At 63.7% G+C, this 223,176-nt stretch carries 214 protein-coding genes, 3 tRNA genes, 1 other RNA gene, 3 pseudogenes and 1 riboswitch (2 of these 222 running past the window's edge); of the genes and pseudogenes, 98 read left to right on the forward strand and 123 right to left on the reverse strand.

Going from position 1 to position 223,176, the window contains the following annotated elements; all coding sequences use genetic code 11:
- The 5 genes from U9970_RS11740 to U9970_RS11760 all read right to left on the reverse strand — a co-directional run.
- On the reverse strand, window positions 1–184 hold the beginning of the coding sequence (locus U9970_RS11740) for a tRNA nucleotidyltransferase/poly(A) polymerase family protein (protein ID WP_322764337.1). 1,034 nt of this gene lie to the left of the window's left edge; only the first 184 of its 1,218 coding nucleotides appear in the window; the start codon lies at window positions 182–184; the stop codon falls past the left edge of the window.
- Window positions 185–2,581, reverse strand: a complete 2,397-nt coding sequence (locus U9970_RS11745; protein ID WP_322764338.1) for a UvrD-helicase domain-containing protein — start codon at window positions 2,579–2,581, stop codon at window positions 185–187.
- Between the two features lie 10 nt (window positions 2,582–2,591).
- Window positions 2,592–3,641 (reverse strand): glycosyltransferase, encoded by a 1,050-nt coding sequence (locus U9970_RS11750; protein ID WP_322764339.1) that lies wholly within the window; start codon window positions 3,639–3,641, stop codon window positions 2,592–2,594.
- A gap of 33 nt (window positions 3,642–3,674) precedes the next feature.
- The gene (locus U9970_RS11755; RefSeq protein WP_322764340.1) at window positions 3,675–4,388 is read right to left on the reverse strand and encodes a biliverdin-producing heme oxygenase; all 714 of its coding nucleotides are present in this window, start codon (window positions 4,386–4,388) and stop codon (window positions 3,675–3,677) included.
- A gap of 77 nt (window positions 4,389–4,465) precedes the next feature.
- On the reverse strand, window positions 4,466–4,924 hold the full coding sequence (locus U9970_RS11760) for a hypothetical protein (RefSeq protein ID WP_254932123.1): 459 nt from the start codon (window positions 4,922–4,924) through the stop codon (window positions 4,466–4,468).
- A gap of 83 nt (window positions 4,925–5,007) precedes the next feature.
- Between U9970_RS11760 and U9970_RS11765 the strand changes: the two genes are divergently transcribed.
- The 3 genes from U9970_RS11765 to U9970_RS11775 all read left to right on the forward strand — a co-directional run bounded on the left by U9970_RS11765 (window position 5,008) and on the right by U9970_RS11775 (window position 10,890).
- Window positions 5,008–6,465, forward strand: a complete 1,458-nt coding sequence (locus U9970_RS11765) for an NADP-dependent isocitrate dehydrogenase (protein WP_322764341.1) — start codon at window positions 5,008–5,010, stop codon at window positions 6,463–6,465.
- Window positions 6,466–6,621: 156 nt separating this feature from the next.
- Window positions 6,622–9,804: a glycosyltransferase gene (locus U9970_RS11770; RefSeq protein ID WP_322764342.1), complete on the forward strand. Its 3,183-nt coding sequence runs from the start codon at window positions 6,622–6,624 to the stop codon at window positions 9,802–9,804.
- A 354-nt stretch (window positions 9,805–10,158) separates the two neighbouring features.
- The gene (locus U9970_RS11775; protein ID WP_322764343.1) at window positions 10,159–10,890 is read left to right on the forward strand and encodes a sulfotransferase family 2 domain-containing protein; all 732 of its coding nucleotides are present in this window, start codon (window positions 10,159–10,161) and stop codon (window positions 10,888–10,890) included.
- 47 nt (window positions 10,891–10,937) lie between these two features.
- Here U9970_RS11775 and U9970_RS11780 read toward each other — a convergent pair whose 3' ends face one another.
- Entirely contained in the window at window positions 10,938–11,954 is a 1,017-nt protein-coding gene (locus tag U9970_RS11780) for a class I SAM-dependent methyltransferase (RefSeq protein WP_322764344.1), read from the reverse strand.
- Between the two features lie 292 nt (window positions 11,955–12,246).
- Between U9970_RS11780 and U9970_RS14295 the strand changes: the two are divergent.
- The 3 genes and pseudogenes from U9970_RS14295 to U9970_RS11790 all read left to right on the forward strand — a co-directional run.
- A pseudogene (locus U9970_RS14295) lies at window positions 12,247–12,411 on the forward strand (transposase); the annotation flags it as partial.
- A gap of 286 nt (window positions 12,412–12,697) precedes the next feature.
- Window positions 12,698–12,952, forward strand: a complete 255-nt coding sequence (locus U9970_RS11785; RefSeq protein ID WP_322764345.1) for a DDE-type integrase/transposase/recombinase — start codon at window positions 12,698–12,700, stop codon at window positions 12,950–12,952.
- A 24-nt stretch (window positions 12,953–12,976) separates the two neighbouring features.
- Window positions 12,977–13,534, forward strand: coding sequence for an integrase core domain-containing protein (locus tag U9970_RS11790; RefSeq protein ID WP_322764346.1), 558 nt, complete (start codon window positions 12,977–12,979; stop codon window positions 13,532–13,534).
- A gap of 472 nt (window positions 13,535–14,006) precedes the next feature.
- On the opposite strand, the gene U9970_RS11795 is transcribed toward U9970_RS11790, so the two are convergent.
- Window positions 14,007–14,537, reverse strand: coding sequence for a hypothetical protein (locus tag U9970_RS11795; protein WP_322764347.1), 531 nt, complete (start codon window positions 14,535–14,537; stop codon window positions 14,007–14,009).
- Between the two features lie 74 nt (window positions 14,538–14,611).
- Entirely contained in the window at window positions 14,612–15,250 is a 639-nt protein-coding gene (locus tag U9970_RS11800) for a sulfotransferase (RefSeq protein WP_322764348.1), read from the reverse strand.
- Window positions 15,251–15,886: 636 nt separating this feature from the next.
- Between U9970_RS11800 and U9970_RS11805 the strand changes: the two genes are divergently transcribed.
- The 3 genes from U9970_RS11805 to U9970_RS11815 all read left to right on the forward strand — a co-directional run bounded on the left by U9970_RS11805 (window position 15,887) and on the right by U9970_RS11815 (window position 19,721).
- Window positions 15,887–16,993, forward strand: coding sequence for a DegT/DnrJ/EryC1/StrS family aminotransferase (locus U9970_RS11805; RefSeq protein ID WP_322764349.1), 1,107 nt, complete (start codon window positions 15,887–15,889; stop codon window positions 16,991–16,993).
- A 913-nt stretch (window positions 16,994–17,906) separates the two neighbouring features.
- A complete protein-coding gene (locus U9970_RS11810) occupies window positions 17,907–18,506 on the forward strand; it encodes an acyltransferase (protein ID WP_322764350.1) in 600 nt (199 codons plus the stop codon).
- Between the two features lie 315 nt (window positions 18,507–18,821).
- Window positions 18,822–19,721 (forward strand): glycosyltransferase family 2 protein, encoded by a 900-nt coding sequence (locus tag U9970_RS11815; RefSeq protein ID WP_322764351.1) that lies wholly within the window; start codon window positions 18,822–18,824, stop codon window positions 19,719–19,721.
- 211 nt (window positions 19,722–19,932) lie between these two features.
- Here U9970_RS11815 and U9970_RS14300 read toward each other — a convergent pair whose 3' ends face one another.
- Window positions 19,933–20,097 carry a helicase-related protein gene (locus tag U9970_RS14300; RefSeq protein ID WP_407653042.1) on the reverse strand — a complete coding sequence of 55 codons (165 nt, stop codon included), beginning with the start codon at window positions 20,095–20,097 and terminating at the stop codon, window positions 19,933–19,935.
- 88 nt (window positions 20,098–20,185) lie between these two features.
- Window positions 20,186–20,959, reverse strand: coding sequence for a hypothetical protein (locus U9970_RS11825; protein WP_322764353.1), 774 nt, complete (start codon window positions 20,957–20,959; stop codon window positions 20,186–20,188).
- A 318-nt stretch (window positions 20,960–21,277) separates the two neighbouring features.
- On the opposite strand from U9970_RS11825, the gene U9970_RS11830 reads away from it, so the two are divergent.
- The 4 genes from U9970_RS11830 to U9970_RS11845 are packed head-to-tail and all read left to right on the forward strand — an operon-like array spanning window position 21,278 to window position 23,671.
- Window positions 21,278–21,739: a DUF2887 domain-containing protein gene (locus U9970_RS11830; protein WP_322764354.1), complete on the forward strand. Its 462-nt coding sequence runs from the start codon at window positions 21,278–21,280 to the stop codon at window positions 21,737–21,739.
- Window positions 21,740–21,774: 35 nt separating this feature from the next.
- Window positions 21,775–21,969 (forward strand): type II toxin-antitoxin system VapB family antitoxin, encoded by a 195-nt coding sequence (locus U9970_RS11835; protein ID WP_322764355.1) that lies wholly within the window; start codon window positions 21,775–21,777, stop codon window positions 21,967–21,969.
- Window positions 21,966–22,337, forward strand: a complete 372-nt coding sequence (locus U9970_RS11840; protein WP_322764356.1) for a type II toxin-antitoxin system VapC family toxin — start codon at window positions 21,966–21,968, stop codon at window positions 22,335–22,337. The genes U9970_RS11835 and U9970_RS11840 overlap by 4 nt, the downstream gene beginning before the upstream one ends.
- Window positions 22,334–23,671 carry a (Fe-S)-binding protein gene (locus U9970_RS11845; RefSeq protein ID WP_322764357.1) on the forward strand — a complete coding sequence of 446 codons (1,338 nt, stop codon included), beginning with the start codon at window positions 22,334–22,336 and terminating at the stop codon, window positions 23,669–23,671. The genes U9970_RS11840 and U9970_RS11845 overlap by 4 nt, the downstream gene beginning before the upstream one ends.
- 93 nt (window positions 23,672–23,764) lie before the next feature.
- Here the strand turns inward: U9970_RS11845 and U9970_RS11850 are convergent, their stop codons facing one another.
- A complete protein-coding gene (locus tag U9970_RS11850) occupies window positions 23,765–25,102 on the reverse strand; it encodes a four-carbon acid sugar kinase family protein (RefSeq protein ID WP_322764358.1) in 1,338 nt (445 codons plus the stop codon).
- Between the two features lie 17 nt (window positions 25,103–25,119).
- On the opposite strand from U9970_RS11850, the gene U9970_RS11855 reads away from it, so the two are divergent.
- Window positions 25,120–26,310 (forward strand): FAD-binding oxidoreductase, encoded by a 1,191-nt coding sequence (locus U9970_RS11855; protein ID WP_322764359.1) that lies wholly within the window; start codon window positions 25,120–25,122, stop codon window positions 26,308–26,310.
- Here the strand turns inward: U9970_RS11855 and U9970_RS11860 are convergent.
- On the reverse strand, window positions 26,222–27,172 hold the full coding sequence (locus U9970_RS11860) for an alpha/beta fold hydrolase (protein WP_322764360.1): 951 nt from the start codon (window positions 27,170–27,172) through the stop codon (window positions 26,222–26,224). The genes U9970_RS11855 and U9970_RS11860 overlap by 89 nt on opposite strands.
- A gap of 57 nt (window positions 27,173–27,229) precedes the next feature.
- Between U9970_RS11860 and U9970_RS11865 the strand changes: the two genes are divergently transcribed.
- On the forward strand, window positions 27,230–27,544 hold the full coding sequence (locus tag U9970_RS11865; RefSeq protein ID WP_322764361.1) for a hypothetical protein: 315 nt from the start codon (window positions 27,230–27,232) through the stop codon (window positions 27,542–27,544).
- Here U9970_RS11865 and U9970_RS11870 read toward each other — a convergent pair.
- Both U9970_RS11870 and U9970_RS11875 read right to left on the reverse strand, forming a co-directional pair.
- Entirely contained in the window at window positions 27,504–28,037 is a 534-nt protein-coding gene (locus U9970_RS11870; protein ID WP_322764362.1) for a methyltransferase family protein, read from the reverse strand. The two genes, U9970_RS11865 and U9970_RS11870, sit on opposite strands and share 41 nt — an antisense overlap.
- Complete coding sequence (locus tag U9970_RS11875) at window positions 28,018–29,373, reverse strand: cation:proton antiporter (protein WP_322764363.1); 1,356 nt, start codon at window positions 29,371–29,373, stop codon at window positions 28,018–28,020. Before U9970_RS11875 ends, U9970_RS11870 begins: the two co-directional genes overlap by 20 nt.
- 131 nt (window positions 29,374–29,504) lie before the next feature.
- Here U9970_RS11875 and U9970_RS11880 point away from each other — a divergent pair.
- Together U9970_RS11880 and U9970_RS11885 are read left to right on the forward strand one after the other, a co-directional pair.
- Window positions 29,505–31,900, forward strand: a pseudogene (locus U9970_RS11880) (phosphoketolase family protein).
- Window positions 31,897–34,419, forward strand: coding sequence for a glycogen/starch/alpha-glucan phosphorylase (locus tag U9970_RS11885; RefSeq protein WP_322764364.1), 2,523 nt, complete (start codon window positions 31,897–31,899; stop codon window positions 34,417–34,419). Before U9970_RS11880 ends, U9970_RS11885 begins: the two are co-directional and overlap by 4 nt.
- A gap of 13 nt (window positions 34,420–34,432) precedes the next feature.
- Here U9970_RS11885 and U9970_RS11890 read toward each other — a convergent pair whose 3' ends face one another.
- The 3 genes from U9970_RS11890 to U9970_RS11900 form a co-directional block, all read right to left on the reverse strand.
- Entirely contained in the window at window positions 34,433–34,912 is a 480-nt protein-coding gene (locus tag U9970_RS11890) for a hypothetical protein (protein WP_322764365.1), read from the reverse strand.
- Between the two features lie 36 nt (window positions 34,913–34,948).
- Window positions 34,949–35,221 carry a hypothetical protein gene (locus U9970_RS11895; protein ID WP_106632938.1) on the reverse strand — a complete coding sequence of 91 codons (273 nt, stop codon included), beginning with the start codon at window positions 35,219–35,221 and terminating at the stop codon, window positions 34,949–34,951.
- Window positions 35,222–35,324: 103 nt separating this feature from the next.
- A tRNA-Arg gene (locus tag U9970_RS11900) sits at window positions 35,325–35,398 on the reverse strand.
- Window positions 35,399–35,419: 21 nt separating this feature from the next.
- Between U9970_RS11900 and rnpB the strand changes: the two genes are divergently transcribed.
- Window positions 35,420–35,828, forward strand: an RNA gene (gene rnpB, locus U9970_RS11905) — RNase P RNA component class A.
- A gap of 18 nt (window positions 35,829–35,846) precedes the next feature.
- On the forward strand, window positions 35,847–36,566 hold the full coding sequence (locus U9970_RS11910; protein ID WP_322764366.1) for a ribonuclease III family protein: 720 nt from the start codon (window positions 35,847–35,849) through the stop codon (window positions 36,564–36,566).
- On the opposite strand, the gene U9970_RS11915 is transcribed toward U9970_RS11910, so the two are convergent.
- A complete protein-coding gene (locus U9970_RS11915; protein WP_106632954.1) occupies window positions 36,544–36,723 on the reverse strand; it encodes an NAD(P)H dehydrogenase subunit NdhS in 180 nt (59 codons plus the stop codon). The two genes, U9970_RS11910 and U9970_RS11915, sit on opposite strands and share 23 nt — an antisense overlap.
- Before the next feature lie 52 nt (window positions 36,724–36,775).
- Here U9970_RS11915 and rimM point away from each other — a divergent pair, with 52 nt between their 5' ends.
- Both rimM and U9970_RS11925 read left to right on the forward strand, forming a co-directional pair.
- A complete protein-coding gene (rimM, locus tag U9970_RS11920) occupies window positions 36,776–37,348 on the forward strand; it encodes a ribosome maturation factor RimM (protein WP_322764367.1) in 573 nt (190 codons plus the stop codon).
- Window positions 37,349–37,420: 72 nt separating this feature from the next.
- Window positions 37,421–38,917, forward strand: coding sequence for a mannose-1-phosphate guanylyltransferase/mannose-6-phosphate isomerase (locus tag U9970_RS11925; protein ID WP_322764368.1), 1,497 nt, complete (start codon window positions 37,421–37,423; stop codon window positions 38,915–38,917).
- Here the strand turns inward: U9970_RS11925 and glmS are convergent.
- Window positions 38,904–40,823 (reverse strand): glutamine--fructose-6-phosphate transaminase (isomerizing), encoded by a 1,920-nt coding sequence (gene glmS / locus U9970_RS11930; RefSeq protein WP_322764369.1) that lies wholly within the window; start codon window positions 40,821–40,823, stop codon window positions 38,904–38,906. The genes U9970_RS11925 and glmS overlap by 14 nt on opposite strands.
- Window positions 40,824–40,905: 82 nt before the next feature.
- Window positions 40,906–41,151, reverse strand: a complete 246-nt coding sequence (gene psaC / locus U9970_RS11935) for a photosystem I iron-sulfur center protein PsaC (RefSeq protein ID WP_006042515.1) — start codon at window positions 41,149–41,151, stop codon at window positions 40,906–40,908.
- A gap of 151 nt (window positions 41,152–41,302) precedes the next feature.
- Between psaC and acpP the strand changes: the two genes are divergently transcribed.
- Genes acpP through tkt form a run of 3 tightly spaced genes read left to right on the forward strand, consistent with a single transcriptional unit; the run spans window position 41,303 to window position 44,842 of the window.
- Entirely contained in the window at window positions 41,303–41,545 is a 243-nt protein-coding gene (acpP, locus tag U9970_RS11940; protein ID WP_106632933.1) for an acyl carrier protein, read from the forward strand.
- Between the two features lie 8 nt (window positions 41,546–41,553).
- Window positions 41,554–42,801: a beta-ketoacyl-ACP synthase II gene (gene fabF, locus U9970_RS11945; RefSeq protein WP_322764370.1), complete on the forward strand. Its 1,248-nt coding sequence runs from the start codon at window positions 41,554–41,556 to the stop codon at window positions 42,799–42,801.
- Between the two features lie 34 nt (window positions 42,802–42,835).
- Window positions 42,836–44,842: a transketolase gene (gene tkt, locus U9970_RS11950; protein WP_322764371.1), complete on the forward strand. Its 2,007-nt coding sequence runs from the start codon at window positions 42,836–42,838 to the stop codon at window positions 44,840–44,842.
- 100 nt (window positions 44,843–44,942) lie between these two features.
- Here the strand turns inward: tkt and katG are convergent, their stop codons facing one another.
- The 7 genes from katG to ruvB form a co-directional block, all read right to left on the reverse strand.
- Window positions 44,943–47,138, reverse strand: a complete 2,196-nt coding sequence (katG, locus tag U9970_RS11955; RefSeq protein WP_322764372.1) for a catalase/peroxidase HPI — start codon at window positions 47,136–47,138, stop codon at window positions 44,943–44,945.
- Window positions 47,139–47,236: 98 nt separating this feature from the next.
- Complete coding sequence (thiC, locus tag U9970_RS11960) at window positions 47,237–48,619, reverse strand: phosphomethylpyrimidine synthase ThiC (RefSeq protein ID WP_322764373.1); 1,383 nt, start codon at window positions 48,617–48,619, stop codon at window positions 47,237–47,239.
- A 42-nt stretch (window positions 48,620–48,661) separates the two neighbouring features.
- Window positions 48,662–48,779: riboswitch (TPP riboswitch) on the reverse strand.
- A gap of 5 nt (window positions 48,780–48,784) precedes the next feature.
- On the reverse strand, window positions 48,785–49,375 hold the full coding sequence (locus U9970_RS11965) for a HEAT repeat domain-containing protein (RefSeq protein ID WP_322764374.1): 591 nt from the start codon (window positions 49,373–49,375) through the stop codon (window positions 48,785–48,787).
- Entirely contained in the window at window positions 49,372–49,590 is a 219-nt protein-coding gene (locus U9970_RS11970; RefSeq protein WP_322764375.1) for a DUF3188 domain-containing protein, read from the reverse strand. The genes U9970_RS11965 and U9970_RS11970 overlap by 4 nt, the downstream gene beginning before the upstream one ends.
- Window positions 49,587–50,819, reverse strand: a complete 1,233-nt coding sequence (locus tag U9970_RS11975; RefSeq protein ID WP_322764376.1) for an amidohydrolase — start codon at window positions 50,817–50,819, stop codon at window positions 49,587–49,589. Before U9970_RS11975 ends, U9970_RS11970 begins: the two co-directional genes overlap by 4 nt.
- Window positions 50,820–50,833: 14 nt before the next feature.
- A complete protein-coding gene (locus U9970_RS11980) occupies window positions 50,834–51,601 on the reverse strand; it encodes a tetratricopeptide repeat protein (RefSeq protein WP_322766128.1) in 768 nt (255 codons plus the stop codon).
- Between the two features lie 5 nt (window positions 51,602–51,606).
- Window positions 51,607–52,689, reverse strand: a complete 1,083-nt coding sequence (gene ruvB / locus U9970_RS11985) for a Holliday junction branch migration DNA helicase RuvB (protein ID WP_322764377.1) — start codon at window positions 52,687–52,689, stop codon at window positions 51,607–51,609.
- Window positions 52,690–52,751: 62 nt separating this feature from the next.
- On the opposite strand from ruvB, the gene smpB reads away from it, so the two are divergent.
- Window positions 52,752–53,249, forward strand: coding sequence for an SsrA-binding protein SmpB (smpB, locus tag U9970_RS11990; RefSeq protein WP_322764378.1), 498 nt, complete (start codon window positions 52,752–52,754; stop codon window positions 53,247–53,249).
- Between the two features lie 25 nt (window positions 53,250–53,274).
- On the opposite strand, the gene U9970_RS11995 is transcribed toward smpB, so the two are convergent.
- Window positions 53,275–55,248, reverse strand: coding sequence for a serine/threonine protein kinase (locus U9970_RS11995; RefSeq protein WP_322764379.1), 1,974 nt, complete (start codon window positions 55,246–55,248; stop codon window positions 53,275–53,277).
- Window positions 55,248–56,249: a cysteine synthase A gene (locus tag U9970_RS12000; RefSeq protein WP_322764380.1), complete on the reverse strand. Its 1,002-nt coding sequence runs from the start codon at window positions 56,247–56,249 to the stop codon at window positions 55,248–55,250. The genes U9970_RS11995 and U9970_RS12000 overlap by 1 nt, the downstream gene beginning before the upstream one ends.
- Window positions 56,250–56,330: 81 nt before the next feature.
- Here U9970_RS12000 and egtB point away from each other — a divergent pair, with 81 nt between their 5' ends.
- From egtB to U9970_RS12020, 4 genes are read left to right on the forward strand one after another with little or no spacing between them, the layout of a single operon-like run.
- Window positions 56,331–57,482 (forward strand): ergothioneine biosynthesis protein EgtB, encoded by a 1,152-nt coding sequence (egtB, locus tag U9970_RS12005; RefSeq protein WP_322764381.1) that lies wholly within the window; start codon window positions 56,331–56,333, stop codon window positions 57,480–57,482.
- A 1-nt stretch (window position 57,483) separates the two neighbouring features.
- Window positions 57,484–58,437, forward strand: a complete 954-nt coding sequence (gene egtD / locus U9970_RS12010) for an L-histidine N(alpha)-methyltransferase (RefSeq protein ID WP_322764382.1) — start codon at window positions 57,484–57,486, stop codon at window positions 58,435–58,437.
- A 17-nt stretch (window positions 58,438–58,454) separates the two neighbouring features.
- On the forward strand, window positions 58,455–58,691 hold the full coding sequence (locus tag U9970_RS12015) for a hercynine metabolism small protein (protein ID WP_322764383.1): 237 nt from the start codon (window positions 58,455–58,457) through the stop codon (window positions 58,689–58,691).
- A complete protein-coding gene (locus U9970_RS12020; protein WP_322764384.1) occupies window positions 58,688–59,152 on the forward strand; it encodes a hercynine metabolism protein in 465 nt (154 codons plus the stop codon). Before U9970_RS12015 ends, U9970_RS12020 begins: the two co-directional genes overlap by 4 nt.
- A gap of 162 nt (window positions 59,153–59,314) precedes the next feature.
- Here the strand turns inward: U9970_RS12020 and U9970_RS12025 are convergent, their stop codons facing one another.
- The 7 genes from U9970_RS12025 to U9970_RS12055 all read right to left on the reverse strand — a co-directional run bounded on the left by U9970_RS12025 (window position 59,315) and on the right by U9970_RS12055 (window position 65,668).
- The gene (locus U9970_RS12025; RefSeq protein WP_190388593.1) at window positions 59,315–59,578 is read right to left on the reverse strand and encodes a hypothetical protein; all 264 of its coding nucleotides are present in this window, start codon (window positions 59,576–59,578) and stop codon (window positions 59,315–59,317) included.
- A 43-nt stretch (window positions 59,579–59,621) separates the two neighbouring features.
- A complete protein-coding gene (lysS, locus tag U9970_RS12030; protein WP_322764385.1) occupies window positions 59,622–61,130 on the reverse strand; it encodes a lysine--tRNA ligase in 1,509 nt (502 codons plus the stop codon).
- Window positions 61,131–61,169: 39 nt separating this feature from the next.
- On the reverse strand, window positions 61,170–61,898 hold the full coding sequence (rpaB, locus tag U9970_RS12035) for a response regulator transcription factor RpaB (RefSeq protein ID WP_255022695.1): 729 nt from the start codon (window positions 61,896–61,898) through the stop codon (window positions 61,170–61,172).
- Window positions 61,899–62,033: 135 nt separating this feature from the next.
- A complete protein-coding gene (locus tag U9970_RS12040) occupies window positions 62,034–63,371 on the reverse strand; it encodes an extracellular solute-binding protein (RefSeq protein WP_322764386.1) in 1,338 nt (445 codons plus the stop codon).
- 4 nt (window positions 63,372–63,375) lie between these two features.
- The gene (locus U9970_RS12045; protein WP_322764387.1) at window positions 63,376–63,879 is read right to left on the reverse strand and encodes a rod shape-determining protein MreD; all 504 of its coding nucleotides are present in this window, start codon (window positions 63,877–63,879) and stop codon (window positions 63,376–63,378) included.
- A complete protein-coding gene (mreC, locus tag U9970_RS12050; RefSeq protein ID WP_322764388.1) occupies window positions 63,876–64,616 on the reverse strand; it encodes a rod shape-determining protein MreC in 741 nt (246 codons plus the stop codon). The genes U9970_RS12045 and mreC overlap by 4 nt, the downstream gene beginning before the upstream one ends.
- Before the next feature lie 5 nt (window positions 64,617–64,621).
- A complete protein-coding gene (locus tag U9970_RS12055; RefSeq protein WP_254998448.1) occupies window positions 64,622–65,668 on the reverse strand; it encodes a rod shape-determining protein in 1,047 nt (348 codons plus the stop codon).
- A gap of 129 nt (window positions 65,669–65,797) precedes the next feature.
- Between U9970_RS12055 and U9970_RS12060 the strand changes: the two genes are divergently transcribed.
- Entirely contained in the window at window positions 65,798–66,199 is a 402-nt protein-coding gene (locus tag U9970_RS12060) for a single-stranded DNA-binding protein (RefSeq protein ID WP_322764389.1), read from the forward strand.
- A 28-nt stretch (window positions 66,200–66,227) separates the two neighbouring features.
- Here U9970_RS12060 and U9970_RS12065 read toward each other — a convergent pair whose 3' ends face one another.
- Together U9970_RS12065 and ahcY are read right to left on the reverse strand one after the other, a co-directional pair.
- Complete coding sequence (locus tag U9970_RS12065) at window positions 66,228–66,887, reverse strand: DedA family protein (RefSeq protein ID WP_322764390.1); 660 nt, start codon at window positions 66,885–66,887, stop codon at window positions 66,228–66,230.
- A 10-nt stretch (window positions 66,888–66,897) separates the two neighbouring features.
- A complete protein-coding gene (ahcY, locus tag U9970_RS12070) occupies window positions 66,898–68,337 on the reverse strand; it encodes an adenosylhomocysteinase (RefSeq protein ID WP_322764391.1) in 1,440 nt (479 codons plus the stop codon).
- Window positions 68,338–68,488: 151 nt separating this feature from the next.
- On the opposite strand from ahcY, the gene tsaE reads away from it, so the two are divergent.
- Window positions 68,489–68,926 (forward strand): tRNA (adenosine(37)-N6)-threonylcarbamoyltransferase complex ATPase subunit type 1 TsaE, encoded by a 438-nt coding sequence (gene tsaE, locus U9970_RS12075; protein WP_322764392.1) that lies wholly within the window; start codon window positions 68,489–68,491, stop codon window positions 68,924–68,926.
- Window positions 68,927–68,976: 50 nt separating this feature from the next.
- Here tsaE and mutT read toward each other — a convergent pair.
- A pseudogene (gene mutT / locus U9970_RS12080) lies at window positions 68,977–69,417 on the reverse strand (8-oxo-dGTP diphosphatase MutT); the annotation flags it as partial.
- Between the two features lie 80 nt (window positions 69,418–69,497).
- Here mutT and U9970_RS12085 point away from each other — a divergent pair.
- Window positions 69,498–71,150 carry a dihydroxyacetone kinase family protein gene (locus U9970_RS12085; protein WP_322764393.1) on the forward strand — a complete coding sequence of 551 codons (1,653 nt, stop codon included), beginning with the start codon at window positions 69,498–69,500 and terminating at the stop codon, window positions 71,148–71,150.
- On the opposite strand, the gene U9970_RS12090 is transcribed toward U9970_RS12085, so the two are convergent.
- Together U9970_RS12090 and mgtE are read right to left on the reverse strand one after the other, a co-directional pair.
- On the reverse strand, window positions 71,135–72,103 hold the full coding sequence (locus U9970_RS12090; RefSeq protein ID WP_322766129.1) for an RpoD/SigA family RNA polymerase sigma factor: 969 nt from the start codon (window positions 72,101–72,103) through the stop codon (window positions 71,135–71,137). The two genes, U9970_RS12085 and U9970_RS12090, sit on opposite strands and share 16 nt — an antisense overlap.
- A gap of 142 nt (window positions 72,104–72,245) precedes the next feature.
- On the reverse strand, window positions 72,246–73,628 hold the full coding sequence (mgtE, locus tag U9970_RS12095) for a magnesium transporter (RefSeq protein WP_322764394.1): 1,383 nt from the start codon (window positions 73,626–73,628) through the stop codon (window positions 72,246–72,248).
- A gap of 87 nt (window positions 73,629–73,715) precedes the next feature.
- Here mgtE and U9970_RS12100 point away from each other — a divergent pair, with 87 nt between their 5' ends.
- On the forward strand, window positions 73,716–74,186 hold the full coding sequence (locus tag U9970_RS12100) for a glutathione peroxidase (RefSeq protein ID WP_322764395.1): 471 nt from the start codon (window positions 73,716–73,718) through the stop codon (window positions 74,184–74,186).
- 9 nt (window positions 74,187–74,195) lie between these two features.
- Here the strand turns inward: U9970_RS12100 and U9970_RS12105 are convergent, their stop codons facing one another.
- Both U9970_RS12105 and gyrB read right to left on the reverse strand, forming a co-directional pair.
- Window positions 74,196–74,501 carry an SH3 domain-containing protein gene (locus U9970_RS12105; protein WP_322764396.1) on the reverse strand — a complete coding sequence of 102 codons (306 nt, stop codon included), beginning with the start codon at window positions 74,499–74,501 and terminating at the stop codon, window positions 74,196–74,198.
- Window positions 74,502–74,518: 17 nt separating this feature from the next.
- Window positions 74,519–76,489 carry a DNA topoisomerase (ATP-hydrolyzing) subunit B gene (gene gyrB / locus U9970_RS12110; RefSeq protein ID WP_322764397.1) on the reverse strand — a complete coding sequence of 657 codons (1,971 nt, stop codon included), beginning with the start codon at window positions 76,487–76,489 and terminating at the stop codon, window positions 74,519–74,521.
- Window positions 76,490–76,629: 140 nt separating this feature from the next.
- Between gyrB and miaA the strand changes: the two genes are divergently transcribed.
- The 3 genes from miaA (at window position 76,630) to U9970_RS12125 (ending at window position 79,371) form a co-directional block, all read left to right on the forward strand.
- A complete protein-coding gene (miaA, locus tag U9970_RS12115) occupies window positions 76,630–77,550 on the forward strand; it encodes a tRNA (adenosine(37)-N6)-dimethylallyltransferase MiaA (RefSeq protein ID WP_322764398.1) in 921 nt (306 codons plus the stop codon).
- Between the two features lie 35 nt (window positions 77,551–77,585).
- On the forward strand, window positions 77,586–78,185 hold the full coding sequence (gene infC, locus U9970_RS12120) for a translation initiation factor IF-3 (protein ID WP_322764399.1): 600 nt from the start codon (window positions 77,586–77,588) through the stop codon (window positions 78,183–78,185).
- Between the two features lie 196 nt (window positions 78,186–78,381).
- Complete coding sequence (locus tag U9970_RS12125) at window positions 78,382–79,371, forward strand: GntR family transcriptional regulator (protein ID WP_322764400.1); 990 nt, start codon at window positions 78,382–78,384, stop codon at window positions 79,369–79,371.
- Window positions 79,372–79,392: 21 nt separating this feature from the next.
- Here the strand turns inward: U9970_RS12125 and U9970_RS12130 are convergent.
- Window positions 79,393–79,464 (reverse strand) — tRNA-Gly (locus U9970_RS12130).
- A gap of 69 nt (window positions 79,465–79,533) precedes the next feature.
- On the opposite strand from U9970_RS12130, the gene cysE reads away from it, so the two are divergent.
- Window positions 79,534–80,292: a serine O-acetyltransferase gene (cysE, locus tag U9970_RS12135; protein WP_322764401.1), complete on the forward strand. Its 759-nt coding sequence runs from the start codon at window positions 79,534–79,536 to the stop codon at window positions 80,290–80,292.
- 9 nt (window positions 80,293–80,301) lie between these two features.
- On the opposite strand, the gene U9970_RS12140 is transcribed toward cysE, so the two are convergent.
- The 8 genes from U9970_RS12140 to rfbA all read right to left on the reverse strand — a co-directional run bounded on the left by U9970_RS12140 (window position 80,302) and on the right by rfbA (window position 87,591).
- Entirely contained in the window at window positions 80,302–80,625 is a 324-nt protein-coding gene (locus tag U9970_RS12140) for a type II toxin-antitoxin system VapC family toxin (protein WP_322764402.1), read from the reverse strand.
- Between the two features lie 78 nt (window positions 80,626–80,703).
- Entirely contained in the window at window positions 80,704–81,027 is a 324-nt protein-coding gene (locus U9970_RS12145; protein WP_322764403.1) for a type II toxin-antitoxin system VapB family antitoxin, read from the reverse strand.
- Between the two features lie 45 nt (window positions 81,028–81,072).
- Window positions 81,073–81,225 (reverse strand): hypothetical protein, encoded by a 153-nt coding sequence (locus U9970_RS12150; protein ID WP_322764404.1) that lies wholly within the window; start codon window positions 81,223–81,225, stop codon window positions 81,073–81,075.
- 52 nt (window positions 81,226–81,277) lie between these two features.
- Window positions 81,278–84,064: a preprotein translocase subunit SecA gene (secA, locus tag U9970_RS12155; RefSeq protein WP_322764405.1), complete on the reverse strand. Its 2,787-nt coding sequence runs from the start codon at window positions 84,062–84,064 to the stop codon at window positions 81,278–81,280.
- Window positions 84,065–84,133: 69 nt separating this feature from the next.
- Window positions 84,134–85,237, reverse strand: a complete 1,104-nt coding sequence (gene rfbB / locus U9970_RS12160; protein ID WP_322764406.1) for a dTDP-glucose 4,6-dehydratase — start codon at window positions 85,235–85,237, stop codon at window positions 84,134–84,136.
- A complete protein-coding gene (rfbD, locus tag U9970_RS12165) occupies window positions 85,234–86,139 on the reverse strand; it encodes a dTDP-4-dehydrorhamnose reductase (RefSeq protein ID WP_322764407.1) in 906 nt (301 codons plus the stop codon). The genes rfbB and rfbD overlap by 4 nt, the downstream gene beginning before the upstream one ends.
- Window positions 86,136–86,717, reverse strand: a complete 582-nt coding sequence (rfbC, locus tag U9970_RS12170) for a dTDP-4-dehydrorhamnose 3,5-epimerase (protein WP_322764408.1) — start codon at window positions 86,715–86,717, stop codon at window positions 86,136–86,138. Before rfbC ends, rfbD begins: the two co-directional genes overlap by 4 nt.
- A complete protein-coding gene (gene rfbA / locus U9970_RS12175; protein WP_322764409.1) occupies window positions 86,707–87,591 on the reverse strand; it encodes a glucose-1-phosphate thymidylyltransferase RfbA in 885 nt (294 codons plus the stop codon). The genes rfbC and rfbA overlap by 11 nt, the downstream gene beginning before the upstream one ends.
- Before the next feature lie 29 nt (window positions 87,592–87,620).
- Between rfbA and U9970_RS12180 the strand changes: the two genes are divergently transcribed.
- The gene (locus U9970_RS12180) at window positions 87,621–88,106 is read left to right on the forward strand and encodes a GNAT family N-acetyltransferase (protein ID WP_322764410.1); all 486 of its coding nucleotides are present in this window, start codon (window positions 87,621–87,623) and stop codon (window positions 88,104–88,106) included.
- Between the two features lie 60 nt (window positions 88,107–88,166).
- On the opposite strand, the gene ribH is transcribed toward U9970_RS12180, so the two are convergent.
- Entirely contained in the window at window positions 88,167–88,646 is a 480-nt protein-coding gene (gene ribH / locus U9970_RS12185) for a 6,7-dimethyl-8-ribityllumazine synthase (protein WP_322764411.1), read from the reverse strand.
- A gap of 3 nt (window positions 88,647–88,649) precedes the next feature.
- Window positions 88,650–88,838, reverse strand: coding sequence for a photosystem II reaction center protein PsbZ (gene psbZ, locus U9970_RS12190; RefSeq protein WP_106632462.1), 189 nt, complete (start codon window positions 88,836–88,838; stop codon window positions 88,650–88,652).
- 143 nt (window positions 88,839–88,981) lie between these two features.
- Here psbZ and U9970_RS12195 point away from each other — a divergent pair, with 143 nt between their 5' ends.
- The 3 genes from U9970_RS12195 to mutS all read left to right on the forward strand — a co-directional run bounded on the left by U9970_RS12195 (window position 88,982) and on the right by mutS (window position 92,325).
- Window positions 88,982–89,197 (forward strand): AbrB/MazE/SpoVT family DNA-binding domain-containing protein, encoded by a 216-nt coding sequence (locus U9970_RS12195; protein WP_322764412.1) that lies wholly within the window; start codon window positions 88,982–88,984, stop codon window positions 89,195–89,197.
- Window positions 89,190–89,579 carry a type II toxin-antitoxin system VapC family toxin gene (locus U9970_RS12200; protein WP_322764413.1) on the forward strand — a complete coding sequence of 130 codons (390 nt, stop codon included), beginning with the start codon at window positions 89,190–89,192 and terminating at the stop codon, window positions 89,577–89,579. The genes U9970_RS12195 and U9970_RS12200 overlap by 8 nt, the downstream gene beginning before the upstream one ends.
- Before the next feature lie 67 nt (window positions 89,580–89,646).
- A complete protein-coding gene (mutS, locus tag U9970_RS12205; protein WP_322764414.1) occupies window positions 89,647–92,325 on the forward strand; it encodes a DNA mismatch repair protein MutS in 2,679 nt (892 codons plus the stop codon).
- Here mutS and U9970_RS12210 read toward each other — a convergent pair.
- On the reverse strand, window positions 92,289–92,978 hold the full coding sequence (locus tag U9970_RS12210) for a precorrin-8X methylmutase (protein ID WP_322764415.1): 690 nt from the start codon (window positions 92,976–92,978) through the stop codon (window positions 92,289–92,291). The two genes, mutS and U9970_RS12210, sit on opposite strands and share 37 nt — an antisense overlap.
- 121 nt (window positions 92,979–93,099) lie before the next feature.
- Between U9970_RS12210 and U9970_RS12215 the strand changes: the two genes are divergently transcribed.
- From U9970_RS12215 to U9970_RS12225, 3 genes are read left to right on the forward strand one after another with little or no spacing between them, the layout of a single operon-like run.
- Entirely contained in the window at window positions 93,100–93,843 is a 744-nt protein-coding gene (locus U9970_RS12215; RefSeq protein WP_322764416.1) for a hypothetical protein, read from the forward strand.
- A gap of 9 nt (window positions 93,844–93,852) precedes the next feature.
- Window positions 93,853–94,824, forward strand: a complete 972-nt coding sequence (gene holA, locus U9970_RS12220; protein WP_322764417.1) for a DNA polymerase III subunit delta — start codon at window positions 93,853–93,855, stop codon at window positions 94,822–94,824.
- Between the two features lie 57 nt (window positions 94,825–94,881).
- Window positions 94,882–96,717, forward strand: a complete 1,836-nt coding sequence (locus U9970_RS12225; RefSeq protein ID WP_322764418.1) for an aspartate kinase — start codon at window positions 94,882–94,884, stop codon at window positions 96,715–96,717.
- Here U9970_RS12225 and uvrB read toward each other — a convergent pair.
- Genes uvrB through U9970_RS12240 form a run of 3 tightly spaced genes read right to left on the reverse strand, consistent with a single transcriptional unit; the run spans window position 96,714 to window position 99,957 of the window.
- On the reverse strand, window positions 96,714–98,720 hold the full coding sequence (uvrB, locus tag U9970_RS12230; RefSeq protein WP_322764419.1) for an excinuclease ABC subunit UvrB: 2,007 nt from the start codon (window positions 98,718–98,720) through the stop codon (window positions 96,714–96,716). The genes U9970_RS12225 and uvrB overlap by 4 nt on opposite strands.
- Before the next feature lie 16 nt (window positions 98,721–98,736).
- A complete protein-coding gene (locus tag U9970_RS12235) occupies window positions 98,737–99,153 on the reverse strand; it encodes a phage holin family protein (RefSeq protein ID WP_322764420.1) in 417 nt (138 codons plus the stop codon).
- A gap of 18 nt (window positions 99,154–99,171) precedes the next feature.
- The gene (locus tag U9970_RS12240) at window positions 99,172–99,957 is read right to left on the reverse strand and encodes a DUF561 domain-containing protein (protein ID WP_322764421.1); all 786 of its coding nucleotides are present in this window, start codon (window positions 99,955–99,957) and stop codon (window positions 99,172–99,174) included.
- A gap of 25 nt (window positions 99,958–99,982) precedes the next feature.
- On the opposite strand from U9970_RS12240, the gene tilS reads away from it, so the two are divergent.
- Both tilS and U9970_RS12250 read left to right on the forward strand, forming a co-directional pair.
- Window positions 99,983–101,038 carry a tRNA lysidine(34) synthetase TilS gene (gene tilS / locus U9970_RS12245; protein WP_322764422.1) on the forward strand — a complete coding sequence of 352 codons (1,056 nt, stop codon included), beginning with the start codon at window positions 99,983–99,985 and terminating at the stop codon, window positions 101,036–101,038.
- Window positions 101,035–101,724, forward strand: a complete 690-nt coding sequence (locus tag U9970_RS12250; protein WP_322764423.1) for a hypothetical protein — start codon at window positions 101,035–101,037, stop codon at window positions 101,722–101,724. Before tilS ends, U9970_RS12250 begins: the two co-directional genes overlap by 4 nt.
- A 17-nt stretch (window positions 101,725–101,741) precedes the next feature.
- On the opposite strand, the gene U9970_RS12255 is transcribed toward U9970_RS12250, so the two are convergent.
- Genes U9970_RS12255 through U9970_RS12265 form a run of 3 tightly spaced genes read right to left on the reverse strand, consistent with a single transcriptional unit; the run spans window position 101,742 to window position 105,852 of the window.
- Window positions 101,742–103,796, reverse strand: a complete 2,055-nt coding sequence (locus U9970_RS12255) for a ribonuclease J (protein ID WP_322764424.1) — start codon at window positions 103,794–103,796, stop codon at window positions 101,742–101,744.
- A 59-nt stretch (window positions 103,797–103,855) separates the two neighbouring features.
- Entirely contained in the window at window positions 103,856–104,710 is an 855-nt protein-coding gene (gene dapA / locus U9970_RS12260; protein ID WP_322766130.1) for a 4-hydroxy-tetrahydrodipicolinate synthase, read from the reverse strand.
- A gap of 47 nt (window positions 104,711–104,757) precedes the next feature.
- A complete protein-coding gene (locus U9970_RS12265) occupies window positions 104,758–105,852 on the reverse strand; it encodes an aspartate-semialdehyde dehydrogenase (protein WP_322764425.1) in 1,095 nt (364 codons plus the stop codon).
- Between the two features lie 213 nt (window positions 105,853–106,065).
- Here U9970_RS12265 and tig point away from each other — a divergent pair, with 213 nt between their 5' ends.
- From tig to U9970_RS12290, 5 genes are all read left to right on the forward strand, one after another.
- On the forward strand, window positions 106,066–107,490 hold the full coding sequence (gene tig, locus U9970_RS12270) for a trigger factor (protein WP_322764426.1): 1,425 nt from the start codon (window positions 106,066–106,068) through the stop codon (window positions 107,488–107,490).
- 46 nt (window positions 107,491–107,536) lie between these two features.
- Window positions 107,537–108,196 carry an ATP-dependent Clp endopeptidase proteolytic subunit ClpP gene (gene clpP, locus U9970_RS12275; protein WP_106632476.1) on the forward strand — a complete coding sequence of 220 codons (660 nt, stop codon included), beginning with the start codon at window positions 107,537–107,539 and terminating at the stop codon, window positions 108,194–108,196.
- 78 nt (window positions 108,197–108,274) lie between these two features.
- Window positions 108,275–109,654 carry an ATP-dependent protease ATP-binding subunit ClpX gene (gene clpX / locus U9970_RS12280; RefSeq protein ID WP_322764427.1) on the forward strand — a complete coding sequence of 460 codons (1,380 nt, stop codon included), beginning with the start codon at window positions 108,275–108,277 and terminating at the stop codon, window positions 109,652–109,654.
- A 14-nt stretch (window positions 109,655–109,668) separates the two neighbouring features.
- A complete protein-coding gene (locus U9970_RS12285) occupies window positions 109,669–110,280 on the forward strand; it encodes a lecithin retinol acyltransferase family protein (RefSeq protein WP_322764428.1) in 612 nt (203 codons plus the stop codon).
- Window positions 110,281–110,297: 17 nt separating this feature from the next.
- On the forward strand, window positions 110,298–112,067 hold the full coding sequence (locus U9970_RS12290) for a DNA polymerase III subunit gamma/tau (RefSeq protein WP_322764429.1): 1,770 nt from the start codon (window positions 110,298–110,300) through the stop codon (window positions 112,065–112,067).
- A 49-nt stretch (window positions 112,068–112,116) separates the two neighbouring features.
- Here the strand turns inward: U9970_RS12290 and U9970_RS12295 are convergent, their stop codons facing one another.
- Both U9970_RS12295 and U9970_RS12300 read right to left on the reverse strand, forming a co-directional pair.
- Window positions 112,117–113,469 carry a glycosyltransferase gene (locus U9970_RS12295; protein WP_322764430.1) on the reverse strand — a complete coding sequence of 451 codons (1,353 nt, stop codon included), beginning with the start codon at window positions 113,467–113,469 and terminating at the stop codon, window positions 112,117–112,119.
- A gap of 24 nt (window positions 113,470–113,493) precedes the next feature.
- A complete protein-coding gene (locus tag U9970_RS12300; protein ID WP_322764431.1) occupies window positions 113,494–114,951 on the reverse strand; it encodes a SpoIID/LytB domain-containing protein in 1,458 nt (485 codons plus the stop codon).
- Window positions 114,952–115,172: 221 nt separating this feature from the next.
- On the opposite strand from U9970_RS12300, the gene rpmI reads away from it, so the two are divergent.
- The 3 genes from rpmI (at window position 115,173) to U9970_RS12315 (ending at window position 116,326) form a co-directional block, all read left to right on the forward strand.
- Window positions 115,173–115,370: a 50S ribosomal protein L35 gene (gene rpmI, locus U9970_RS12305; protein ID WP_254960546.1), complete on the forward strand. Its 198-nt coding sequence runs from the start codon at window positions 115,173–115,175 to the stop codon at window positions 115,368–115,370.
- Window positions 115,371–115,416: 46 nt separating this feature from the next.
- Entirely contained in the window at window positions 115,417–115,764 is a 348-nt protein-coding gene (gene rplT, locus U9970_RS12310) for a 50S ribosomal protein L20 (RefSeq protein WP_254960547.1), read from the forward strand.
- 217 nt (window positions 115,765–115,981) lie between these two features.
- Entirely contained in the window at window positions 115,982–116,326 is a 345-nt protein-coding gene (locus U9970_RS12315; RefSeq protein ID WP_322764432.1) for a tetratricopeptide repeat protein, read from the forward strand.
- Window positions 116,327–116,345: 19 nt separating this feature from the next.
- Here U9970_RS12315 and U9970_RS12320 read toward each other — a convergent pair whose 3' ends face one another.
- Window positions 116,346–116,954 (reverse strand): hypothetical protein, encoded by a 609-nt coding sequence (locus tag U9970_RS12320; RefSeq protein WP_322764433.1) that lies wholly within the window; start codon window positions 116,952–116,954, stop codon window positions 116,346–116,348.
- A 142-nt stretch (window positions 116,955–117,096) separates the two neighbouring features.
- Between U9970_RS12320 and U9970_RS12325 the strand changes: the two genes are divergently transcribed.
- From U9970_RS12325 to U9970_RS12335, 3 genes are all read left to right on the forward strand, one after another.
- The gene (locus tag U9970_RS12325; RefSeq protein WP_322766131.1) at window positions 117,097–117,843 is read left to right on the forward strand and encodes a thiazole synthase; all 747 of its coding nucleotides are present in this window, start codon (window positions 117,097–117,099) and stop codon (window positions 117,841–117,843) included.
- An 81-nt stretch (window positions 117,844–117,924) separates the two neighbouring features.
- On the forward strand, window positions 117,925–119,118 hold the full coding sequence (locus U9970_RS12330) for an NAD-dependent epimerase/dehydratase family protein (RefSeq protein ID WP_254935280.1): 1,194 nt from the start codon (window positions 117,925–117,927) through the stop codon (window positions 119,116–119,118).
- Between the two features lie 17 nt (window positions 119,119–119,135).
- Complete coding sequence (locus tag U9970_RS12335) at window positions 119,136–120,272, forward strand: glycosyltransferase family 4 protein (protein ID WP_322764434.1); 1,137 nt, start codon at window positions 119,136–119,138, stop codon at window positions 120,270–120,272.
- Window position 120,273: 1 nt separating this feature from the next.
- On the opposite strand, the gene mrdA is transcribed toward U9970_RS12335, so the two are convergent.
- Genes mrdA through cbiD form a run of 5 tightly spaced genes read right to left on the reverse strand, consistent with a single transcriptional unit; the run spans window position 120,274 to window position 125,936 of the window.
- On the reverse strand, window positions 120,274–122,031 hold the full coding sequence (gene mrdA, locus U9970_RS12340) for a penicillin-binding protein 2 (protein WP_322764435.1): 1,758 nt from the start codon (window positions 122,029–122,031) through the stop codon (window positions 120,274–120,276).
- A 2-nt stretch (window positions 122,032–122,033) separates the two neighbouring features.
- Window positions 122,034–122,396, reverse strand: a complete 363-nt coding sequence (locus U9970_RS12345) for a hypothetical protein (RefSeq protein WP_322764436.1) — start codon at window positions 122,394–122,396, stop codon at window positions 122,034–122,036.
- Between the two features lie 52 nt (window positions 122,397–122,448).
- Window positions 122,449–123,078 (reverse strand): hypothetical protein, encoded by a 630-nt coding sequence (locus U9970_RS12350; RefSeq protein ID WP_322764437.1) that lies wholly within the window; start codon window positions 123,076–123,078, stop codon window positions 122,449–122,451.
- A 46-nt stretch (window positions 123,079–123,124) separates the two neighbouring features.
- Entirely contained in the window at window positions 123,125–124,744 is a 1,620-nt protein-coding gene (gene guaA, locus U9970_RS12355) for a glutamine-hydrolyzing GMP synthase (RefSeq protein ID WP_255022602.1), read from the reverse strand.
- 34 nt (window positions 124,745–124,778) lie between these two features.
- Window positions 124,779–125,936: a cobalt-precorrin-5B (C(1))-methyltransferase CbiD gene (gene cbiD / locus U9970_RS12360; protein WP_322766132.1), complete on the reverse strand. Its 1,158-nt coding sequence runs from the start codon at window positions 125,934–125,936 to the stop codon at window positions 124,779–124,781.
- Between the two features lie 90 nt (window positions 125,937–126,026).
- On the opposite strand from cbiD, the gene U9970_RS12365 reads away from it, so the two are divergent.
- Together U9970_RS12365 and U9970_RS12370 are read left to right on the forward strand one after the other, a co-directional pair.
- Entirely contained in the window at window positions 126,027–127,181 is a 1,155-nt protein-coding gene (locus U9970_RS12365) for a pyridoxal-phosphate-dependent aminotransferase family protein (RefSeq protein ID WP_322766133.1), read from the forward strand.
- Between the two features lie 70 nt (window positions 127,182–127,251).
- A tRNA-Gly gene (locus U9970_RS12370) sits at window positions 127,252–127,323 on the forward strand.
- 471 nt (window positions 127,324–127,794) lie between these two features.
- Here U9970_RS12370 and U9970_RS12375 read toward each other — a convergent pair.
- Together U9970_RS12375 and U9970_RS12380 are read right to left on the reverse strand one after the other, a co-directional pair.
- Complete coding sequence (locus U9970_RS12375) at window positions 127,795–128,052, reverse strand: hypothetical protein (RefSeq protein ID WP_322764438.1); 258 nt, start codon at window positions 128,050–128,052, stop codon at window positions 127,795–127,797.
- A 44-nt stretch (window positions 128,053–128,096) separates the two neighbouring features.
- Window positions 128,097–128,393: a hypothetical protein gene (locus tag U9970_RS12380; protein ID WP_407653043.1), complete on the reverse strand. Its 297-nt coding sequence runs from the start codon at window positions 128,391–128,393 to the stop codon at window positions 128,097–128,099.
- A gap of 123 nt (window positions 128,394–128,516) precedes the next feature.
- On the opposite strand from U9970_RS12380, the gene U9970_RS12385 reads away from it, so the two are divergent.
- Both U9970_RS12385 and U9970_RS12390 read left to right on the forward strand, forming a co-directional pair.
- Window positions 128,517–128,942, forward strand: a complete 426-nt coding sequence (locus U9970_RS12385; protein ID WP_322764439.1) for a DUF6554 family protein — start codon at window positions 128,517–128,519, stop codon at window positions 128,940–128,942.
- Window positions 128,943–128,988: 46 nt separating this feature from the next.
- On the forward strand, window positions 128,989–129,369 hold the full coding sequence (locus U9970_RS12390; protein ID WP_322764440.1) for a hypothetical protein: 381 nt from the start codon (window positions 128,989–128,991) through the stop codon (window positions 129,367–129,369).
- Between the two features lie 6 nt (window positions 129,370–129,375).
- On the opposite strand, the gene U9970_RS12395 is transcribed toward U9970_RS12390, so the two are convergent.
- A complete protein-coding gene (locus U9970_RS12395) occupies window positions 129,376–130,965 on the reverse strand; it encodes a DEAD/DEAH box helicase (protein WP_322766135.1) in 1,590 nt (529 codons plus the stop codon).
- A 74-nt stretch (window positions 130,966–131,039) separates the two neighbouring features.
- Here U9970_RS12395 and U9970_RS12400 point away from each other — a divergent pair, with 74 nt between their 5' ends.
- The gene (locus U9970_RS12400; protein WP_322764441.1) at window positions 131,040–131,462 is read left to right on the forward strand and encodes an HNH endonuclease; all 423 of its coding nucleotides are present in this window, start codon (window positions 131,040–131,042) and stop codon (window positions 131,460–131,462) included.
- Here the strand turns inward: U9970_RS12400 and U9970_RS12405 are convergent.
- The gene (locus tag U9970_RS12405) at window positions 131,408–131,695 is read right to left on the reverse strand and encodes a hypothetical protein (RefSeq protein ID WP_322764442.1); all 288 of its coding nucleotides are present in this window, start codon (window positions 131,693–131,695) and stop codon (window positions 131,408–131,410) included. The two genes, U9970_RS12400 and U9970_RS12405, sit on opposite strands and share 55 nt — an antisense overlap.
- 33 nt (window positions 131,696–131,728) lie before the next feature.
- Here U9970_RS12405 and U9970_RS12410 point away from each other — a divergent pair, with 33 nt between their 5' ends.
- Together U9970_RS12410 and pdxA are read left to right on the forward strand one after the other, a co-directional pair.
- Entirely contained in the window at window positions 131,729–132,655 is a 927-nt protein-coding gene (locus U9970_RS12410) for an SDR family oxidoreductase (protein WP_322764443.1), read from the forward strand.
- 108 nt (window positions 132,656–132,763) lie between these two features.
- Window positions 132,764–133,789 carry a 4-hydroxythreonine-4-phosphate dehydrogenase PdxA gene (gene pdxA / locus U9970_RS12415; protein ID WP_322764444.1) on the forward strand — a complete coding sequence of 342 codons (1,026 nt, stop codon included), beginning with the start codon at window positions 132,764–132,766 and terminating at the stop codon, window positions 133,787–133,789.
- An 18-nt stretch (window positions 133,790–133,807) separates the two neighbouring features.
- Here the strand turns inward: pdxA and accB are convergent, their stop codons facing one another.
- Window positions 133,808–134,287: an acetyl-CoA carboxylase biotin carboxyl carrier protein gene (gene accB, locus U9970_RS12420; protein WP_322764445.1), complete on the reverse strand. Its 480-nt coding sequence runs from the start codon at window positions 134,285–134,287 to the stop codon at window positions 133,808–133,810.
- A 5-nt stretch (window positions 134,288–134,292) separates the two neighbouring features.
- Window positions 134,293–134,853, reverse strand: coding sequence for an elongation factor P (efp, locus tag U9970_RS12425; protein ID WP_106632504.1), 561 nt, complete (start codon window positions 134,851–134,853; stop codon window positions 134,293–134,295).
- 114 nt (window positions 134,854–134,967) lie between these two features.
- Here efp and U9970_RS12430 point away from each other — a divergent pair, with 114 nt between their 5' ends.
- A complete protein-coding gene (locus tag U9970_RS12430; RefSeq protein ID WP_407653044.1) occupies window positions 134,968–136,071 on the forward strand; it encodes a peptidylprolyl isomerase in 1,104 nt (367 codons plus the stop codon).
- A gap of 66 nt (window positions 136,072–136,137) precedes the next feature.
- On the opposite strand, the gene gap is transcribed toward U9970_RS12430, so the two are convergent.
- Window positions 136,138–137,160, reverse strand: a complete 1,023-nt coding sequence (gene gap / locus U9970_RS12435; protein ID WP_322764446.1) for a type I glyceraldehyde-3-phosphate dehydrogenase — start codon at window positions 137,158–137,160, stop codon at window positions 136,138–136,140.
- Between the two features lie 191 nt (window positions 137,161–137,351).
- Here gap and murC point away from each other — a divergent pair, with 191 nt between their 5' ends.
- From murC to U9970_RS12450, 3 genes are read left to right on the forward strand one after another with little or no spacing between them, the layout of a single operon-like run.
- Window positions 137,352–138,812 (forward strand): UDP-N-acetylmuramate--L-alanine ligase, encoded by a 1,461-nt coding sequence (murC, locus tag U9970_RS12440; RefSeq protein WP_322766137.1) that lies wholly within the window; start codon window positions 137,352–137,354, stop codon window positions 138,810–138,812.
- A 5-nt stretch (window positions 138,813–138,817) separates the two neighbouring features.
- On the forward strand, window positions 138,818–139,729 hold the full coding sequence (gene murB / locus U9970_RS12445; protein WP_322764447.1) for a UDP-N-acetylmuramate dehydrogenase: 912 nt from the start codon (window positions 138,818–138,820) through the stop codon (window positions 139,727–139,729).
- A 35-nt stretch (window positions 139,730–139,764) separates the two neighbouring features.
- Window positions 139,765–140,106, forward strand: a complete 342-nt coding sequence (locus tag U9970_RS12450; protein ID WP_254960571.1) for a YbaB/EbfC family nucleoid-associated protein — start codon at window positions 139,765–139,767, stop codon at window positions 140,104–140,106.
- Here the strand turns inward: U9970_RS12450 and rsgA are convergent.
- From rsgA to grpE, 4 genes are read right to left on the reverse strand one after another with little or no spacing between them, the layout of a single operon-like run.
- Window positions 140,081–141,178, reverse strand: a complete 1,098-nt coding sequence (rsgA, locus tag U9970_RS12455; protein ID WP_322764448.1) for a ribosome small subunit-dependent GTPase A — start codon at window positions 141,176–141,178, stop codon at window positions 140,081–140,083. The genes U9970_RS12450 and rsgA overlap by 26 nt on opposite strands.
- Window positions 141,168–141,428 carry a sulfurtransferase TusA family protein gene (locus tag U9970_RS12460; RefSeq protein ID WP_322764449.1) on the reverse strand — a complete coding sequence of 87 codons (261 nt, stop codon included), beginning with the start codon at window positions 141,426–141,428 and terminating at the stop codon, window positions 141,168–141,170. The genes rsgA and U9970_RS12460 overlap by 11 nt, the downstream gene beginning before the upstream one ends.
- Window positions 141,425–142,540, reverse strand: a complete 1,116-nt coding sequence (gene dnaJ / locus U9970_RS12465) for a molecular chaperone DnaJ (protein WP_322764450.1) — start codon at window positions 142,538–142,540, stop codon at window positions 141,425–141,427. The genes U9970_RS12460 and dnaJ overlap by 4 nt, the downstream gene beginning before the upstream one ends.
- The gene (gene grpE, locus U9970_RS12470) at window positions 142,540–143,214 is read right to left on the reverse strand and encodes a nucleotide exchange factor GrpE (protein WP_322764451.1); all 675 of its coding nucleotides are present in this window, start codon (window positions 143,212–143,214) and stop codon (window positions 142,540–142,542) included. Before grpE ends, dnaJ begins: the two co-directional genes overlap by 1 nt.
- Window positions 143,215–143,302: 88 nt before the next feature.
- On the opposite strand from grpE, the gene U9970_RS12475 reads away from it, so the two are divergent.
- Genes U9970_RS12475 through U9970_RS12485 form a run of 3 tightly spaced genes read left to right on the forward strand, consistent with a single transcriptional unit; the run spans window position 143,303 to window position 147,503 of the window.
- On the forward strand, window positions 143,303–145,132 hold the full coding sequence (locus tag U9970_RS12475; RefSeq protein ID WP_322764452.1) for a GspE/PulE family protein: 1,830 nt from the start codon (window positions 143,303–143,305) through the stop codon (window positions 145,130–145,132).
- Between the two features lie 7 nt (window positions 145,133–145,139).
- Window positions 145,140–146,219: a type IV pilus twitching motility protein PilT gene (locus U9970_RS12480; RefSeq protein WP_254941691.1), complete on the forward strand. Its 1,080-nt coding sequence runs from the start codon at window positions 145,140–145,142 to the stop codon at window positions 146,217–146,219.
- 24 nt (window positions 146,220–146,243) lie between these two features.
- Window positions 146,244–147,503 carry a type II secretion system F family protein gene (locus U9970_RS12485; RefSeq protein ID WP_254941692.1) on the forward strand — a complete coding sequence of 420 codons (1,260 nt, stop codon included), beginning with the start codon at window positions 146,244–146,246 and terminating at the stop codon, window positions 147,501–147,503.
- Here the strand turns inward: U9970_RS12485 and U9970_RS12490 are convergent.
- Window positions 147,491–148,759 carry a BaiN/RdsA family NAD(P)/FAD-dependent oxidoreductase gene (locus U9970_RS12490; protein WP_322764453.1) on the reverse strand — a complete coding sequence of 423 codons (1,269 nt, stop codon included), beginning with the start codon at window positions 148,757–148,759 and terminating at the stop codon, window positions 147,491–147,493. The genes U9970_RS12485 and U9970_RS12490 overlap by 13 nt on opposite strands.
- On the opposite strand from U9970_RS12490, the gene dusA reads away from it, so the two are divergent.
- Entirely contained in the window at window positions 148,745–149,791 is a 1,047-nt protein-coding gene (dusA, locus tag U9970_RS12495; RefSeq protein ID WP_322764454.1) for a tRNA dihydrouridine(20/20a) synthase DusA, read from the forward strand. The two genes, U9970_RS12490 and dusA, sit on opposite strands and share 15 nt — an antisense overlap.
- On the opposite strand, the gene U9970_RS12500 is transcribed toward dusA, so the two are convergent.
- From U9970_RS12500 to U9970_RS12530, 7 genes are all read right to left on the reverse strand, one after another.
- The gene (locus U9970_RS12500; RefSeq protein ID WP_322764455.1) at window positions 149,788–150,366 is read right to left on the reverse strand and encodes an RNA recognition motif domain-containing protein; all 579 of its coding nucleotides are present in this window, start codon (window positions 150,364–150,366) and stop codon (window positions 149,788–149,790) included. The two genes, dusA and U9970_RS12500, sit on opposite strands and share 4 nt — an antisense overlap.
- A gap of 90 nt (window positions 150,367–150,456) precedes the next feature.
- Window positions 150,457–151,851 (reverse strand): argininosuccinate lyase, encoded by a 1,395-nt coding sequence (gene argH / locus U9970_RS12505; protein ID WP_322764456.1) that lies wholly within the window; start codon window positions 151,849–151,851, stop codon window positions 150,457–150,459.
- Between the two features lie 32 nt (window positions 151,852–151,883).
- Window positions 151,884–153,275: a PP2C family protein-serine/threonine phosphatase gene (locus U9970_RS12510; protein WP_322764457.1), complete on the reverse strand. Its 1,392-nt coding sequence runs from the start codon at window positions 153,273–153,275 to the stop codon at window positions 151,884–151,886.
- An 84-nt stretch (window positions 153,276–153,359) separates the two neighbouring features.
- Window positions 153,360–154,841, reverse strand: a complete 1,482-nt coding sequence (gene ftsY / locus U9970_RS12515; RefSeq protein ID WP_322764458.1) for a signal recognition particle-docking protein FtsY — start codon at window positions 154,839–154,841, stop codon at window positions 153,360–153,362.
- A gap of 7 nt (window positions 154,842–154,848) precedes the next feature.
- A complete protein-coding gene (gene nusB, locus U9970_RS12520) occupies window positions 154,849–155,487 on the reverse strand; it encodes a transcription antitermination factor NusB (protein ID WP_322764459.1) in 639 nt (212 codons plus the stop codon).
- Window positions 155,488–155,502: 15 nt separating this feature from the next.
- A complete protein-coding gene (locus U9970_RS12525; protein WP_106632521.1) occupies window positions 155,503–156,228 on the reverse strand; it encodes a DUF502 domain-containing protein in 726 nt (241 codons plus the stop codon).
- Window positions 156,229–156,284: 56 nt separating this feature from the next.
- Window positions 156,285–156,935: an HpsJ family protein gene (locus U9970_RS12530; protein ID WP_106632522.1), complete on the reverse strand. Its 651-nt coding sequence runs from the start codon at window positions 156,933–156,935 to the stop codon at window positions 156,285–156,287.
- 47 nt (window positions 156,936–156,982) lie between these two features.
- Here U9970_RS12530 and queG point away from each other — a divergent pair, with 47 nt between their 5' ends.
- From queG to U9970_RS12545, 3 genes are all read left to right on the forward strand, one after another.
- Window positions 156,983–157,930 carry a tRNA epoxyqueuosine(34) reductase QueG gene (gene queG, locus U9970_RS12535; protein WP_322764460.1) on the forward strand — a complete coding sequence of 316 codons (948 nt, stop codon included), beginning with the start codon at window positions 156,983–156,985 and terminating at the stop codon, window positions 157,928–157,930.
- 24 nt (window positions 157,931–157,954) lie between these two features.
- On the forward strand, window positions 157,955–158,863 hold the full coding sequence (locus U9970_RS12540; RefSeq protein WP_322764461.1) for a tetratricopeptide repeat protein: 909 nt from the start codon (window positions 157,955–157,957) through the stop codon (window positions 158,861–158,863).
- A 65-nt stretch (window positions 158,864–158,928) separates the two neighbouring features.
- Window positions 158,929–161,457 carry a DNA gyrase/topoisomerase IV subunit A gene (locus tag U9970_RS12545; protein WP_322764462.1) on the forward strand — a complete coding sequence of 843 codons (2,529 nt, stop codon included), beginning with the start codon at window positions 158,929–158,931 and terminating at the stop codon, window positions 161,455–161,457.
- A gap of 23 nt (window positions 161,458–161,480) precedes the next feature.
- Here the strand turns inward: U9970_RS12545 and purF are convergent, their stop codons facing one another.
- The 7 genes from purF to U9970_RS12580 form a co-directional block, all read right to left on the reverse strand.
- On the reverse strand, window positions 161,481–162,941 hold the full coding sequence (purF, locus tag U9970_RS12550) for an amidophosphoribosyltransferase (RefSeq protein WP_322764463.1): 1,461 nt from the start codon (window positions 162,939–162,941) through the stop codon (window positions 161,481–161,483).
- Between the two features lie 36 nt (window positions 162,942–162,977).
- Window positions 162,978–165,332 carry a phosphoribosylformylglycinamidine synthase subunit PurL gene (purL, locus tag U9970_RS12555; RefSeq protein ID WP_322764464.1) on the reverse strand — a complete coding sequence of 785 codons (2,355 nt, stop codon included), beginning with the start codon at window positions 165,330–165,332 and terminating at the stop codon, window positions 162,978–162,980.
- 72 nt (window positions 165,333–165,404) lie between these two features.
- Window positions 165,405–166,115, reverse strand: a complete 711-nt coding sequence (locus U9970_RS12560; protein ID WP_322764465.1) for an RNA methyltransferase — start codon at window positions 166,113–166,115, stop codon at window positions 165,405–165,407.
- Between the two features lie 2 nt (window positions 166,116–166,117).
- The gene (dnaN, locus tag U9970_RS12565; RefSeq protein WP_322764466.1) at window positions 166,118–167,263 is read right to left on the reverse strand and encodes a DNA polymerase III subunit beta; all 1,146 of its coding nucleotides are present in this window, start codon (window positions 167,261–167,263) and stop codon (window positions 166,118–166,120) included.
- A 442-nt stretch (window positions 167,264–167,705) separates the two neighbouring features.
- A complete protein-coding gene (gene thrC, locus U9970_RS12570) occupies window positions 167,706–168,764 on the reverse strand; it encodes a threonine synthase (RefSeq protein WP_322766138.1) in 1,059 nt (352 codons plus the stop codon).
- A gap of 85 nt (window positions 168,765–168,849) precedes the next feature.
- On the reverse strand, window positions 168,850–169,455 hold the full coding sequence (locus U9970_RS12575) for an alpha/beta hydrolase (RefSeq protein WP_322764467.1): 606 nt from the start codon (window positions 169,453–169,455) through the stop codon (window positions 168,850–168,852).
- A gap of 31 nt (window positions 169,456–169,486) precedes the next feature.
- The gene (locus U9970_RS12580; protein ID WP_322764468.1) at window positions 169,487–171,361 is read right to left on the reverse strand and encodes an ABC1 kinase family protein; all 1,875 of its coding nucleotides are present in this window, start codon (window positions 171,359–171,361) and stop codon (window positions 169,487–169,489) included.
- Window positions 171,362–171,469: 108 nt separating this feature from the next.
- Between U9970_RS12580 and recN the strand changes: the two genes are divergently transcribed.
- From recN to U9970_RS12595, 3 genes are all read left to right on the forward strand, one after another.
- Window positions 171,470–173,158 (forward strand): DNA repair protein RecN, encoded by a 1,689-nt coding sequence (gene recN / locus U9970_RS12585; RefSeq protein WP_322764469.1) that lies wholly within the window; start codon window positions 171,470–171,472, stop codon window positions 173,156–173,158.
- A 74-nt stretch (window positions 173,159–173,232) separates the two neighbouring features.
- Window positions 173,233–176,259, forward strand: coding sequence for an excinuclease ABC subunit UvrA (uvrA, locus tag U9970_RS12590; RefSeq protein WP_322764470.1), 3,027 nt, complete (start codon window positions 173,233–173,235; stop codon window positions 176,257–176,259).
- A gap of 99 nt (window positions 176,260–176,358) precedes the next feature.
- Window positions 176,359–176,640 (forward strand): hypothetical protein, encoded by a 282-nt coding sequence (locus U9970_RS12595; protein ID WP_322764471.1) that lies wholly within the window; start codon window positions 176,359–176,361, stop codon window positions 176,638–176,640.
- A 313-nt stretch (window positions 176,641–176,953) separates the two neighbouring features.
- Here U9970_RS12595 and U9970_RS12600 read toward each other — a convergent pair whose 3' ends face one another.
- The 3 genes from U9970_RS12600 to purT all read right to left on the reverse strand — a co-directional run bounded on the left by U9970_RS12600 (window position 176,954) and on the right by purT (window position 179,717).
- On the reverse strand, window positions 176,954–177,400 hold the full coding sequence (locus U9970_RS12600) for a hypothetical protein (RefSeq protein ID WP_322764472.1): 447 nt from the start codon (window positions 177,398–177,400) through the stop codon (window positions 176,954–176,956).
- A 24-nt stretch (window positions 177,401–177,424) separates the two neighbouring features.
- A complete protein-coding gene (locus U9970_RS12605; RefSeq protein ID WP_322764473.1) occupies window positions 177,425–178,432 on the reverse strand; it encodes an LCP family protein in 1,008 nt (335 codons plus the stop codon).
- 67 nt (window positions 178,433–178,499) lie between these two features.
- Window positions 178,500–179,717, reverse strand: coding sequence for a formate-dependent phosphoribosylglycinamide formyltransferase (gene purT, locus U9970_RS12610; protein WP_322764474.1), 1,218 nt, complete (start codon window positions 179,715–179,717; stop codon window positions 178,500–178,502).
- 68 nt (window positions 179,718–179,785) lie between these two features.
- Here purT and U9970_RS12615 point away from each other — a divergent pair, with 68 nt between their 5' ends.
- The gene (locus U9970_RS12615) at window positions 179,786–179,959 is read left to right on the forward strand and encodes a cytochrome B6 (protein WP_322764475.1); all 174 of its coding nucleotides are present in this window, start codon (window positions 179,786–179,788) and stop codon (window positions 179,957–179,959) included.
- Here the strand turns inward: U9970_RS12615 and U9970_RS12620 are convergent, their stop codons facing one another.
- From U9970_RS12620 to U9970_RS12630, 3 genes are read right to left on the reverse strand one after another with little or no spacing between them, the layout of a single operon-like run.
- Complete coding sequence (locus tag U9970_RS12620; protein WP_322764476.1) at window positions 179,960–180,196, reverse strand: hypothetical protein; 237 nt, start codon at window positions 180,194–180,196, stop codon at window positions 179,960–179,962.
- Between the two features lie 22 nt (window positions 180,197–180,218).
- The gene (gene mraY / locus U9970_RS12625) at window positions 180,219–181,289 is read right to left on the reverse strand and encodes a phospho-N-acetylmuramoyl-pentapeptide-transferase (protein ID WP_407653045.1); all 1,071 of its coding nucleotides are present in this window, start codon (window positions 181,287–181,289) and stop codon (window positions 180,219–180,221) included.
- Between the two features lie 40 nt (window positions 181,290–181,329).
- Window positions 181,330–181,605, reverse strand: coding sequence for a DUF3134 family protein (locus U9970_RS12630; protein WP_322764477.1), 276 nt, complete (start codon window positions 181,603–181,605; stop codon window positions 181,330–181,332).
- Between the two features lie 89 nt (window positions 181,606–181,694).
- On the opposite strand from U9970_RS12630, the gene U9970_RS12635 reads away from it, so the two are divergent.
- Together U9970_RS12635 and U9970_RS12640 are read left to right on the forward strand one after the other, a co-directional pair.
- Entirely contained in the window at window positions 181,695–181,928 is a 234-nt protein-coding gene (locus U9970_RS12635; RefSeq protein ID WP_322764478.1) for a hypothetical protein, read from the forward strand.
- Window positions 181,929–181,946: 18 nt separating this feature from the next.
- Window positions 181,947–183,155, forward strand: a complete 1,209-nt coding sequence (locus tag U9970_RS12640) for an argininosuccinate synthase (RefSeq protein ID WP_322764479.1) — start codon at window positions 181,947–181,949, stop codon at window positions 183,153–183,155.
- On the opposite strand, the gene U9970_RS12645 is transcribed toward U9970_RS12640, so the two are convergent.
- The 4 genes from U9970_RS12645 to U9970_RS12660 all read right to left on the reverse strand — a co-directional run bounded on the left by U9970_RS12645 (window position 183,152) and on the right by U9970_RS12660 (window position 185,479).
- Window positions 183,152–183,538: a hypothetical protein gene (locus U9970_RS12645; RefSeq protein ID WP_322764480.1), complete on the reverse strand. Its 387-nt coding sequence runs from the start codon at window positions 183,536–183,538 to the stop codon at window positions 183,152–183,154. The two genes, U9970_RS12640 and U9970_RS12645, sit on opposite strands and share 4 nt — an antisense overlap.
- Before the next feature lie 113 nt (window positions 183,539–183,651).
- A complete protein-coding gene (rpsF, locus tag U9970_RS12650) occupies window positions 183,652–184,014 on the reverse strand; it encodes a 30S ribosomal protein S6 (RefSeq protein WP_322764481.1) in 363 nt (120 codons plus the stop codon).
- A 78-nt stretch (window positions 184,015–184,092) separates the two neighbouring features.
- Window positions 184,093–184,554 carry a Tic20 family protein gene (locus tag U9970_RS12655; protein ID WP_322764482.1) on the reverse strand — a complete coding sequence of 154 codons (462 nt, stop codon included), beginning with the start codon at window positions 184,552–184,554 and terminating at the stop codon, window positions 184,093–184,095.
- Between the two features lie 28 nt (window positions 184,555–184,582).
- The gene (locus U9970_RS12660; RefSeq protein ID WP_322764483.1) at window positions 184,583–185,479 is read right to left on the reverse strand and encodes a shikimate dehydrogenase; all 897 of its coding nucleotides are present in this window, start codon (window positions 185,477–185,479) and stop codon (window positions 184,583–184,585) included.
- 112 nt (window positions 185,480–185,591) lie between these two features.
- Here U9970_RS12660 and dnaK point away from each other — a divergent pair, with 112 nt between their 5' ends.
- Window positions 185,592–187,505: a molecular chaperone DnaK gene (gene dnaK / locus U9970_RS12665; RefSeq protein WP_322764484.1), complete on the forward strand. Its 1,914-nt coding sequence runs from the start codon at window positions 185,592–185,594 to the stop codon at window positions 187,503–187,505.
- 62 nt (window positions 187,506–187,567) lie between these two features.
- Here dnaK and pstS read toward each other — a convergent pair whose 3' ends face one another.
- From pstS to psbQ, 3 genes are all read right to left on the reverse strand, one after another.
- Window positions 187,568–188,560, reverse strand: coding sequence for a phosphate ABC transporter substrate-binding protein PstS (pstS, locus tag U9970_RS12670; protein ID WP_322764485.1), 993 nt, complete (start codon window positions 188,558–188,560; stop codon window positions 187,568–187,570).
- A gap of 72 nt (window positions 188,561–188,632) precedes the next feature.
- Window positions 188,633–189,688 (reverse strand): NAD(P)/FAD-dependent oxidoreductase, encoded by a 1,056-nt coding sequence (locus U9970_RS12675; protein ID WP_322764486.1) that lies wholly within the window; start codon window positions 189,686–189,688, stop codon window positions 188,633–188,635.
- 68 nt (window positions 189,689–189,756) lie between these two features.
- Window positions 189,757–190,296, reverse strand: a complete 540-nt coding sequence (gene psbQ, locus U9970_RS12680) for a photosystem II protein PsbQ (RefSeq protein WP_322764487.1) — start codon at window positions 190,294–190,296, stop codon at window positions 189,757–189,759.
- A gap of 135 nt (window positions 190,297–190,431) precedes the next feature.
- Between psbQ and purU the strand changes: the two genes are divergently transcribed.
- On the forward strand, window positions 190,432–191,304 hold the full coding sequence (gene purU / locus U9970_RS12685) for a formyltetrahydrofolate deformylase (protein ID WP_322764488.1): 873 nt from the start codon (window positions 190,432–190,434) through the stop codon (window positions 191,302–191,304).
- 67 nt (window positions 191,305–191,371) lie between these two features.
- On the opposite strand, the gene U9970_RS12690 is transcribed toward purU, so the two are convergent.
- The 3 genes from U9970_RS12690 to U9970_RS12700 form a co-directional block, all read right to left on the reverse strand.
- The gene (locus U9970_RS12690) at window positions 191,372–194,419 is read right to left on the reverse strand and encodes a M10 family metallopeptidase C-terminal domain-containing protein (RefSeq protein ID WP_322764489.1); all 3,048 of its coding nucleotides are present in this window, start codon (window positions 194,417–194,419) and stop codon (window positions 191,372–191,374) included.
- A 335-nt stretch (window positions 194,420–194,754) separates the two neighbouring features.
- Complete coding sequence (locus U9970_RS12695) at window positions 194,755–196,326, reverse strand: B12-binding domain-containing radical SAM protein (protein WP_322764490.1); 1,572 nt, start codon at window positions 196,324–196,326, stop codon at window positions 194,755–194,757.
- A 108-nt stretch (window positions 196,327–196,434) separates the two neighbouring features.
- On the reverse strand, window positions 196,435–196,857 hold the full coding sequence (locus tag U9970_RS12700; RefSeq protein ID WP_322764491.1) for a hypothetical protein: 423 nt from the start codon (window positions 196,855–196,857) through the stop codon (window positions 196,435–196,437).
- Window positions 196,858–197,022: 165 nt separating this feature from the next.
- Between U9970_RS12700 and U9970_RS12705 the strand changes: the two genes are divergently transcribed.
- Window positions 197,023–198,159 carry a hypothetical protein gene (locus U9970_RS12705; RefSeq protein ID WP_322764492.1) on the forward strand — a complete coding sequence of 379 codons (1,137 nt, stop codon included), beginning with the start codon at window positions 197,023–197,025 and terminating at the stop codon, window positions 198,157–198,159.
- Between the two features lie 13 nt (window positions 198,160–198,172).
- Here the strand turns inward: U9970_RS12705 and acnB are convergent, their stop codons facing one another.
- Complete coding sequence (gene acnB / locus U9970_RS12710) at window positions 198,173–200,788, reverse strand: bifunctional aconitate hydratase 2/2-methylisocitrate dehydratase (protein WP_322764493.1); 2,616 nt, start codon at window positions 200,786–200,788, stop codon at window positions 198,173–198,175.
- Between the two features lie 119 nt (window positions 200,789–200,907).
- Here acnB and U9970_RS12715 point away from each other — a divergent pair, with 119 nt between their 5' ends.
- A complete protein-coding gene (locus U9970_RS12715; protein WP_322764494.1) occupies window positions 200,908–201,954 on the forward strand; it encodes a 3-deoxy-7-phosphoheptulonate synthase in 1,047 nt (348 codons plus the stop codon).
- A 13-nt stretch (window positions 201,955–201,967) separates the two neighbouring features.
- Here U9970_RS12715 and U9970_RS12720 read toward each other — a convergent pair whose 3' ends face one another.
- The 4 genes from U9970_RS12720 to U9970_RS12735 form a co-directional block, all read right to left on the reverse strand.
- Window positions 201,968–202,642 (reverse strand): diacylglycerol/polyprenol kinase family protein, encoded by a 675-nt coding sequence (locus U9970_RS12720; protein WP_322764495.1) that lies wholly within the window; start codon window positions 202,640–202,642, stop codon window positions 201,968–201,970.
- 4 nt (window positions 202,643–202,646) lie between these two features.
- A complete protein-coding gene (locus U9970_RS12725) occupies window positions 202,647–203,672 on the reverse strand; it encodes a sigma-70 family RNA polymerase sigma factor (RefSeq protein WP_254935347.1) in 1,026 nt (341 codons plus the stop codon).
- Window positions 203,673–203,768: 96 nt separating this feature from the next.
- Entirely contained in the window at window positions 203,769–205,895 is a 2,127-nt protein-coding gene (gene ppk1, locus U9970_RS12730) for a polyphosphate kinase 1 (protein ID WP_322764496.1), read from the reverse strand.
- Between the two features lie 50 nt (window positions 205,896–205,945).
- Window positions 205,946–207,217, reverse strand: coding sequence for an MFS transporter (locus U9970_RS12735; RefSeq protein ID WP_322764497.1), 1,272 nt, complete (start codon window positions 207,215–207,217; stop codon window positions 205,946–205,948).
- 51 nt (window positions 207,218–207,268) lie between these two features.
- On the opposite strand from U9970_RS12735, the gene U9970_RS12740 reads away from it, so the two are divergent.
- From U9970_RS12740 to U9970_RS12755, 4 genes are all read left to right on the forward strand, one after another.
- Window positions 207,269–207,907 (forward strand): DsbA family protein, encoded by a 639-nt coding sequence (locus U9970_RS12740; protein ID WP_322764498.1) that lies wholly within the window; start codon window positions 207,269–207,271, stop codon window positions 207,905–207,907.
- The gene (locus tag U9970_RS12745) at window positions 207,904–210,048 is read left to right on the forward strand and encodes a putative bifunctional diguanylate cyclase/phosphodiesterase (RefSeq protein ID WP_322764499.1); all 2,145 of its coding nucleotides are present in this window, start codon (window positions 207,904–207,906) and stop codon (window positions 210,046–210,048) included. The genes U9970_RS12740 and U9970_RS12745 overlap by 4 nt, the downstream gene beginning before the upstream one ends.
- Window positions 210,049–210,141: 93 nt before the next feature.
- Window positions 210,142–210,624, forward strand: a complete 483-nt coding sequence (gene moaC, locus U9970_RS12750; protein WP_322764500.1) for a cyclic pyranopterin monophosphate synthase MoaC — start codon at window positions 210,142–210,144, stop codon at window positions 210,622–210,624.
- Window positions 210,617–211,852, forward strand: a complete 1,236-nt coding sequence (locus U9970_RS12755) for a molybdopterin molybdotransferase MoeA (protein ID WP_322764501.1) — start codon at window positions 210,617–210,619, stop codon at window positions 211,850–211,852. The genes moaC and U9970_RS12755 overlap by 8 nt, the downstream gene beginning before the upstream one ends.
- A gap of 28 nt (window positions 211,853–211,880) precedes the next feature.
- Here U9970_RS12755 and U9970_RS12760 read toward each other — a convergent pair whose 3' ends face one another.
- From U9970_RS12760 to U9970_RS12770, 3 genes are all read right to left on the reverse strand, one after another.
- The gene (locus U9970_RS12760; protein ID WP_254935354.1) at window positions 211,881–212,162 is read right to left on the reverse strand and encodes a hypothetical protein; all 282 of its coding nucleotides are present in this window, start codon (window positions 212,160–212,162) and stop codon (window positions 211,881–211,883) included.
- A 96-nt stretch (window positions 212,163–212,258) separates the two neighbouring features.
- Window positions 212,259–212,750 (reverse strand): molybdenum cofactor biosynthesis protein MoaE, encoded by a 492-nt coding sequence (locus U9970_RS12765; protein ID WP_322764502.1) that lies wholly within the window; start codon window positions 212,748–212,750, stop codon window positions 212,259–212,261.
- A complete protein-coding gene (locus tag U9970_RS12770; RefSeq protein ID WP_322764503.1) occupies window positions 212,713–212,979 on the reverse strand; it encodes a MoaD/ThiS family protein in 267 nt (88 codons plus the stop codon). The genes U9970_RS12765 and U9970_RS12770 overlap by 38 nt, the downstream gene beginning before the upstream one ends.
- Window positions 212,980–213,057: 78 nt before the next feature.
- On the opposite strand from U9970_RS12770, the gene moaB reads away from it, so the two are divergent.
- Together moaB and U9970_RS12780 are read left to right on the forward strand one after the other, a co-directional pair.
- Entirely contained in the window at window positions 213,058–213,558 is a 501-nt protein-coding gene (gene moaB / locus U9970_RS12775; protein ID WP_322764504.1) for a molybdenum cofactor biosynthesis protein B, read from the forward strand.
- A 97-nt stretch (window positions 213,559–213,655) separates the two neighbouring features.
- Complete coding sequence (locus U9970_RS12780) at window positions 213,656–213,871, forward strand: hypothetical protein (RefSeq protein WP_322764505.1); 216 nt, start codon at window positions 213,656–213,658, stop codon at window positions 213,869–213,871.
- 16 nt (window positions 213,872–213,887) lie between these two features.
- Here the strand turns inward: U9970_RS12780 and U9970_RS12785 are convergent, their stop codons facing one another.
- Window positions 213,888–214,949 carry a GTP 3',8-cyclase MoaA gene (locus tag U9970_RS12785; protein WP_322764506.1) on the reverse strand — a complete coding sequence of 354 codons (1,062 nt, stop codon included), beginning with the start codon at window positions 214,947–214,949 and terminating at the stop codon, window positions 213,888–213,890.
- Between the two features lie 163 nt (window positions 214,950–215,112).
- On the opposite strand from U9970_RS12785, the gene U9970_RS12790 reads away from it, so the two are divergent.
- The 5 genes from U9970_RS12790 to U9970_RS12810 are packed head-to-tail and all read left to right on the forward strand — an operon-like array spanning window position 215,113 to window position 217,212.
- On the forward strand, window positions 215,113–215,274 hold the full coding sequence (locus tag U9970_RS12790; protein ID WP_322764507.1) for a hypothetical protein: 162 nt from the start codon (window positions 215,113–215,115) through the stop codon (window positions 215,272–215,274).
- A 30-nt stretch (window positions 215,275–215,304) separates the two neighbouring features.
- Complete coding sequence (locus U9970_RS12795; protein ID WP_322764508.1) at window positions 215,305–215,757, forward strand: HPP family protein; 453 nt, start codon at window positions 215,305–215,307, stop codon at window positions 215,755–215,757.
- Window positions 215,754–216,401 carry a TSUP family transporter gene (locus tag U9970_RS12800; RefSeq protein WP_322764509.1) on the forward strand — a complete coding sequence of 216 codons (648 nt, stop codon included), beginning with the start codon at window positions 215,754–215,756 and terminating at the stop codon, window positions 216,399–216,401. The genes U9970_RS12795 and U9970_RS12800 overlap by 4 nt, the downstream gene beginning before the upstream one ends.
- A gap of 21 nt (window positions 216,402–216,422) precedes the next feature.
- Window positions 216,423–216,842: a nucleotidyltransferase family protein gene (locus U9970_RS12805; protein WP_322764510.1), complete on the forward strand. Its 420-nt coding sequence runs from the start codon at window positions 216,423–216,425 to the stop codon at window positions 216,840–216,842.
- The gene (locus U9970_RS12810; RefSeq protein ID WP_322764511.1) at window positions 216,829–217,212 is read left to right on the forward strand and encodes a HEPN domain-containing protein; all 384 of its coding nucleotides are present in this window, start codon (window positions 216,829–216,831) and stop codon (window positions 217,210–217,212) included. The genes U9970_RS12805 and U9970_RS12810 overlap by 14 nt, the downstream gene beginning before the upstream one ends.
- A gap of 6 nt (window positions 217,213–217,218) precedes the next feature.
- Here U9970_RS12810 and U9970_RS12815 read toward each other — a convergent pair whose 3' ends face one another.
- Window positions 217,219–217,854 (reverse strand): molybdenum cofactor guanylyltransferase, encoded by a 636-nt coding sequence (locus U9970_RS12815; RefSeq protein ID WP_322764512.1) that lies wholly within the window; start codon window positions 217,852–217,854, stop codon window positions 217,219–217,221.
- Window positions 217,855–218,003: 149 nt separating this feature from the next.
- Here U9970_RS12815 and U9970_RS12820 point away from each other — a divergent pair, with 149 nt between their 5' ends.
- Both U9970_RS12820 and U9970_RS12825 read left to right on the forward strand, forming a co-directional pair.
- Entirely contained in the window at window positions 218,004–219,569 is a 1,566-nt protein-coding gene (locus tag U9970_RS12820; protein ID WP_322764513.1) for a NarK family nitrate/nitrite MFS transporter, read from the forward strand.
- Between the two features lie 79 nt (window positions 219,570–219,648).
- Entirely contained in the window at window positions 219,649–221,856 is a 2,208-nt protein-coding gene (locus U9970_RS12825; protein WP_322764514.1) for a molybdopterin oxidoreductase family protein, read from the forward strand.
- On the opposite strand, the gene U9970_RS12830 is transcribed toward U9970_RS12825, so the two are convergent.
- Window positions 221,799–222,287, reverse strand: a complete 489-nt coding sequence (locus U9970_RS12830) for a nitrate reductase associated protein (RefSeq protein ID WP_197152543.1) — start codon at window positions 222,285–222,287, stop codon at window positions 221,799–221,801. The two genes, U9970_RS12825 and U9970_RS12830, sit on opposite strands and share 58 nt — an antisense overlap.
- Window positions 222,277–223,176: the 3' portion of an anthranilate phosphoribosyltransferase family protein gene (locus U9970_RS12835; protein ID WP_197152542.1), read on the reverse strand. It continues 219 nt past the right edge of the window; 900 of the gene's 1,119 nt are visible here — the last part of the coding sequence; its start codon lies beyond the right edge, outside the window; it ends in the stop codon at window positions 222,277–222,279. The genes U9970_RS12830 and U9970_RS12835 overlap by 11 nt, the downstream gene beginning before the upstream one ends.

Genomic DNA, 223,176 nt, shown 5'->3' on the forward strand with positions numbered 1-223,176 from the left:
CCTTAACCAGCTCTGAAGCCCGGCCCTCCACCACCAGGTCCAGATCGGGCAGCCCCCGCCAGGGATCGTTGTGCAGCCGGTGCAGCAACAAATCCCGCACCGCACCGCCAACCAAAGCCACCGGCCCAACTCCTGCCCGACTAAGGGCTGTCAGCAGGGGCGCTGGAATACCGAGGATTTCCACCTAGACCGGCTCGATCGGTGCCAAGCGCGGGTCAAGGATTTTGGGCCCCATCCCCTGGAATTTCACGGCAATCGACACCTTCTCACCACTGCCAAACAGGTGGGTCACCTGACCTTCGCCAAAGCTGCTGTGGCGCAGCCGGTCCCCCACCGCCCAGGTCTTGGCAGCCGCCCGGCGCCGCACCGCATTGGCGGGAGCACCGGCCGCACCGCCACCGGCCACCTGGCGTGAATCCTCCCGATCCACTCGGGTGAGCCGCTCCAGGCGCTGCTCACGGCGAATGGAAGCTCCACCGCTATGGGGAATGTCCCCCTGGATCAGGGCGCTAGGCAGCTCCGAAAGAAACACCGAGGGCACCGCCGGCTCACGCATGCCACCCCAAAGCCGCCGCTCACTGGCATGGGAGAGAAACAGCCGCTCCTTGGCCCGGGTGATGCCCACGTAGCAGAGGCGCCGCTCCTCCTCGAGAGCCGAGGGGTCTTCCAAAGAGCGATAGCTGGGGAACAGACCCTGCTCCATTCCCACCAGGTACACCACCGGAAATTCCAAGCCCTTACTGGCATGCAGGGTCATCAGGGTGACCCGGTCCTGCTCGGTGTCCTTGCTGTCAGCGTCGCTAGCCAGGGCCGCTGAGGCCAGGAAATCCTCCAGGGAGCCCTCCTCGTTTTCCTCCTGGTATTGCAAGGCAGCATTCACCAGCTCATTGAGGTTGCGGCGCCGGTCTTCCGCTTCATCGGTGCCTTCGGTGATCAACTCGGCCACATAGCCGCTCTGCTCCATCACCCGCTGCACTAGTTCAGAAGGGGCGATGTCCTGGGCGCAGGCCTGGAGGCCATTGATCAGCTCGCAAAACTGCAGCAACCCCTTAGCCGAGCGGCCCCCCAAAGAACGCACCGCCTCGGCATCACGCACCACCTCCCAGAGGGGAATGCCGAGCTGGTTTGAGGCGTCTGTGAGTCGCTCGATCGTGGTTTTACCGATGCCGCGCTTAGGGGTGTTGAGCACCCGCAACAGGCTGACGGTGTCGGCGGGGTTCACCAGCAGCTTGAGGTAGGCGAGCACATCCTTGATCTCACGCCGGTCGTAGAAGCGCAGCCCCCCCACCACGATGTAGGGGATGCCCCAGCGCACCAGCGACTCCTCCATCGCCCGCGACTGGGCATTGGTGCGATAGAGCACCGCCATGTCGCCCCAGCTGAGATCGGGGTGGGCGGCCTCGAGCATGCGCATGCGATGCACCACCGCTTCGGCCTCGGCGATCTCGTCGTCGCAGCGGGTGAGGGAGATCAATTCACCCTCACCGCGGGTGGGACGCAGCACCTTGTCGATCCGCTCGGAGTTGTGGGCGATCAGAGCATTGGCCGCCTCCAGGATCGTGGCGGTGGAGCGGTAGTTCTCCTCCAGCTTCACCATCGTGGCGGTGGTCTCACTGGCGGCCCCGTCACCGAAGTCGTCCTGGAAGCCCATCAGGATCGTGAAATCGGCAGCACGGAAGCTGTAGATGCTCTGGTCGGCATCACCCACCACAAAAACCGAGCGCCCATCCCAGTCGTCGTAGTCGGAAGGCTCGCGACCGTTGGTCACCAGCAGCTTGATCAGGTCGTACTGGGTGCGGTTGGTGTCCTGGTATTCATCCACCAGCACATGGCGAAAGCGCCGGTGCCAGTAGTTGCGGATCTGCTCGTTCTGGCGCAGCAGTTGCACGGGGAAGAGCAGCAGATCATCGAAATCGAGGGCATTGTTGGCGGCCAGGGCGCGCCGGTAGCGCCGGTAGGTCTCCGCCATCAACTTGCCCCGCTGGCCGCCGGCATCGGCCTCGAGCTGCTCGGGCATCCAGCCCTGGTTCTTGGCGTTGCTGATCGCCCAGCGCACCTTCTTAGGCTCAAAGCGCTTGGGATCTAGCTGGAGCTCCTGGGTGACGATCTCCTTGATCAGGCTCTGCACGTCGTTCTCGTCGTAGATCGAGAACTGGCGCGTCCAGCTGAGCCCTTCGGGATCCTTGAACTTGTCGATGTCGAAGCGCAGCAGCCGGGCGAACAGGGCGTGGAAGGTGCCGATCCACAGCTCCTTGATCACCTCGCGGTAGATGCGGGAGCGCAGCTGGCGCTGCTCCACGGCCGGCAGGGTGCTCCAGGGCTGGCCGAACTGGCTCTGGGCCAGCTTCTGGGCCAGCAGCAGCTCCAGCCGCTCCTTCATCTCGCGGGCCGCCTTGTTGGTGAAGGTGACGGCGAGCAGATGGGCCGGATCGGCGCCGTGGTGGCCGATCAGGTGGGCAATGCGGTGGGTGAGGGCGCGGGTTTTGCCGCTGCCCGCACCGGCCACCACCAGCAGCGGACCGGTGTGGTGGTCCACCGCCTTGCGCTGGGCGTCGTTGAGGCCGGCTAGAAATGCGCTCATTCCTGAGACCCTAGGCAAGGCGACGGGCCAACCTCTGTCGCCAGCGCTCCAAGCGCAGCTGGAGCAGGGAAGGGGGCCTCAGGGGCGGCTCACCGGCCTGCAGTCGATCGATGTGGATGTTGATCGCCTCCAGGGCCTGGCGCCAGCGCTGGCGCAGCCGCGGTTCACTGAGCTCATCAAGCAGCTCTTCCAAGCGGCGCGGTGCAGGCAGCCAGGAGGCTGGATCGGCCACCGCCGCAGCGATCCGCTCCCCGTCGGCGGCCAGGCTGCCCATACCGATCTGATGGGCCAGGCCCCCGGGGTCGAGATTGTCAGCCAGGGCGTGGTTAAGGCTGCTGAACAGCACGCAGCCACAGGCCAGGGCCTCGATCGGCGGCAGACCAAAGCCCTCGCTCACCCCACTGCAGCGCCAATGGTCGGCGGAGTCGTAAACCACCACCTTGGCGCTGTTGAACAGCCCCACCAGATCCTCCACCCAGCCGTCCTGCACCAGCACCGTGAGCCCCCGGGCCCGCAGGGCTGGCACCAGCTGCTCCAGCACATAGGCGCTGGTCTTGCGCCGCTGGATCAGCACATCAATCGAGCGGCCGCCCGGCGCCGGCTCAGCGCCGAAGTTGTGGGGGCGATCACCGCGGGCGATCCAACTGGCCTCCAGGGCGTTGGGCACCAAGAACAGCGGATTGCGACTGGCCCATTGGCCCCAGTAGCCCAGGGTGTTGCGACTCACCGCCAGCACCGGCACCCCGGGGGGCAAGCGGAAGCCATAGCCACTGCTGTGGGCGTGATAGGCCACCGGCCGGCCCCGCAACGCCCCCAGCTGGCGCGGCACATCAAAGCCCCAGCTCACGATCCAGAGGGCGGCGGTGGCGGCGGGGCTGCCTAGGGGTTCAGCCCGGAGCAGATCATCCAGGTAAAGCAGTCCAGGCTCCCGCTGCCGATAGGTGACCAGTTCTGTTGGCACCAGTTCGGCCAGCAGCCGGGCCGTCTGCTGCTCCACCAACAGGCCACCGCAGCGGTAGCGACCGCTGGTGCCTGGCACCAAAAAGCGAAGGGGGCGCAAGACGCTCAGAGGCTGCGGCCCGCCAACTCTGGCTCAGGCCGCCGCCACTTCCGTGCTGCCCGAACGCTGACGGCGGGTAAGGAAGCCAAACAGCACCTTGCCAATGGCGGCGATCAGATTGCCTTCCAGTTCCTGGAACATGGTCATGTTGAGGTGGAAGGCGTGGTTGGCCTCCTCCACAATGCGATCGGCCATGGCCTGGTCGATTGGCAGGGCGTCGAGGGTGGCGCGGTAGTTGGCCTTGAAGGCCTTCTCATCGGGGATAGCCGCGAATTCGTAGAAACGCAGGCCATCGTGCTCGCCCAGGCTCATCGCCTTCTGGGCGATGTTCTTGAGGATCTGGCCGCCGGAAAGATCACCTATGTAGCGGGTGTAGTGGTGACCCACCAGCAGCTCCGGGCACTCCCGCGCCACCTGGTGCAGCCTCTCTACGTATTGCTGGGCTCCAGGGGTGGGTTGGACCGCATTGCGCCAGTCGCCACCGAAGTAAAAGGCAAGGTCCTGCTCGAGACTTTCGCGCCGGTTGAGCTCAGGAAAGGCCACCGGACCCACCACCGGATGCTCCCTAAGCCGGCCAAACTCCTCCTCCATGGCGGAGTACACGAAATAAAGGTCGGCCACCAGGGTGCGGTAGCTGGCCTTATCCACCACCCCCTTGAGGAAGCAGCTCACGAAGCCGGTGTTCTCCGCCATCGTGTGGGCCTTTTTGGTGCCTTCACGCAGTTGGGAAGCAAGGGCGACGGCCATCTGACGGGGGCGTTGTACGGGCGAGGCGCCAAGTTAGGCGGGAGTTTTACCGTGGCGCCTGGCAAGGTTGCGAAGGGTTACGCCGCCAGGTTCTGATCGGCCTGCTCAGCGCCACCGAAGAGATCAAACAGCTCCCGGGAAAACTGCTGCAACTTCTGCGCCACCTCGGCCTGGGGCAGATGACTGCCTGACGGCTGCCAGTCGCCCACGGTGGCCAGCCGCCAGCGCTCGCTCTCGTAGGTGAGTCCCCGGATCGTCACCCCCAGCAGGCGAGGGCGTTCAGCCCTGCTCCGCCCTGGGGCCCCGTCCAGGCGCAGCTGCACCAGAAAGGAGCGGCACTGGCTGCGCGGACTCCAACCCGGTAGGTGAAAGGAGAGATCCAGGCTCTCCTGCTCGGCAAAGGCACGGGTCAGCGCGTCGTCGCGCCAGGGGGTGAGGTTGGCTCGGGCATCGGGGAAGTGGACGCGAAACAAGCTCGCCGCCGCAGCGATTGCCTGGGCAAGTTCCAGGGATCGGGCCTGATCGGCGGCATTCATGCCGTTTCCCCTGAGCAGAACCGCAACATGCTTAAAACCTAGGCTCGCCACACCGATAAGGCCGATCCGGTCAGTAACAGCCCATGGCAACCCCTAGCGCCGCCAGCTTTGAGAAGCTCACCACCCCTGCCAGCGGCACCGCAATTCGCTTCGAAAACGGTCAACCGATCGTGCCCAACGATCCGATTGTTCCCTTCATTCGCGGTGATGGCACGGGCGTAGACATCTGGCCCGCCACCCAGAAAGTGCTGGACGCGGCGGTAGCTCAGGCCTACGGCGGTGAGCGCCGGATTGAGTGGTTCAAGGTGTACGCCGGCGATGAGGCCTGCGACCTCTACGGCACCTATCAATACCTGCCGGAAGACACCCTGAGCGCCATCAAGCAGTACGGCGTGGCGATCAAGGGGCCCCTCACCACACCGATCGGCGGCGGCATCCGCTCCCTCAACGTGGCCCTGCGCCAGATCTTCGATCTCTACTGCTGCGTGCGCCCCTGCCGCTACTACGAGGGCACCCCCAGCCCCCACAAGCGGCCGCAAGACCTAGACGTGATCGTCTATCGCGAAAACACCGAAGACATCTATATGGGGATCGAGTGGGAAGCCAACGATCCGGTGTGCCTCGATCTGATCAAGCACCTCAATGAGGTGGTGATCCCCGCCAACGGCAAGCTGGGCCAGCGCCAGATCCCAGCGGGCTCCGGCATCGGCATCAAGCCCGTGAGCAAGCACGGCAGCCAGCGCCACATCCGCAAGGCGATCCAGCACGCCCTGCGCCTTGAGGGTGACAAGCGCCACGTGACCCTGGTGCACAAGGGCAACATCATGAAATTCACCGAGGGAGCCTTCCGCGACTGGGGCTACGAACTGGCCAGCACCGAATTCCGCGATGTCTGCATCACCGAGCGGGAGAGCTGGATCCTCGACAACGTCGAGCGCAATCCCGACCTGAGCATCGAGGCCAATGCCCGCATGATCGAGCCCGGCTACGACAGCCTCACCCCCGAGAAGAAAGCCGCCATTGATACCGAGGTGCAGGGCGTGCTCGATGCCATCGGCGCCAGCCACGGCGGTGGCAAGTGGAAGCAGATGGTTCTTGTCGACGACCGCATCGCCGACAGCATCTTCCAGCAGATCCAAACCCGCCCCGCCGACTACTCGATCCTGGCCACCCTCAACCTCAACGGCGACTACATCTCCGATGCCGCCGCAGCCGTGGTGGGCGGCCTGGGCATGGCCCCCGGCGCCAACATCGGCGACAACGCTGCGATCTTCGAGGCGACCCACGGCACCGCTCCCAAGCACGCCGGCCTCGATCGCATCAACCCCGGCTCGGTGATCCTCAGCGGCGTGATGATGCTCGAATTCATGGGCTGGCAGGAGGCCGCCGACCTGATCACCGCGGGCCTGAGCGCCGCCATCGCCAACGGCGAGGTGACCTACGACCTAGCCCGGCTGATGGAGCCGCCTGTGGAGCCGGTGAGCTGCAGTGGCTTTGCTGATGCTGTGATCCGCCACTTCGGGGGCTCAGCGACAGTATAAAGTTCTAACCAATCAAACCCACCCGAACAAACTAGTGTTCAGCGACAAAAAGCAATTGACATCTATGCAAGCTCTTGAAAGCATGGCTGCATAGCCAAGCGCAATAGTCCAAGTCAGCCACTCACAGCATAACATCTGGCCCGAAGCCCCCCCCCGATGATTAACGCTAGCCTGCAGAATAGCAAAATATTTGTATCAGTTTCACCCCAGTACAAGGGGCGAAAATTTGCAGTTTTACAAGGCAACTTTTACATACAGCCACTGCCAACGAATCAATCCCCCGCAAACACAGCGGCAAAAGAATTCGCAATATTCAAAACATCTATTTTGCTACTGCCAGACCAGTCTCAAGCTACTATTCCGAGCGAAAGCGGAGCCGTTGCCAGTCATGGAATTAATGCTTTAAGACTCTGGTCTTTGGCCAACGGCAAAACTTTCCATGTGAACTTATCTAATCCGGATCATCCAGCGTCTGTGATCGTGGCGGATGACATGCCAATACTCGCCCCCGTCGAAGGCGCCTGGGAATTCACAGCAATGATGGCCTGCCATCGAGGCCTAGGGAAACTTGAATTGGCATGGCAGCAAGGCAACCGGAAACAGGTCCGATATATCCATTTTAGCCCCACATATAAGGGCGGCAAGCACGCGCGCAGTTTTCAGTTGGTTAAAGAGCGAATCCAGCTCAAGGAAGGCCCTGCAACATTCAGCCTGAGGATCAATCACAACGGCTTTGTGCCCGATCAGAGAAAGCGCGACGACGCACTCTATTTAATCGCCAACCCAACGCTGAGCTCCCCTCAATGCCTGACCAATCAGAGTGAGGCCACTATCCCTCGCATCGCAAGGGGAAATAATAGCCCAATCGAGAATGGCGATACCTATGTGGCTTCCGTCGTTCCCTTTGCCTCGCCTGAAGACAGCCCGATCTCTATTCAATGGGAGGACGGAAGACTAGAACAGCTCTTCTCGCCACTGCAAGGCCAATTAAAACTTGCCGAAGATTACGGCCACCTTATCAAGGTAGAAGCCAGCAGTTCTGGCACCTTTTGCCTTTATATCAACAAGCAATTCAGCTCCATGCTGAAACTGAATGCAGGTATTAATGCCGTGAATCTGCCAACGCAGTGGCTGCGTGGAGAACCGATTCTGGTGGAAATCCGCGATGCCTCGGGTAGCCAGATCTATCTTGCCCACCCGGTTCTGGCACCGCGGCATCTCACCCCTGCCGATCTGCTGCTCCAGGAAACCAAGCGCCCGTTCCCCACAGACCTCACCTGCCGGGCCAATCACCGCTACCAAGCGCTGCGGGCCCATCTGCGCCATCCCATCCCCGGCATCAGCCAGGACGCGCTGCTGCAAGCGCTGGACACACTGGATGCCGACTACGCCACCTTGCAGCTCAAGCCGCTGAACTTCCCAGAGGTAGCAAATCCTGAAGTTTCTGTGGTGATTCCTGCTCACAACAAGGTGGAGGCCACCTACTACGCCTTAGCGGCACTGCTGCTGGCCCACAACAACACCAGCTTTGAGGTGATTCTTGTGGACGATGGCTCCAGCGATGAAACCGCAGAGATTGAAGAGCTGGTGAGTGGGATCAGGGTGATCCGCAATGCGGAGCCGCTGCGCTTCATCAAGGCCTGCAACAAGGGTGCGAGCGAGGCTCGCGGCACCTATGTGGTGTTGCTTAACAACGACACCGAGGTAACGCTTGGCTGGCTGGATGCCTTAGTGGATGCGTTTCAGCGCTTTGATGGCGTGGGAGCCGTGGGCTCTAAGTTGCTGTATCCCGATGGCACCCTGCAAGACGCTGGGGGAATCATCTGGGGCTCTGGCAATCCCTGGAACTACGGGAACAAGCAGAATCCGTGGGATCCGCGCTTCTGCTACACGCGCCAGGTGGACTACCTGTCCGGTGCAGCCCTGATGACCACCAAGGCGATCTGGGATGAGGTGGGCGGGTTATCGAGTTATCTCGAACCAATGTATTTCGATGACACCGATTTTTCTTTTAAGATACGCGAGGCTGGATACAAGACCTATTTTGTACCCTCGTCTGTGGTGTACCACTTTGAGGGCACTACCAGTGGCACGGACACCAGCTCTGGCTTCAAGAAGTATCAGGAGGTGAACAGGCCGAAGTTCAAGCGGCGCTGGGCGAAGGCCTTTAGCAGACACGGGGAAGAAGGCGTGAACCCCGATCTGGAAAAAGATCGCGGCATCAGCGGCCGCATTCTGTTCATCGATTACACCACCCCGAGGCAAGATCAAGATGCCGGCTCTTACGCCGCCATTCGCGAAATAGAGCTGGTGCAGGCACTGGGCTACAAGGTAACTTTTCTGCCCCAGAACCTGGGCTTCTTTGGCAACTACACCGAGGAGCTGCAGCGCATGGGCGTGGAGGTGATTACCGCACCTTTTTATCTGTCGCTGGCGGCGTTTTTGGAAGATCGCGCCAAGGAATTTGATGCGGCCTATATCACCCGCTACAACGTGGCGGCTGACACGGTGCATCTGATCCGGGAGTTCTCACCGAAGACTCGTATCATCCTCAATAATGCCGATCTGCATTTTCTGCGGGCATTGCGGGCGGCGATCAGCGAAGGCGATGAAGCCAAATTGGAAGCAATGCACGATATCCGGGAGCAGGAGCTGGCGATGATGCGCAGCGTAGATCTGGTGCTCAGTTACAACGAGGTGGAGCATGTGGTGATCAGCTCCCACACCGATGGAGCAGTGAAGGTGATGACCTGCCCGTGGGTTGTCGACATCCCTGAAACCGTGGCACCACTGGCGGGCCGTGCGGGCCTGTCGTTCCTGGGCAGCTTCAAGCACCACCCCAATGCGGAGGGTGTGCAGTGGTTCTGCCGCGAGGTGATGCCCCAGCTGGACGCCCAGCAGCTCAAGCTCTCGATCTATGGCTCAGGCATGGATGACGACATCAAGGAGCTAGCCAGCGACTGGATCGACCCCGTGGGCTACATCGAGGATGTAGCGGATGCCTACCAGCGCCACCGCGTGTTTGTGGCACCGCTCCTGAGTGGTGCGGGCATCAAGGGCAAGGTGCTGAATGCCTTGGCCTATGGCATCCCCACAGTGCTCACACCCACCGCTGCCGAAGGCATCGGCCTACGCCATGGCCATGACTGCCTGATTGCGAAGACACCTGAAGAGTGGGTGGAGGGGATTGCCAGACTTTGTCAAGATGATGACCTATGGGCTTCGATCTCGCATGCTGCTCGGGGCTACGCTGCCAGCCAGTTTTCGTTTGCTGCAGGCAGGCTGAAGATGAAAGCGGCGTTCGAAGCAGTGGATTTGTTCAGCCATACTCATGACTGAGATGAATCAGCCTGCTGAACGCACGATCATCCTGCATTACTTCTTACATAAGATGAATAGGGTGGCATGGCAAGGTAAAATTGGTGAAGCGATTCTCAAGCTCAATGTTGGCAGAAGAATGAACGGGCGATCCTCCCAATTACCAAGAGTGGCATAATGACTAAAGAAAAATGGCCTGAGGAAACTCCGCAGGCCGAGAGCGATGAATCCCACGCCTCAACAAATTCGATACTGTCTGCGTCTATTGCTACCTTTGAGCGCTGCTATTTATGCGGGACTCTTCCCTCTGCCGATAATTATGCAAAAACGAAGGCTGGTCAAGAAGCAATCAATCCACTCGGGCATGGGTAAAGAATGATCATCAACCAGTCGGTCGGGTTTGCCTTTATTCATATTCCTAAGTCTGCTGGAACAAGCGTAACGCAATTCCTTTCTCGATTGAATTCACCATTGGACCTCGAACTTGGTGGAACAGTTTTTGGGGAGAATATTCAACCGGCTTATGCAAAGCGTTACAATCTTCGCAAGCACTCCAGCCTCGCAGAGGCACAAGCCACGATTGCTATGGCACGCCCACCTGCAGATATGTTTATTTTTACTTTCGTGCGGAATCCATATGCACGCCTCGCCTCGATCTTTTCATTTTTACGTCAGTGGCAGGAGTACAATCCTGATTTACTGCTTATAATGAGGTCTTTTACTAACTTTCAGGAATTTGTTGCGTCGGGCTTATTCATGCGTGTTCCTGGCCCAGATGGCATTTTCCGCCCGCAGTGTAATTGGCTCAAGATTGACAACCAGGTATCACAAGATGTTCGGTATTTTAGGATCGAGGAAGTAGCAGTAGCTATCGAGACGATTCGACAAGAACTGGTTAATCGTGGTGCTGATGTAAATCTTTTGCTTGATCCTTTCCCGCAAGCAAACCGATCAAGAAACAAGTCCTTAGATGACGTTCTTGCGCTGCCTGACAAGCTAGTGACTTTAATTAATAGTTATTACGCCGAAGATTTTAGTGCATTTGGCTATCGCAATGCAGGCTTGACGGATGATGGCATTCTTTTTGATTGCAGAAGTAATTTTTAGCCCAAACAAGGAAGCGCGGCGAGTGTCGCCCGCCTTAATTACTTTCTTTATTCAGAGATATATTGCGGTTCATGTATTGCGCGGACCGATTTTTCCGGGGACCTTCTTTGCCAATGTTTACCCATATTCTTCTTCTTTGTAAAATAAGCGGCCATTTGTGTTGGGGTGATACGCCCAGAATCAATTAGATAATCATTGAGATGCTGAATGCAGTCCACAAACTGCGTATCCTCGGCCGAAGTTTTTAAGTAGTTTTGGCCAAAGGATCTGTTTATGAACCTTTCGACAATTCCACCGAAAGCGTAAAAATGAGAATACCCGAATCTTTCATTTATTAACGGCAATATGTCTTGGCTCCGTATTCCCTCAAATCCAGAATGCGAGAAGTCAGTATTTGGAAATTGCTCTGCATATGCACCGCTTCGTACATTCCACTTGTAGCGATCTGGCATCTCGTTCCAGATAATGTCAACAACGTGTTTTGCTTCGGGCCAACTTTGGTGACCGTTCTTACCAATCATGTCCCTTGTCATTAGCAATCCATCATCCTTGAGCGCGCAATAGCACGAGTCCAAGAGATCCTCCAGCATGACAACATGATGAAGGACCTGGTTTGCTATAATAAGATCAAACTGGGAGGAGCCAAGAGAAGAATTGATATCAGCATTTTCAAATGCAACTATATGCGAGACCCGCAGCTTTTCGGCTTCATTTGTTGCCTTGGATGCCAAGTCTTTTGATAGCTCGAAGCCGATAATTTGAACATTTAATATCGCTTGACGTAGCAGTTCTTGAGCTAAAGCGATCTCCACTTCACCATCGCCCGAGCCAAGGCTGGCAACAACGACATGTTCATTGCCAATGGCGGCCTTAATGATAGGCCGCAAATAAAATGAGTTGCCTCCAGAATATCCGAATATCTCTTGTACCCGTGGCTTAAGATACTTTGCAGACCACCATTCTACCATCTCAGGGAGTCTAGAAAAACTTTGTAATTTTTCAAAGTATCGCTTCTCGCCAATTACCCTTTTCGCGTAGTCATCCTTGCCTGCAGTTGCGAACATGCTTCAAGCTCTTAGTGTGGCGATGGCGCGGCGTGTTTTGCGGCGCAAGTTCTTATGAGAGTGGATTGAGAGTGGATGCAAGTCGCTTTCCCTTACTGCATAAGTAAAAGTAACGTAGGGCCCTAGAGCTCTGCCATTACTCTCCACAAATCATATTCAATGCGCTGCTGCTCTGCCAGCAGCTTCACGGGGATCCATTAAGAGTCTTCTGAAATGTTTGACGTGGACCCCGTAAACCGGTTCAGGGTGAATGAGAGTCCTCATCCGGCCAGGCTGTGCCGCAGACTTCACCATGAAACGCACCAGGCTCACAGCGGAGCAGATCATCCGCAAGGTCAAAACCGCCGAGCAGCTGATCGCCCAGGGCAAGACCGTCGCCGACGTCTGCCGTGTCATCGAGTTGACGCAGCCGACCTATCACCGGTGGAGACAGCAATACGGGGGGATGCAGGCCGAGGAGGCCAGGCGGCTCCCCCAGCTGGAGAAGGAGAACGCCCGGCTCAAGAAGCTGCTGGCAGAGACGGAGCTGGAAAAGGCGATGCTCAAGGACCTTGCTAAGGCAAACTTCTTAGCCCGGAACGCCGTCGCAGGGCCGTTGTGGTTCTGTAGGAGCGTTACCGGGCCCAACAGCGTTCTCACCCATCTGGAGGCATCAGTTGAACCGCGTCTACCGGTCAACCTGATTGACACGGAACAGGTGGGAGCCCCATTTCAGGGGCGGTGCCCTGCCTCAGAGGTTAACGATGGGTCTTGTCCAGAAAAACCAGACCACCTCACTCCGGCTGGTCACGACTGTGGATCAGGTCTGGGCCACCGACATCACCTACATCCCGCTGCAGAAAGGCTTCCTCTACCTGATGGCGATCATGGATCCCTTCTCCAGGCATGTGCTCAGCTGGAAGCTCTCCAACAGCCTGGACACAGAGTTCTGTCTGGATGCCCTGAAGATGGCGCTCTCTGACGGACGCAAGCCAGAGATCTTCTACCCCAACCAATGATGCCACTTCAAGTCCTCTGACTTCGTGGCCAGTCAGCGGACTGAGGACATCAGGATCAGCTGGTCAGGAAGGCAGCGCTGCTACGACAACATCCTGGTGGAGAGACTATGGCGCACCGTCAAGTATGCGGAGGTGTACCTGCATGCCTACGGCAGCGGCTGGGAGGCGGAGATCAGTCTGGTGCGCTTCCTGTTGAGGTACTGCCATGTAAGGCCCCATAGCTCGCTGGGAGGCCAAACTCCCCATGAGGTCTACACTGAGACCGAACCGTGTTCCACCTCTGGGGTTAACGATACCGGGGGGCACATCTGTCCAGTAAAAGGCACCCACCTCATTGTGCAACAACTGATTGAAGAACTCCGGGCAACTGATCTTGAGAAGGCAGTGATTTCCTCGGAGGATTTCGAGTACTTATCGCAATACCCAAAGATCCTGAAGGGATTTGTCAGCTCGTTGCGCGAAGACGGCTTCGATCCGGTTTTCATCGTCTTCTTCAGGGAGCGCCATGCATACCTCACAAGTCTTGCCGCCGCCCTAGCCAATCATGGCGCGACGCACGCGATGAAATGGTACAGGGAGTAACTGGCAGTTCACGATGCAATCCTTGTGAAAAAGGATTGGTATTTTGATTTTAACCGAGACCGATTCGTTTCACTTCTAAACGATATAACCAATGCCGAGCTAATCGAGCTTGTCTATGACGCATGTGTGAGGGGAGCAGGGTTTTTATCGATGTTCCTTGAAACGCTGGGCGCGAGCGAAGCCATGATCCTACGTGCCCGAACCTGGCCTCGAATGTATGTCCGCCAGTCTTGAGCTCGTTAGCTACGATGAATTGCCGTTTCTCCGAAGAGGCTGTTGATAGTAATTTCTGATTGATGCAACCCTTTAGAGTTTGACGTCAAGTTGGCAGAGCAATGGCTTGAATCAGCCTGGGGCTGCTTTGAGCAAGCGGTTTTCTCGCAATGGTTGCCTGGCCGCACTAAGCCCCCCAAGCTGAGAGCTCTGAACTAAATGTTGCCCAGAGAATGCTCATTGGAATAACGTATCAAGGTCAACCCATAAGCTCAAGCAAATCGGGGCCAGAAGGCATAAATGCTGGCCGAATGGTTTTAACGAGCTCGTTACGCCGATCAATCCGCTCCTGCGGATCCAGCACCGTTCGATTCACCTCCAACATGGCCATCAGCAACGCTGCGCTCATCGACGTATTAGTCCACGGGATCTGATCAGGTAGTTCTCCGTCTATCGCGCCGGCTACCTTGAGCAGTCTCTGCACCAAGCTTTCTGCAGGCTCATAGGCCAACACCTCCACCCGGGCACCAACAGCTTTCAGATCCTCAATCATGGGCTCGATCCTGAGTTTGGCCTCTTCCTCCTTCAGCCACTGCTGCGGGCTGCGGGTTTCACCCACATAGGGGTCCTTCACCGCCTGGTTGTAGAGCGAGGCTGCCATGCTGCGCAGCTCCCGCTCCACCAGCCAGGGCCCCACTACCTCCATCTCAGAGAGAAACTTCTCAAGCTTGGTCTGCTTATTGACGGTGGTGAGCTCGTAATCCGGAAAGCCGGGCTGCTTGCCGCCCACCAACCCAGTCTTGGAGTGTGATCACAATGCCATTGGCCCGGAGATAGCCTGGGCTTTACAGAGCTTCAATAGCGTCAGGAGCCGCGATTTTCCCAGGGAAAAAAGGGGCGTAGCGGTGTTTTCCCTAGAAATTTGCAGAACCGTTGATATGAAGCCTTAGTGGCCAAATCAACTGTCAGAAGATCTGCGGAGCGACCACTGAAATACTCTTGCACACTGGCAATGTGTGACTCATAGGCTCGAATCAGGCACTTTTTATTGTAAGGATCTCCCGCCGGATAAGCATATATTGTCCGCATCGCGAAGAGCACCCATCCTCTGTAACAGTAGTCAGCACGTGCCAAGTCGTCTTCCGTAGGCATTTTCCCTCCGCCAAATAGCTTAGAGTGAAAAACCACCAGCGAGTGATACCACATCTCGGAGTTTGCGCGAATTGTCAATATAAACTTGCTGCCTGGAAACGACGCATCAAGCGTTTGGTAGGTGTAAGGAAGGCTGAAGGGAATATCCTGGAATGCATCGGCTGTTTGGCAGAAGTCGGAGATGCGAGAAAAGTCGCGACGAGCCCAGTCGGTGATAAAGAGCTCTGCCACAGGCTGGCTTGCAACCCGATACCCAAGTTCTTCGAGAGCGACACGAACTGAGGTGGTTCCAGTCTTGTTAAAACCTATGCAAAAGACTTTACCTTCTCGTGATTGGACAGGAAGTTGCATGGGATGGGGCATTGTAGATTTCTCAGTGCGGCATTCACCAGGCACCGAAGGCCAGTTTCGGGGAAGTGGAACAGCGGTAAAAGCGTGCAATCCCTGAGTAGCAACAAACAAATAGGGACCCGAGATCAAGCACCACGATCAGGTGAAACCTCTCGTCAGCAACTGCTCCTTGCATCTACGAGGGGCAGCCGAGTGGGCCGGAGGCCAAAGTGCGCTGCCACAAAACTATAAAGTTCTTCTCCCCCCTGAGCTCGCGGTTTTCATTGCGGTGCTGGGCCAGCTCGGCTCTTTGATCGCTGTTGAGATGACCCAGTTGTTCATGGGAGTCAAAGACCGCAGCCGATGCGGACCTGACTCAGTTACCAAACCACGCTACCATTGTCCATTCCCAGCTGTAAAGACAAATCAGTGCGGCCGAGGTCTAGTGCGAGGAAGATCTCAACAGAATCCTGCCTTTGCGCGCTGTGAACCGGCACCGTATCTTTGACGGGTTAGTCATCAATGGAAAGTCTAAAGGTAATGACATAACTCCTATCGACCTTTCCACGAAGCCGGTGTATCAACATGCAATATACATGTATTGGCGAATTAGTTTCAATCTACGGTTTAAAGTGAACAAGCCTGCGGGTATCCCCGATGAAATTCCCGATCATTCGGCCAAATATTCCCCCCGTCAAAGCCTGGGCTGGTTATCTTGAAGAAGCATATGATTCGCGGCGGTTTTCCAACTACGGACCACTTTCCCGTCGCCTTGAGTCCTGGCTCGCCATGGAATGGGGCCAGGATTGTACAACTTGCGTTCTTACATCAAGCGGCACCGCAGCGGTTGCTGCTCCGCTCATTGCCAGCGGGATATCTGGCAGAGTCTTGCTGCCAGCCTTCACGTTCCCCGCTACTTACTCCGCCATCAAAATGGCAGGCGCTAAGCCGGTTCTCATAGACGTGTGCCCAGCCGATTGGCGAGTCTCCGCAGATGCCCTGGATGATGCCTTTGCAGCCACAGGTGCACAAGCGGCTATCGTCGTAAGCCCGTTCGGGCTACGGTCTGATTTTTCCACACACGCGAGAATTGCTTCTAGGCACGGAGCCATCCTGATCATCGATAATGCCGCAGGTCTCGGCGTTACACGCGTTCCCCTGGAGTCGTCAGATAATGTGTTCGAGGCATATTCGCTGCACGCTACGAAACCATTTGGGATCGGCGAAGGTGGTGCAATTTTTGCCAACCATTCATCTGAAACGGCACTTCGGAGGGCGCTTAACTTTGGCCTACCTGCCTCTGTGGCCGAGGAGTCGCCGGCGTGGGGAATCAACGGCAAGATTTCCGAGTTCCATGCTGCAGTCGGCTTGGCGGTGGCATCCGTTTTCATAGACCATCTCAGAGCCCGTCGTGCCATGGCAGCCCTCTACGCCGTTGCACTCGCAGACTTTCCGGAGGTGCGCTGCTGTATTGAATTGGACGATAGCGCCTGGCAGGTTTTTCCCCTGCTGCTCCCCACCCGTGAAGCGGCAGATTCATTTGAAGAGCACACTCGCCATCATGGGGTGGAAATTCGACGCTATTACAGCCCTTCGTTGTCTTCATACGCCTCAATTGAAAGAATGGCAAAATGCCATGTTTCGGAAGACCTGTCGCAACGCATGTGCTGCCTCCCCGTTTATTCAAATGCGAGCAAGGCTGAGGTGGCGGAGATAGTCGCCCATATAGCCTCATCACTTCGCCGGGCACTCCGGCGGATTTGAGTCATAAACATAAAGGCCGACATGATGCTTGCAGTAGTAGAGTCTTTGACGCAAAGACTTTGCAATCAAAAAGCTTCTACGCCGGATCAGGTTGAACAATTGCTACCTTAAGACTAAACACAGCAGTTGACAATTCTTCGCATTCTACTGTTGGGCTGTGCATGGGCTTTGCGGGTCTTTCAGCTTTAGCCTGGAGAAGGATTAATCAGTCACTACTATAACGAGAGTCCCAACGCCATGCAGGCGCAACACGATCTTGCGACGTCACCCCGAACACGACTGCCGTGATGGTGGCCATCTTAATTGCCACTAGGGATTCGGCATCGCCGACTACTATCCCAAAATATCGCAGTTCATAGCAACCCTACGCGATCCGTTCAAGCGGACTATCTCCCTCTATTTTTATGTGCGCCAAGGATCTCAACAAGGAGCAAACTGGTGGAAGTCGAGCAAGCCAACTCCGATGACGGGAACTGAATTGTTACCCCAGAAGGAAGAGGGGCTGCTGCCAACGTTTATCCCGATTTCGCTGACGACAGCCAACTTTAAGGAGGTTATAGAATTCTATTTCGTGCAGGTGGGCATCATAGAAAGCCTGACGAATTGCCGCGTATAATCCCATAGGCGCACCACTTGCACTACAATTGGCAATGGTATCCTTTGAAGCTGCACCGAAAGTAATCGGGAGGTGCCCAATGAATTGCGTCAGGACTTCCCGCGACTCCCCCCGCTCAACCATGCTACCTACAACTACATGGCACAGAAGTTCGACTGTTAAGTGCTTAGTTCGGAGAATGGGCAGTTCGCTGGATATCAGTACATAAAACATAAGCGAGGAGCAGCTAGTGAGCCATGTGTCCCTGCAGTCAGGTATTTATTTGCCGTAATCAGGCGCGTCGAGTATTGTCATACAATGAATAGCCAATTTCTTTCTCGAGATCAACTGGAAGAACAGGGGTTCGCCAGCCTCGGCGAGGATGTTCTCCTCCACAGTTCATGCGTGATTGCCGGTGCGGGTCGGATATCGATTGGATCCCACGTCCGTATCGATCCGTTTTGCATCATCACCATGAGCGGTCACCTGCAGATCGGCTCTAGAGTTCACATTTCAGGGCACGTAGCAATCCTTGGCCGCGGGCGCATAGAGATCGGGGACTTCTCCGCCATTTCGCACGGGGTAAAAATTCTTTCATCCTCCGACTCCTTCACATCGGCAGGTATTGCGGGGCCGATGGTTCCCGAGGAATGTCGGAAAGTGATTTCCGAGCCTGTCATGATTGGGCGCCATGTTGTGCTCGGCGTAAACACGGTACTTCTGCCGGGTGCAATCATCGGAGAAGGAGCAACCGTCGGTGCACTATCACTGGTGAAAACAAGCATCGAGCCATGGACCGTAAATGCAGGTGTCCCATGCCGAGTTATTCAGAAACGCGAGCGTAGCGGCACGCTGGAGTGTGAACGCTTGCTCGTCGAGATAGAAAAGCGAAAAAACGTACCTAATTATTTTCCGTAGCAACGCGAGCTATGGGCGATTGGGCGAGTCGCGTCTTTTCTGCATTGGATAGTTAAAGGCCAAACGGTTGGTGCTTACAACCCACAGAAAGGCATTCACTGGACTTAGCGAAAAATGGATGGGGCGAACATCGCGGCTCGGGGCAAACTCCTCACGTTTGTAGGTACGACCGATTGATCTGGGGGAGGCTCGCAGCTTCAATCGATTCGTGAGCGGTAGTGCGATCTGGCAATACTAGCCATGTTAGCAAAAAGACTCACGAGCTTCAGTTCCAAGCCTCGAGGTTATGATATCCGTTATCCGGGAGCAAGGAAGGTGAAAGTTGCCGCCATCGTAGGAGTGAAGGACGAAGTGGAACTCATTCAGCCTTGCTTAGAGAGACTTTGGGCCGTAGGTGTCGGACCTATCCTCGTGCTGGACAATAATTCCTCCGACGGGACCATTGATATCGTGGACCGTCTAAGCAGACATAGTGCTGCTCCGCTCACTCGCACCTCATTCAGCCCAGATTTCGATCAGAACTTGCAGGTTGGTGGAGAGGTAATCGACCCTTTCGTTCGTCAACACTCGCCAGACTGGCTGCTGTTCATCGATGCCGACGAATTTATGGTTTGTGTCAACGATGATCTGCCGGGCGCACTTGCGAACGTTACGGGGCCAGTCCTTTCGATCGAGCGCTACAACGTCCCCTTATCCAGCGATCCGTTCGTTCCGACGGCCGGTACCGAGGCAAGCGACTTTCTTGGGATTCGCCTCATCACGGGCCGGGAAGATTTAAGCCGTTCGCTTCTCGACGAGCCCCTCGGCAAGCGCTGGATCATGAATCGGATCATGCCCAAGCTTATTTGCCGGCCCGATCGGGTCTCACGCTACGGCTTAGGATGGCACTCCATTGCAGATTCAAGGGGCCAACCCATTCCATCAATCGCTGCGAAAGGGTTGTTACTAGTGCACCTGCCGTTAACCACAAATGAACGTTTCGTTCGAAAGGTTAACAATGCTCGCGAATTTTTTCGTCACTGCGGGGAACATTATCCCGGTGATGCCGCGTGGCATTGGAAGCGCTGGGTTGATCTCGCGGATCGTGGGCTGCTGGGTGCCGAATTCGCGGCCCAACGAATGGGCGAGGCTGAGATGGCTCACCTCGCTGATGTGGGGGCAATAGAGCGGGCGGATGCTGTACTGCAGAAGAGTATGCGAACCCAATCTGGATGACGAGGGTGGCCTGGGAAATCGAAGTGGAGGCCTTGGCCTGAATCGGTAGCTTTCCAACCAACTGCTCAAACACGCCGATCCGACCCTTGACCGCCATGTGAACGTCGGTCTCCACCGTCCCGTCATGGTGGAGGCTGATGATCTGCATTTGGTCGTGTGTCTGACCGATGCGGTCGATACGACCAATGCGCTGCTCCACCCGTATCGGGTTCTAAGGCATGTCGTAGTTGACCAGGGCACTGAGGAACTTGAAGTTCAGACCCTCCGCTGTCGCATCGATGCAAAGCAGAATCTCAGCATTGTCTGCCTTGAAGTCACGCTTTGCGTCTGGGCTGAAAACCGACTCTGAATTATTTAAACGCGTAATCGCATACATGTTGCAAGCGTTCCAGAATGGCAGTCTTTAATGCACCCTCGGAACGTGCCTCCAAAGTTGATCAAGCCCAAGGTGACTGCCGCATGCCTTAATGACCAGAGAATAAATCTGGAGACGACGCTAAAAAAGCAGGTGAAATAGTCGCAAACAACGCATTGCGGCGTATCTGTCGCTCCTGCGGATCACGCACCGTTCGATTCACCTCCAGCAGCGCCATCAGCACCGCTTCGCTCATCGACGTATTGGTCCACGGAATCTGATCCGGCAATTCCCCATCTATGGCACCAGCTACCTTGAGCGCCCTGTGCACCAAGCTTTCTGCTGGCTCATAGGCCAACACCTCTACCCCCAACCCTGCAGCTTCCAGATCCTCAATCATGGGCTCAAACCTGAGTTTGGCCTCTTCCTCCTTCAGCCACTGCTGCGGGCTGCGGGTTTCACCCACATAGGGGTCCTTCACCGCCTGGTTGTAGTGCGAGGCTGCCCTGCTGCGCAGCTCCCGCTCCACCAGCAACGCCCTGATCCCGTCTGGCTGGGCAATGCCCTGCTCCACCAGCCAGGCCACCACCCGGGCCGCACAGCCCAGGCTGAGGAATTCGCTGCTGATCAGCAGCGTGTCGTGCTGCACCTCAGCCAGTTCCGCTTGGAGCTGCTCGAGCAGCAGCTCGGGCTCCAGCGCCTCGGCATCCGGGCGCCGCAGCTCCGGGATCAGGCTGAACACCAGATTGTGATGAGCACCATCAGGCCACTGCCCCGTGCGGGGGTAATAAAACGCTGAAAACGACTGCTGCCGCAGCACCGCCTGAAGCGCGCTGGTGCCCGTCTTGTGGGGGCCGGCATGCAGGATCAGGCGGCGGGGCATCGGTTAGGGCTTGGGTTCCCCAGTTTGGCTGAGCTGGGAGGCACCTGCTCTCAGCTGGGTAGCGCCGGCAGTCGCATCGCCTCCAGTGTCGGCATTAGCTCAGTGGGCTTTTCCACCAGCGCTCACTCAGGCCGGGCCAGCAGCAGCCCCGATCGGCTGCCAGCCGCCAGGGGTAGCCCGTCGGTGATTGCTGCATATCCAGCGTGAACTGCCTCTGCTGCTTGAGCTGCTCCCAGGTTGCGCAGCTGGAGGCGCCAGAGGGTTGGCGAGGGGGGTCTGGGTCGTGCTGGGTGGCTGTTTTGTGTGGGTTGGTGGGCCTTGAAAACCGATCACTGGTTCTACGGGCTGTTCCAGAGCGCGCCGGATCTGATCGCCTTGCTGTTGCCGCAGGGTGCCTCTGCGGTGCCTGAGCTCGGGCCTGATTCTCCTGGGGATGCGCTCTATCGCTTTGAGGCGCCTGAACTCAAAGCCGCAAGCCACCGGCTTGATGGGGCGTTTTGGCCCAGAAGCGGGGAGGCCGGCACGCTGGAGCAACCGGTGGTGCTGCTGGAGGTGCAGATGCGCAGCAAGCCAGGTTTCAAGCACCGCCTTGGCACCCAGAGCTTTCGCTTTCTCCAGATCCAGCCTCGGGTACACCGCCTGGCCGTGGTCTTGGTGGTGCCCCAGCGGCGTGATGGTGCTCGAGCACATGGGCTGACAAGAGGCCGACGCCGTGATCCGCCACTGCGGGGGGTGAAGGAGACTGGGGGCGCAGTCAGCACGTCTACACGCATCAACTGATGACTAGGCTGATGCAGGCTTGGTTCTTCTGATCGATGCGCACCACCGTGACCCTGGACGCGCAGCTACTGGCCCAGGCCCAACAGCTGTGCGGCGACCTGGAGCGCAGCGCGCTGCTCAAGGAAGCGTTGCAGGCCCTGGTGCAGCGGGAAAGCGCGCGCAGGCTGGCCGCCCTGGGCGGCAGCCAACCGGATCTCGCCCCCATCCCGCGTCGCCGGAGCACGGCTTGATTCTCGTTGACACCTCCGTGTGGGTGGACCACCTGCGCACCGGCTTACCGCAGCTCGAGGCCGCGCTCCAAGAGAATGATGTGGTGATGCATCCCTGGGTGATCGGCGAACTCGCGTGCGGCAACCCCCGCCATCGCGCGCAGGTGCTGCAGCTGCTGCAGGGCCTGCCGAAGGCAACCGTGGCGAGCGATGGGGAGGTGTTGCTCCTGATCGAGCAGGAGCAGCTGATGGGGCGTGGGATCGGCTTCATCGACGCCCACCTGCTGGCCTCCGCACGACTGTCGGGCTGCTGGCTCTGGACCGGTGATCGTCGGCTGGGCGTCCTAGCCAAGGATCTGGGTGTGGCGGCGCCAGACTGCCCGCCATGAGCGGTTTCGGTTCCCCCAGCCCCACTACCCCTGCAGGCGCCACCGACCCCTGCGTGCACTGCGGCTTCTGCCTGCCCACCTGCGCCAGCTACCGGGTGCTGGGAACGGAGATGGATTCACCCCGGGGCCGCATCTACACCCTCAAGGCGATCGCCAACGGTGAACTGAGCCTCGACGCCACCGTGGCGAAACACTTCGACAGTTGCCTGGGCTGTCTCGCCTGCGTGACCGCCTGTCCGTCAGGGGTGCGCTACGACCAAATGATCGAGGCGACGCGCCCCCAGCTCAACGCCCCGGAACTGCGCAGCTCCGCCCAGCAGGCATTTCGCAAGCTGCTGTTTGCCCTGCTTCCCTACCCTGCGCGGCTTCGGGCCCTGCTCACGCCGCTGCGCCTTTACGCCGGCACCCCCCTGCAGGCCCTGGCCCGCCGCAGTGGGCTCACCCGCCTGTTCGGCCCCCAACTGGAGGCCCTCGATCAGCTGCTACCTCCCTTGGTGCCGGCTGGCTTCCGCGACGACTTCCCCCTGGTAGTGCCCGCCCAGGGTCCTCGCCGCGCCCGGGTAGGGCTGATGCTGGGTTGTGTGCAGCGTTTATTTGATCCAGCCGTGAATCAGGCCGCCGTGCAGGTGCTGAGCGCCAACGGCATCGAGGTGGTGATCCCGCCAGCCCAAGGTTGCTGCGGCGCCGTGACCCACCACCAAGGGGAACTGGACCAAACCCACCAACTGGCCCAGGCCCTGATCCAAAGCTTCGAGGCCGTAGTGGGCCCAGGCAAGCCCGCCGGGGCCGAGCCTCTCGACGCCGTATTGGTGGCAGCTTCCGGTTGCGGCCACACCATGAAGTCCTACGGGCGGCTCACCGGCAGCAGCTTCTCCGCCCCGGTCGCGGACATACAGGAGTTCCTCGCCGAGCTCGGCCTGAGCCAGCCATTCCTCGCCGCCCTCAAGCCCCTGAGCCACGCTGACGGCGAACCAGCCAGCGCCAAACGCCCGCTCCAACTGGCTTATCACGACGCCTGCCACATGCTGCATGGCCAGGGCATCAGCAGCCAGCCCCGGGCCCTACTCAATGCCATCCCCCACATCCAGCTGCGCGAAGCGACGGAAGCGGGAGTGTGCTGCGGCAGCGCCGGCATCTACAACTTGGTGCAGCCTGAGGAGGCCGCCGCCCTCGGGCAGCTCAAGGCCAAAGACCTAGCTGGCACCGGTGCCGAGCTGGCTGTTAGCGCCAACATCGGCTGCAGCCTGCAGATCCGCCGCCACCTGCAGGAACTGCCCCAGCCGATCCCGGTGCTGCATCCGATGCAGTTGCTGGAGCAGAGCTATAGCGGTTGAGCCAACCCATCCCCGAGAACATTCTGGGAGTGGGTTTTGGCTTGGCCGGTGCCGTGGGGGTAATACGGCGGTGGCCATTGGCGAGGAGACGAGTTAATCCGCGCCTTCCAAACCCTCCATCCAGCGCCAGGCCAGCCGCAGCGTGTCCCCATCACCGAGATTGCCGGGGAAAGTGAGCACCGGCAGTGGCTCTGGCAGATCAGCCAGCACCAAGGAAAGCCCCGGCAGCAGCTGGCCTTGCAACTCGACCGCCGCCAGAGCCAAACCATCGGCCAGCAGGGTGTGGGTGGTGATGCCCCCCTTGCTGATCAGGTAACCCAGCTGGGGCGCCAGGGCAGCAGCCAGCCGGGCCATTAGCGCCGCTAGAGCGTCCCCTAAGCGGCGGCGCTGCGCCACTGATGAGCACTGGAGCTCACCCCGGCTGGTGTACAGCACCGGCGTTTGCCCCTGGGCCAGCACCCGCCGCAACTGAACCAGCCAGTCGGCCTCCAGGGAAGCCAGCAGGAGCTCCGGCAGGGGGCCTTCCAGCAGCCGCGCCAGCTTGGCGACGGGCAGCTCCAGCCCCACGCAGCGGGGCTCCGTCAGCAGCTGGGTGAGCTGGGCATCAGCCAAGGGCACGTGGGAGCCCACCAGCACCAGCCCTGGCTTGGGGCGGCGCAACCGGGCCAAGCCAGCTCCAGCCAGGGGCTGGGGCGGCAAAGCCGCTAAGGCCTGAATCCAACTGGCCGCCGACTGGGAAAGCACCGCCCGCGGCCAGGCCTGGCGCACCACCTGGGCCAGGGCGGCCAGTTGCTCAGGTCGCTCCCCGTCAACGGCCACCACGGGCCCGCCATCTAGGGCCGCCAATCGCTCCGCCAGGGCCTGGCCGCCATCGCTTACGGCGTAATCCAACTCGGCGCCCGTCAGACGCTGCACCTGGTGAGCGGCGATACGGCCCCCACTTTTTTCCTCCACCCAAACCGGTAGATCGCTGCTGGCGTAGCCAAACAGGCGGTCGCGGGCGAAGGCGGTTTCGTGCACGGGCTGGCCGTGTAGGCGATGCACCCCCTCCACGGTGGTGCGGCCCCCCTCAAAAAAGGCCGGGACCAACAAGGTGGCCGCAAAGGGGCCAAGCTCGGCCGCTATCACCTCCACCTCCAACGGAAAGTGGCCCCGCAAGGTGGAGTCGCCGCGACTCACCAGCCACCAACGCTCAATGCCTGCCAGGGGAAGGGCCGCGGCCAGGGCCCGGCAGATCTGGCGCACCCGATCCGCGGCCGCTTCCGGCGCCAGGGCCCGGGTGTTAGCCAGCAGAAACAGCAGTGGCGAAGGGTGCCGCAGCCCCGCCGCCAGGGTGGCGGCATCCCAGCGCAGCAGCAGCGGGCAGCTGTGCACCGTCTGGGAGCCGGTGGGGTCATCGTCGATGACGATGATTTTGGAGGAGGCGGCCATGGCACCATCGTGCCGTGATGACTCCAGAGCCCAGGGAGCTGCAGGAGCTGGTGCGCGAGCTGCACCAGCAAGCTGCGCCCTGGCAACCCGCCGGCCTGGGCAGCCGACTCAACTGGGGGCCGCCAGTTATGGGCGCCAGCGCCACCGTGAGCTGTAGGCGGCTGAGCGGCATCGTTGAGCACAGCCCTGGCGATTTCACTGTGACGGCCCTAGCCGGCACGCCCCTGGTCGAATTGCAAGCCGAACTGGCCCGCCACAGGCAGTGGCTAGCCGTTGACTGGCCCTGGGGCAGCGGCATGGGCGGCCAAGCCAGCGGCAGCCTGGGCGGCCTGGTGGCCAGGGGCCTGGCCGGCGGTCTGCGCCAGCGCTATCTGGGCGTGCGCGACCAGATCATTGGCCTGGAATTGATCCGCAGCGACGGCACCCGCGCCCGGGCCGGGGGCAAGGTGGTGAAAAACGTGGCCGGCTACGACCTGATGCGCTTGATGGCGGGCAGCTGGGGGTCCTTAGGACTGATCAGCAGCCTCACGCTGCGCACCATGCCGGAGCCACCCCAGCGGCGCGGCCTGAAGCTGGCGGGGCCGCTCGAAGCCCTCGGCCCACTGGCTTCCTGGCTGCTGGGCTCAAGCCTCAGCCCGGAGCGGATCGACTGGTGGCGACCCCCTGCCCGCCAAGAAGAAGACACCGGACTGCTGATCAGCCTGGCCAGCATCAACGCCCACACCCTCAATGAGCAGATCGGCTGCATCGCCGCCAAGGCTGCTCCAATGGGAATAACGGCCCAAACTCTTGAACCTGCCGAACTCGCAAGCCTGGTAGGCCAAAGCCAAGGGTCTGAAACTGGGTCCAGCGACTGGTTGCTGCGGCTGGCGGTGCGCCCCAACCAGGCGACTGCCCTGCTCGCCGATCCAGCCCTGGCCGGCTTGCCGCTGGTCCTGGGGGCTGGCAGTGGCCTAGGTATCGCCTGGGCAACTGCCTCAGCCCTGCCGACCTACAAGGTGGAGGCGCTCAGGCGCCATTGCCAGCAGGCTGGCGGCTACCTGACGGTGTTGCGCCAGCCCGCCAGCAGCCAACTGCCGGCCTGGCTAGACGCCCCATCGCGGCCCCTGATCGAGGCGATCAAGCGGCAGTTTGACCCGAAGCAGCAACTGTCGCGCGGTCGCCTCCCTGGAGTGAATCTGCCGGGAGTGGAGCCGCCCCGGAGCTGAGGCCGGCGATCCAGTCGAGCAGGGCAGCATTTACCTGATCTGGCACTTCATCGTGGGGACAGTGACCGGCTTCGAGCACCACTTCGCTGGTGCCTACCGGAGCATGACGCTGGAAAGCAGCCCGCCGGCCCACGGCGTTAATCCAGGGGTCGCGGATACCCCAGAGCAACAGCAACGGGCATGTCAGCTGGACAAACAACTCATCGAGGGGCTGGCCGCGGGGGATATCAAACACGGTGCGAAAAACACCGAAGGCACCCGGATCCAGCGATGGCCGCCGGATCGCCTCCACCAAGGCTTCATCGACGTTGCTCTTGTCGACATACACCTGGTTGAGGGTGCGGCGAATCGTGGCCGGCCGGCGCAAATTTTCAAACAACAACCTCTGCAGCACCGGACTTTTGAGCAGGGCTCCCGCAATGGTTTGGCGGGTGATCGCTCCCCAGCCCTTAGGCGGCGCCTGCTCATCGCTGAACGGCCCTGCCGCATTCAGCAGCACCACCCCGGCCGCCTGGTCCCCTAGGGCAGCGCCAGCCGCTAGGGCTGAGAAACCGCCAAGGGAATTGCCCGCAAGCACCGTCGGCCGGCCGATGCGCTCGTGCACATAGGCGGCCAGCTGGTCGCGCCAGAGGGGGCCGCCGTAGGCAAGCTCGGCCGGCTTGGCGCTGCGACCAAAGCCCAGCAGGTCGATGGCGTGCACCTCATGGCGCTGGGCCAGCACGGGAATGTTGTGGCGCCAGTGGTCCGTGGAAGCACCAAAGCCATGCACCAGCAGGATCGCCGGGCCCTCGGGCTCAGCTGGCGCCGCTGCGATGGCGTGCACTGGATGGCCGGCGTAGCTCCAGGGCTGGGGTACAGACAAGGAAGCCACCTTGATGTGTCCAGGGTGGTTGATGCTAGGTAGATCTGCGGCGCGCCATTGCCCCTCACCAGCCCTGACTGGAGCCCCTTCCTGCCGGGGATCGCCCTGTGGGCCCTAGCCCTTTACCTCCCCTTGAGCGGCCCCTTGGGGCGCCTGGAGGAAGCACTTGCCTCAGGCTCCCTGCCGAGCACTTTCCAGCAGGTGGTGTTGGTGATTAGCAGCCTGCTGCTGGCCCTGGCCATCGGGGTGCTGGCCGACCTGGGCCTGAGCTGGGCCCTGGGCCCGGACTGGGCCAGCAGCCTCGGCCTGATCGCCGCAGGCTGGGGGCTGTTCACAGCGCTCGCCAGTCGAGCCAGGGAAGACGGGGAATGATTGCCGGTGTGCGGGCCCGGTAGGTGGCGTAATCGGGATGGGCAAGCTCAAGGGCCCGCTCCTCGCGGCGCGCCTTACCGCCGAGCACGGCCACCAGGGCCAGCAGCAAGGCCAGATGCAGCAGGCTGCCCAGGGCCAAGCTCACCCCCAGCGAACAAAGCAGCACCGCTTGATAGAGGGGGTGACGGCAACGGCCGTAGGCCCCGCTTGTCACCAATGGGGCGCCAGGGATCGGATCAGGCAGGGGCGTAAGGCTGGAGCCCAGCCCCCAGAACGCCTGAGCCGCCAAGATCAAGCCCAGCAGCAGCAAAACGGCACCGGCCAGGGCTATCGGCAGGGGCCAGGCATAACCCCAGGCGCCGGGGGCAGGCCAGGGCGGCAGCAGGTGGGCGGCAATCAGGGCCAACTGGGCGAGCAGCCACCACTCACCGTGGCGGTTGTCTAGCCAGCCCCCCCAACTCAGGCCCCAGCGCTCAGGTTGGAATTTCGGCAAGTGGATCAAGATCCGGACCTCCAGCGCTGCCACCCAACACCAGTCTGAGCAGGATCGGCGCCAGGAAGGTGGTGCCGATCACCATCAGCAAGATTGCGGCCTCCAGCGGCTTGGTCAGCAGGCCAGCCTGGGTACCCAGGCCAAGAAAGATCAAGCCCACCTCGCCGCGGGGCATCATCCCCAAACCGACCACCAAGCGGTTGGTTTTCTCCTTGCTGAAGTAGCTCCAGCCGGTTGCCACCTTGCCGGCAATCGCCACGGTGAGCAGGAAGGCCGCCACGATCAATCCCTCCCGGTTTTCAGGGTTAAACGGATTGAGCACCGACAGATCCATGCCCGTACCAATCAGCACGAAGAAAATCGTGGCAAACAGGGCGACTAGGGGCTTAACGGTGTCCTGGATCGCATGGGTGTGCTTAGAAGAGCTAAGAATCAAGCCCGCAGCGAAAGCGCCAAGAGCCGCTTCCAGGCCGATCGCCTGGGCCACAAAGCAGCAGAGCGACAACACCACGAAGGCCGCCACCACCACTTCGCCAGGGGCCTTGAGCTGGTCGAGCAGCCAGTCGAACCCAGGAGCAGCAGTGCGGCTTAGGAACAGGGCCGCCGCCACAAACACTCCTGCCGCCGCAACCAACTTCAGGATCGGGCCCACGCTGAAGCCCTCTCCACCAGCCAGGCTCACCACCACAGCAAGGATCACGATGCCGAGAATGTCGTCGAGTACGGCCGCGCCGATCACCGTCTGACCCTCGCGGGTGCGCAGAAACTTCAACTCACCAAACACGCTGGCGGTGATGCCGATGCTGGTGGCAGTCATCGCCGCACCGGCGAAGATCGCTGGAATCAGGGGCACATGGAAGATGTAATAAAGGCCCGCAGTGCCTAGGGCAAAAGGAAGCACCACCCCAGTTACGGCAACGGTGGTGGCCTGGGCACCCACCGCTACCAGCTCATCGAGCTCGCTCTCCAGTCCGGTGAGAAACAACAGGGCAAACAGGCCGATCTGGGAGACCGCCTGCAGATTCGGGAAGGTCTCGGCGTAGATCTCCTGCACCTTTTCCGGTGAGAGATCGGCCAGAGAACTGAGCAAGCCCAAGCCCCAACTGCTGAGTTGGACCTGGGTTTCGGGCGGCACGATCAAATGCAGGCCGGAAACGCCAATCAGAACGCCAGCTACCAGCTCACCCAAAATTGTGGGCAGCTGCACCCGCACCATCAGCTCCGCCAGCAGCCTGGCCGCCACGAAGATCACCAGAAACTCGCCCACCGAAATCAGGGTTTCAGCAACTTCGGCTTGGTGACTGCCGATTTCAAGCAAAAGCGCAGGCAGAACCATGGAGAGGTGGGTGCGCGGTAGTGGGAGGCGCGACCTTAAAGCCGCCCGCGCCAAGGTGTTTGGACCCTGCTCTCTATTCGGGCGTGGGGAAGAGGTTTGGCAACCATCGCTACGGTCTGAATATTGATTTGATGACGCGGGCGATGGCAGAGCAACTGCAGCGTCTTGATGCCTGGTGGCGGGCCGCCAACTACTTAGCGGTGGGGATGATCTACCTGCAGGACAATCCCCTGCTGGCCGAACCGCTGCAGCCCGCTCACTTCAAAAGTCGGCTACTGGGGCACTGGGGCTCGAGCCCGGGTCAATCCTTCATCTGGGCCCATGCCAACCGGATGATCCGGTCCCACGACCTCGACATGATTTATCTGTCGGGCCCGGGCCATGGCGCCCCTGGGGTACTGGCACCCACCTACCTCGATGGCTCCTACAGCGAGATCTATCCCGAAAAGTCGACGGATGCTGCCGGCATGCAGCGCTTCCTTAAGCAGTTTTCCTTCCCCGGCCACATCGGTAGCCACTGCACCCCCGAAACCCCTGGCTCGATCCACGAGGGCGGCGAGCTCGGCTACGTGCTCTCCCACGCCTGCGGGGCGGTGTTCGACAACCCCAGCCTGATCGCCCTGGCCTGCGTCGGCGATGGCGAGGCGGAAACCGGGCCCTTGGCCACCAGCTGGCACATCAACAAGTTCCTCAACCCGCATCCGACGGCGCCGTGCTGCCGGTGCTGCACCTCAACGGCTACAAAATCGCCAACCCCACCCTGCTGGCCCGCATCCCCAGAGAGGAGCTCGCCAGCTTGATGCGGGGCTACGGCTGGGAGCCCCTGTTTGTGGAAGGCAGCGAGCCGATGGCGATGCACCAAGCCATAAACCGCATTCAAGAGGTGCAGGCGGAGGCCCGCCGCAGCGGCGATCCCAGCAACGTCAACCGGCCCCGTTGGCCCATGATCGTGTTGCGATCTCCAAAGGGCTGGACAGGGCCGGCGGAGCTAAATGGCAAAAAGCTGGAAGGCTTCTGGCGCAGCCACCAGGTGCCCCTGCCCGATCCCAAGCGAGACCCGGCCCAGCTAAAGCAACTAGAAGCCTGGCTGCATAGCTACCGCCCCGGCGAACTCTTCGATGGGCAGGGCAGCCTGATCGCCGAGCTGCGGGCCCTCTCGCCGAGTGGCCAGCGCCGCATGGGCTCCAATCCCCATTCCAATGGTGGGCTGCTACGCCGCCGCCTGCACCTGCCGCCGGTGAATACCTATGCCGTGCCCGTTGAGCAACCGGGCCAACACGAGGCCGAAAACACCGCTCCCCTAGGGGAGCTGCTGCGCGATGCCATTGCCCTAAACCCCGATTCCGTGCGGGTGTTCGGACCGGATGAAACCGCCTCCAACCGGCTGCAAGCCATCTACGAGGTCAGCAAAAAAGTGTGGATGGAGGAATTTCTACCGGAAGACCTCAACGGCAGCGAGCTCTCCCGCAGCGGCCGCGTTGTCGAGATGTTGAGCGAACACACCTTGGTGGGAATGATGGAGGGCTACCTACTCACCGGCCGCCATGGTTTTTTCCACACCTATGAGGCCTTCGCCCATGTGATTGCCTAGATGTTCAACCAGCACGCCAAGTGGCTGGAATCCTGCATTCACCACTCCCCCTGGCGCGCGCCGATTTCCCCCTGGAACTGTCTGATCTCCAGCACCGTGTGGCGCCAAGACCACAACGGCTTCACCCACCAGGATCCTGGCTTCATCGATCTCGCCGGCAACAAAAGTGGCGAGGTGGTGCGCGTCTATCTGCCGGCCGATGCCAACAGCCTGCTGGCGGTAGCTGAACAGGCGCTACAGGAAACGAACGTGTGCAACATCATTGTTTCTGACAAACAGAAACACCTGCAATATCTAACTCTGGAGCAGGCCCGGGCCCACGTGGCCAAGGGCATAGGCCTATGGAGCTGGGCTAGCAACGACGAGTGCGGCACCGAACCAGATGAGCCTGATGTGGTGATGGCCTGCGCGGGCGACATCCCTACTAAGGAAACCCTGGCCGCAGTTGAAATTCTGCGGCGTGAAATCCCGAACCTAAAAATCCGAGGGCTCAATGTGGTGAAGCTATTTGCTCTCACCACTCCGGGCGAACACCCCCACGGCCTCAGCGATCGGGACTTCGACAGCCTGTTGACCACGAATCGACCGGTGATCTTCAATTTTCACGGCTACCCGTGGCTAATCCACCGACTCACCTACCACCGCACCAACCACGTCAACTTTCACGTGCGCGGATATAAGAAGAAAGGCAATATCAACACCCCTCTGGAGCTGGCGATGAACAATCAGATCGACCGTTTCAACTTGGTTATTGATGTGATTGACCGGGTTGCGGGCCTGGGCTCCCGCGCCGCCCACGTCAAAGAGCGCATGAAGGAGGCGATCTTGGCCAACCGGGCCCACGCCCATGAGCACGGCATGGATGCGGAGGATGTCACCAACTGGCGATGGAACCCACTGCCTGCCGCGGCCCATGCGGGAGAATTACACCAATGAGCGACCTCCAACCCAGCAACCTGCGTCTGCCCACCCCGGGCTGCTACGCCGACCCAGATCGCAGTGGCCTGACCGCGGAAAACGTGTTCGACGGCATGACTGAGCACCTTTTTTACACGCTCGGCAAGCTCGCCCCCACGGCCAGCCGCCACGACCTCTACATGGCCCTCAGCTACGCGGTGCGCGACCGGCTGATGACCCGATACCTGGCTGGCATTGAGGCGCTCAGTGCCAGCCCGACTCGAGTGGTGGCCTATCTATCCGCTGAATTTCTGATCGGGCCCCAACTGGGCAACAACCTGTTGATGCTGGGCATCCAGCAGGAAGCGGCAGAAGCCCTGCGCCGTTTCGGCATCAACGACATCAACGAAATCCTCGATGTTGAGGAGGAGCCTGGCCTGGGCAACGGAGGCCTGGGTCGACTGGCGGCCTGCTTCCTGGAATCACTGGCCTCGCTGGAAATACCAGCCACCGGCTACGGCATCCGCTACGAATTCGGCATTTTTGACCAGCTGATCCGCGATGGCTGGCAGGTGGAGATCACCGATAAGTGGCTCAAGAGCGGCTGGCCCTGGGAGCTGCCCCATCCCGATCAAGCCTGCTTCGTGGGTTTCGGCGGCCACACTGAGAGCTACCGCGATGAGCACGGCACCTACCGGGTTCGCTGGATTCCGGCCGAGCACGCCATTGGCGTTCCCCACGACGTACCAGTGCTGGGCTACCGGGTCAACACCTGCGACCGGCTGCGGTTATGGCGAGCCGATGCCGCCGAATCCTTTGACTTCTACGCCTTCAACAGCGGCGACTATTACGGCGCCGTGGAAGAGAAGGTGGGCTCCGAGACCCTCTCCAAGGTGCTCTATCCCAACGACGGCACGGATGAGGGTCGGCGCCTGCGCCTGAAGCAGCAGCACTTCTTCGTGAGCTGCTCCCTCCAGGACATGATCCGCAACCTCGATGCCCGCGGCATCCCGATCACGGATTTCCCCGATAACTGGGCGGTGCAGCTAAATGACACCCACCCGGCCATCGCCGTGGCAGAGCTGATGCGCCTGCTACTCGATGACAAGCACCTGGAATGGGAGGTCGCCTGGAACATCACCAGTCGCTCCCTTTCTTACACCAATCACACCCTGCTGCCGGAAGCCCTCGAGAAGTGGGGCTTGGGGTTATTTGGCTCCCTGCTACCCCGCCACCTGGAGCTGATCTACGAGATCAACCGCCGCTTCTTGCAACAGGTGCGCCTCAAATATCCGGGCAACGAGCAGATCCTGCGCAAGGTCTCGATCATCGATGAGGAGGGCGATAAGGCAGTCCGCATGGCCAATCTGGCCACCGTTGCTTCCCACCACGTCAACGGCGTAGCAGCCCTGCACAGCGAACTGGTCAAAACCGAGCTGTTTCCTGAATTCGCGGCCCTATGGCCCGAGAAATTCACCAATGTCACCAACGGCGTCACCCCGAGGCGCTGGGTGGCCCTGGCCAATCCCCAGCTGGCGGCCCTACTGAATGAATCGATTGGCACCGGCTGGATTAACCATCTCGATGAGCTGCGCCGCCTGGAGCAGTTCGTCGATGACAGCAGCTTCCTCGAGCGCTGGGAAGCCACCAAGCTGGGCGTTAAGGGCCAGCTGAGTAATTACATCCATCGCCACACGGGTGTGCTGGTCGATCCCACCTCCCTATTCGATGTGCAGGTGAAACGGATCCACGAATACAAACGCCAGCACCTCAATGCCCTGCAGGTGGTGGCCCAGTACCTGCGCATCAAGAATGGTCAGGCTGAGGGTATGGCCCCGCGCACGGTGATCTTCGGCGGCAAGGCAGCACCGGGCTATTACATGGCCAAGCTAATTATTCGTTTCATCAACGGCATCGCCGAAACGATCAACGCCGACCCCGACATGGAGGGCCGGCTGCGAGTGATCTTCCTGGCCGACTACAACGTCAAGCTGGGTGAGCGGGTTTACCCCGCCTCCGACCTCTCAGAGCAGATCTCAACTGCCGGCAAGGAAGCCTCCGGCACCGGCAACATGAAGTTCGCCATGAATGGGGCGCTGACCATCGGCACTCTCGATGGCGCCAACGTGGAAATCCGCGAACAGGTGGGTGCCGAGAACTTCTTCCTGTTTGGCAAGACAGCTGAGGAGATCTCCGAGCTGTCCCAGTCGGGTTATCGCCCCTGGGAGCTGATCGGGGGAATGCCCGAGTTGGCCGAGATCCTGCGACTGGTGGAGCAGGGCCACTTCAGCAATGGGGATGGCGACCTATTTAGGCCGCTGCTGCAAAACCTCACCGGCCGGGATCCCTTCTTTGTGCTGGCCGATTTCAACGACTATCTGCGGGCCCAGTCCGAGGTCGACCTGGCCTGGGCCGACAGGGGTCGCTGGAACCGCATGTCGTTGCTGAATTCAGCCCGCAGTGGCTTCTTCTCTTCAGATCGCTCAATCCGCGACTACGCAGAGCGGATATGGAAAGCCGAGAGCTTCCCGGTCACGATCACCTGCGAATTGGACTGACCGGGGAGATGGCTTAACCGGGCAGGTCTGGAGTTTGGTGGAGCAGCCGATTCAGCCTTAGGCGATCGGCATTAAGCGGATCAGGGGCCAGCTCACCGGCCACTTCCCTAAATTTTTGCTCCACCTCGTCGGGCACCCGCACGTCAAAGATGCGCTCCATCAGCGCCTCAATGGAGAAGAGGTGGGCATTGATGTTTTCCAGGTCCGCCATGGCCTGCTGGAAGGCATCGGGCTCAGCGCTCTGATCCTCAACAGCTCCTGTACCTGCCCCTTGGCCGCCAGGAGCAGCATTGGCCTGACTGGCGGCAGCTTCAGTTGCCTCCTGCTGCTTCTGCAACTCCTCCATCACCCGGCCTGCCAGGGTGCGAAATGATTGCAACGCAGCCCAATTGAGCTCCTGCTGCTGGCGCAGGGTGGGATTTTCACGGATCAATCGGTCATGTTCCCGATAGAACCGCTGGCAATCAGGGCACTGGCAGGGCTCTTCTGGCACCGCACTCCCTTTGGATCTCAGTCCCCATCATGGCACTCACGCCGCCAAGGGGATCTCGATCGAGGTCACCACGTTGATCACGTCGCGCAACCGCATCGAATCAGCAAACCAGCCCATGGCTTGCTCGGTGTCCCCACTCCGCTCAGCGTCGGTGGCCTGCTCCTCGTGAGCCTCAGCTAGCAGGGCCAGCCAGCAAAGGCAGCGGGCTTGAACCACCGAAAGGTCGAGCTCATCGGGCTGGCTATCGGCGATGCGTTCGCTCTCCTGCTGCACCAGCAGACGCAGACGAAGATCGTGAAGCTGGGTCATCGCGGTCAAACGACTGGGGCCACGCTAGCCCCGGTGCTGCGAATGGGTAGGCCACCACCTGTAGCGCTCGCTACCCCTAGCCATGAAGGGGTGGCGTGAAGAACGGGGCTGGCGGGACTCGAACCCACGACCTACGGTTTAGGAAACCGTCGCTCTATCCGGCTGAGCTACAGCCCCATCCCGGCATTATGGAATGCGAAAGCAGGCGAGGTGATCGCGATCAGGGCTGCGGCACCTCCGCGGAGGTAGCTGGAGCGCTTGGTTGAGGAAAGTCCGGGCTCCCCAATGGCCAGGCTTGCTGGGTAACGCCCAGTGCGGGTGACCGTGAGGACAGTGCCACAGAAACACACCGCCGATGGCAGGGGGCTCGCCCCCCGCACAGGTAAGGGTGCAAGGGTGCGGTAAGAGCGCACCAGCAGCATCGAGAGGTGCTGGCTAGGTAAACCCCAGCTAGGAGCAAGGCCCAGGGACAACGGTTGGCCATGACACCCGTCCCGCTTCAAGTGCGCCGCTCGAGGCCGCCGGCAACGGCGGTCCCAGACAGATGATCACCCCCCACCGGCTCGCTGGTGGGAGAACAGAACCCGGCTTACGTCCTGCTTTCACCCCTTTTCCTCGCCAGCCCATGCGGCCCGAACGCCACCATCAGCTGGTTGCCTTCCTGCGCTCCTTGGGCCTGGAGGTTGGCGACCGCGACCTTGCCCCTATAGAGGAGGCCCTCAGCCACACCTCAGCGGGCCTGGCCCGCAACCATGAGCGCCTGGAATTCTTGGGCGACGCCGTGCTGCGCCTAGCCGCAGCCGAATTCCTGCAACGGCACTTTCCAAACCTGAGCGTGGGGCGCTGCTCTGCCCTGCGAGCCCAACTAGTTAGCGACCGCTGGCTGGCCGAACTGGGCGAGCACTGCAAGATCGAATCCGTGCTGCACCTCGGCCCAATGGCCAGCGGCGACCAAGCCGGACGGGCCACGGTGCGGGCGGAATGCTGTGAAGCCCTGCTTGGTGGCCTCTATGAAGCCTGGGGCGCCGGCCAGGGCGGACTGGAGCCCGTGCACCGCTGGCTCAATCCCCACTGGCAGCGCAGCAGCAGCGAATTACTGGCCGATCCAGACCTCCACAACTGGAAATCGGCCCTGCAGGAGTGGACCCAGGCAGCCGGGCTGGGCCTGCCGCACTACGACTGCCAGGAGCGCAGCCAAGTCCACGCTGACCCGCGCCGCTTTCATTGCAGCGTGACGATTGCGGGCCAGGCAAGCCACACGGGCTGGGGGCCTTCAAGGCGCGGCGCCGAACAGGAAGCCGCCAGGGCCGCCCTCGCTGTGATCAAGCCTGCTCGAGAAGCTTGAGCGGCATGGTGACGAGCTTGTCCCAGTTGCCGCCCTCAAACAGCACGGCGGCCTGCTGGCCACTGATCCGCTGCACAAAGCCCCGGTAGCCATTGTAAATCGAGCGGCCGTCACGCACCACCACGGTGGAGCCCGGCAGGATCGGCAGGTCGGCCATGATTTAGGCGAGGCGTAGGGCCATTATCGGGGGACGCGGGAAGTAGCTGGCCATGGCCGATCAAACCAGCAGCAGCGAGATCGCCACTCCTGCCCCCGAAGATCTACTTGTGGTCGGCAAAGTGGTGTCAGCCCAAGGGCTGCAGGGCGAGCTGAGGGTGCTGCCCATGAGCGATTTCCCGGAGCGCTTCACCCGGGCCGGCCGGCGCTGGTTGCAGCGGCGGGAGGAGGCGCCACGCCAGGTGGAGCTGCTGAGCGGCAGGCAACTGCCAGGCAAGGAGCTGTTTGTGGTGCGGCTCGCCGCCATCGACAGCCGGGAAGCTGCCGAAGCCCTGGTCGGTGACCAGTTGCTGGTGCCCCTAGCCGACCGCCCCAAGCTGGCCAAAGGCGAATTTCACCTGCTCGACCTGGTGGGCACCGAAGTGCGGCTGCTGGCGGATCAGCGGCCCATTGGCCGGGTTCGCGACCTGATCCACGCTGGCAACGACCTGCTGGAGGTGGAACAGGAAACCCCCGATGGCCCGCGGCGACTGCTGATCCCCTTCGTGACAGCGATCGTGCCGGAAGTCCATCTCGAGGAAGGCTGGATCGGCATCACCCCGCCCCCCGGGCTGCTGGAGCTCTAGGCGACTCTCAGAAGGCAGCCGTTGGCTGGTTAGCCAAAGGTGACCTTGAATGGGCGCAACCCAGTCCGGTCCATGGCAAATAGCCCTAGCTCCCCAAGCAGTGCCCTCGTGCCGGTGATCCTTTGCGGCGGCACCGGCACGCGGCTGTGGCCCCTGTCGAGAGCTAGTTACCCCAAGCAGTATTGGCCCCTGGCCGGTACGGGAGAAGACACCCTGCTGCAGCAGACCCAGCAGCGCCTGAAGGGCTTGCCGGGTCTCGGCGCACCCCTGCTGATCTGCAATGAAGACCACCGCTTCATCGTGGCCGAGCAATTGCGGCAGATCGGCGTGGAGCCCCAAGCGATCCTGCTGGAGCCGATCGGCCGCAATACCGCCCCGGCGGTGGCGGTAGCAGCGCTGCAAGCCACCGCCCATGGGGAAGATCCCCTGCTGCTGGTGCTGGCGGCAGACCACGTGATCCGCGATGCCGCCACCTTCCGCGCCACGGTGGCTGCCGGGATGGCAGCAGCTGAGGCGGGCCAGCTGGTCACCTTTGGAATCGTGCCCACGGCGCCGGAAACCGGCTACGGCTACATCGAAGCCGCCCAGTCGCTGCTCGGTGCCAACGCACCGGTACCAATCGCCCGGTTTGTGGAGAAGCCGGATCGGGCCACCGCCGAGCAATTTCTTGCCACGGGGCGCTTCACCTGGAACAGCGGCATGTTCCTGTTCAAAGCCAGCGCCATCCTGGCGGAATTGGAGCGGCTGGCACCTGAGGTTGTGAGCGCCTGCCGTTCCTCGCTGGAGCACGACAGCGCCGATCTCGACTTTCTGCGGCTAGAGCGGGAGGCCTTTGCCAGCTGCCCCAGCGTGGCGCTGGATGTGGCGGTAATGGAGCGCACCGACCGCGGCGCCGTTTTGCCCCTAGAGGCAGGTTGGAGTGATGTGGGCAGCTGGAGCGCCCTGTGGGAAACGGCAGATCAAGACAGCAACGGCAACGTGCTGCGGGGGCGGGTGATTAGCGAGGGGAGCCGCAATTGCTATCTACGCAGCGAGCATCGGCTGGTGGTGGGGCTCGGTGTGGAGGATCTGGTGGTGGTGGAAACCGATGACGTCGTGCTGGTAGCCCATCGCGACCGGGCCCAGGAGGTCAAAGCAATAGTGGGGCTGCTGGAGAGGGAGGGGGCACCAGAGAGCAAGGCCCACCGCAAGATCTACCGCCCCTGGGGCTCCTATGACGGCGTCACCGAGGGTGAGCGCTGGCAGGTGAAGCGGATTGTGGTCAACCCAGGGGCCAGCCTTTCGCTGCAGATGCACCACCACCGCGCCGAGCACTGGATCGTGGTACAGGGAACGGCGGTGGTCGAAAAAGACGGCGGCACGGAGCTGGTAGGCGAAAACCAAAGCACCTACATCCCGCTCGGTTGCCGCCACCGGCTCTCAAACCCGGGCAAGATTCCGGTGGAGCTGATCGAGGTGCAAAGCGGCCCCTACCTGGGCGAAGACGACATCGTCCGCTTTGAAGATCGCTACGGACGCAGCGACGCCAGCCCCACTCCAGCCCTCACTCCGACCCTCACTCCACAGTGACGCTCTTGGCCAGGTTTCGGGGTTGGTCCACATCCAGGCCCCGGTGGGCGGCTATGTGATAGCTGAGCAGCTGCATGGGGATCACCGTTAGCAGCGGGCTGATGAGCTCGTCTACCGCCGGCACCGGCAGCAAGACATCAAACAACTCCGCATCTGGGCATTCGGGCGCCACACCGATCAGCTGGGCATCGCGAGCCTTGGCCTCCTGGGCATTGCTGAGCACCTTGTCGAACACCGCACCTGGCATGGCGATTGACACCACCGGCACCTTGGCATCGAGCAGGGCGATCGGCCCGTGCTTCATCTCGCCGGCCGGATAGCCCTCGGCGTGGATGTAGCTGATCTCCTTGAGCTTGAGCGCACCTTCCAAGGCAATCGGGTAGTTGATGCCACGGCCCAGGAAGATCACATCCTGGGTGCCCTCAAAGCGGTGGGCCAGGGCGGCGCAGCGCTGGTCGTGGTCTGCCACTAGGGCTTCTAGCTGCTGGGGCAGCAGGCGCAACGCGGCCACCAGCTCCTTGAGCTCCTCGCGGCTGCGGCCCGAGCTAACGCCGCCCTGCCGCTGGCCCAGCCGCCGCTCCGCAAATGCCAGGGACAACCCATAGAAAGCCAGCAATTGGCCAAGGAAGGTCTTGGTGGCCGCCACACCCACCTCAATGCCGGCACCAATATCAAGGATGTGGTCCACCATCCGGGCCAGGGAGCTTTCGGCCCGGTTGGTGATGCCCAGCAGCCGCGGCCGGTAGGCCGGATCGGCCACCAGCCGGCGACGCTCCTGCTCCATCGCCAGGGCAGCCAGGGTGTCGGCGGTTTCCCCAGACTGGGTGACGCCGATCGTGAGCGTGTGGGGGCTCAGCGGCGGCGGCGCATAACGAAATTCACTGGCATAAAAAACGCTTGTAGGGATACCGGCCAGCTGCTCCAGCAGGTAGGCGCCCACCTGGGCGGCGTGGCGGCTGGTGCCGCAGGCCAGGATCTGGATCCGCTCCACCCCCTCAAACACCTCAGCCGCCAGAGGCAGGGCCACCAGTGGGGTCAGCTCGCCAGCCCGGGCCTCAGGCAGGTGCCGGGCCACCCAAAGGGCGGCCGTTTCAGGCTGCTCATGGATCTCCTTGAGCATGAAATGGCGGAAGCTGCGCTTATCCGCCACGTGCTCGGTGCCGCTAAGCAGGCTGGGGCTGCGCTGCACCCGCTGGCCCGCGGCGTCATAAAGCTCGATGCCCAGTGGGGTGAGTAGGGCCACCTCGCCGTCTTCCATCGGCAAAATCGTGCGGGTAAAGCCCGCCAGGGCCGGGGTATCACTGGCACAAAGAAACTCCCCCTCCCCCAGGCCGATCAAAAGGGGCGCCGCCTTACGGGCCACCACCAAAGCTCCAGGGGCTTCTGCCCACACCACCGCCAGGGCGTAGGCCCCCTGCAGCAACGGCAACACCGACTGCAAAGCTGCCAATAGCAGTGCCGCTGAAGCCTGCTCACCTGCCGCCTGGCGGCGCTCCAGCTCCCGAGCCAGCAGGTGCGGGATTACCTCGGTATCGGTCTCGGAGCGGAACAACACCCCTTGCGATTGCAGCTCCTGCCTCAAGCTGCGGTAGTTCTCGATGATGCCGTTTTGCACCACCGCCAAACGGCCAGAGCCATCGAGGTGGGGGTGGGCGTTGCGCTCCTCCGGCTTGCCGTGGGTAGCCCAGCGGGTATGGCCGATGCCGCACTGGCCCGGGGCCCCCTGGGCCTCAAAGCGGGTCGTGAGATTTACAAGCTTGCCCTCTGCCTTGAGGCAATGGAGGCCAGCCCCATTAACCGTGGCAATGCCGGCGGAGTCGTAGCCGCGATATTCCAGCTGGCGCAGGCCCTCCAGCAGCTGGGGAGCCGCCTCCCGCGATCCAATCAGGGCAACAATGCCGCACATAGGCCTGGGCCAGCGAGGAGCGCAACAAAAAAGCCCGGCTAAAGGCCGGGCTTGAGCTTATTGGCAACAGGGCCAATGATCTTCAGTAGGACAAGCCCATCGAGCGACTGGTTTCGTCGCCCAAGTAGACGCGGATGCTGAGGAAGTCGGTGGGGCAAGCGGTTTCACAGCGCTTACAGCCAACGCAATCTTCAGTGCGGGGAGAGGAAGCAATCTGGCCGGCTTTACAGCCATCCCAGGGCACCATCTCGAGCACATCGAGGGGGCAGGCGCGCACACATTGGGTGCAACCGATGCAGGTGTCGTAGATCTTGACGGCGTGGGACATGGGCCTGAGCCGGGAACAAACGGCGTGGTGCCCAACGTACCCACAGCCTCCGGACCCGCAGCAAAGGAGCCCGCAGCCCGTCACCCTTGTTCATACGCCGGGGGGCGCCCAGCGGGGCGACCCGTAGAGTGCATCGACTCTCACAGCGGCCATGTCCCAGGAAGCGATCTACGAGAAAGTGCGCTCGATCGTTGCCGAGCAGCTCAGCGTTGACGCTGGGGAAGTGAAGCCCGAATCAAACTTTCAGAATGATCTGGGTGCCGATTCCCTCGACACCGTCGAGTTGGTAATGGCTCTGGAAGAAGCATTTGACATCGAAATTCCTGACGAAGCTGCCGAAGGCATTACCACCGTTGGCGATGCCGTCAAGTTCATTCAGGACAAGCAGGCCTGAGCCACCCCATGGTGCAGGGTCTCCAGCGCGTCGTCGTCACCGGTCTCGGCGCGATCACACCGATCGGTAACGACGTCTCCAGCTACTGGGAGGGTCTGAGCACGGCGCGCAATGGCGTGGCGGGCATCACTCTTTTTGATGCCAGTCGTCACGCCTGTCGCTTCGCAGCTGAAGTTAAAGATTTTGACCCCTCCGGCTGGCTCGAGCTGAAGGAATCCAAGCGCTGGGATCGCTTTTGTCAGTTTGGGGTAATCGCCGCCAAGCAAGCAGTTGCCCATGCGGGACTCACCATTGATGAGTCCAACCAACATCGGGTTGGCACGGCCATCGGCTCCGGCGTTGGCGGCCTGCTGATGATGGAAACCCAGGCCCACGTGCTCAAGGATCGGGGCCCGGATCGGGTGAGTCCGTTCTGCGTGCCGATGATGATCCCCAACATGGCCACTGGCCTCACGGCGATTGCCCTTGGTGCCAAGGGTCCCAGCAGTGCGGTAGCCACCGCCTGCGCCGCCGGCTCCAATGCCATCGGTGATGCCTACCGGTTGATCCAGATGGGCCTAGCCGACGTGATGGTCGCTGGTGGTGCCGAATCGGCCATTACCCCTTTGGGAGTAGCGGGATTTGCCAGCGCTAAGGCGTTGTCCTTCCGCAACGACGACCCCAGCACGGCCAGTCGCCCCTTCGACGCCGAGCGCAACGGCTTCGTGATCGGCGAAGGCGCCGGCGTAATTGTGCTCGAGAGCCTGGAGCACGCCCGGGCCCGCGGTGCCCAGATCCTGGCCGAGGTGGTGGGCTACGGCATGACCTGCGACGCCCACCACATCACCTCACCCACCCCTGGAGGGGTCGGCGGTGCCGAAGCCATGCGTCTTGCCCTCAAAGATGCCCGGCTTGAGCCAGAAGCCGTCGACTACGTCAACGCCCACGGCACCAGCACCCAGGCCAACGACAGCAACGAAACCTCCGCCATCAAGAGTGCCCTCGGGGATCGGGCATACCGCATACCCGTGAGCTCCACCAAGTCGATGACCGGCCACCTCCTAGGTGGCAGCGGCGGCATTGAGGCGGTGGCAGCGGTGCTGGCTATTGAGCACAACCTGGTGCCACCTACCATCAATTACCAAAATCCGGATCCGGCCTGCGATCTGGATGTGGTTCCCAACCAGGCCAGGGAACACACCCTCAACGTGGTGCTCTCCAATTCCTTCGGGTTTGGCGGTCACAACGTCTGCCTGGCGTTCCGCCGCATGGCGTGAGCCTCCTCCTCCCACTCCCCCACCTGCCTTAGCCATGGTCGCCGCTCCCTCCACATCCGTCGAATCGCTCTGCGTCAACAGCATCCGCTTCTTAGCGATTGACGCGATCAATAAGAGCAATTCGGGCCACCCCGGCCTGCCCATGGGCTGCGCCCCCATGGCCTTCGCCCTGTGGGACAAGCTGCTCAAGCACAACCCCAAGAACCCCAAGTGGTTTAACCGGGACCGCTTCGTGCTTTCAGCTGGCCACGGCTGCATGTTGCTTTACGCGCTGCTGCACCTCACCGGCTACGACTCGGTGACCATCGAAGACATCAAGCAGTTCCGCCAGTGGGGCAGCCGCACCCCTGGTCACCCTGAAACCTTCGAAACCCCAGGAGTTGAGGTCACCACTGGACCTTTGGGTCAGGGCATCTCCAACGCCGTGGGCTTGGCGATCGCCGAAGCGCACCTGGCTGCCAAGTTCAACAAGCCCGGCTGCGACCTGGTTGATCACTACACCTACGTGATCATGGGCGACGGCTGCAACCAAGAAGGAGTGAGCGGTGAAGCCGCCTCCCTGGCCGGCCACCTGGGCTTGGGCAAGCTGATTGCCCTCTACGACGACAACCACATCACCATCGACGGCAACACCTCGGTTTCCTTCACCGAGGACGTGCTGAAGCGCTACGAGGCCTATGGCTGGCACGTCCAGCACGTGGCTGATGGCAACACCGATGTGGCCGCCATTGCCCAAGCCATCGAGGCCGCCAAGGCCGTCACCGACAAGCCCAGCTTGATCAAGGTGACGACCACAATCGGCTACGGCTCGCCAAACAAAGCCAATACCGCTGGAGTGCACGGCGCGGCCCTAGGCGCCGACGAGGCAGAGCTGACCCGCAAAGCCCTCGACTGGAGCTACGGCGAATTTGAGGTTCCCCAGGATGCCTACGACCACTGGCGCCAAGCGATTACCCGCGGTGAAGCACTAGAAGCCGCCTGGAACGCCAGCCTGGCCACCTATCGCAGCCAGTACCCAGCTGAAGCGGCTGAATTTGAGCGCCAGCTGCGCGGCGAGCTGCCCCAGGGTTGGGACGCTTCCCTGCCGAGCTTCAGCCCCGAAGACAAGGGTTTGGCCACCCGCATGCACTCCTACAACGCCCTTAACGCCTTCGGCCCCAACCTGCCCGAGCTGATTGGCGGCTCCGCCGACCTCACCCACTCCAACCTCACCGATATCAAGGGCGAAGCCAGCTTCCAGAAGGGTGGTGAGGCCAACCGCTATCTGCACTTCGGTGTGCGCGAGCACGCCATGGCAGCGATCATGAATGGCATCGCTTACCACGGCAGCGGCCTAATCCCCTACGGCGGCACCTTCCTGGTGTTCGCTGGCTACATGATCGGCGCCATGCGCCTTTCGGCCCTGAGCGAGCTGGGCGTGATCTACGTGCTCACCCACGACTCGATCGGCCTGGGCGAAGACGGCCCCACCCACCAGCCGGTGGAAACCCTCGCCAACCTGCGCGCCATCCCCAACCTGCTGGTGATGCGCCCCGGCGATGGCAACGAGACCATGGGTGCTTATCAGGTGGCTGTCACCAACCGCAAGCGCCCCACCGTGCTGGCCCTCAGCCGCCAGGCCATGGCCAACCAGCCCGGTTCGGCTGCAGCCCATGTGGCCAAAGGTGGCTACATCCTGGAGGACAGCAATGGCACCCCAGAACTGATCCTGATCGGCACCGGCACCGAGCTGGAGCTCTGCACCAAAGCCGCAGCCCAGCTGCGCGCCGAGGGCAAAAACGTGCGAGTGGTTTCGATGCCCTGCGTCGAGCTGTTCGAAGATCAGGATGCCGCCTACCGCGAGAGCGTGCTGCCCGCCGCCGTGCGCAAGCGGGTTGTGGTGGAAGCCTCGAGCTCCTTCGGCTGGCACAAGTACACCGGCTTCGATGGCGCCTGCATCTCGATCGACCGCTTCGGCGCATCCGCTCCCGGCCCGGTCTGCCTCGAGAAGTTTGGCTTCACCGTGGAGAACGTGGTGGCCACTGCCAAGGGGCTGGGCTGATTCCCAACGGCTGAGCCCTACTTAGCCAGGAGCCCCGCCAATCTGGCGGGGCTTTTTTAATGGAAGCTCAGGAAGGGTGCATCAGGGGTGCAGCCACCGATCAACCCTTCAGGTCGAAGCGATCGGCCTCCATCACCTTCACCCAGGCGGCCACGAAGTCGCACACAAGACGCTCCGTGCCATCGCTCTGGGCATACACCTCGGCGATCGCCCGCAGCTGGGAGTTGGAGCCGAACACCAGATCCACCCGCGTGCCGCTCCAGCGCAGCTCACCGCTGCGGCGATCGCGCCCTTCGAACAGCTCACCGCTGTCGTCGATAGGCGTCCAAGTGGTGGCCATGTCGAGCAGATTCACGAAGAAGTCGTTGCTCAGCACCCCCGGCCGCTCGGTGAACACGCCATGGCGGCTGCTGCCGCTGTTGGCGCCCAGTACCCGCAGGCCGCCCACCAGCACGGTCATCTCTGGCGCGCTCAGCCCCAGCAGCTGGGCCCGGTCCACCAGCAGATGCTCAGCCGCCACGCTCATCGGGCCCTTCTGCCAGTTGCGGAAGCCATCGGCCTGGGGCTCCATTACCGCAAACGAGACCGCATCGGTGTGCTCCTGGTCGGCATCCATCCGGCCGGGCGTGAACGGCACCTCCACCGGTTGACCGGCCGCGGCGGCGGCCTGCTCCACGCCAACGCCACCGGCCAGCACGATCAGATCCGCCAGCGACACCCGCACGCCACCTGAGCGGGAGGCGTTGAACGTCTGCTGGATGTCCTTGAGTACCGACAGAACCCACTCCAGCTGCTCGGGTCGGTTCACGGCCCAATCTTTTTGCGGGGCCAGGCGCACGCGGGCGCCGTTGGCGCCGCCGCGCTTATCGGAGCCGCGGAAGCTGGAGGCCGAGGCCCAGGCGGTGCTCACCAGCTCGGCGGTGCTCAGCCCCGACGCACGCACGCGCGCCTTTAGATCGGCGATGGCGGCTTCATCCACCAAGAGGTGATCCACCGCCGGGATCGGGTCCTGCCAGATCAGGTCTTCCTCGGGCACCTCGGGGCCGAGGTAGAGGCACTTGGGCCCCATGTCGCGGTGGGTGAGCTTGAACCAGGCGCGGGCGAAGGCATCGGCGAAGGCCTCCGGGTGCTGGTGGAAGTAGCGCGAGATCGACTCGTAGATCGGATCGAAGCGCAGGGACAGATCCGCCGTGGTCATCATGGGCGGGTGCTTGAGCCCAGGGATGTGGGCATCAGGGATCAGGTGCTCATCGCGGCAATCCTTCGCCTGCCACTGCCAGGCACCGGCAGGGCTCTTGATCAGCTCCCACTCGTAGCCAAACAGCATGTCGAAGTAGCCCATGTCCCAGCGGGTGGGATTGGGTTTCCAGGCGCCCTCGATGCCGCTGGTGGTGGCATCGGCACCTTTGCCGCTGCCGTGGCGGTTGCGCCAACCCAGCCCCATCTCCTCCAGTGGCGCGCCCTCGGGAGCGGGGCCCACCAGCTCTTCGCTGCCGGCTCCGTGGGCCTTGCCGAAGGTGTGGCCGCCAGCGGTGAGCGCCACGGTCTCCTCGTCGTTCATCGCCATGCGGGCGAAGGTCTCACGCACGTCACGCCCTGACGCCACGGGGTCGGGCACCCCATTGGGTCCTTCGGGGTTCACGTAGATCAACCCCATCTGCACGGCAGCCAGTGGGTTTTCCAGCTGGCGATCGCCGCTGTAGCGCTCATCGCCGAGCCAGGTCTTTTCGTTGCCCCAGTAGATGTCTTCCTCCGGCTGCCAAATGTCGGCGCGGCCGCCGCCGAAGCCAAAGGTGCGCAGCCCCATCGATTCGAGGGCGGCGTTGCCGGCCAGAATCATCAAGTCGGCCCAGGAGATGCTGTTGCCGTATTTCTGCTTGATCGGCCAGAGCAGCCGTCGGGCCTTGTCGAGGTTGCCGTTATCGGGCCAGCTGTTGATCGGCGCGAAGCGCTGGTTGCCAGTGCCGCCACCGCCACGGCCATCGGCAGTGCGGTAGGTGCCGGCGCTGTGCCAGGCCATCCGGATGAACAGCCCGCCGTAGTGGCCCCAGTCGGCTGGCCACCAGTCCTGCGAATCGGTCATCAGCGCGATCAAGTCGCGCTTGAGGCCGGCGTAGTCGAGCTGCCGGAAGGCCTCGGCGTAGTCGAACCACTCACCTAGAGGATTAGCAGCCGGGTTTTGCTGATGCAGGATCCCCAGGTTGAGCTGCTGGGGCCACCAGTCGCGCGGCGCGGGACCGCAACCCGCAACCGCAGTTCCGCCATGGTTGAAGGGGCATTTGCCGAGTTCGGTCATGGTGCTTGCCTGCCTGATCGCACTGTCTGGACCTTAGAGAGGGCGATCAGGGGCAACCTGCGAGGGTCACAGTACTTAGCCGCGGCAGCCCGCCTGGCTCAGGCGGATGCGGCGACCCCTGCTTTCTGCTCCGCCAGCACCTGCTCCAGCCCAGCTAGATCCTCATCGGTGATCTTGGTTTGCATTGGGCAGTGCTTGGGGCCGCACATTGAGCAGAACTCAGCCTGCTTATAGATATCAGCAGGAAGAGTTTCGTCGTGATACTCGCGGGCCCGCTCCGGATCAAGCGAGAGATCGAACTGCTTGTTCCAGTCGAAGGCGTAGCGGGCGCGGCTCAGTTCGTCGTCGCGGTCGCGGGCCCCCGGGCGATGGCGGGCAATGTCGGCGGCGTGGGCTGCGATCTTGTAGGCGATCAGGCCCTCGCGCACATCCTCGGCATTGGGCAGGCCCAGGTGCTCCTTGGGGGTCACATAGCAGAGCATGGCCGTGCCATACCAGCCGGCCATCGCCGCGCCAATGGCGCTGGTGATGTGGTCGTAGCCGGGGGCGATGTCGGTAACCAAGGGACCGAGCACATAGAAGGGCGCCTCGCTGCACTCCTCCATCTGCTTTTTGACGTTGAATTCGATCTGATCCATCGGCACATGGCCCGGACCCTCCACCATCACCTGGATGTCGTGCTCCCAGGCGCGGCGGGTGAGCTGGCCGAGGGTTTTGAGCTCAGCCAGCTGGGCGGCGTCGGAGGCGTCGTGCTGGCAACCCGGCCGCAGGGAGTCGCCAAGGGAGAAGCTGCAGTCGTAGCGCTTGAAGATTTCGATGATGTCATCGAAGCGCGTGAACAGGGGGTTCTGTTTGTGGTGATAAAGCATCCACTGGGCCAAGATCCCGCCACCGCGACTAACGATGCCGGTGAGGCGACCCTTCACCAGGGGCAGGTGCTCAATCAGCAGGCCGGCGTGGATCGTTTGGTAATCAACCCCCTGCTGGCAATGCTTCTCGATGATGTGCAGGAAGTCGTCGGCGTCGAGCTTCTCGATCGAGCCATGCACGCTCTCGAGCGCCTGATAGACGGGCACCGTGCCGATCGGCACCGGCGAAGCATTAATGATCGCCGTGCGCACCTCATCGAGGTTGACGCCGCCGGTGGAGAGATCCATCACCGTGTCGGCGCCGTATTTCACGGCTAGGCGCAGCTTGGCCACCTCTTCATCGAGATCGGAAGCATTGGGGGAGGCGCCGATGTTGGCGTTCACCTTGCAGCGACTGGCGATACCGATCGCCATCGGCTCCAAATTGAGGTGATTGATGTTGGCCGGGATGATCATGCGGCCCCGAGCCACCTCCTCCATCACCAGCGACTCAGGCAGGTTTTCCCGCTTGGCCACATAAGCCATCTCCTCAGTCACTACGCCCTGGCGGGCGTAATACATCTGGGAATAGTTCGCGGTGCCGCGACGCTTCTCGATCCAGGCGCTACGCATGTGAGGCTGCAGATAGGGCGGGGCGCAGCCTGAGAGTGGTTTCACAATCCAATTCCACTTCCCTGCGCCGGCATGACCCGGATCAGGTTCGGAGGGTGTGATCTCAGCCCGAAGCTGCGCAACTGATTAAGCCGGCAGCGGGGCACCCCTAGTGACCTATCCAACCTAGCTCTGCAGACCATTAAGTGCCGCGGCCACCACCCGGTGGTCGGGGTCGGCCTGGAGCTGCTGCAACAGGACCCTGGCCTCAGCAGCGCCCTGCTCCCGCACCAGGCGAGCCAGGATTTCGGCCCCACCCACCCGCACCGTGCCATCGGCATCTGTAATCGCCATCGACGCCAGCTCCAGCAACCAAGCCGGATCAATGGCCGGCTGCTCAGCCAGAGCCGAAAGGATGCTGCAGCGCACCAGCCACTGCTGATCGGCTGCAAACACATCCCGCAGCAGGGGCCAGGCCCGCTCAAGGGAATGGCTCACCAGAGCATTGGCCGCTTCGGCCCGCACATTGGCGTCCTCATCGCCCTGCATCGCGGCCACCAGCGCCTGCCAGCCGGCCTCGTTTTGCTTCACCCCAAGGCCGGCGCAGCTGAGCGAGCGCACCATGAACATGCTCTGCTCCAGCCCGAGCAGCAGTAAGGGCACGGCCTGCTCCAGCGGCACCTCCCGCAAACCCACCAGGGCGGGCATGGCCCGACTGGGGTCTCCGCAAAGGATGGCCTCACGCAGGGCCGCAAGATCGGGGGAGGGATTGGTCATACATCCCCATCGTGGCGCAGGGCCGCCAGCAGCTCGCGCCTTCGCCGCCGCCACCCCACGGCACTGGTTACCAGCAAGCCCGTGCCGATCAGCAGGGCTGGCAGAGCTGGAATCCGATCGACGCCGCGGCGCTGCAGCAGCACCAGCAGCGCCAGCAGGATCAACAGGGGCGAGGAGAGGGCCAGCAACCCCCGCAGCCAGGGCCTTTGCTTCACGGGCGCCGCTCCATCCAGCGCAGCAGGCTCAAGGTGAGCACGCCAATGCCCACCGGCAGGGACGCTTCGTCGGGAGCAAAGCTGTTGCTGTGCAAAGGCGTGCAGCCCTGAGGCCCCGCCACCCCCAAGCGAAACATGGTGCCGCGGGTGCCAGCGAGCAATTCGGCGAAATCCTCTGCTCCCAAAGACGGCTGCTCGAGCCACTGCACCTGGGGGCGACCAAGCAACTCGACCCCAGCTTCAGCCACCAGCTCGGTGAGGGCAGGGTCGTTGTGTACAGGCGGTGAAATCACCCGATAGCGCACCCGGGCCTCGCCGCCATGGCCGCGGCAGAGGGCCTGCACCGTGTCTTCGATCCAGCCCGGCAGCTGGGCGTGCACGTCGGTGTCGAGGCAGCGCACCGTGCCCAGCAGACGCACATGGTCAGCGATCACATTGAAAGCCTTACCGCCCTCGATCCGCCCAAAACTCACCACCACCGGGTGCAGGGCATCAAGGCGGCGGCTGATCGCCTCCTGCAGACCACTCACCACCCGCGCCGCAATCCAAATGGCGTCGGTGCTCTGGTGGGGCCGGGCGCCGTGGCCGCCCTCGCCCAGCACCTCCACCTCCAGCTCCCCGGCCGCCGCCGTGAGGCTGCCGCTGCGCACGCCGATCGTGCCCGCCGCCAGGCTGGGAAACACGTGCACACCAAACAGGGCTGCCACGCCGTCCATGGCGCCATCGGCCTTCATCCAGGCCGCCCCCTGGGCCGTTTCCTCAGCGGGCTGAAACAACAGCCGCACCCGGGCCGTGAGCAACTCGGGGTGGCGCTCGGCAAGCTCCGCCAGCAGGTAGGCCACCCCCAGTCCCACGGCGGTGTGCAGGTCGTGGCCGCAGGCATGCATCAAGCCCTGCTGGGTGGAGGCGTAGTCGAGGCCGGTGCGCTCCTCCACCGGCAGGGCATCCATATCCACCCGCAGGGCCACCAGGGGGGCGGGCAAGCCATCAGGCCCCTGCTCTGGCCCCAGCTCCGCCAGTACGCCGGTGCGACCGACCCCCTCGCGCACCTGCCAACCCCAGCGCCGCAGCTCACCTGCCACCAGGGCAGCGGTCTGCTGCTCATGGCCACTGAGCTCGGGGTGGCGATGGATATGACGCCGCAACTGGATCAGCTCCGGCAGCACCTCGGCCAGGGCCTGCTCAAGTCCCAAGGCCTGCCAATTCAAGCTGCAGGGTGTTGCCGTCATTCGAGGGCCATCGTTCAGGGGGCCAAAGCGAGGAATTGCGCCAAAGCTTCCACCGGCTCGGGGGGCCAGCGCCGCGTCGAAAGCAACCATTCTTGCTGCCGGTAGCGGGGATCGAGGCCAGAGGCGGCCGCCCAGTTGCTTTCGGCCTCACCGCGAGCCCCCTTCTGCCAGAGCAGCGCCGTGAGGCCAGCTCGGGCATCCGCAAACAGGGGATAGCGGCGGATCAGGTTGCGCAGCTGCCGCTCGGCCTCGGCGCGATCGCCCAGCTGGAAGGCCGCCAGGGCAGCGCTGGAGCGGGCCATGGCGAAGCCTGGCCTAGCCAGGGAAGCGGCCTCAAAGCAACTTCGCGCCTCCTGCCAGTCGCCCAGGGAGCCCTGCACGTTGCCGAGGTTGTAGAGGGCCGAGGCGCGCGGTTCACCCGCTTCCTGCGGGGCGCGCTCCAGGATCCAGCGGTAGTCGGCTTCGGCGGCAGCCCACTGGCCCAAGGCCTCCTCGGCTGTGCCGCGATTGAGGTGGGGATCGGGGCTATCGCCGTCGAGCTGCATCGCCTTGGTCTGGTCAGCGATGGCGGCGCGGGGATCGCCCAGGGCCAGCTGCACATTGCCCCGATTGCTCCAGGCCGCCGCATCGCCTGGGGCCACCTCCAGCACCTGGTTCCAGAGGGGTAGGGCCTCATCAAAGCGCCCCTGCCGGCTGGCGCTGAGGGCCTGATCAAACAGCTGGGGCAGCAGCAGCTGCAGGCCCAGCAGCAAGGAAAACAACGTAGGAATCATGGTTGGCATGCTGGTCATGCGGCCGCATTAGCCGGCCAGCCCAGGTGGTTGCGGCCCGCCGGGGTAACCAGCCGTCCCCGGGGGGTGCGCTGCAGAAAACCCAACTGCAACAGGTAGGGCTCCACCACCGCTTCAAGGGTGGCGGAATCTTCGCCGAGACCAGCGGCCAGGGTGTCGAGGCCCACGGGGCCGCCGCCGTAGCCCTCGAGCATCAGGGTCAGCAAGCGCCGGTCACTGGCATCGAGGCCGCGGTCGTCGACGCGATGCAGGCTGAGGGCCTCGGCCACCAGGGGGGCGCCGATGCGGCCATGGCCCCGCACCGAAGCCACATCGCGCACCCGACGCAGCAGGCGATTGGCGATGCGGGGGGTGCCGCGACAGCGGCGGGCAACTTCCAGGGCAGCCCCACCATCCAGCTTGATCTTCAGCAGGCCAGCGGCCCGCTCCACAATTTGCTGAAGTTCATCGAGCCCGTAAAACTCAAGCCGCTGAATCAGGCCAAAGCGATCCCGCAGCGGTGAACTCAGCGATCCGGCCCGGGTGGTGGCGCCAACAAGCGTGAAAGGTGGCAGATCCAGGCTGCGGGTGCGGGCTGTCGTGCCCTTACCCACGGTGAGATCGAGGCGGTAATCCTCCATCGCTGGATAAAGAATTTCCTCGGCCACCCGGTTGAGCCGATGAATCTCGTCGATGAACAGCAGCTCATGGGGCTGCAGGTTGACCAGCAGGCCAACGATGTCGCGGGGGCGCTCCAGGGCCGGGGCGCTGGTGATGCGGCAGCGCACCCCCAACTCCTCGGCCAGCACCAAAGCCATGGTGGTTTTGCCCAGGCCCGGTGGGCCGTAGAGCAGCACGTGGTCGAGGGCCTCCTGGCGGGCGCGGGTGGCCTCCACCGCAATGGCCAGCACCTGCTTGAGCTCGCTCTGGCCGATGTAATCGGCCAGGCGCTTGGGGCGGAGACTGTCTTCCCGGTGCAGGCCACTGGCCGCGGCGGGGACCTCCTCGAGCACGGGAGCGGGGTCCACAAAGCGCGCTGGTGGCTCGTCGCGGCTGGGGCGGCCGCGGGGCGCCGTGGATCCCGAGGAGACGATGGCCATGCAGCGAGGGTACCGGGGGCTCCCTAGGGTCGGTAGATCAAGGGGACGGTTGCGGAGCAGCGATGGCCAAGGGCGGGGGCAAGAAGAGCGCTAAGGCCCAGCGCGATGCCGCCAACAAGCTGCTGGCCGACAACCGCTTTGCCAGGCATCAATACGAAATCCTGGAAACCCTGGAGTGCGGCCTGGAGCTATTTGGCACCGAGGTGAAGTCGATCCGGGCCGGGCAATCAAACCTGCGCGATGGCTTCTGCCTGATTCGCAAAGGCGAACTGCAACTGCACAACGTGCACATTTCGCCCCACAGCCATGCCAGCGCCTTTTTCAACCACGAGCCGTTGCGGGTACGCAAATTGCTGGCCCACCGCCGCGAAATTGACAAAATGCGGATTGCCTTAGATCAAAAAGGCCTCACCCTGATCCCCCTGAACCTGCACCTCAAGGGCTCCTGGATCAAGCTGACCATCGGTCTGGCCAAGGGCCGCAAGCTGCACGACAAGCGTCACGAGGAGCGGCGCAAGCAGGACATCAAGGACGCCAAGGCCGCAATCGCCCGGCTCTAATTCCGTACAGGTTGTACGGAACCAGTCAGTTCACTGGCGGTGGCACGGGCGGCAGGGGATCGGCGTCTGGCTGGGGAGGCTCTAGCGGGGCCGCCGGCGCCGGCGGTGAGGGTTCGGGGACGGCCACCGGCGCCATCTCGACAGGGGGCGGATCGGCCCGCAACGACAGGGTGATCAGGGCCGGCGCCACGCCCTCGTTGGTCACCAGCAGCTGCACTGGGGAGTTCTTCTGCACCCCCAGACTGACAACCCGCAGGGGCCCCTTGGCTTCCAGCAGCTCGCCATCGGCACTAAACACACTCATCTGCATCAAGGGCGAGCCGTTCACGCCCAGCACCAGGCGATAGCCCGGCGGCAACCGCACCGGGAACAGCCGGGCACCACCAGCCTCCACCTGGGCTGAAATCACCTGGGTTGCCTGGGCCTGGGCCTGAATCGCCTCGATCTGCACGTTGGCCAGGCCCTGCTCCGCCGCGGCAAACCAAAGCTGGCGAAAGGGCTCGGCCGGGATGTCAGCGCCGGAGCGGCCGGGCAGCAGGCTCTGGGCACTACCCGACACCAGCTGGCGCAACACCGCTGAACTGAGTCCCTGGCTAACCAGGGCCTGCTGACGCCTCTCCCAGTCGCCGTTTGTGTAGGAACCCAAGCGGCGCCGAATCTCGAGGGGAAGTTGCTCCACCCGAGCTAGCCACTCCTCTGCAAGCTCATTCCAAACCTTGCGCAGAGGGGAGTCGTCGAGGGAATCGCTGGGCAGGCGGCCGCCCCGCTCCGGAAACTGGGCCAGCAGGCTGGCATCCACCAACTTCAAGAACCAGCCCCGATCCACCTGCATGGCCCGCAGCCGGTTGAGCAGCTGCTGGCGCTGATCCACCTCCGCCGGCGGCAGACTGTTGGGCAACTGCAGGGCCGCATCGGGGGTGGGCAGGGTCAGGCGGCCGCGGCTCAGCCACCACCAGCCCAGGGCGGTGCCCACAACGGCCGACAGCACCAGGGCAATCACCACCGGCCAGACGCCTCCTTCAGCGACCTCCTCGCGCTCCTCCAAGCGGCTACGCAGGGCGGCGGGCGAAGGCGGCTGGGGTGAAGGCGGCTGGGGCGGCTCCGGAGCGGGTTCAGCAGGAGCTGCAGGTGCAGGTGCTGGTGCTGGTGCTGGAGGTGGTGGGTGCACCAGGGCGACGGTGCGGTCGGCGCGGGGCACCGGACCGGTGCTCTCTGGCATGGGTATAGCCTGAAAGGCGGCCAGGGCCTGGGAAGCGGAAGCAAAGCGCTCGCCAGGCTGGCGCTCCAGCAGGCGGCTGATTTGGGCCTGCAAGGCCGGTTCAGCAGTGAGGGCCGCCGGCCAACGCCAGGCCATGGTGACCGGATCCAGTAGCCGGGCGGGCTCCTCGCCGCTAAGCAGCACTAGGGCCACCACGCCGAGGGCATGCAGATCCATCCAGGGCTCTGGCTCGGCGACCCGAACCCGCTCGGGAGGGGCGTAGCCCGGGGTGGCGGCGGCCGTGCCTGCCACCAAGCCGAAATCGAGCAACACCGGCAGCCCGTCGCTGTCGCGGCGCAGCAGGTTGGCGGGGCTGAGGTCGCCGTGCACCAGCTGCTGGCTATGCAATACGGCCAGCACCGGCAGCAGCTGGCGCAGCAGCAGCAGCACCTCGCCGGCACCAAACACCAATTGGCGCTCGGCACGGGCCTGCAGCAGCAGTTGGTAGGTGCGGCCGGCCTGCCACTCGCGCACCAGCCACAAACCCTCCTGAGCCTCAATGGCCGCCCCGAGCCGGGGCACCTGGGGATGGAGCAGCCCTTGCAGCCGGCCCCAGAGCAGGCGCGCCCGAGCCGGGTCGATGGCTGGGCCCAGCAGCCGCAGAGCCATCGGCGCCTCGGTGGCTAGCTGATCGCTAGCGCGCCAGAGTTCCCCCTGGGGTGCCTCCCCCGGCGGAGCCGAGCTAAGGCGTTGCTCAAGCCGGTAGCGCTCGCCGATCAACTGACCCGCCTGCACCGCCATCAGCCCACCTCCAGCGAGGGCCGCAGGGGTTGATGTAAGCCCTTGCCCGCCAGCCACTCGGCGTCATAGAGCCGCGATCGGTAGCGATCACCGCTGTCGCACAACACGGTCACGATCGTGTGGCCAGGACCAAGCCGCCGGGCCGTTTCCACCGCCGCGGCCACGTTGATGCCCACCGAGCCGCCCAAAAACAGGCCCTCCTGCCACAGCAGCTGGTAGATCGTCTCGAGCGCGGTCTGGTCGTCGATGCGCACGGCATCATCGATGGGAGCACCTTCCAGGTTGGCGGTAACGCGGCTGTTGCCAATCCCCTCGGTAATCGAACTTCCCTCACTGACCAGCTCACCCCGGCTGGCCCAGGCGTGCAAGGCGCTGCCGTGGGGGTCGGCCAGCACACAGCGCACGGCGGGGTTTTGCTGCTTCAAAAACAGGGCAACCCCGGCATAGGTGCCGCCGGTGCCAGTGGCCGCCACCCAGGCATCCACCGCCCCAGCGGTTTGCTGCCAGATCTCCGGACCGGTGGAGTTGAAATGGGCGCGGCGGTTGGCCAGGTTGTCGAACTGGTTGGCCCACACGGCCCCGGGCGTTTCGGCGGCGATACGACCCGAAAGCCGCACGTAGTTGTTGGGGTCGCGGTAAGGCACCGCCGGCACCGTGCGCACCTCGGCGCCGAGGCTGCGCAGCAGGCCGATCTTCTCGGCCGACTGGGTGTCGGGGATCACGATCAGGGCCCGGTAGCCGCGGGCGTTGCAGAGGTGGGTGAGGCCAATGCCGGTGTTGCCAGCGGTGCCTTCCACCACCGTGCCTCCAGGCTGCAGCAGCCCCTGCTCCTCCGCCTCCAGCAGGATGCCTAGGGCCGCCCGGTCCTTGACAGACCCCCCAGGATTCATGAACTCGGCCTTGCCGAGGATCTCGCAGCCCGTTTGCTCGCTCAGGGCGTTGAGCCGGATCAGGGGCGTGTTGCCAACGGCGCCCACGAACCCTGAAGTGATGCCGGCCATATCCACGTGCGTTGCGTGGCGGGATCGTAGGCAAGGTCCCTAAGGTCAGGCCTGAATTAGCCCCAGATTGGCGGCAGCGGCATGGGGCAAGAGCTGAAGGCGCGCTACGCGCAGGTGCGCCAACGCAGCCTCGAGCTGGTGGCACCCCTGCAGCCTGAAGACGTCTGTCTGCAGGGCATGGCCGATGCCAGCCCGCCCAAGTGGCACCTAGGCCACACCACCTGGTTTTTTGAGCAGTTTGTGCTGCGTAGCCCAGTGTCACCAGACGCCTGGGGCTTTCTTTTTAACAGCTATTACGACTCAGTAGGAGCCCGCCACCCCCGGCCCCAGCGGGGCCTGCTCAGCCGGCCGGCCCTGGCCGAGGTAAGGGCCTGGCGGCAGCGGCTGGATGGGGCCCTGTTCAGCCTGTTGGAGCAGCTGGAGCCCGGCGATCCCCGGCTGGAGCTGGTGGAACTGGGGCTGCAGCACGAGCAGCAGCACCAGGAGCTGCTGCTAATGGACCTGCTGGATGGCTTCAGCCGCAACCCGCTCGAGCCGGCATATGGCCCAGAGCCGGAGGCTGCCTATCAGGCGAGCGTTGCCCAAGAGCCCACCTGGCTGCAGCACGAGGGGGGGCTCGTGGAGATCGGCCATCCAGGTGGCAGCTTTCATTTCGACAACGAGGCGCCCAGGCACCGCCAGTGGCTCGAACCCTTTGCGCTCAGCTCCCGTTTGGTGAGCAACGGCGAATATGCAGCCTTCATTGCCGATGGCGGCTACAAGCGGCCGGAGCTGTGGATGAGCGAGGGCTGGGCAGTGGCGCAAGCCCGGGGCTGGCTGGGGCCGCGCTATTGGCGCGACGGCGAGGAATTTTCGCTGGCGGGGCGTCAGCCGCGGCGCTCCGAGCTGCCGGTGCGGCACCTGAGCTGGTTTGAAGCCGATGCCTACTCCCGCTGGGCCGGTGCCCGACTGCCGGGCGAAGCCGAATGGGAGCTGCTGGCACCAGAACTTGAACAGGCCTTCGGGGTGCTCTGGCAGTGGAGCGCCAGCCCCTACCGGCCCTATCCGGGCTTCGCGCCGGCAGCCGGGGCGGTGGGGGAATACAACGGCAAGTTCATGAGTTCCCAGATGGTGTTGCGCGGCAGCTGCTTCCTCACCCCGCCAGGCCACGAACGGCTCACCTACCGCAACTTCTATCCGCCGGCGAGCCGCTGGCTAGCCGCCGGCCTACGCCTAGCCCGCGATGGCGGCTGACATGCAACTGATCGACCTCCACCCCGAACCGGCCGACATGCGGCGGCTGGTGATCGAAGGCATGGCCCGGCAACCGCGTCAGCTGCCGGCCTGGCTGCTGTATGACGCCGAGGGCTCACGGCTGTTTGAAGCGATCTGCGAGCAGCCGGAATACGGGCTCACCCGCACCGAAACCGCCCTGCTGGAAGCGCGGGCGCCTGAGCTGGCAGCAGCGCTGGGGCCAGGGGTGCTGGTGGAGTTTGGCGCCGGCAATGCCCGCAAGGTGGGGCCCCTGCTGGAGGCGCTGCAGCCACCGGCCTACGTGGCCCTCGACATCAGCGCCGACCATCTCCAGCAAAGCTGCGTGGACCTGCAGGCACGCCACCCGGCGGTGCCCGTGCTGGGCATCTGCTGCGACTACAGCCAGCTGACGGATCTGCCGGGGCACCCGCTGTTGGCGGGGCAGCGGCGACTCGGCTTCTACCCCGGCAGTTCAATCGGCAACTTCAGCCCCAAGGAGGCCGAGGCGCTGCTGCTGCAGCTAGGCCAGCTGCTGGGCCCCGGCGCCAGGCTGCTGATCGGCACCGACCAGCCCAAAGCCATGGAGCGCCTGGAGGCCGCCTACAACGATGCCGCCGGAGTTTCAGCCGCCTTCGCCCGCAACCTGCTGGTGCGCCTCAACCGCGACCTAGAGGGCAACTTCGAACCCGAGGCCTTCGCCTACAGCGCCCGCTGGCAGCCGGAGCACAGCCGCATTGCCATGGCCCTGGTGAGCCGCCAGGCCCAGTCGGTGCAGCTGGGGGGCGAGATCTGGAATTTCGCGGCTGGAGAGCCGCTGATCACCGAGTACAGCGTCAAATACGGCCCGGAGGAATTCACCGCCCTGGCGGAACGCGCCGGCTGGCAAAGCGTCGGCCGCTGGAGCGATCCCGCCGGCGACCTATCCCTACATCTGCTGGTGACGGCAGACTCCTAAGTAGAGGCAACAAAGTCATGGGTCGAGAGGAGCAACGGACTGCCATGCGTCAGGTGCGCGAGGGCCTGATCGCCGAGCTTGAGGAGCTGTATCGAGGCGCCTTTGATCGCATCGGCAGCCAGGACCTAGGCGAGGGGGCAATCGCCCGACTCACCCAGCTGCTGCTGCGCTCCCGCGAAGCGGCGATCACGCCGCTGCAGCAGGAGATCGAGGCGCCGGTGATCACCACGCCCGCCGGCCAGCCCACCCCATGAGCTGGCTCGACGAACTGGAGGCGCGGCTGGAGCAGCAGCTGGCGGCCTTTCTCGCCGCCAACCCCAGCCAGGAAGCCCTACTTGGCGAGCAGGAAGCCCGGGATCGCCAGGCCCAACTGGTAGGGCAGCGGCGCCAATTGCAAAGACAGGCGGAACAGGAGCGCCAGGCCCTGCTGCAATTGGCCGCTGAAATCCGCTGCTGGCAGGAGCGTGTGGTGAAATCCCGCGCCGCCGGCGCCACAGCCCTGGCCGAGCGGGCTGAAGCCCACCAACAGGCCCTGATGGAACAGGGCCGGCAACGCTGGCAACGCCTCGGTGAACTGGGGGTGAGCTTCGCGGCCGTGGAGCGCGAACTGGGCGAACTGGAGAGCCGTCCCCGCCAGCCACGGGCCTCCAGCCTCGAGCAGGACTGGGCCAGCTTCGAGGCCGAACAGGCCCTAGAGGAGCTGCGGCGGCGCTAGGGATACTTCTCGGTGGGGCTCCTGGGCTGGGCCCTAATTCAGGGTGTGCTGAATTCCGTACAGGCTGTACAGAATTCGGAAGAGCCCGCAATCACATCAGCTGCCCCTAGGCCGGCGGGGCTGGGGCTGGTCAGGTTTGATGAAAACCAGTCCGGACAACAATCAAGCCTTGGGAGCAGGCGGCACCAGGCTGACGCCTTCGGGCGGAGGGGTGGGGTCGGGATCGGCGATCAGCATGTGCTGCAGCACGATCTCGGGACGTTCACTGTCCCGCCAACGGATTCGGTAAGCGGGCATCTTGGTGCCGCGGCTGGTGGTCTGCTCCACCGGCTCCATTACCCAGCCCCGGCGCGAGCGGCCCTGGGGGTTGCGCTTCACCACAGCATCCGCGTGTTTGAAGCGAAAACCAACGCGCTCGCCACTCATGGAATCGCTGGCCCCCAATGGGGGAGATTGCCTACTGAAACAATTATCCCATTGTGCTCGGCCGGCCCTCGGGACGCAGGAGCGGGAAGGCGATCACATCACGGATCGAGGGGCTGTCGGTGAGCAGCATCACCAGCCGATCAATGCCAATGCCCAGTCCACCAGTGGGAGGCATACCTACCTCTAGGGCTTGGATGAAGTCCTCGTCAACGCCCTGGGCCTCGTCGTCGCCGGCAGCACGGCGCTCCTGCTGGGCCTCAAGCCGCTGGCGCTGGTCCACCGGATCAATCAACTCGCTGAAGGCGTTGGCGGTTTCACGGCCAACGATGAACAACTCGAAGCGCTCCACCATGCCGGGCTTGCTGCGATGGGCCCGAGCCAGGGGTGAGTTCTCCACCGGGTAATCGACCACGAAAGTGGGCTGGATCAGCTCAGCCTCCACCCGCTGCTCGAAGGCCTCCACCAACAACCGGCCGACGGAATCGGCCAGAGCTGGCACCTCCAGCCCCTGGGCTGCCATGGCTGCTGCAGCTGCCTCGCGGCTATCAAAACAATTGAAATCAAGGCCGGTGGCGGCTTGCACCAATTCGTGCATGGTGGCCCGCCGCCAAGGGGGCGCTAGGTCGATGTCGGTGCCCTGATAGCTGATCTGGGTACTGCCACACACCTGCTGGCACACGTGAGCAATCAACTGCTCGGTGAGCTCCATCATGTCGGTGTAGTCGGCGTAGGCCTGGTAGATCTCCACCGAGGTGAACTCGGGGTTGTGGCGGGTGCTGATGCCCTCGTTGCGAAAGATGCGCCCCAGCTCGTAGACCCGCTCGAAGCCGCCCACCACCAGCCGCTTGAGGTGCAGCTCGGTGGCAATGCGCAGGGTGAGGGGCAGATCGAGGGCGTTGTGGTGGGTTTCAAACGGCCGGGCATCAGCGCCGCCGGGCACACTCTGAAGCACCGGCGTTTCGATCTCCAGAAACTCGCGCTCATCGAGCCAGCGGCGCATGGAGCTCACCGCCACGGCCCGGCGCCGGAAGGTTTCGCGAGTGTGGGGCGACACGATCAAATCGAGATAGCGCTGGCGGTAGCGCTTCTCCACATCCGCGAGGCCGTGCCACTTGTCGGGCAGGGGCTGCAGGCTCTTGCAGAGCATGGTCCAGCCCTTCACCTTCACCGAAAGCTCACCGCGATCGGTGCGGCGCAGGCTGCCCTGCACGCCGATCAGGTCGCCCGCATCCACCAAGGAGGTGAGGTGGGCAAAGACCTCGGGATCCTCCGGCACGGAGGCCTCGAGGGTGGCCTTCTCAATAAACAGCTGAATCAGACCGGTTTCATCCGCCAGGGTGAAGAAGGCGAGCTTGCCCATCACGCGGCGAGTCATTACCCGGCCTGCCACGGCCACTTCCAGTTGCCGCTCCTCACCGTTGGCCAGGTCGGCATGGTCCTGCTGCAAAGCCGCCGTGCGGTGGCTGGGCTCAAAGCGCAGGCCGTAGGGACCCTGGCCGAGGGCGGCTAGGGCGGCGGCTTTCTCCAGACGGGTCTCGCGCAGATCCGACAAGGCAGACAGGGGGCTGAATCGGCCTATCCTGCAGGAGCGCTAGCCGTTGGCAGCCAGGCTTGCTTCCGCCATCCGCTGAGAGGCGTAGCCAGTGCCGCGCACCGTGAGGATCAGCTCCGGATTGCGAGGGTCGGGCTCGAGTTTGCCGCGCAGGCGAGCCACGTACACGTCCACCACCCGCAAGTCGGCGGCCCGGCGGGGGGGGTAGCCCCAAAGCTGCTCAAGGATTTCGGCCCGGGGCACCACCCGACCCGGTTCCCGGAACAGCAGCTCCAGCAGGCTGAATTCGGTGTAAGTAAGACCGATGCGCTCGCTATCGCGGGTCACCTGGCGGCGGTTGGTGTCCACCACCAGATCTCCCACCCGCAACACGCCGCTGCCACTGGGCACCTCGCGCGGCTCAGTGGCAGCTGAACCGCGGCCAACCCGGCGCAGGATTGTGGCGATGCGGGCTTCGAGCTCCTTAGGGCTGAAGGGCTTGGGCAGGTAGTCGTCAGCGCCGAGATCTAGGCCCGACACCCGCTCGGCGATCGCATCAAGGGCAGAAAGGAAAATGATCGGCACGCAGGATTCAGCCCGCAGCCGACGGCAAACCGCAAAGCCGTCCAACTTGGGCAGCATCACGTCGAGCACGACGAGATCGGGCTGCTCTTGGTGAAACAGGCTGAGGGCTTCCTCGCCGTCTTCAGCGCAGATCACCCGGTAGCCAGCCAGCTGCAAGCGCATTACCAGCACCCGGCGCACGGCGGCTTCGTCGTCCACCACCATCACGGTGGCTTTGGGCTCAACCGGGGCAGGCCCCAGGGAATCGGAGAAGGCGTCTGAAATGGGCCTGTCCTCCGAAGGCATGGGCGGTGCGCCGGGATGAAGAATCGCAACCATAACGCTCGATGCTCCCTTGGGTCACCCCCAACGGGCCCGGGAGTAGCGGTTCCACTCGTCAGCCGCAGCAGCCAGGGCCGCATCACTGCCCACCTGGCCAAGCATGGCGCGCTGCAGCTGGGTGTACACAATCGCCTGCAGTCGTTTCACCCCCGGGCTCGCCGGCACCAGCACCCTGGCCTGGCGAAGGGTCTGGGCCGACAGCAACCGGGCCCGCTGCACCAGAGCCTCTTGCGCCCCAGCCCCAGGGGCAGGAGCAGCCGCCAAGCTGGCCTCCAGCTGCTGCAGGGCCTGCCGGTTGGAGGGCAGCACCCGCGCCTGCTCGGCGAAGGCCAGCTGGTTGGGACCATTGGTGAGGAATAGGGCGAAGCGGGCCGCCTCGGCCGCCAGGGCGCTCTGCTTGGGCACCACCAGATTCATCACAGCCACGTTGGCTTCAGCGCTGGCGCCCGTGAGCGGCGCAAAGGGCGCCGTAACCGCTGCAACGCCAGGAGCATTGGTCTGCAGGTTGCGCAGGAAGTCGGGGCCCGTTGCCACCTGGGCCAGGTCCCCCGACTGGTAGAGCTCGATGGCTCTGCGATAGCCCTGGCTTACCACCTCCCGTGGCAGCAGGCCGCGGCGGTAGAGGTCACTCCAGAAGGCAAAGGCCCGGCGCCCAGCGGGGCTATTGAAGGCCGCCCGTTGCTCCCCATCCAGCAACTTCACCCCCATCTGAACCAGGGTCTCCAGCAGCTCGGCGGAGTCGTCGGGCACCACGGTGACAAACAAGGCGTGGCGGCCCGTGCGGCGGCGCACCGCCTCAGCAAAGGCCGGCACCTGATCCCAGGAACCCGGGGGGGCGCTGTAGCCGGCCCGCTCCAGCAGCCGGCGGTTGGCCATGGTGATCCGGGCCGTCAGATACCAAGGAATGGCGAACTGCTCCGCGCCTTGGCGGCCCGCCTCCCAGATCGCCGGCAGATAGGCCTCAGCAGCCCCGGCCGGCAGCACATCGCTTAAATCAAGCAGCCCCCCCTTGCTGGCCAGGTTGGCCGCGAAGGGGGGGTTGAGATTCACCAGGTCTGGGGCGGTGCGGGCAAACACCGCCGCCAGCAACTTGCGCTCCACCGAGCTCCAGGGCACGTCGGTCCAGCGCACTTGCAGGCCGGGGTTCTGGCCCTCCCAGGCTGCGATCAGCTCCCGCAGATAGCCGTTGAACTTGGGGGCCAGGTCCAGGGTCCAGAAATTCAGCACCTTGGCCGCCGCGGAACCAGCCCCCGGACCAGCCCTGCCACAACTGCCCAGGCCTGCTGCCAGCAGGGCAGCAGCAGAGCCGCCGCCAAGAAGTTCAAGGAAACGCCGCCGGCTCTGGATCAATGCCATCGACTCAGCCTCGCCCGCCCTGAATCTGCTGGCGCCAGAACAGCAGCTGCAGGGAGCAGAGCAGCGGTGCCAGCAGGGCCGTGAGCAGGGTTTGGGCCAGCCAGGTGTGCAATGCGGGCTCAAGGGGCCAGGGGCCCAGCAGCCGGCTCTGCAAAATCAGGCTGCCGCCCAGCAGGGCCGCACCCAACAGGGCCAGCAGACCAAGACTGAAGCTGCGCTCGATCGCAGGCCCCTGGCGGCCCAGCCGACCCCACCACCAGCCCAGCAGGGCCAGGGCAGGGATCTGCGTAATCGACCCGGGATGCAAAGCATCGAGCAACAAGCCCAGCCCTGCCCCCGCCAGGGCGCCGGAGAGGGGTCCATCGGCCAGGGCCCAGGGCAGCAGCCAAAGCACGGACCAAGCCGGGGGAATGCCCGCCAACTTCAGGGGCCCTGGCGCAGCCAGCACCAGCCAGGGCACAACTAAGGCCGTAGCCACACACCAACCGTGCCGGGCCAGCCGACTCATGGCAGCCGCACCTGCACCCAGTCGACCGCCTCAACCGGGGCACTCAGCTGCACCACGGCCTCGGTGGCCGGTATGGCCAGGTCGTCGACCGACTGGATCACACCCACCGTGAGGTTGGGAGCCACCAGGGTGCTGGCGGGCGAGGTGACGACCATATCCCCCGGGCGCACGCCTGGATCCTTCTCCAGAAAGCGCAGCAAGGGGCGGCTGGTGCCGATGCCCGTGAGCAAGCCATGGCGCCGAACCCGTCCCACCCAGACGCCAACCCGGCTGCCGGGATCGGTGAGCAAGGTGACGCTGGCGGTGGTGGGAGTAACGCTGGAAATCCTGCCAATCAGCCCCCCCGGCGCCGTCACCGCCATGCCGGGCCGCAGGCCCTGCAACTCGCCGCGGCCAATTACCAGCTGCTGCCACCAGCCCCCTTCCTGACGCGAAATCACCGCTGCCGCCAATTCGCGGCCACCGCGCCCCTGCAGCTCCAGCAAGCTGCGCAGCCGGAGGTTGTCGACATCTAGCTGGCGCAAGCGGGTCTGATCGTTGAGAGCCTGGCCGCTGCGCACCCACTCACCCTGGGCACTACCGGGCCAGAAAGGCCGGCTCAACAGGGCGTAGGCATCGGTGAAACCCGCTCCTTTGCTCAGCCGCACGGCCAACAGGGCCAGCACCAGCAAGGCCCAGGGCCAGGCCTGGACTACAGCGCCCAGGGCGGGAAGGCGAAGCCTGCGGCCGGCCGGCATCAGGATTAGGAGTGGTGACGCACGAAGTCAGGGGTGTCGAGCACGCGCTGCAGCCGCTTGTAATCCTCAAGCACCATGCCGCAGCCGTTCACCACGCACAGCAGCGGGTCTTCTGCCACATGGGTAAGGATGCCGGTCTCGTGGCTGATCAGGTCGGTGATGCCCCGCACCTGGGCACCGCCGCCGGCCAGCATGATGCCGCGATCGACGATGTCGGCGGCCAGCTCAGGCGGCGTGCGCTCCAATGTGCGCTTTACGGCTTCCACGATCACGTTGAGGGGTTCGGCCATCGCCTCGCGAATATCACCGGCGCGAACGTTGATGGTGCGGGGCAGGCCGGAGAGCAGGTGCAGGCCACGCACGTCCATGGAGGTGTTGTCGTGGGCGTCGTCTGGGAAGGCCGAACCGATGCGGATTTTGATGTCTTCGGCGGTGCGCTCACCCACCACCAGGTTGTGCACCTTTTTGAGGTAAAGGCCGATGGCGTCGCTTAGTTCGTCGCCAGCCACGCGCACCGACTCACTAATGACTGTTCCGCCCAGGCTGAGCACCGCCACTTCAGTGGTGCCGCCGCCAATATCCACAATCATGGTGCCCACCGCCTCGGTGACGGGCAGGCCCGCGCCGATGGCGGCCGCCACAGGCTCATCAATTAGGTGCACCTCGCGGGCGCCAGCCAGGCCGGCTTCCCGCACGGCACGGCGCTCCACACCTGTAACTCCACTGGGTATGCCGATCACCAGCCGGGGCGCCACGATGCCGCGGCCTTCATTGGCCTTGCGAATGAAGGTTTTGATCATCTGCTCGGCGGCGTCGAAGTCGGCGATCACGCCGTCACGCAGGGGCCGCACGGCGCGAATGTTGCCGGGGGTGCGGCCCAGCATCATCTTGGCCTCATCGCCCACGGCCAAGGGCACACCCCGCTCCAGATCCATGGCCACCACAGAGGGCTCCTGGAGCACGATGCCTTTGCCAGACACGAAGATCAGCGTGTTGGCGGTGCCCAGATCAATACCGATATCGCGCGAAAACTGGAAACGACGGAAAAACACGGACGCCCGGCCTGCAAGGGCCGAATCATACGAGGGTGTTACAGACGGCTCTAACGGTGGAACTAATGAAAGGTGGCAGCCGAACCGGGTGCCGCATCATTGATCCAACAGCAACAGGAGACATCAACCATGGGCGTGAATTCCATCACCCTTGTCGGCCGGGCCGGCCGCGACCCCGAAGTCCGCTATTTCGAATCAGGCAGTGTGGTCGCCAACCTCACCCTCGCCGTCAACCGCCGCAGCCGTGACGACGAGCCCGACTGGTTCAACCTCGAAATCTGGGGCAAACAAGCCCAGGTTGCCGCTGACTACATCCGCAAAGGAGCCCTGGTGGGCATCATCGGCAGCTTCAAGCTCGACCGCTGGACCGACCGGGCCAGCGGTGAGGAGCGCACCAAGCCCGTGATCCGGGTAGACCGTCTAGAGCTCCTCGGCTCCAAGCGCGACGGCGAAGGGGGCGGTGGCATGGGAGCAGGCATGGGAGGAGGCTTCGGTGGTGGCTCCCCAAGCGAGGAGGAAGTGCCCTTCTGAAGCCAGATGGCGGCCGGCCTGATCTGGCTCAGTGGGAATCGCTGTGCTTCTTCCAGATGCGCAGCCCCAGCCAGACGGCGCCGGCGGAGAGGGCCAGCGCCAGCACCAACTTCACAGCCATGGCCACCGGCTCGATCCAGTGCTCCACATTTGTGTAGCCCTCACCCAGTGCTAGGCCCGCCAAGGTGAGTAGCAGGGTCCAGATAAGGCTGCCAGCCGTGGTCCAGAGCAGGAACGGCGCGATGGGCATCATCTCGATGCCCGCAGGCACGGATATCAAGGTGCGGATGCCAGGCACCAGCCGGCCCCAAAACACCAAAGCGGTGCCGTATTTGGCAAACCAATCGCGGCTGCGGTGCAGCTCCTTAGGGCTGATGCCAATCCAGCGGCCGTGGCGCGCCAGCCATTGCTCCAGGCGCTGCTCGTTGATCAGCCGGCCGATGCCATACCAAGGCAAAGCCCCCAGCACCGTGCCGAGCAGCCCCGCCACAACTACTGGCAGCAGGGCCAATTGGCCCTGCTGCACATAAAAGCCCCCGAGGGGCATGATCAATTCGGAGGGGATGGGCGGGAAGAGGTTCTCAAGGAACATCGCCGCAAAGATCGCTCCATAACCGAGCCAGGGATTGGCCTCCACTGCCGCACCGATCAGCTGAGGAAGCTGTTGCACCAGTTCGCCAATCCCCATCAGGCTCGCCTCAGTAGCGGTAGTGGTCGAGCTTGTAGGGCCCGGCTACCGGCACGTTGATGTAATCAGCCTGCTCCTGGGAGAGCTCGGTGAGCTTGGCGCCGATCTTGTCGAGGTGGAAGCGAGCCACCATCTCATCGAGGTGCTTAGGAAGCACATACACCTGCTTGGCGTACTCGTCGCCCTTGGTGAAAAGCTCAATTTGAGCCAGCACCTGGTTGGTAAAGGAGGCGCTCATCACAAAACTGGGATGGCCTGTAGCACAACCCAAATTCACCAAACGGCCCTCAGCCAGCAGGATGATTTTGTTGCCGCTAGGCAGCACGATGTGATCAACCTGGGGCTTGATGTTGTCCCAGGTGTACTGCTTGAGGGATGCCACATCGATCTCATTGTCGAAGTGACCGATGTTGCAAACGATCGCCTGATTCTTCATCCGAATCAGGTGCTCGTGGCGGATCACCTTGAAGTTGCCAGTGGCAGTCACGAAGATGTCTACATCGCCCACCACGTCGTCAAGACGCACGACGCGATAGCCCTCCATCGCAGCCTGCAGGGCGCAGATGGGGTCAACTTCGGCGATCATCACCGTGGCGCCAAGTCCGCGCAGCGACTGGGCTGAGCCCTTGCCCACATCGCCGTAGCCAAGCACCAGGGCAACCTTGCCGGCCACCATCACATCAGTAGCACGCTTGATGCTGTCCACCAGGGATTCGCGGCAACCGTAAAGGTTGTCAAACTTGCTCTTGGTGACTGAATCGTTGACGTTGATCGCGGGGAAGGGCAGCTCACCGCTCTTCTGCATTTGATAGAGCCGGGCCACACCGGTGGTGGTCTCCTCGGTAACGCCCTGGATGTTGGCGTAGATGCGGGAGTAGAAGCCAGGCTGGGCAGCCAGCTTTTGGCGAATACTGTTAAAGAGGGCGGTTTCCTCTTCGTTGGAGGGGTTATCTAGAACTGAAGAATCGCTCTCAGCCTTGGTACCCAGCACCACGAGTCCAGTGGCATCGCCACCGTCGTCGAGAATCATGTTGGGGGTGCCGCCATCGCCCCACTCAAGGATGCGGTGGGTGAAAGCCCAATACTCATCAAGGGTTTCACCCTTGTAAGCAAACACCGGCACGTTGGCCGCTGCAATCGCGGCAGCGGCGTGATCCTGGGTTGAGAAGATGTTGCAGCTGGCCCAGCGCACTTCCGCGCCGAGAGCGACCAAAGTTTCAATCAGAACCGCAGTCTGAATAGTCATGTGCAGGGAACCCGCAATGCGGGCGCCCTTGAGGGGCTGCTCAGCGCCAAACTTGGAGCGCAGGGCCATCAGGCCAGGCATCTCCGTTTCGGCAATTGCAATCTCCTTGCGGCCAAAATCGGCCAGGCCGAGATCGGCAATCACATAGGTATTAGTGCTTTGCAGCACGGGCGCGGAAGCCGTTGAGGCCGGTGAAGCCACCATGGGTTTTGTTTGGGGTACTGCTCGCTCCCGGCTGGGAGGGCGTGGTTTGGAAATATCTGCGGAGACTCCGAGGCTTCGGGCTCGCTGAAAATGCAATCTACAAGGAGCCCCTCATTCCTTGTGACGCAATCCTCGTGATGCAAGCCCTGTGATGCAAGCCCTGAGAGATGCCGCCGCCACCCAGGCCTTCGGTCGGCAACTGGCGCTGCGTCTACCCGCTGGCAGCATCCTGTTGCTGGCAGGTGACCTGGGGGCCGGCAAAACCTGCCTGGTGCAGGGCCTGGCCGCCGGTCTCGGCATTGAGGAGCCAATCACCAGCCCCACCTTCGCCCTCGCCCAGCACTACCCGCTGCAGCCTGCCGGCGGCCTGGTGCACCTCGACCTCTACCGGCTGGAGCTGGCCGCCGCCGCCGATGAACTGTTTGCCCAGGAGGAGGAGGAAGCCAGAGCCCTAGGCGCCCTGCTGGCGGTGGAGTGGCCCGAGCGACTCAGCCGCCCGCCGGCCGGCTGCTGGCAAATCCAGCTCAGCTTGAGCGACCCCTCTAACCCAGAAGCTGGACGCCTAATTGAGGTGCGCTCGCCGAGCTGATCGACCGGCCGGGGCAGCTTGTTGTTTTATTTAGCTAGCTAAGTCTTGGCTTAGCTAGCTACCGCGAATGAAGTGCCTGCCCCCAGCAGTGCCGCAATGATCTGGGCATTGGCGACCGGGAAGGGATATTCGCCCAGCTGCTCAGGCCGCACCCAGCGCACCTGCTGGGAGGCCAGCGGCTGGGGCTCGCCGCTCAACCAGGTGCAGAGATGCACAACAAAGCACAACCTCTTATGGCTGTAGGCGTGCTCCACCACGATCAGCTCCGCGCCCACCTCAACCTCAATCGCCAGCTCCTCCTCCAGCTCACGGCGGATCGTTTCAACGATCAGCTCACCGGGCTCCTGCTTGCCGCCGGGGAATTCCCACAACCCCCCCAGCAAACCCTCATTGAGCCGCTGATCGATCAACACCTCACCGGCGCCGTTGCGCACCACCCCCACGCCGATCACCTGGAATGGCAACTCGCTGGGGGCATCCATCACCAAGTAGGAGCGGCATCGACGGCAGCGTAGACAGCGCCCCGTAAACGTTTATGGCTCGGCCAATTGAGCCCGAATATTTTGGAGCCATGAGCTATCTGCCGACAGAACCCAACGACTTCGCCAGCAAAGCCATCGACGGCTTTGTAGCTGCCCATCCCCGCCACGTTCGGCGCACCGATGGCGGCGTGATCCGACTAGCACCGATCCCCGCAGGCCAGGTGGGTGTCGTCGTAGGCGGCGGCTCCGGCCACTATCCAGCCTTTGCCGGCCTGGTGGGCCGGGGTCTGGCCGCCGGCGCCGTTTGCGGCAACATTTTTGCTTCGCCCTCGGCAGGTCAGGTGCTGCGGGTGGGATCGGCCGTGGAACGCGGAGCAGGCCTGCTGCTGAGCTTCGGCAACTACGCCGGCGACGTGTTGCACTTCACGCTCGGAGCCGAAAGGCTGCGCCGCCAGGGAATCGACGTGCGCATCGTGACGGTCACCGACGACATCGCCAGCGCCCCCATCGACCAACCGGAATTGAGGCGTGGTATCGCCGGTGGCTTGGTTGTCTACAAGGTGGCAGGTGCCGCCGCCGAAGCCGGACTGCCCCTCGACGAGGTGGAGCGGCTGGCCCGCAAAGCCAATGGGCGCACCCGCACCCTTGGGGTGGCCTTCAGTGGCTGCACCCTGCCGGGAGCCAGCCAGCCGTTATTTGAAGTGCCCAGCGGCCGCATGGCCATAGGCATGGGGCTGCACGGCGAACCGGGTCTGTCGGAAGGGCCCCTCACCGATGCCGACAACCTGGCGGCACTGCTAGTGGAAAGGCTGCTGGCCGAGCGGCCGGCGGATGTGCCCGAGGACCAGCAACGGCTGGTGGTGCTGCTGAACGGGCTGGGCAGCTTCAAATACGAGGAAATGTTCGTGCTCTTCGGGGCCGTGAACCAGGAGCTCCTGGCCAGGGGCGTGGTGCTGGCCGACTGTGAGTGCGGCGAGCTGGTCACCAGCCTGGATATGGCCGGGGTGTCCCTCAGCCTCTGCTGGTTGGATGCGGAGCTGGAAGGCTTCTGGAACGCCCCCGCCGACAGTGCTGCCTACCGCCGCGGCGCCCTTACCCCACCCCCCCAGGCCCAACACGACCTGCTGGACCGCTTCGAGGCTGTGGAAAAGGCCTTAGAGCAGCGGGTTGAGGAACTCGGGGCTCTAGATGCCGTGGCCGGCGATGGTGACCATGGCCTAGGAATGCTGCGGGGCATTCGGGGAGCCCGGCAGAGCGCCATACAGGCCTGCACCCGAGGCTGCAGCACCGGGGAAGTGCTCATGGAGGCTGGAGAAGCCTGGTCTGACCACGGCGGGGGCACTTCCGGAGCCCTGTGGGGTGGCGCCCTGCTGGCAGCCGGCAACTCGATAGCTCAGGCCAGCGAGGTAGGAGCTACAGAGATTGCAGCAGCTTTCGACGCCGCCCTGCAGGCCGTGATCAGCCTCGGCCAGGCGGCTCCCGGCGACAAAACCATGGTGGATGCCCTCCAGCCCTACTGCCTAAGACTGCGCTCGGAGCTGCAGGCCGGAGTAGCCCTCGATCAAGCCCTACAGAACGCTGCGGAAACCTGCCTACTGGCGGCAAAAGCCACAACAGAAATGCTGCCAAAAATTGGGCGTGCTCGCCCCCATGGCAGCCGCAGCCTGGGACATCCAGACCCGGGTGCCATGTCGCTGGCCTACTGCTTGATAGCAGCAACCCAGGATCAACCGGCTACGTAAGCCTCAACCGCATCACTGATGCGGCGCAAGCCGGCCAACCCGTCACGCTCCAGGTTGCGCACCCGATCGCGGCTGATCCCCAGGATGCGGCCGATACCGGTGAGGCTCATCGGTTCGCCGCCCTCGGGGTTGTCGGAGCAAGGAATGCCATAACGCATCTTCAGCACCCGCCCCTGCAGCTCCGGCAGTTGCTCCAGCAGCGCTCGCAGGTCGCCCTTCAGGCACTCGCCATCCACCCGGTCTTCAGGCAGCTCCGCGTCTCCTGCCAGTAGGTCCAGCAGTTCGGTGTCATCGCCGTCGCCCACCTTCGTCTCCAGGCTCACCGGTTGGCGAGCACGGCACAGCAGATCCTTCACCTCTTCTTCCGGCAGTTCCACCGCTTCTGCCAGCTCCGTCACCGTCGGCGTGCGCCCCAGCAGCTGGCTCAGTTCACGCTGGCCCTTCTTGAGCTTGTTCAGCGTTTCGGTGATGTGGATTGGCAGACGGATCGTCCGGCTCTTCTCAGCGATTGCCCGCGTAATCCCCTGGCGAATCCACCAATAGGCATAGGTTGAAAACTTGTAGCCACGGGTTGGGTCGAACTTCTCCACGCCGCGCACCAAGCCAATCGTGCCCTCCTGGATCAGGTCCAGCAGCTCCATATTCCGCCGCGTGTACTTCTTAGCCACGCTCACCACCAGCCGCAGATTCGCAGCCACCATCCGCTCCTTGGCCCGACGGCCCGCCTGCAAGCGCTTCTTAAGCAGGGGCGCACTAAGCCCAGCAGCCTGGGCCAACTCCGCCTGGCTTGGCTTGTTGCCCAGCTGCACCTCCAACTCCTGCTCCAGCTCCTCCAAGCCCACCAGCTCCTGCACCTGGCGGCCCAGCGTGATCTCCTGCTCATGGGATAGCAGCGGCACTCGGCCGATGTCCCGCAGGTAGCTGCGCACTAGGTCGCCGTCGGCCGCGGGCATGGAGCGGGCAGCCTTGTCGGGAGCAGCTGCGCTGGGTGCAGTAGCGATGGCGACGACCACGGCGTTAGGGCTTTGAAGATGTGTAAAGCCTAACCTGAAGAAGTGTTAACTCCTCTCAGAAACCCCAAAAAGGCTGCTGCGGCTAGCCAGGCGCCGCGCGTTGCAGCAGCCAGGAGGCGGTTTGCAGGTAGATGAACACCCCAGCGACGTCTGTAGCGGTGGCAATAAAGGGCGCTGACATCAAGGCCGGATCCAGGCCCAGGCGGTCAAACAGCAGTGGCAGCGCCGCGCCAGCCGTTGCAGCGAGGGTGGTAATCGCCACCAGGCTCAGGCCGGCGGCCATGGCCACTACCCAGCTGCCCGCCACGTAGGCGGCCCACGGCACCACCGCCAGCACCATCAACAAGCCCAACAGGGCGCCGGCCACAGCCTCGCGCCAGATCGCCCGCCAGGCGCCCATCGCCTGAATGCGCTGGGTGCTCAGGCCCCGAATCACCACGGTGGAGCTCTGGGCTCCCACATTGCCGCCAGTGCCGATCAGCAGCGGAATAAAGGCGGCGAGCACCACCACCTGCTTGAGCACCAGCTCCTGGGAGGCGATCACCGCCGAGGTGCCGCTGTTGGCCACCAGCAGCACCAGCAGCCACACCACCCGGCGCCGCGCCACGGTGAACAGGTTGCTCTGGAAGTAGTCGTCTTCATCGCCAGCCTGCACGGCGCCGGCGGCGTAGAGGTCGCGGGTGGCCTCCTGCTCGATCACGTCGATGACGTCGTCCACGGTGACGATCCCCACCAGGCGCTGCTCCCGGTCCACCACAGGCACGGCCAGGAAGTCGTAGCGCTGGATAGCCCGGGCCACCTCCTCCTGGTCGGTGTCGGTGCCGACGCTCACCACATCGCGGGTCATCACATCGCCAATGCGCGCCTCGGGGTCGGCCGTGACCAGATCCCGCAGCGACAGGATGCCGGTGAGGTGGCGGGAGCCATCAGTGACATAAAGGGAATAGATGGTTTCGGTGTCGCGGGCGCGGCGACGCACGATCGCCAGGGCCTGGGCGGCGCTGTGAAACTCCTTGAGGTCGACGAATTCGGTGGTCATCAGCCGGCCCGCCGTCTCCGCCTCATAGCCCAGTAGTTGGGCGGTAACCCGCCGCTCCGCCGGGCTGAGTTCGGCCAGCAGGCGCCGCACCACCTTGGCGGGCAACTCATCAAAAAGCCGCACCCGATCATCGGGCGACATCTGCTCTACCAGCTCCAGCACCTCGCCGGAGCGCAGCCGCTCCAACAGGGTCTGCTGCACGGCCGCATCGAGGTATTCGTAAACCTCAATGGCCTCATCTTTAGGCAGCAACCGAAAGGCCAGGGCCTGCAAGGTGCGCGGCAGGCTGCCGATCGCTTCGGCCGCGTCCACCTCCTGCACGGGGCCGAGCAGCAACTTGGCGCCGTCGTAGTTACCGGCCTCCAGCAGGCTTTCCAGCTGTTGGGCGACCACCTCGGCCACCTGGATCCCATTGGCTTCGCTCATGGGCACCGCGACGCCGCAATTCTGAGTTTATGGGTCGCGGCTGCCTGCGGCTCGCTAAGGTCCGGCCACTTGATGACACCCGCACCAATGGCTATCTCCGTGAGCAATGTGGCCGTGCGCGACGCCAAAGGCGACGAGCGCAATTTGGGCGAATGGGCCGGCAAGGTGCTGCTGATTGTGAACGTGGCCAGCCGCTGCGGCTTCACCCGCCAATACGCAGGCCTGCAGGCGCTTCAGGAGAGCTACGGCACCCAGGGCCTAGCCGTGCTCGGCTTCCCCTGCAACGATTTCGGCGCCCAAGAGCCCGGAACGCTGCCAGAGATCCAGCAGTTCTGCTCCAGCACCTATGGCGCCAATTTTGAGTTGCTCGACAAAGTGGTGATGGCAGAAGAGCCCTACACCACCCTCAGCCAAAGCGAGCCCGCTGGCCCCGTGGCCTGGAACTTCGAGAAGTTTCTAGTGGGCAAAGACGGCACCGTGTTGGGCCGCTACAAGAGCAATGTGGAGCCCGATTCCGCTGAGCTGAAGGGCGCCATCGAAGCTGCCCTGGCCGCCTGAGCGGCGGACTCAACCAGCCGGCACCCAGCCGCGGCGGTCAGCGGCCTGCACTTGCAGCCAGCGCTGGCCGGAGCTGCCCCGCCAGCTGCGCAACACCCGCAGGGGCTCGCCGGGCCCTAGTTGCTGCAAGGCAGGCGCCCGTTGTTCAGGGGCGGCCCGCAAGGCCACAGCGCGAGTGGAAATCAAGGGATCGCAGGCGCTGCGCCGCCGCACCTCAAGGGGCCTGCGATCAGCCCCGCCAGCCGGCAAGCCCACGGGGGTGATCAGGGCGAAACCAAGCAGGGCCGCCCAGCGCCAAGCTGCAGCAGGCTGCATCATGCGGGTGCATGCCATCAAATGTCGAGCTGGGCCAGATCGAGGGTGGCGCTGTGGGCTTCGATGAATTCCCGCCGCGGGGCCACTTTGTCGCCCATCAGGATTGTGAAGATGCGATCGGCTTCGAGGGCATCTTCAATCTCGACTCGCTTCATCATGCGAGTGGTGGGATCCATGGTGGTTTCCCATAGCTGCTTGGGCATCATTTCGCCCAAGCCCTTGAAACGCTGGATCGTGTAATTCGCCTTTTCACCAAATGATGCGATCGTTTTCTTGAGATCGTCTTCGTTGTAGCAGTAGGTATGATTTTTGCCCCGCTCCACTTTATAGAGGGGTGGGCAGGCGATGTAGATGTAGCCACCTTCAACTAGGGCCCGCTGATAGCGGAAGAAGAAGGTGAGAATCAGGGTGCGGATGTGGGCGCCGTCGACGTCGGCGTCGGTCATGATCACGATCCGGTGGTAGCGCAGATTTTTCTCGTCAAATTCTTCGCCCTTGATCCCCAGACCTAATCCTGTAATCAACGCCTGAATCTCGGTATTTTTATAAATCTTGGCGTCGTCTGTTTTCTCGATGTTGAGAATTTTGCCCCGCAATGGCAGGATTGCTTGGAAGCGGCGGTCGCGCCCCTGCTTGGCTGAGCCACCTGCAGAATCGCCCTCCACGATGTAGATCTCAGACTCGGACGGGTCGCGGGAGGAGCAGTCTGCCAACTTGCCAGGCAGGGTCGAGCTCTCGAGCACGCTCTTGCGGCGCACCAGCTCGCGGGCGCGGCGAGCAGCTTCGGCAGCATTGAAGGCCTGAATCGCCTTCTCGAGGATCAGATCGATCACCGAGGGATTGAATTCAAGATATTCACTGAGGGCTTCCCCAACCAGCGTGTCAACAATGCCGCGAACTTCCGTATTGCCCAGCTTGGTTTTGGTCTGACCCTCAAATTCCGGTTCGGGCACCTTCACAGATAGCACCGCGGTGAGGCCCTCGCGGATGTTTTCGCCAGCCAGGTTGGTATCGGCATCCTTGCGCTTGCCACGCTTTTTGGCAAAGGTGTTGAGGGTGCGGGTAAGCACCGTTTTGAGGCCCTCGATGTGGGTGCCACCATCGACGGTGCGGATGTTGTTGGCAAAGCCAAGAATGCTGTCTGAGTAGGCATCCACGCACCACTGCAGTGCCGCTTCCACCTGTACGCCTTCCTTTTCACGGTTGACGTAGATGATTTCGGGGTGGAGAGGATCCTTCTCCTTATTCATGTAGGCGACATATTCCTTGATGCCGCCTTCGTAGAAATAGATCTCCTCATGGGCTTCGCCAGCGGCATTGCGGGCTGCAGCGCGGTCGTCACGGAAGACAATCCTCACCCCACCATTGAGGTAGGCCAGCTCGCGCAAACGCGAAGAGAGGGTTTGGTAGTCGAACTCAATGCCGGTAGAGAAAATCTCGATATCGGGCTTGAAGCACACCGATGTTCCGGTGCGGCCCTTCTCCCCAGGGGCTGATTGCAGGATGCCAATCGGGGCACCGCGCTCAAAGCGCTGGGTGTGCACCTGGTCTTGGCGGTAAACCGTGACCTCAACCCACTCGGAGAGGGCATTGACCACCGACACGCCAACGCCGTGCAGGCCCCCAGAAACCTTGTAGCCACCGGAGCCAAACTTGCCGCCGGCGTGCAACACCGTGAGCACGGTTTCAAGGGCGCTCTTACCGGTGCGGGGGTGGATATCGGTGGGGATGCCGCGGCCGTTATCGGTGACGGCGCAAGAGCCGTCGTCGTTGAGCACCGCCAGGATCTGGTCGCAGTGGCCGGCTAGGGCCTCATCCACTGCGTTGTCGACCACCTCATACACCAAATGGTGCAGGCCGCGGGGGCCGGTGGTGCCGATGTACATGCCCGGCCGCTTGCGAACCGGTTCCAGGCCCTCCAGAACCTGGATCTGCTCGGCGCCATAGGCGGCCTGAATTTTTGTGGAAGCTTGGCTTTCAGCGCTCATGCAGGAAGGTCTCCCCAGGGATTCGGCACAGGACGGCGAGATCCCGGGGCAAGTAAGGCGCAAACGAGCCCAAAAGCCCTTTTGCAATAAGCAATTTACCACCGCCGACCCGGGCTGACACCCCCTGGCAAGGTGGACCCATGAGCCCCACTGAGTCCGCAGGCCAACCCCTCGTCATCGTCTTGCTGGGCCCCACGGCCAGCGGCAAAACGGACCTGGCAATCGCCCTGGCCCAGGCCCTCGATCTGGCGGTGCTGAACGTGGATTCGCGCCAGCTCTACCGCCAGATGGACGTGGGCACCGCCAAGCCCACGGCCGCTCAGAGGGGGCAGGCGCGCCACGAGCTGCTGGATCTGCGCGATCCCGACCAGCCGATCAACCTGCAGGAGTTTCGGGCGATCGCCGAGGCCCAGCTCAACGGCGAGCTTGCCCGCAAACCCCTGGCCCTGCTGGCTGGCGGCAGCGGCCTCTACCTACAGGCCCTCACCCAGGGGCTGGAGCCCCCAGCGGTGCCACCCCAACCCCAGCTGCGCGCCCAGCTGGCAGCCCTTGGCCAGCCCCTCTGCCACCAGCTGCTGCGCCAGGGCGACCCGGTGGCTGCCGCCCGCATCGCCCCCGCCGATGCCGTGCGCACCCAAAGGGCCCTGGAGGTGCTTTATGCCACAGGGCGAACCCTCTCCAGCCAGCAAGGAGCCACGCCACCGCCCTGGCGGGTGCTGGAGCTGGGCCTAAACCCCACCGACCTAACAGCTCGCATCGCCAGCCGCACCCGGGGCCTATTTGCTGCGGGGCTGGTGGCTGAAACCGAAGCCCTGATCGAGCGCTACGGGGCTGAGCTGCCCCTGCTCAACACCATCGGCTATGCCGAGGCGAAGCAGCAGCTGGCCGGCGATCTCAGCGAAACTGAATCGATCGCCCTTTGCGAGCAGCGCACCCGCCAATTCGCCAAACGGCAGCGCACCTGGTTTAGGCGGCGCCATGCCCCGATCTGGCTGGAGGAGCGCAGCACCGAGGGGCAGTTGGCCCAGGCGTTGCAAGTGGTCGAGCGCGGACTAGGGTGAAGCGTTAGCGATTTCGCGATCCTTCACACCCCTGAATGCCTCCACGTCCCCGTTTTGACCGCCGTGCTCCCGTGCGGGAGCTGCCCAACATCAACGACCGCATCAGCTACCCCAACCTGCGGGTGGTGGATGCCGATGGCAGTCAACTGGGGGTGATCACCCGCGAGGAGGCCCTTGAAGTGGCCAAGGACCGCGAGCTCGATCTGGTGTTGGTGAGCGAGAAGGCCGATCCGCCGGTGTGCCGGATCATGGATTACGGCAAATACAAGTTTGAACAGGAAAAGAAGGCCAAAGAAGCCAAGAAGAAGTCGCACCAGACGGAAGTAAAAGAGGTGAAGATGCGCTACAAAATCGACTCGCACGACTACCAGGTGCGGATCGGTCAGGCGCAGCGCTTCCTTAAGGACGGCGACAAGGTGAAGTGCACCGTGATCTTCCGCGGCCGCGAAATCCAGCACACCGCCCTAGCCGAAGTGCTGCTTTACCGCATGGCCAAGGACCTCGAGGACAACGCCGAGATCCAGCAGCCCCCCAAGCGGGAAGGTCGCAACATGATCATGTTCCTCAGCCCCCGCAAGGCCGCTGCTCCCAAGGGCAATGTCAAGCCTGCCGCCGCAGCTGAGGCAGCGGGCTGAGGCAGCGGGAGCGGAGGGGCATTGAGCTTGTGTCCAGAGTTTTGTACAGGCTGTACAGAATTCAGGAGCGCCGCCAACGCACACCGCTCAAGCCGCACCAAGCCCAACCGGCACACGCGCGTATGCCAACGGGGGGATTGTCCCCAGGGCCAAGCGTCCTTATGGTGGCCACCAGCCCAATTGGCCCAACCCCGGCGTGCGATTCCACATCCAGCAGGAAAGCGACATCCCGGCGTCGACGCAGCTCTACAACCAGATCTGCTTCGCCATTGCGGCCCGCCACTACCCGCCGGGGCACCGATTGCCCAGCACCAGGCAGCTGGCGATGCAAACCGGCCTGCACCGCAACACGATCAGCAAGGTGTATCGCCAGCTGGAAACCGACGGCGTCGTTGAGGCGATGGCAGGGTCGGGCATCTACGTGCGCGACCAGCAAAAGCCCCGGGAAATCAAGCCGCCCCCGGGCCCCAGGGGCAAGCTCCTGCCGGACATCGACCGCCAGGTGCGCCAGAGCGTCGATGGCCTGCTCAATGCCGGCTGCACCCTGCAGCAGGGCCGCGACCTGCTCACCCGCGAGATCGACTGGCGCCTTCGCTGCGGCGCCCGGGTGCTGGTCAGCACTCCCCGGGAAGACATCGGCGCTTCGATGCTGATCGCCGAGGAGCTCAACCCCAGCCTCGAGGTGCCGGTGGAGGTGGTGCCAATGGAGGAGCTGGCGGCGGTGCTCAGCGAATCCAACAACGGCACGGTTGTGACCAGCCGCTACTTCCTGCAGCCGGTGGAAGAGATTGCCAAGCAGCATGGCGTGCGGGCGGTAGCCGTTGATCTCAACGATTTTCGCCACGAGCTCGACCTACTCAAGGAGCTGCGTCAAGGCAGCTGCGTGGGCCTGGTGAGCATCAGCCCGGGGATCCTGCGGGCCGCCGAGGTGATCCTGCACAGCATGCGCGGCAACGAGCTACTGGTGATGACCGCCAACCCCGACACGGGCAGCCGCCTGCTGGCCCTGCTGCGGGCCGCCAGCCACGTGCTCTGCGACCGCCCCAGCCTGCCGCTGGTGGAACAGAGCCTGCGCCAGAACAGGGCCCAGCTGATACGGATGCCGGTGGTGCACTGCGCGCAGAGCTACCTGGGCACAGCCACCATCGATAGCCTGCGCAAAGAGATCGGCTTACTGGCTACATGAACCGAATGGCCAGCTGAATCAAGCGGATGAAGAGATTCGAACTCTCGACCCTCTCCTTGGCAAGGAGATGCTCTACCACTGAGCTACATCCGCAGACGCCGGCGGCAGAGCCGCGACTTTGGAATCATGCATGACGGGGGGCCCCTCGGTCAAACTGGGGCCATGCTCAAGGCACTGCAGGCCGACCTGGCGATCATCAAGCAGCGAGATCCTGCGGCCCGAGGCACGCTGGAAATCCTGCTCTGCTATCCGGGGCTGCACGCCCTGACGCTGCATCGTTTCAGCCACTGGCTGTGGGGCCAACGGCTGCCGCCCCTGCCCCTGGTAGCTCGGCTGCTAAGCCAGCTGGGGCGACTGGCTACCGGCGTTGAAATCCACCCCGGAGCCCGGATCGGCCACGGAGTGTTCATCGACCACGGCATGGGCGTGGTGATCGGTGAAACGGCCGTGATCAGCGATCGCTGCCTGCTGTATCAGGGCGTCACCCTGGGCGGCACAGGCAAGGCCCACGGCAAGCGCCATCCCACCCTGCTGGAAAACGTAGTAGTGGGGGCTGGCGCCAAGGTGCTGGGTGCGATCACCGTGGGTGCCAACACTCGCATCGGCGCCGGCTCGGTGCTGCTGCGCGATGTGGCGGCCGACAGCACGGTGGTGGGCATACCGGGCCGGGTAATCCATCAGAGCGGGGTGCGCATCGACCCCCTGGCCCACTCAGCCCTGCCAGACACGGAAGCCAATGTGATCCGCAACCTGATGGAGCGCATCGACGTTCTGGAAATGGAACTAGCCCGAACCCAAGGCTGCCTGCGGGAGCTGGCTGCAGGCCGCCCCCTGCTGGAGCCCTGCACCGGGGCCGCTCAAAACCTAAAAGACCGCGAAATCCTGGAATTCTTGGGCGATAACCCTGGCATCAACAGCTGAGTGCCAGTTTCACAGGGCAACTTTTACATCAGTGTGGGCGAAGTCGTCGCCCTTAAACAGCAGCGGCAGGTCGAGGGCCACGGCCAGGCCATAGCTGAAGCGATCGCCCAGGTTGAGGCCGGCCCGGTGGCGGCCCTTGCCGAACTGGCGCCAGCCCTGGAGGGCCCAGTGAAGATGCGACCGTTCAAAAGCCACTGTCTGCACATTGGCGCGACTCAACAGCAACTCCAGTTCCGGCAAGCCAACAGCCTCCCCCAGATGGCTGCACACCACCATCTGGGCTTCAAACAAGGGGCGGTGCTGATCAACGCGCTTGGGGCCTCGCTGAGACAAAGGAGAAGCTCCGCCGCATCAGCCTCCACCTTGAGAATCGCCACCAGGGCTGATGTATCAACAACCATTAGGGGAACCTCAAACAGGCAAACCGTGCTCGTCGTAGAGCGCATCCTGCAGATCCTTGCTGGTCACCCCTGCCGGCCAGGAGAGCCTGCTGAAGCGATCCAACAGCTCTTGCGCCCGCTGCTGACGAGCCCGCGCACCGTGAAGATCGCTCTCCCGGCCTGCTCTCTCAAGCTCCGCGCGCAGTGCCTGGCGCACGGCATCGGTGACGGAAGTGGAGCGGCGGGCGGCCAGCTCCCTCGCCATGGCATGAACCTGCGGATCCTTGATATTCATGCCCATGGCTACACCTGGGTAGAAATCCAGCCTAATTCTGCCCAGATGGGCCTTGGCCACATCGCATTTCCTGATCCGATCACAACCAGCGTGCTTGCGAAAGCGTCAATGGCGCTTCCAGATGCAGGGTCCAACGCGATGCACATGGGCCAGCACCTCGGCATCCAGCTGATGCAGCAGCAGCTGGGCAAAGCGCTCGGGGATCCCAGGAAGAGCCGCTGTGCCGATGTGAGCTGCAGGAGTGCACTGGTTGGTCACCTGTTCTCTTCCAGACATCGCAATTCCAATCTCTCTCGCAGCTGCCATCAGCTCAAGCAGTCGCCCCCTGGGGTGCCGGCGCCGGCTGGAACATGAACATCGAGTAGATCACGTTGCGGCGCATCTGGGTCATCATCTCGAGGAACATATCGTAGCCCTCATTTTTATATTCAATCAGGGGGTCTTTCTGGCCATAACCGCGCAGGCCCACCGATTCCCTTAGGGCATCCATGGCTTGTAGGTGCTCGCGCCAGAGGGTGTCGATCTGCTGGAGGATGAAGTAGCGCTCCGCTTCGCGCATCAGGCCAGGGCGCTGCTGCTCAACTTGGCCTTCTTTGATGTCGTAGGCATTGCGCAGCTGCTCCTGTAGGAAGGCCTTGAGCTCCTCCACCCCTAAACCCTGCAGCTGATCTGGGGTGAGATCTTCCAGGATATAAATAAACTCCTTGGTTTTATCCACCAGGCGGCTGAGATCCCACTCCTCGGGTGGTAGCTCGGGGTTTACATAGGCCTCCACGATGTCTTCCACCGTGCGCTCGCCGTAGCCGATCACCTGGGCCTTGAGCTCCCGACCCTCCAGCACTCGCCGCCGCTCGGTATAAACGGCTTTACGCTGATTGTTCATCACTTCGTCGTATTCAAATACCTGCTTGCGGATGTCGTAGTAGTAGGTTTCGACCTTCTTCTGGGCTCCTTCCAGCGAGCGGGTGAGCATGCCCGATTCGATCGGCATGTCTTCCTCCACTCGGAAGGCATTCATCAGCCCGGCCACTCGGTCACCGCCAAAGATGCGCAGCAGGTTGTCCTCCAGCGACAGGAAGAAGCGGGTGGAGCCTGGGTCTCCCTGACGGCCAGCGCGGCCGCGCAGCTGGTTGTCGACGCGGCGGGATTCGTGGCGCTCGGTGCCGATCACGTGCAAGCCACCGGCCTCGCGCACCTGCTGCTCGTCTTGCTTGACCACGGCGTCGTATTCAGCCTTCACCTGGGCGATGCAGTCGCGCAGGGCCTGTATCTGGGGGTCGTCGCTGGGGGCCTTTTCGGCTGCCTGGGCGATGCGATCTTCCAGCTCCAGCAGGGTGAGCTGCCGGTCGCCCCATTCCCCTACAAGAGCCTTGGCGAGGGCGCCCAGCTCTTGCTCGCTAGCTTCGCTGAGGCTGCAGGGATAGAGGCTCCCCAAACTGCGGGCCTCACGCACGGCCTTCGCCGAAGGGATGGGCCGGTGCTCATTCTCGGGACGCACCAGCTTGGGCAGCAGCACCTCGCGCAGCTTGAGGCGGGCCATGTAATCGCTGTTGCCGCCGAGGATAATGTCGGTGCCGCGGCCCGCCATGTTGGTGGCGATGGTCACGGCGCCGGCCCGGCCTGCTTGGGCCACGATCTCGGCTTCCCGCTCCACGTTTTCGGGTTTGGCGTTGAGCAGGTTGTGGGGGATTTCTTGCTCAGCCAGCAGGGCACTGAGTAGCTCCGATTTCTCCACGCTGGTGGTGCCCACCAGCACCGGGCGGCCACCCTTGTGCACCTCAGCGGTTTCCAGGGCGACGGCGCGCCACTTGGCAGTTTCCGTTTTGTACACCTGGTCGGTCCAATCGGAGCGGGAGCGCACCCGGTTGGTGGGCACGATTGCCACCTCGAGTTTGTAAGTCTTCTCGAATTCCACCTCTTCGGTTTTGGCGGTGCCGGTCATGCCGGCCAGGCGCGGGTAGAGGAGGAAGAAGTTTTGGTAGGTGATCGAGGCGAGGGTTTGGGTTTCGGGCTGGATCTCCAGCTGCTCCTTGGCCTCAATCGCCTGGTGCAGGCCGTCGCTCCAGCGCCGCCCTGGCATTACCCGGCCGGTGAATTCATCAACGATCACCGCATCGCCATTGCGCACGATGTAGTTCACGTCTCGGGCAAACATCTCCTTGGCCTTGAGCGCATTGCCAATGAAGTGGGCCCAGGGGTCTTCTGGGTTGAAGAGATCACTCACTCCCAGCTGCTGCTCAGCCTTGGCGTAGCCCTCGTCGGTGAGGGTCACATTGCGCTGCTTCTCGTCGACCTCATAGTCGCCCTCGGGGTCGATGCCGTCTTTACCCAGCTCGGCCGAGCGCTCCAGCAGCTCAGCCACCTCGGCGGCGCGGCGGTATTTCTCCTGGGGGCGCTCAATCTGGCCGGAGATGATCAGCGGCGTGCGGGCCTCATCGATCAGGATCGAATCGACCTCGTCGATCACGCAGTAGTTGGGCTGGCGCTGCACCACTTCAGCGATGTCGCTGGCCATGTTGTCGCGCAGATAGTCGAAGCCCAGCTCGCTGTTGGTGGCGTAGGTGATGTCGCAGGCGTAGTTGGCGCGGCGGGCTGCTGGCGCCATCTCCTGCTGGATCAGGCCCACCGATAGCCCTAGGAAGCGGTGCACCTGGCCCATCCACTCGGCGTCACGGCGGGCCAGGTAGTCGTTCACGGTCACCACGTGCACGCCGCGGCCGGTGAGGGCGTTGAGGTAGGCGGGCAGGGTGGCCACGAGGGTTTTGCCCTCGCCGGTTTTCATCTCGGCGATCTGGCCGTCATGCAGCACCATGCCGCCGATCAGCTGCACGTCGAAGTGACGCATGCCCAGCACCCGCTTACCCGCTTCGCGCACCACGGCGAAGGCCTGGGGCAGCAGCTCATCGAGCAGGGCCCGCTCCTTGGCGGCGTTGCCGGCCACCTGCTCCAGCTTCTGGCGAAACTCACCGGTGAGGCCTCGCAGCTCGTCGTCAGAGAGGGGGGCGATCTCCTCCTCGAGCAGATTGATGTCAGAAACGATCGGCTGGTAGCGCTTCAGCTTGCGGGCATTGGGATCACCCAGCAGGAGCTTGAGCATGGAGAGAGCTAATCAGCGCTTCGCTCAGCCTACTGAGCAGCACAGAAGGCCAACAAAGCTGAACCGTGATCAGCCACCAGAAATAAGGCCCAGGCGAGCACCGCGATAACCGCATTGCTCGCGCACAGCCCCACACCAGCTGTGGTGCTCCAGATACCAGCGCACCGTTGCTGCCAAACCCTCCTCAAAGCTGTGGCGCGGCTGCCAGCCCAGCTCGCTGCTGATTCGGGTTGGATCAATCGCGTACCGCCGGTCGTGACCAGGGCGATCCGTCACCGGTGTGACCAGGCGGCTGTGGGGGGCACCAGCGGGCAGCAGGTCATCGAGCGCACTGCAGATCGCTTCCACCACCTCTTTGTTCGTGCGCTCCCCATGGCCTCCCACGCAGTAGCTGCGGCCCAGCTGCCCCTGGGTTGCCGCCAGCAGCAGCGCATCCACGTGATCTTCCACATAGAGCCAATCGCGCACGTTCTGCCCATCGCCATAAAGCGGAATCAGCTCGCCGGCAGCGGCCTTGAGGATCACCACCGGAATCAGCTTCTCGGGGAATTGCCAGGGGCCGTAGTTGTTGGAGCAGTTGGTGAGCACCACCGGCAGGCCATAGGTGTGGTGCCAGGCGCTCACCAGGTGATCACTGGCCGCCTTGCTCGCTGAATAGGGGCTGCGGGGGTCGTAGGGGGTGGTCTCCGAGAAGCGCCCCGTAGCCCCAAGCGAGCCGAACACCTCATCGGTGCTGATGTGATGAAAACGAAAACCCGCCTGGCGCTCAGCGCTCAGACCTTCCCAGTGGGCCCGCACCGCCTGCAGCAGCTGAAAGGTGCCGCTCACATTGCTCTCGATAAAGGGCCCCGGCCCCTCGATCGAGCGGTCCACGTGGCTCTCGGCCGCTAGGTGCAGCACCAGGTCAGGATCGGCCTGCTGCACCGCCGCCGCCGTGGCCGCCGCATCGGTGAGATCCACCTTGAGGAGCTGGTGGCGTGCTGCCGCCTGGGGCAGCGCCTCGATGCTGGTGAGGTCGCTGGCGTAACCGCATTTATCGAGATTGAACACCAACGCCTCGCTTTCGCTCAGCAGGCGCCGCACCATCGCCCCGCCGATAAAGCCGGCCCCACCGGTCACCAGGATGCGGCGGCGGCCGGCCAGGAGCGCTGAAACGTCGGGTGGGTGGGTCATTGGAGAGTTACGAGAAGTTGACGCAGCGCCTGCCGCCAAGGGGTGGGGGCCAGGCCAAGGGCCTTGCGGCTGCTGGAGCAATCCAGCAGCGAGTAACTGGGCCGCTGGGCCGGCAGTGGATATTCCGCCGTAGTGAGCGGATTCACAAGAGCTGGCTGCTCCAAGAGCCCCAGCTCCTGAGCCAACTCGCCCACTGCCACAGCCACGTCAAACCAGCTAGCGGCTCCCGCATCGCTCCAATGCAGCACCGGCGCACTAATGCCAGCGCTGATCACCCGCCAGCAAGCCGCCGCCAGGGTATGGGTGCTGGTGGGGCAACCCACCTGGTCTTCCACCACGCCGATCTGCTGGCGTTCCCGGTGCAGCCGCAGCATGGTGAGGGCAAAGTTCTTGCCCACCGGCCCCATCACCCAGCTGGTGCGCAAAATCACTCCCCGCCCTGCCCCTGCGCCGCCAGCAGCGGGGCCCAGTAGCTGCTCCACCGCTTCCTCTCCAGCGGCCTTGCTACTGCCGTAGACCCCCAGGGGATCGCGGCTCTGCTCGGGGCGGTAAGGGCTGCCCTGGCTGCCGTTAAACACAAAATCAGTGCTCACCTGCAGCAAGCGTCCACCCGTTTCCAGCAGCGCCTCAGCAAAGGCCCGCGGCGCGCCGCCATTCACCGCCAAGGCCAGCTCTGGCTCGCTCTCGGCCTTGTCCACCGCCGTGTAGGCGCCGGCGTTGAGCACCCAATCGGGGCGGTGATCACGTATGGCTGCGCGACAGGCGCCGGCCTCAGCCAGATCCAGGGCCAGCAAGCCATCGCCGCCGCTGCGGCAGGTGGCGATCAGCTCCACTCCCGCAGGCACCTGCTGGCGCAGCGCCTGGCCAAGTTGGCCGGCAGCGCCGGTGAGCAGCACCTTCACGCAAATACCTCCCCAGCCGCCATCACTGCCGCAAGCTCAGGGGCATCAGCATCCTTCTGCGCCAGCAAAGGCTCCATGCCGCCCAGGGGCCAGGCGATGGCGAGATCCGGGTCGTTCCAACGCAGGGAGCGCTCGCAGCTCTTGCTCCAGTAGCCGCTGGCCTTGTAGAGCACCTCAGCGCTCTCGCTCAGCGTTAGGAAGCCGTGGCCAAAGCCCACCGGCACCCACAGCTGCTGCTGATTGTCAGCGCTGAGCTCCGCTCCCACCCACTGGCCAAAAGTGGCGGAACTGCGGCGCAGGTCTACCGCCACATCAAAAATCACACCCACCGGGCAGCGCACCAGTTTCCCCTGGGGTTCGGGCTCCAGCTGGTAGTGCAGGCCGCGCAATACCCCGCGGCAAGAGCGCGAATGGTTGTCCTGCACAAAGGTGGTGGAGCAGCCCACTGCTTCATCAAAGCGGCGCTGGTTCCAACTCTCATAGAAAAAGCCCCGCCCATCGCCAAAAATCTGGGGCGTGATCAGCAGCGGACCCTCAATCACCACACCGGAGGCTGTGCTCAGCTGCTCAACCTGCATTGGAGACCTCAAGCAATTGCAGCAAATAGTCGCCGTAGCCACTCTTGCGCAGCGGGGCGGCCAGGGCCGCGAGCTGCTCAGCGCTGATCCAGCCCAGACGCCAGGCCACCTCCTCCGGGCAGCCCACCTTCAGGCCCTGGCGGTGCTCCAAGGTGCGGATGTAGCTGGCTGCCTCATGCAGCGAGTCGCAGGTGCCCGTATCCAGCCAAGCCATGCCCCGGCCCATCAGCTCCACCCGCAGCAACCCCTCATCTAGATATTGGCGGTTGAGATCGGTGATCTCCAGCTCGCCCCGTGGCGACGGTTGGATATGGCGAGCACGCTCCACCACAGAGTCGTCGTAGAAGTAAAGACCGGTCACCGCGTAGCGCGAACGGGGCTGCGCTGGCTTCTCTTCCAGGCTCAGCACCTGGCCGTCTGGCGCAAACTCCACCACCCCGTAGCGCTCGGGATCGCGCACCGGATAGGCAAACACCGTGGCTCCATCCCCTTCGCCATTACTGGCCTGCAGCTGGGGAATCAAATCGTGGCCGTGGAAGAGGTTGTCGCCCAGCACCAGTGCCGCCGGAGAGCCACTTAAAAAATCAGCACCGATCAAAAAAGCCTGAGCTAAACCATCCGGACTCGGCTGAACGGCATAGCGAATATCCATGCCCCAAGCGCTGCCATCTCCCAGCAAACGCTCAAAAGATGCCAAATCATGGGGCGTGCTGATAACCAGCACCTCCCGAATTCCAGCCAGCATCAACGTACTGAGCGGGTAATAGATCATCGGCTTGTCGTACACCGGCAGCAGCTGCTTACTCACCGCCTGGGTGATCGGATGCAGCCGAGTGCCGCTGCCTCCGGCCAAAATAATTCCCTTACGGGTCATAGGGAACGCTCCGCTGGGAGAATGCTGCCATGGCAGCACTGCGCCTCCTAATCCACGCCCCTGGCGCCCCTGGCCTGCGCTGGTTCGGCCTCGGCCCAGGGCTGCGACCCAGCCGCGGCCTAGGGAAGCTGCAGCGTCTGTTCAACAAGCACGCCTTCTGGGCCCAGAGGCGCAGCTTTGCAGATCTACGCCGCCTACTCGCCGGCAGCAGAGTGGTGGTGAGCCTGTGGAAGGGCAAGCGGCTAGTGGGATTCGGCCGGGCCAGCAGCGACGGCATCTACCGCGCCGTGCTCTGGGATGTGGTGGTGGCTGGCGACCTGCACGGCCAGGGCCTCGGCCGCCGAGTGGTGGAGGCCCTGCTGGCCGCGCCAGCCCTGCGGGGCGTCGAGCGCGTTTACCTAATGACCACCAACAGCGCCGGCTTCTACGAGCAGCTGGGCTTCCGTGATGCAGCCCCCCAGGCCCTACTGGTTAAACAAGGAGTTTCAGGGGGCTCAAGGGTTTCGACCGGATAGGGTCGTAACAGCACCACCAGCATTCCGAGAGGCAGCGGAAACGACGTCGGCCCGGCACTTTTAGTCGGGAATAGCCGCCATCAAGCTGCCCATCTCCAGGGCCTGCAAGCCGTAGTTCCAGCCCAGGTTGCTCTTGATGCCGGCCCGCTCTAGGGCCTGTTGCAGGGTGTCGGTGGTGAGTACCCCAAAGATCACCGGCACGCCGGTGTCGCGGGCCACCGCTGCCACGCCTTTGCTCACCTCATTCACCACCACATCGAAGTGGGGGGTGTCGCCGCGAATCACAGCGCCCAAGGTGATCACCACCTGGTAGCGACCACTGGCCGCCAGGCGCTGGGCCACCAGGGGGATCTCAAAGCTGCCGGGCACCCAGGCCACATCCAACTGGGCACTGGCATCACTGGTGTCGACACCGTGGCGCAAGAGGCAGTCGAGACAGCCGCTCAGCAGCTTGCCAGTCACCAGGTCATTGAAACGGGCAACCACCACTGCAATACGCAGACCAGCCGTATCGGTGAACCGCCCTTCAAAAATCGCCACGCTTCAGACCACAAAGATGCTCATACCCCAGTTGAGCAGCACCAGGGCCACCCACGCGAGTCCGCCAAGCAGGATCAGGCGATTGGAGCGTCCTGAATCTTCACTGCTGGCGTACAGCACCGGCACCGCCACAATCAAGGCGAACGACAGCACCACCAGAGCCAAAACGGTGAGGGTGTTGAGGATCTGCATGGATTAGCAGCGGCTACACGCCGATCGGTTGCGAGATTCTCACACGCAGGCCTAGGGCTCCAGCACCGTTGCTTCACAACTCGATGCCAGCCCCCAAAAAGATCGATCAGGCCTACGTTGTACGCAAGTGTGATCGATGGGCCATGGATGTCACCACGGTGTCGCCGAAGTTTCAGGTTGTCATCCCCCGCGGCGTCCGTGAGCAGATGGGTCTGAAGGCAGGGCAGAAGCTACAGGTGGTGCCGCTACCAGGCCGGATCGAGCTGGTGCCCGTGGCAGCACCTGGCACCTTGCGGGGCTTCGTGGCCGGGCCTAACAGCTTCGACCGCGACCTGGATCGCGAACTCGGCCATGACTGAAAGGCTCTGGCTAGTGGATTCATCAGGCTGGATCGAATATTTCACCGATGGCCCTAATGCCAGCTGCTTCGCCCTGGCCATCGAGCAGCCGAAGGGCCTGGTGGTGCCAAGCCTGAGTTTGCTTGAGGTGTATCGCTGGATGCTGCGTCAGCACGGCGAGGGACCCGCCGTTCAGGCGATCGCCCTGATGCGTCAGGGCACAGAAATTGCTCTGGATGCCGCGCTGGCTTTACAGGCAGCCCAACTGGGACTGCAGTGGAAGCTGCCGCTCGCTGACAGCGTGATGCTGGCCACCGCCTTGGCCCACCAGGCCACCTTGCTCACCCAGGACGCCGACTTCGAGGGAATTCCCGAGGTGGAGTTCATTCCCAAAAAAAGCTGAACATTCCGGCAGAACTGGTCAGGCCAGCGCACTTACCATCGGCTCCCCCCTGAGCAACCCCATCGCCGTGGCCGCGGAAGCCGAACAACAGCTTTCGCTCACCGCCGCCCTGGGCCTGGCCGAAGAGCCCCAGCCCGCTCCCGAGCCCGGCCCAAGCCGGCCCCGCAGCCGTCAGCGCCAAGCCGCCCCAGCCTCTCCACCGGCCCCCAGCCCAAGCCCAGACTCCGACCTACCCCCCTGGCACCACCACAGCCTGGTGGCAGCCGAGCAGCTGACGCCGATGCTGCGTCACTACGTGGAGCTCAAGGCCGCCCATCCCGATCGGGTGCTGCTCTACCGCCTCGGCGACTTCTTCGAGTGCTTCTTCGAAGACGCCATCACCCTCTCGCGCCTGCTGGAGCTGACCCTCACCGGCAAGGAGGCCGGCAAGGCGCTCGGTCGGGTGCCGATGGCGGGCATCCCCCACCATGCCGCCGAGCGCTACTGCGCTGAACTGGTGCGCCGCGGCCTCAGCGTCGCCCTCTGCGACCAGCTGGAAAGCACCGCGGCCAAAGGCGAACTGCTCAAGCGCGGCATCACCCGGGTGCTTACCCCCGGCACGGTGCTTGAAGAGGGCCTGCTGGCGGCCCGCCTCAACAACTGGCTTTGCGCCGTGGTGCTGGAGGGCGCGTGCTGGGGCCTGGCGGTGGCCGATGTCAGCACCGGTGAATTCCGGGTCACCGAGCGGACCGGCAGCGCCGGCTTGCACCAGGAGCTGCTGCAGGTGGAGGCCGCCGAGGTGCTCTGGCCCGCCAATCCCAGCGCCAGCCCCACCTGGTGCCCCGAGGCCCTGCGGCTGACGCCCCTGCCCCGCACCCCCTTTGAGGCACCGGAAGCATCCGCCACCCTCAAGCAGCGCTTCGGCCTGGCCAGCCTTGCTGGCCTGGGGCTCGGCGAAGCGCCGCTGGCCCTGCGGGCGGCGGGCGGCCTGGTGGCCTACCTCGACAGCACCCTGCAAGAGCAGCAAGTGCCGCTGGATCCGCCCACCACCTGGCACGCCGGCGATCAGCTGGTGCTCGATGCCGCCACCCGCCGCAACCTGGAGCTCACCAAAACCCAGCTAGGCGGCAGCGTGCATGGCTCCCTGCTCTGGGCGCTGGATCGCACCCACACCGCCATGGGCGGCCGCTGCCTGCGCCGCTGGCTGCTGGCGCCGCTGGTGGAGCGCCCCGCGATCCTGGAGCGCCAGAGGGGGGTGAGTGAGCTAGTGGCCGACCGCGGCCTGCGGCTAGCCCTACGCCGGCTGCTGCGGCCCATGGGCGACCTGGAGCGCCTGGCCGGCCGCGCCGGCGCCGGCAGCGCCTCGGCCCGGGATCTGGTGGCCCTCGCCGATGGTCTCGAGCGCCTGCCCCAACTCGCCGCCCAGCTCGCCCAAGCCAGCAGCGCGCCGCTGCAGGCCCTGGCCCGCCCCTGGCCCGAGCTCGAAAGCCTGGCCGGCGAGCTGCGCCACACCCTGCTCGACACCCCACCCCTATCGCTCACCGATGGCGGCCTGATCCACGACGGCGTCGATCCAAGCCTCGACGACCTGCGCAACCAGCTCGACGACCAGGACGCCTGGCTGGCCCAGCAGGAAGCCGAGGAGCGCCGGCTCAGCGGCCTCACCAGCCTCAAACTCCAGTACCACCGCACCTTCGGCTACTTCCTCGCGGTGTCTAAGGCCAAGGCGGCGGCGGTGCCACAGCACTGGATCCGCCGCCAAACCCTGGCCAACGAGGAGCGCTTCGTCACCCCGGCCCTGCGCAACCGCGAGGGCGCCATCCAGCAGGTCAAGGCCCGCGCCGCCCAGCGCGAATACGAGCTGTTCTGCGCCCTTCGGGTGAAGGTGGGCGAGCAGGCCGCCGCCATCCGCCACGCCGCCCGGCTGGTGGCCGAGCTCGATGCGATCGCCGCCCTGGCCGAGGTGGCCGCCACCAGCGGCTACTGCTGCCCCGAGATCACCGACCCCGCCAGTCCAGAGGCCCGCCTGCTGCAGATCGAAGCAGGCCGCCACCCGGTGGTGGAGCAGCTGCTGGTGGAGGAACCCTTCACCGCCAACAGTGTGGTGCTAGGTGGCACCCCCGACCTGATCATCCTCACCGGCCCCAACGCCAGCGGCAAGAGCTGCTACCTGCGCCAAACCGGCCTGCTGCAGCTGATGGCCCAGATGGGCAGCTGGATCCCAGCCACTTCCGCCCGCCTCGGCATCGCCGATCGTCTCTTCACCCGCGTCGGCGCCGGCGACGACCTGGCGGCCGGCCAATCCACCTTCATGGTGGAAATGGCCGAAACCGCCAACATCCTTCACCACGCCAGCGAGCGCTCCTTGGTGCTGCTCGACGAGATCGGTCGCGGCACCGCCACCTTCGATGGCCTCTCGATCGCCTGGGCCGTGGCCGAGCACCTGGCCACCCCCCCGGAGCGCGGCGGCATCGGCGCCCGCTCGATCTTCGCCACCCACTACCACGAACTCAACGCCCTCGCAGGCCAGCTGCCCAACGTCGCCAACGCCCAGGTGCTGGTGCAGGAAACCGGCGACGCCCTGGTGTTCCTGCACCAAGTAGCCCCCGGCGGCGCCAGCCGCAGCTACGGCATCGAGGCCGCCCGTCTGGCCGGCGTGCCCGCCGCGGTGGTGCTGCGGGCCCGCCAGGTGCTGGGCCGCATCGAAGCCAACAGCGTCGTGCGGGTGAATCAGGAGATCAAAGGGGGCGGCGCACTCGCCGCCTGAAGCCAGGCAGAGCGCAGCAGGGCGTTGCAGGCCGCAGCCACCAGTCCGGCTCCGCCCTTGGAGCCCTCGAGCCGCATATGCACCAGGCCACTCTCAGCCAGGTGACGCTTGCTCTGGGCCACCCCCACAAACCCCACCGGCATGCCGATCACAAGAGCTGGCGCCGGCACCGCTTTTGAGGCCACCAGCTCCAGCAGCACCTCCAGGGCCGTGGGAGCGCTGCCGATCAACACCAGGCCCGGGCGTAACGCTGCCAGCGCCGCCGCCATCCCGGCCGCCGTGCGCGTGGAACCCTCCGGGGCCGCGGCGGGGGCCCAATCGAGCACGCTGCGCACCTGATTGGCGAAGGTGCGCCGAGCCATCGGCGCCACCGCCGCGGCAGCCATTGCCGTGTCCGTAAGGATCGGCGCCCCAGCAGCCAGGGCCGCCAAGCCGGCCTCGCAGGCGGTTGCAGGGCAAACCAGATCGGCCGCCAGGCCCGGATCCCCGCTGCTGTGAATCAGGCGCAGCAACACGTCCTGCTGCAGGGGGCTGAGCGGCGCCAGCGCCGCCGCCGTGCCCGGCAACTGCCGGATCAGCCGCAAGCTCTCGCAAAAAATCGGGTGATCCAGGGAAGGCACTCCGCGAAAGGCCGCAGTTTCAGCATTACTCATGGCTCGATTCATTTCTGAGCAGTGCATTTCTGAGCAGCGGTGCATAGATCACCAGCAGCGCTGTCCTTGATTCTGTACAGGTTGTACAGCTTGTAAGGTCTGTACAGATTCGTGCACACCCATGCCTGACACCACCATGGGCGTCGAATCGGCCAGGCGCCGCCTACCGGAACTGCTGGAGCGAGCGGCGGCCGGCGAACGAATCGTGATCCAGCGCCACCGCACCCCCATGGCCGCCCTGGTGCCGCTGGCAGGGCGGGCACCGATTGATCCCCTGCTGCGCCAACGGCAAATCCAGAGCCTGATGGCCCTACAAGGCAGCGGCAGGGGCTGCTGGGATCCCCAGCAACGCCAACCAGCCCGGCCAGCACCACCACCGCCAGCTTTTGTACAACCTGTACAGAACCTGCCCCACCAAGAAGCCTTCAACCCCCGCCTGCTAGCCCACGGCTCCCGAATCGCCCTCGATGGCACCGCGCTGGTGGCCTTTCTGGCAGACGCCAAGGGCGCCGGCAAACACCTCGAGCCACTGATGCAGGGAATAGGGGCTGGCTATTGGATTGGGGTTGTTAGCAGCTTGAGCCTGATGCGGGTGCTCGAGGGGCCCCTGGCCCGGGGCGACGAGGCCCTGGCCCAGCGCTACATCCAGGCCTTCGAGAATCCCCACCACTGGCAACTGATCCCCAGCGATGGCGCCATCGCTGCTGCGGCCGTGCGTCTGCGCCGCCAGGAACCCCAGCTCGACGACAGCTGCGCCATCGAACTTGCCACTGCCATCCAGTCCGGCGCAGTGGTGCTAGTCACCGACCATCCGGCCCTGGCCCAGACTGGGCTGCATCCGGTGCTCAGCGCCCTGCGGATCTAAGCCGCGCCCATGCCCATTCACCTGCTCTGGGGCGACGACGAGGCTGCCCGCAACCGTGCTGTCGAAGCGCTGGTGCAGGCGCAGGTGGATCCCAGCTGGGCCACCATCAACCTCAGCCGCCTCGATGGCAACGACGCCGGCCAGGCGGCCCAGGCCCTCGAGGAGGCGCGCACGCCACCCTTTGGCGCCGGCAGCCGCATGGTGGTGCTGCAACGCAGTCCCTTTTGCAGCCAGTGCCCAGCAGAGCTGGCCGAGCGTTTCGAAGCGGCCCTGGCCCAGGTGGCGGATGGCTGCCATCTGCTGCTGGTCAGTTCCGGCAAACCGGATGCCCGGCTGCGCACCACCAAGGCCCTGCAGAAGCTGGTGAAGGCTGGCCAGGCCAGCGAGCAAAGCTTTGCCCTGCCAGCGATCTGGGACGGCGCCGGCCAGGTGGAGCTGGTGAGCCGCACGGCCCGGGAGCTGGGGCTGAAGCTCGAGCCAGCCGCAGCTGCAGCCCTCTCCGATGCCATCGGCAACGACAGCGCCCGCCTCGCCAGCGAGCTTGAAAAGCTCAGCCTCTACGCCAATCCCATCAGCCTCGCCGCCGTGCAGGCCCTGGTGGGGGGTCAGGCCACCAGCTCCCTCGCCGTGGGCGATGCCCTGCTGGCTGGCCAGCCAGCCGATGCCATTGCCCGGCTCGATGCCCTGCTGGAGGCCAACGAACCGGCCCTGCGCATCGTTGCCGCCCTCAGTAGCCAGATCCGCGGCTGGCTTTGGGTCACCCTGCTCGACCAGCAAGGAGAAAGCGACGTAGCGGTAATCGCTAAAGCGGCCGGCATCGGCAATCCCAAACGCATCTACGTGATGCGCAAGCAGATCCGGGGCCGCCAGCCCGCCGTATTCCTGCGCCTGCTCAGCCAGCTGCTCTCAGTGGAGGCTGCCCTCAAGCGGGGCAGTGATGCCGGCGATGCCTTCCGCGATGGCTTCCTGCTCAACCCCTAAGGGACCAAGACGGATAATTAGCCGTTCTTTCACTGACGCCCACCGCCGCACCCTGCCATGGCCCTGCTGGTTCAGAAGTTTGGCGGCACCTCGGTGGCCGATGTGGAGCGCATTCAGGCAGTAGCCCGCCGCATCGCCCGCAGCCGTGAGCAGGGCCACGAGCTGGTGATTGTGGTGTCAGCGATGGGCCACACCACCGACCAGCTCACCGGCCTGGCCCGCGCCATCAGCAGCAACCCACCCCAGCGGGAGCTGGACATGCTGCTAGCCACCGGCGAGCAGGTGTCGATCGCCCTGCTTTCGATGGCGCTGCACGCAGAAGGCGTACCGGCGGTGTCGATGACAGGCACCCAGGCGGGCATCGTCACCGAATCGGCCCATGGCCGCGCCCGCATCCTGGAGATCCGCACCGAACGGCTGCGGCGCTTACTCGCTGATGGCCAGGTGGTGGTGGTGGCTGGTTTCCAGGGCACCAGCAGCGGCGCCGGCGGCACTCCCGAGATCACCACCTTGGGCCGTGGCGGCTCCGACACCTCAGCGGTGGCCCTGGCAGCAGCCCTGGGCGCCGACACCTGCGAGATCTATACCGACGTTCCTGGGGTTTTGACCACCGACCCCCGCAAGGTGGCCGACGCCCAGCTGATGGCACAGGTGAGCTGCGATGAAATGCTTGAGCTGGCCAGCTTGGGAGCTTCGGTGCTGCACCCGCGGGCGGTGGAGATTGCCCGCAACTACGGCGTGCCCCTAGTGGTGCGCTCCAGCTGGAGCGAGCAGCCCGGCACCCTGCTCACCAGCGGCGCCCCCAGGCCGATTCGCCATGAGGGGCTGGAGCTGGGTAAGCCAGTGGATGGCGCCGAACTCGAAACAGACCAGGCTGTGCTGGCCCTAGCCCACGTGCCCGACCGGCCCGGGGTGGCAGCCCAGCTGTTCGAGGCCCTCGGCGCCGCTGGTCTCAACGTGGATTTGATCGTGCAAGCCACCCACGAGGGCAGCTCCAACGACATCGCTTTCACCCTGGCCGCCGCTGAATGCGACCGGGCCCAGCTGGTGTGCGGCGAGGTGCTGGCCGCCATGGGCGCGACCCTCAACGATGGCGGCGCCCAACTAAGCGCCGAAGCCGGCTTGGCCAAGCTGAGCATCTCGGGCGCCGGGATCATGGGCCGGCCAGGGGTAGCTGCCCGGCTGTTCGACACCCTGGCCCGCTCAGGCATCAACCTGCGCCTGATTGCTACCAGCGAGGTGAAGGTGAGCTGCCTGGTGGCTGGAGACCAGGCGGATCGGGCCTTCCGGGCCGCCGCCGAAGCCTTTGAGCTGCCTGATCAGCAGCTGCGCCGCAATCCCAGGCCCTGCCATCAGGGGGATCCGGCTGTTCGCGGCGTTGCCCTCGATCGCGATCAGGCCCAGGTGGCAGTGAGGCGCCTGCCCGATCGCCCCGGCACCGCCGCGGCCGTCTGCCGCACCCTGGCCGACGCCAACATCAGCCTCGACGCGATCGTGCAATCCGAGCGCACCCATGCCGGGCCAAGCCGCGATATGAGCTTCGTGCTTAAACGCGACGATCTGACGCGGGCGCAGCAGACCCTGGCGCCCCTACTGCGCCAATGGCCCGGCTCCTGCTTCGAGGAGGGGCGCGCCATAGCCCGAATCAGCGCCGTAGGGGCCGGTATGCCATTCACCCCAGGCACCGCGGCCCGCATGTTCCGCTGCCTAGCCGCCGCCGGCATCAACATCGAACTGATCGCCACCAGCGAGATCCGCACCAGCTGCGTCGTAGCCGAAACCGATGGTGTAGCAGCTCTACAGGCGGTGCACGCCGCTTTTTCACTGGGTGGCATCGCCCAACATCGGGCCGAGGGCACTGAGTCACCTAGCAAGACCGAGGCGCCTGGTTAAGCCCTCCCCACCAGCTTCTGACGCAGATTTTTAATCTTGTCGCGCAGGTTGGCGGCCTCCTCAAATTCAAGGTTCTTGGCGGCGCCCTTCATCTTCTCTTCAAGCTGCTGGATGAGCTCCGGCAGAGCATCCAGCGGCACATTGTTGTGCTCGGCCTGCTCGGTGGCCTCCTCCAGCTGATCGTCGTTGAGCCGCCGCGACATCTCCAGTGAAGAGAGGATCGAATTGCCGGCCCGCTTGCCCGCAGGGGTGGGGGTGATGCCGTGCTCAACGTTATAGGCGTGCTGAATGGTGCGGCGACGCTCGGTTTCGGAGATGGCCCTAGCCATCGAATCGGTGAGATTGTCGGCATAGAGGATGGCCATGCCCTCGATGTGGCGGGCAGCCCGGCCAATGGTCTGAACCAAGGAGCGCTCGGCCCGCAGGAAACCCTCCTTATCGGCATCAAGAATCGCCACTAGCGATACCTCGGGCAGGTCCAATCCTTCCCGCAGCAGGTTCACGCCCACCAGCACGTCGTATTCACCATTCCTGAGATCTTGAATGATCTCAATCCGCTCAATCGAGTGGATCTCCGAGTGCAAGTAGCGCACTCGCACGCCATTTTCAGCCAAGTAATCGGTGAGATCTTCGGCCATGCGCTTAGTGAGCGTGGTTACAAGCACTCGCTCGTTTTTCTCCGCCCGCACCCGGATCTCGCCGAGCAGGTCGTCCACCTGACCCTCACTAGGGCGCACCTCCACAATCGGGTCGAGCACCCCGGTGGGACGAATCACCTGCTGCACAATCTGGCCACTGCTCTGCTCCATCTCCCAGTTACCAGGAGTGGCACTCACAAAGATCGTCTGCTGGGCCTTCTCCCAGAACTCCGAACCCTTGAGCGGCCTGTTGTCGGCAGCACTGGGCAGGCGGAAGCCGTGCTCAATCAGCACCTGCTTACGCGACTGGTCGCCGTTGTACATCGCCTGCAGCTGGGAGCAGGTGACGTGGCTTTCATCCACCACCAGCAGCCAGTCTTTGGGGAAATAGTCGATCAGGCATTCTGGCGGCGTGCCCGCCTCTCGCCCGGCCAAATGGCGGGCGTAATTCTCAACACCGTTGCAATAGCCCACCTGCTCGAGCATCTCCAGGTCGTAGGTGGTGCGCTGCTCCAGCCGTTGCGCCTCTAGGAGCCGCCCCTGACCGTTAAGTACATCGAGCCGCTCGCGCATCTCGTTGCGGATGGCCGAAATCGCGTCCGCCAGCCGCTCCTTTGGCGTCACAAAGTGCTTAGCCGGATAAATATTGATTGTGTCGAGGCTTTGCAGGATCTCGCCGGTGGTGGGATCCACGTAGCGGATCGCCTCCACCTCATCACCAAAGAGCTCAATCCGCACCAGCCGATCTTCATAGGCCGGGCCGATCTCCAGCACATCCCCCCGCACCCGAAAACGACCGCGAGAAATTTCCAGGTCGTTGCGGGAATACTGGTTATTTACCAACTCCCGCAAGGAGCCTCGAAGATTGAGAGTCTCACCCACCTTAAACTTAACAGCAGCTTTTAGATATTCACTGGGAATACCCAAACCATAAATACAACTAATAGAGGCCACCACGATCACATCTTTGCGCTCAAACAGCGAACGGGTCGCCGAGTGGCGCAGCATATCGATCTCTTCATTGATCGAAGCTGTCTTGGCGATGTAGGTGTCGGAGACAGCCACATACGCCTCCGGCTGGTAATAGTCGTAGTAGCTGATGAAATATTCAACGGCATTATTCGGGAAGAACTCCCGCAGCTCATTGCAGAGCTGGGCCGCCAAGGTTTTGTTGTGGGCCAGCACCAAAGCAGGGCGCCCGGTCTGGGCGATCACGTTGGCGATCGTGAAGGTCTTGCCGGTGCCAGTGGCGCCTAGCAGGGTTTGGTAGCGCTCGCCCCCATCAACGCCCTGGACCAGCCCGGCAATGGCCGTGGGCTGATCACCCTTGGGTAGGTAGGGGGCGTGGAGTTCAAACGGAACCATGCCCCCATTCTCGGGGTCAAACCACCGGAGCTGTGGTGATCAGAGCGGCTGCGCGAGTGACGTCGACGTCGAGGCCAAGGATCCGCAGGATCACAGCCGACAACACGGCATAGACGACCCCACCAAGAATCGCGCTCACCACTCCGTTTTTGAGCCGGAATCCCTTGATCAACCAGGCCGCCAGGCCAAACAGCACCACCGTGATCGCCCAGTTGAACAGCAGGCTCACCGGACTGATCAATCCCCCCAAGCTGGTGACCGCCCACACCGGCCCCAGCAGCAGCTTCAGCGGCCAGATCAACAGGGTGCCCAGCAAGCCGATCACCACAGCGGAAAGCATGGCGATCGGGAAACTGCTCACCTCCACTCCCAAGGGAAGCCAGGCCACAATCAACAACACAACGGCCCGAATCGGCCACTGCAATAGCCACATCAGAGAACCCACTTGGCGTTAAGCAACAACGATTGCGCCGGCGGTCGCGCCTAGGGCCTCACGTAGACCGCGCACGACGGCCACCATGGCCAATGGGTCGTTCAGCTTGTTGATCGCCGAACCAACCCCCACCCCGGCGGCACCGGCGGCAATAGCCATCGGCACGGTGACGGCGGAGAGGCCAGAGGCACACAGCACTGGTGCAGCACTACTCGCCGCAATCAAGGCGCGGCTGATGCTGTGGGCAGCGGCCAGGGTTGGAGCCGCCTTCTCGATTAGGCCGAGGCTGCCGGCGCTGAAGGGCTTAGCGCTGGTGCCGCCCTCGGTTTGGATGATGTCGGCACCGGCGGCCACCAGATCCACGGCCAGCTGCTCCTGGTGATCGAGGGGCAGCCCATGGGGCACGGTGACGCTCAACACCACCTCAGGCAACAACTCGCGAGTGCGGCGGGTGAGCTCAAGCACTTCGGCGGCATCGAAGATGCGACCAAGGGGATAAAAGGCGTCGTAGTTGCCAATTTCCACCATTGCCGCCCCGGCAGCCACAGCAGCGGCAAACAGCTCGGGATCGACTGAGCTCACGCAGATCGGCAAGCCGCTCACTGCAGCGGCCAGCTGCACCAGCTCCGGATCGCAAGCCACATCGATCAAATCGGCACCGCCTTGGCCAGCGGCCCGACTGATCCGCTCCACACTGGCAGCATCAAAATTGGTGAGGCCAGCGATCACCTTGAGCAGGCGGCGATCAGCAAGCGCGGCTTGCAGGGCGGAGGGCAGCTGCTCAAGACGCGACTTCGCAACCATGGAAACGCAAGATTTGAATAGTGAATTGATTCTCCCACCCGGGCCGCGCTGGAGCCCGGACCACCTGCGGCTGCATCGCCACCTGCGGCACCATCCCGAGCTGTTGCCAGCAGGAGCGCCTTTGCTGCTGGCCATCTCGGGTGGTCAAGATTCCATAGCCCTGCTGGCCCTGCTGCGCGACCTGCAGCGCCTGCACCACTGGCCCCTGCACCTGTGGCACGGAGACCACCGCTGGCGACCGGAGTCGGGCCAGGTGGCGGCGGAGCTGGCCGGCTGGTGCAGCGACCAGGGGCTGAAGCTGCAGGTTTCCTCCTGGCTGAGGCCGCCGGAGGCAACCAGCGAAGCTGACTCCCGCCACTGGCGCTACGCCCAGTTGGCTGAGCAGGCCAGATCTCTGGGGGTAGGCCATGTGGTGACCGCCCACACCGCCAGCGATCGAGCCGAGACCCTGTTGCTGCACCTAGCCCGAGGTAGCCATCGCCGCGGCCTGGCCAGCCTGCGCAGCCTGCGCTCCCTCAGCAGCCCATCGAGCCCCACCACCGATACATGCGAGCCAATCGCGCTGGCGCGGCCGCTGCTGCCCTTCTCCCGGGCTGACACCGCCCGGATTTGCCAGCAACTGAAGCTGCCCGTGTGGCACGACCCGAGCAATACCGACCGCCGCTACAGCCGAAACCGAATCCGGGCCGAGGTGGTGCCCGTGCTCGAGGAGCTCCATCCCGGTGCTGCCCAAAGGATCAGCGCCCAAGCCGAGAGGCTGGTGGAGGAGGTGGAGAGCAGCAACGAATTGGTAAATCTGGCCCTTCAAACTCTAAAAACAGTCACCAGCCACGATGGGGCACCAGGCCTGCAGCGCCAGGAGTTGGGCGACCTAGCCCTAGCCAACCAGCGCCAACTGCTGCATCACTGGCTGGAGCAAGGCACAAGTCTTTCCCTGCCAGCCCGGCAACTCGAAGAACTATTGCGTCGGCTGCAACCGGGCCATCCCCCAGGCCAGGCAGACCTAGGCGCGGGTTGGCAGCTGCGCTGGGATCCCTGCACACTATGGCTGCACCTTCCCGCCGCCCAGCTGCCGCAATGACAACCTCGCCGCACTCGCTGCAACAGCGCTATGAGGCCATTGAGCGGGTTTACAGCGAACGCCAATGGGACGATGTGGCCCGTTTAAGCGAGGAGCTGCTGCTCGAGCTACCCAACGAGCCCGCCGACCCCCTGCGCCAACGACTACAGCTGTTACTTGGCCACACCTACCTCTACGGCTACGAAGACAGAGCTACAGCAACCGGTTTTTACAGCAGAGTTCGAGCGGCCACGCAAGAACCCGTACTGCGCGATATCGCCGACCAGGGGCTGGAGCAATGCGCCAGCCAGGCAGCACCTCAAGCCACAACCCTGGAAGTTGGATCAGGCCAAGCATTCCCCTTCGGCAATGCGCCAGTAGCGGTCGGAACCGCAATTGCCAGTGCTGGCTCAGCCATGCCCTGGATGGAGCAACTTGGCGGCATCGAGGCGGCTGAGGTTCAGGTGCCCGTGGCGCAGGTGCCCGTGCCGGTGCCGGTGCCAAATCTGGTAGTCGAAGTGGTCGATGAACCAGAGCTAATCGAGGTGGCCCAGGCAGATGCTGCGACTGCTCAAGAGCTGGAGGTCGCCGTGAGCAAAGAGAGCCTGGCTGAGCCTGAAGAACGGTTTGCCGAGCCAGTCGGCGGACCCGGCCCCGAGGAGTTGGCCGAACTCTCCAAGGGGCTGCTGCGAGTGGTGATCCGCTGAGCTGGGGCTGGGGCCGCTCAGCCCGCGATGGCGGCTGAGCGGCGGCGGCGGGTGCGCCCGGCGAGTTCTGGCTCGAGCTCTGCTGGAGCTGGGGCTGGGGCTGGAACCTCAGCAACAACAGCCGCTGGGACTACGGCAGGAGCAGAAATAGACGTGGCGACGGCAGGGTCGGCGGCTCCAACGGCAACCAGCTGACGCTGGGGTGCCGGCACGGAGCCATCACGGCCACGACCAACTCCATCACGAGCGCCTCCATCACGGGCAGAGCGACCCCGGGGAGCGGGACGAGTGTCGGGTTCGGCGTCGGCGCGGCCCTTGTAAGCCGGCGTACCGGCAGGGGCTGGCTGCACAAGGCAAATGATCAGCGGCTCCACCTGCAGCTCGCGGCGCAGGCGGCGCTGCAGACCCACCTCCACCTCTCGCTGCACACCCACCCAATCCACCTCAGGGGCCTTGCCACCGGTGTTGCGGCAGAGCTGATTCCAACGATTTTCCAGTACCCAGCCGATTTCGCGCTCAGCCCACATCGAAAGCCTGCGGGCATCAGCAGTGGTGACCACTCCCCGGATGTTGGCCCGGGGTGGAGCCGCCATCACACCATCGGTGCTGATCACCGCAAGCAAGGTGATCACCCCATCTTCTGCGAGCTGTTGGCGCTCCTTCAGCACGCGGGCATCGACGATGCCATTGCGGGAGGCGTCGAGCAATTCAATGCCTGCCTTCACCGGATCACCGGTGCGGATGGAGTCGGGGCTGAGCTCGACCACGTCACCGTTATCGATGATCAAGATGTTGTCGGCCGGAATGCCCATCGACTGGGCAGTTTTGCTGTGGGCAATGAGCATGCGGTGCTCGCCGTGCACCGGCACAAAATATTTGGGCTTGGTGAGGGCCAGCATCAGCTTCTGGTCTTCCTGGAAGCCGTGGCCAGAGACGTGAATGCCCTCGCCCTTGCCATAAACCACCTTGGCTCCCTGCATCATCAGCCGGTCGATCGTGTTGACCACCGAGATGGTGTTGCCAGGGATCGGGCTGGCCGAGAAAATAATCGTGTCGGTGCTCTTCACCTGCACCTGGGGATGCTCGCCACGGGAGATGCGGCTTAGGGCTGCCAGGGGCTCACCCTGACTACCGGTCATCAGCAACAGGGTTTCGCGGTCAGGCAGATCGCGGATCTGCTTAATCGGCACAAACAGATCATCGGGGGCGCGCATGTAACCCAACTCCCGCGCCTTGGCGATCACGTTGAGCATGGAGCGGCCCAGCAGACCCACCTTGCGACCGTTCTTGAGGGCCAGCTCCAGGATCATCGAGACCCGGTGAATCGAGCTGGCAAAGGTGGTGATAATCACCCGGCCTTCAGCCTGGGAGATGTGGCGATCCAGGCAGGGGAACACCGAGCGCTCAGGCGGGCAGAAGCCCGGCACCTCAGCGTTGGTGGAGTCGCTGAACAGGCAAAGCACGCCCTTGTCGCCGTAATGGGCTAGGCGTGCCATGTCAAAGGTCTCGCCATCCACCGGCGTGTGGTCAAACTTAAAGTCACCGGTGAAGATCACCGTGCCCACAGGGGTAGTGATGGCCAGCGAAAAGCTGTCTGCCATCGAGTGGGTGTTGCGGATGAACTCCACTGAAAAGTGTTGGCCCACCTTCACCACATCACGAGGCGCGACGGTCTGGAGGATGGTGCGATCCATCACACCGGCCTCCTCCATCTTGCCGGTGAGCATGGCCAGCGCCAGGCGCGGCCCATGTATCACGGGGATGGTGAAGTTCTTGAGGTGGTGGGCAATGCCACCGATGTGATCTTCGTGACCGTGGGTCACGATCATGCCGCGAATCCGCTTCTGGTTTTCCTTCAGATAGCTGGTATCCGGCATCACCACGTTGACGCCATGCATGCCATCGCTGGGGAAGGCCAATCCGGCATCCACCAACATGATGTCGTCGCCGTACTCGAACACGCAGGTGTTCTTGCCGATCTCGTGCAGGCCGCCCAGGGGAATCACCCGCAGGTGGGGAGGCTTGGTGGTGCTCTGACTGGTGCCCTGGGCTCTGCCGTTGGAACTGGTCATGGAGAAGGAGTTTTAGGAAAAAGGAACAAACTGAATTGATCTGGTCTCAAGCCTTGGCGTCAGGTAGGACGCAGGGCGGCCAGGGTTTCGGAGAGGCGTTGTCGCACGTCGGTGGTGGCGGAAAGCAGGGGAAGACGGGGTGCACCCACGGGCCAGCCGCTGAGCTCCAAGGCGGCTTTGACGGGGATCGGATTGGTGCTGCAGAAAAGGGACTTGCACAGCGGCAGCAGCTGGTCGTGCAGAGCCAGGGCCTGAACCAAATCCCCGGCGTAGAAGGCGCGCACCATGGCGCTGATCTCAGGGCCGGCCAGGTGGCTGGCCACACTCACCACGCCCACAGCACCAACGGCAAGCATCGGCAGGGTGAGGACGTCGTCACCGCTGTAAATCGCCAGACGGTTGCCGCACAGGGCCCGCAGGGCGCTCACCTCTTCGGTGCTACCGCTGGCAGCCTTGAAACTCACCACGTTGGCGCAGTCGAGCAGCCGGGCCACGGTGGCTGGCTCCAGGCTGGTGCCGGTGCGGCCCGGGATGTTGTAGAGCATCAAGGGCAGCTGGGGTGCCGCCGCTGCCACAGCGCGGAAATGGGCCTCAAGGCCGTCCTGGGGGGGCTTGTTGTAGTAGGGCACAACAACTAGGGCGCCATCGGCACCGAGGGCCGCCGCCTGCCGCGTGGCCTCCACCGCTTCGGCGGTGCAATTGCTGCCGCTGCCCGCCAGCACGCTGGCCCGATGCCCAACCGCTTGCTTCACCGCAACTAAAAGAGCGTGCTGTTCGTCCCAGCTGAGCGTCGGTGATTCGCCAGTGGTGCCGCACACCACGATTCCATCGGAGCCCTGGTTGATCAGGTGCTCCGCCAGCTGGGCCGCAAGGCCCAGATCCACCGAACCATCGGCGGCAAAGGGGGTCACCATCGCCGTCAGCACGCGGCCAAATGGGGGAGTGGCTGGCTGGATAGGGCTCAAGCAGCACCTCCGGGCAAAACCGCTCCAGTTCCAGCCGCCGGACCCTGGATCAACAGCTCGGCAATCTGGATCGCATTGAGAGCCGCACCCTTGCGGATCTGATCACCGCAGAGCCACAGCTCCAAAGAATTGGCGTCACTGAGGTCCTGGCGGATACGTCCCACCGCCACCGGATCGCGGCCCGTCACATCGGTGGGCATCGGAAAACGGTTGGCCTCAAAGTTTTCCAGCAGCTCCACGCCGGGGGCCTCAGCCAGCAGGGCTCTGGCCTCCTGCACCGGGAAGGGCTCATGAAATTCAATATTTACGGCCTCTGAATGGGCCCGCAGCACCGGCACCCGCACGCAGGTAGCCGAAAGTCGCAGCTCCGGCGTGCCCATGATCTTGCGGGTTTCGTTGAGCATCTTCAGCTCCTCCTCGCAATAACCGTTGTCCTGCAGCGGCGAGTTGTGCAGAAAAAGGTTGAAGGCCAGGGAGTGGGGCAGCACCTCACTCACGGGCTCACCACCATCGAGAACGGTGCGGCTGAGCTGGCGCAGCTCCTCCATCGCCCGGGCACCGGCGCCGCTGGCGCTCTGATAAGTGCTCACCAGCACACGCCGAATTGCCCGCCGCGCCGCCAAGGGGGCCAAAACCAGGGTGAGCAGGATTGTTGTGCAGTTGGGGTTGGCAATGATGCCCCGATGGGCAAAAGCAGCCTCGGGGTTCACTTCTGGAACCACCAACGGCACCTCCGGATCCATTCGGAAGGCGCTGGAGTTGTCGATAACCACCGCACCAGCCCGGGCCGCCACCGGAGCCCACTGGCGCGACACCGAGCCGCCGGCTGAGGCCAGCACCACGTCCACCCCTTCAAAAGCTGAGGCCTCCACGGGCCGGATCGCCAGCGATGTGCCCTGCCAGGCAATGCTTTGGCCGGCGGAGCGGGGTGACGCCAGGGGGATCAGCTCGGCCAGAGGAAAGTTGCGCTCAGCGAGCAACTCGAGCAATTCCTGGCCAACTGCGCCCGTCGCACCGAGCACCGCAACCCGCAAGGGGCGGCTGGGCAGGCAGGCAGATGGCGGGGCAGGGACGGTCTGGGCGGCGGTCAAGGGAGCGGGAAAGGAATCAAAAATTGGTGGCGGAGCTGGGGGTCAAACATCAACCCAGCTAGGGGCGGAAAGCTGCAACAAAGAGGCCGGCGGTCGTCGAAGCCGTTCTTTGCTGATTTGGGACCTATCGCCTTCGTCGTGCGCCGATACGACAATACGCGCTGAGAGCTCGGAACGGCCGCTTTCTAGGATCAGGGTCTGCAACTGTTTTCCATGAGCTCTGCCGCCGCCCCAGCCGCCAGCCCGCTGTCGATAAAGGCCAGTCCCCGTCCGGGCAGCCGCGTGGCCCTCGAGGTGGCCATCCCCGGCGGCCGCAGCCAGGCCAGCTATGACGCCGCCGTGGACAAGCTGAGTCGCAGCATCAAGCTTCCCGGCTTTCGCAAGGGCAAGGTGCCACGGCCCGTGCTGCTCCAGCAGATCGGCCCCCAACGCATCCGGGCCACCGCCCTAGAGGATCTGGTGGAGGCCGCTTTCCGGGATGCTGTTAGCCAAGAAATGGTGGCAGCCATCGGCCGGCCCGAGCTAACCGAAGGCTTCGAGGTAGTGCTGGAACGCTTCGAGCCCGGCAGCTCCCTCACCATCACCCTGGAGCTCGACGTCGAGCCCACACCAAAACTCAAGTCCACCAAAGGGCTAAAGGCTGAAGCCGAGGCAATCAGCTTCGATCCGGCCCGCATCGATGAACTGATCGAGCAATCGCGCAAGCAGCTGGCCACCCTGGTGCCCGTAGAGGGCCGCCCTGCGGCCAGCGGCGATGTAGCGGTGCTCAGCTTCAGCGGCATTTACGTGGATAGCGGCGAGGCCATCAGTGGTGGCAGCAGCGATGCCATGGAAGTCGAGCTGGAGGAGGGCCGGATGATCCCCGGCTTCGTCGAGGGTGTAATCGGCATGGCTATCGGCGCTAGCAAGACCATCGACTGCCAGTTCCCCGATACCTACCCCCAAGAAGATGCCGCCGGCCGCCAGTCGCGCTTCGAGATCAGCCTGAAAGACCTCAAGTGCCGGGAGCTGCCCGCCCTTGACGACGCCTTTGCCCAGCAAGCCAGCGACAAAGCCACCCTGGCGGAGCTGCGCGCCGATCTGGAAACCCGCCTCAAGGACGACGCCGAGCGCCGGGCCAAGGCCAGCCGCCACGACGCCCTGCTCGCCGCCCTGGTGCAAGAGCTTGAAGTGGAGCTGCCCGAAACCCTGGTTCAACAGGAAATCCGCAACCTGGTGGAGCAGACAGCAGGACAGATCGCCCAGCAGGGCATGGACGTCAAAAAGCTGTTCACCCCCGACCTGGTGCGCTCATTGATGGACACCTCCCGGCCCGAGGCTGAGGAGCGCCTGCGCCGCAGCCTGGCCCTCAAGGCCCTCGCCGCCGCCGAGGCGATCGAGGTAGAAGCCAAGGAGCTCGAAACCAAGATCAAGGAGATCAGCCGCGGCCTGAGCCAGCAGGGCAACATCGATCCTGAAAGATTGCGTCTGGCCGTTGCTGACGACCTGCTGCGCGACAAGCTGCTGGAGTGGCTTGAGGCCAACAGCACCATCACCGAAAAGGCTGCCACCCCAGCCGACGCCGACCCTGACGCTGCAGGCGAGGAGCAGGCAAAGGCCAAAGCGAAAGCCAAGGCCAAACCGGCCAAGACCCAATAGCCATGGCCAGGACCAATAGATTGGTCCTCCGAGAGCTTTACCGCGCGTGATCGACGCCACCCTTCGCCATCCCGTCCACAGCAGCTGGAGCCCCAGTGGCTCCCCCGGGGTGCTGCCCACGGTGGTGGAGCAGTCGGGCAAGGGCGACCGCGCCTTCGATATCTATTCGCGCCTGCTGCGCGAGCGGATCATCTTCCTGGGCACCGGCATCGACGATCAGGTGGCCGATTCCCTAGTCGCCCAGCTGCTGTTCCTCGAAGCCGAGGATCCGGAGAAGGACATCCAGATTTACGTGAACTCCCCAGGCGGCTCGGTGACCGCCGGTTTGGCGATCTACGACACGATGCAGCAGGTGTCCCCAGACGTGGTAACCATCTGCTACGGCCTGGCCGCCTCCATGGGTGCCTTCCTGCTCTCGGGTGGCACCAAGGGCAAGCGGCTGGCCCTGCCCAATGCCCGGATCATGATTCACCAACCCCTCGGCGGCGCCCAGGGCCAGGCGGTGGACATTGAAATCCAGGCCAAGGAGATTCTTTTTCTCAAGGACACTCTCAACGGTCTGATGGCTGAACACACCGGGCAGCCCCTCGAAAAAATCACCGAAGACACTGACCGCGACTACTTCCTTTCCCCCGCAGAGGCGGTTGAATACGGCCTGATCGATCGGGTCGTGACCGAATCCCCTGCGGCCACCGCTGCTGAGTGATTCCTTCCGGTTTGATCCTTAAGGTCAGCTGACGATCCGTTATTTCCTGTCGATCCTGGAATCAGGACTCCCCTGCCCATGGCCAAGTTCGACGCCCACCTGAAGTGCTCGTTCTGCGGCAAGTCGCAGGAACAGGTACGCAAGCTGATCGCCGGCCCGGGTGTCTACATCTGTGATGAATGTATCGATCTCTGCAACGAGATCCTGGATGAGGAGCTGGTAGACGGCCATAGCGGCACCACCAGCGGAGGGGGGAGCAGCCGCCATGCCGCCGACTCCAGCCGCGGTAAGGCCCCCAGCAAAAAAACAACCAAACCAGCTCCAACTCTGGCGGAGGTGCCCAAACCTCAAGAGATCAAGGCCTTTCTCGACCGCCAGGTGGTGGGCCAAAACGAAGCCAAAAAAAATCTTTCCGTAGCTGTTTACAACCACTACAAACGCCTCGCCTGGCAAGGCGATGGCAGGGGCGAAACCGACCAGACAGCCACCAAGCTGCACAAGAGCAACATCCTGCTGATCGGCCCCACCGGCTGCGGCAAAACGCTCCTGGCCCAGACCCTGGCCGAAATGCTCGATGTGCCCTTTGCGGTGGCCGACGCCACCACCCTCACTGAGGCGGGCTACGTCGGTGAAGACGTGGAAAACATCCTGCTGCGGCTGCTGCAGAAAGCGGATCAGGATGTGGAGCAGGCCCAGCGGGGCATCATTTACATCGACGAAATCGACAAGATCGCCCGCAAGAGCGAAAACCCCTCTATTACCCGGGACGTCTCCGGAGAAGGGGTTCAGCAGGCATTGCTGAAGATGCTCGAAGGCACCGTGGCCAACGTGCCGCCCCAGGGAGGCCGGAAGCATCCCTACCAGGAATGCATTCAGATCGACACCAGTCAGATCCTGTTTATCTGCGGTGGTGCCTTCGTCGGCCTCGAAGATGTGGTGCAGAAGCGGCTCGGCCGCAACTCCATCGGTTTCCTCAGTGCCGATGGCAGCAGCCGGCCCCGCAGCGGCAAGGATCGCCATGGGGCCGAGGTGCTGCGCCATTTAGAGCCCCAAGACCTAGTGCGCTACGGCCTGATCCCTGAATTCATTGGTCGGCTGCCGGTTAGTGCGGTGCTTGAGCCCCTCGATACGCCGGCCCTGCAAGCCATTCTCACCGAGCCCCGGGATGCCCTGATCAAGCAGTTCCAAACCCTGCTGAGCATGGACAACGTGCAGCTCGATTTCGAAGCCGGCGCTGTTGAAGCGATTGCTATCGAAGCCCATCGCCGCAAGACCGGCGCCCGGGCCCTGCGCGGCATCGTCGAAGAGCTAATGCTCGACCTGATGTACGACCTGCCCTCCCGCAATGACGTCAAGAGCTTCACCGTGACCCGGGAGCTGGTGGAGCAGCGCAGTAAGGGCAAGGTGGTGCCCCTCGGCAGCGCCAGCCTGGATTCGCCACAGCAGGCCAGCGCCTGATCGGGCGCGAAACGATGGCCGCAGCTGACCACCTGCAGGTGCCTCGCCAGCACGGTCTGTTTCTGCATCACGGCATCGATCTAGGCGACGGCAGCGTGGCCCACTACCTGGAAGGGCGCGAAATCCTGCGCAGCCCCCTGGCCGATTTCAGCCGCGGCGAACCTGTCGCGGTGGTTCCGTATGCCGCGGGCGACTGCTCCCCGGCCGGCGTGACCCTGCGGCGGGCCATGGGGCGCCTGGGCGAACAGAATTACAACCTGCTGTTCAACAACTGCGAACACTTCGCCCATTGGTGCAAGACCGGCCGGCATCGCAGCGCCCAGGTCGAGGATTTGCTGCACACCGGCAGCCTCGGGGCCCTGGCCATCGGTCAGTGGGTGCCAGCGGCCATGCTCAGTGCGGCCCGAATGCTGCTGCGCCAAGGCAACCTGGCCGAACTCGACAAGCTGCGCCAAGGCCTACAGCAGAAATTGGAGCAGGAGCTGGGCCGGGCTGAAGCGCGCTGGGGCCAAGACCGCTTCGAAACCCTGAGGCTGGCGGCCCAGAAACTGGCCGACCAACTCACGGCCGTGGAAGAACTGGAAGAGCGGCTAAGGCGCCAGCTCGAACCGGACCAGGGCCACTAATCTCAAGCCTCAGCTTCATGGGCCCAACGGCGATCTCCAGCTACCAACCCCTCCACCACAAATACCGTCCCCAGCGCTTCGACCAGCTGGTGGGGCAGGAGGCGATCGCCGCCACCCTGAGCAACGCCCTGCGCACCGGCCGGATTGCGCCGGCCTATCTGTTTTGTGGCCCCCGCGGCACGGGTAAAACCTCCAGCGCCCGCATCCTGGCCCGCTCGCTCAACTGCATCGGCAGCGATGGGCCCACCCCCGAGCCCTGTGGCATCTGCGAGCTCTGCACCTCCATCGCCGCCGGCAATGCCCTCGATGTAATCGAGATCGACGCCGCCTCCAACACCGGTGTCGACAACATCCGCGAGCTGATCGAACGCTCCCGCTTCGCTCCGGTGCAGGCCCGCTGGAAGGTGTACGTGGTGGACGAGTGCCACATGCTCTCGACCGCCGCCTTCAACGCCCTGCTCAAAACCTTGGAGGAGCCGCCACCGCGGGTGGTGTTCGTGCTGGCCACCACCGACCCCCAGCGGGTGCTGGCCACGATCCTGAGCCGCTGTCAACGCTTCGATTTCCGCCGCATCCCCCTGCAGGCCCTCGAGCAACACCTGGCCTGGATCGCTGAGCAGGAGCAGATCGGCATCACGTCAGAAGCCCTGCACGTGGTGGCCCAGCGAGCCCAGGGGGGTCTGCGGGATGCGGAGAGCCTGCTGGATCAGCTCAGCCTGCTGCCGGCGCCGATCGAGGCCACGGCGGTGTGGGAGCTGCTGGGGGCGGTGCCCGAGCAGGAGCTACTGGCCCTGGCCGGTGCCCTGGCCAGCTGCGATCCCCTCGCCCTGCTGGAGGGTTGCCGCGAGCTGCTGGAGCGGGGCCGGGAGCCCGCCGCCGTGCTGCAGGGTTTGGTGAGCCTGCTGCGGGATCTGGTGCTAGCTGGCACGGCGCCCGACCGCCTAGAGCTCACCAGCGTGTCGCCCCAGTTCCGCCAAGCCCTACCCGATCTGGCCCGCTCGATCGGCAAAGCCCGCCTGCTGCAGTGGCAGGCCCAGCTGAAGGGCAGCGAGCAGCAGCTGCGCCACAGCGTCAACCCGCGCCTGTGGCTAGAGGTGCTGCTTTTGGGCCTGCTGGCCGAGCCGGTAGCTGCCGCCCAGCCAATCTCTGCCGCAGCACCTGCCGCAGTTGCACCGGTGCTTGCACCGGCGGTCGCGCCAGTCGCCCCCCCAGCAGCCACCCCAATCCCGGCTCCGGCTCCAGCCCCAGCTCCGGTCAGCGTCGAGCCCAACAGCTCCGCCAACCTGCCCGAGCTCTGGCAGCAAATCCTGGCGGGCCTAGAGCTGCCCTCTACGCGCATGCTGCTGTCCCAACAGGCCCGGCTGGTGCGCCTCGATGAACGCCGCGCCGTGGTGCAGGTGGCCGGCAACTGGATGGCCATGGTGCAGAGCCGCCTGCCCCTGCTGGAAGCAGCGGTAGCCAAGGCCCTAGGCAGCCCGCGCCAGCTCACATTGGAAGGAGGTGGGGAGAGCGCCGCAGCAACGGTCACCGCCCCCAGTGCCGCCACCCCCAGACCGGCGCCACCACCGCCAACGCCAGCACCACTGCCAAGCCCATCACCCCTGCCAAGCCCAGCAGCGAATCAAGCCCCAGCGCCCCTACCAGCCCCAGCAGCTACTGCGCCCCCCTTAGCCGCGCCCCTCGATGACAAGGCCAGAAGGCTGGCGGAATTCTTCAATGGCGAAGTAGTTGAACTTGATGGGCCGCTCGATGAATTAACTGGCGATGCAGAGGAGGCGGCTGCTTGAGCGGGGCCAGCACAATTGAGTAATGGGTAATCAGGTGTGTAACGGGTAATCAGGCGGTGGCCGGATCTTCGATTTGGGACTCTTCCTCCTCGCCGAGGTGCATGGTCTTGGCCCAAACCAGGCTCTTGGGAAGCAGGGCCATGCGGAGAGTGGTCCAGGGAATGACCACAAACCAGTGGCTCAAATAGGCAATGCCCAGGAGCAGGTTCCAAAGGTTCATGGCCGGCAGGGCCGGGCCCTCGCTAGGGCGACGACAACCGGCCAGGATCGCTCCTCCAGAGAGCCCAAAGGCAACAAAGGAAAGGGGCCAGATGGTTGGGCGGTTGCCCGTAATTACGGCGCCGAGCAAATCGGCAATCGCCACGACCGGCAAAAAGTATTGGAGCAGGAAGAAACTAGTTAAATCAAGCTTCTGACTAGCGCTGAGACGCTCCGAAATCAGGCCGGGCCAGTAATCGAAGAAGCGCTGCAAACCGCCTTCAGCCCAACGCTGACGCTGGCGCCACAGGGCAGCCACACTCAGCACGGCCTCTTCCTGCACCGGCGGATCCCAGAGGATGCCAATCGGCTGGCCGTCGAGCAGCAGCCTGAAACTGAGGTCTAGGTCGTCGGTGACCGTGTCCTCGTTGAAACCACCGCTACTGAGCAGGGCGTCCCGGCGCAGCAGCTGGCCATTGCCGCGCAATTCAGCTACGCCTCCCACAGCTAAACGACCCTGCTGGATCACGGCATCGAGGGCCATCTCCATGGCCTGGGCCCGGGTCAACCAATTGGCGTTGGCATTCACCTCAGCTTTGCGCAGCTGCACCGCCGACCAGCCACCAGCTTCTGCGAAGGGAATCAGCCGCTCCAGCGTGTCGCTCTGAAGATCGGCATCAGCGTCGAGCACGAACATCCAGCGGCCCTGAAGCTGCTGCAGCACCAAATTAAGAGCGCCCGATTTGCCGCCGCCGGCATCTGGCTCACGCCGCAATACCTGCAGAAAAGGATGACGCTCCTGCAGCTCAGCCAAAACCTGGGGAGTGCGATCGCTGCTGGCATCGTCAATCACCCAGAGCCGCATCTGCCCCTGCGGGTAGCTCAACTGAGCAATGCGCTCCACCAGGCGGCCAATAACTGCCTGCTCATCGCGGGCCGCCACCACCACGTCCACTGCCGGCAGGGGTTCAGCCCCTTGAGGGGCGGAGGCTTGAGCTGGTTCTGAGCTGCCTAGCGAACCAAAAACCTGGCGCAACACGGTGCGCAGGCTGTAGCCCCCAAGCAGCACGGCCAGGGTGAGGGCCGGGATCAGACGCAGCGACTCATGGAGCCAATGGGGAGCCATTCCCGCCCAGCCGCAGCCGATCAGGAACAGGGCCGACTTGCCGCGACGGTGATCGGTGGTACGGCCACCCGCAGCCATGGCGATCCCGAAAGTCGCCGAACTCTAAGGGGAACTGGCGGCCGAGCCGGGCTGGGACAGGGTGCTGATGCCTGGCAACGCCCTGAGGGACTGGAGGCTGGTGCCCGGATAGTAATGATCGAGGATGCGAGCCAGGCTCCAGCCACGCCGGGCTAAGTCGATAGCTCCAGCTTGGGACAGGCCGGCGCCGTGGCCAAATCCTCCCCCTTCAAAAATCCAGCGCCCCGGGCCGTCGGGCCGCAACAGAAACAGGGTGCTGGGCAACTGCCGCAAGGTGCGGCGAATCGCATCACGGCGCAGCACCACGCTCTGCCGCACTCCGCCGGCTCCCTGCGCCTGGATTTCCAGCGCCAATACCCGTCCACTAGGGCCCCGCTCCAGCACCACCAGCCGGGTGGGCGGCAGGCCCAAGGGCAGGGCAGCGCGGCTCAAGGCCTGCTGAATCTGAGCCGAATTGAGCTGGCGAAACCAGCGGAAGCGGGGATGGTCGAAGCCATAGGCGCGGGCGGTAGCCGCCAGGGCCGCTCCGAGCCGGGCCGGCTGCAACGGCAAAGCCACAGCGGCTGCAACGGCCGGCGGACCATCTACCCGCGGCCTCAGGTAGGGGAGGGCATCCCCACTCCACACCTCCTCAAACCCGGCCGCAATCCCCCCATTTGTGGCGTGATACACGCCATGAATCGGCGCACCCTGCCAGCTCAACACTTGATATTGGGTGGCGGCAATCGCCTGGCGTACGGCTGCTCCGGCCTGGCGGGGGTCTGCGTACACCTGGCATTGGGTATCGGCGCATAGGTGGTAGCCATCCACCACGAATCTTTCCTGGTTGCGCAGGGCCCAGGTGCGGGCCAGCACCGCCTGGGCAGCCAGGGCTGCCGCGGGGGAACCGGCCCCGATCTCATGGGGCACAACCCCAAGTAGGTAGCGCTCTAAGGGCACCTCCTCCACCAATGACCAGCTGCCATAGGCATCTCCCTGGAGCCGGAACGGACCTGCAAACACCCCCCCCTGCCAGCGCAGCCCCCCCGGGGCCTCCAAGCGCAAGGGGCCCTCGAGGCGAACCGGGCCATCCGAGCGCCGCAGCTCCAAAACCAGGCGATCGCGCTGCAGCTGCTCCACCAGCCGCGGCCTAACTCCAGCGGGCACTGGGGCATCGGGCGCGGCCCACACTTCCCACTCGGCCGGGTGGGCAATCACAGGCGTAGCACCGGCCAGTCGCCAGCGGCCAGCAGCCTCCTGGGCGCTCTCGTAGCTGGCAAAGGGCCCCCATACCTGACGGCGCAGCGCTAAGGGCTGGGCCAACGGCAGCCTGCGCCAGTGCAACTGCAACCGGGGCGCCTGAAACCGCTGGCCCGTCGCACTCAGCAGGGTGAGGTTTCCAGCCGCGCTGCGTAGCTCCAAGGGAGTGGGTGGACCCAAATGGGCCGCCAGGGCCACCCAGAGCACCGGCGCTGTGGCCGCCACTGCCGGCGGAGGCTGCACGGACCAATGCAGCGCAGAAGCAGGGCCGGATCCAGTTGAAATGGGAGGTGAGGCGGCCCTACATCCCCCCGCGAGCAGCAGCGTGCTGGCCCAAACGGCTAACGGCAACAACGATTGGGCCGAAGAGGACCGGACTGAAAACATTGCTTAAAAGAAGGGGGCTTGGAGGAGGGCACTGCCACGTCGTACTCTGCTTGTTTGTGCCCGCCGCAACCCGAGAAATGCCGAAGCTCAAGACCCGCAAAGCAGCCGCCAAGCGGTTCAAGGCCACCGGCACCGGCAAGTTTCTGCGGCGCCGGGCTTTCCTCAACCACCTGCTCGATCACAAGAGCCCGAAGCGCAAGCGTCATCTGGGCACAATGGCTCTTGTTGATGAGCGCGATGCGGACAACGTGAGGGCGATGCTCCCCTACGCCTGAGCGCGACCTCGGCCGATTTTCACTTCTATCTTCCTGATCTACTGCTATGTCACGCGTCAAGAGGGGCAATGTTGCCCGCAAACGCCGTAACAAGATTCTTCGCCTAGCCCGTGGCTTCCGCGGCGGCAATGGCTCCCTCTTCCGCACCGCCAACCAGCGGGTGATGAAGGCGCTTTGCAATGCCTACCGGGACCGCCGCCGTCGCAAGCGCGACTTCCGCCGCCTCTGGATCGCCCGGATCAACGCAGCAGCTCGGCTCAATGGCCTGAGCTACAGCCGCTTTATGGGTGGCTTAAAGAAAGCGGACGTGCGCATCAACCGCAAAATGCTGGCCCAGCTTGCCGTGGTCGACCCCGGCAGCTTCACCAGCGTCGTGGGTGCAGCTTCAAACTGAGTTCCACTGGTAGGTCTTTTTGGACGCCCTCCTTCCCCAGGCCTACCTAATTGGGCTGATAGTTCTGCTGGGGGTCGCTGCTGTTGTAGTGGCCCGTCAAATCTGGCGAGTGCGCTCAGATGAAGTCACCCTGGCCAAGCTAGAGCGCAGTGAAGGCCCTAAGCCCTCAGACGCGGCCACGTTGTACGAGCTTGGCTCAGTGCAACTACGTAAGCGCTTGTACGGCCAAGCCGCCGAATCACTCAAGCAAGCTCTAAAGAAAGCTGAAGCCGCTAAAGAACCGGCTGAAGCCCAAGCCGTGATTCAAAACGCCCTTGGCTTCGCCTTGGCCGCTCAAAACAATTACAAAACGGCAATTCGTCATTACCGGCTGGCATTGGAAGCCAAACCCGCCTACCCGGTTGCACTGAATAATCTTGCCTTCGCCTTAGAAAAGCAGCTGAAGCTGGAAGAGGCCAAGCAGACCTATGAGCAGGTTATTGAGCTTGACGCCAACAACAAAACCGCCCGCAAACGGCTAAAACTTCTCGATCGCAAGGCCGGCCTGAATCGGGCGGCCTAAGCGACCATCTAGTCAACCTTCACCAAAGCCCGCGCACAGCAGAGCCGCGGCTTGTATTTGTTGTGCTGACAGGTGTCGCTACGCGGCTTGAGCTTGATAGGGGGCGCAGGTCCAGGCGGCCGCCTGGGTTGGTGAGACGGGGGGCTTGCCAACCTGACAACTGCAGGCCCTGCAGACCCGTAAATACCCCTCCCATCTCCAAACCCGCCACCTCGCACTGGCAGAGCATCAGCAGGTCGAGCTGGTCTGATTCGGCGTTGAGGTTGCCCTGCACGGGAGTGGTAACCCCTCCCACCGTGAGTTCACCGCGCAGGTCGATCATCTGGCCCATCGGCTTAACCGAGGCAAGCCTCAGCTCAGCGCTCACAATCTGGGAATTGTCAAAGGGTTGATAAGTGCCCCTCCATACGAGCGGCATCTCCCCAGCCAGCAGCAGGGCCCGGCCAACTGGATCAAAGGTCTCCGCACCACCCAGGCCACTGAGCGACTCACCACCCACGCTGGCAGCCGAGGGAGGGGTGAAAGGCACAAAGGCCTCACTGGCCAGGGGTGTGGCCGCCTGCGCAGGCAACAAACCCATTGGCAACAGAGCCAGCGGCAGGGCAGCACGAAGAACGGCCAAAGACACAACAACCAAAACCGACTAATGGGAGGCTAGGACCGTTGCCGAGATTTGGCCCTGCCCCTTGGTCACCACCGCTCCCACCAGCGAACCGCCCAGCCACCGGGATCCACTTGTGATCGGTGGGCGCAGCTTCCGCAGCCGCCTGATGACCGGCACCGGCAAATATCCGAGCCTGGCGGCCATGCAGGCCAGCCTGACGGCCAGCGACTGCGAAATCGTGACCGTTGCCGTGCGACGGGTCCAGAGCCAAGCTGCCGGCCATGTAGGCCTGCTGGAGGCCATCGACTGGCAGCGCATCTGGATGTTGCCCAACACGGCCGGCTGTGCCACCGCCGAGGAGGCGATCCGGGTGGCCCGCCTGGGACGGGAGCTGGCAAAGCTGGCAGGCCAGGAGGACAACTGCTTCGTGAAGCTGGAGGTGATTCCAGACACCCGTCATTTGCTGCCCGATCCATTCGGCACCCTGGCGGCCGCTGAGCAACTGGTGAAGGAGGGCTTCACGGTGCTGCCCTACATCAATGCCGATCCACTCCTGGCCAAGCGACTCGAAGAGGCTGGCTGCGCCACCGTGATGCCCCTAGGTTCGCCGATCGGCTCGGGCCAGGGCATCCGCAACGCCGCCAACATCGCCCTGATCATCGAAAACGCCAAGGTGCCCGTGGTGGTAGACGCCGGTATCGGCGTGCCCAGCGAAGCCGCCCAGGCCATGGAAATGGGCGCAGACGCCCTGCTGATCAACAGCGCCATTGCCCTGGCAGGCGACCCCCCGGCGATGGCGCGGGCCATGGCCATGGCCTGCGAGGCCGGCCGCAGCGCCTTCCAGGCTGGTCGGCTGCCCATACGGGCAAACGCCAATCCAAGTTCGCCCGAGGTTGGCCGGGTAGGGAGCTGAAGCTGAACGCCTGTAGTAGCTTGCGAAGCGGAGCATCCGCTCGTCCTGCAGGGGTCTGGGGTTTTCGGAATGGGCGTTGCAATGAAGGTCTTCGTTCTCGGTGGCGACGGCTTCTGCGGTTGGCCCTGCGCGGTGAACCTGGCAGATGCGGGCCATGAGGTGGTGGTCATTGACAACCTCAGCCGGCGCAAAATCGACGTCGACTTGGAGGTGGAGTCGCTGACGCCGATCGCCACCATGGGCGACCGCCTTAAGGCTTGGGAACAGGTGGGCGGCAAGCCCATGCGGTTTGTCCATCTGGACATCGCCAGGGAATACGACCGGCTGCTGGAGCTGTTACGCCACGAGCGGCCCGATTCGGTAGTGCATTTCGCCGAGCAGCGCGCAGCTCCCTACTCGATGAAAAGCAGCGCAACCAAGCGCTACACCGTCGACAACAACGTCAACGGCACCCACAACCTGCTGGCCGCGATCGTGGAGAGCGGCCTCGATATCCACATCGTGCACCTGGGCACGATGGGTGTGTACGGCTACGGCTCCCACCGCGGCGCCACCATCCCCGAGGGCTACCTCAAGGTGGAAGTGCCCCAGCCCGACGGCAGCCGCTTTGAGGAGGAAATCCTGCACCCGGCCAGCCCGGGCAGCGTTTATCACATGACCAAGACGCTGGACCAGCTGCTCTTCCTCTACTACAACAAAAACGACCAGATCCGCATCACCGACCTGCACCAGGGGATCGTCTGGGGCACCAACACCGAGGCCACCGAGCGCGACCCACGCCTCACCAACCGCTTCGACTACGACGGCGACTACGGCACCGTGCTCAACCGCTTTTTGATGCAGGCAGCAATTGGCTACCCGCTCACGGTGCACGGCACCGGCGGCCAGACCCGCGCCTTCATCCATATACGCGATTCGGTGAAGTGCGTGCAACTGGCCCTGGAAAATCCGCCGGCCAGGGGCGAGCGGGTGAAGATCTTCAACCAGATGACCGAAAGCCACCAGGTGGGTGAACTAGCCCGCAAGGTGGCGGCTCTAACTGACGCCCAGATCAATTACCTGCCCAATCCGCGCAACGAAGCCGTCGAAAACGATCTGATCGTGGATAACCGCTGCTTCATCGAGCTGGGCCTCAACCCCACCACCCTCGATGACGGCCTTCTGGCCGAGGTGGTGGATGTGGCCCGCCGCTGGGCTGATCGCTGCGACCGCAGTCGCATCCCCTGCCAGTCCGCCTGGACCCAAACCCAGGCTCAGGCCATCCAGACGGCCTGAGGCGCAACTCCAGACCCTTGAAGATCGCCTTTTTCACCGAAACCTTTCTGCCCAAGGTGGACGGCATCGTCACCCGGCTCACCAAGACGGTGCAGCACCTGGTGGCGGCTGGTGATGAGGTGCTGATCTTCTGCCCGGAAGGCGCCCCGGAGACCTACATGGGCGCCCAGGTGGTGGGGGTGCCAGCCATGCCCCTACCTCTCTATCCCGAGCTCAAGCTGGCCCTGCCGCGGCCGGCGGTGGCAGAAGCCCTGGATCGCTTCAAGCCCGATCTTGTCCACGTTGTCAATCCCGCCGTCCTGGGGCTCGGCGGCATCTGGCTGGCCAAAACAAAGGCCTATCCCCTGGTAGCCAGCTACCACACCCACCTGCCCAAATACCTGGAGCACTACGGCATGGGCATGCTCGAGCCGCTGCTGTGGGAACTGCTCAAAGCTGCCCACAACCAAGCCCGGCTCAACCTCTGCACCTCCACCGCCATGGTGCAAGAGCTAAGTGAGAAAGGAATCCAGCACACCGATTTGTGGCAGCGCGGCGTAGACACTGAGCTGTTCCAGCCGTCGCTGCGCTCCGATGCCATGCGCCAGCGGCTGCTAAACGGCCAGAGCGACACCGGCAAGCTGCTGCTCTACATCGGCCGCCTATCTGCGGAAAAACAGATCGAGCGGATCCGGCCCGTGCTTGAAGCAATGCCCGATGCCCGGCTGGCCCTAGTAGGAGATGGTCCCTACCGCCTGCAACTGGAGAAGATTTTTGCCGGCACACCTACCCACTTCGTAGGATATCTAGCCGGGCAAGAGCTGGCGGCGGCCTATGCCAGCGGCGACGCCTTTCTGTTCCCCTCCAGCACCGAAACCCTGGGCCTGGTGCTGCTCGAGGCCATGGCGGCCGGCTGCCCGGTGGTGGGTGCCAACCGCGGTGGCATCCCAGACATCGTCAGCGATGGGATCAATGGCTGCCTTTACGAACCAGACCAGGAGGGCAGCCTGGCCGCGGCCGTCGAGCGCCTGCTGGGCGATGCCAGCCAGCGGGCCGAGCTGCGCACCAACGCCCGCGAGGAAGCCGAGCGCTGGGGTTGGGCCGGAGCTACCGAACAACTGCGCGGCTACTACCAGCGCCTGCTGGCCAAGCCCGACCTGCAACTGGTGGCCTGAATCAGGACTGGGGCGGCTGCCCCGGCAGGCTGCCCCGGAACCAAGTATTCATTAAAGCCTTCACCATCGGAGCTGCCACCGTGCCGCCATAGCCGCCGGAGTTTTCCCCGAAGGCGATGATCACCAAGGTGGGCTTTTCAGCAGGGGCATAACCACCAAACCAGGCGTGATCCGGCCTAGGGGGATCCTCGCCAGTGCCGGTTTTGCCCGCCACCGGAGGCAGGTTGGGATCATTGAGGATCTTGGCGGTGCCAATGGTCACCACCTGACGCAACCCATCCCGCAGCACCTGCAGGGTGGCCGGCTTAAGGCCGATCCAGGTGCGTTTCGTAGGGCGCTCCACCAGGTGGGGCGTCACCAGCCAGCCCCCATTGGCCACCGCTGCATAAAGCCGCGCCATCTGAATCGGGGTCACCTGCAGGGCCCCCTGGCCAATGGCCGAGGTGATGGTGTCCACGGGTGTCCAGCCCTCACCCAGCACCTCCTGTTTCCAGGCCTGATCGCCCAGCAAGCCCGGGGTCTCCTCCTCCACCAGCTCAATGCCAGTGACCTGGCCGTAGCCCATGCGGCGGGCGGCCTTGAACAGCTCATCGGGGCCCACCTTGAGCCCCACCTGGTAGTAGAAGGTGTTGCTGCTCACCGCCAGGGCAAGGGGAAAGCCGATCGCCCCGTGGGCGCCATGGTCGCCGTAGCAGAGGCCCGCGTAGCAAAAGGAGTTCATCGTCATCACCTTCGAGTCGGCCGCATAGAGGCCCGATTCAAGGCCTGCCACAGAGGTGACAATCTTGAAGGTGCTGGCCGGTGGAAAGCCCTGAAAGGCGCGATTCAGCAGGGGAGCATCGGGGGAATTGAGGCTGCTCCACTGGCTCGAACTTGGCGCTGGGGAAAAAACATTGGGGTCAAAGGTGGGCCGGCTGGCCAGGGCCCGAATTGCACCGGTTTGGGGATCGAGCGCCACGATCGCCCCCTTGCGCACCCCATCGAGGGCCCGCTCTGCCGCCTGCTGCAGGGCCAGGTCCAGGGTGAGGCGCAGATCCTGGCCAGCCTTAGCTGACTTCTCCCCAATGATGCGCTGCACCTGGCCGGCGGCGTTCACCTCCACCTGCTGGCCGCCCCACTCGCCGCGCAGGTGCCCCTCAAACTGCTTCTCGACCCCACTGCGGCCCACCCGATCCTGGATCCGATAGCCATTGGGCTGGAGCTGGGTGTATTCGTCTTCCGTGATCCCGCTGGTGTAACCGAGCACGTGGGCCGCCAATCGACCGTGGGGATAGCTGCGCAGGATGTCCACATCCACCTCGGCGCCCTGGAGCCCGGCGGCCTGCTCCCGGAAGCGCAGCACCTGCTCCGACTTGAGGCCGCTAGCCAACGCGATGCGAAACCCCTCGGCATTGGCGCCGCTGCGGCGCTTCTCGTCCAGCTGGGCCGCAGGCAACCCAACCACCGTCGCCAAGCGATCTCGCAAGGCCGGCCACTGGGTGACACCCACCTCCCGCGGCTGGATATAGAGGTTGTAGGTGAGCCGGCTGGTGGCCAGCACCTGGCCATGACGATCCAAAAGGCGACCCCGGATCGGGTTGCGGGGCAGCAGCCGGATTCGGTTTTCATCGGCCCTGGCGCGGTTCTCAGCGCCATGCAACAACTGCAACCAGGCCAAGCGCGCCACCATGGCGCCGCTGAACAGCAACACCACAGCTAGCAGCAGGGCCGACTGACGGCCCATGCCGGTGTGACGGGAGGTGGCTGGACCAAAGGCCATGGTCAGGCGCTGGGCTCGAGTCGCTGCTCCAGCTGCTCCAGTCGAGCAGCAATGCGGGCCAAACCCTCCTGCAGCTCTAAGGCGTCCTGGGGATCGGCCATCTCGGTGGCCACGTCGTGGACCTCCACCTTCATCACCGGGTTGCCCAGGCCGGGGCTGACCCGATCCAAACCCTGGCGCAGCTGACTAGCGGCGGGCTCGCCCTCCTGCCGCAGGCTGCCGAGGGGATCGGCCTCCTGGCCGTCAAAGGCTGCCATCACCTCGCGCGCCCCGCCCTTACGGGCCCGTTCCACCACCGCCAAACCCACGGGCAGGACGTCCTGCATCAAGGTGAGCCGGAGAGCATCAAAGGGGTCGGTGGCCATGGCGGCGTTCCTGGCTCAGGAACCACAGTCTGACCTGCCTGCAGCCCGGTGCTCAGGGAGCCAGCCGCTGGATCCCTGGATCAACGATCACCTGACGGCAGTTCTGCTGGCTACCCCACCACCAGCCCGCCGCCACGGCGATCACCAGCAGCGAGGCCAACGGCACCAAGGCCTGGCGGGTGACATCAAGGGCCAGCCATTCGCCCCAGCCCCGCAGGGTGCGGTCCCGGTCAAAGCGTCGCCGCGCCTTCTCCTCCTCCTGCTGGCGCCGGCGCAGGGAGCGGGTCACCCAGCGCTCAAATGATTTCTTCTTAGTGACCGCCATCTTGCGCTCGACCTCGAGCAGATGGCCGGCCGAGAGCTCAGGGTTGAAGGTGCTGATCAGCTCCAGGCTCTTGAGGAACATCTCCACGGCGCCATCTTTGGCGGCCCGCTCGCCCTCCTCCAGCAGCTCCCAGTCCACCTCGGGATAAAAGCGCAGCCGGTTGCTGGCGATCTGCTCTTCCATCAACTGGCCTGGCTCCCGCAGCCAGCGGTCCGTATTGGCATCGAAACGGCGCCAATACAGAAAGGGATTGAGATAGATGGTTTTGCCGGCCAGGACGATGCTGTCCTGCTGCAGCCGTCGCTGTATGTCGGGATCAGGGGGTGTCGAGCTGGGGGGCGCGGAGACGGCAGTCACGACGTATGGGCTGGGAGCCGATGGTATCGAAGGTCGGCGTTCCGGGCTACTCCCATTCGATGGTGCCCGGCGGTTTGCTGGTGATGTCGAGCACCACCCGGTTCACACCCTTGACCTCATTGACGATGCGGTTGGAGATTTTCTCGAGTAGGTCGTAGGGAAGGCGAGACCAATCGGCCGTCATGCCGTCTTCCGAGGAGACGCAGCGCAGCACGATCGGGAAGGCATAGGTGCGTTTATCGCCCATCACGCCCACGCTGCGCACCGGCAGCAACACGGCAAAAGCCTGCCAGATCTCGTTGTAGAGGCCCGCCTCCTTCACCTCCTCGCGCACGACCAGGTCGGCGTCACGAAGGATGTTGAGCTTCTCGCTGGTGACCTCACCGAGGATGCGAATCGCCAGACCAGGACCAGGGAAGGGGTGCCGGCCAACGATTTCCTGGGGCAGGCCCAGGCTGCGGCCCACCTTGCGCACCTCGTCTTTAAACAAACGACGCAGGGGTTCCACCAGCTTGAACTGCAGATCCTTGGGCAGGCCACCGACGTTGTGGTGGCTTTTAATCTTCACCGCCACCCGCTCACCGGTTTTGGGATCAATGCCCGTGCCGGCGCTCTCGATCACATCGGGATAAAGGGTGCCCTGGGCCAGGTAGTCGAAAGGGCCGAGGCGCTTGCTCTCCTCTTCGAACACCCGGATGAATTCCGTGCCGATCAGCTTGCGCTTCTCCTCCGGGTCGGTGATGCCATCGAGCTTGCTGATGAAGCGCTCGCGGGCATTGATGTATTCCACATTGATGTGGAAGCGCTTGTCGAAAAACTCCACCAGGAACTCAGGCTCGCCTTTGCGCATGAAGCCTTGATCGATGAACATGCAGGTGAGCTGGTCACCAATCGCCTTATGCAGCAAAAAGGCGAGGGTGGAGGAATCAACGCCTCCCGAGAGAGCGAGCAACACCTTCTTATCGCCGACTTGGGCGCGCACATCAGCCACCGCTTCGTCAATGAAAGCTGCTGTGGTCCAATCGGCCTCACAACCACAAATGTGGTACACGAAATTGCGCAGCATGGCCATGCCGCCGGTGGAGTGCACCACCTCGGGATGAAACTGCACGCCGTATAAGCGCCGCTGGTGATCAGCGACGGCGGCCTCTGGGGTGTTGTCGGTATGAGCCAGCCGCAAGAAGCCCTCGGGTAGCCGTTCCACCGAGTCGCCGTGGCTCATCCACATCGTCGAGCCGTCTTCGACGTTGGTGAGCAAATCGATCGGGTCGTCAACGTGCAGTGGAGCCTTGCCGTATTCCGCCCGACCGGCGGCCACCACCGAGCCACCCAGCTGCTGCACCATCAGCTGCATGCCGTAGCAAACGCCCAGCACCGGAATCCCTAGCTCCCAAATAGCGGGGTCGCACACGGGTGCCCCCGGCTCATACACCGAACTGGGACCGCCGCTGAGAATGATGCCCCGGGGGGCAATCGCCCGCAGCTCCTCGGCGGTGGTGGTGTAGCCCATCACCAGGGAGAAGACTTCGGTTTCCCTCACCCGCCTGGCGATCAGCTCCGAATACTGGGAGCCGAAATCAAGAATCACGATCGCCGGATAGCGCGTCGACTGGGAGGTGGCGTCGAGCTGGGGCACTGGGGCGGTAGGGGAAGCGGTGGAAGACATCGACAACGCTGGGCCCTGGAGCATTCGAACCAGCCTAGGCGTCACTCTGGGCAAGGCTGCGTAAAGCCGTGAGCAACTCCAAGCCAACCGGGCCCTGGCCGCAGATCTGGCGGGAGCGATCGAACAGCACGGCCCCCACCGCCATCGACTCCTGGCCATAGCGGGCCAGATAGCGCAGGCTGCGCTGCTCCACCGCCGCCGCAATGGCCTGACGCAGGCGCTCGGCCCGCGGAGCGTCCCGCTGGGCCAGCTCTGCTAGGGCCGCCTCCACGGTGGGGGCATCGTGAAGGGCTTGCAGGGCCTCCCCGCCCAGCCCGGCAAGGGCCGCCAGGGCCGTGAGCACCTCGGCGCGGCCATCGGCCAGGTGGTGGTGGGTGTGGAAGATGCCGCCGGCCAGCTTGATCAATTTGCCCTGATAACCCAGTAGCAGCAGGCGGCGCACGCCGGCCTCGGCTGCCGCCACGAGCAGCGGTCCGAGCCAGTTGCCCGCCTTGAGCAAAAGCTCAGGCGGCAACCCCAGCCTGGGCGCCAGATCAAGCCCGTTCTCACCGATCACCAGCACCAGATCAGCGCAAAAAGCAGGCGCTGCGGCGCGTTCGCGCAGAGCCGCAAGGGCCTGGGCCAGCTGGTCGGGGCCGGCGCTGCGCTGCACCTCAGCCTGGGTACCGATCAAAGCCAGGCCATCCACCACCCCAAAGGCGGCATTGCTGGTGCGCTCGGCCAGACGCCTGCCCTCTGGAATCACCACCTGCAGCTCCAAACGCCGTCCCTGCGGCAGCAGGGGCCGCAGGTTGCACTCGAGCAGCTGTTCGGCATAGGCCGACACGCACGCCTCACCACTGGCCTGCAGCACCCCCACCCCCTCGCCAGCCCGCAACTCGAGCCACCTACCTGGCCCCTCCAGCCAGCGCAATTGCACCCATAGCTGCAGGCCACGGGTGAGGTCGAGCACCTCCGGCCCCGGATCACAGCTGGACATGGCCAGCACCCAGCCATCGGCCAAGGGCGCGGCCGCTTGCACCGGCACCCGGGCGGGCAGCTCGCCGGCTGCCTCGGCTTCGGGATGGAGCCAAAGGGGCTGGTAACTCTGCCAGGGCTTGCCGAGCAGGGTCACCAGGGCCGCCCGGGCTGCGGCCGTGAGCCACACCGGCACGGTGTATCCAGCAGTGGCATCCGCCGAAGAAGCCTCGATTTGGGTCAGCTCAAGCAACGGGCGAAAGCACACTGGTTTTTTATGGTGGTTGATTGTGCGGTCCGCCGCCGCCCGCAGTACCCCCTAGCCATGCAGGACAAACTCAGCCTGATGATCCCAGGCCCCACCCCGGTGCCGGAGCGCGTCCTGCTTGCCATGGGCCGCCATCCGATCGGCCACCGCAGCGCCGACTTTCAGAAAATCGTTAAGCGCACCACCCAACAGCTGCAGTGGCTACATCAGACAAAGGGCGACGTGCTGGTGATCACAGGCAGCGGCACCGCTGCCATGGAGGCGGGAATCATCAACGTGCTTAGCAAGGGCGACACGGTGCTCTGCGGCGACAACGGCAAGTTTGGCGAGCGCTGGGTGAAGCTGGCCAAGGCCTATGGCCTGAACGTGCAGGTGGTCCAGGCCGAATGGGGCCAGCCCCTGGATCCAGAGGCCTTCCGCGTCGCCCTTGAAGCCGACACTGCCAAAGCGATCAAGGCCGTGATCCTCACCCACTCGGAAACCTCCACTGGGGTGATCAACGATCTGCAGACCATCGCCTCGCACGTCAAGGCCCACGGCACCGCCCTCTGCATCGCCGACTGCGTCACCAGCCTGGGCGCCTGCAATGTGCCCATGGAGGACTGGGGCATCGACGTGATCGGCTCCGGCTCCCAGAAGGGCTACATGATGCCGCCGGGGTTGGCTTTCGTGGCCATGAGCGACCGGGCCTGGGAAGCCTGCAAGCACTCAGATCTGCCGAAGTTTTATCTAGATCTGGCCAAATACCGCAAATCGGCCCATGCCGACAGCAACCCCTTCACCCCGGCCATCAACCTCTACTTCGCCCTCGAAGCAGCCCTGGAAATGATGCAAGCAGAGGGCCTTGAAAAGATCTTTGCCCGCCATGCCCGTCACCGGGCCGCCGCCCAGGCAGGCATGCAGGCGATTGGTCTGCCCCTCTATGCCGCGGAGGGCTGCGGCAGCCCGGCCATCACCGCTGTGGCGCCAGAAGGCATCGACGCCGAAGCGATGCGCAAAGCCGTGAAAGAAAAGTTCGACATCCTGCTGGCTGGTGGCCAGGATCACCTCAAGGGCAAGGTGTTCCGCATCGGCCACCTGGGCTTTGTTTGTGATCGCGACGTGCTCACCGCCGTAGCTGCCATCGAAGCAACCCTGCAGGATCTGGGCTTACACAAAGGCAGCGCCGGTGCTGGCGTAGCCGCCTGTGCAGCAGCCCTGGCCCAGGGCTGAGCAAACGTCTGGGGAGAGCAGGCTTTGCGCCGTTCTCCCCAAGACTCTGCTAATTTGATTTATACACTTTGCGGGTGTAATTCAGTGGTAGAATGTCAGCTTCCCAAGCTGAACGTCGCCGGTTCGAATCCGGTCACCCGCTTTATTCTCAGTCCCTGGATTTAGGCCAAAGGCGAATTGGGCCAGGGCCAATTCAACTCAGAGAAACTAGCCTGATTCAGCCACGGGGCTTGATCAACTGCAAAACCTGGGGGCCGGTGGCCGCCATCCGGCGCTCGCCATCCAAAGCAGCAATGATGAAGCGCGCGGCCTGGGACAAATCTCCTTGCTCAGCAGCAAGGCGCGCCCGGGCCTCATCGGCCCGAATCGAAACAAGGAATCTTTCGCGCCCGTCAGCCGAGGGTACGGCCAACGAGGAAGTACGCGCTGGGCTAGTAAAAATGGCAGTCATCTCAACGGTATCTGAACGGGAATTGCCCACACAAAATCAGCTTTAGCCATCCTGGCAAGGGTTGATATATCCCTTGCAAGATTAAAGCATTCATTTTGATCATACGCCAGGCTGAACATGCCAAGTGAAAACATCACCTAGCTCAACCCAAGACCCCCAGCTTCAGGTTCCTGGCTCTTCCCGATTGCCACCCAATGCGGCAATTTGATCACGCAAAGACTGGGATCGCTGCTCATCACCGCGGGTGAGGGCCACTGCAAGTGCAAACTCAAGCTTCTCCAACTGATGCTCCCCCTCTCCAGAGGTAGGTGGGTAGCCGCTGCGGCCGGAAGAAGCCTGGTTGGCAACCGACTGACCTAAGGCCGAGGCTTGCGAGCAGCGATTGGTGGAACCGTTTTGGGAGGGTGTGGGGTATGCCATAACTGCTTTCTTACCATTCTGACACCATTGGCCAGCCCCCGGGATCAGGCCGCTGCCGCCATTTCATCGTTTTGGTAGGTGAGCTTGTTTTGATCGGTGAGCTCAAGCAAGGCGCGACAGTCGACTAGCAGTCGTTCAACGTTGTCGAGACTGGTGATCTCCTGGGGATCCCGCTCCCCTTGGCGATCAAGTTGCAGCTCCGTGGCTTCCAAACGCTGCTCCAGCCTCACCAGCCGCTGGGAGAGGGCGTGCACGGTTTGGGCCAAATCCTCAGCATTACGGCTGATGCGGAAGGAAACCGACTCGTAAGCCATGGCAATCAGGGCATGGGAGCCGATCACAACACACAAACCAGCAGCAGCCAAGGCCAGAGCTCTTCCCGGCCCCAGACTCGACTTAGGCCAAAGAGATCGATACGTTGGACCCCGGTATCCCCGTTGACGCCCCAGGCCATGGCACTAAAAATGACTTTCCGGCAGATTCCCGGGTTGCGCCTTGCCCTGCTGGTCTTGCTAAGCAGCGCTGCTGGATTCGGCCTCGCCCTACCCGGCCAGGCCCAGACAGCTGAGGCCAACACCGCCGCCGCCAACGCCGGCTCAGGGGGCAAGGGGGCTCAGATTTACTGCTTTATGCGCAACAGCGGCAACAACCACCAGGTGAGCTGGGATGCCGCCTACGCGGTGATCAAACGCCAAAACGACAAACTGTTCAAGACCTCCCCGGAGCACGCCGCGGTGATGATCACGGAAGCTGTGGTGCAGAACCCCAGCGTATTTCCCGACTGCGGCCGCTACCTAGGTGACCTGTTCGCAAAGCCCGAAGCCAAGCCAGATGCCAGCACCAGCCCAGCGACTGGCGGCACCTCCCGCAGTGAGTGGCTGGGTCAGTAGGGCGCGCCAATATTTGTGCCGAACCGGATGCCGAGCAGGGGGCAGCTTGGCCGCCCTTGCCGGGCTGCTGCTGCTTGCCGGTGGCTGCGCTGAAGAGCCCCTACCCCAGCGCCAGGTACGCAGCGACGACTGCCTGCAAACCGTGCAGCTCGACCAGCTGAAGGAGCAGATCCGCCGCTGCGATGCCGTGGTGGCGGCATTTCCAACCAACCCAGGCCCTCTCAACGATCGCTACTTGCTACACAGCCTGGCGGGCAACGAGGCGGCAGCCTGCGCTGATATCAACCGGGCTGCAGCCCTTGCCCGCTCTAAACCGCCAGCCAGCCTGGATCCCCAACTGCGCACCGATCTGAAACTGCGTCAACAGCTCTGCAGGGAAGGCGGTGGCAAAGGCAAGGGCGCAAGCAAAGCCCGGCCCCAACCCTGAGCAGCCTCACCAGCGACCCATCAGATCTCGCATCATCGCCGGCAAACTGCGGCGCTCCAACAGCTGGGAGCGGCGCTGCAACAACACGGCGATGCGCTCGGCCTTACTGGCCAGCAAGCCGTCCACCAACTGGTCGGCAACGCCCAGCTGCAGCCAATGGCTGGTGAGGCAGGCCCCCATGCCAATGCGGTGACAGCGATCTTCTGCCTGTTCCGCATCCCCTGGGGTCCAGGGGCGCTCAATTAGCACCACATGCCGCGCCCGGTGCAGGGTGAAGCCCAGGCCCCCGGTGCCATAGGTAGCGATCAGCAGGGAATGATCTCCGCGCTGAAAGGCATCAACCTGGGCCTGGCGCTGGGCCGGCGGCAGGGCGCCGGTGAGGACGCAACTGGCTTCAAAACTGCGGTGCAACATCTCGGCCGTGGCCACGAAGGCCGTGAACACCACAACCGCCTCGCCCTTGGCCAGCAACGGTGCCACCAGTGCCCGGGTGGCTGGAAGTTTATAATCGGAGCCGATCTGGCGCAGGGCCGTGAGCACGGCCAGCAGCTCGGCATCGCGGCGCACCTCACCGAGAGCAGCCCGACGGCGATAATCGTCGACCTTGACCTGCAGCCGGTGCTCAAAGCCGCGGGCCGAAGGCTCATCCAGCTCGACTGGCCACAGCTGGCGCAGCTTGGGGGGCAGGTCGAGGCAATCCTGCTTACGGCGATGCAGCACCAGGGGCCGCACTAGCCGCTGCAGGTCTTCCAGGTGGCTGGCCCCATTCGCCTGCCAGAGGCGCCGTCCGCCCTGCTCGCGCCAGTGGCCCTGGCAGAAGAGTTCCTCAAAGGCCCGTTGGTCGCGGGCGAGGGGGTGGCCAATCGCCGCCAGCAGGGGAAATAACTGGGCTGGGCGGCCATTTTTCATCGGCGTGCCGGTCAGTAGCCAGATGGCGCGCAGCCGGGGGTGACGGGCCAGGCGCAGCAGCCCCTGGCTGCGGCGGGTATAGCTGTTTTGGGCGAAGTGGGCCTCATCGGCGATCAGCACGGTGCCGGCGGGCGGCAAGGCGTCGGGCAGCCGGGCCCAGCTGTGCAGCTCCAGATGCAAGCCCAGGCTGGCCGCCTCACCCTGCCAATGGTCGTGCAGACCTACCGGGGCAATCACCAGGATGCGGCAATCGGCTTGGCGCACCATGGCCCGGGCCGCCATCAGGGCCGTGAGCGTCTTACCCAACCCCATAGCATCTGCGAGCACGGCTCCGCGGCGGGCCAGCAGCCAGCGCACCGCGGCCCGCTGATGGGCAAATAAAACCCGGCCATCCAGCAGGGGCTGCTCCAAATCTGCCGACGCCACCAACTGCCGATGGGGCGGCAGGGGAGGCAGGGGCTGCCCCAGCCAGGCGAGCCACTGGGCCAGCTCGGGCTGCACAGGAAAGCGACCCGCCAGGGCGTGCTGCAAGGCGGCGGCAGCTTCTAGGGGAAATGACCAGCAACGCTGACGACCCGACCAACTCCCCCGGGGGCGGATCGCCCGCAACTGGGCCTGGGTGACCGCGTCGTAGGGGCTTACCACCTCAATCAAACCAGTCGCCCCCAGCCGCAGCAGACAGCGCATCCGCGGAAGTGCAATCGTCGACACATTGACACCCCAGGTGGTGGGGGCAAACTTTGCTCAACCGAGTCGCGTTGATGCAGGCCAGGGATGGGGTGTTCCTTGAGGATCTCTGTCCCAAATTGCGCGTCAGACGCTGGCGCCAATCCCTTCATCAAATAACCGCCCAACACTGCGTTTATTGCGGTGAGCGCTCTGAATCAATCGACCACGTACACCCCAAGAGCCGGGGCGGGCTCAGTGTCACCGAGAACTGCGTGCCTGCGTGTTTGGCCTGCAATGGCGATAAGGGAGATGCGGATGCCTTTGCCTGGTACCGGCGCCAGCCTTTTTATGACCCCCGCCGCTCCATGGCAATTCGTGCCTGGACCGATGGGGACCTGCGCCTAGCAATGCGGCTGCTGCAGTGGGTCCATCCCGGCCAATTAGAGGAACTGGTGGAACCTCACCAGACCCGGCAGGCCTCGGCGCCGTTGTGGCGCTGGCAGATGGCCTCCTGAACCTGGGGTCCCTCGGGGGCAACCACCAAAGCCAGCAGCAGCAGCACCCCCGCCAACACCACCGGCACGGTGATCTCACGACCACTGGAGCGGGACCGGCGCCTTGGGGAGAGCTGCGTCTTAGAAATTGGTGCCGGGAAGTCAAGAGCCGCCCGAAAGCGAGGCGCAATGGAGCTTGCAGTAGGGCAACCAGTAACAGGAAAGGCTGAGACCGTGAAAACTGAGACCGTCATGGCGATCACTTCAGGAATAATACAGGTGTACTCATGATCCAGGCACTTGTCAAGCCCGCCCGCCAGCTGCTGGTGATCGGCGGCGGATTCACGGGCCTACGGCTCGCCCAGGCCGCCCGCCGCAGCGGCATGGCGGTTCGCCTCACCAGCCGCCAGCCACGCTCCAGCGGCGACGGCCTGGAGTGGCTCCCCTTCAACAGCTCTCCAGAAGGCGCCTCCCTGCCAGCCCCTGGCGCCCTGGCCGGCATCACGGATGTGGTGGTGTGCGTGCCCCCGGATCCAAGCCAGGGTGATCCCGCGCTGCGCTTACTAGGACCAAGCCTGCGGGAGCTGCCCCTGCAATGGCTGGGCTATCTCTCCACCACCGGCGTCTATGGCGACACCGCTGGGGCCTGGGTTGACGAAACCGCCCCAACCCCGGCCCACGCCGGCCGCAGCCAGGCCCGGGTAGCGGCAGAGCAGGCGTGGCTGGCTACAGGGCTACCCGTGCAAATTTTCCGGCTGCCAGCCATCTACGGACCCAAGCGCTCGCCGTTTGCGGCCCTGCAAGCGGGACAGAGCCGTCTCATCCACAAGCCCGGTCAGGTGTTTTGCCGGGTGCATGTCGACGACATCGTCGGTTGCCTGCTGCACTGCCTGGCCCGGCCGCAGCAGGAGCGCCCGGCCGTGGTCAATGTGACCGACAACTGCCCCTGCCCCTCCAGCGAGACCCTGGGCTACGCGGCCCACCTGCTGGGACACAAACTGCCAGCAATGGAGCACTACGCCGAGATCGCCGGCAGCATGAGTCCCATGGCCCGCAGCTTTTGGAGCGAAAACCGGCGAGTCAGCAACCAGCTGCTTACCCACCAGCTGGGCTACGAGCTGCGCTATCCCAACTACCGGGAGGGCTACCGGGCCTGCTTGGTAGAGGAGCTAGGTGGCGGGCAGTCCCGCAAATCCCCAGGATCAACCACGTAGGGCAGGCCCAAATCAGCCAGCAGCCGCCCCCAACGCAGCTCAATCCAGCCCTTGCTGAGCCCCGTGCCCAGACCCAGCAACAGACCCCCCAGCAACAACCAGCGCAGCATGGGCTCCACCACAAGCGGCCAGGCCCCATCCAACCCCACCCCAGCCCGGCTTGCCATTGCCCTAGGGGATCCCGCCGGCATCGGCGCTGAGGTAACTCTCAAGGCCCTGGCCAGAGAGGAATGGCGCTCCCAGCAGCCCCTGCTGGTGGGTTGCCGCCGCTGGCTGGAAACCAGCTACCAGCTGCTCAAGCCCAGCAGCAGCGAACCGCTGCGGGATCCGGCAGAGCTGGAAATTGTCGATCTGCCCCTACTGGAGAGCTGCCAGCCAGGACGCAGCACCCCGGCCTGCGGAGCAGCGAGCTTCAACTGGCTCACCGCCGCCGTCGAGCTGGTGCAAAGCGGCCGCTGCCGGGCCCTGGTGACAGCGCCAATTGCCAAGGCCAGCTGGCACGCTGCCGGCCACCCCTACCCGGGCCAAACCGAGCGGCTGGCAGAACTCAGCGGCAGCCCCGAAGCCTCGATGCTGTTTACAGCCTTAACACCCGTGGGCCACTGGCGCCTCAACACCCTGCTGGCCACCACCCACATTCCCCTAGCCGCCGTACCTCAACATCTCAATGGAGCCTTGGTGCAACGCAAGCTGGATAAGCTCCTGGCCTTCTGCCAGCGCTTCAACCCAGCCCCCCACCTAGTGGTGGCAGGACTTAATCCCCATGCCGGCGAGGCGGGGCGCCTAGGGCAGGAGGAGAGCACCTGGTTGGAGGCAGCCCTGGAAGCCTGGCGCCGGCAGCATCCAGGGGTGCAGCTCGAAGGCCCCTTGGCACCAGACACCTGCTGGCTTAGCGCGGCCGCCGCCTGGCAGGGCCCTAGACCAGGCCCCGATGGCTACCTGGCGCTGTATCACGACCAGGGACTGATCCCGGTGAAATTGCTGGCCTTTGATGCCGCCGTGAACACCACCTTGGGGTTGCCGTTTATGCGCACCTCACCAGATCACGGCACCGGCTTCGCGATCGCTGGCCAAGGCCTAGCCAGGGCCGACAGCATGGCTGCTGCCCTCATTACGGCAAGGGATCTGGGCTGAGGATTCCAGCGCAACCGATCAGGCCGGCCGCACCCGCATCAACACCTGACCGAATTCCACCGGGGTGCCGTTTTCCACCAGGATTTCAACCACCTCACCGCCCACTTCAGACTCCAGCTCATTCATCAGCTTCATTGCCTCAAGAATGCAGACGGTCTGGCCGACTTTGATGCGGGCACCCACTTCCACAAAGGGGGCTTCACCAGGGGCGGCAGCTCGATAGAAGGTGGCCACCATCGGTGCTGTGACTTCAAGCAGGTCGCTGCGGCTGGCAGCAGCCGGTGGCGGTGGCGCCGAGGGTGCAACGGGCAGGGGGGGCGCTGGCTGCAACACCTGGGCCGGAGCGGCACTGGCCTGAAAAACAGTTGTGGGAGCCGCACTGGGAAGGTTGCGACGCACCTCCAAGCGGAAGTCGTCTCCTTCGAGCTTCAACTCCTGGATGTCGCTCTCACCAAGCAGGGCGAGAAGGTGCTGAAGCTGGTCGTGGTTGAGCTGCATGGCGATCAGTTCTCCCTACCCAGATAGCTGTCGGTACGAGTATCGATCTTGATTTTCTCGCCGATCGACAGGAACAGGGGCACCATCACCTGGGCGCCCGTTTCAACGATCGCAGGCTTGGTGCCGCCCGTGGCCGTATCGCCCTTGACGCCCGGATCGGTCTGGGTGATCGCCAGCACCACCGAGTTAGGTAGTTCCACCTCCAACGGTTTGCCGTTCCAGGCCACCACGTTCACCTCCATGCCCTCCTTGAGGTACTTACGGCTGTCACCAATCTGTTTGGCGGTCAGCCGGGTTTCCTCGTAGCTGCCCATGTCCATGAACACGTAGTCGTCGCCCTCCATGTAGGTGTGCTGGAGGGTGCTCTTTTCGAGAATGGCTTGGGGCAGCATCTCGCCGGCGCGAAAGGTCTTCTCCACGACGTTGCCGCTCTGCACCGCCTTGAGCTTGGTGCGCACGAACGCCGATCCCTTACCGGGCTTGACGTGCAAAAACTCAACGACCCTCCAGACCTGGCCATCCAGCTCAATTGAGGTACCGGTTCGAAAGTCGTTGCTGGAGATCATTCCGGCGGTTCAGATCTGGGGGATTGTAAGGCTGGCTACCGGAACGGGCCTCTGCGGGGCCATTCCGGAGGCCCTCAAGTTGTGCCAAAGTCCGCTCAACGACAGGGTGTTGCCATGGCACGGGGCCAATTCAGCTGGGCGAATGGCTCAACGTGGGAGCGCTGGTTTGCAGGCATAGCCAGCTTGATGCTGGTAGCGCTGCTCGCGGCCCCCACGGCCTGGGCTGCCCTGCCCCAGGGCAACGCAGTAACCGACCCGGCAGCGCTGCTGCGCAATGCCTTGCCAATCAAGGCCCCCGACCTGCAGATGCTTCAGCATCGCCTCGAGGCCACCAGCGACGACCTGCGCGCTAAGCGCTGGCCAGCCCTAGCCAGCTCCGTGCGGCGTTGCATCACCCTTTTGAGCAGCCGCAAGGCAGCCATGCTTGAAGGCTTCAGCGACCCAGCTAAAACCGAGGCCGCAGCTCTGCTGGAGCTGGTGGGAGAGCAACTGCAAGTGCTCGCCGCCGCCACCGAGGGCCAGGAGCGCGACCCCTTCCTGGCAGCCCGCCGTGAGGCCCTCAACAGCATCGGCAAAGCCGAAGACCTGCTGGTGGGGCCGTTCCCCTATCAAATTCCAGCTGAATTTGCCGATTTGCCCCGGCTGCTGGGCCGGGCAACAGTGCAGCTCAGCACCACTAAAGGCGACCTAACCGCAGTTGTAGACGGTTACAACGCACCCCTGACCGCCGGCGCCTTTGTTGATCTGGTGCAACGCGGCTTCTACGACGGACTGCCCTTCATTCGCGCCGAAGATTTTTACGTGCTGCAAACCGGCGATCCGGAGGGCCCAAATGACGGATACATCGACCCGAAAACCAAAACGGAACGCAAGGTACCGCTAGAGATCAAGGTGCCAGGCCAGAGCGAGCCCTTCTACAACCAAACCTTCGAAGACCTCGGCATGTTCAAGGCCGCACCAGAACTGCCCTTCTCCACCAAAGGCACCCTGGGCTGGGCCCACTCCGATGAAGTGCTGGACGACGGCTCCTCCCAGTTCTTCCTGTTCCTATTCGAACCTGAACTGACCCCTGCCGGCCTAAACCTGATCGACGGCCGCTATGCCGCTTTCGGTTATGTGGTGGATGGTTTTGATGTTCTCGAAGAGCTCACCGCTGACGACGGCATCGTCAAAGCACGAGTGCTATCAGGGTCTGAGAATCTCCAGCCCCACAGCTGAACTTGCGATCCCAGCATTAAAAAAGCCGTCCTTAAGGGCGGCTTATATTTTGATGCTTAACTCAGCTCACTTCCATTGCTTAGCAACAATCTCAGCCAGGTCAACAACACGCTGGCTGTAGCCCCACTCGTTGTCGTACCAAGCGATGACCTTCAACATGTTGCCGCCCATGACGAGAGTGAGCTCTGAGTCGATGATTGCCGATTCGTCGGTGCCGGCATGATCGCTGGAAACCAATGGCAGATCGCAATACTTGATGATGCCCTTCATGCCATTTTCCGATGATGCCTTGAGCAGGGCATTCACCTCCTCCTTGGTGGTGTCACGGCTGATATCGAGCACCATGTCAACCACCGACACGTTCGGGGTGGGCACGCGCATGGCGATGCCGCTCAGCTTGCCCTTCATCGGCGGGTAGACCAACGCCACAGCCTGGGCAGCGCCGGTGCTTGTAGGCACAATATTGACCGCAGCGGCCCGGGCACGGCGCAGGTCGCGGTGGGCTGCATCGAGAATGCGCTGGTCGCCGGTGTAGCTGTGGGTGGTGGTCATCGTGCCCTTGACGATGCCGAATTCCTGATCCAGCACCTTGATCACCGGAGCCATGCAGTTGGTGGTGCAGCTGGCGTTGCTGAGAATGTCCCAATCTTCGTGGCGGTATTGATCGGCGTTAACGCCCACCACAAAGGTGCCAACTTTTGCCCCCTTGCCAGGTGCGGTGAGAATCACCTTTTTGGCGCCGGCTTCGAAGTGCTTACTGGCGCCCACATCGTCGTTGAAGACGCCGGTGGACTCAATCACCAAATCCACGCCCCACTCCTTCCAGGGCAAGTTGGCTGGATTGCGGTCGTAAAAGGTTTTGATTGTCTTGCCGTTGACCACAATCGTGTCCGATGTGGTGGTCACCTCCACATTGCGGAGCGGGCCCAACATTGAGTCGTACTTGAGCAGGTGGGCGTTGGTATTGGTATCGCCGGAGCCATTGATGCCCACCAATTCGATGCCAGTATTCGCACCGCGGCTGAGCCAGCAGCGGGTGAAGTTGCGACCAATCCGGCCAAATCCATTGATCGCAACGCGCAGAGTCATGGCCGATTGCGGCAAAAGCCGCTAGCGAAGGTGGTTTTGGCTGCCGATCATACAGAAATTGATCCGCGGGCTCCCCTTGCCGGCAGTCGCCACGCCATGGACCATGCGCAAACGCGCAGCAACTCGTAAAGGTTTTCGGGCTGTCGTCGGCTTAATTTTGTGCTCACTTGAACCATGATTTGGAGTTGCCCTTGGCGCCCCTGCTCGATCGTCACCAACCGCTCCACTTCATTGGGGTTGGCGGCATCGGCATGTCTGCCCTGGCAGGGATCCTGGCGGAACGGGGCTACGCGGTAAGCGGCTCCGACCCCCGGGACAACGCCGTGCTCGACCGCTTGCGGCGGCTGGGGGTGCGGGTGTTTTTGGAGCAGAACGCCGCCACGGTTGCCGCGATCCGCAGTGGCACCTCGGTTCCGCCTCAAGTGGTGATCAGCTCCGCCGTGCCAGAGACCAACCCGGAGCTGCTGGAGGCCCGTCGCCTGGGGCTGGCGATCTGCCACCGCTCCGACGTGCTGGCCGCCTTGATCAATGGCCAGGACTCCATCGCCGTAGCCGGGAGCCATGGCAAAACCACCACCAGCACCCTGATCGCCACCCTGCTGGCGGCCACCCAACACGACCCCACCGCAGTGATAGGCGGCATCGTGCCCGCCTTCGGCAGCAACGGTCGCCATGGCGAAGGGCGGCTGCTGGTGGCGGAGGCGGATGAATCGGACGGTTCCTTGGTGAAATTCCGCTCATCCCTAGGCGTGCTCACCAACGTCGAGCTCGACCACACGGACCACTACCCCGACCTCGAAGCCCTGATCACCACCCTGCAAAGGTTCGCCGGCAACACAACAAGGCTCCTGGCCAACCACGACGACCCGGTGCTGCGCGAGCGGTTCAAAGCCAGCCATTGGTGGTCGATCGAAAGCGCCGCAGGCGTCTCCTTTGCAGCGATTGCCCACGAGCAAAGGGGCGACGGCACCGTTGCCGACTTCTTTGAAGACGGTGAACTGGTGGGCCGCTTTGAACTGCCCCTGCCCGGCCGTCACAACCTCAGCAACGCGGTTGCGGCCATGGCCGCCTGCCGGCTGGAGGGGGTTTCATTTGCCGAGCTGGGCGAGGCGGTAGCCGCCCTCCAGGCCCCAGGACGGCGCTTTGATTTCCGCGGTTTGTGGCAGGGCCGGCTGGTGGTCGACGACTACGCCCACCACCCCAGCGAGGTGGCCGCAACCCTGGCCATGGCCAGGCTGATGGTGGACAGCGGCCGCAGCACCCTGCCCGTGGCGCCACGGCGTTTAGTGGCGGTGTTTCAGCCCCATCGCTACAGCCGCACAGCCCAGTTTCTGGACGGCTTTGCAGCGGCCCTCTCGGCAGCCGATTCCGTGCTGATCGCGCCCCTCTACGCCGCTGGTGAAGCGCCGATTCCAGGCATCTCCAGCGCCGCCATGGCCGCGGCGGTGCGGCAGCTGGCACCCAACCTGCCGGTGGCGGTGGCCCCCACTCTCGACGAGCTCGCCGCCCAGGTGGCCGCCAAGAGTCAAGAGGGTGATCTGGTGATCGCCATGGGGGCTGGGGACGTCAACAGCCTCTGGGAACGCCTCGAACAGCACCAGCAAGCAGTTGACAGCGCCATCGCTGCCGCTGCAGCCCTCTTGGCGGCCTGAGCCCGATGCTTGCGGCCCCCAGCTGCCACCCCGCCCTACGCCAAGGGGTAGGGCTTCAGCCCTTCACCACCTGGAAGGTGGGAGGTCCAGCAGAGTGGTTTGCCGAGCCTGGAGAGAGCGATGAACTGGTTTCTCTGGCGGCCTGGGCCCGGGCCCAGGGCCTGGCCTTGCGCTGCATCGGCGCAGGCTCAAACCTGCTGATCGCCGATAGCGGCCTGCCCGGCCTCACCATCTGCAACAGGCGGCTGCAGGGGAGCCGGCTCGACGCTGCCAGCGGCTTGGTGGAAGCGGAAGCCGGAGAACCTATCCCCACCCTGGCCCGTAAAGCAGCCCGGCTTGGCCTGAGCGGGCTGGAGTGGGCCGTGGGCATCCCAGGCACCGTTGGGGGCGCGGTGGTGATGAATGCGGGCGCTCAGGGCGGCTGCACGGCCGAATGGTTGCACTCGGTGCGGCTGCTGGACCCGGCCAATCCCGCAAAGCCCTTCGAGCTGAAAGCCCGGGAACTGGACTTCGCCTATCGCCACAGCCGCCTCCAGGCGGAGGCCTGGATCGTGCTAGCAGCCACCTTCCAGCTGGAGGCCGGCCACGACCCCGCAGCCATCACCTCGCGCACCAGTGCCAATCTGCACAGCCGCACCAGCACCCAGCCCTACCAACAACCCAGCTGCGGCAGTGTTTTTCGCAACCCAGAACCACAAAAAGCAGGGCAGCTGATCGAAGCTCTAGGACTGAAAGGTCTGCAGATCGGTGATGCCCAAGTCTCGCCAATCCACGCCAATTTCATCGTCAACATTGGCCAGGCCAGCGCCAGCGACATCGATGCCTTAATCGCTGAAGTGCAATGCCGGGTGCTGGCCAGCCATGGCCTGAGCCTCCACCCTGAGGTAAAGCGGCTGGGCTTCGGGCCTGAGCCCTAGCTGACCCTTAGCCTGAGCTCAGCAACTTCCAGGGCATGGCTGGCTTCGGACTCCCCAACTTCGGTCAGCTCACCGAGGCCTTTAAGAAGGCCCAGGAGCTGCAGCAAAACGCCCAGAAGCTCCAGGAAGAACTCGATGCAATGGAGCTGGAGGGCCGCAGCGCCGACGGCCGGGCCAGCATCTGGCTCACGGGCAACCAGCAACCGCTGCGAGTGCAGCTGGCCCCCGAACTGATCGCCGAAGGGGCTGCCGCCAGCGAGGCCGCCGTGCTGGAAGCATTGCAAGCCGCCTACGAGCTATCCACCGGCACGATGAAAGGCCGCATGGAAGAGCTCACCGGAGGCCTAAATCTCAATCTTCCGGGTCTGGGCGGCTGAAATCCGTCGCTTTTCCGGTGCCAGCCTGGCCGTCCTCTTCCCCATCCAGCAGCTGCTGACGCTGGCGACGCCGGGAGAGCTGCCGCAATCCGGGCGCCAGGCGCGGCTCAAGGCCCTGGCCGCGGCGGCGCTGCCCCGACCCCTCAGGGGAGTCCGCAACCCGGCCCGTTCGCTCGCCTTCCAGCAGCAGGTCGCTCAGGCACTGGGCATAAAGGGGGTAACGCTCCCAGTCGCAGCCAACGGCGCAGCCGGGATCGCCCTGGTGCAGGCAATTGCTGAAGCGGCAACAGCCCAAGCCAAGGCGTTTCCGAATCTCCGGGAACAGGGGGCCTAGGGCAAAGGGGTCGGAAGGCAGCCGCGGCCTATTGAAGCCAGGCGTGTCGGCCAGCAGGGCTCCGGGTGCCAAGGGGAAAAGCTCCACATGGCGAGTGGTGTGGCGGCCCCGCTGCAGCCGCCCTGACACCGCCGCCACCCGCAGGCCCAGCTCGGGGCACAGACCATTAAGCACACTGCTTTTACCCACCCCGGAAGGTCCACAAAGCACGGCGATGCCTGGCTGGGCCAGCCGCTGCAGCAAAGGCTCCATACCTGCGCCACTGCTGGTAGATACCGCCAGGGCGTCGTAACCCCAGTCAGCAGCTCTCTTGCACCAACTAACCACCTCGTCAGGCGAAACCAGATCCGCCTTGGAGAACACCAACTGCACCGGCCGCTCAGTCGCCTCGGCCGTCAACAAAAAGCGTGTGAGCTGGAGCAGGTCCAGCTCTGGCTCCGCCAGCGCCACCACCACGACCACGAGGGCCACATTGGCCACGGCGGGCCGCTCCAGCAGGCTCTGACGCGGCTCCAGGGCCGCCACAGCCGCCCGGCCAGCAGGCCAGTCAATGCCATCTACCCAGACACGATCCCCCACCGCAATTGTTTGGCCGCTCTTACCAAGGCGGGTGCGCCGGGTGCACAAAAGTCGACTCAAGCCGGTAGGCCCTACCTGATCCAGTTCCACCCAGCAGTAATTGGCCAGCAGGGCCACCACCTGCCCCGCTAAGCGCAATCGCCCAGGCTCAACCCCCATAACAACGAACCAGCAGCCGCACGGCCCCTTGTTGCTCCGGGTGTTCGCAGCAGATAACTCCATGACCGGAGCTCTCCAGCCCCTGGGTCACCTGCTGCTGGGGCTCTCCCCGATCTAAATCCACCTGCAGGATCTGGCCAGGAAGCAAACGCTCCAGGGCCAGCTTGGTGCGAATGAAGTTGAGCGGACAGGCAATGCCGCGTAGATCAAGCTGGGCATCTGGGTTGCCGTCTGCCCACCCGGAGCTCAACCGAAGAGGCCCCCAAACAAGCCGCTCTTATGGGGATGCTTGTGGCCCTTGTTGGTGTGGTGGCCCGCCAATTGCTCCAGCAACTCCCGCTCTTCAGCATTGAGCTTGGTGGGCAGCTGCACCTTGATGCTGACCAAGTGGTTGCCTCGGGCCACCGGATTGCCCAGCTTGGGCACCCCCTTGCTCTGCAGGGTGAGCACCGCTCCGGGCTGGGTACCGGCTGGAATCTCCAACGACTCCTGGCCGTCCACCGTGTCTACCTCGATGGTGTCGCCCAAAATGGCCTGGAGGTAATTGAGCGTCACCTCAGAGTGAATGTGGATGCCGTCGCGGCGCAAGCCGGCAGCCGATTGAACACTCAGGAACACATAGAGATCGCCGGCGGGACCGCCCCGCTGGCCGGCATTGCCCTCATTTGCCACCCGCAGCCGGGTACCGGAATCAACCCCAGCTGGGATGTTGATCCGCAGCTTTTTACGCACCTGCTGCAGACCCTGGCCACCGCAAGCGCCGCAGGGGTCGGCAATCACTTGGCCGCTACCCTCACAGGTGGGACAAGCAGCCACCTGGGTAAAGCTGCCGAATGGGGTGCGGGTGGCCCGACGCACTTGGCCAGCGCCGCCACAGGTTCCGCAGCTTGTGGGTCCACTGCCCGCCTTAGCACCAGACCCCTGGCAGGTGCTGCAGGTTTCGAGATGGCGAATCTGCACCTCCTTCTCGATACCAAACACCGCCTCTTGGAAGTTGATGCTGAGGTCGAGGCGCAGGTCATCGCCTTGACGGGGACCACGCCGCCGCGGTCCTGCGCCAGCACCCGCCCCGCCAAAGCCACTGAAAAAGGTCTCAAACAGGTCGGCAAAGCCGCCCATGTCGCCCATATCAGGGGCGCCGCCACCGCCTAATCCCGCCTCACCGAACTGGTCGTAACGGGCGCGGGTTTGGGGATCGCTGAGCACCTCGTAGGCCCGGCCGATCTCCTTGAATTTGTCTTCAGCCCCAGGATCTTTGTTGACATCCGGGTGGTACTGACGGGCCATCCGCCGGTAGGCCCGCTTCAAAGTGTCTGGATCGGCGTCGCGGGCAGTGCCGAGCAGGTCGTAGTAGTCGGCCATCAGCCGTCCTGCTCCTCAGCCTGGCCATTCTCAGCTGCTTGGGGGCCAGCGGGGACGGCGCCGGAACCAGGCCCCATCGACACCTTGACTAGGGCGTGGCGCAGCACCCGACCGTTTAGGTGGTAGCCGCGCTGCAACTCCTCGATCACCACATCTTCGGCATGGGCCTCGCTGGGTTCACGCAAGACCGCCTCATGCAAGCTGGGATCGAAGGGTTCACCCTCTACCCGCATCGGTGAAACCCCCAGCTGCTTGAACACATCCACTAGCTGCTTGTACAGGCCCTGATAGCTGCGATGCAGCGCCTGGGCTTCCTCATGCTGGGGATTCAGCTGCTGCCTTGCCCGGTCGAAGTTATCGACCACCGGCAAAATCTCACCCAAGGTGGAGCAGGTGATCTGTAGGCGCAGGTCTTCGCTGTCGCGGCTCTGGCGCTTGCGGAAGTTGTCGAAGTCGGCAGCCAGACGCATGTATTGGCCGTTGAGGGCCTCATGCTCTGCCTTGAGTGCCACCAGCTGGCCAGCCAGATCGGAACCCTGATCAGAAATCTGGTGAGAGCCGGCCTCCTGTCCAGCCTCCATCTCCGGAGTAGCCGGAATCTCGCTGGGATCAGCTGCCTGGGGGGCCCCAGCTCCCAGGTTGCTGTCACCGCTCATCGAGGTGTCACCGCTCATGGCTGACAAGGTCGGACTTTGGTTCTAGACATGTTGAAGCGCCGGGCCTACCTCCCACAAGCGGCGGAAGCCCGCACCTTCTGGCTCCATGACCCTCATCCCTTCCCGCCCCGTCCCTGAAGCCAGCAGCGAAGAGCAGCAGCGTCTGGAGGTGGAGCTACTGGTTGGTGAACCGGTGCTGCAAGCCACCGAGTTGCAGGCCCTTGGTCAAGACTTACTTTTTACGGGCAAAGGGCTGCCAGAGGCCCGCTGGCGCGAATTTGGCGCCTTGCCCCTTCAAGAAAGCAAAGGGAGATTGGTAGTTGCCGTACCTAGCCACTGGGGGCCCCAGCAGCGCCAGAACTTAATTGAGGAATTGCAACGTGCCGGCTTCAACGCGGAGCTGAAGTTGGCGTTGGCGACAAATCTCACATCTGCGCTCTCGGCAAAAGCACCAACTCCCGCTACCGCAGCCTCCAAGCCAGGCCAACCGCGACCACCTGCAAGCTTTACCCCCCCCCGCTCCCTAACCAAAGACCTAGGAATCCCTGGAACCTCCGAAGGGCAGCTGCAGGAGGTTGCCGATGTCGAAGATCTGGAGGGCACTGCTGCTGCTGCCAACAGCAGTGCCAATGCGTCACCAATCATCAGCCTGGTGGACAGAATCCTGATCGAGGCCCTCACCCTGGGGGCCAGTGATATTCACGTGGAACCCCAGGAAAACACCCTGGAAATTCGCTTTCGCCTCGACGGTGTGCTGCAGAAGCACTTCGAGGACCTGCCAAAGAGCCTGACGCCTGCCGTCACATCACGCATCAAAATCATGGCGGATCTGGACATCGCCGAGCGACGATTGCCTCAAGACGGCCGCATCAGGCGCATGTTCCGCGGCCGCAAAATGGATTTTCGGGTAAGCACTTTACCCAGCCGTAATGGTGAAAAGATATGCCTGCGCCTACTTGACAGCGGCGCTACTCAGCTCGGCCTAGAAACCCTAATCACCGATGCGGATGCCAGAAAAACCCTGCGAGAGCTGGGATCTAAACCCTACGGAATGATTCTGGTGACGGGCCCAACCGGCTCGGGCAAGTCAACCACCCTCTACGCCCTACTAGCTGAGCGCAACGATCCAGGTATCAACATTTCCACGGTTGAAGACCCGATCGAATACACCCTGCATGGCATCACCCAAACCCAAGTAAATCGAGAGAAGGGGCTCGATTTCAGTATGGCGCTACGTGCCTTTATGCGACAGGACCCTGACGTTTTGCTGGTGGGAGAAACCCGCGACTTGGAGACCGCCAAAACGGCGATCGAGGCCGCACTTACTGGCCACCTAGTGATGACCACCCTGCACTGCAACGACGCGGCCAGCGCCATCGCCCGCCTCGATGAAATGGGTGTGGAGCCCTTCATGGTGAGCGCATCACTGCTGGGCATCGTGTCCCAACGGCTGCTGCGAAGGGTGTGTTCGGCTTGCCGAATTAGTTACACCCCCAATCCGGAAGAACTGGCCCGTTTTGGTCTGTTGAGTAGCCACGAAACCACGGTGACCTTCTTCAAGGCCAACACCCAGAACCGCAACCAGGAAGGCTGCTGCCCTGCATGCAACGGTGCCGGCTACAAAGGAAGAATCGGTGTCTACGAAATCCTACGGATGACGGATACCTTGGCAGCAGCTGTCGCCAAAAGGGAACCCACAGATGTGCTGCGGCGAATGGCGCTTGAAAACGGCATGAAAACCCTTTTGGGCTACGGGCTGCAGCTAGTGCGCGAAGGTCACACAACCCTGGCCGAGGTCGAACGGATGCTGCTCACTGATTCAGGCCTGGAAGCTGAACGCCGCTCTAAATCACTAAGCACCCTCACCTGCAGCAACTGCGGAGCTGGGCTCCATGACGACTGGCTCGAATGTCCCTACTGTCTAACCAGCCGCTGAGGGTCCCATGGCCGTGATGATTGAAGACTTGATGACCCAACTTGTGAAGGATGGCGGCAGTGATCTCCATATCAGTGCAGGCATACCTCCCTATGGCAGGTTCAGCGGTCAACTAAGGCCCATACACGATGATTCCCTAGACGAAGAAAGCTGCAATAAACTAATCTTCTCCATGCTAAATAATGCCCAGCGCAAGCAGCTAGAGCAAACCTGGGAATTAGATTGTGCCTATGGCCTTAAAGGGATCGCCCGCTTCAGGGTCAATGTTTATCGCCAGAGGGGTACCTACGCCGCCTGCCTGCGAGCGCTTTCCAACACCGTGCCCACTCTGGAAAGCCTAGGGCTACCGCCGATTGTGGAGGAAATGAGCCACATGCCCAAAGGGCTGATTCTCGTAACAGGCCCCACCGGCTCTGGCAAAACCACAACCCTGGCGGCAATGATCGAGCATATAAATCAAACCCGGGCAGAACATATATTGACCATTGAAGACCCGATTGAATTCACATACAGACCAGTAAAAAGTGTCATCCACCAGCGCCAGCTCAACGAAGACACCCGCAGCTTTGCCAATGCCCTAAAGGCAGCCCTTCGAGAAGATCCCGACGTAATCCTGGTGGGCGAGCTTCGAGACCTCGACACCATCCAGTTAGCAATTACGGCAGCAGAAACCGGTCACCTGGTATTGGGCACCCTGCACACGAGTTCGGCCGCCCAAACCGTGGACCGCATGGTGGATGTTTTCCCCCCCAGCCAACAGAATCAGATTCGGGTGCAGCTAAGCAGCAGCCTTGTGGCCGTTTTTGCCCAAACGCTGTGCAAGCGCCACAATCCAAGCCCCGGCCAATCTGGTCGAGTCATGGCCCAGGAGATAATGATCAATACACCAGCCACCGCAAACCTGATCCGGGAAGGTAAAACCGCCCAGCTTTACTCTGCAATTCAGACAGGTGGTCAACTATCAATGCAAACGCTGGAAAAAGCCCTTGGGGATCTAGTGCTCAGCAACCAAGTCATGATGGATGAAGCCCTTTTGAAAACCTCAAAGCCTGACGAGCTCATACGTTTAGTCAAGCAACTGAGCTGATTCACCACTAGGTACTCCTAAACCATGCCTGCCTTCGTTGCCACCTGCATCAATCCCCGAGGCAAGTCATTCCTTGTAGATATTGAGGCAACCGATCCCGCCCACGCTAAGCGCAGCTTGAGGCTGCGAGGCATCCGAGCCACCGAAATCAAGGCCAAGCCGAAAACCACGGCGACGGGATCTAGTGCCGCAGCCCAACTAAGTGAAAAACTCAAATTCTCCAAACTCAATGAACTGCTAGAGGCAAAACCTGGCATCAAAGATAAAGCTGTATTTGCCAGCAAGATGTCGGCCCTTGTCAATGCTGGCGTACCAATTGTGCGCAGCATCGACCTAATGGCATCTCAACAAAAGATGCCCCTGTTTAAACGGGCCCTGCAATCGATCAGCCTGGAGGTAAACCAGGGGATCTCCCTAGGCGAAGCCCTACGGCGCTGGCCCAAAGTATTTGACAAGCTCAGCATCGCCATGGTGGAGGCGGGGGAAGCCGGCGGCGTGCTGGATGAATCCCTAAAGAGACTGGCCAAACTGCTTGAGGACAACGCCAAGTTGCAAAACCAGCTCAAAGGGGCCATGGGCTATCCGGTGGCTGTGTTGTTCATCGCCATCTCAGTCTTTCTGGGAATGACAATCTTCATCATTCCCACCTTTGCCGGTATTTTTGATGGCCTAGGCGCCGAACTCCCCTGGTTCACTCAGATGATGGTGGACCTCAGCAGCCTACTGCGCTCAACCTTTTCTCTGTATCTGGTATTAGGACTTATTGCCGGAGTCTTTCTATTTGGCAAGTTTTATGCCACACCAATTGGCAGGCGGCGAGTAGACGCCCTTGTACTCAAGCTCCCCCTGTTTGGCGAATTGATTCAAAAAACAGCAACGGCGCAGTTCTCCCGAACCTTTAGCTCCCTAACGCGAGCGGGGGTGCCAATTTTGATGTCACTTGATATAGTTAGAGAAATCACAAGTAATTCCATTATCTCAGATGCAATTAGCAATAGTCGCCAAGACGTGTTGCAGGGAATTCCGTTAAGTGTTGCGCTTGGACGCATGAACGTATTTCCTGATATGTCTATCAGCATGCTCTCCATCGGCGAGGAAACAGGCGAAATGGACGCCATGCTCTCCAAGGTGGCTGACTTTTATGAAGACGAAGTGGAAGCCACCGTCAAGGCACTCACCTCCATGCTGGAGCCGGCCATGATCGTGCTTGTCGGCGGCATTGTGGCCTCAATCCTGCTGGCTATGTATCTACCGATGTTCTCGGTGTTTGATCAGATCAAATAACTCTCAGCCAAAGCCTGGCCAGCCAGCCAGCCGCTGCTCCAGCAGTGCTGGAAGTTGAACCCCCCCGTCACCCCGTCCACATCCAAAAGTTCACCCACCAAATAAAGACCAGGCTGCTGGCGGCTCTCCATCGTCGCCAGGTTCACCTCACCTAGAGGAATGCCCCCTGCTGTCACGAATTCTTCGCCGAAGGGGCCCCGCCCGGTAATGGCCAGCCGGGTATCACGCAAGGCCGATACCAACAGCTGCTGGTGCCGCTTAGCAAGGTCAGCCCAGCGCTGCTGAGGGTCTAGGCCATGGCGCTGCAACAGGGCCAGCCATAGGCGCCGGCTAAGGGCGGGCCAGGGGCGCCAGTTGGCTAGTTGCCGCTTGGCCTGGTCTCGCTTGGCCTCGGCAAACAAGCCCTCAAGATCCTGCTGGGACAGGCCGCCACTCCAATCAAGGCGCAGCTCACCCCGATAGCCACTGGCCTTGAGGGCGCGGGCCGCAAAAGCCGTGAGCCGCAGGGTGGCTGGACCGGACAGACCCCAATGGGTGATCAGCACCGGGCCCCGCTGGCGAAAAGGCTGGGCAGCCCGAGCGGCCTGGGGCTCCTGCGGCAGGTGCAAAGCCAGCTCCACCGGATCCATCACCACTCCGGCCAGCTCCAGCAGGGGATCGCCAGCCAGGGCCAAGGTGAATAGGGAGGGCACAGGCGCCACCAGCCCATGGCCTAGGGCCGCCGCCAGCTGGCGGCCGCTGGGATGGCTGCCGGTGGCAAGCACCAACCGATCGGCTCTGATCGCCCCACCGCCCCGCACCAGCAGGTCAAAACCACCGGAAGCAGCTGCCGCGGCCCGCTGCAGGCTCACCCCCGTGTGCAGCTGCACCCCGGCCTGGAGGGCCGCTCGGCGCAAGGTGGCTGCCACCGATTCGGCACGGTTTGAGCGGGGAAACAGGCGGCCGTCCGGCTCCTCCACCAGTTCGAGGCCATGGTCAGCAAACCAAGCAACGGCATCGCCGGGAGCAAAGCGGGAAAAGGGACCCCGCAGGGCTTGGCCGCCCCGGGGATAGTGCCCCACCAACGCCCGAGGATCCCAGCAGGCATGGGTGACATTGCAGCGCCCACCACCACTGATCAAAACCTTGTTCAACGGCTCGTTGGTGGCTTCCAGCAGTGCGATATCGCCAAGGCCGGCCTCAGCAGCACAGATGGCGGCCATGAAGCCGGCGGCACCGCCACCGGCCACGACAACGGCAGCATGAATTGGCAGCATGGGGAGATGGGCCAGATCGATCCAGCCAGTTATCGCTTCAGTGTGGCCCCGATGATGGACTACACCGATCGGCACTTCCGGGTGCTGATGCGGCAGATCAGCAGGCGCAGCCTGCTTTACACCGAAATGGTGGTAGCCCAGGCCCTGCACCACGCCAGGCAAGCACCTGATGCCAGCGCACCGGGGGGGCGGCTGGAGCGCCTACTGGGCTTCGATCCGATCGAAAAACCCCTAGCCCTGCAAGTGGGCGGCGACGATCCTGGCTTGCTGGCTGAGGCCGCTGCCCTGGCGGCTGAATGGGGCTACGACGAAATCAACCTGAATGTGGGCTGCCCCAGCGAGAAGGTGCAGAAAGGCCGCTTTGGGGCCTGTCTGATGGCCGATCCTGACCAGGTGGCCCGCTGCGTTGCCGCCATGGCCGCCGCCTGCTCCTTGCCGGTAACGGTGAAACACCGCATCGGCATTGATGAGCGCGACTCATACGCCGAGTTGCTGGCCTTCGTGGATGCGGTGGCGGCAGCGGGGGCCCAGCGATTTGCAGTACACGCGCGTAAAGCCTGGCTGGAGGGGCTCGATCCCAAACAGAACCGGACGATCCCGCCCTTGCGCTACGACGTAGTGCACACCCTCAAGCGCGATCGACCGCAACTGAGCATCGAGTTAAACGGCGGTCTGGAAAGCCTGGACGACTGCGTGCAGCAGCTCGAATTGGTGGACGGGGCCATGGTGGGTCGGGCTGCTTATGCCCATCCCCTCCAGTGGAGGCAGGTGGACCAGCAGATCTACGCCGACGACAGCCAGCCGCTGGCCACAGCCTCCAGCGTGGTGGGAGGTTTGGTTGCCTACGCCGAGCAATGGCGCAGTCGAGGCGGGCGGCTGTGGCCTATCGCCCGCCACCTAGTACATGTGGTGGAGGGGGTAGGCGGCGCCAAACGCTGGCGCCAGCAACTCACCGAAAAAGCAGGGGCAAGGGACGCGGATGCTGGCGTGCTGGCAGCCGCAGCCCTATCCCTGGCAGAGCGGGGCTACTAGCCCTCGGCACCACCGTAGAAGTCGCCGCCACCGCCACCGCTATCGCCACCGCCACTGCGGCGGCGGCGGGTGCGCCCAGCATCGAAGCTGTCGCCACCAGCAGGATTGCCGGCGCCATAGCTGCGATCTTCCCAGCCGCGAGCACCGGATCCCCGATCGCCACCACCCGCATAACCACCACCACCGCCTGCTCCACCCCCACTGCCGCGGTTGTAGCCACCACCGCCACCGCCGCCACCTGCGTAGCCACCTCCTCCTCCGTAACCACCACCGCCGCCGCCATAACCACCCCGGCGCGGACCACCACCGCCAGCTCCGCCGCCGCCGCCGCTGGTGCGGGGCTCGGCTTTGTTGATGCGCAGGGGACGACCCATCAGCTCAGCACCCTGCAATGCCTCAACGGCCTTTGCCTCTGCTGCTTCATCGCCCATCTCAACAAAGGCGAAACCGCGCTTGCGCCCGGTATCCCGTTCGAGGGGTAGGGAACAGCTAGACACCTCACCGAAGGGTGCAAACAATTCCGCCACGTCTTCCTGCTCAGCGCGGAAGGGAAGGTTGCCGACAAAAATACTCACGAACTGAAGATCGGCCGCGGGACCGATGCATGTGGGCCAGTGGGCCACTAACCGATCCACCCTAAGACGACTAACGAAAGCTGGCTGCTCTCAGCAGGCAAGTCGCATCCGATTTCGCTGCAACTGCTGCTCAACCTGGTCAAAGCCCGTGCCCCCCTCGCTGCGCCTGGCCGCCACCACCTGCTGGGGAGTGATGGCCTCATAAATATCGGCTTCAAAGGCAGGGTGCAGCTGCTGCCAGCGCCCCAGGGGCAGATCGCGCAGCAGGATTCCCTCTGCCAGGCAGCCCTTCACCAGGCCGCCCACCAACTGGTAGGCCTCGCGGAAGGGCACCCCCTTAGCCACCAGGTAGTCGGCCACATCGGTGGCGTTGGAGAAATCCGCAGCCACTGCCGCCTCCAGGCGCTGGGGCCGAAACTCGAGCCCCTCTTCAAACAGGATCGCCATCGCCTCGAGGCAATCGAGGCAGGTGCGCACCCCGTCAAACAGGGCCTCCTTGTCTTCCTGGAAGTCCTTGTTGTAAGCGAGGGGCAGGCCCTTGATCATGGTTAGCAAGCCCATCAGGTGGCCAAACACCCGGCCGCTCTTGCCCCGCACCAGCTCGGGCACATCGGGGTTCTTTTTCTGGGGCATCAGGCTGCTGCCCGTCGCACAGCGGTCGGTGAGACCGATAAAGCCAAACTCTTCGCTGGCCCAGAGGATCACCTCCTCGCTGAGCCGGCTCAGGTGCACCAGCACCAAGCTGGCGGCAGCCATGAACTCGACCGCAAAGTCCCGGTCACTGACCGCATCGAGACTGTTGGCGTAGATGGTGTCAAAGCCCAACTCGGCCGCGGTCTGGCGCCGATCGATGGGCACCGGCGTGCCCGCCAGGGCCGCGGCCCCCAGGGGACAGATATTCACCCGCCCACGCACGTCGGCCAAACGGGCCCGATCCCGCTCAGCCATCTCGATGTACGCCAGTAGGTGGTGGGCCAGACACACCGGCTGGGCCCGCTGCAGATGGGTGTAGCCGGGGATTAAGACCGTGCTGTGCAGCTCAGCCTGAGCCAGCAGGGCCCGCTCGAAGCGCAGCAAGCCCCCGTCAATGGCATCAATTTGGCCGCGTAGCCACAGACGCAGGTCGGTGCCCACCTGGTCGTTGCGACTGCGGCCGGTGTGCAATTTCTTGCCCAGGGGGCCGAGCAACTCAATCAGACGCCGTTCAACGGCGAAGTGCACATCTTCAGCCTCCAGACCGGGATTGAACTCGCCCCTGGCTGCCTCGGATCTGACATTCTCCAGGCCCTCGATCAACTGGGCCGCCTCGCTCTCGCTGATCACGGCGCAACTGCCCAACATGCGGGCATGGGCGATGGAGCCGTCCAGGTCTTGCTGCAGCAGGGTGATGTCAAAACCAATCGAGGCGTTAAAGCGCTCGATCGACGGATGCAGGCCCTGCTCGAAACGCTGGCTCCAGGTAGACGCGGTGGAATCAACAGCCATTCGGGGCTTGGCGCTCAGCGCTAGGCAGGGAATCAGCTTGGCAGGGAGGGCAGCATCAGCTCCTCCTTCACCTTGAGCACCACCATCGAAGCGTCATCGTCGAGCTGCCGGTCTGCCCCCACGAAGCGATCCAACCGGGCAAACAGCTGGTCGAGAATCCCCTGAGCGCCGATGCCGGAGCGGCAGGCCGCCTGCAGCTGGCGCACCAACCGCTCCTCGTCGAAGCGCTCACCGCTAAAGCCGGTGGCCTCGGTCACCCCGTCTGTGTAATAGAGCAGCACATCGCCTGGATCCAGCACGATCTGCTCAAGGCCGTAATCGGCTTCGCTCTGCAAACCAATCAGCAGACCTGGGGCATCAAGGCGCTCCACCTGGTTGCGCTGGCGCCGCCAGATCAAGGGCGGATTGTGGGCCGCATTGGCGTAGCGCAGCAGGTGGGTGCGGGGGTCGTAATCGGAATAAAAGAGGGTCACAAACCGGTGCGACTGGGCCAGATCTTCCTGGGCCAGCTGGTTGAGGTCGTGAAGGATGCGCTCAGGGGAATGGCCGCTCAGCACCTCGGCCCGCAACATGCCGCGCAGCATGGTCATCAGCAGACTTGCCGGCACGCCCTTGCCCATCACATCGCCCATCACCAGCGCCCAGCGGGCCTGTTCGCGGCGGCGGCCCAGCAGCTGGGGGCGGGTGGGGATGAAGTCGTAATAGTCACCGCCCACCTGAAAGGCAGGGCGGCAACGGGCTGCCAGCTCAACGCCATCGATCACCGGACAGCGGTCCGGCAGCAGCTGGGCCTGAATTTCAGCACCGATGCTGAGCTGGCGATCGAGCCGCTCATGGCGCCGCATGGTCTGGAGCAGGGTCTCGTTTTCCAGAGCCACGGCACTGAGATCAGCCACCAGCTGCAGGTGGCGGCGATGCACCTCGCTCCAGGCAAAGCCCTGCCGATTGCTGAAGATGTATAGGCGGCCTCGCTGGAGGCTGCGGGAAACCACCGATGTAGCAACCACCTGGGCTTCGCCCAGCAACCGGCCCACCCGCTGATCAAGCAAGGCCGCCACAGCCGCATCACCGCTGAGAGCTGCCAAATCCCCATCCGCCAACGCCGCCAGCTGGCGCAACAGCTCGGCGCAGGGCTCGGCAGGCGTGGCCTGCAGATACTCGCGCCAGAGGCGGCCATCCTCGTGGAATACCACCAGCACTGCCCCCTCGGCTTCCACCAGCCGGGCCGCCACCAGAGGCACCAGCTCCAGAAAGCGACCCAGATTAGTGAAACTGCGCAGGGCAAAAGTCAGGGAAGCCAGCAGCTCCTGGTTGCGCCGCTGCTCCCGGCTGAGGCTGTCGAGCAGTTGCCGCAACGAGGCTGCAGCAGACAACAGGGCCGGACCCTGGGGAGAAACCGGATGGGGGGGCGGCTTGTTGCTCACCGATTGGGCACGGTGCGGCCGCGGCGGTTTCGCAAGATAGCGGCGACACGGGCAAGTGCCCTACCGGCCAAGGCAAGCAGGACCTCAGCGAGCCAGCAAGGCCTCAACAAACTCAAAGCTGTTGAAGGGCCGCAGGTCGCGAATACCCTCACCAGCGCCAATGAAACGGATTGGCAGCCCGGCTTCAGAGGCGACGGCCAGGGCCACACCACCACGGGCGCTGCCATCGAGCTTGGTGAGCACCACCCCAGTTAGTCCGGCGGCCTTGGCAAAAGCCATGGCCTGACGCAGGCCGTTCTGACCCTGGCTGGCATCCAGCACCAAAAGCGACTCCACCACCGCCTCCGGCGCCAGCTTGTCGACAATCCTGCGCACCTTGCTGAGCTCTTCCATCAAGTTGTGCTTGGTCTGCAGCCGGCCAGCCGTGTCCACCAACACCAACTCAGTGCCCTTGGCCTGGGCAGCACCGATGGCGTCATAGACGACGGCCGCTGGATCGGCATTGGCGCTGGGATTGGAGATCACCGGCACCTTGCTGCGCTCACCCCACACCTGCACCTGCTGCACCGCCGCGGCCCGGAAAGTATCAGCAGCAGCGATCAAGCAGCTGTAGCCGCTGCGCACCGCCAAGTTGGCCAGCTTGCCGAGCGTGGTCGTCTTGCCCACGCCGTTTACCCCCACCAACAGCCATACGTTGAGCTGCTCGCGGCGGGGGGCTAGCAGGGGCTGGCCACTGGCCTCGATCGGTTGGTCGAGGATGGCGCGCAGCTGCTCCTTAAGGAAGCGCAGGCCCTCGGCGGGATCCACCACCTCCTGGTTGAGCCGCTGGCGCAGGGCACCAAGGGCCCGGTCGGTGGCCTCCACCCCAACGTCTGCCCGCAGCAGGGTGGTTTCCAGACCGTCAACCACCTCTGGGGTGAGCGGGTCATCACCGAGGTTGTCGAGCAGCTGGGTGACCAAGCCCTGGCGAGTTTTCTCGAGGCCCTGGCGCAAACGAGTGAGCCAGTCGATCTCCTCAAGCGAAACCTGATCAACCCGCTTGCCCTGGGCCGCGAGTACCTCAGCCGACCAGGTGAAGGTGGCGTCGAAAGCGCCCAAGCTGGGCTCAGCTAGTTCGGGCGCTGCAGGGGCTTCAAGGGCGGGAGCCTCTGGCGCCGTGATCGCCTGTTGGCGTTCGGCCCGCTGGGCCGCTGCCTGCTCCAGCAGGGAAAGGGGCGCGGCCACTGGAGTAGCCGGTTGGGCAACCTGCTGAGGATCCTGCACAAGACCCTGTTCGGGCTGCTGGGTATTGGTCTGTACAGGCTGTACAGAATCTGGAAGAGGGGGCTCAGTGGCAGATTCGGGCTCAAGCTGCCGCCGCTTTTGCTCCTCCTGCTGGGCCTTGAGGCGGGCGTAGGCCTGGCGGGCCCATTCCAGCGCCTCAGCGTTGGGATCGGAGGAAACCTCAACAGGCTGTTCTTGAGCCTGCTCTGGACCCTGACCCGAAACCTGTTCAGAAGCTGGCGGCGGGGTTGCTGATGGGTCAGCTGGGGATGGGCCGGTGCGATTAAACCAGTCGTAAACCATGGCTTGTTCAGGCCTCCGCCGCGGAACGAGCTGTCGTAAAGCGCCGCAGCACCCCGTTGATCATGCGGCGGCCCTGCTCATCGCTATAGCGATTGGCTAACTCCACAGCTTCGTTACAGGCCACGGCAGGGGGGGTGCGGAAGCTCTCGAGGTCTACGGCTGCGAGCCGCAGGATGTCCCGATCGATGCGGGGCAGGCGAGTAAGACGCCATCCCTCCATTACCCGATCCAGTCGCTCATCGATCGCCTGACGGTCGCGCAGCACGGCCTCGACCCGGGCGATGGCACCGAGGCGCACCTCTTCTTGGTCGGCCAGCATCAGCAGCCGGGGCAACTCCAGGCTTGCGGAAAGGCGATTAAGGGCCTGTTCAGCCGCGACCAGGCCGGCGTTGAGGTGCTGGCGCACCCGGGGCAACTGCTGCTCACCCTGCTCCTGCAACTCGCTATCAAGCAGTTGCTGCTGGGCGGCCTGCAAGTCTTCGGCGGAACGATCCAGGGACTCACGCACATCCTGGCTGAGGGTGGCGAGCACCTGCTGCAACAGGCCCTCCATGCCAGTTGGCAAGGCCGGGGCAGACGAGCCGCGATCACTGGTCTGACCAAGCATCAGCAGGGCCAGTTCACGGGAGAGGGTGCGGCTCTGCATCAGGTGGGTTCTGCCTCAGGAAAGTTGGGGGGTGCGCAGCTGGGCCAGCAGGCTGGAGAAGCTGCGATTGGGGGTGGAGCGCTCGTCGGGGTTAACGATGCCGGCGGAAATGATTGTGCGGAAAGCATCCTCCACCGAGATCTCGAGATCCTTAACAGAACCCTCTGGCACAACGGTGTACCAGCCGGTGGTTGGATTCGGGGCAGTGGGAATGAACACACTCAGCATGGGCTCAGTGAAGCCTGCCTGCAGGGCAGAGCCGATCGCGCCAGTCACAAAACCCAGGGCGTAGAGACCCTCGCGGGGATACTCCACCAGCACGACCCGACGAAACTTGCTGGAGTTGCCCTGGAGGAAGGTTTCCAGCAGCTGCTTGAGGGTTTTGTAAACCGAGCCAGCTAGGGGGATGCGCAGCAGGGTCCCTTCGCCAAACTCAAGCAGCCAGCGACCAACAATGTTGCGGGCCATCAGGCCGATCAACAGGATGCCGAGCAGGGGCACCAGTAGACCAACGCCCAGGTTGATCAGCTCCTGCAACACCGGATTGAGGGTATTGAAGGGATTGAACTGCTTAGGGATAGAAGTGAGAAACGCCAGCACGAAACGGCTCACCGTGGTGCCCAACCAGATCGTGGTTGCCAGTGGAATCACCACAAGCAAACCAGCGATCAAATCGTTCTTGAGATCGGATTGAAGCCGATCCCCTAGGGGCTGATCCGATCTGGGGCTGGATTGAACCAAGTGACAATCCGGAGATCCGGCCTGCAGCAATCTGCTTTCAACTTAGCCAGCCGGCCTCACAGCAGGGCCACTAAGGCCAAAAGCACGAAGCCGATAGCCAGTACCACTGCTGTGCCGGTGCCGCCGTAGCGACGCTGGTTGACCGTGAGATCGCGAGCGCGCTGTTGCTGCTGAAGCTGATCTTCAGCCTGCTGCAACTGGCGCTGCATGAAACTCTTAGCAGCCGCCTGCTGCTGCTCCGGAGTGGCATCAGCGGGGATCTGACCAGCCTGGGCCGCCTGGGCAATCAATTGGTCGATGACCTGGGGATTGTCCATTTGGGCGCGGGCCATAGCCAGTTGACCCTTGCGCGCAGCCAGCTGCTGGTCTGCCTGTTCGGAGAGGCTGCGGTCGCCGCTGATTGAAACCGGCACCGCCACGACCAAGGCAAGGGCCAGCAGGATGCTCACTACAGCCACAAGCCAGCGCAGCGGGGTGCGGCCAGCGGCTGGATGGTCGAGGCGACTGCCGAATAACATCAGCAGCAGACCAACCAAGGCCATCGGCGACTGGCTGACCAGTCGATCCATCAACAGCTGGCGATATCCCTCTTCAGCCCAGTTCCAAGAGCCCAGGAGCACCAGCAACTGCAGGGCAAGCAACACGACCAAGGTGAGGCCGAGCCAACGCAACAGGTGGCCCAGGCGGCCGAAGGAAGCAGTGCTCACAGAAGGGTCTCGCGGCAGATTTAGACAACGGCGCAACTGTACGGGCGATGACGCTGCACGCCCACCACGACCTTGTACTCCGTCTAAAACAGCAAGCCCAGCAGCTTGGCTTTGACCCGGTCGGCCTCGCCGCCGTGCCAGCCGGAGAGCGCCTAGGCCTGCGAACGGCGGCCCTGGAGCGCTGGCTTGCAGCGGGCTATCAAGCCGACATGGCCTGGATGGCCGACCCGCGCCGGCGCGCGGTGGAACAGCTACTGCCCGGGGTGCGCAGCCTGCTGGCGGTGGGCCTCAACTACTACGTGGAGGCCGATCGGGCACCGGGGGCACTCAAGGTGGCCCGCTATGGCTGGGGGCGGGACTACCACCGGGTGATCGATGGCCGCCTGCGCCAGCTGGGTCGCTGGTTGGAGCAGCAGGTGCCTGGGGTGGGTTGGAGGGCCTGCGTCGACAGTGCACCGCTGATGGATAAGGCCTGGGCCGAGCAGGCCGGCCTGGGCTGGATTGGCAAAAACGGCAACCTGATCAATCGCGAGCGTGGCTCCTGGCTACTGCTGGGCCACCTGCTCACCACCTTGGAGCTGCCTGCCGATGCTGCCGCCACACCCCTTTGCGGCAGCTGCAGCCGCTGCCTGCCGGCCTGTCCCACCGGCGCCATCACCGAGCCCTTCGTGGTGGACAGCCGCCGCTGCCTGGCCTTTCACACCATCGAAAACCGCGATCCCGAGCTGCCGCAAGCGATCACCAGCAAATTGGAGGGCTGGGTAGCTGGCTGCGACATCTGCCAGGACGTGTGTCCCTGGAATCAACAGCCGCTGCGAAGCAGTGAAGACGCGGATCTACAGCCGCGGCCCTGGCTGCTGAACCTGCAGGCCGAGGAAGCCCTGGGGTGGAGCGACGCCGACTGGGATACCAAGCTGCGAGCCTCGGCCCTGCGCCGACTCAAACCCTGGATGTGGCGACGCAACCTGCGGGCCAGCCGGAGCGGCACTACCTAGGCTGGCCAAACCCGTCTGCCCGTAATGGCTCCGCGCTGGTCGCGCCCTGATTTCAGAACTGCCCTGCTGCCCGCTGCCCTCGGGCTGCTGCTGACAGCGGGGCTGCCCGCCCGGGCGTTGGTGCCCTACGTGTACGTGCCCCAACGGCAGGAACTCGAAGCTGCCGGTCTGGGCATCGCCCAGGCGGCGGCCCGGCTGCTGCGACTTGGTCAAGCCAAGGACGCCGCCAGGCTGGCTGCCCTGACGGTGCAGCTGCTACCAGAAGATCCCCGCGGCTGGGTGTTGCTGGCTGAGGCCCAGCTGCGCAGCAACCAGCTTGAACAGGCCGGCACCTCATTGGCCAAGGCCAAGAAACTCGATCCAAGCAACCCTGGAATCTGGTTTGCCGAGGGTTCCCTAGCCCTACGGGCCGGCAAACCCAATGAGGCAATCGGCCTTTTGGAGCAGGGCCTGAAACTGGACAAGCGCAACGCCGGCGCCTATTTCGACTTGGGCAACGCCCGCATCCTGCTAGGCCAGAGCGGCCAAGCCTTGGCTGCCTTTGAGCGGGCCTCTTCCCTGCGCAAAGGCTTCTGGGAGGCCCTCAACAACCAGGGGCTGGTGTTGTTCGAGCAAGGCAATTCAAAGGCGGCCATCAGCCGCTGGCGCGAGGTGTTGAAGATCAAGCCAGATGCGGCTGAACCAAGCCTGGCCCTGGCCGCCAGCCTGTTTGCCAACGGTCCGGAAAATCGCAGCGAGGCTGTCGAATTGGTTGGCAAGGCCCTCGACGCCGAACCCAACTACGTGCTCGACAGCCACCAGAAGGACCAGCTCTGGGGACCGAAGCTGCGCAGCACCACCGCCGAACTCTTCAAGCTGCCCGAACTCAAACCCGTGGTGGATCGAGCCCTTGCCAATGCCAGCCCGGAGGGCGAAAGCAGCGACGAGGAGTAAACGGGGAGGCCTGGACAGCATCTGTAGGCTGAGCCCCAGCTTGCTGCCCCAGACCCCAACACCGGATGGCCGAGGAGCGATCAGGCGAATCCATCGGACCGGGCAACGACGCCCGCATCGAACCGATTGCGCTGCACCTGGAGATGCAGCGCTCCTACCTCGAATACGCCATGAGCGTGATCGTTGGTAGGGCCCTGCCGGATGCACGCGACGGCCTCAAGCCAGTGCAGCGCCGCATTCTGTTTGCGATGCACGAGCTGGGGCTCACCCCGGATCGTCCCTACCGGAAATGCGCCCGGGTCGTCGGCGACGTGCTCGGCAAGTACCACCCCCATGGTGATCAGGCCGTCTACGACGCCCTGGTGCGCCAGGTGCAAACCTTCGCCAGCCGCCATCCCCTGCTGGATGGCCACGGCAACTTCGGCTCCGTCGACGACGACCCGCCGGCGGCGATGCGCTACACCGAAACCCGCCTGGCTCCAATCGCCAACGAAGCGCTGCTCGATGAAATCGGCGCCGACACCGTTGACTTCGCGGCCAACTTCGATGGCTCCCAGCAGGAGCCGACGGTGCTGCCAGCCCAGCTGCCCTTCCTGCTGCTAAACGGCTGCACCGGTATCGCCGTGGGCATGGCCACCAACATCCCGCCCCACAACCTGGGTGAGGTTGTGGATGCCCTGATCGCCTTGGTGCGCAAACCGGAGCTGAGCGACGAAAAGCTGCTGGAGCTAGTGCCCGGCCCCGACTTTCCCACCGGCGGCGAAGTGCTGGTGGGGCAAGGGGTCCGCGATACCTACCTCGTAGGCCGCGGCAGCATCCCGATGCGGGGCGTCGCCCACATCGAGGAGGTACAGCCCGGAAAGGGACGCCATCGCCGCGGCGCCGTGGTGATCACCGAGCTGCCCTACCAGCTCAGCAAAGCCGGCTGGATCGAGAAACTGGCTGAGCAGGTAAACGACGGCAAGATCGGCGGCATCGCCGATATCCGCGACGAAAGCGACCGGGAAGGCATGCGGGTGGTGGTTGAACTCCGCCGCGACGCCAACGCTGAAACCGTGCTGGCCGACCTGCAGCGCCGCACCGCCCTCCAAAGCAACTTCGGCGCCATCATGCTGGCCCTGGTAAACGGCCAGCCGGTGCAGCTGAACCTGCGGCGCCTGCTGCAGGAATTCCTGGACTACCGGGAACTGACCCTGATCCGCCGCACCCGCCACGCCCTCAAGCGCTGCGAAGACCGCCTGGAGGTGTTGGAGGGCCTGCTCAAGGCGCTCCAAGCCCTGCAGCAGGTGATCGCCCTGATCACCGCAGCGCCCGATGCCGCTAGTGCCCGGGCGGCCCTGCAGGTGCAACTCGACCTGAGCGAGCGTCAGGCCGATGCGGTGTTGTCGATGCCCCTGCGGCGCCTCACGGGCCTTGAACAGGAAAGCCTGCGCAAGGAAGCTGCCGAACTGGCCGTGGAGCGGGAGCGACTGCGCCACCTGCTCGACGACCGCACCGTGATGCTCGACACCCTGGTGGCCGAACTCAAAGCCCTGCGCAAGCGCTTTGCCACCCCCCGGCGCACCCGGCTGGTGGAGGGCGGCGATGCCCTGGTGGCCCAGCGAGCCGCAGCCATCCGCCCCAACGCCGAACTGCAGCGCCAGCAAGCCTTTGGTGCCCTAGCCCCCGAAAGCCGGCTGCTGATCCAGGCCGATGGAGCCGTGAAAATCATTAGCTCCCAGATGCTGGGGCGCCTGCACCTTGATGAGGCCATAGAACTAGGGGAGCACCCCTCGCCAGCACGCTTAATCCTGCCGATCGCCGAGCAACCGCTGCTGCTGGCCTTCACGGGTAGTGGCCGGGTGGCCTTACTGCGCTGGGAATTCGCCGGTCAGCAACCGGGGAAGCTGGAGCGCTTCCTGCCCGACAGCATTGAAGGCGAAGCGGTGGTGCAGGTGCTTCCCCTACCCAGCCAAGGCAGCCTGGGACTGCTAAGCAGCGACGGGCGCTTCAAACGGCTGCCGATTGAGGAGTTTCAGGAACTGTCTGGCCGGGCTACCACCGTGCTCAAGCTCAAGGAGGGTGTGACCCTGCGGCGGGTGGTGGCCGGCCAGGAAGGAGACACCTTGGTAGTGGCGACCAGCAGCGGCCGCGTGCTGCGGCTAAGCCTCGATGAAACCCAGCTGCCCCTGATGGGGCGCGCTGCCCAAGGCCCCCTATTAATGCGCCTGTTGCCGGGTGAGCAGCTGGTGGGCGCCGCCTGCCTACCTGCAAAGGAAGCGGAAACCAACGACGTGAACCAAAGCACAGTGGTACTGGCCACTGCCAGTGGTCAACTGAAGCGGCTGCTGGTGTCCAGCCTGCGGCCCTGTCAGCGGGGCGACATGGGTCAGATCGGCCTGCGGCTGCAACAGCGCGGCGATTATCTAGTCGACCTGCAAGGCCCAACCAATGCTGAGGGCGGAAGCGCCGTACTGGGACTACTGACCGATAAGGGCTGGAGCTGCCGCATCGGCATAAACGAGCTGGAGGGCGAAGACACCAGCGGCACTGGAATCAACCTGAAGCTGCCCCAAGGCCAGCAAATTCAAGAACTGGTACCCCTGATCAACTAACTGCCAAGGGCACCAGGCAGCCCTTAGAGCTCTTGCAACACCTTGGCGGCGATGCCAGCCGGCTCAAGCATCAGCTTGCTGGAGCGCACCTGCTCGTCCATTTCGATCGGATAGGCACCGTCAAAACAAGCGGTGCAGAAGTGGGCGGAATTGGCATGGGCCGCATCCACCATGCCCTGCTTGCTCAGGTAGGCGAGCGAATCGACACCAAGGTGGACGGCAATTTCTTCCAGGGTGAGGCGAGCAGCAATCAACTGGTCCTGGGTATCGGTATCGATGCCGTAGAAGCAGGGGTGGGTGACTGGCGGCGAACTAATCCGCATATGCACCTCGGTGGCACCGGCATCCCGCAGGGCTTGCACCAACTTGCGACTGGTGGTGCCCCGCACGATTGAGTCGTCGATCACCACAACGCGCTTGCCGGCAAGTACATCTGGCAGGGGGTTGAGCTTCACCCTGATGCCGGCCTCCCGCATCGCCTGAGTGGGCTGGATGAAGGTGCGGCCCACATAGCGGTTCTTGATCAAGCCGTCAGCAAACGGGATACCACTGAGCTGGGAATAGCCAATCGCCGCCGGAATACCGGAATCGGGAACGCCGATGACGATGTCGGCTTCTACCGGTGTTTCACGAGCCAGGGCCTCGCCAATTCGCACCCTGTAGCTGTAGAGGGATTCGCCGAAAAAGCGGCTATCTGGCCGGGCGAAATAGATCATCTCGAAGACGCACAGCTTGGTGGGCTGCTCGCACCAACGGCTGCGGCTGGGTTCGGCTTGGCCTGGACGGAAATGGATGATTTCGCCGGGCTCCACATCGCCATCAAAGGCGGCTCCAATGATGTCTAGCCCGCACGACTCACTGCTCACCACCCACTGGGCTTGCTGCGTTTCACCGATATGGCCAAACACCAAAGGCCGGATGCCATGGCCATCCCGGAGGGCGAAAAGCCCATCAGGAGTGCCGATCACCAGGCTGAAGGCACCGCGGCAGCACTCGGCAGCTGCCCTAATCGCCCCATCCCAATCCAGGCCCCGGTTCACGGCCTGCTGAATCGCAAAAGCGATCAGTTCGGAGTCGGTGGTGGAGGTGAGCTCACTGGCAATGGCCGCCAGGTCGTGGCGGAGCTCGGCTGCGTTGACCAAATTGCCGTTATGGGCAAGGGCGAAAGGACCAATGCGGGTATTGAGCACCACCGGCTGGGCGTTGCAAACCTTGCTGCTGCCGGTGGTGGAATAGCGGTTGTGGCCGATAGCTAGATCGCCAGTGAGGCGCTCCAACACGGCCTGATCAAACACCTGGCTCACCAGGCCCATGTCCTTGTGCAAGCGCACCTTGCGCTCTGCATCAAACACGGCGATACCGGCTGATTCCTGGCCCCGATGCTGCAGGGCGTATAGGCCGAAATAGGTGAGGTTGGCCACCGGTTGCCCCGGCGCCAGCACGGCATAGACGCCGCAGGCTTCCTCGGGCTTGTCCGGACGCATCACCAGCACAGGCCCATCAACAATCACGGTGAAATTTCATTCTGCACGAGCGCCCTCGCCCATTCGCCGCGGGATGGCCTGCTCATAGCAGGCCTCCAGTGCCGCCAGGCTCTGCTCAAGCAAAGGCTGGCCTGCTTGGCGAATTACAAAGCTGGCAGCGGCCGTAACCACACCAAGCCGCTCAGCTGGCACCGCCGCCGCCACCAGAGCCTGCTGCCAGGCGGCATTTTGGCCGGCTGGCACGCTCACCAGGATGCGGGCACCACCCTCGGCAAACAGCAGCCGATCCAGCCGGGCGCTGCTGGCCGGGATCTCCAGCTCAGCTCCCAGAGGTATTAAAGCCATGGTGGCGATGCAGCACTCGGCGGCAGCCACCGCCAGGCCGCCATCGCTGAGGTCGTGGGCGGAGGCCACAAGACCGGCGGCGATCGCTTGGCGCAGGAAGCCCTGAACCGCGCGCTCCAATTGCAGATCAATCTCCGGCGGGCGCCCCGTGACGGCTGCATGGAGCCGCTCCAGATAGCTGCTGCCGGCCAGGCTCAAGCGGGGATCGGCTGGAGTATCTCCCGTTTCCAGCGGCACCCCCAGCAACCAGATGGCATCGCCGGCCTGGCGCCAAGCCTGGCCGCGCACGTGGGCCAGATCGTGCACAAGGCCCACCATGCCCACCACCGGGGTGGGGTGGATCGGCTGCATGGTGCCGTTAGGCAGGCGAGTTTCGTTGTAGAGGGAGACGTTGCCGCCGGTGACAGGGGTATCCAGGGCGGTGCAGGCGGCCGAGAGGCCGCGGCAGGCCAGGGCCAGTTGCCAGTAGCCGGTGGGGGTTTCCGGCGAAGGGAAGTTGAGGTTGTCGGTGATCGCCAGGGGCTCGGCGCCCACGCAGCTGAGATTGCGAGCCGCCTCAGCCACCGCCGCCATGGCGCCGCGCTCGGGGTCGAGGGCCACCCAGCGGTTGGGGCAGTCCACCACAGCCGCCACACCGCGCGTAGCCGCCGCCATGGCGCCCTCCCCCTGCTGGGGCCTCAGCCGCACCACAGCCGCATCAGCGCCGCCAGGGGGCACCACGGTGTTGGCCTGCACCTGGTGGTCGTACTGGCGATACACCCAGCGCTTGGAGGCGATGGTGGGATCGTCGAGCAGCGCCAGCAGGGCGTCATTCCAGCTGAAGGGCAGCTCGGTGGGCAGATCGGCCTCCCTCCAGCGCCAGTGGGCCTGGATCTCAGCCGGGGGTTCGCTGATCAGGTCGTGGTGGTTGATCGGGGTGTCGTCGGCCAGGGCACTGGCGGGCACCTCGGCGGCCACCTGGCCGTGCTGGAGCACCCGCACGATGTTGTCCTCCAACACCCTTCCCACCACGGCTGCCTGCAGGCCCCAGCGGCTGAAGCGCGCCATCAGCGCCTCTTCCCGGCCGGGCTTGACCACAAACAGCATCCGCTCCTGGGATTCGCTGAGCAAAAACTCATAGGCGGTCATGCCGGCCTCACGGGCGGGCACCTTGTCGAGGTCGAGCTCGATGCCCAGGCCCCCCTTGGCCGCCATCTCCGAGCAGCTACAGGTGAGGCCGGCAGCGCCCATGTCTTGGGCGGCCACCACATCACCGCTCTGGAAAGCCTCCAGGCAGGCCTCGATCAGGCCTTTTTCGAGGAAGGGATCTCCCACCTGCACGGCGGGGCGATCATCCAGGGAGGCCTCGGTGAGCTCGGCAGAGGCAAAGCTGGCGCCGCCCATGCCATCGCGACCGGTGGTGCTGCCCACGTAGATCACCGGGTAGCCCACCCCCTCGGCGCCGGAGCAGACGATCTCCTCGGTTTCCATCAGCCCCAGGGCCATGGCATTCACCAGCGGGTTGCCGGAGTAGCTGGGGTCAAACGCCACCTCACCACCCACGGTGGGCACGCCGACGCAGTTGCCGTAGTGGGCAATGCCGGCCACCACGCCCTCCATCAGGCCCACGTTGCGCTCATCTTCCAAGGGCCCGAAGCGCAGGGCGTTTAGCAGGGCGATGGGGCGCGCACCCATGGTGAAGATGTCGCGCAGGATGCCGCCCACCCCCGTGGCCGCCCCCTGGAACGGCTCCACCGCCGAGGGGTGGTTGTGGCTCTCGATCTTGAAGGCCAGGCGCTGGCCCTCGCCCAGATCCACCACGCCGGCGTTCTCACCGGGGCCCACCAGGATGCGGGGGCCGGTGGTGGGGAATCCCTGCAGCAGCGGCCGCGAGTTGCGGTAGCAGCAGTGCTCCGACCACATCACCCCAAACATGCCCAGTTCGGCCCGGTTGGGAGCGCGGCCAAGGCGACGGCAAATCTCGTCGTAGTCGGCCTGGCTTAGGTTCTCCTTCTTGAGGGCATCGGGAACCGAATAGGCCGGTGCTTCGAAAGAGGCGGCAACCACGTGCAGCTGGGCAAGATCCCTGCAGTCTCGCCGAGCGGGCCTCACAGCAACCGGAACTGGTCTAAGCAGGGTTCAAATCCAGGGATCTTCCTCTTCAGCAGGAGGACCAGACCGGCGGCGGCGAGGGGGGTAATCGGTTTCGTAGGGCTGCTCTAACCCCTCCGGCTCCTGCCAGGGCGGCTCCTCAAGCCAGCCCTCCAGCCGCTCCTCAAATCGGTTGCCCGCCTCCTGCACCTGATCGCGCCACCGCCTTGAACGACGCAAAAACTCTTGCCGCACACTTGCCCGGGCTAGGGGCAGGTCGTCGATGCTCTCCAGGGCGGTGAGCACCTGGCCTGGCTGCTGATCCAGCAGGCGATCCAAGCTCAATCGCCAACGGCTGCTGCCCGGCAGGCGTGGATCACTGCGACTCACCAGGTAGTGGCGAATACGGCCGCTACGCAACTCGATGGCGGCATCGGCCAAGGTGCCAATCGGTTGCTGGCGGCGATCCAGCACAGCCGCATCGATCAAGGTCGGCAGCTTCTCCAACACACCAAGCTCTGTTTCAGCTGGTTCTCCCTGCACAAGTACTTCCAGCTCGGCAATGCCCCGCAACTGGTTGAGACGCCACACCTCGCGGCGATTGCCAAAAGCCGACGGCTTTGAAACCCAACCCAGCACCCGATGCACAGGGGGATGCATCCACACCTTCACGCCGGCACCGTGATCGAGCCCCTGATCGCAGCGGACATGACGACGCAGCAACTCACTCAGCAGAACCTGCTCCGGAAGGGGAGCCACCGTCAGCTGCGGATCTGAACGGGCATCACCAGGTAGGTGAATTGATCCCCTTCCACAGGCGTCAAAATCGCCGGCGTGGTGGGGGCGTTGCACTGCAACAGCACCCGATCACAGGCCATGGCCTTGAGACCATCGAGCAGGTAGCGCACGTTGAAGGCAATCTGAATCGCTTCACCCTCGATGGTGGCTGCGAGTCCTTCAGAACCACTGCCCACGTCCTGGGCATCGGCCTGAATCAATATTTGACCGGTGGCGGGCTCGGCGCTGAGCTTGACGACATTGTTGTGCTGATCAGCAAGCACCGCCACCCGCTCAAGGGCCGACACCAAAGCGCGGCGCTCGAGGTTGATCGTGCGAGTGAAGCTATCTGGAATCAGCTGGCGGTAATTGGGGTAGGTGCCATCAAGGCTGCGGCTGGTGAGCACCTGGTCGGCCCAGAGGAACACCACCTGGCCGCGATCGCAAAACAGGCTCAAGGGCTCTTCAGATTGACGTCCTGAGAGCAGACGCTCCAGCTCCCGCAACGAGCGAGCTGGCACGGTGACGGCAAAAGGCTCCTCGGCTTCGTTTTGGCCAGAGGCGGTCGCGTGGGCAAGCCGGAGCACGGCCAGACGATGGCCATCGGTTGCCGCACATTCCAGCCCGGCCGGATCAAGGTCCAGGTGCACACCAGTGAGCAGTTGCTTGGCTTCATCGCCACTGCTGGCAAAAAGCGTGGCGCGCAAACCCTTAACCAGGGCTTCCGCTTCCAAACGGATCGGCGTACCGCTCTGCACTAGGGGCAGGTCGGGAAAATCATCGGCAGGCATGCCCCGCATCTGGTAGCTGCCCGAAAGGCTGGTGAGCTCCACCTGCTCGGAACCCTCAGCGCAATTGAGGGTGATCGGGCTATCACTCGAGAGGCGCGAAACAATTTCGCCAAACAACCGGGCCGGCAGGGTGATGGCGCCGCTGGTTTCAACGCTGGCACTGATGCTGGTCTGGATACCCAGGCTGAGATCAAAACCGGTGAGGCTGAGTCGTCCCGTGCCCGCATCAGCGGTGAGCAGCACGTTGGCCAGCACAGGATGGGTGGGGCGACTGGCCACGGCCCGGCTCACCAGCTGCAGGCTGGAGCTGAGTTCAGACTGGGAGCAGACCAGCTTCATGGCGTTTGTGCTGGGGAGCCTGACGGCTTGATCAAGGGTGACCCCACGCTTCCACAGGGCGGCTGATTCCGCAACGCCGGTGATCCGTCTTGCTGCGCTCTTCTAAGGATTTGATTGATCAAGTTCAAGAAAGAAATTAAAACCGTTGTAGTAGGGGCTGAGGAAACCGGGAAAAACCGAAAATCTCTCTGCTGCAGCTGGGTTTGACCTTGATCAGCCCTGGGGTGTGGCCTGGGCCGGCTGGGGTAAAAATCAGCTTTTCCGCCCTTTCCAGAAGCTGGGGAAAACTTTTAGGCCGAGGAGCTTGGCTAAGGCGAGATCTTCTCCGCGATTTTTAGCCCCTTTTCCCCAGCCGTTCAGCAGACGCTTTGCTGATTGGTTGAAGCTTTTGGCTAGGCCCGGGCTTGGGCTAAGCCTTTGATTGGGCTAAGCCTTGGCTTGCTTAAAAACCCATCACTTCGGCCACCTTGGCGGTGTCCGCCTCCAGACCGGTATGGAAGCGGGCGTCATTGTTTTCGATGGCGGTGGTTGGATCCTTGAGACCGTTGCCGGTGAGCACACAAACCACCGTGGCTCCCTGGGGCACCTCCTGGTGGTGCTTGAGCAGGCCTGCAACCGAGGCAGCACTAGCTGGCTCGCAGAACACGCCCTCGCCGCTGCCCAGCAGCTTGTAGGCGTCGATGATTTCAGCGTCGGTGACGGCCATGAAGCTGCCACCGCTTTCGCTGCGCACGTTTAGGGCCTTTTCGCGATTCACCGGGTTGCCGATGCGGATCGCCGTGGCGATGGTGTCTGGCTGCTCAACCGTGTGGCCCAGCACCAAGGGAGCAGAACCCGCCGCTTGAAAGCCCATCATTCGGGGCAGCTTGCGGCAATGGCCCTCTTTTAAGTACTCGTTGAATCCCATCCAGTAGGCGCTGATGTTGCCCGCGTTACCAACCGGGATGCAAAGCCAGTCCGGCGCTTCACCAAGGGCATCCACCACCTCGAAGGCGGCGGTTTTTTGGCCCTGCAATCGGTAGGGGTTCACCGAATTCACCAGGGTGACCGGATATTTGTTGGCAACTTCCTGCACGATCGCCAGGGCTTTGTCGAAGTTGCCCTGGATGGCGATTACCTCGGCGCCGTAGAGCAGGGCTTGGGCCAGCTTTCCCTGGGCCACATAGCCATCTGGGATCAGCACGAAGGCCCGCATGCCGCCGCGGCGGGCGTAGGCGGCCGCAGCAGCAGAGGTGTTGCCCGTGCTGGCGCAGATCACCGCTTCAGAGCCGGCTTCCTTGGCTTTGGAAATCGCCATGGTCATGCCCCGGTCTTTAAAGGAGCCGGTGGGGTTGAGGCCGTCGTATTTCAGATAGACCTTGACGCCGCGGCCGATCCGCTCGGCGATCACCGGTGCTGGGATCAGGGGTGTGGAACCCTCCCGCAGGGTGATTACGGGTGTGCGATCTGAAACTGGCAGCCAGCGCCGATAGGCCTCGATCAGCCCAGGCCAGTCCTGCATGGTGGGACGGGCAGCAAAGGGGCCCTTGCTCAAACGCTGCAGAGAACGGAGCAAGGACACGCTTTAGACAGTGACTCCAGTGAATCTACGGCGCAGCAGCTGGCGCGTCGCCGCGCAAGCCATCAAGCGGTGATTCGGAGAAGAAGCGCACCAGCTCGGTTATCGAGCTGGCTTTGCTGAGCAGGTTCATCAAGGCGGGGATGCTCACTTCCATCTCCTGGGCGGGGTAAGCGCGCAAGAAAGAAAGGGCAGATATCGAACCGTTGCCCTCAACCACCCCCATAACCATGGCGGAGCGCATGGCTGGGATACCGGCCTGGGATGCCTTGAGCGGAAACACGATTACAGCTAGACGCTGCAGGATTGCCTCGCCGATTCGGGTGTTGAGCAGCCTGCTCACCAGGGTTACCGGCAGGCTCACCGACTGATTCAGCAGCTTGGCGATCTCCTGGGGATTTTGGCGGCTGAGGCTCAACACATCGGCGAGCAGGCCCCGGGCCTGGCCGGTTTTGGCCAGATGCTCCAGGTCGGCAACGGCGATGGAGCGGCGAAAGGCACCGCTTACAAACACCAGATTTTCCGCAGCACCAGCTGGCGGCAGGCTGACCGCAGGCCAGGGAACGACCAGGCTCAGGCCCAGGGCGATGCCAACAAGGGCCTGACGTTTGCGGCCTATCAACGCTTTTTGCATGGCCAGAAGCCTACGGCGATTGCTTTGAAATTCAGGCGGCGACGAGCACATCTCGCACCAGGCGCACCATGCTGCGCTCGGCCAGTCCCTTGGCTAGTTGAACTCCCATCTGGCGTAGTTCCGGTTCTCCCACAAGGCGTGGCAGGCGGCGCAGCAGCATCTGGGGCTCGAAGCCGGGCAGGGCATTGAGTATGCCCATCAACTGGCGCACCGGCTCTAGGTCGAGCAGGGGTTCACCCGCCTCGCTCAAACGGTGACGACGCAGACCTGGAGGTTGGAACCGCTCCGGTAGGCGTTTACCGATGCGCAGGGTGGTTTGCCAGGCCATGGCATCCATGCGGCCCACGATGGCGTCTACCAGCTGTTGGCGTAGCAGCCCGCCGTTGGCTGAGAAAAGAAAGCTCAGCACCTGATCGAGCAGACCTTCGAGATCGAGCTGGGCTCCTTGGGAGGCGCTAGCGATCAGGTTGTCTAGCCTTTGCCAGCGGAAGATGTCGCCGTCGAAGAGCATCTCCTTGAGGCTCTGGCGCAGGGTGGGATCAGGGTCTTCCATCAGCCGCCGGGCGAAGTAGGGGTAGGCGGCGCCAAGGATCTTGAACTCGGGATCAACGCTGAGGGCGATGCCCTCCAGGGTCACCAGGGAGCGAATAATTAGGGCGTAGTAGGGCGGCACCTGGAAGGGGAAGCGATACATCACGCCGGAAAGGTCATCTGTGACCGCTTTGAAATCCATGCGGCTGACTCCCTGCTCTATCGCTTGACCGAACACCTTTTCAAAAGCCGGCACTATCGGCTCGAGATTTACGTCTTCGGCCAGGAAGCCCAGGCTGACGAAATCCTTACTCAGCTTGCCGAAGCTGCGATTAACCAGGTGCACAACCGCCTGAATCAGGCCGGTGCGTGACTCGCGGCTCACCTCGCTCATCATGCCGAAGTCGAGGTAGGCGAGCCGGCCATCTGCCATAGCCAACAGGTTGCCGGGGTGGGGGTCGGCGTGGAAAAAGCCGTGCTCCAGTAGTTGCTGCAGGCTGCAGTTAACACCGACGTTCACCATGTCGTCGGGGTCGACGCCGATACCGCGCACCGCTTCGAGATTGGTGAGTTTCACCCCCTCCATCCATTCCATGGTGAGCACCCGGCGGCTGGTGGCCTGGTGGTAGATGCGGGGAACGGTGATCCGGGGGTTGTGGGCGTGTAATTCGGCGAAGCGCTCGGCGTTGGCGGCTTCGTTGAAGTAGTCCATCTCCTCAAACACCCGCTTGCCCAGTTCATCGATCAGGGCCACCAGGTCGGAGCGGATTAGGCCGACGTTTTGGTTCAGCCAGGAAGCGATGTTGCGCACGATGTAGAGGTCGAGCGTGATCTGCTCCCGCAGGCCCGGGCGCTGCACCTTCACGGCCACCGCCTGACCTCCCTTGAGCACGCCCTTGTGCACTTGGCCTAGGGAAGCGGCCGAGATCGGCTCGGCGTCCAGTTGCTCGTAGATATCGAGTACGGCAGCGCCCAGGTCCTCTTCGATGCAGGCCATTGCCAGGGCGGAGTCGAAGCCCGGCAGCTGGTCTTGCAGCTGGGCAAGTTCCTCCAGCAGCAGTGGCGGCACGATGTCGGGCCGGGTGGAGAGGGCCTGGCCGGCCTTGATGAAAGCGGGGCCGAGCGAAGCCACCAGATCCGCTGCCTCCTTGGCGCGGGACCTGGCTACCTCCGTAGCTTTGAGGCGCCCGGTGAGCCAGTCAAAACCCACCCCAAGTAGGTAAAGCCCGATTGGCACCAGGGTTTGCCACAGGCGCCGGAATAGCCGTTGCGGGTGGCCGGTGTAAATCCGGGTGATGGCGGCCGGGTCGTAGCTCAGCAGGCCAGCGGCCTCTAGAAAGTCACCCAACTCGGCTTGGTTGTTGTCGGGATCCATGGGAGTTGGGCGGGCTAAGCACCGCTAAGGCGCACCAACCCCCTTCTAAACGAATCCCACTGCCGCTACGGTCTGGCCGGTACCCCAGTCCGGTTAGCGGAGGCCGACGTGCTCACGGGACTGCGCCTCAGCAACATCGCCCTGATCGAGCGGCTGGAGCTCAGCTTCAGCGAGGGCTTCACGGTGCTGACCGGTGAGACGGGAGCAGGTAAATCGATCCTGCTTGATGCCCTCGATGCTCTTTTGGGTGGTGCCCAGGGCAGCGCCGGCGCCCGGCTGCTGCGCCGCGGCGCTGAGCGCGGCACGATCGAGGCCAGCTTCAGCCTTTCGCCCCCTTTGCAGGCCTGGTTGCAGCAGCAGGAGCTGGAGGTTGAGGAGGGCGAACTGCTGCTTTCGCGCGAGTGGCGCCTCACGGAGGAGCGTCTGAGCAGCCGCAATCGGCTTAATGGCGTGGTGGTGAGTCGGGCCCAGATCCAGGAGCTGCGCCCCCTGCTGCTCGATCTCACCGTTCAGGGCCAAACCCAGCAGCTGGCGCGGCCCGGTCAGCAGCGCCGCTGGCTGGATCGCTTTGGCGGCGAAACCCTTCCGCCTCTGCTGGAGCCGGTGGCGGCGGCCTGGCGTCATTGGAAACAGGCGGCGGCGGCGTTGGAGCAGGCCCGCAGCGACTGGGACCAGCTACAGCAGCAGCGCGCGGCCCAGGAGCAATTGCTGGCCGACCTGGAGGCGGCCCAGCTGCATGATCCCCAGGAGCGTCAGCAGCTCCAAAACGAGGAAAACCGCCTCGCCCATGGGGTGCGGCTGCAGGAGGGGGTGATGGTTTTGCTGGGCCGCTTGCTGGAGGGTGCAGAGCAGGCGCCATCGGTGCTGGATCACCTGGCAGCTTGCGAACAGGAGCTGCTGCAGATGGAGGCCTTAGATGGCGGCGTTAGTGAGCTGCGCAGTTGCTGCAGCGATGGTTTGGCGGCTTTGCAGGATCTGGCCCGTGATCTCGATCGCTACGGATCGGGTCTTGATAGTGACCCAGAAAGCTTGGCGGAGCTGCAGGAGCGCATGGCCCAGCTCAAGGCCCTGGAGCGGCGCCATGGCCAGGATTTGGCTGGTTTGATCACCCTGCGCGATCGCCTGCGGCAGCAACTGGCCCCCGGCGGTGGCGAAGCTTCCCTGGAGGCCCTGGAGCTGGCGGAGCAGCGAGCCCGCCAGCGCCGTGATCAGGCCAACGCCTCGCTCAGCGCCGCCCGCCGCCAGGCCGCCACTGCCTTGGAGCAGCAACTGATGCAGGCGCTGCGGCCGATGGGCTTGGCCAATGTGCGCTTCGCGGTGGCGATTGCACCGGCGCCCGCGGGAGAGGAGGGAGCCGATGCGGTGCAGTTTCAGTTTTCCGCCAACCCGGGTGTGCCCCTGGCGCCCCTGGCTGAGGTGGCCTCAGGCGGTGAGATGTCGCGCTTTCTGCTGGCTCTGAAAACCTGTCTGGCGGCGGCAGACCAGCACGTCACCCTGCTTTTCGATGAGATCGATACGGGCGTGAGTGGCCGGGTGAGCGGTGCCATGGCTGAATTACTGGCCCGCCTGGCTAAGCAGCGCCAGGTGTTTTGCGTCACCCACCAACCCCTGGTGGCCGCGGCGGCAGACCACCACTTCCGCGTCTCCAAGCAGGTGTTGGAGGGTGTCACCCATACGCGGGTGTCCCAGCTGCGGGACACCCAGGCCCGTCAGGCGGAGCTGGCCGAACTGGCGGGTGGTGATTCCGGCGAGGCCCGCAGCTATGCCGCCAGCCTGCTGGATCAACACGGTCGCTAAAACCTCTCCAGCACTGGTCTATGCCCATGGCCAGGGGGAGCATCCGTAGACTTGCTAGTTCATGAGCCGTCTGGATGCCCCGCGCCAAGAGCTCTGCAGCCTCTAGCTCTGCCACCAACGGTGCAGCCGCTAGCAGAACCCTCGCCCAGACCGTTCACGAAAAGGCCCTTGACCCGAGCCGTGTGCTCAGCGGCGGCTCTTTTGAGGATGTGATCCGGGTGCGGGGCGCCCGCCAGCACAACCTCAAAAACGTCGATCTCACCATTCCGCGTAATCGCCTGGTGGTGTTCACCGGTGTGAGTGGCAGCGGTAAGAGTTCGCTGGCTTTTGACACGATCTTTGCCGAGGGCCAGCGCCGCTACGTCGAGAGCCTTTCGGCCTATGCGCGCCAGTTTCTGGGCCAGGTGGATAAGCCCGATGTGGATGCGATCGAGGGGCTCTCACCGGCCATCTCGATCGATCAGAAATCCACTAGCCACAATCCCCGCTCCACCGTTGGCACGGTGACGGAGATCCAGGACTACCTGCGTCTGCTGTTTGGCCGGGCTGGCGAACCCCACTGTCCCCAGTGCGACCGCTCGATTCGGCCCCAAACCATCGACGAGATGGTGGATCAGATCCTGGCCTTGCCCGAGGGCACCCGCTACCAGCTGCTGGCGCCGGTGGTGCGCGGCAAGAAGGGCAGCCACGTCAAGCTGCTGGGCGGCCTGGTGGCCGAGGGCTTTGCGCGGGTGCGTATCAATGGCGAAGTGCGCGAGCTCGCCGACAACATCGAGCTAGATAAAAACCACGCCCACAACATTGAGGTGGTGGTCGACCGGCTTGTGGCCCGCGAGGGGGTGCAGGAGCGGCTTACCGATTCGCTGCGCACTGCACTTAAAAGGGGCGATGGTCTGGCGCTGGTGGAGGTGGTGCCCAAGGCGGATGAGGAGCTGCCCGAGGGGGTGGAGCGGGAGCGGCTCTATTCGGAAAATTTCGCCTGCCCAGTGCACGGTGCCGTGATGGAGGAGCTGTCGCCGCGGCTGTTCTCCTTCAACAGCCCCTACGGCGCGTGCCCCGACTGCCACGGCATTGGCCACCTGCGCAAGTTCACCGCCGAGCGGGTGTTGCCCGATCCCTCCCTGCCCGTTTATGCGGCGATTGCGCCTTGGGCTGATAAGGACAATTCCTATTACTTCTCCCTGCTTTATTCGGTTGGGGAGGCGTACAAGTTTGAGATCAAGACGCCTTGGAATCAGCTCAGCGCTGAGCAGCAGGAGGTGCTGCTGCATGGCAGCCAGGAGCCGATCACCATTCAGGCCGACAGTCGCTATCGCAAGAGTGCCGGCTACGAGCGGCCGTTTGAAGGCATCTTGCCGATCCTGGAGCGCCAGTTGCGCGACGCCAGCGGCGAATCGGTGCGCCAAAAGTTAGAGAAGTTTCTCGAGCTGGTGCCCTGCGCCACCTGCCACGGCCTGCGATTACGGCCCGAAGCGCTGGCGGTGCGGGTGGGCCCCTATGCCATCCACGAACTCACGGCGGTGAGTGTGAGCGAAACCCTGCGCCGGATTGAGTCGCTGATGGGGGTGGGCGAGAGCGAGGGTACTGATCCGTTGCTCAGTCCTCGCCAGATCCAGATCGGTGATCTGGTGTTGCGGGAGATCAGGCTGCGTTTGAAGTTTCTGTTGGATGTGGGGCTCGATTATCTGAGCTTGGATCGGCCCGCCATGACCCTCAGCGGTGGCGAAGCCCAGCGGATTCGGTTGGCAACCCAGATCGGCGCGGGCCTCACCGGAGTGCTCTACGTACTGGATGAGCCCAGCATCGGTTTGCACCAGCGTGACAACGACCGGCTGCTTAATACCCTGCTGAAGTTGCGGGATCTAGGCAACACCTTGATCGTGGTGGAGCACGACGAAGACACGATTCGTGCGGCCGACTACGTGGTGGATATCGGCCCGGGGGCGGGGGTGCATGGCGGCCACATTGTGGCTGAGGGCAGCTTTGAGGATCTACTGGCTGCAGAGGATTCCCTTACCGGGGCCTACCTAAGTGGCCGCCTCTCGATTCCAACTCCAGCTGAGCGGCGCAGCACCGGAAGCCGCCGGCTCACGATGGTGGACTGCGAGCGCAACAACCTGGCCGGCTTCGATGTGGAGATTCCCCTGGGGCGGCTGGTGTGCGTCACCGGGGTGAGTGGCAGTGGCAAGAGCACCCTGGTGAATGAGCTGCTGCATCCGGCCCTGGAGCACCAGCTGGGCATGAAGGTGCCATTTCCACCTGGCTTAGGGGAGCTGCGCGGTATCAAGGCGATCGACAAGGTGATCGTGATCGATCAATCACCGATCGGTCGTACGCCCCGCTCCAACCCCGCCACCTATACGGGCGCTTTTGACCCGATCCGTCAGGTGTTCGCCGCCACTGTGGAGGCCAAGGCCCGGGGCTATCAGGTGGGTCAGTTCAGTTTCAATGTCAAGGGTGGCCGCTGCGAGGCCTGTAGTGGTCAGGGTGTCAATGTGATCGAGATGAACTTCCTGCCGGATGTGTATGTGCAGTGCGATGTATGTAAGGGAGCTCGCTATAATCGCGAAACTTTGCAGGTGACCTACAAGGGTCACAGGATTGCCGATGTGCTGGAGATGACGGTGGAGCAGGCCGCCGATGTGTTCTCTGCCATCCCCCAGGCTGCCGATCGATTGCGCACCTTGGTGGATGTGGGCCTGGGCTACGTGAAGCTCGGCCAGCCAGCTCCCACCCTTTCGGGGGGTGAAGCCCAGCGGGTGAAATTAGCCACCGAACTTTCCAAGCGCGCTACCGGAAAAACGCTCTATTTGATCGACGAACCCACCACCGGTCTCAGCTTCTTTGATGTGCATAAGTTGATGGATGTGATGCAACGGCTGGTGGACAAGGGTAACTCGATCCTGGTGATCGAGCACAACCTCGATGTGATCCGCTGTGCCGACTGGATCGTGGATCTTGGCCCAGAAGGGGGAGACAAGGGAGGAGAGATCGTCGTGACGGGCACCCCTGAGGAGGTGGCTGAGCATCCCACCAGTCACACGGGCAGGTATCTCAAGCAGGTTCTGGAGCAGCATCCTCCTGAGGTGGTGGTGGGTTGAGGGTTTTTTCATGACTGGAGACACAGATAACTTCTGTTGTGATGCCTCAATTGCTTTTCTTTGCTGTTAGGTTTATTTGCTCTAACACCAAACTGATTGATGGCTTATATCCTTACCCATTTCTGGCCAGGTGCGACGGAAGAGCAGTATCGGGATGAAGTCGCAGCTGTACATCCAATGGGTGGTTTGCCAAAGGGGCAGCTCCATCACGCAGCTGGAGCCGTTGATGGTGGTGTGTTGGTTGTGGCAATTTGGGACTCCAAGGAGTCATCGGATCGCTTCGTTGCCGACGTGTTGATGGCTCATGTGCCTGAACCTGGTGGCTTCTCTGGTAAACCTGATGAGCGGGCTGCTGAAGCCTTTAATTTTCTTTCTCAATAGTTCGTTCTCTGGGGTAACTTCACTCTGAATCAGGGCAAACCAACGTATGGGGAGCATTGAGAAGCTCCCTCTTTCTTTGCCTCGCTCTGATATTCACTGAGGATTTTGTTTCCCAGGGGTGGTCTGGGCTTGAGTCGGCGGCTTCTTATGCATGGAATCAATCACCCCTTTGGTTTACCCATGAGCTGTTCGCTTGGTGCATTGACTTTGGACTATTTAACTGTCAGTTGAATAGTGTCTTCGATTTGTTGGTTTGAATAACGCCCCTATGCCTTCATAACCACGGGTGCAGTGCAGGCGCTGGAAATGCGACCTATTCCCGCACCGTATAGGTAATCTGCTCTCCCACCTTAAATAAGGGAATGGTGGTATTAATTACGGTGTCTACCGTGGATATCTCGTCGGGGCTTTCCTCTGTGCGCACTACCACCACCCCCGAGGGCTTGCTGTAGGTGTAGATGTTGGTGCTGTTCGATGCTTCGAAGCGGCCAGAGCCTGATGTTTTGATAGGGTTGGGACTTTTTTTGTACCAGGTTTCGGTGAAGACGAAGCTGTTTTTGCCAGTGCTTACTTGGTCAACTCTGCTGTAAGAGCCATCGGAGGAGTTGCCACGCCATTTTGATGTCTTTGTGTTTAGCGATGAAGCGGGGTCGTCCTTGCGCTGGGTGCGGGATAGCTCGTCGCAGCCATAGCTGCCAGCAATTAATACCAGCCCAGTGCCGAGGCATAGCCAACGATTTAGGGTCATTGCGATGGCCATGCTCAGATCTTGCCCAACACCAACCTATGGGCTGCTTTGGTCACTGCCAACCCCGGCGTAGTGGCTATTGCCGTTGGGCATCCAGTAGCTGAGGTCGTTGTGCCAGAACAGGCGGCCCGGAAGTTGCTGGGTGCTCAGTTTGGTGCTGGCCATCGCCGAGATCAGTTGGCCCATCTCCACTGGCGAAAGATCGGTTTTGATGTCTTCGCCGGCGACTTTCAGCAGCTCCGGTAGCTGGGCTAGGGTGGAGGGATGGGATAGTTTGCGAAATACTTGGGCCAGCACTAACTTCTGTCGCTCCATGCGACCCAGATCGCCCATCTCGTCATTGCGGAAGCGTAGGAAGCCCTCGAGTTGCTCCCCTTTCAGCATCTGGATGCCTGGATAAAGGTCGATGTAAAGGTTCTGGGCATTGTCGACGTAATACATCCGCTTAGGCACATCAACTTCCACGCCACCAATGGCATCGGCTAGGTGCTCCACAGCGCGCATATTCACCCGCACATAGCGATCTACCGGTGCATTCAGCAGGCTTGTGAGCTCCTGTTTTAGGGCACCCATGCCACCAAATGCATAGAGCGCATTAGCTTTAATTACGCCGAACTCGGCCGATTCCACGAAGGTGTCGCGCGGCACCTGGGTGAGCTGGGTGACCCCATCTTTGAGCTGCACCGTGAACATGACATCGGTGTTTTCGCCCACCTTGTCTGTGCCGATCACAACAACGCGCCGGTTGCCGTTGCCGAACGGGTTGATCAGGCTGGTGATCTGGCCTGGCCCTTTCAACATGGCTGCCCAAAACCCTGAGGCCATTTGCGGCAGGGGCCCGGCTAGTCCATAGCCCAGGCTGATGCCCAGTAAGAAAGCCAGAACAGGCGGTTTGCGTCGTCGAGGGTTTGGAGCTGTTTGAGGTTTGGCGTTGGTGGTTGGCTCTGCTTGACGCAGCTCGCGACGGTTGCGCAGGTCGGTGACCACAGCCCCGCGGCTGCTTTCGCGTCGGCTGCGACGCGGGCGGGGCTGGGCCTGGCTCATATCTTCTCCTATTCAACGCACCCTAAGGGCCGGATCCCTGCTACACCAGGGGGTGAGCGCCGCTTGTTCAGCTGGAGGCCCGCACCCGGATGTGGGCTGCGGCCGTGTCTGCCTTGCGGCGGGCCTCCTCCTCACTACCGCCCCGGGCCAGGGCTACGCCCATGCGCCGCTGGGGGCGGGCTTGCTGCTTGCCGAAAAGCAGCACCTGGGTATCGGTTTCGCTGAGGGCCTCCTTCACGCCGCTATAGGAGACCGCTTCTCCTTCGCTGTCGGCCAGAATTACCCGGCTGGCAGCGGCTCCCAGGCTTTGGATCGATGGGATCGGCAGGCCCAGCACCGCCCGCAGGTGTAGTTCGAATTCGCTCAGGTTCTGGCCAACCAGTGTCACCAGGCCGGTGTCATGGGGGCGCGGTGAGAGCTCGGAGAAAATCACCTCAAGCTCACCTGGCTGACCGGAGCTGCTGCCGGTCTTTTTGCACAGGAAAAACTCAACGCCAAATAGGCCGGCGCCGCCCAGGTTGTCGGTGACGCTGCGGGCCATGACCTGGGCTGCCTCTAGAGCGGCGGCTGGCATCTGGGCTGGCTGCCAGCTGCATTGGTAGTCACCCCGCTCCTGGATGTGGCCGATCGGCGGGCAGAAGAGCGTTGGCCCTTGCCATTGCTTCACGGTGAGCAGGGTGATTTCGAGCTGGAAGTGCAGGAACTCCTCCACGATCACCAGCTCGCCGGCACCTCGGGCACCCGCCAGCGCTGCCTCCCAGGCAGCGGCCACTTCTTCTGGACCCTGCACCAAGCTTTGGCCCTTACCTGAGGAGCTCATCACCGGCTTGACCACCACGGGCCAGCCCAGGCCGGCAGCCGCGCTTGCCAGTTCACTGGCGCTGCTGGCGTAGGCAAAGCGGGCGGTGCGCAGCCCCAGCTCGGTGGCCGCCAGGTCGCGGATGCGGTCGCGATTCATGGTCACGGCCGTGGCCCGAGCTGTGGGAATCACGCAGATGCCTTCCGCCTCCAGTTCCGCGAGGGCATCCACCGCGAGGGCTTCTATCTCTGGAATCACCAGATCGGGCCGGTGCTGGCGCACCACCGCCTTGAGGGCTTCTGGGTCGGTCATGGTGACCACCTCAGCGACATCAGCCACCTGCATGGCCGGGGCGTTGGCGTAGCGATCCACTGCGATCACCCGGCAGCCGAGGCGCTGGGCTGCGATGGCAACCTCCTTACCCAGCTCGCCGCTGCCGAGCAGCATCAAGGTGGCGGGAAGAGTGGCAGGGGTGGGAAAGGTCATGGTGGTCGCCCGGATCGCGGGCAGGACAGCAAGATGGAACTGATCTCTTTGCACACCGGGGCGCGTTGATGGTTTGGCTGTTGGGATTGCCCTTGGGTTTCAGTACGGCTGGGGACGCTGCCAATGGCCTGTTATTCGGCTGGGACATCGCCACCTTGCAGAAATGGGCCCTGATCTACCTAGGTCTTTCCTCCCTGGCTTTTGTGGTGGTGTGGCTGGTGGGCTATCTGCGTCGAAACTGATTAGTTCAGCAATGTCAGCTGCCGCACCGGCGATTCCTCGTTGATGAAGCCATAGGCCTCAAATACGTTTGGATCTGGGTGGGTGATGTGCTGGCCATCGCTGTGGCGCTCCAGCTGAAAGCCCTCGCTGGCCATGCGGCGCATCAGGGCAGCGGCCTCCTCGAAGCGGGCAGCCATGGCTGCCAGGCTGGCGCAGTCGGAGCTGAGGCCGGTGTCCTTCCAGGTGAAGTAAGCCATGGGTGTTAGGCGAGGGCAGGGCTTAGGGCAGCAGCACTAAACCCAATCCCACCAGTAGCAGGCTGGCGAGCCAAAAGCGGATCACGACCACCTGTTCGTTGAGCCCACCAAGCTCGAAGTGGTGGTGCAGCGGCGCCATCTTGAACAGGCGCCGGCCCTGGCCCGTGGCCGGGTCTTTGGTGGTCTTGAACACCCACACCTGCAGGATCACGGACAGCGATTCCGCCAGGAACACCCCTCCCATCAGCAGCAGGGGCCAGAGGCTGTTGGAGAGCAGGGCGACGGCGCTGAGGGCTGCGCCCATGGCCAGGGAGCCGGTGTCTCCCATGAACACTCGAGCCGGGTGGCGGTTGTGGACCAGAAAGCCCAGCCAGCAGCCGGCCATCGCGGCGCAGAAACCGGCCATAGCCGCATCGCCTTCATGGCCGCGCAGCATCAGCTGCAGCCCCATGCCTGTGAACACCACGGCGCCGCAGCCTGCGGCCAGGCCGTCGAGGCCATCGGTGAGGTTGGTGGCGTTGCTTTCGGCCATAAACACAAACAACCCCAGCGGCCAGATCAGCAAGCCGATCGGCAGCACCCAGCCCAGGGGCAGGGCGATGTCGCCAGGGGAGGCCCCACCCAGCCACTGGCCTGCTGCGGCCCAGATCAGAAACAACAGGGCTGCGCCGGCCTGCAGCAGCAATTTGCCCCGGGGCGTGAGGCCCGTGTTGGTGCGGCGGGTGAGGCTGCGCCAGTCATCGACGGCGCCGATCGCCATGTAGGCCAGGGTTACGGCGGCAACAGCAAGCAGGCGGGGATCGCTTGGGCTCAGCAGGCCGCCCACCAGCACCCCCACGGGCACCACCAGCAGGCCGCCCATGGTGGGAGTGCCGGCCTTGCTGAGGTGGCCCTGGGGCCCCTCTGCGCGAATAACCTGGCCGAGCTTGAGCTGGCGCAGTCGCGGCACCCCCCAACCGGTGACGGCAGCGCTGATCAGGCCGGCAACTAGCAGCGGCACGGTGAGCTGGGGCGCGCCGCTAAGCCAGTCGCACAGCAGACAGGCCAGCAACAACAAACTGCTGAGTAGGGCAGCCGGGGTCGAAACAACCAAGGGAAAGGGACGGCGACCGCCCCAGTTTCCCCTGCGGAACTCAGTCTTCCCAGTCTTCGTCCTGTTGTTCGTCGTCCTTGTTGTAGTCCTCCTTCTCGCCCATCAGGGCGGAAAGCTCCTCCTCTTCCACCGTGCTCACTTCGGTGCTGGCGGTTTCTTCATCCGCTACCAGGCGGCCAGTGCTCTCCAGCCAGCTCAGCAGATCGGGCTCATCGCGCAGGGGCAGCACCGGGGCTGGGTCGCTGCGCCGGTAGCGGGTCAGCGAGGGATTGATCGTGTCAAGTCGACTGCTGTCACTGGTCGCGAGTGTGCTCATGCGTGCGCCTACCGGTAGCTAGGTCTGGGGCTAGGCCCATACAGACCAATCAGTCACCATAGCTGCAAAGCAAATGCACCCGACCGCCCATGCCCACCAGCAGCCAAAAGGCCAGCCCCCTAGCCGGGGTGCTGAAGGTCTGGGCCCTGGCCCTGGCCATCAGTGCCGCACTGGCCGCAGCGGGCGAGCGTTGGCCCCAGCCGTTGCCCCTGCAGCAGGGGGTGGTGTGGCTGCTGGTGGGCCTGCCACCCCTGCTAGTGGGGTTGTGGTTGCTGACCCACTGGTCCCTGCCACACCCCGACAGGGGAGAATCGAGCAACTGAACGCATGGAGAGGCGTTGATGGGTCGGGCGAAGAAGGCGGTGCTGGCCTACTCCGGTGGCGTAGACACCAGCGTCTGCATTCCCTACTTGATGCAGGAGTGGGGCGTGGAGGAGGTGATCACCTTCGCCGCAGACCTAGGCCAGGGCGACGAGCTGGAGCCGATTCGCCAGAAGGCGCTCGATTCGGGGGCCAGCCAGTCGATCGTGGGCGACCTGATCGAGCCCTTCATCACCGAATTCGCCTTCCCGGCTATCCGGGCTAACGCCCTTTATGAAGGCCGCTATCCCCTCTCCACAGCCCTGGCCCGGCCCCTGATCGCGCGGCGACTGGTGGAGATTGCCCGTGAGGTGGGCGCCGATGCGGTGGCCCACGGCTGCACCGGCAAGGGCAACGACCAGGTGCGCTTCGATGTGGCCATCGGCGCCCTCGCCCCCGACCTCAAGGTGCTCACCCCGGCGCGGGAGTGGGGCATGAGCCGCGAGCAAACCATCGCCTACGGCGAGCGCTGTGGCATCCCCTCGCCGGTGAGCAAGAAATCGCCCTATTCGATCGACCTCAACCTGCTGGGCCGCTCGATCGAAGCCGGCCCCTTGGAGGATCCAAACGTGGAGCCGCCCGAGGAGATCTACGCCATGACCGTGTCGGTGGATGCGGCGCCGGATCAGGCCCAGATCGTTGAGATCGGCTTTGAGCAGGGCAATCCGGTGAGCATCGACGGCCTGCGCCTCGATCCGGTGAGCTTGATCCGCCAGGCCAATGCCCTGGCCGGCAGCCACGGCTTCGGCCGCCTCGACATGGTCGAAAACCGGGTGGTGGGCATCAAGAGCCGGGAGATCTACGAAACCCCTGGACTACTTCTGTTGATCAAGGCCCACCAAGAGCTGGAGAGCCTCACCCTGGCGGCCGATGTGCTGCGCACCAAACGCCAGCTCGAGCAGCAGTGGGCGGATCTGGTGTATCAGGGCCTTTGGTACGGCCCGCTCAAGGATGCGCTTGATGGCTTCATGGATCGCACCCAGCAAACCGTGAACGGCACGGTGCGGCTGAAGTTGCACAAGGGCAATGCCACCGTGGTGGGCCGCAGTAGTGCCAGCCACAGCCTCTACGTGCCCGATATGGCCACCTACGGCGCCGAAGATCAGTTCGACCACAAGGCTGCCGAGGGCTTTATCTACGTGTGGGGTCTGCCCACCCGCCTCTGGGCGGCCAACCAGCGCCGGCGTTAGGGCTCCTGGTTAGGGCTGAAGCCGAAGGCATGGAGTAGGGCCTGGCGCAGTCTTGGTCTGGCAGGCTCTTGCTGGGGTAGCAGCAGGCGCTGGGCACCCGTATCGCTGCCGGGCTGTAACTGCAGCAGGTGCTGGCGCAGGTTGGCGTTGTCGCTGAGCAGCCGCTGTTGCTGGTCGAGCATCGGCTGCAATCGCTGCCGAAATTTGTCTTCAAAAAGGCCGGGTAAGTCTTCGAGCAGGGCCTGCATGGCCTGAAGCTCCTCCCGAGTTTTGGCAAGTTCCTGTTCCAGCTCGTTTTGGCGCTCTTGCTGCTGGTGCCACGAAAAAACCGAAGTGACAGAGGGCTGCCACTTCGGTGCTGGTGGTATGGCGTCAGGCTCCATGGGCGGAGATTACGAGTGGGCCCGATTTTTTACAAGCCAGGCCTGTGTTAGCTCCGCAGCTATTTGGAGTCGTTAGATCAAGCTGAGTCCTTGGGTCAAGCTGAGTCCCAAGGTCAAGCCGTGGCGGGTTCCATGGGAGCGGCTTCAGTGCTGGCGCCGGGCAGGGTGCGCGGTGCCGGCATCGGGCCGTCTTGCTTGACGGTGAGATAGCGAATCACATCTTCTGAGAGACGCATGGCCCGCTCCAGCGGACCTACCTGCTGGCCGTCGCCGTTGTGGTTGAGCTGCACATAGATGCCCTCGCGGTGCTTGGCGATCGAATAGGCCAGGCGGCGCTTGCCGCGCATCTGGCAATCCAGCACTTCACCACCGGATTCGGTGACCAGATCGCGGTACTTGGCGACATGGGTTTCCACCTCTTCTTCCGGAATATCCGGACGAAGGATGTACATGGTCTCGTAATAGGGCTGCGTCATGGTCGCTTCGGGGTTGTCGCCTCAGGAATTGGGGCAGCGGCCGGCGGGCTGATGCCCACCAGCGACGGATCAAACACCTTACAGCTGCATCCGAACGGCTTCCGAGAGGCTGGGAATATCGGCTTCCTTACCCCGCAGGTTTTGCACCACAGCAAACAGCACCAGCACCAAGATGCCGATAAACACCGTGTTGCTGAGGGTTTTGCCGACGAAGTCCAGGGCGCCTAGCTGCAGCACCTGGAAGGCCAGGCTCACCAGTACCACCACGATGTCGATCAGGATCGCCTGCAGCACGTTGAAGCGGATCAGGTACGGCACCTTGTTGTTGCGCACCACCGCCAGGAACAGCACTAGGAACAGCACCAGACCGCCAAAGGGCACCGCCTGCTCCAGCAGGGCGATCGGCAGGATCGGCACCCCAAGCCACTGCAGGGCCGGGAACAGGCCGAACAGCCCCCGACCGAAGGAGAAGGCGTCGCTCCAGGGCAACAGGTAGGCCAGGGCCGCCAGCAATCTCTGCCAGATCGGGGGATCCTGCATGGATGGAGAAACTTCCAGAGCCTTTAGGCTAGGGGCCCAGCTGGGCTAGGGCTGCCGCGCGCATCGCCGCCACCGGCACCTGATCAAGCCCGCTCCAGCGCCGCAGGGAGGCCGCACCCTGTTGCACCAGCATCTCCAGCCCATCTAGGGCCCTGCAGCCCCGCTGGCTCGCCGCCTGCAGCAGGGCGGTGGTTCTAGGTGTGTAAATCAGGTCGTACACGGTCGCGCCGGGTCGCAGGGCTTCCAGTTCGCCGGGGCTGAGTGGGCAGTGCCGGGTCGCATCCGGATTGCCGGCGGCAGCCATGCCCACGGGGGTGGTGTTGACCACCAGGTCTGCCATGGCCAGGGCCTCGGCTAGGGCCGTGCTGCCCTCAGCCCATTCCAGCTCCCGCAGTTGGGGCGCCCAGCTTTGGCAGGTGGCCAGCAGGGCTGCGAGGCGCTCGCTGCTGCGGCCTGCCATGGCGATCGAGCTGCAGCCCAGTTCCACTAAGGCGGCCACCACCGCCCGGGCACTGCCGCCACAGCCCAGCAGCACCGCTCGCCGCCCCTGCCAGTTCTGCTCAGTGCTGCGTAGGGGCGCCAAGAAGCCCTCCACGTCTGTGTTTTCCCCCAGCCAGCCCCCCTGCTGGTGCCGCACCAGGGTGTTCACCGCACCCACCCGTTGCGCCAGGGGCGAGAGGCTGCGGCAGAGGCCAGCCACTGCTTGCTTGTGGGGCAGGGTCACATTGAGGCCGCGGCAGTCAACGGCCTCCAGCCCTTGCAGCACCATCGCCAGCTGGTCGGCCCTGGTAGGCATGGCCAAGTACACCCAGTTGAGCCCCAGCTCCGCCAGGGCCGCGTTGTGCATTGCCGGCGATAGGGAGTGGCGCACCGGATCCCCGAGAACCCCAGCTAGGGCAGTGCTTCCGGAGATCGGCTGGGGCATGAAGGTGGGCTGGCTGGCTGGAACTGTTCGGGAACCACCCCTCGCCTGGGAAGGCCCCAGCTGCTGAAGATGCTCCCAGTCAGATCCACTCACCGTAAGGAGTTAGTAACCCATGGGCAAGGTCGTTGGTATTGATTTAGGCACCACAAACAGCTGTGTTGCCGTTATGGAGGGCGGCAAGCCCACTGTGATTGCCAACGCCGAAGGGTTTCGCACCACACCCTCCGTGGTGGCATACACCAAAAACCAGGATCAACTGGTGGGCCAAATCGCCAAGCGTCAGGCGGTGATGAACACCGAAAATACCTTTTATTCGGTGAAGCGGTTCATCGGCCGTCGCGTTGATGAGGTCACCGAAGAGTCGAAGGAAGTCAGCTATGGCGTTGAGAAGTCTGGCGCCAATGTGAAGGTGAAGTGCCCGGTGCTGGGCAAGCAATTTGCGCCTGAGGAAGTGAGTGCCCAGGTGCTCCGCAAGCTGGCCGAAGACGCTGGTAAGTATCTCGGTGAGACGGTGACCCAAGCGGTAATCACCGTTCCCGCCTATTTCAACGACTCCCAGCGTCAAGCCACCAAGGACGCCGGCAAGATTGCTGGCCTTGAGGTGCTGCGCATCATCAACGAGCCGACTGCGGCTGCCCTGGCCTACGGACTCGATCGCAAGAGCAATGAGCGCATCCTGGTGTTCGACTTGGGCGGCGGCACCTTCGACGTGTCCGTGCTCGAGGTGGGCGACGGTGTGTTTGAGGTGCTCTCCACTTCTGGTGACACCCACCTAGGCGGCGATGACTTTGACAAGGTGATCGTTGATTACCTGGCCGCCAGCTTCAAAGCCAATGAGGGCATTGATCTGCGCCAGGACAAGCAGGCGCTGCAGCGTCTCACCGAAGCAGCAGAGAAGGCCAAAATTGAGCTTTCAAGCGCTACCCAGAGCGAAATCAATCTGCCGTTTATTACGGCCACCCCGGAGGGCCCTAAGCACCTCGACCTCACCCTCACCCGGGCCAAGTTTGAGGAGTTGGCTTCCACATTGATCGACCGTTGCCGCGTGCCGGTGGAGCAGGCCCTTAAGGACGCCAAGCTCTCCTCGGCTGAACTCGATGAAATCGTGATGGTGGGTGGCTCTACCCGCATCCCGGCGGTGCTTGAGCTGGTTAAGCGCGTTACCGGTAAGGACCCCAACCAAACCGTCAACCCAGATGAAGTGGTGGCCGTTGGTGCCGCGATCCAGGGCGGTGTGTTGGCCGGTGAGGTCAAGGACATCCTGCTGTTGGACGTCACCCCCCTGTCTCTCGGCGTTGAGACCCTCGGCGGCGTGATGACCAAGATGATCACCCGCAACACCACCATCCCCACCAAGAAAACCGAGGTGTATTCCACGGCGGTGGATGGTCAGACCAACGTGGAGATCCACGTGCTCCAGGGTGAGCGCGAGATGGCCAGCGATAACAAGTCGCTCGGCACCTTCCGCCTCGACGGCATTCCTCCTTCACCCCGCGGCGTTCCCCAGATCGAGGTCACCTTCGACATCGATGCCAATGGCATCCTCAGCGTCACCGCTAAGGACAAGGGCAGCGGCAAGGAGCAGAGCATCTCGATCACCGGAGCCTCCACCCTCAGCGATAACGAAGTGGAGAAGATGGTGAAGGATGCCGAGACCAACGCTGCTACCGACAAGGAGAAGCGCGAGAAGATCGACCTGAAGAACCAGGCCGAAACCCTCGTGTATCAGTCGGAGAAGCAACTCGGCGAGCTCGGCGACAAGGTGGGGGCTGAGGACAAGTCCAAGGTGGAATCCTCCTCCGCCAAGCTCAAGGAGGCGATCGCCAAGGAAGATTTCGACACCATGAAGTCTGAGCTTGAGATCCTGCAGCAGGCTTTGTATGCCGCTGGTGCCGCCGTGTATCAGCAGGCTGCAGGAGCTGAGGCCGGCGGCGCTGCCCCTGGTGGCAATGGTGCCGGTGCCGATGCGGCTAGCTCGGCCTCCAGCGACGACGTGATCGACGCTGAATTCACCGAGAGCAAGTGATCAGATTTATTGAACGCCTTTAGGCGATCTTTAGCCCCCCGTAAGGGGGGCTTTTTGCTGGCTCAGGGGCCAACGCTGGCCAGGGCATCCTTCGCTTTGGCTAAGACAGGAGCGGGCAGGGGGATGTAGCCCAGAGCGGGAGCCTGCTTTTGGGCTGCTTCGCTGAGGGCGTAGTTGAAGGTGCGCTGCAGGGCGGGCAGCTTGGCCGCATTGCCATTTTTGTAGAGCAGCACCCAGGTGAAGGTGACGATTGGATAGCCAGCGCTGGGATTGGGATCGCTGCCGGTGAGATCGTCTCCCAAGTTGATCGTGGCCAGGGCTTGGCTGGCGTTGGCGGCATCGGGCAGGCTGAAGTTGCCGGTGCGATTGGCGATGGCGGCGGGCTGGAGGACGCCCCGCACATAGGCCGCTTCCACGTAGCCAATGCTGCCTTTGGTTTGCAGCATGCTGGCGGCGACGCCCTCATTGCCTTTGGCGCCCACTCCCGTGGGCCAGTTCACCGACTTGCCAACGCCGGGCCCTTTCTTCCAGCTGGGGCTGAAGGCGGCCAGTGAATTGGTGAAGTTGTAGGTGGTGCCGGAGCCATCGGAGCGCACCACCACCTGGATCGGCTGGTTGGCGCAGCCCAGCTGCTGGAAGTTCTTGATCTTGCCCTCGAAGATCTGCACCAGCTGCTCCTGGCTGAGCTTGAGCTTGCAGCCGGGCAGGTTGTAGGCCACGGCGATGGCGCCAGCGGTGAGGGGTAGTTGCACCACACCGCGTTTGATCGCTGCAGCATCTTTGGCGTCCAGGGGTTTGTCGCTGGCGGCGAAATCCACCGTGCCGGCTTCAAACTGGCGGACGCCGGCACCGGAGCCCACCGACTGGTAGTTGACCCGAATCTTGTCCTTGCTTGCCAGGTCTGCAAACCAGCGCTGGTAAAGGCCCGCCGGGAAACTGGCGCCGGCGGCCTGGAGCGTCGGGCCGCCGCCACCGCAGCTGCTCAGGCTGATTAGGGCAGCCAAGCCGAGGGCGCTCCTCAACGGGATGCTGGGGCGAAAGCGGCTGACGGCCATGGAGGTAGCTGGTGAAGGGTGGCGTCCCGGCAGGTTAGGGCTTGATTAAGAAGGTGTTTGCTGGCTGGTTTGTCAGCCTTGCTCCAGTTGGTCGGCCACCCATTCCGCCGTCGCCGGTGCCAGCAGCACGCCATTGCGGTAGTGGCCGCTGGCCAGCACCAGGCCCGGCTCCAGCTGCTCGAGCAGGGGCGCTGGGCGGCCGATCGGATGGGGCCGGTGGCCCTGCCACTTGCGCACCACGGTGGCCTGTTGCAGCCAGGCTGGCGCCGCACCACCCAGCTGTTGCAGGTTGGCGAGGGCGGTGGGATCGGCTTGATCGCCAGGCTCCAGGGTGGCCCCCAGCCAAAGCTTGCTGCTGGCACGGGGCACCAGGTTAAGCCCCTGCCACACCACTGCCCCTGGCCACGGGACCGCCCCTGGCCAGGGGCTGGCGCTGCTCCAGTTTGTGGGGAGTGGCAACTCCAGTTCCACGGCCTGACCTAACACCGGCTCCATGGGCACCTGGTGGCCTAGGTCCGCCAGGAGAGCGCTACTTGCTACCCCGGCGCTCAGCACCACCGCTTCCACCTCCAGATTTTCGCCGCAACGGGTGTGAACGCTCCAGCCACCGGGGCATTGCTCGAGGCGCTCAACCCGATCGCAGCAGGTCTGCAGACCCAGCCGCAGGCCATCGGCTAGCAGGGCTGCGAGGGCGGGGCCGGGATCCAGCTGCCCGTCGGCCGGGGAGTAGAGCCCGCCCAGGGCTCCGATCGGCAGGGCTGGGGCCAGGGCGTCAAGCCGGGGTTGATCCCAGAGTTCCAGGGCAAAGCCCTGCTGCCGCCGGCTTGCCACCAACTGGCGCTGGCGCTCCAGTTCCTCAGGGGTGCTGGCCAGCAGCAGCAAGCTGGGTCGCCAGGGCAGGGCCCAGCCCTGGGCCTGCAACTGCTGACGCCATTGGCCCCAGAGCTCCAGGCTGCGCTGGCGTAAGCGCCAGGCCCGGCCGCTGTTGCGGTGAAACACCTGGGCCATCAGCACCCCCAGGGCCGCCTCGCTACCTGAGCTGGGGTCTCGCTGGCCGTCCAGGCCTGGATCTATCAGTAAAACTCGGTGGCCCCGCTGCAGCAGTAGCCAGGCGCAGGCGCGGCCCACTAGGCCGGCGCCGATTACAGCGATCGAAAGGCGCCTAACGGCTGATCCGACGGGATGGCTCAGCTGGATCAGATTTGCTTGAGGTCTTCCTGCACTTGGGTGGGCAACACCTGGGCATAGAGACCAAAACCGCTCGCCACCTTGATGTAACCCTTACGCAGCTTGTCGCCGTCTTGAAGGCGGGAGGCTTCATCGAGCTGGGCTAGGGCCGTTTTTAGGGCGGTGGCGCGCTTCTCGGCCTCGGGGCGGTCGGCGGGCAGCAGCCTTTGGTTGATGTAGCTCATTTCCCGGCCCACTTCCTGCATGGGGCCGTGGATCAAGTTGGCAGTGAATACCCAGTTGCGATCATTTACGAGGGCGGCCAACTCGGGCAGGCGGTTGCGGGCTGCCAGGAAGCCCTCGGCTTGGCGCTCGATCAGGGCCATGTCCTCTGGGCTGATGGTCGGCGGCTTCTTGCCCTGGCTGCCGTCACAGGCGCTCAGGCCGAGGCAGAGCACGGTGGCAAGGCAGAGCACCAGTAAACGGCGCAGCTGCTGACCAAAAGTGGTTTGACCGAAACTGGTTTGGCCAAAAGCAGTGAAAACTGCAGGAATCCGCGCAGAAGCCATCAGCAGGTACCAACAACGTTTCGTGGGGGTGAGTTTATCGGGGCGGGCTGGCTCTTCCGGCCTGTCTGTTGCCCCTCGCAACCTGGCCCTAAATGCCGCCGAGGTGCTACGTCTGAACTGACGTTGACCATGGCCATGACTACCGCCACCGCCATCCTGCAGATGATCTGCCCGGATCAACCCGGACTGGTGCGGGAATTGTCTGGCTGGGTGGCAGCTAACGGCGGCAACATCGTGCACGCCGACCACCACAGCGATCAAGGCGCCGGCTTGTTTTTGAGCCGGATTGAGTGGCAGCTTGAGGGTTTCGGGCTGCCGCGGCAGGCGATCTGTCCCACGGCCAGCGCCCTGGCGGAGCGTTTGGGCGGCCAATACAAGGTGAACTTCTCAGATGTGCGCCCGCCAGTGGCGATCTTCGTGAGCAAGCAGGACCACTGCCTGCTGGATTTGCTGTGGCGCACGCGCACGGGCGAGTTGCCGATGCAGGTGCCGCTGGTGATCTCCAACCATCCCGACCTTGGTCCTATGGCTGAGGAATTTGGGGCTCGCTTTGCCCATGTGCCTATCTCAGCCGCCAACCGGGAGGCGGCTGAAGCACGGCACCTGGAGCTGCTTGCTGAGCACGGCATCGAGCTGGTGATCCTGGCCAAGTACATGCAGGTGCTGACGCCGGCATTTTTGGAGAGCTTTGATCCACCGGATGCTTTCCACCGAGTGATCAACATCCACCACTCTTTCCTGCCTGCCTTCCAGGGCGCCCAGCCCTATCACCGGGCCTGGGAGCGGGGCGTGAAGCTGATCGGTGCCACCGGGCACTACGTGACTGAGCAGCTGGACGGGGGCCCGATCATTGCCCAGTCCACCGTGCCCGTGGGCCATCGTGACGAGATCGATGACCTGATCCGCCTCGGCCGCGACTGCGAACGCCTGGCGCTGGCCCGGGCCGTGCGCCTGCACCTCAAGCGCCAGATAATGGTTTACCGGGGGCGGACGGCGGTGTTTGCTTGATGTGAGGGTTCTGATGATGGAAAAAGCCTGTGGGCCTGATGTTTGTCAAGCGGAGGGCTCGATCCGCTTAGACCGGCACATCAATCCCTAGAAGGGCGTTGCTGCCCAGTCCGTAGAGGCTGCCGTCGAAGAACAGCGGTGAGGGATAGCTGCCGCTGGTGGTGGATCCGAGGGCGGTGGGCTGGAACACGAAGACGTCTTCGTTGGTGGCGCTGAGGCTGGTGCCGCCGGTGGAGGCGCTGGCGTTGCCGCCGGTGGTAAGGAACATCCGGCCGTCGGCGGCCACGTCGATGGCGGTGATGTTTTCGGCTTTGCTGGTGATGCCCACGTCGCTCATGTCGGCGTAGAGGCTCCAGCTGCCGGCGGTGGTGGTGCCGACGCTGGTGGGCACAAAGCGCAGGATGTCTTGGGCGGCAAAGCTGCTTACACCGGTCACGCCGCCGCTGCCCCGGGTGGAGATCAGCCAGGAGCCGTCGGGCAGCCCTGTTACGGCGTCGATCTTCTCGGCTTTGGTGGTGAGGCCCACGTCGCTGCCGTCGAAGAACATCGACACGTCGAACCCCCCGCTGGTGTTGCGGCTGAGGCGGGCCAGATCCGAGTCGTCGAAGGCGGTGCCCGAAAGGGTGATCGGGCTCTGGAAGGCCACCACTACCTCATCGGGGCTGACGATGTGGAAATCGCGCAGCACCGCACCGCTCAGTCCGCTGGCGTTGCCGTTCAGCCAGGTGGAGAAACTGCTGCCATCGAAGGCGATGATGTCGTTGCGCTGGGCCGTCAGGCCGCCCATCACCGAAGCCGAGGAGCTGGTGACGGCGCTGCTCAGGCTGAAGAACAGGACCGGGCTCGGCTGAGGCGGCGGCACGAGAATGCTGAGCTCGCCGGTGGTGGTGTCGGTGCCGGAGTTGCCGGCGGCGTCGGTGGCGGTGACAACCACGTTGTAGCTGGGGCCGGCTGCGAGGGGGTCGCTCCACTGGAGCGACCAGGTGCCGTTGCCGTTGTTGATGGCACTGCGGCTGATGCCACCGATGCTGACGCTCACCTGGGCGGCCGCCTCGCTGATGGTGCCGCTGAGTAGGGGTGTGGTGTCCTCGGTGGTGAGGGCGTTGACGCTGACGAGGGGGGCAACGGTGTCGACGGTGAGGGCGAAGGGGCTAGAGAGGCTGCCCAGCTTGCCGCTGGTGCTGTCGACTAACCGGGCGGTGTAGGCGAAGCTGTTGCTGCCGGCGCTCTCCTGCAGGGAGATGCTCCAGCTGGTTGGGTCGGTGGCGCTGACATCGGCGCTGCCGAGCTGCAGGCCATCGCGGTAAAAGGCGATCGATTGGCCGAGGTCGAGGGCCTGGCTGAGGCTGCCGGAGAAGCTGAGGTCGGTGCTGCTGGTGGCGGCGCCGCTGAGCAGGCCGTTGACTGAACTGATCGTCACGTCTGCTAGCACCGGCCCCGAGAGGCTGCTGACCAGATCGGCATAGCTGAAACTGATGCTGTTGAAAACAATGTTTTCGACGCTGTTCCAGACTTGGTCGACATCGAAGCTGCCGGAGGTGCGGGAGAACAGCAGCGAATTATCGGAGAGTGCGTAGCTGAGCAACTCGATCGACTCGCTGAAATACAACCAGTCGATGCCCTCATCGCCGTAGTAGGTGTCGGAGCCGAGGCTGTCGTAGAAGCTGTCGTTGCCACCGCCACCGCGGAAGCTGTTGTTGACATCGTTACCGTAGAAGCTGTCGTTGCCGCTGCCACCGATGGCGGCCTCGATAATCGTGCCGGCGGCGATCGTGAGGTTGCCGATCTTGCCGCCGATGTTGGAAATGGAAGGCGCCGTTGAGTTGCTTTGGGAGGGGGCCAGATTGATCAACTGGTTGGCGCTGAAATTGCTGACGTTGAGGGTGTCGTAGCCGTCGCCGTCAACGATCGTGTGGGCCGTGGATCCTGCGTAGGTGCTGAATAGGTTCCAGATCTGGCTCTGGGCAGCAGTGATGTTGGTGCCAACGCCATAGATGGTGTCGCCTTGGAAGGCACTGGCGGTGCTGTAGCCCTGAGTTCCGTAAAGATCGTTGAGCGCCATCCAGTCGACCGCCATCGGTGTCTGCAACCAGGCGAACGAGGCTCCGGTGGTGGTGTTCTCCGCTTGATCCCAGTACGACATCATCGTCGCCTGCCAAGAATCATTGGCGAACTGAGCCGAAACTGCGTAGGTGAGGGGCGTACCAGTATAATTGTATTGACCTTGGTGGCCTAGACCAAGTGCATGGCCGATCTCATGAAAGATCGTCTGTGGCGTGTAGGTGTTGTAATTCGACCTGCTGTTGTCCCAGGAGGCCTGGACATTGACGACGCTGTAGTCAATGATGAGGTCCTGCTTCGAGCTGTCGGCATACCAGCCAGTAGCCGTGTAGGCGTAAGCACCACTGTCATTGTCGGTGAAGCGGATATCGCCTCCTGAACCGGTCACCTCCTGGAAGTTGATCCCCAACGTGGCCGAATACAGCTTGAACACCTCGCGGGTCAGAGTCCGGCGATCGGAAGAGAGGCCGTCTATGTCATTCCCCCAACCCGTTACGTTGTACGTGATGGTTCCGTTATTGGCACCGTTGCCGCTACTGCTGAGGTTGTAACGGCGTGAATAGGTACCTGCCTCCAGCCAGAAGTCGCGCGTCAGGTAGTTCGCCAGGGTTTGCAGGCTGACCGGTGCGTTGGCCGCTGCGCTGGCGGTGCTGCCGGTGGGGGTGGTGATGACGCTGACTTCTCCCATCGGGCTTCTGCCGGCACCATTGCAGGCCATGCAGACGCAGCGGCCGGCATGGAAGCGGCTGTCGATCGCATCGAGATCGATCGAGTCATCAGACACCGAGCTGTCGCTGCTAATGGCGGTAACCCTGGCAAGGGCCACGGTTAGGGCATCACGGGCCACCGGGGCTGCGAGGAGGGCGCCAGGGCTGGTCACGATGTCGCGCTGCTCCGGCTCCACAGAGGTTGGGGCTGCGAGAGCATCTGAAGCTCGGGTGGGGAATTCCGCCTTGAAGCCGGCCATGAAAAGGCTCTCAGTCCCTAGGAAATTCTCCTCCGGGCGACTGGCACGGGCGGGGATTTCGGGCTCAAAACGGCCGAGATTCGCCATGGCGGAAACAGGGGCTCAAAACGACTACGGACCAGGAGGATTAAGGGTTGGGCCGCACAATCCCGAGTGGACTGAAAGTGGGTGGCATCCGAACGCTTGCGCGGACTGGGTGCCGCAATCCAAACGGCTATAGACCTGGCCTGGCTAAAAGAGCGCTGCGAACAGCTCCTATCGAGTTTTAGCTCAGGAGAGGGGGGAGGTGTTCCCACCAGAAGTTTTCTTTGGAAGAACCTGGAATTTGGTGGCCTCAGATTTCTCATAGCACTCCAGTAGTGGCTGTAGTCACCCGCCGCCTCTCCCTCTGGATATCACGAAACCGCCACGCCTGCCTGGTCTCATGCCTGTACGCCATTTTTCTGAGTCAGGGCGAGTGCTTCGGCTCGATGCCGCTCCAGGGTTGCGGGGGGCAGCGGCCCCTCCAAGTGGGCCCAGGGCAATACCCGCTCGCTGTTCCAGGTGGCGTGGATCACTTCCTCCCAGGCTGGTGGGCTTTGCGGGCCTGAGGTTTGCTCCCGCACCGCCCGATAGGCCTGCTTCCAGCCCCCCAGGCTCTCGTGCTTGCCGCGGGCAGCAGCGATCACCGGCGCTAGGCGACGGTCGCTGCGCGACAGCAGCGCCTGGATCACGCTCCAGCCGTAGCTCTCGGGGCGTAGCTCGATGCCCTTGGGCTTGAGCCGCTTGGCCAGCAGCTTGAGTCGCTTGTCGGCTTCGGGTCGCACGCCTTGCCACTGGAACGGCGTGTGGGCCTTGGGCACGAAGCTGCTCACTCCCAGGGTGAGCCTCAGGCCGGGAGTGGCCTTTTTCAGAGCTAAAAGCAGCTCGGCGGTGGCTTCCACATCGACGTCTTCTTCCGTCGGCAGGCCCACCATGCCGTAGAGCTTCAGGCCCGTGAGCCCGCCCTCCTTGGCATAGCGGGCTGCTGAGTAGATCTCTTCGGTGGCCAGCTTCTTGTTAACCACCTGGCGCATGCGCTCGCTGCCGCTTTCAATCGCGATCGTGAGCGATTTGCTGCCACGTTTGGCCAGGATTCGGCCCAGCTCGGCGGTCACGGTGGCGGCCCGCACCGAGCTGACGCTCACCCGGGTGCCTTCAAAGCGGTCTTGATCCAGCCAGGCCAGCAGGTCGGCGAATTGGGGGTGCTGGGTGACTGAGGCTCCCAGCAATCCCAGGCGCTGGGTGGCGACCAAACCCTTTTCCACCGCCGGGATCAGGCCGTCTTCCAGGCTGGGGGTGCGAAAGGGCAGGGTGAGGTAGCTGGCCAGACAGAAGCGGCACAGCTCCGGACAGCTGCGCGCCACCTCCACCATGTGGATCGAGGGCCAGGCCGCCTCCGGGGTGATCACCGCCGAATGGCTCAAGGTGTTGCCGCGCCAGGTTTGTTTGGCCACCGTGGCCGGGATACCCGCTTCTGTTGGCTCCACCGCAAGCAGATCGCCCTCGGGGCTGTAGCGGGGGGCATAGAGGCTGGGCACATACACGCCCGGCACCTGGGCTAGCTGACGGAGCCGTTCGGCCCGCGGCTCCTCGCGGTGCGCCTGCAGGGCATCCACAAAGGCGGGCAGCAGCAGCTCGCCGTCGCCCAGCAACACCACATCAAAAAATGGCGCCAGGGGCTCGGGGTTGGCCGTGAGCACCGGCCCACCGCCGAACACGATTGGATCGTCGTCGCCGCGCTCGGCCGCCCAGATCGGAATGCGCTGCTGCTCCAGCAGATCCAGCAGCACCGGCCCATCCAGCTCCCAGCTCAGCGAAAGGCCAAACAGGTCGCAGTGGCGGTGCACTGGGTCGCCCTGGTCAGTGAATAGGCGCCGCACATCCACATCGGCCCGCTGGGCCAGGGTCGCCCACACCACCTGGTAGCCCAGGCTGGTGATGCCCACCGTGTAGGTGCTGGGGAAGGCCAACACGGCACGCAGGGCACCGGCCTCAGCAGGGGCGGGTTCGAACAGCAGGATTTCCTGGTTCAGGTGAGATGCCAGATGGTGACCTCCAGCGTCTCACCACGGGGGCGCGATTTACTTACCGGCCAGGGCGGAGAGGGGGCCAAGCAGGCCACTGATGGCGGCGTTGGCATCGGCAGCTGATGGAGTTCCCTTGCTGAAGGTGCCGCTTAAGCCTTGGGCAGCGCTTTCGATGGCGGCCCACCTATCCCCGGCCAGGGGCTTCACTACTGGTGCTGCCTTCTCCCAGATCGCCTGGAAGCCCCCCATGGAGGCTGCGGCACCGGCTAGATCGCCTGCGGCCACCTTGCTTTGGCCCTGCTTGAGCAGGTCGAGCACCGGGGTCACGGCTGGCCCTAGGGCCGTCTGGGCGGCACCCGTGGCAGCAGAGGTGGCGGCGTCCTTGGCGCTCTTGGTGACCTGGTCACAGCCGGTGAGGCTTAGGCCACCCGCAAGAGTCAGGGCGATGCCGCCGGCGAGCAGGGAAATGTGACGCATGGAGGAGCTGTTCAACCAACTTTTGGACGCTAGGGACCTCAGCTGGGAGAACTGATTTCTTCGGTTTGTTGTAAGGACTGATACCAAACTGCGCCAGGCTGTGCAGTGGGCGCCAAGCTGACAGGGTGCGGCCAAGTGCTGACAATCCTTCGAAGCCTCCTGGCCATGACCGCCAAGCGTCGTCAATTCATCTCCCCCTTCCAGTACAACCCAGGCCAAGACCCCACGGTGGTCACCTATTTGCAGGGCCTCAAGGGTGGTGACGCACCGGGTACTTTCCTGTTAGTAGGCGCAAACAATTCGCCGGGGCCTACCCCGGTGGGGTTGGTGTATCAAGGGCCCTTGGATGCGGTGAATAAAAACGGTGTCAGTGGTTCTGGAACCTGGAGCACCGTGGCCGTGCCAAATAAATTCGGCGCTGCGGGCACCAGCGTGTATGGCCCCGACAATCTCGGTGCCGGCCTCGGCAATCTCGTGGGTGCTTATACCCGTGATCTGCGCAATAAGACTCCATCGGCAGAAAATCCAGCCGTTGTTGGCTTCGTCTACACCGGAGCGGTGGATGGCACGACGGGTCGCGGTTGGCGCAGTGTGCAGGGCACCACTCAGCTGGGCACGAAGGGGACCTACACCTTTGTCCATTCCGTTGATGGGGGCCTAGCAGTCGGGAACACCGATAACGCCGATGTCGATGGCATCACCGGTTACTTCAGCCTCAATTCCACCGCTTTCATCGTTGAGTTGGCTACGGGCCGCCAAATCCCCATCCGCTTCCCGGGAGAGCGCGATCCGTTGGTGACCCACACGGCTTATGGAATCTGGGCCAATGGCCAAGGTTCCTACACAATTGCTGGGGGATCTGGCGACGCCCTGAATCGATCAGGAGGGCGATTGGAAGCAGGTGAAGGGTATCTGATCGATTACGACAGCATCACGGGTAAGTTCTCTAACTACACGGATTTCTCTTATCGAAATCGAGATCGCACCGACCTGATAAGCCACTTTGAAGGGATTTATCGCACAGAGAATGGCAACTACCGCCTGCCTGCTACCAGTGTTGGTCTGAACAATGAGGAAGACCTGGCGATCGCCTCCATTGTCACTGTAAAACGCAATGAAAGGGGTGGATTTCGTGCCAAGGCCCGTTGGCAGGATTTGGATGTGAGGCGCAGTAGCGATGGGGAGGACAGCGTGCTGAGTACCGCTAATTCGCTGTACGGGGATGTGACAGTTGGCTTTGCCAATTACCCAGACCGCAACGGCGGCCTAACTCAGCTCGATTATGTGACTCAGCTGTTATGAGCTGGCCTTGGCCTTACACCCCCGCCAGCACCTGGGCTTCCTCTTCGGCGCTCATCACTCGGCCGCTGTCTTCAAAGCCTTCGATCTGATCGAAGTTGAGGTAGCGGTAGAGCTCGGCACCGAAGGGATCGATCTTTTCGGCGGCGACTTTCAGGTATTCGTCTCTAGAGGGAATGCGGCCCAGCTGGGCGCACACCGCTGCTAGTTCGGCGCTGCCTAGGTACACCTGGGCGCCGTTGCCGAGGCGGTTGTTGAAGTTGCGGGTGCTGGTGGAAAACACCGTGGTGTCGTTTTCCACCCGGGCTTGATTGCCCATGCACAGGGAGCAGCCCGGCATCTCCATGCGCGAGCCGGCCGCTTCGAAGATGGCGTAGTAGCCCTCTTCTTTAAGCATCTCCTCGTCCATGCGGGTGGGGGGACATACCCACAGCCGCGCAGCATTTTCGCCCTGGCCTTTGAGCACGTTGGCCGCGGCGCGGTAGTGGCCGATGTTGGTCATGCAGCTGCCGATGAACACCTCATCGATGGCTGCGCCGGCTACTTCGGAGAGGGTTTTGACGTTGTCGGGGTCGTTGGGGCAGGCCAGGATCGGCTCTGTGATCTGATCGAGATCGATTTCGATCACAGCCGCATATTCGGCATCGGCATCGGCCTCCAGCAGCACCGGGTTGGCCAGCCAGGCCTCCATCGCCTTGATGCGGCGGGCCAGGGTGCGCCCATCGCCGTAGCCCCGGGCAATCATGTTTTTGAGTAGCGCCACGTTGCTGCTTAGGTATTCGCTCACCGTTTCAACGTTGAGCTTGATCGTGCTGCCGGCACAGGAGCGTTCGGCGGTGGCGTCGGTGAGTTCAAACGCCTGCTCGAGTTTGAGATCGGGCAGCCCCTCGATCTCCATGATCCGGCCGTTGAACACGTTCTGCTTGCCTTCCTTGGCCACCGTGAGCAGGCCCTGCTGGATGGCCACGTAGGGAATCGCGTTCACCACATCGCGCAGGGTGACGCCCGGCTGCAGGGAGCCGGAGAATTTCACCAGCACCGATTCGGGCATGTCCAGCGGCATGGCGCCGATGGCGGCAGCAAAGGCCACCAGGCCCGAGCCGGCCGGGAAGGAGATGCCCAGGGGGAAGCGGGTGTGGCTGTCGCCGCCGGTGCCCACCGTGTCTGGCAGAAGCATGCGGTTGAGCCAGCTGTGGATGATCCCATCGCCGGGGCGCAGGGCCACACCGCCTCGCGACGCCATGAAATCCGGCAGCTCGGCGTGGGTTTTCAGATCCACCGGCTTGGGATAGGCGGCGGTATGGCAGAAGCTCTGCATCACCAGATCAGCGCTGAAGCCCAGGCAGGCCAGCTCCTTCATCTCATCGCGGGTCATGGGCCCGGTGGTGTCCTGGGAGCCCACGGTGGTCATCAGGGGCTCGCAGCTGCTGCCGGGGCGCACGCCCGCCAGGCCGCAGGCCTTGCCCACCATCTTCTGGGCCAGGGTGAAGCCCTTGGCGGTGTCGGCCGGGGCCACCGGACGGATGAACAGCTCGCTGGCGGCCAGCCCCAGCTGGGCGCGCACCTTGTCTGTCAGGGAGCGGCCGATCAGCAGGGGGATGCGGCCGCCGGCGCGCACCTCATCGCTGATCGTGCTGGGTTTGAGCTCGAAGCGGGCCACGATTTCGCCGGCGTTCGCTTGGCCGCTGGCCCGCTCGATCGTGCCGGCGTAGGGGCGGATCGTGATCACATCGCCGCTGCTCAGGGCGCTTACGTCGCACTCGATCGGCAGGGCGCCGGAATCCTCGGCGGTGTTGAAGAAGATCGGCGCGATCTTGCCGCCCAGGATCACACCGCCGCCGCGCTTGTTGGGCACGTGGGGGATGTCGCTGCCGGTGTGCCAGAGCACCGAGTTGATGGCGGATTTGCGTGAGCTGCCCGTGCCCACCACATCGCCCACATAGGCCACCGGGTGGCCCTTGGTTTTGAGCTGGCTGATCAGCTCCAGGCCGCCGGGCATGCGGGTTTCCAGCATCGCCATGGCGTGCAGGGGGATGTCGGGCCGGGTTGTGGCGTGGGTGGCGGGGGAGAGGTCGTCGGTGTTGGTTTCACCCTCCACCTTGAACACCGTCACGGTGATCTCGGCGGGCAGCTCGGCCTTGGCGGTGAACCACTCGGCGGCGGCCCAGCTGTCGATCACCTGCTGGCCGTAGGGGTTGCTGGAGGCCAGCTCCAGCACCTCGTTGTAGGCGTCGTAGACGAGCAGGGTGCGGCTCAGCCCCTCGGCGGCAGCGCTGGCGATGGCCGGATCGGAGTTGCTGAGCAGCTCGATCAGGGCGCTGACGTTGTAGCCACCGATCATGGTGGCCAGCAGCTTTACGGCCGCCACCGGGTTCACCAGGGGGCTAGTAGCCGTGCCCTGGGCCACAGCCGCAAGCCAGCCGGCCTTCACGTAGGCCGCCTCATCCACGCCGGGGGGGATGCGCTCGCTCAGCAGGTGCAGCAGGAAGGCTTCCTCGCCGGCGGGCGGTGCGCTCAGCAGCTCCGTGAGTGCACTGGCTTGCGCGGCGCTCAGCGGCAGGGCGGGCACCCCCAGGGCTTCGCGCTCGGCCGCGGCGGCGCGGTAGCTGGGGAGGAAGGTGGCTGCAGACATGCCCGGTCGCTTCGATCTACACCCCATTGTTCTTGGCAGCCGGTCCCTTTGATGGTCGCAATCGCTGCTGACTAGGGTGGAAGGCGACTCCGCAGCGCCGTTCTGACGGCCTCAGGCCCATGACCACCACCACCGCCGACTTGCATGTGGTGGAAACCCGGCCGCTGGTGCCTCCGGCGCTGTTGCACCGCGAACTGCCAATCAGCGATCGTTCAACGGCAACGGTCCAGCAAGCCAGAGAACGTATTAAGGCGATCCTGCATGGCCGTGATTCCCGCTTGCTGGTGATCGTGGGGCCCTGCTCGGTGCACGATGTGGCCGCGGCCCACGAATACGCCGCGGCAATCGCCGCGGCCCAGGAGCGCTACAAAGACGCGCTCGAGATCGTGATGCGGGTTTATTTCGAGAAGCCCCGCACCACCGTCGGTTGGAAGGGCCTGATCAATGACCCCCACCTCGATGGCAGTTACGACATCAATACGGGACTACGTGTGGCCCGCGGCCTGCTGCTGCACCTAGCCGAGATGGGCCTGCCGGCGGCTACCGAGCTGCTCGATCCGGTGGTGCCCCAATACATTGCCGATCTAATCAGCTGGACCGCCATCGGCGCCCGCACCACCGAAAGCCAGACCCACCGAGAGATGGCCTCGGGTTTGTCGATGCCGATCGGCTTCAAAAATGGCACCGACGGCAGTGCCATCACCGCCATCAATGCCATGGAGGCGGCGGCGCGGCCCCACCATTTCCTTGGCATCAATGGGGAGGGCCAGGCGGCGATCGTGACCACCACGGGCAACCCCGATGGCCATCTGGTTTTACGGGGTGGTAACCGCGGCACCAACTACCACCCGGAGGCGGTGCAGGAAGCCGCTGCTGAGCTGGCCAAAGCCGGCCTGCCGCCTCGGGTGATGGTGGATTGCAGCCATGGCAACTCCAACAAGGACTATCGCCGCCAGGGCGAGGTGGCCGCCCAGGTGGCCGCCCAGCTGCGCGCCGGCTCTGGCCACGTGATGGGCGTGATGCTGGAGAGCCATCTAGTGGCTGGCAGCCAGAAGATTCCGTCAGACCTAAGCCAGCTCACCTACGGCCAGAGCATCACCGATGCCTGCATCGATCTGGCCACCACCTCGGAGGTGCTCGAAACCCTGGCTGAGGCGGTGCGCTAGCTAAGCCAGTGCGTTAGCTGAGCCGTTGCCAGAGCCAGCCGGCCGCCAGCGGCACGGTGAAGTTGTCCAGGCCCCCCACCGCCAGCTGCTCCAGCACCACTGCAGTGGTGCTGATGGCCAGCAGGGCCGGCAGCTCCGGGTGGGGCAGGCCAGCTGCGATCGCCAGCTGGCGCACCAGCAGCAGCATGGCCAGGCTGCCAGCGGCCATGGCGCCGGTGCCAACGACGGATTTGCGCTGGCCCCACACCAGCCAGCAAGGGGAGCTCACCAGGGGACCCAGCAGTCCGGCAAGGCCATCACCCACGGCCATCACCAGCACGCCAGCGGCTACGGCAGCTGGTTGCTGGGGCCAAAACTGCAGCAGCAGCAGGGTTATTGAGGCCCCATAGGCGATGGTGCCGTAGCTAGCCCTGCCCACATCTTCGATGGCTGGCAGTAGGCGGAAGCGATGGTTCATTGCCGCCAGCAGCGTGATCAGGCCGGCGGCGGGGATGGCGATCAGGCGATCGATGCCGGTGGCCCAGGCGATCGGCACCACGGCGCCGGTGCCGATGTGCACCAACTTGCGACTCCATTCCCGTTGACCATTCCAGCGACGCCGCACCTGCAGCGCCGCTAGCGCCAACAGGGCCAGCCAGCCAGCAACGGCCGCCACTCCCAGCAGCTGCTGCGACCATCCAGCGGCCATGGGCTCAAGCGGCCTGCTGGTAGTTGCTCATCAGGCGCAGCTTCATGATTGCCTTTGCCTCCAGCTGCCGCACCCGCTCCCGAGACACATTGATCAGCCGGCCAATCTCAGCGAGGGTGAGAGGTTCGGCCCCTTCTAGGCCGAAGCGCAGCTTGAGGATCTGCTGTTCCCGGTCGTTTAGCTGGGAGAGCCAGGTGCCCAGGTGCTCCTTTTGGATGTGCCGGTCCATCGAGTCCAGGTGCTCGTTGCTGGCCGGATCGGCGATCAGTTCGCCCAGGGTGCTGCGATCTTCTTCGCCGCGGGCATGGGCATCGAGGGAAGCGCAGGGAGCGCTTTGGGCCATCAGATCTTCGAGGTCCCGCGGGGCCATGTCCATGGCATGGGAGAGCTCGAGGCGATTGGGTTGGCGGCCAAGGCGATGGGAAAGCTCCCGGCTGATCCGCCGCATCTTCGACAGCTTTTCGCTGATGTGAATCGGCAAACGAATCGTGCGGGCGCTGTTGTCGATCGCCCGGGTCATCCCCTGACGGATCCACCAATAGGCGTAAGTCGAAAATTTGTAGCCCATTGCTGGGTCGAATTTGTCAACAGCTCTCTCTAGGCCGATCGCCCCTTCTTGCACCAGATCCAGTAGCTCCAGCCCCTGGTTTTGATATTTCTTGGCGACGCTCACCACCAGGCGCAGGTTGGCGGCCATCATGCGATCGCGGGCCCGCTGGGCCATGCGCAGCTGGCGCTTGTGCTTGGGGGTGTGCTCCCCTGCAGGCAACTCCAGCAGGCGTTTGCCAGCCTGCACGTGGTGGGCCAGCTCAATTTCTTCGGCGGCCGTGAGCAGCGGCACCCGGCCAATGGTGCCTAGATACCAGCCAATTGAATCGGCACTAAGCCGGCCTCCGGCTTTTGGGCCTGTGGCGCGTGCCTTTGCAGACGCAGATTTGCTAGCAGCAGCATTTGGCGCCATCAAAGATGGCGACTGCTTCGAGGCGTTGCTGTCAACAACGTCTGAAGCGGATTGCAAAGGCGTCCCCACACCCCAGCCTCCGTATTGGATTTGGCTGGAATGTAGCACTGTTGCGTTGGTTGTAACTCCTTGATTTGGAAGAATTCCTGTATGGATTGCTGCTGATTAAGCCACCAAACCGCCGCGCCAGCGACGCATCATCTCCCGCTGAACCAGATGTTGTTCGCCTTCGAGCTGTCGTTGACTGAACTTTCCTTGATTGTCCATGTGCCAGGCACTGGTGTCATTCAGGTAGAGATCGATGACCTGCTCAAGCTGATGGCGCAGTTTTGGATCTTCGATCGGGGCTACGGCTTCAACTCGTCTGTCCAGGTTGCGTGACATCCAGTCGGCGCTGCCAAAGAAAAGTTCGGGCTCGCCGCCATTGCCAAACCAAAACAGCCGCGAGTGTTCAAGGAAGCGACCGATAACACTGACAACTTGGATGTTGTCGCTGATGCCCTCCAGTTGGGGCCGCAGGCTGCACATGCCACGCACCACCAGCTCGATCATGACGCCGGCCTGAGAGGCCTCGTAGAGCAGGGCGATGATCGCCGGATCCACCAGGGCATTCATCTTTGCCCGGATACGGCCGCCCCTTCCCGCTTGGGCATGCTCGATTTCGCGGCGAATCAGGCCTTCCATGCGGCTGCGCAGCGTCACTGGAGCCACCAGTAGGCGGCGGAAGCTTTGCTGCTTGGAGAAACCGGTGAGGTAGTTGAACAACTCCACTAGGTCGGCGCCGAATTCCGGCCTGGCCGTGAGCAGGCCGATATCGGTGTAGAGGCTGGAGGTTTTGGAGTTGTAGTTGCCCGTACCTATATGCACGTAGCTGTTGAGGCGCTCCTTCTCCTTGCGAACTACCAGCAGGATTTTCGTGTGGGTCTTTAGGCCCAGCACGCCGTAGACGACGTGCACCCCAGATGCCTCCAACTGCTTAGCCCACTGGATGTTGTTGTCTTCATCGAAGCGGGCCTTTAATTCAACGAGGGCCATCACCTGCTTGCCATTTTCGGCGGCCCGGATCAGTGCTGCCACTACCGCTGAATCCTTAGAGGTGCGGTAAAGGGTCATCTTGATGGCCAACACCGAGGGGTCATCGGCGGCCTGGTTGAGGAATTCCTCTACCGATGTGGAAAACAGGTCGTAGGGGTGATGCAGCAGCACATCTCCCCGGCGGATCACAGAGAAGATGCTTTCAAATTCCTCCGCCTTGATAGAGCCGTCTTCCAGCTGGCTTTTCTGGGTGCGGACCAGGGCTGGTGTGGTGCGGCCCTTGTGGGGCTTCTCCTTGAGCTGGGGCAGGGGAATGGCCAGCAGGCTCATCAGATCGTCGAGACCTAGGGGTCCGTTGACGCGGTAAACGTCTTCCGCTTCGACGGCGGTGCCTTCCATCAGCAGCTGCACCACCGCTTCCGGCATCTCATCGGCCACCTCCAGCCGCACCACCTCGCCGCCGCGGCGGCGTTTGCGTAGGCCCTCCTCAAGGGCCTCCATCAGATCGTCGGCCTCCAGGTCGCGCAATTCCAGGTCGGCGTCGCGGGTGACGCGGAAGAAGTAATGCCCCTCCACGTGCATGCCTGGGAACAGCAGGCCGAGGTTGAAGGCCACCACCTGCTCCAGAGGCACGGCCGTGTAGACGGGTTCGGGTTGCTTGCCGCTCAGGTGGGGCGGGATCTGGACAAAGCGGGGCAGGTTTTTCTGCGGCACCTTCACCCGGGCAAATTCCTGCTGACCCGTATCGGGGTCGCGCACCAGGGCGGCCACGTTGAGGCTCAGGTTGCTGATGAAGGGAAAGGGGTGGGAGGGATCCACCGCCAGCGGGGTGAGAACCGGGAAAATGGCGTCTTGGAAATAGGAGTTGAGCCAATCGCGCTGGGGACCGTTGAGGTTGGCGTAGTCGGTGAGGTGAACGCCGTAGTCGCAGAGATGGCTCTTAAGGGAGTGGCGGTATTGCTGCTGCTGCATCTCCAGCAGGGGGCGCAGCTTGGTGCGAATCGCCTGCAGCTGTTGCTGGGCGGTGAGTCCGTCATCACTGAGAGTGCTTACCCCTGCATCGATCTGGGACTTCAGCGAGGCCACCCTCACCATGAAGAATTCATCGAGGTTGTTGCTGAAGATGGCGCTGAACTTCGCCTGCTCTAGTAGCGGCGTGCGCTCGTCCAGGGCTTGTGCCAGCACCCGGTAGTTGAATTCCAGCCAGCTCAGTTCACGGTTGATATAAAGCTCGGGATCCAGCTGGGTTTCAGCCATTGATTCCGCCATGTCGCAACCTGGCCCTCATTAGCGGCAACGTAGCAATCTCAACTGTCCGATCCGTGTAGTCCTGCTTTCATCTCGGCGTTTCGGCCCGGAAGACCACCGGCCACCAGCAGGGCCACCCCCACCAGCAAGGCGATGCCAAGCCAGAAGGGGCTCTGGCGTCCGGTGGTTTCGTAGGCCAAGCCCGCCAGCGGCGGGCCCAGGAAACTGCCCAGGCTCTGCAGCCCCTGCAGGCTTCCCAGGGCGGCGCCCTGGCCTTCGCTGTCGAGTCGGCGTGACACCAGGCTGCGCAGGCAGGGAGTGACTAGGCCGGTGCCGAGGGCCAGGATCGCCACGGCGCTAAACACCACCGGTTGGGCGTTGGCCCGGGTTGCCAGGGGAATCAGCAGGCAGCCGGCGATCACAAAGCCCAGTCCGGCCAGGGTGAGGCGCCATTCACCAAAGCGCTTCACCAGCGGGCCAATCAGGCCGCCCTGCACCACCGTGGCCACCACGCCCACCACCAGGAAAGCTGAGGCCGCTAGGCCGGGCCCCCAGTTGAAGGCCTGCTTGAAATAGAGCACCAGCACGGCGGTGAAGCCGTTGAAGGCCAGGAAAAACAGAAAAAATGCCACGCACAAGCGCCGCACCTGGGGGTTGGTGAATACCCGTTGCAGGGCGACCAAAGGGTTGAGATCCCGTTTGCGCGGCATGGCCCGGCGTGCTTCTGGCGGGTGGGTTTCTGGCAGCACGGTGAGCACTAGCACCAGATTGAGCACGGCGATCGCTACGGCAACGAGCAGCGGCAGGGTGACGTTGATCTGGCCGAGCAGCCCGCCTAGGGCGGGGCCAAGAATGAAGCCCAGGCCAAAGGCCACCCCGATCAGGCCGAAGGCCTTAGCTCGTTTTTCCGGCGGCGAGATGTCGGCCAGCACGGCGCTGGCGGTGGCGGCGGTGCCGCCGCTCACCCCGTCGATCAGCCGGGCTCCGAACAGCAGGGCCAGGGGCAGCCCGGCCGCCTGGGCTGCGGGCCAGAGGGTTGCCCAGGGGAGGCTGATGGTGAGGGCAAACAGGGCCAGGCCCAGCACCGAACCCGCCACACAAAAACTGATTACTGGTTTGCGGCCGTAGCGATCGCTGAGGGCGCCGATTAGGGGCGTGAAGGCGAACTGGGCGATGGCGTAGCTGCCTGCTAGCAGACCCAGCACCCGGCCGTCGTTGGTGAACCCCGCTAGCAGAAAGGGCAGCAGCGGAAACACGATGCTTTCGCCCAGCCGGTCGTTCAGCAGGGTGAGGAAGGCGCAGAAGAAGGTGGAGGGGCGGCTCCAGCGCATGGGGCAAGCCTCAAAGCGTTGCCTACAGTTGAACCCATCAGCTGCTCCGATGTGCCAGCCCAGCCGCACGAACTGCCGCCGGAACTGCAGAGCAGCCGGATCGTGGTGATCTCAGACTTCAACTGTCCCTACTGCTTCACCCTCAACGAGTGGCTGAATCAGCTTGGGGTTGCTGAGCGGGTGTACTGGGCTGGGGTGGAGCACAAATCTCACCTGCCGCTTGAGTTCTCCACCACCAACCAGCCTGACGATTACACCACCCTGCTCAAGGAGGTGGCCGACGTGCAGCGCCGTGCTCCGGAGGTGGAGGTTCAGCTGCCGCCGGTATGGGTCAACTCTCACCATGCGCTGCTGCTGCAGGCCGCCGTGGAAGCCGATGAACCCGCCCTGGCGGCGCCCCTGCGCACGGCGATCTTTCGGTCCTTCTGGCGCGATCAACGCAACATCGCCAACGCCCAAGAGCTCCACCACTGCCAGCAGCAGGCCGAGGTTGAGCCAGATCCGGAGCGGTTTCTCGACCCGGAGGCCTTGGCTCGGCTCACCACTTGGTGGCGACAGGAGCTAGACCGCGTTCCCTGCATGCTCGCCCCCACCGGTGCGCGCCACCTGGGGCTGCAGGACCGGGCGGCCGTTGAGGCGTTTGTGCTGGGAGCCCTGCACGATCCCCCCGCCGGTCCTGCCTGCCGATGAGCGCCTGTTCTGCCGAGGATCGGCAGCGCCTGGAGCGGGAGATTCGGCGGCTGCGCCATGAACTCCAGGCGGCGGTGCATGTGTTGCCCCATCTGCGCCAGATGGTGCAATTCAGCGGTGACCTGCTGATTCTTGCCGGGGCCGGTGGGCGGATCCTGGAGGCCAATGGCCGTCTGGCAGAGGCCCTGGGGGTGTCCCAGCACGCGCTCTACGGCCAGTCGCTGCAGCAGTGGATTCCCAATCCTGGCCAGGTTCGTCTGCTGGAGGAGCGGCTGGCGGCCACAGCCGACCCCGTGCCGCTGCGGATGGAGGTGGACCTGCAGCCCTTGCAGGGGGAGCCGCTGGCCCTGGAGCTCGAAGCCCACCCGCTGCTCCAGCAGGGCGAAGCCCGCTGGACCCTGGCGCTGCGCGACATCGGCGTGCGCCGCCAGCTCGAGAGCAGTGAGATGGCTCGTCAGGTTCAGGCCAATCTGCTCGCTTCGCTTGGTAGCAGTGAGGCTCGCTATAGGGCGTTGGTATCCCAGCTGGCGGATGGTCTCGGCCAGATTGATTCGGGCACCAGGCTGCTGTTCGCCAATCCCTCTCTGCATCGCATCCTGGCGGTGGCGCAAGGGGAGCTGCAGGGTCGGCGGCTGTTGGAGTTCCTCACACCCCAGGGGCGGGGGGCCTTCGAGCAGATCTGGGGAGCGGTGCTGGCCGGCCAGGAGCGTCGGATCACCCTGCCGCTGCTGGCAGCCGACGGCAGGGCCCATCAGGTGGAGATGACCCTGCAGCCTCCCTCCCCGGGGGAAGCGGAGCCCGGCTCCGCCCCGGCCGTGGGACTTTTGCTTCGAGATGTCACCGACCTGACCCGCGCCCTCGACGAGCTGACCGCCCTCGCCTTTCACGACCCGCTGACGGGTTTGGTCAATCTGGAAGGTTGCCGTCGCGAGTTGGAGCGCCGCTTGGCCCAGGCCGGGGGGCATCCCTGGTTGGTGCTCTGGCTCGACCTCGATGGCTTCCGCCGGGTCAACCACAGCTTCGGGCGGGAGGTGGGCGACGCCTTGCTGCAGGCCGTGGCCAACGGCCTGCGGGCCTGGGCTAAGCCCTCCGATCTGCTGGCACGACTCGGTGGGGATGAGTTTGTGCTGGTGCGGGAGCTTCCAGGCCCTGCCGATGATCCGGTGGCCCTAGCCCGCCAGGCCGAAGCGGTGCTGGGGGAGCTGCGGGGTGCCCTCAGCCAGCTGCCGGTTGGGGATGAGCTGGCTCCCATGGCCCTGGGATTTAGTGCCGGCTACAGCCTGGCGCCGCTCCATGGCGAGCAGGTTGAAGCGCTCTTGCAGGGGGCGGCTACGGCCCTCAGCCGCGCCCGTGAGGTGGCCCCGGGCACCGCTCTGGCCTACGAGCCCAGGTACACCACCCGCCTGCGTCGGGAGATGGCGCTGGAGGCGCGCCTGCATCGGGCCCTGGGCGACGGGGCGTTGCGGTTGGTGTACCAGCCCCAGTACGACGGCAGTGGTTGTTTCCTGGGCGCGGAGGCCTTGTTGCGCTGGGACGACCCGATCCATGGAGCCGTGCCCCCGGCGCGGTTTGTGGCCCTGGCTGAGCGCACCAACCTGATCCATCCCCTGGGTCAGTGGGTGCTGGAGGAAGCCTGCCGGCAGCTGCGGGCCTGGCTGGATGCGGGCCTCCAGATCCCCTGGCTGGCGGTGAATCTCTCGCCGCGCCAGTTTGAGCTCACCCTGCCGCCCCTGGTCGATCAGGTGACCGCCCTGCTAGCTCGCCATCGCCTGCCCGCGGGACTGCTGGAGTTGGAGATCACCGAAACTTGCATCCTGCCGGCGGCGGGCGTGACCGCCCAGGTGCAGGACCTGGCGGCCCTGGGCGTGAGGCTGGCCCTCGATGACTTCGGCACCGGTTATTCCTCCCTGTCGGTGCTTAATCGCCTGCCTCTGCACAAGTTGAAGATCGACCGCAGCTTCATCCAGCACCTGGAAACCAGTGACTCCGCCCGCACGATTGTGCGGACGGCCCTCGCCATGGGTCGGGGCCTTGGCCTGGAGACCCTGGCGGAGGGCTTGGAGACCGCCGGCCAGCTGGCGGTGCTCGAGGATTTGGGCTGTGATGCCTACCAGGGGTATTGGTTCCAGCCTTCCTCTTGAGGTGGAGGCCTTTGAGGCGCTGCTGAGGGCTGGCTGAGCCTGGCTCCGCAAGGCGCACAGGTGCATGCTGGGAGTGCGCAGGGTATACGAGCTATGGCATCCCAGTTGAGCCACCTCAATGCCGCCGGCGAGGTGCACATGGTGGAGGTGGGCGATCGGCCCGCCACCGCCCGCCAGGCCACCGCTGAGGGGTTCATCAGCATGGAGGCGGCCACCCTGGCCCTGGTGCTGGAGGGCCGAGCCCCCAAGGGGGATGTGCTGGCGGTGGCGCGGGTGGCGGCGATTCAGGCCGCCAAGCGCACCTGGGAACTGATTCCGCTCTGCCACCCGATCTCCCTCAGCGGCGTGAGTGTGCAGCTCGAGCCCGCCGCCGATGGCACTGGCCTGCGGCTGCTCGCCACCGCCCGCACCACCGGTCCCACCGGGGTGGAGATGGAGGCGCTCACGGCCGTGCAGGTGGGCTTGCTCACCCTCTACGACATGCTCAAGAGCGCCGATCCGGCCATGACTATCGGTCCGGTGCGGCTGCTGGCTAAGAGTGGCGGCCGCGGTGGGGAGTGGCAACGGCATGGCTGAACCCTTCGGCCCGGAGGGCCTGCCGCTGGAGCTGGCCCGCGAGCGGATCCTGGAGGCGCTGCAGCCCCTGGGGCTGGTGGAACAGCTGCCCTTGGCGGCTTGTCTGGGCCGTATCACCGCTGAACCCGTGCTGGCGGCGGCAGCCGTGCCTGGTTTCCGGGCTTCGATCATGGATGGCTACGCCATCGCCGGATCCGAGCAGCCGCTGGTGGGTGCCCGCTGGCGTCTGCGGGGCACTTCGGCCGCCGGGGCCCCCTATGGCGCGGCTTTGGCAGCGGGGGAGGCGGTGCGGATCCTCACCGGCGCCGTGGTGCCCCAGGGCAGTGGCCGGGTGCTGCCCCAGGAGCTGGTGGGGGTGGAGGGGGATCAGCTGGAGCTGCTCAAGCCTTGTGGTGTTCCCGTTTGGATCCGCGGGCCCGAAGAGGAGGCGGCTGCGGGGCAGGAGCTGGTGGCGGCGGGCCAGCGGCTGGGGGTGGCGGAGCTGGGACGACTGGCCAGTTGCGGGGTGTGCCAGTTGACGCTGACCCAGCGGCCGCGGCTGGGTTTGTTGATCAGTGGTGATGAGTTGTTGCCGCCAGGGAGGCAGCGGGCCCCGGGCCAGATCTGGGAGAGCAATTCGGTCTTGCTGGCCGCTTTGCTGGAGCAGCTGGGTTATGGGGTAACGCAGCAGCGGGTGGTGGCCGATCAGCCCGAGCCCCTGCGCCAGGCCCTACGGGAGCTGGCGGCCGGCTGCGATGTGGTGGTGAGCACCGGCGGCGTCTCCGCCGGCGACAGCGATTGGATCCGCCAATTGGTGGCGGAGCTGGGGGAGGTGAGCTTTTGGAAGCTGTTCCTTAAGCCGGGCCGGCCCTTTGCCTGGGGCCAGGTGGCTGGGGTGCCCTTTTTCGGGTTGCCGGGCAATCCGGTGGCGGCGGCGATCACGGCCCTGCAGTTGCTCTGGCCGGCGCTGCAGCGGCTTGAGGGTGGCGCTATCCAGGTGCTCCCCCGTCTGCTGGTGCGGCTGGAGCAGGAGCTGCGGCGTGGCGCTGGGCGACCGGAGCTGGCCCGCGCCCGGCTGGTGGTGGCGGCCGATGGGGCTTTGCTGGCCAGGGTGGAGGGCTCCCAGGCCTCCTCCCGCATCGGCTCGCTGCAGGGGGCCGATCTGCTGCTGGAGATCCCGGCGGAGCTGGGCAATCTTGAGGCGGGAACGCAGCTATGGGCCCAGCTGCTGCGGTTGCCGATCTTCTGAGCCGCGCGCCGGCCGCGGCCCCAACTGCTCAGCTGGCCGGCAGCACGGAGTAGTGATCCACCACCAGCCCCTTGCGTTGTTCCGGGCGACCGTCCATGCCCCCTGGAAGATCGATCTGGGGCAGGAGGGTGGCTTCAGCCCAGCTGTCGTATTGCGCCTGCCCTTCCCAAAGGGACACGATCATCAGTCCCCCTTCCACCTCCGCCACCGTGCGCAGCAGCTGGGCTTGAGGTTGCTCCTTGCCCTCCAGCTGAGCTAGTTCCACCTGGAATTGCTCCAGCGTGGCTCCGGGCCAAAAATTCGCCACCATGTGCACGGCCAGCTCTCCAAGTTTTTCTTGCCATGAATGTGGCACAGACAGTTGGGGTCTGCTGAGTCGCGGACTTCTTCTTCTTGGGCCCGAGCTTTATAGAGGCGTATTGCCCGTGATCCAGGCGCTGCTGCCATCGGCGTGCCACTCCCGTTTCCAGAAGGGGGCTTCGTGCTTGAGGGCCTCCAGCAGCTCCTGGCAGCAGCGCTGGGCCGGGCCGCGGCGATCGGCAGTTACCGCCACCAGCACGATTGCCTCTCCCGGCAACACCAAGCCGATCCGGTGTCTCACCAGCACTGCAGTCGCCCCGTGCCGGCCGGCGGCGGCAGCTGCCAGGGAGGCGATGCAGGCCTCGCTCATGCCCGGGTAGTGCTCCAGCTCCAGAGCTGTGAGGGGTGCGTCGTTGGCGTCGCTGGGGCGCACTCGGCCCACGAAATGACTCTCGGCCGCAGGCAGCATTCCCAGCTCTGCAGCCAGCAATTGATGCCACTCGGCCAGGGCATGCAGCGGCTCAAACGGCTCCGCTTCCAGCTGGATTGCCACCATCGCGTTAGCCACCACTGATCGGCGGCAGGAAGGCCAGTTCATCGCCAGCGGCCAGGCTTGAGTCCCAGGCGGCGAACTGCTGGTTGATTGCCACCCTCACGCCGGCCGGGGGATGGGCGGGCTGCAGACCCAGCTGCCGCCAAAGCTGTTCAGGTGTGGTGCCAGCTGCTGGGGCTAGCTCGACCAGTTGCTCGCTCCAGCCCATCGCTTCTCGCAAGCCGGCGAAAAGGCGCACCCGCACTTGCGATGCCGGATCAGCGGAGACGGCCATGGGTTGCAAGGGCAGGGTAATCACTATCGACCGCCTAGCTCCGCCACTCAGAATGCTCCAAACGCCTGAGCCCTGCCCGTGAGCCTCGCCATCGCCCTGCTCACGGTGTCGGACACGCGCGCCCTGGAAGATGACAGCAGCGGTGATGCTCTGCAGCAGCGCCTTGAGGCTGCCGGCCACCGGCTGGTGGGGCGCCTGCTGGTGCCAGACGACCGCTACCAGATCCGTGCCGCCATCAGTGGCTGGATTGCTGATCCTGCTGTGCAGATTGTGATCAGCTCTGGCGGCACCGGGCTCACCGGCCGCGACGGCACGCCGGAGGCGGTGGCGCCCCTGCTCGACAAGACGATCGATGGCTTCGGAGAGTTGTTTCGGGTGCTCTCCTTTGAAACGATCGGCACCAGCAGCTTGCAGAGCCGAGCTCTGGCGGGGGTGGCTAATGGCACCGTGATTTTTGTGCTGCCGGGCTCCCTCGATGCGGTGCAAACAGCTTGGGACCGGCTCATTTCTGCTCAGCTCAATGCAGACACCCGCCCTTGCAATCTGGTGCAGCTGCTGCCGCGGTTGAGGGAGGTTTGAGCTTTGCCTTTGAGTGTCAGACAAGACGGGTGTTTTTACTCACCTCTGAACTGAATAAGGCTTCTTAGCCTGGGTACAGATAGTTGAGGAAAGTGAGATGACTACCTGCCAAACCCAATCCACCGTTGCTCTGCACGATCTCAAAGAGCTGGCGCGGCGCGATCCTGCATTCACTGCCGCTTTGCTGGCCACCCGCTCTACCCAAGAGGCCGCCAGGTTGGCAGCCTCCAACCACATCACTGTGACTCCGGAGGCGCTATGGCGTCATCGGGGCACCTTCATGGCAGGCGGTATGCCCACTTGGCGAGGCTGATGCTGTCCGGTTCCATTTAGCCCCCTAGGTAGGCCATCTCGGCGCGTGCGCTGTTGGCAGGCTTTGCAGTATTTCGCTCCTCGCTATAGCGGTCGCTTCGTTGATTCCAGAGGTCGGCCATGGCTAGCTCGAGTTCTGCGGCGCCTGACTCCTTCTGCAGCCATGGTTTGAGATCCAGGCCACTGCCTGGGGAGGCAAAAAGGCAGGTGTAGGCGACGCCGTCTGCGGTAACCCGCAGACGGTTGCAGTCTCCGCAGAAAGGTGCACTCACCGATGCCACCACCGCCAGGCTGCCGCCCCCATCCCGGTAGCGCCAGCGGCTTGCGGTGCCGTGGGCGCTGCGACCCAGCGGCTCAAGCGGCCAGCTGCTGCCGATTTGCTCCAGCATCTCGGCGGCGCTCAGCACCGCCTCGGACTGCCAGCCGTTACGGCTTCCCACGTCCATGAACTCAATCAGCCGCAGCTCCAGCCCCCGCTCCCGGGCCAGAGCCGCCAGGGGCAGCACCTGATTGTCGTTGGCGCCGCGCTGGATCACAGCGTTGAGCTTGAGGGCGCCCCGGGGGGGATCAAAGCCGGCGGCGCGGGCGTGCTCGATCGCAGCCAGCACCGTCGCCAAGGCCCGCTCGCCGGCGGCGGCATCGGTCAGGCCAGCCATGCGGGCAACCGATCCAGCCGTGGTGCCATCGAGGCTGAGGGTGATTCGGTCGAGGCCAGCGGCTCGTAGCTGCTGGGCTCGCTCAGCGGTTAGCAGTAGGCCATTGCTGGTGAGAGCGATCTCGTCCAGGCCGGGACGCTCCGGATGTGTGGCGCGCAGGGGTTGCACAGCGGCGATCAGCTCCTCCAAGCCCCTGTGCAGCAGCGGCTCTCCACCGGTAAGGCGCAGGCTGCGGGCTCCTAGGGCCACCGCCGCCCCGATCACCCCCAGTCGCTGCTCCAGCGTCAGCAGGCCCGGTGGCTCCTTGCCATCCGGCAGGCAGTAGGGGCAGGCCAGGTTGCAAAGGGCCGTGAGCGACAGCCGCAGCACCCCGAGGGGGCGGCCCAGGCGGTCGTATGGGCGGGGATTGATGGCGCTGACCATGGCTGCAACGCTATAGCTACTGCACCTGCATCAATGTGATACAAATTCACAAGGACTTAGTGCTGTTGGCGGCGCTGGCTGGGGGCTTTTATTCAGAAACAGTGGCAATGCCATAGACGTAGGGTTGAAAATATATTTGTAATAGGGCGACAGCTATCGGGGCATGCCGCACCGCCAGACGATCCTGGTCAACCCGGAGGTTCTGGCTGCCTGTGGTTTGCGGGCCCACCAGCGGGTGACCCTGCAGGGTGAGGTGGCAGCTGAGGCCACTGCTCCCCTGCGTAGCCGTTGTCACCATGGCGGCGCCGGCCGCCGTCGAGAATGAAAGTCAGTGGCCTGAATATGGCTTGAGGGTGTGGTGAAGCTGCAGAGCTGGCTGGGAGCGCTGCTGGCGCTAACTCTGCTGAGCCTGCTCAGTGCCTGGAGCGGCATGGTGTTGTTGGCGGCGCCTCTCGGCGCGTCGTCGGTGCTGTTGTTTGGCTACCCCGCCAGCCCCCTGGCCCAGCCGCGCAATATCTTGCTTGGCAATCTGGTGGGGGCGCTGGTGAGCGTGGCGGCGGTGGCCTGGCTGGGCCAGGGGCCGCTGGTGATCGCCCTGGCGGTGGGGCTTACGGTGTTGCTAGGCCAGCAGCTGCGCTGCCTGCATCCTCCCGCCGGTGGCCTCGCCTTTCTCGGCGTGGCGCTGGGGGCCACACCGCTGTTTGTAATCACCCCTGTGCTGAGCGGCTCGCTGCTGCTTGTGCTGATCGCTGCGGCCTTCAGCCGCTGGGTGAAGGGGGCGCTGCCCTATCCGCACCACTGGCTGTGACCCTCTGGCTGCTGCCGCTCCTGGGCCTGGTGGCCTTTCTCTATGCCGCCGTGGGCAATGCGGGCGCATCCGGCTACATAGCCGTGCTGGCCCTGGCCGGTCTGCCGGCGGAGCAGATCAAGCCGCTTGCCCTGATCCTGAACATCCCGGTGGCGGCCCAGGGCAGCTGGCAGTTCCAGCGAGCCGGCCACCTGCGCTGGCGGCTTTTCTGGCCGGTGTTGCTGGCGGGTCTGCCGATGGCCTTTCTGGGGGGCTGGCTCGATCTGCCCACGCTCTGGTTTCAGCGGTTGGTCGCACTGGTGCTGCTGGCCGGCCTCACCGGTACCGGCGGTGGCGTGTTTCTCACGCCCCTGCTGTTGGCTTGCAGCTGGGCCTCCACCCGCCAGGCGGCAGCGGTGTCGTCGCTGTTCATCTTCGGCAACTCGCTCAGCGGCCTGGCCGGCCTGCTGCTGGCCCGCCAGCCATCTGGGGCCCTGCTGCCGGCCCTGCCGGCCCAGCTGGGCTGGATGTTGCTGATGGTGCTGCTTGCCGGTGCGGTGGGTTCGCGGCTTGGTAGCCGCCACTGGCCGGTGGCTTGGATCCGTCGCTGTCTGGCCTTGGTGCTCCTGCTGGCCGCCTTGAAGCTCCTGGGTTTCGCAGGCTGATGTTGGCGGTAGCGTTTAAGCATGGTCGCCTCCGCTGCCGAGCGTTTCACGCCGCCCACCATCCCCTGGCGCCAGTCGCTGGCGCTGGAGCTTGCTCCTGAGCTGGGTCCGGGGTTGGATCCCCAGAGGTCTGGGGAAGCCTTGGCGCGTCTGTGCGCCGAACCCGATGTGCAGGCGGTGATCGCCTTTGGTTCCCGGGCCAGGGGTGAGGCGCGCCCCGACTCAGATCTGGATCTGGCGGTGATCGTGGGCCAGCCCCAGCTCACGCCGGCCGAGAAGATGGCCTGCTGGAAGCGCTTCAACCGAGCGCTGGGCCGGCAGGGAGTGCCTGTCGACCTGGTGGTGGCTGGCAGCGCTGATGCCGAGCGCCTGAGCGGCTCCCGTTGGCACGTGTTTGGCGATGTGGCCCGTGAGGGCCGGGTGCTGTATGTCGCCGGCTGAAGACGCCTTGCTGCTCCTGGCGATTGTGCGCCGCCATCTGCGCAGCCTGGGGCTAACCCTTGACCCTGCCTATCCCGACGAAGACTGGGGCTTCACCGCCCAGCAGGCGGTGGAGAAACTGCTCAAAGCCTGGATTGTGCTGGCCGACCGGCGGCCACCCCGGGTCCATGACCTCGAAGATCTGTTCGCCCTGGCTGGTCAGCAGCTTGATCCCCTGCTGCTTGAGCTGCAGGTGTTTGCGGTGGAGGCCCGCTATGAGCAGGGCCCATTTCCGTTGCCTGCGCCGCGGCAGGAGCTGCTGGCACTGGTCGAGGCGGAGCTGGAGCGGTGCGAGCGGATAGTGGCGGCGCTGGGCGAATCGGACGCCTGAATTGGCTTAGGCCAACTGACTTGGCCCGGGCCGGTTCACGTTGCGGATGGCACGGGGATCCAGCGGCACCGCCTGGCAGGGCAGCTCCACCAGCCAGCTCTGCAGGCGCCGTTCGCCCCGCTCCACCGCCGCGGCCAGGTGGGCCCGGATAGGGGCACTGCTCGGATAGAGGCCCAGCAGCGGTTGCAGCCGCTCGCCGTCGTGGGCAAGCCGGAGCCTGGTCGGGCTCCCTGTTGCTGCGTCCACCAACAGGGCTTGCAGGGCGGCCAGGCTGAGATCCGGCATGTCCACTGGGCAGAGCAGTAGCTGCTCGTTTGGGTGTTGCTGCATCAGCCGGTGCAGGGCCAGCAGCGGCCCCTCCCAGGGCGGCGGTTCGGCAATCAGCTCCAGGGCCACGTAGCGGGCTTTGAGCTCGGCCTGCAGCGCCTCGGAGCGCTCCAGGTGCGGCCCATGGCGGCTCAGCAGGGTGATCGGGGCGTCCAGCTGGGCCAGCAGTCGCAGCGTGCGCTCCAGCCAGCTGCCGCCCTCGGGGTGGCTCAGCAGCGCCTTGTCGCGGCCCATGCGCCGGCTCTCGCCACCGCTGAGCAGGCAGCAGCGCAGGGGGGCCTGGGGCCGGATCAGTTCCAATGGCGTGGAATCCAATGGCGTGGAACAGCATCGGCTGATCTCGGTAGCGTCAACCACAGAAATGAATCAGACGCTCTGGTGTAGTTGCATCGCGGCTTGCATAAAGCGCCGCCCATCAGGTCTGGCTCAGCGTTCTGAAGCTTCGATCATAATTCCACCTCGACATGCTCGGTGAACTCTGGTCTTTCCAGGGGAGATACAAGACGCTGCATCTCACCTGGTTTGCGTTCTTTCTTACTTTTGTTGTCTGGTTTAACCTGGCGCCGCTGGCGACCACCGTCAAGGCTGATCTGGGCCTCACGGTGCCCCAGATTCGCACCGTTGCAATCTGCAACGTGGCCCTCACCGTACCGGCCCGCATCCTGATTGGAATGCTGCTCGACAAGTACGGGCCCCGCCTCACCTACTCGGCGCTGCTGGTTTTTTCTGCTTTCCCCTGCCTGTTGTTCGCCTTCGCTCAGGATTTCAACCAGCTGGTGGTGGCCCGCCTGCTGCTTTCGATCGTGGGCGCCGGCTTTGTACTCGGCATTCGCATGGTGGCTGAATGGTTCCCGCCCAAGGAGATCGGCCTGGCTGAAGGCATCTACGGCGGCTGGGGCAACTTCGGTTCCGCTTTCTCGGCCCTCACCATGGTCACCCTGGCCGGCTGGCTCTCCTTCGGAGGTGGTTTCGCGGTCGATGGCGTGGTGCTCAACTGGCGCGGCGCCATTGCCCTCTCCGGCATCATCGCCGCCATCTACGGCGTCTTCTACTACCTCAACGTTGAAGACACCCCGCCTGGCCGCACCTACCAGCGCCCCGCCAGGACGGCTGGCCTGGAGGTGACCTCCATGCGGGACTTTTGGGGCCTGATCGGCATGAACGTGCCCTTCGGCGTGATCCTGGCCGTGCTGGCCTGGCGCCTTCAGAAGGTGAAGTTTCTCGATGACACCGGCTTTGCCATCGCCATCGTGCTGGTGCTGCTGTTCTTCGGGTTCCAGACCTGGGGCATCATCCGCACCAACAAGGAGTTGATCGCCGGAACCAAGGTGTATCCCAAGGAGGATCGCTATGAGTTCAAGCAGGTGGCCATTCTCGAGCTCACCTACATCGTGAACTTCGGCTCGGAGCTGGCCGTGGTGTCCATGCTCCCCACCTTCTTCGAAACCACCTTTGACCTGCCTAAGGCCACAGCGGGAATCCTGGCCTCGGCTTTCGCGTTTGTGAACCTGGTGGCACGTCCCGGCGGCGGCCTGCTCTCGGACAAGCTCGGGTCGCGCAAGTCGACGATGGGCTTCCTCACGGTTGGTCTTGGTTTCGGCTATCTGCTGATGGGCATGATCAAGCCCGGAACGTTCGTTGGCTCCGCCGGCATCCTGCTGGCCCTGGTGATCACCATTCTGTGTTCCTTCTTTGTGCAGGCAGGGGAAGGATCCACCTTCGCCATGGTGCCGTTGGTGAAGCGTCGGGTCACAGGCCAGATTGCCGGCATGGTGGGCGCCTACGGCAACGTGGGTGCCGTGGCCTACCTCACCATCTACAGCCTGCTGCCGCTGTGGTTGTCCGGTGCCGCCGATGCCGAACCCACCCCCGCCGTGGTGGCTGCCTCCAACAGTGCCTTCTTCCAGGTTCTGGGTGTGGCTGGTCTGATCGTTGGTTTCCTCTGCTACTTCATGCTGAAGGAGCCCAAGGGATCCTTCGATGAGCTCCACGAAGGAGAAACGGCTGTGGCTTCCCCGCCGCTGGTCTGATCCGGGTCCTCAACCGCATCGCTGATGAGGGGCAGGCCCTGGGTCGGCCCCTTTTTTGTCCGCCTGTTCTCTGAGCTCCATGGCTGCTTCCCCACCAGGCTCGGTGCGCTCCCAGTGCCCCTACTGCGGCGTGGGCTGTGGCCTGGAGTTGCTTCCCCCTGCTGCCAAAAATCAGCCCACCCGGCGCGACGCCGACGGCCTTCCCCTCTGGGGCACCCGGGGGGATCGGCGCCATCCCTCCAGCCTTGGGCAGGTGTGCATCAAGGGGGCCACGGTGTGCGACACCCTGCGCCACGGACGGCTCAGCCAGCCGCTGGCTCGCGCCAGCCTGGATGAGCCCTTCCAGCCGATCAGCTGGGATCAGGCCATCGATCGCATCGTGGCCAGGATCCGCAGCTCCCTGGCCAGCAAGGGCCCCGGTGCGATCGCCATGTATGGCTCCGGCCAGTTTCACATCGAGGACTACTACGTCGCCCAGAAGTTGCTCAAGGGGGCGATCGGCACCAACAACTTCGATGCCAACTCGCGCCTGTGCATGAGTTCGGCAGTGGCGGGCTATGCCCGCAGCCTCGGCTCCGATGGCCCCCCCTGCTGCTACGAGGATCTCGACCACTGCGCCGTGGCCTTCCTGATCGGCACCAACACGGCGGAGTGCCATCCGGTGCTGTTTCAGCGGCTGCTGAAGCGCAAACGGCGCCAGCCCGGCAGCGTCACGATCGTAGTGGTGGATCCCAGGCAGACGGCCACCAGCGACGCGGCCGACCTGCACCTGGCGATTCGCCCCGGCACCGACCTGGTGCTGATGCACGGCCTGGCCTATCTGATGGTGCAGGCGCTCACGATCGACGTGGAGTTCATCGAGGAGTCCACCGAAGGTTTCGCCGCCTATGCCGAACTCCAGCAGGCCTGGACCCCCGAGCGGGTCAGCCGGCTGTGCGGCATCCCTGAGGCGGCCCTGCGGCAGCTGGCCCAGCTCTGGGGCCAGGCCCCCAGCGTGCTCAGCCTCTGGTCGATGGGCCTCAACCAGAGCGTGGAGGGCACCGCCAAGGTGGCGGGCCTGATCAACCTGCACCTGCTCACCGGCCAGATCGGCAAGGTGGGAGCGGGGCCCTTCTCCCTCACCGGCCAGCCCAATGCCATGGGCGGCCGCGAAGCCGGTGGGCTGGCCCACCTGCTGCCGGGCTATCGCACGGTGGTGGATCCCTCCCACCGGGCCGTGGTGGAGGCGGCCTGGCGGTTCGAGGCCGGCGCGATCGATCCCGCGCCTGGCCTCGACGCCTGGCGGCAGGTGGAGGCGATGGAATCCGGTGCCCTTGATCTCTGGTGGGTGGCCGCCACCAATCCCCTGGTGAGCATGCCGAACCTGGAGCGGGTCAAGGCCGCCGTGAGCCGCTGCCCGTTGGTGGTGCTCAGTGATGCCTATGCCGACACCGAGACCGCCCAGTACGCCCACCTGCTGCTGCCTGCGGCCCAGTGGAGTGAAAAGCCCGGGGTGATGGTGAATTCAGAGCGGCGGGTCACCCTGTGTCCGGCCTTTCGGCCGCCCCCCGGCGAGGCCCGCCCCGACTGGCAGGTGTTCGCGGAGGTGGGCCGCAGGCTGGGCTTCGTTGAGTCCTTCAGCTACGGCTCCGCGGCGGAGGTCTACGCCGAGCTGACCGCCCTCACCGCCGGTCGGCTCTGCGATCACTCCGGTCTCAGCCATGCCCTGCTGGCCAGCGAGGGTCCCCAGCAGTGGCCCTTCCCCTGCGGCTCAGCTCCCAGCCAAGAGCCCCGGCGCCTGTACACCGACCACCACTTCCCTACCGCCAGTGGTCGGGCCCGCTTCATCGCCGAGCAGCCCATGGGCCTGGCGGAGCCTCCCAGCGACGGGTATCCACTGGTGCTCACGGTGGGCCGTTACTTGGGCCAGTGGCACACCATGACGCGCACCGCCAAGGTGCCTCGCCTCAACGCCCTGCATCCTGAGCCCTTGCTCGAGATTCACCCCGAGGATGCCGGCCCCCTCGGCCTGGAGGATGGCTCCATGGCCGAGATCCGCTCCCTGCGTGGCACGATCACGGCCCGGGCGACGGTGACCGAGCGCATCCGACCGGGCACCGTGTTTCTGCCGATGCACTGGGGCTTCATGCAGGAGCAGGCCTGTGAGGCCAACGCCCTGCTGCACGAGCAGGCCTGCCCGATCTCCAGGCAGCCCGAACTCAAGGCCGCCGCCGTGGCCGTCGCCAGGGTTCAGGAGGTGGCCCCGGTCGGGGCAAACAGCTCCACCAGCGCCGCTGGCAGGTTGTGATGGTCGTGGCCGGGGCGGGCCAGCTTGCAGAGAGCAAACCGCTCCAGCTCCGAGAGACCATTCCACTGGTCAGGCCCCAGCCCATAGCCCAGCTCTGCGGCTGAGCTGCTCACCTCAGCGGGGGGCTCTCCAGGGTGTTGCCAGGGGGCTTCGCGGGGGATGGGCAGGGAGGTGACCCCGCCGTCCGCCATGGCCGCCGTGCTCTGGCGCAGCTCGGCCGCCAGGGCCGCCAGGTCGTCGGGGCCGTCACGCCAGAGCACGAGCTGATCCCGCTGGCTTTCCGTGAGGGCCAGCCAGTGGTTGAGCCGCAGTTTCACACCGCAGAGATCGAGCTTGCGGCGTAGGCAGAGGGGAATGCAGCGCCAGTTCCCGACGAAGTCGCGCTCGAAGCCGAAGCAGTGGGAGCAAGGATGGGAGCCTTCAGGAAGCATCGTGTCTCCACTGGATCAGGGCACGCAGCTGATCCAGCAGCGCTCCGCTCTGGACCAGATCTGTGGCGCGGGCCACGCCTGCAGCCAGATCCTGGCAGACACCGCCATACCAGAGATAGGCCCCGGCATTCCAGATCAGGGCGGTGGCCAGGGGCCCCTGGCCACCCAGAGCGGCCAGGGCCTGCTCGCGCCAGGTCTCTAGATTCTGCCAGAGGGCATCGTGGTCGTAACAGCCGTGGTCGCGCGGGTGAAGGATCAGGCGCTCCCCATCACCTCCCTGGGCCCGGGCCGTGATGCAGGCGCGGCTGATCGGCAGGTCGGTGCTGCCCTCGAGGCCTTTCACCGTGATGGCCATCGCCTCGCCGGCCAGTTCCAGGGCCTTCCAGGCCCGGCTTTCGGTGGGGGGATGCACGAAGCCGCTCACCAGCAGGTGGGGGCCCTGATGGGCGGTCCAGAGCAATTCGAGGCTGGCCACGGGGGGGCGCTTGCCCAGGTCGTCGCGGATCGGCGTGAGGCTCTCCGCCAGCGGGAAGTGGTCCGGTTGGTGCACCAGGGCCAGGCGGTGCTGCGTCAGCCCTGCCTGCACCGTGGTCAGGTCCAGCCCCTGCAGCTCCAGCCCCAGGGCGGCGAACAGCTCGATGGCCGGCACGCCATATTTCACCGGCATGCGCCCCCCCCCCTGCAGTACCACGGGCAGCCCGGCCGCACTCAGGGCCAGGGCGGTGAGCGGGTAAATGGGGGCCGTGCGGGTGCGGCCGTCAAAGGGCATGCTGAAGCAGAGGGCAGGCTCGGCGCTGTGCAGGCTCGGCCCCAGGCGCCGGTAGACATCCAGCATTCCGGCCAATTCCTGGGGCTCGGGCCGACGGATCCGATGGGCGATCAGAAAGGC

The organism is Cyanobium usitatum str. Tous (assembly GCF_963920485.1).
Lineage (GTDB): Bacteria > Cyanobacteriota > Cyanobacteriia > PCC-6307 > Cyanobiaceae > Cyanobium_A > Cyanobium_A usitatum_A.

Bases quoted from the DNA above. Each gene is read 5' to 3' on its own strand.
- U9970_RS11745 (WP_322764338.1), bottom strand. From the start codon at position 2,581: ATGAGCGCATTTCTAGCCGGCCTCAACGACGCCCAGCGCAAGGCGGTG.
- U9970_RS11755 (WP_322764340.1), bottom strand. From the start codon at position 4,388: ATGGCCGTCGCCCTTGCTTCCCAACTGCGTGAAGGCACCAAAAAGGCC.
- U9970_RS11760 (WP_254932123.1), bottom strand. From the start codon at position 4,924: ATGAATGCCGCCGATCAGGCCCGATCCCTGGAACTTGCCCAGGCAATC.
- U9970_RS11765 (WP_322764341.1), top strand. From the start codon at position 5,008: ATGGCAACCCCTAGCGCCGCCAGCTTTGAGAAGCTCACCACCCCTGCC.
- U9970_RS11770 (WP_322764342.1), top strand. From the start codon at position 6,622: ATGATTAACGCTAGCCTGCAGAATAGCAAAATATTTGTATCAGTTTCA.
- U9970_RS11775 (WP_322764343.1), top strand. From the start codon at position 10,159: ATGATCATCAACCAGTCGGTCGGGTTTGCCTTTATTCATATTCCTAAG.
- U9970_RS11780 (WP_322764344.1), bottom strand. From the start codon at position 11,954: ATGTTCGCAACTGCAGGCAAGGATGACTACGCGAAAAGGGTAATTGGC.
- U9970_RS11785 (WP_322764345.1), top strand. From the start codon at position 12,698: ATGGGTCTTGTCCAGAAAAACCAGACCACCTCACTCCGGCTGGTCACG.
- U9970_RS11800 (WP_322764348.1), bottom strand. From the start codon at position 15,250: ATGCAACTTCCTGTCCAATCACGAGAAGGTAAAGTCTTTTGCATAGGT.
- U9970_RS11805 (WP_322764349.1), top strand. From the start codon at position 15,887: ATGAAATTCCCGATCATTCGGCCAAATATTCCCCCCGTCAAAGCCTGG.
- U9970_RS11810 (WP_322764350.1), top strand. From the start codon at position 17,907: ATGAATAGCCAATTTCTTTCTCGAGATCAACTGGAAGAACAGGGGTTC.
- U9970_RS14300 (WP_407653042.1), bottom strand. From the start codon at position 20,097: ATGTATGCGATTACGCGTTTAAATAATTCAGAGTCGGTTTTCAGCCCA.
- U9970_RS11825 (WP_322764353.1), bottom strand. From the start codon at position 20,959: ATGCCCCGCCGCCTGATCCTGCATGCCGGCCCCCACAAGACGGGCACC.
- U9970_RS11835 (WP_322764355.1), top strand. From the start codon at position 21,775: ATGCGCACCACCGTGACCCTGGACGCGCAGCTACTGGCCCAGGCCCAA.
- U9970_RS11845 (WP_322764357.1), top strand. From the start codon at position 22,334: ATGAGCGGTTTCGGTTCCCCCAGCCCCACTACCCCTGCAGGCGCCACC.
- U9970_RS11850 (WP_322764358.1), bottom strand. From the start codon at position 25,102: ATGGCCGCCTCCTCCAAAATCATCGTCATCGACGATGACCCCACCGGC.
- U9970_RS11855 (WP_322764359.1), top strand. From the start codon at position 25,120: ATGACTCCAGAGCCCAGGGAGCTGCAGGAGCTGGTGCGCGAGCTGCAC.
- U9970_RS11875 (WP_322764363.1), bottom strand. From the start codon at position 29,373: ATGGTTCTGCCTGCGCTTTTGCTTGAAATCGGCAGTCACCAAGCCGAA.
- U9970_RS11885 (WP_322764364.1), top strand. From the start codon at position 31,897: ATGAGCGACCTCCAACCCAGCAACCTGCGTCTGCCCACCCCGGGCTGC.
- U9970_RS11895 (WP_106632938.1), bottom strand. From the start codon at position 35,221: ATGACCCAGCTTCACGATCTTCGTCTGCGTCTGCTGGTGCAGCAGGAG.
- U9970_RS11910 (WP_322764366.1), top strand. From the start codon at position 35,847: ATGCGGCCCGAACGCCACCATCAGCTGGTTGCCTTCCTGCGCTCCTTG.
- U9970_RS11915 (WP_106632954.1), bottom strand. From the start codon at position 36,723: ATGGCCGACCTGCCGATCCTGCCGGGCTCCACCGTGGTGGTGCGTGAC.
- rimM (WP_322764367.1), top strand. From the start codon at position 36,776: ATGGCCGATCAAACCAGCAGCAGCGAGATCGCCACTCCTGCCCCCGAA.
- U9970_RS11925 (WP_322764368.1), top strand. From the start codon at position 37,421: ATGGCAAATAGCCCTAGCTCCCCAAGCAGTGCCCTCGTGCCGGTGATC.
- glmS (WP_322764369.1), bottom strand. From the start codon at position 40,823: ATGTGCGGCATTGTTGCCCTGATTGGATCGCGGGAGGCGGCTCCCCAG.
- psaC (WP_006042515.1), bottom strand. From the start codon at position 41,151: ATGTCCCACGCCGTCAAGATCTACGACACCTGCATCGGTTGCACCCAA.
- acpP (WP_106632933.1), top strand. From the start codon at position 41,303: ATGTCCCAGGAAGCGATCTACGAGAAAGTGCGCTCGATCGTTGCCGAG.
- fabF (WP_322764370.1), top strand. From the start codon at position 41,554: ATGGTGCAGGGTCTCCAGCGCGTCGTCGTCACCGGTCTCGGCGCGATC.
- tkt (WP_322764371.1), top strand. From the start codon at position 42,836: ATGGTCGCCGCTCCCTCCACATCCGTCGAATCGCTCTGCGTCAACAGC.
- katG (WP_322764372.1), bottom strand. From the start codon at position 47,138: ATGACCGAACTCGGCAAATGCCCCTTCAACCATGGCGGAACTGCGGTT.
- thiC (WP_322764373.1), bottom strand. From the start codon at position 48,619: ATGCGTAGCGCCTGGATCGAGAAGCGTCGCGGCACCGCGAACTATTCC.
- U9970_RS11965 (WP_322764374.1), bottom strand. From the start codon at position 49,375: ATGACCAATCCCTCCCCCGATCTTGCGGCCCTGCGTGAGGCCATCCTT.
- U9970_RS11975 (WP_322764376.1), bottom strand. From the start codon at position 50,819: ATGACGGCAACACCCTGCAGCTTGAATTGGCAGGCCTTGGGACTTGAG.
- U9970_RS11980 (WP_322766128.1), bottom strand. From the start codon at position 51,601: ATGCCAACCATGATTCCTACGTTGTTTTCCTTGCTGCTGGGCCTGCAG.
- ruvB (WP_322764377.1), bottom strand. From the start codon at position 52,689: ATGGCCATCGTCTCCTCGGGATCCACGGCGCCCCGCGGCCGCCCCAGC.
- smpB (WP_322764378.1), top strand. From the start codon at position 52,752: ATGGCCAAGGGCGGGGGCAAGAAGAGCGCTAAGGCCCAGCGCGATGCC.
- U9970_RS11995 (WP_322764379.1), bottom strand. From the start codon at position 55,248: ATGGCGGTGCAGGCGGGTCAGTTGATCGGCGAGCGCTACCGGCTTGAG.
- U9970_RS12000 (WP_322764380.1), bottom strand. From the start codon at position 56,249: ATGGCCGGCATCACTTCAGGGTTCGTGGGCGCCGTTGGCAACACGCCC.
- egtB (WP_322764381.1), top strand. From the start codon at position 56,331: ATGGGGCAAGAGCTGAAGGCGCGCTACGCGCAGGTGCGCCAACGCAGC.
- egtD (WP_322764382.1), top strand. From the start codon at position 57,484: ATGCAACTGATCGACCTCCACCCCGAACCGGCCGACATGCGGCGGCTG.
- U9970_RS12015 (WP_322764383.1), top strand. From the start codon at position 58,455: ATGGGTCGAGAGGAGCAACGGACTGCCATGCGTCAGGTGCGCGAGGGC.
- U9970_RS12020 (WP_322764384.1), top strand. From the start codon at position 58,688: ATGAGCTGGCTCGACGAACTGGAGGCGCGGCTGGAGCAGCAGCTGGCG.
- U9970_RS12025 (WP_190388593.1), bottom strand. From the start codon at position 59,578: ATGAGTGGCGAGCGCGTTGGTTTTCGCTTCAAACACGCGGATGCTGTG.
- rpaB (WP_255022695.1), bottom strand. From the start codon at position 61,898: ATGGTGGTGGACGACGAAGCCGCCGTGCGCCGGGTGCTGGTAATGCGC.
- U9970_RS12040 (WP_322764386.1), bottom strand. From the start codon at position 63,371: ATGGCATTGATCCAGAGCCGGCGGCGTTTCCTTGAACTTCTTGGCGGC.
- U9970_RS12045 (WP_322764387.1), bottom strand. From the start codon at position 63,879: ATGAGTCGGCTGGCCCGGCACGGTTGGTGTGTGGCTACGGCCTTAGTT.
- mreC (WP_322764388.1), bottom strand. From the start codon at position 64,616: ATGCCGGCCGGCCGCAGGCTTCGCCTTCCCGCCCTGGGCGCTGTAGTC.
- U9970_RS12060 (WP_322764389.1), top strand. From the start codon at position 65,798: ATGGGCGTGAATTCCATCACCCTTGTCGGCCGGGCCGGCCGCGACCCC.
- U9970_RS12065 (WP_322764390.1), bottom strand. From the start codon at position 66,887: ATGGGGATTGGCGAACTGGTGCAACAGCTTCCTCAGCTGATCGGTGCG.
- ahcY (WP_322764391.1), bottom strand. From the start codon at position 68,337: ATGGTGGCTTCACCGGCCTCAACGGCTTCCGCGCCCGTGCTGCAAAGC.
- tsaE (WP_322764392.1), top strand. From the start codon at position 68,489: ATGCAAGCCCTGAGAGATGCCGCCGCCACCCAGGCCTTCGGTCGGCAA.
- U9970_RS12085 (WP_322764393.1), top strand. From the start codon at position 69,498: ATGAGCTATCTGCCGACAGAACCCAACGACTTCGCCAGCAAAGCCATC.
- U9970_RS12090 (WP_322766129.1), bottom strand. From the start codon at position 72,103: ATGCCCGCGGCCGACGGCGACCTAGTGCGCAGCTACCTGCGGGACATC.
- mgtE (WP_322764394.1), bottom strand. From the start codon at position 73,628: ATGAGCGAAGCCAATGGGATCCAGGTGGCCGAGGTGGTCGCCCAACAG.
- U9970_RS12100 (WP_322764395.1), top strand. From the start codon at position 73,716: ATGGCTATCTCCGTGAGCAATGTGGCCGTGCGCGACGCCAAAGGCGAC.
- U9970_RS12105 (WP_322764396.1), bottom strand. From the start codon at position 74,501: ATGCAGCCTGCTGCAGCTTGGCGCTGGGCGGCCCTGCTTGGTTTCGCC.
- gyrB (WP_322764397.1), bottom strand. From the start codon at position 76,489: ATGAGCGCTGAAAGCCAAGCTTCCACAAAAATTCAGGCCGCCTATGGC.
- miaA (WP_322764398.1), top strand. From the start codon at position 76,630: ATGAGCCCCACTGAGTCCGCAGGCCAACCCCTCGTCATCGTCTTGCTG.
- infC (WP_322764399.1), top strand. From the start codon at position 77,586: ATGCCTCCACGTCCCCGTTTTGACCGCCGTGCTCCCGTGCGGGAGCTG.
- cysE (WP_322764401.1), top strand. From the start codon at position 79,534: ATGCTCAAGGCACTGCAGGCCGACCTGGCGATCATCAAGCAGCGAGAT.
- secA (WP_322764405.1), bottom strand. From the start codon at position 84,064: ATGCTCAAGCTCCTGCTGGGTGATCCCAATGCCCGCAAGCTGAAGCGC.
- rfbB (WP_322764406.1), bottom strand. From the start codon at position 85,237: ATGACCCACCCACCCGACGTTTCAGCGCTCCTGGCCGGCCGCCGCCGC.
- rfbC (WP_322764408.1), bottom strand. From the start codon at position 86,717: ATGCAGGTTGAGCAGCTGAGCACAGCCTCCGGTGTGGTGATTGAGGGT.
- rfbA (WP_322764409.1), bottom strand. From the start codon at position 87,591: ATGACCCGTAAGGGAATTATTTTGGCCGGAGGCAGCGGCACTCGGCTG.
- U9970_RS12180 (WP_322764410.1), top strand. From the start codon at position 87,621: ATGGCAGCACTGCGCCTCCTAATCCACGCCCCTGGCGCCCCTGGCCTG.
- psbZ (WP_106632462.1), bottom strand. From the start codon at position 88,838: ATGCAGATCCTCAACACCCTCACCGTTTTGGCTCTGGTGGTGCTGTCG.
- U9970_RS12195 (WP_322764412.1), top strand. From the start codon at position 88,982: ATGGATGTCACCACGGTGTCGCCGAAGTTTCAGGTTGTCATCCCCCGC.
- U9970_RS12200 (WP_322764413.1), top strand. From the start codon at position 89,190: ATGACTGAAAGGCTCTGGCTAGTGGATTCATCAGGCTGGATCGAATAT.
- U9970_RS12210 (WP_322764415.1), bottom strand. From the start codon at position 92,978: ATGAGTAATGCTGAAACTGCGGCCTTTCGCGGAGTGCCTTCCCTGGAT.
- U9970_RS12215 (WP_322764416.1), top strand. From the start codon at position 93,100: ATGCCTGACACCACCATGGGCGTCGAATCGGCCAGGCGCCGCCTACCG.
- holA (WP_322764417.1), top strand. From the start codon at position 93,853: ATGCCCATTCACCTGCTCTGGGGCGACGACGAGGCTGCCCGCAACCGT.
- U9970_RS12225 (WP_322764418.1), top strand. From the start codon at position 94,882: ATGGCCCTGCTGGTTCAGAAGTTTGGCGGCACCTCGGTGGCCGATGTG.
- uvrB (WP_322764419.1), bottom strand. From the start codon at position 98,720: ATGGTTCCGTTTGAACTCCACGCCCCCTACCTACCCAAGGGTGATCAG.
- U9970_RS12235 (WP_322764420.1), bottom strand. From the start codon at position 99,153: ATGTGGCTATTGCAGTGGCCGATTCGGGCCGTTGTGTTGTTGATTGTG.
- U9970_RS12240 (WP_322764421.1), bottom strand. From the start codon at position 99,957: ATGGTTGCGAAGTCGCGTCTTGAGCAGCTGCCCTCCGCCCTGCAAGCC.
- U9970_RS12250 (WP_322764423.1), top strand. From the start codon at position 101,035: ATGACAACCTCGCCGCACTCGCTGCAACAGCGCTATGAGGCCATTGAG.
- U9970_RS12255 (WP_322764424.1), bottom strand. From the start codon at position 103,796: ATGACCAGTTCCAACGGCAGAGCCCAGGGCACCAGTCAGAGCACCACC.
- dapA (WP_322766130.1), bottom strand. From the start codon at position 104,710: ATGGTGACCCCCTTTGCCGCCGATGGTTCGGTGGATCTGGGCCTTGCG.
- tig (WP_322764426.1), top strand. From the start codon at position 106,066: ATGAGCTCTGCCGCCGCCCCAGCCGCCAGCCCGCTGTCGATAAAGGCC.
- clpX (WP_322764427.1), top strand. From the start codon at position 108,275: ATGGCCAAGTTCGACGCCCACCTGAAGTGCTCGTTCTGCGGCAAGTCG.
- U9970_RS12285 (WP_322764428.1), top strand. From the start codon at position 109,669: ATGGCCGCAGCTGACCACCTGCAGGTGCCTCGCCAGCACGGTCTGTTT.
- U9970_RS12290 (WP_322764429.1), top strand. From the start codon at position 110,298: ATGGGCCCAACGGCGATCTCCAGCTACCAACCCCTCCACCACAAATAC.
- U9970_RS12295 (WP_322764430.1), bottom strand. From the start codon at position 113,469: ATGGCTGCGGGTGGCCGTACCACCGATCACCGTCGCGGCAAGTCGGCC.
- rpmI (WP_254960546.1), top strand. From the start codon at position 115,173: ATGCCGAAGCTCAAGACCCGCAAAGCAGCCGCCAAGCGGTTCAAGGCC.
- rplT (WP_254960547.1), top strand. From the start codon at position 115,417: ATGTCACGCGTCAAGAGGGGCAATGTTGCCCGCAAACGCCGTAACAAG.
- U9970_RS12325 (WP_322766131.1), top strand. From the start codon at position 117,097: ATGACCGGCACCGGCAAATATCCGAGCCTGGCGGCCATGCAGGCCAGC.
- U9970_RS12330 (WP_254935280.1), top strand. From the start codon at position 117,925: ATGAAGGTCTTCGTTCTCGGTGGCGACGGCTTCTGCGGTTGGCCCTGC.
- mrdA (WP_322764435.1), bottom strand. From the start codon at position 122,031: ATGGCCTTTGGTCCAGCCACCTCCCGTCACACCGGCATGGGCCGTCAG.
- U9970_RS12345 (WP_322764436.1), bottom strand. From the start codon at position 122,396: ATGGCCACCGACCCCTTTGATGCTCTCCGGCTCACCTTGATGCAGGAC.
- guaA (WP_255022602.1), bottom strand. From the start codon at position 124,744: ATGTCTTCCACCGCTTCCCCTACCGCCCCAGTGCCCCAGCTCGACGCC.
- U9970_RS12365 (WP_322766133.1), top strand. From the start codon at position 126,027: ATGCAGGACAAACTCAGCCTGATGATCCCAGGCCCCACCCCGGTGCCG.
- U9970_RS12375 (WP_322764438.1), bottom strand. From the start codon at position 128,052: ATGGCATACCCCACACCCTCCCAAAACGGTTCCACCAATCGCTGCTCG.
- U9970_RS12385 (WP_322764439.1), top strand. From the start codon at position 128,517: ATGACTTTCCGGCAGATTCCCGGGTTGCGCCTTGCCCTGCTGGTCTTG.
- U9970_RS12395 (WP_322766135.1), bottom strand. From the start codon at position 130,965: ATGCGCTGTCTGCTGCGGCTGGGGGCGACTGGTTTGATTGAGGTGGTA.
- U9970_RS12400 (WP_322764441.1), top strand. From the start codon at position 131,040: ATGCAGGCCAGGGATGGGGTGTTCCTTGAGGATCTCTGTCCCAAATTG.
- U9970_RS12405 (WP_322764442.1), bottom strand. From the start codon at position 131,695: ATGACGGTCTCAGTTTTCACGGTCTCAGCCTTTCCTGTTACTGGTTGC.
- U9970_RS12410 (WP_322764443.1), top strand. From the start codon at position 131,729: ATGATCCAGGCACTTGTCAAGCCCGCCCGCCAGCTGCTGGTGATCGGC.
- pdxA (WP_322764444.1), top strand. From the start codon at position 132,764: ATGGGCTCCACCACAAGCGGCCAGGCCCCATCCAACCCCACCCCAGCC.
- accB (WP_322764445.1), bottom strand. From the start codon at position 134,287: ATGCAGCTCAACCACGACCAGCTTCAGCACCTTCTCGCCCTGCTTGGT.
- efp (WP_106632504.1), bottom strand. From the start codon at position 134,853: ATGATCTCCAGCAACGACTTTCGAACCGGTACCTCAATTGAGCTGGAT.
- U9970_RS12430 (WP_407653044.1), top strand. From the start codon at position 134,968: ATGGCACGGGGCCAATTCAGCTGGGCGAATGGCTCAACGTGGGAGCGC.
- gap (WP_322764446.1), bottom strand. From the start codon at position 137,160: ATGACTCTGCGCGTTGCGATCAATGGATTTGGCCGGATTGGTCGCAAC.
- murB (WP_322764447.1), top strand. From the start codon at position 138,818: ATGCTTGCGGCCCCCAGCTGCCACCCCGCCCTACGCCAAGGGGTAGGG.
- U9970_RS12450 (WP_254960571.1), top strand. From the start codon at position 139,765: ATGGCTGGCTTCGGACTCCCCAACTTCGGTCAGCTCACCGAGGCCTTT.
- rsgA (WP_322764448.1), bottom strand. From the start codon at position 141,178: ATGGGGGTTGAGCCTGGGCGATTGCGCTTAGCGGGGCAGGTGGTGGCC.
- dnaJ (WP_322764450.1), bottom strand. From the start codon at position 142,540: ATGGCCGACTACTACGACCTGCTCGGCACTGCCCGCGACGCCGATCCA.
- grpE (WP_322764451.1), bottom strand. From the start codon at position 143,214: ATGAGCGGTGACACCTCGATGAGCGGTGACAGCAACCTGGGAGCTGGG.
- U9970_RS12475 (WP_322764452.1), top strand. From the start codon at position 143,303: ATGACCCTCATCCCTTCCCGCCCCGTCCCTGAAGCCAGCAGCGAAGAG.
- U9970_RS12480 (WP_254941691.1), top strand. From the start codon at position 145,140: ATGGCCGTGATGATTGAAGACTTGATGACCCAACTTGTGAAGGATGGC.
- U9970_RS12485 (WP_254941692.1), top strand. From the start codon at position 146,244: ATGCCTGCCTTCGTTGCCACCTGCATCAATCCCCGAGGCAAGTCATTC.
- dusA (WP_322764454.1), top strand. From the start codon at position 148,745: ATGAATTGGCAGCATGGGGAGATGGGCCAGATCGATCCAGCCAGTTAT.
- U9970_RS12490 (WP_322764453.1), bottom strand. From the start codon at position 148,759: ATGCTGCCAATTCATGCTGCCGTTGTCGTGGCCGGTGGCGGTGCCGCC.
- argH (WP_322764456.1), bottom strand. From the start codon at position 151,851: ATGGCTGTTGATTCCACCGCGTCTACCTGGAGCCAGCGTTTCGAGCAG.
- ftsY (WP_322764458.1), bottom strand. From the start codon at position 154,841: ATGGTTTACGACTGGTTTAATCGCACCGGCCCATCCCCAGCTGACCCA.
- nusB (WP_322764459.1), bottom strand. From the start codon at position 155,487: ATGCAGAGCCGCACCCTCTCCCGTGAACTGGCCCTGCTGATGCTTGGT.
- queG (WP_322764460.1), top strand. From the start codon at position 156,983: ATGACGCTGCACGCCCACCACGACCTTGTACTCCGTCTAAAACAGCAA.
- U9970_RS12540 (WP_322764461.1), top strand. From the start codon at position 157,955: ATGGCTCCGCGCTGGTCGCGCCCTGATTTCAGAACTGCCCTGCTGCCC.
- U9970_RS12545 (WP_322764462.1), top strand. From the start codon at position 158,929: ATGGCCGAGGAGCGATCAGGCGAATCCATCGGACCGGGCAACGACGCC.
- purF (WP_322764463.1), bottom strand. From the start codon at position 162,941: ATGCGTCCGGACAAGCCCGAGGAAGCCTGCGGCGTCTATGCCGTGCTG.
- dnaN (WP_322764466.1), bottom strand. From the start codon at position 167,263: ATGAAGCTGGTCTGCTCCCAGTCTGAACTCAGCTCCAGCCTGCAGCTG.
- thrC (WP_322766138.1), bottom strand. From the start codon at position 168,764: ATGCAGGACTGGCCTGGGCTGATCGAGGCCTATCGGCGCTGGCTGCCA.
- U9970_RS12575 (WP_322764467.1), bottom strand. From the start codon at position 169,455: ATGCAAAAAGCGTTGATAGGCCGCAAACGTCAGGCCCTTGTTGGCATC.
- U9970_RS12580 (WP_322764468.1), bottom strand. From the start codon at position 171,361: ATGGATCCCGACAACAACCAAGCCGAGTTGGGTGACTTTCTAGAGGCC.
- uvrA (WP_322764470.1), top strand. From the start codon at position 173,233: ATGCCCCGCGCCAAGAGCTCTGCAGCCTCTAGCTCTGCCACCAACGGT.
- U9970_RS12595 (WP_322764471.1), top strand. From the start codon at position 176,359: ATGGCTTATATCCTTACCCATTTCTGGCCAGGTGCGACGGAAGAGCAG.
- U9970_RS12600 (WP_322764472.1), bottom strand. From the start codon at position 177,400: ATGGCCATCGCAATGACCCTAAATCGTTGGCTATGCCTCGGCACTGGG.
- U9970_RS12605 (WP_322764473.1), bottom strand. From the start codon at position 178,432: ATGAGCCAGGCCCAGCCCCGCCCGCGTCGCAGCCGACGCGAAAGCAGC.
- purT (WP_322764474.1), bottom strand. From the start codon at position 179,717: ATGACCTTTCCCACCCCTGCCACTCTTCCCGCCACCTTGATGCTGCTC.
- U9970_RS12615 (WP_322764475.1), top strand. From the start codon at position 179,786: ATGGTTTGGCTGTTGGGATTGCCCTTGGGTTTCAGTACGGCTGGGGAC.
- U9970_RS12620 (WP_322764476.1), bottom strand. From the start codon at position 180,196: ATGGCTTACTTCACCTGGAAGGACACCGGCCTCAGCTCCGACTGCGCC.
- U9970_RS12630 (WP_322764477.1), bottom strand. From the start codon at position 181,605: ATGAGCACACTCGCGACCAGTGACAGCAGTCGACTTGACACGATCAAT.
- U9970_RS12635 (WP_322764478.1), top strand. From the start codon at position 181,695: ATGCCCACCAGCAGCCAAAAGGCCAGCCCCCTAGCCGGGGTGCTGAAG.
- U9970_RS12640 (WP_322764479.1), top strand. From the start codon at position 181,947: ATGGGTCGGGCGAAGAAGGCGGTGCTGGCCTACTCCGGTGGCGTAGAC.
- U9970_RS12645 (WP_322764480.1), bottom strand. From the start codon at position 183,538: ATGGAGCCTGACGCCATACCACCAGCACCGAAGTGGCAGCCCTCTGTC.
- rpsF (WP_322764481.1), bottom strand. From the start codon at position 184,014: ATGACGCAGCCCTATTACGAGACCATGTACATCCTTCGTCCGGATATT.
- U9970_RS12655 (WP_322764482.1), bottom strand. From the start codon at position 184,554: ATGCAGGATCCCCCGATCTGGCAGAGATTGCTGGCGGCCCTGGCCTAC.
- U9970_RS12660 (WP_322764483.1), bottom strand. From the start codon at position 185,479: ATGCCCCAGCCGATCTCCGGAAGCACTGCCCTAGCTGGGGTTCTCGGG.
- dnaK (WP_322764484.1), top strand. From the start codon at position 185,592: ATGGGCAAGGTCGTTGGTATTGATTTAGGCACCACAAACAGCTGTGTT.
- pstS (WP_322764485.1), bottom strand. From the start codon at position 188,560: ATGGCCGTCAGCCGCTTTCGCCCCAGCATCCCGTTGAGGAGCGCCCTC.
- psbQ (WP_322764487.1), bottom strand. From the start codon at position 190,296: ATGGCTTCTGCGCGGATTCCTGCAGTTTTCACTGCTTTTGGCCAAACC.
- purU (WP_322764488.1), top strand. From the start codon at position 190,432: ATGACTACCGCCACCGCCATCCTGCAGATGATCTGCCCGGATCAACCC.
- U9970_RS12690 (WP_322764489.1), bottom strand. From the start codon at position 194,419: ATGGCGAATCTCGGCCGTTTTGAGCCCGAAATCCCCGCCCGTGCCAGT.
- U9970_RS12700 (WP_322764491.1), bottom strand. From the start codon at position 196,857: ATGCGTCACATTTCCCTGCTCGCCGGCGGCATCGCCCTGACTCTTGCG.
- U9970_RS12705 (WP_322764492.1), top strand. From the start codon at position 197,023: ATGACCGCCAAGCGTCGTCAATTCATCTCCCCCTTCCAGTACAACCCA.
- acnB (WP_322764493.1), bottom strand. From the start codon at position 200,788: ATGTCTGCAGCCACCTTCCTCCCCAGCTACCGCGCCGCCGCGGCCGAG.
- U9970_RS12715 (WP_322764494.1), top strand. From the start codon at position 200,908: ATGACCACCACCACCGCCGACTTGCATGTGGTGGAAACCCGGCCGCTG.
- U9970_RS12720 (WP_322764495.1), bottom strand. From the start codon at position 202,642: ATGGCCGCTGGATGGTCGCAGCAGCTGCTGGGAGTGGCGGCCGTTGCT.
- ppk1 (WP_322764496.1), bottom strand. From the start codon at position 205,895: ATGGCTGAAACCCAGCTGGATCCCGAGCTTTATATCAACCGTGAACTG.
- U9970_RS12735 (WP_322764497.1), bottom strand. From the start codon at position 207,217: ATGCGCTGGAGCCGCCCCTCCACCTTCTTCTGCGCCTTCCTCACCCTG.
- U9970_RS12745 (WP_322764499.1), top strand. From the start codon at position 207,904: ATGAGCGCCTGTTCTGCCGAGGATCGGCAGCGCCTGGAGCGGGAGATT.
- moaC (WP_322764500.1), top strand. From the start codon at position 210,142: ATGGCATCCCAGTTGAGCCACCTCAATGCCGCCGGCGAGGTGCACATG.
- U9970_RS12755 (WP_322764501.1), top strand. From the start codon at position 210,617: ATGGCTGAACCCTTCGGCCCGGAGGGCCTGCCGCTGGAGCTGGCCCGC.
- U9970_RS12760 (WP_254935354.1), bottom strand. From the start codon at position 212,162: ATGGTGGCGAATTTTTGGCCCGGAGCCACGCTGGAGCAATTCCAGGTG.
- U9970_RS12765 (WP_322764502.1), bottom strand. From the start codon at position 212,750: ATGAACTGGCCTTCCTGCCGCCGATCAGTGGTGGCTAACGCGATGGTG.
- U9970_RS12770 (WP_322764503.1), bottom strand. From the start codon at position 212,979: ATGGCCGTCTCCGCTGATCCGGCATCGCAAGTGCGGGTGCGCCTTTTC.
- U9970_RS12780 (WP_322764505.1), top strand. From the start codon at position 213,656: ATGACTACCTGCCAAACCCAATCCACCGTTGCTCTGCACGATCTCAAA.
- U9970_RS12785 (WP_322764506.1), bottom strand. From the start codon at position 214,949: ATGGTCAGCGCCATCAATCCCCGCCCATACGACCGCCTGGGCCGCCCC.
- U9970_RS12790 (WP_322764507.1), top strand. From the start codon at position 215,113: ATGCCGCACCGCCAGACGATCCTGGTCAACCCGGAGGTTCTGGCTGCC.
- U9970_RS12805 (WP_322764510.1), top strand. From the start codon at position 216,423: ATGGTCGCCTCCGCTGCCGAGCGTTTCACGCCGCCCACCATCCCCTGG.
- U9970_RS12810 (WP_322764511.1), top strand. From the start codon at position 216,829: ATGTCGCCGGCTGAAGACGCCTTGCTGCTCCTGGCGATTGTGCGCCGC.
- U9970_RS12820 (WP_322764513.1), top strand. From the start codon at position 218,004: ATGCTCGGTGAACTCTGGTCTTTCCAGGGGAGATACAAGACGCTGCAT.
- U9970_RS12825 (WP_322764514.1), top strand. From the start codon at position 219,649: ATGGCTGCTTCCCCACCAGGCTCGGTGCGCTCCCAGTGCCCCTACTGC.
- U9970_RS12830 (WP_197152543.1), bottom strand. From the start codon at position 222,287: ATGCTTCCTGAAGGCTCCCATCCTTGCTCCCACTGCTTCGGCTTCGAG.